The sequence below is a fragment of the Bacillus haimaensis genome (assembly GCF_048270625.1).
Taxonomy (GTDB): Bacteria; Bacillota; Bacilli; order Bacillales; family Bacillaceae_I; genus Sutcliffiella_A; species Sutcliffiella_A haimaensis.
Map to the genome: position 1 here is coordinate 2,937,209 of NZ_CP158164.1, position 230,686 is coordinate 3,167,894.

238 protein-coding genes, 6 pseudogenes, 1 riboswitch and 1 other annotated feature (2 of these 246 cut by a window edge) are annotated in these 230,686 nt (G+C 40.4%); of the genes and pseudogenes, 70 read left to right on the forward strand and 174 right to left on the reverse strand.

What is annotated here, in order from left to right; all coding sequences use genetic code 11:
- From ABN702_RS14965 to ABN702_RS14980, 4 genes are all read right to left on the reverse strand, one after another.
- Window positions 1-333, reverse strand: partial view of a D-2-hydroxyacid dehydrogenase gene (locus ABN702_RS14965; RefSeq protein WP_417897581.1) — the start only. The gene continues 624 nt to the left of window position 1, outside the view; only the first 333 of its 957 coding nucleotides appear in the window; it begins with the start codon at window positions 331-333; its stop codon lies off the left edge, out of view.
- A 90-nt stretch (window positions 334-423) separates the two neighbouring features.
- Window positions 424-1,971: an AbgT family transporter gene (locus tag ABN702_RS14970; protein ID WP_417897582.1), complete on the reverse strand. Its 1,548-nt coding sequence runs from the start codon at window positions 1,969-1,971 to the stop codon at window positions 424-426.
- Between the two features lie 527 nt (window positions 1,972-2,498).
- On the reverse strand, window positions 2,499-2,969 hold the full coding sequence (gene bcp, locus ABN702_RS14975; RefSeq protein WP_417897583.1) for a thioredoxin-dependent thiol peroxidase: 471 nt from the start codon (window positions 2,967-2,969) through the stop codon (window positions 2,499-2,501).
- A 120-nt stretch (window positions 2,970-3,089) separates the two neighbouring features.
- Complete coding sequence (locus tag ABN702_RS14980; RefSeq protein ID WP_417897584.1) at window positions 3,090-3,512, reverse strand: potassium channel family protein; 423 nt, start codon at window positions 3,510-3,512, stop codon at window positions 3,090-3,092.
- A 352-nt stretch (window positions 3,513-3,864) separates the two neighbouring features.
- Here ABN702_RS14980 and ABN702_RS14985 point away from each other — a divergent pair, with 352 nt between their 5' ends.
- The 4 genes from ABN702_RS14985 to ABN702_RS15000 all read left to right on the forward strand — a co-directional run bounded on the left by ABN702_RS14985 (window position 3,865) and on the right by ABN702_RS15000 (window position 11,876).
- Entirely contained in the window at window positions 3,865-5,160 is a 1,296-nt protein-coding gene (locus ABN702_RS14985) for a glutamate-1-semialdehyde 2,1-aminomutase (protein WP_417897585.1), read from the forward strand.
- 330 nt (window positions 5,161-5,490) lie between these two features.
- On the forward strand, window positions 5,491-9,960 hold the full coding sequence (locus tag ABN702_RS14990; protein ID WP_417897586.1) for a glutamate synthase-related protein: 4,470 nt from the start codon (window positions 5,491-5,493) through the stop codon (window positions 9,958-9,960).
- A gap of 123 nt (window positions 9,961-10,083) precedes the next feature.
- On the forward strand, window positions 10,084-10,575 hold the full coding sequence (locus ABN702_RS14995; RefSeq protein WP_417897587.1) for a CBO0543 family protein: 492 nt from the start codon (window positions 10,084-10,086) through the stop codon (window positions 10,573-10,575).
- A 203-nt stretch (window positions 10,576-10,778) separates the two neighbouring features.
- A complete protein-coding gene (locus ABN702_RS15000) occupies window positions 10,779-11,876 on the forward strand; it encodes an FUSC family protein (RefSeq protein WP_417897588.1) in 1,098 nt (365 codons plus the stop codon).
- Window positions 11,877-12,140: 264 nt separating this feature from the next.
- Here the strand turns inward: ABN702_RS15000 and ABN702_RS15005 are convergent, their stop codons facing one another.
- The 5 genes from ABN702_RS15005 to fabL all read right to left on the reverse strand — a co-directional run bounded on the left by ABN702_RS15005 (window position 12,141) and on the right by fabL (window position 16,243).
- On the reverse strand, window positions 12,141-13,886 hold the full coding sequence (locus ABN702_RS15005; protein ID WP_417897589.1) for an ABC transporter ATP-binding protein: 1,746 nt from the start codon (window positions 13,884-13,886) through the stop codon (window positions 12,141-12,143).
- Between the two features lie 138 nt (window positions 13,887-14,024).
- Complete coding sequence (locus ABN702_RS15010; RefSeq protein WP_204414740.1) at window positions 14,025-14,555, reverse strand: DUF402 domain-containing protein; 531 nt, start codon at window positions 14,553-14,555, stop codon at window positions 14,025-14,027.
- 176 nt (window positions 14,556-14,731) lie between these two features.
- A complete protein-coding gene (locus ABN702_RS15015) occupies window positions 14,732-14,983 on the reverse strand; it encodes a YgaB family protein (protein WP_417897590.1) in 252 nt (83 codons plus the stop codon).
- 223 nt (window positions 14,984-15,206) lie between these two features.
- Window positions 15,207-15,410: a gamma-type small acid-soluble spore protein gene (locus ABN702_RS15020; RefSeq protein WP_386643492.1), complete on the reverse strand. Its 204-nt coding sequence runs from the start codon at window positions 15,408-15,410 to the stop codon at window positions 15,207-15,209.
- 83 nt (window positions 15,411-15,493) lie between these two features.
- Window positions 15,494-16,243, reverse strand: coding sequence for an enoyl-[acyl-carrier-protein] reductase FabL (fabL, locus tag ABN702_RS15025; protein ID WP_417897591.1), 750 nt, complete (start codon window positions 16,241-16,243; stop codon window positions 15,494-15,496).
- A 138-nt stretch (window positions 16,244-16,381) separates the two neighbouring features.
- On the opposite strand from fabL, the gene ABN702_RS15030 reads away from it, so the two are divergent.
- The gene (locus ABN702_RS15030; protein WP_417897592.1) at window positions 16,382-16,606 is read left to right on the forward strand and encodes a hypothetical protein; all 225 of its coding nucleotides are present in this window, start codon (window positions 16,382-16,384) and stop codon (window positions 16,604-16,606) included.
- A 133-nt stretch (window positions 16,607-16,739) separates the two neighbouring features.
- On the opposite strand, the gene mutY is transcribed toward ABN702_RS15030, so the two are convergent.
- Both mutY and ABN702_RS15040 read right to left on the reverse strand, forming a co-directional pair.
- Complete coding sequence (gene mutY / locus ABN702_RS15035; RefSeq protein ID WP_417897593.1) at window positions 16,740-17,840, reverse strand: A/G-specific adenine glycosylase; 1,101 nt, start codon at window positions 17,838-17,840, stop codon at window positions 16,740-16,742.
- A gap of 15 nt (window positions 17,841-17,855) precedes the next feature.
- Complete coding sequence (locus ABN702_RS15040) at window positions 17,856-18,176, reverse strand: hypothetical protein (protein WP_417897594.1); 321 nt, start codon at window positions 18,174-18,176, stop codon at window positions 17,856-17,858.
- A gap of 93 nt (window positions 18,177-18,269) precedes the next feature.
- Here ABN702_RS15040 and ABN702_RS15045 point away from each other — a divergent pair, with 93 nt between their 5' ends.
- The gene (locus tag ABN702_RS15045) at window positions 18,270-19,250 is read left to right on the forward strand and encodes a metal-dependent hydrolase (protein WP_417897595.1); all 981 of its coding nucleotides are present in this window, start codon (window positions 18,270-18,272) and stop codon (window positions 19,248-19,250) included.
- 42 nt (window positions 19,251-19,292) lie between these two features.
- Here ABN702_RS15045 and ABN702_RS15050 read toward each other — a convergent pair whose 3' ends face one another.
- Complete coding sequence (locus tag ABN702_RS15050) at window positions 19,293-19,589, reverse strand: YfhJ family protein (protein WP_417897596.1); 297 nt, start codon at window positions 19,587-19,589, stop codon at window positions 19,293-19,295.
- 122 nt (window positions 19,590-19,711) lie between these two features.
- Here ABN702_RS15050 and ABN702_RS15055 point away from each other — a divergent pair, with 122 nt between their 5' ends.
- Window positions 19,712-19,876 carry a small, acid-soluble spore protein K gene (locus ABN702_RS15055; protein ID WP_417897597.1) on the forward strand — a complete coding sequence of 55 codons (165 nt, stop codon included), beginning with the start codon at window positions 19,712-19,714 and terminating at the stop codon, window positions 19,874-19,876.
- Window positions 19,877-19,904: 28 nt separating this feature from the next.
- Entirely contained in the window at window positions 19,905-20,075 is a 171-nt protein-coding gene (locus ABN702_RS15060; RefSeq protein WP_204414752.1) for a YpzG family protein, read from the forward strand.
- A 202-nt stretch (window positions 20,076-20,277) separates the two neighbouring features.
- Here the strand turns inward: ABN702_RS15060 and ABN702_RS15065 are convergent, their stop codons facing one another.
- The gene (locus ABN702_RS15065; RefSeq protein WP_417897598.1) at window positions 20,278-20,610 is read right to left on the reverse strand and encodes a YfhH family protein; all 333 of its coding nucleotides are present in this window, start codon (window positions 20,608-20,610) and stop codon (window positions 20,278-20,280) included.
- A gap of 107 nt (window positions 20,611-20,717) precedes the next feature.
- On the opposite strand from ABN702_RS15065, the gene ABN702_RS15070 reads away from it, so the two are divergent.
- Window positions 20,718-21,377, forward strand: a complete 660-nt coding sequence (locus ABN702_RS15070; protein WP_417897599.1) for an SDR family NAD(P)-dependent oxidoreductase — start codon at window positions 20,718-20,720, stop codon at window positions 21,375-21,377.
- Window positions 21,378-21,439: 62 nt separating this feature from the next.
- On the opposite strand, the gene recX is transcribed toward ABN702_RS15070, so the two are convergent.
- Window positions 21,440-22,240: a recombination regulator RecX gene (gene recX, locus ABN702_RS15075; protein WP_417897600.1), complete on the reverse strand. Its 801-nt coding sequence runs from the start codon at window positions 22,238-22,240 to the stop codon at window positions 21,440-21,442.
- Window positions 22,241-22,350: 110 nt separating this feature from the next.
- Here recX and ABN702_RS15080 point away from each other — a divergent pair, with 110 nt between their 5' ends.
- The 5 genes from ABN702_RS15080 to ABN702_RS15100 all read left to right on the forward strand — a co-directional run bounded on the left by ABN702_RS15080 (window position 22,351) and on the right by ABN702_RS15100 (window position 25,781).
- Window positions 22,351-23,262, forward strand: a complete 912-nt coding sequence (locus ABN702_RS15080; protein WP_417897601.1) for a TIGR01777 family oxidoreductase — start codon at window positions 22,351-22,353, stop codon at window positions 23,260-23,262.
- Window positions 23,263-23,286: 24 nt separating this feature from the next.
- Window positions 23,287-24,414: an amidohydrolase gene (locus ABN702_RS15085; protein ID WP_417897602.1), complete on the forward strand. Its 1,128-nt coding sequence runs from the start codon at window positions 23,287-23,289 to the stop codon at window positions 24,412-24,414.
- Between the two features lie 236 nt (window positions 24,415-24,650).
- The gene (locus tag ABN702_RS15090; RefSeq protein WP_417897603.1) at window positions 24,651-25,211 is read left to right on the forward strand and encodes a GNAT family N-acetyltransferase; all 561 of its coding nucleotides are present in this window, start codon (window positions 24,651-24,653) and stop codon (window positions 25,209-25,211) included.
- 135 nt (window positions 25,212-25,346) lie between these two features.
- Window positions 25,347-25,469 (forward strand): YfhE family protein, encoded by a 123-nt coding sequence (locus ABN702_RS15095; protein ID WP_417897604.1) that lies wholly within the window; start codon window positions 25,347-25,349, stop codon window positions 25,467-25,469.
- 114 nt (window positions 25,470-25,583) lie between these two features.
- On the forward strand, window positions 25,584-25,781 hold the full coding sequence (locus ABN702_RS15100) for a YfhD family protein (RefSeq protein ID WP_417897605.1): 198 nt from the start codon (window positions 25,584-25,586) through the stop codon (window positions 25,779-25,781).
- A 58-nt stretch (window positions 25,782-25,839) separates the two neighbouring features.
- On the opposite strand, the gene ABN702_RS15105 is transcribed toward ABN702_RS15100, so the two are convergent.
- Window positions 25,840-26,361, reverse strand: a complete 522-nt coding sequence (locus ABN702_RS15105; protein ID WP_417897606.1) for a DoxX family protein — start codon at window positions 26,359-26,361, stop codon at window positions 25,840-25,842.
- A gap of 582 nt (window positions 26,362-26,943) precedes the next feature.
- Here ABN702_RS15105 and ABN702_RS15110 point away from each other — a divergent pair.
- Window positions 26,944-28,452 (forward strand): gluconokinase, encoded by a 1,509-nt coding sequence (locus ABN702_RS15110; protein WP_417897607.1) that lies wholly within the window; start codon window positions 26,944-26,946, stop codon window positions 28,450-28,452.
- 261 nt (window positions 28,453-28,713) lie between these two features.
- Here ABN702_RS15110 and nhaC read toward each other — a convergent pair whose 3' ends face one another.
- Window positions 28,714-30,111: a Na+/H+ antiporter NhaC gene (gene nhaC / locus ABN702_RS15115; protein WP_417897608.1), complete on the reverse strand. Its 1,398-nt coding sequence runs from the start codon at window positions 30,109-30,111 to the stop codon at window positions 28,714-28,716.
- Between the two features lie 606 nt (window positions 30,112-30,717).
- Between nhaC and ABN702_RS15120 the strand changes: the two genes are divergently transcribed.
- Complete coding sequence (locus ABN702_RS15120) at window positions 30,718-31,476, forward strand: ion channel (protein ID WP_417897609.1); 759 nt, start codon at window positions 30,718-30,720, stop codon at window positions 31,474-31,476.
- Window positions 31,477-31,521: 45 nt separating this feature from the next.
- Here the strand turns inward: ABN702_RS15120 and ABN702_RS15125 are convergent, their stop codons facing one another.
- Window positions 31,522-31,848 carry a YnfA family protein gene (locus ABN702_RS15125; RefSeq protein WP_417897610.1) on the reverse strand — a complete coding sequence of 109 codons (327 nt, stop codon included), beginning with the start codon at window positions 31,846-31,848 and terminating at the stop codon, window positions 31,522-31,524.
- A gap of 26 nt (window positions 31,849-31,874) precedes the next feature.
- Window positions 31,875-32,990, reverse strand: a complete 1,116-nt coding sequence (locus ABN702_RS15130; RefSeq protein ID WP_417897611.1) for a histidine kinase N-terminal domain-containing protein — start codon at window positions 32,988-32,990, stop codon at window positions 31,875-31,877.
- Between the two features lie 685 nt (window positions 32,991-33,675).
- On the opposite strand from ABN702_RS15130, the gene ABN702_RS15135 reads away from it, so the two are divergent.
- Complete coding sequence (locus ABN702_RS15135) at window positions 33,676-34,062, forward strand: sporulation protein (protein WP_417897612.1); 387 nt, start codon at window positions 33,676-33,678, stop codon at window positions 34,060-34,062.
- A gap of 22 nt (window positions 34,063-34,084) precedes the next feature.
- Window positions 34,085-34,864, forward strand: a complete 780-nt coding sequence (locus ABN702_RS15140; protein WP_417897613.1) for a TerC family protein — start codon at window positions 34,085-34,087, stop codon at window positions 34,862-34,864.
- A gap of 71 nt (window positions 34,865-34,935) precedes the next feature.
- On the opposite strand, the gene ABN702_RS15145 is transcribed toward ABN702_RS15140, so the two are convergent.
- A complete protein-coding gene (locus ABN702_RS15145) occupies window positions 34,936-35,679 on the reverse strand; it encodes a YqcI/YcgG family protein (protein WP_417900928.1) in 744 nt (247 codons plus the stop codon).
- A 246-nt stretch (window positions 35,680-35,925) separates the two neighbouring features.
- Here ABN702_RS15145 and ABN702_RS15150 point away from each other — a divergent pair, with 246 nt between their 5' ends.
- Window positions 35,926-37,068, forward strand: coding sequence for a SpoIIE family protein phosphatase (locus ABN702_RS15150; RefSeq protein ID WP_417897614.1), 1,143 nt, complete (start codon window positions 35,926-35,928; stop codon window positions 37,066-37,068).
- Between the two features lie 43 nt (window positions 37,069-37,111).
- Here ABN702_RS15150 and ABN702_RS15155 read toward each other — a convergent pair whose 3' ends face one another.
- The 7 genes from ABN702_RS15155 to ABN702_RS15185 form a co-directional block, all read right to left on the reverse strand.
- The gene (locus ABN702_RS15155; protein WP_417897615.1) at window positions 37,112-37,930 is read right to left on the reverse strand and encodes a CheR family methyltransferase; all 819 of its coding nucleotides are present in this window, start codon (window positions 37,928-37,930) and stop codon (window positions 37,112-37,114) included.
- 87 nt (window positions 37,931-38,017) lie between these two features.
- Window positions 38,018-40,822, reverse strand: coding sequence for a response regulator (locus tag ABN702_RS15160; protein WP_417897616.1), 2,805 nt, complete (start codon window positions 40,820-40,822; stop codon window positions 38,018-38,020).
- Between the two features lie 330 nt (window positions 40,823-41,152).
- Complete coding sequence (locus ABN702_RS15165) at window positions 41,153-41,902, reverse strand: DUF2161 domain-containing phosphodiesterase (RefSeq protein WP_417897617.1); 750 nt, start codon at window positions 41,900-41,902, stop codon at window positions 41,153-41,155.
- A 21-nt stretch (window positions 41,903-41,923) separates the two neighbouring features.
- Window positions 41,924-45,052 carry an SNF2 helicase associated domain-containing protein gene (locus ABN702_RS15170; RefSeq protein WP_417897618.1) on the reverse strand — a complete coding sequence of 1,043 codons (3,129 nt, stop codon included), beginning with the start codon at window positions 45,050-45,052 and terminating at the stop codon, window positions 41,924-41,926.
- Window positions 45,053-45,226: 174 nt separating this feature from the next.
- Window positions 45,227-45,859 (reverse strand): metal-dependent hydrolase, encoded by a 633-nt coding sequence (locus tag ABN702_RS15175; protein WP_417897619.1) that lies wholly within the window; start codon window positions 45,857-45,859, stop codon window positions 45,227-45,229.
- 97 nt (window positions 45,860-45,956) lie between these two features.
- Window positions 45,957-47,048, reverse strand: a complete 1,092-nt coding sequence (locus tag ABN702_RS15180) for an ABC transporter permease (RefSeq protein ID WP_417897620.1) — start codon at window positions 47,046-47,048, stop codon at window positions 45,957-45,959.
- Window positions 47,048-47,767 (reverse strand): ABC transporter ATP-binding protein, encoded by a 720-nt coding sequence (locus ABN702_RS15185; RefSeq protein WP_417897621.1) that lies wholly within the window; start codon window positions 47,765-47,767, stop codon window positions 47,048-47,050. The genes ABN702_RS15180 and ABN702_RS15185 overlap by 1 nt, the downstream gene beginning before the upstream one ends.
- A gap of 169 nt (window positions 47,768-47,936) precedes the next feature.
- Between ABN702_RS15185 and ABN702_RS15190 the strand changes: the two genes are divergently transcribed.
- Window positions 47,937-48,536 carry a TetR/AcrR family transcriptional regulator gene (locus ABN702_RS15190; protein WP_417897622.1) on the forward strand — a complete coding sequence of 200 codons (600 nt, stop codon included), beginning with the start codon at window positions 47,937-47,939 and terminating at the stop codon, window positions 48,534-48,536.
- A 23-nt stretch (window positions 48,537-48,559) separates the two neighbouring features.
- Here the strand turns inward: ABN702_RS15190 and ABN702_RS15195 are convergent, their stop codons facing one another.
- The gene (locus tag ABN702_RS15195; protein ID WP_417897623.1) at window positions 48,560-49,042 is read right to left on the reverse strand and encodes a hypothetical protein; all 483 of its coding nucleotides are present in this window, start codon (window positions 49,040-49,042) and stop codon (window positions 48,560-48,562) included.
- Window positions 49,043-49,137: 95 nt separating this feature from the next.
- Between ABN702_RS15195 and ABN702_RS15200 the strand changes: the two genes are divergently transcribed.
- Entirely contained in the window at window positions 49,138-49,725 is a 588-nt protein-coding gene (locus ABN702_RS15200) for a vWA domain-containing protein (RefSeq protein ID WP_417897624.1), read from the forward strand.
- 102 nt (window positions 49,726-49,827) lie between these two features.
- Here ABN702_RS15200 and ABN702_RS15205 read toward each other — a convergent pair whose 3' ends face one another.
- The 4 genes from ABN702_RS15205 to ABN702_RS15220 form a co-directional block, all read right to left on the reverse strand.
- A complete protein-coding gene (locus ABN702_RS15205; protein ID WP_417897625.1) occupies window positions 49,828-50,895 on the reverse strand; it encodes a LysM peptidoglycan-binding domain-containing protein in 1,068 nt (355 codons plus the stop codon).
- A gap of 248 nt (window positions 50,896-51,143) precedes the next feature.
- The gene (locus ABN702_RS15210) at window positions 51,144-52,016 is read right to left on the reverse strand and encodes a YitT family protein (protein WP_417897626.1); all 873 of its coding nucleotides are present in this window, start codon (window positions 52,014-52,016) and stop codon (window positions 51,144-51,146) included.
- An 88-nt stretch (window positions 52,017-52,104) separates the two neighbouring features.
- Window positions 52,105-53,598, reverse strand: a complete 1,494-nt coding sequence (locus tag ABN702_RS15215; RefSeq protein ID WP_417897627.1) for an amidase family protein — start codon at window positions 53,596-53,598, stop codon at window positions 52,105-52,107.
- 100 nt (window positions 53,599-53,698) lie between these two features.
- Window positions 53,699-54,346, reverse strand: a complete 648-nt coding sequence (locus ABN702_RS15220; protein ID WP_417897628.1) for a DUF6944 family repetitive protein — start codon at window positions 54,344-54,346, stop codon at window positions 53,699-53,701.
- 111 nt (window positions 54,347-54,457) lie between these two features.
- Between ABN702_RS15220 and ABN702_RS15225 the strand changes: the two genes are divergently transcribed.
- Window positions 54,458-55,888 carry a hypothetical protein gene (locus tag ABN702_RS15225; protein ID WP_417897629.1) on the forward strand — a complete coding sequence of 477 codons (1,431 nt, stop codon included), beginning with the start codon at window positions 54,458-54,460 and terminating at the stop codon, window positions 55,886-55,888.
- Between the two features lie 64 nt (window positions 55,889-55,952).
- On the opposite strand, the gene ABN702_RS15230 is transcribed toward ABN702_RS15225, so the two are convergent.
- The 5 genes from ABN702_RS15230 to ABN702_RS15250 all read right to left on the reverse strand — a co-directional run bounded on the left by ABN702_RS15230 (window position 55,953) and on the right by ABN702_RS15250 (window position 61,746).
- Complete coding sequence (locus ABN702_RS15230; RefSeq protein WP_417897630.1) at window positions 55,953-56,921, reverse strand: ABC transporter ATP-binding protein; 969 nt, start codon at window positions 56,919-56,921, stop codon at window positions 55,953-55,955.
- Complete coding sequence (locus ABN702_RS15235; RefSeq protein WP_417897631.1) at window positions 56,918-57,940, reverse strand: ABC transporter ATP-binding protein; 1,023 nt, start codon at window positions 57,938-57,940, stop codon at window positions 56,918-56,920. Before ABN702_RS15235 ends, ABN702_RS15230 begins: the two co-directional genes overlap by 4 nt.
- 10 nt (window positions 57,941-57,950) lie before the next feature.
- Window positions 57,951-59,024 carry an oligopeptide ABC transporter permease gene (gene opp3C / locus ABN702_RS15240; RefSeq protein ID WP_417897632.1) on the reverse strand — a complete coding sequence of 358 codons (1,074 nt, stop codon included), beginning with the start codon at window positions 59,022-59,024 and terminating at the stop codon, window positions 57,951-57,953.
- Window positions 59,021-59,953, reverse strand: coding sequence for an ABC transporter permease (locus ABN702_RS15245; RefSeq protein WP_417897633.1), 933 nt, complete (start codon window positions 59,951-59,953; stop codon window positions 59,021-59,023). The genes opp3C and ABN702_RS15245 overlap by 4 nt, the downstream gene beginning before the upstream one ends.
- Window positions 59,954-60,093: 140 nt before the next feature.
- Window positions 60,094-61,746, reverse strand: coding sequence for a peptide ABC transporter substrate-binding protein (locus ABN702_RS15250; RefSeq protein WP_417897634.1), 1,653 nt, complete (start codon window positions 61,744-61,746; stop codon window positions 60,094-60,096).
- 143 nt (window positions 61,747-61,889) lie between these two features.
- Between ABN702_RS15250 and ABN702_RS15255 the strand changes: the two genes are divergently transcribed.
- Window positions 61,890-62,264, forward strand: a complete 375-nt coding sequence (locus ABN702_RS15255) for a DUF3899 domain-containing protein (protein ID WP_417897635.1) — start codon at window positions 61,890-61,892, stop codon at window positions 62,262-62,264.
- Here ABN702_RS15255 and ABN702_RS15260 read toward each other — a convergent pair.
- The 9 genes from ABN702_RS15260 to glcT all read right to left on the reverse strand — a co-directional run bounded on the left by ABN702_RS15260 (window position 62,241) and on the right by glcT (window position 73,550).
- A complete protein-coding gene (locus ABN702_RS15260; RefSeq protein WP_417897636.1) occupies window positions 62,241-63,191 on the reverse strand; it encodes a dipeptidase in 951 nt (316 codons plus the stop codon). The genes ABN702_RS15255 and ABN702_RS15260 overlap by 24 nt on opposite strands.
- Before the next feature lie 22 nt (window positions 63,192-63,213).
- The gene (locus tag ABN702_RS15265) at window positions 63,214-63,918 is read right to left on the reverse strand and encodes a gamma-glutamyl-gamma-aminobutyrate hydrolase family protein (protein ID WP_417897637.1); all 705 of its coding nucleotides are present in this window, start codon (window positions 63,916-63,918) and stop codon (window positions 63,214-63,216) included.
- 71 nt (window positions 63,919-63,989) lie between these two features.
- Window positions 63,990-64,943: a GNAT family N-acetyltransferase gene (locus ABN702_RS15270; RefSeq protein ID WP_417900929.1), complete on the reverse strand. Its 954-nt coding sequence runs from the start codon at window positions 64,941-64,943 to the stop codon at window positions 63,990-63,992.
- A gap of 16 nt (window positions 64,944-64,959) precedes the next feature.
- Window positions 64,960-65,661: a PIG-L deacetylase family protein gene (locus ABN702_RS15275; protein ID WP_417897638.1), complete on the reverse strand. Its 702-nt coding sequence runs from the start codon at window positions 65,659-65,661 to the stop codon at window positions 64,960-64,962.
- Between the two features lie 129 nt (window positions 65,662-65,790).
- On the reverse strand, window positions 65,791-67,098 hold the full coding sequence (locus ABN702_RS15280) for an APC family permease (protein WP_417897639.1): 1,308 nt from the start codon (window positions 67,096-67,098) through the stop codon (window positions 65,791-65,793).
- Window positions 67,099-67,252: 154 nt separating this feature from the next.
- Entirely contained in the window at window positions 67,253-69,202 is a 1,950-nt protein-coding gene (locus tag ABN702_RS15285; RefSeq protein ID WP_417900930.1) for a bifunctional 2',3'-cyclic-nucleotide 2'-phosphodiesterase/3'-nucleotidase, read from the reverse strand.
- 318 nt (window positions 69,203-69,520) lie between these two features.
- The gene (locus ABN702_RS15290; protein WP_417897640.1) at window positions 69,521-70,336 is read right to left on the reverse strand and encodes an MBL fold metallo-hydrolase; all 816 of its coding nucleotides are present in this window, start codon (window positions 70,334-70,336) and stop codon (window positions 69,521-69,523) included.
- Window positions 70,337-70,500: 164 nt separating this feature from the next.
- Complete coding sequence (gene ptsG / locus ABN702_RS15295; protein ID WP_417897641.1) at window positions 70,501-72,528, reverse strand: glucose-specific PTS transporter subunit IIBC; 2,028 nt, start codon at window positions 72,526-72,528, stop codon at window positions 70,501-70,503.
- Between the two features lie 191 nt (window positions 72,529-72,719).
- Window positions 72,720-73,550 carry a glucose PTS transporter transcription antiterminator GlcT gene (glcT, locus tag ABN702_RS15300; RefSeq protein WP_417897642.1) on the reverse strand — a complete coding sequence of 277 codons (831 nt, stop codon included), beginning with the start codon at window positions 73,548-73,550 and terminating at the stop codon, window positions 72,720-72,722.
- Window positions 73,551-73,750: 200 nt separating this feature from the next.
- On the opposite strand from glcT, the gene ABN702_RS15305 reads away from it, so the two are divergent.
- Both ABN702_RS15305 and ABN702_RS15310 read left to right on the forward strand, forming a co-directional pair.
- Window positions 73,751-74,314 carry an RNA polymerase sigma factor gene (locus ABN702_RS15305; protein WP_417897643.1) on the forward strand — a complete coding sequence of 188 codons (564 nt, stop codon included), beginning with the start codon at window positions 73,751-73,753 and terminating at the stop codon, window positions 74,312-74,314.
- Window positions 74,311-75,057: an anti-sigma factor domain-containing protein gene (locus ABN702_RS15310; protein ID WP_417897644.1), complete on the forward strand. Its 747-nt coding sequence runs from the start codon at window positions 74,311-74,313 to the stop codon at window positions 75,055-75,057. The genes ABN702_RS15305 and ABN702_RS15310 overlap by 4 nt, the downstream gene beginning before the upstream one ends.
- Window positions 75,058-75,125: 68 nt before the next feature.
- Here the strand turns inward: ABN702_RS15310 and ABN702_RS15315 are convergent, their stop codons facing one another.
- From ABN702_RS15315 to ABN702_RS15400, 18 genes and pseudogenes are all read right to left on the reverse strand, one after another.
- On the reverse strand, window positions 75,126-75,788 hold the full coding sequence (locus ABN702_RS15315; protein WP_417897645.1) for a hypothetical protein: 663 nt from the start codon (window positions 75,786-75,788) through the stop codon (window positions 75,126-75,128).
- Entirely contained in the window at window positions 75,778-76,332 is a 555-nt protein-coding gene (locus ABN702_RS15320; protein ID WP_417897646.1) for a sigma-70 family RNA polymerase sigma factor, read from the reverse strand. The genes ABN702_RS15315 and ABN702_RS15320 overlap by 11 nt, the downstream gene beginning before the upstream one ends.
- Before the next feature lie 218 nt (window positions 76,333-76,550).
- On the reverse strand, window positions 76,551-77,324 hold the full coding sequence (locus ABN702_RS15325; RefSeq protein WP_417900931.1) for a Cof-type HAD-IIB family hydrolase: 774 nt from the start codon (window positions 77,322-77,324) through the stop codon (window positions 76,551-76,553).
- A 17-nt stretch (window positions 77,325-77,341) separates the two neighbouring features.
- Complete coding sequence (locus ABN702_RS15330) at window positions 77,342-77,758, reverse strand: ester cyclase (RefSeq protein WP_417897647.1); 417 nt, start codon at window positions 77,756-77,758, stop codon at window positions 77,342-77,344.
- 13 nt (window positions 77,759-77,771) lie between these two features.
- Window positions 77,772-78,479 carry a class I SAM-dependent methyltransferase gene (locus tag ABN702_RS15335; protein ID WP_417897648.1) on the reverse strand — a complete coding sequence of 236 codons (708 nt, stop codon included), beginning with the start codon at window positions 78,477-78,479 and terminating at the stop codon, window positions 77,772-77,774.
- Window positions 78,480-78,793: 314 nt separating this feature from the next.
- Window positions 78,794-79,024 (reverse strand): hypothetical protein, encoded by a 231-nt coding sequence (locus tag ABN702_RS15340; RefSeq protein ID WP_417897649.1) that lies wholly within the window; start codon window positions 79,022-79,024, stop codon window positions 78,794-78,796.
- Window positions 79,025-79,047: 23 nt separating this feature from the next.
- On the reverse strand, window positions 79,048-79,752 hold the full coding sequence (locus ABN702_RS15345; protein ID WP_417897650.1) for an MBL fold metallo-hydrolase: 705 nt from the start codon (window positions 79,750-79,752) through the stop codon (window positions 79,048-79,050).
- Between the two features lie 16 nt (window positions 79,753-79,768).
- Window positions 79,769-80,307 (reverse strand): annotated as a pseudogene (locus tag ABN702_RS15350) (GNAT family N-acetyltransferase).
- A gap of 61 nt (window positions 80,308-80,368) precedes the next feature.
- Entirely contained in the window at window positions 80,369-81,124 is a 756-nt protein-coding gene (locus ABN702_RS15355; protein ID WP_417897651.1) for an alpha/beta fold hydrolase, read from the reverse strand.
- Between the two features lie 170 nt (window positions 81,125-81,294).
- Entirely contained in the window at window positions 81,295-81,471 is a 177-nt protein-coding gene (locus ABN702_RS15360; protein ID WP_417897652.1) for a hypothetical protein, read from the reverse strand.
- A gap of 34 nt (window positions 81,472-81,505) precedes the next feature.
- A complete protein-coding gene (locus tag ABN702_RS15365; RefSeq protein ID WP_417897653.1) occupies window positions 81,506-81,958 on the reverse strand; it encodes a GNAT family N-acetyltransferase in 453 nt (150 codons plus the stop codon).
- An 86-nt stretch (window positions 81,959-82,044) separates the two neighbouring features.
- Complete coding sequence (locus tag ABN702_RS15370; RefSeq protein ID WP_417897654.1) at window positions 82,045-82,731, reverse strand: hypothetical protein; 687 nt, start codon at window positions 82,729-82,731, stop codon at window positions 82,045-82,047.
- Between the two features lie 365 nt (window positions 82,732-83,096).
- Entirely contained in the window at window positions 83,097-83,609 is a 513-nt protein-coding gene (locus tag ABN702_RS15375) for a DinB family protein (RefSeq protein WP_417897655.1), read from the reverse strand.
- A gap of 116 nt (window positions 83,610-83,725) precedes the next feature.
- Window positions 83,726-84,058: an IDEAL domain-containing protein gene (locus ABN702_RS15380; RefSeq protein ID WP_417897656.1), complete on the reverse strand. Its 333-nt coding sequence runs from the start codon at window positions 84,056-84,058 to the stop codon at window positions 83,726-83,728.
- Window positions 84,059-84,136: 78 nt separating this feature from the next.
- The gene (locus ABN702_RS15385; RefSeq protein ID WP_417897657.1) at window positions 84,137-84,559 is read right to left on the reverse strand and encodes an RrF2 family transcriptional regulator; all 423 of its coding nucleotides are present in this window, start codon (window positions 84,557-84,559) and stop codon (window positions 84,137-84,139) included.
- Between the two features lie 105 nt (window positions 84,560-84,664).
- Entirely contained in the window at window positions 84,665-85,075 is a 411-nt protein-coding gene (spxA, locus tag ABN702_RS15390; RefSeq protein WP_417897658.1) for a transcriptional regulator SpxA, read from the reverse strand.
- 158 nt (window positions 85,076-85,233) lie between these two features.
- A complete protein-coding gene (locus ABN702_RS15395) occupies window positions 85,234-85,914 on the reverse strand; it encodes an HAD family hydrolase (protein ID WP_417897659.1) in 681 nt (226 codons plus the stop codon).
- Between the two features lie 93 nt (window positions 85,915-86,007).
- Complete coding sequence (locus tag ABN702_RS15400) at window positions 86,008-86,397, reverse strand: hypothetical protein (protein ID WP_417897660.1); 390 nt, start codon at window positions 86,395-86,397, stop codon at window positions 86,008-86,010.
- Between the two features lie 259 nt (window positions 86,398-86,656).
- On the opposite strand from ABN702_RS15400, the gene ABN702_RS15405 reads away from it, so the two are divergent.
- Entirely contained in the window at window positions 86,657-86,938 is a 282-nt protein-coding gene (locus tag ABN702_RS15405; protein ID WP_417897661.1) for a DNA-binding protein, read from the forward strand.
- A 162-nt stretch (window positions 86,939-87,100) separates the two neighbouring features.
- A complete protein-coding gene (locus ABN702_RS15410; protein ID WP_417897662.1) occupies window positions 87,101-87,514 on the forward strand; it encodes a hypothetical protein in 414 nt (137 codons plus the stop codon).
- Window positions 87,515-87,608: 94 nt separating this feature from the next.
- On the opposite strand, the gene rarD is transcribed toward ABN702_RS15410, so the two are convergent.
- The 15 genes from rarD to ABN702_RS15485 all read right to left on the reverse strand — a co-directional run bounded on the left by rarD (window position 87,609) and on the right by ABN702_RS15485 (window position 100,356).
- Window positions 87,609-88,538, reverse strand: a complete 930-nt coding sequence (gene rarD / locus ABN702_RS15415; RefSeq protein WP_417897663.1) for an EamA family transporter RarD — start codon at window positions 88,536-88,538, stop codon at window positions 87,609-87,611.
- Between the two features lie 159 nt (window positions 88,539-88,697).
- Window positions 88,698-89,648 carry an LCP family protein gene (locus ABN702_RS15420; RefSeq protein ID WP_417897664.1) on the reverse strand — a complete coding sequence of 317 codons (951 nt, stop codon included), beginning with the start codon at window positions 89,646-89,648 and terminating at the stop codon, window positions 88,698-88,700.
- A gap of 66 nt (window positions 89,649-89,714) precedes the next feature.
- The gene (locus tag ABN702_RS15425; RefSeq protein WP_417897665.1) at window positions 89,715-90,188 is read right to left on the reverse strand and encodes a hypothetical protein; all 474 of its coding nucleotides are present in this window, start codon (window positions 90,186-90,188) and stop codon (window positions 89,715-89,717) included.
- 37 nt (window positions 90,189-90,225) lie between these two features.
- Complete coding sequence (locus ABN702_RS15430) at window positions 90,226-90,678, reverse strand: hypothetical protein (RefSeq protein WP_417897666.1); 453 nt, start codon at window positions 90,676-90,678, stop codon at window positions 90,226-90,228.
- 271 nt (window positions 90,679-90,949) lie between these two features.
- On the reverse strand, window positions 90,950-91,261 hold the full coding sequence (locus ABN702_RS15435; protein ID WP_417897667.1) for a hypothetical protein: 312 nt from the start codon (window positions 91,259-91,261) through the stop codon (window positions 90,950-90,952).
- Window positions 91,251-92,030, reverse strand: a complete 780-nt coding sequence (locus ABN702_RS15440) for a GNAT family N-acetyltransferase (RefSeq protein WP_417897668.1) — start codon at window positions 92,028-92,030, stop codon at window positions 91,251-91,253. The genes ABN702_RS15435 and ABN702_RS15440 overlap by 11 nt, the downstream gene beginning before the upstream one ends.
- A 46-nt stretch (window positions 92,031-92,076) precedes the next feature.
- Window positions 92,077-92,466, reverse strand: a complete 390-nt coding sequence (locus ABN702_RS15445; RefSeq protein WP_417897669.1) for a hypothetical protein — start codon at window positions 92,464-92,466, stop codon at window positions 92,077-92,079.
- A gap of 54 nt (window positions 92,467-92,520) precedes the next feature.
- Window positions 92,521-92,964, reverse strand: coding sequence for a DUF4830 domain-containing protein (locus tag ABN702_RS15450; RefSeq protein ID WP_417897670.1), 444 nt, complete (start codon window positions 92,962-92,964; stop codon window positions 92,521-92,523).
- A 46-nt stretch (window positions 92,965-93,010) separates the two neighbouring features.
- Window positions 93,011-93,538, reverse strand: a complete 528-nt coding sequence (locus ABN702_RS15455; protein WP_417897671.1) for a hypothetical protein — start codon at window positions 93,536-93,538, stop codon at window positions 93,011-93,013.
- A gap of 155 nt (window positions 93,539-93,693) precedes the next feature.
- On the reverse strand, window positions 93,694-95,583 hold the full coding sequence (gene shc, locus ABN702_RS15460; protein ID WP_417897672.1) for a squalene--hopene cyclase: 1,890 nt from the start codon (window positions 95,581-95,583) through the stop codon (window positions 93,694-93,696).
- Between the two features lie 189 nt (window positions 95,584-95,772).
- Window positions 95,773-96,534, reverse strand: a complete 762-nt coding sequence (locus tag ABN702_RS15465; protein WP_417897673.1) for a MerR family transcriptional regulator — start codon at window positions 96,532-96,534, stop codon at window positions 95,773-95,775.
- A gap of 22 nt (window positions 96,535-96,556) precedes the next feature.
- On the reverse strand, window positions 96,557-97,384 hold the full coding sequence (locus ABN702_RS15470; RefSeq protein WP_417897674.1) for a VOC family protein: 828 nt from the start codon (window positions 97,382-97,384) through the stop codon (window positions 96,557-96,559).
- Between the two features lie 74 nt (window positions 97,385-97,458).
- Window positions 97,459-97,920, reverse strand: a complete 462-nt coding sequence (locus ABN702_RS15475; RefSeq protein ID WP_417897675.1) for a hypothetical protein — start codon at window positions 97,918-97,920, stop codon at window positions 97,459-97,461.
- Window positions 97,921-98,085: 165 nt separating this feature from the next.
- Window positions 98,086-98,712, reverse strand: a complete 627-nt coding sequence (locus ABN702_RS15480; RefSeq protein ID WP_417897676.1) for a class I SAM-dependent methyltransferase — start codon at window positions 98,710-98,712, stop codon at window positions 98,086-98,088.
- Window positions 98,713-98,910: 198 nt separating this feature from the next.
- Complete coding sequence (locus ABN702_RS15485; RefSeq protein ID WP_417897677.1) at window positions 98,911-100,356, reverse strand: spore germination protein; 1,446 nt, start codon at window positions 100,354-100,356, stop codon at window positions 98,911-98,913.
- Window positions 100,357-100,485: 129 nt separating this feature from the next.
- Here ABN702_RS15485 and ABN702_RS15490 point away from each other — a divergent pair, with 129 nt between their 5' ends.
- Window positions 100,486-101,379 (forward strand): 3-hydroxyacyl-CoA dehydrogenase, encoded by an 894-nt coding sequence (locus tag ABN702_RS15490; protein ID WP_417897678.1) that lies wholly within the window; start codon window positions 100,486-100,488, stop codon window positions 101,377-101,379.
- 256 nt (window positions 101,380-101,635) lie between these two features.
- Here the strand turns inward: ABN702_RS15490 and ABN702_RS15495 are convergent, their stop codons facing one another.
- The 4 genes from ABN702_RS15495 to ABN702_RS15510 are packed head-to-tail and all read right to left on the reverse strand — an operon-like array spanning window position 101,636 to window position 106,942.
- Window positions 101,636-103,336 carry a carboxypeptidase regulatory-like domain-containing protein gene (locus ABN702_RS15495; protein ID WP_417897679.1) on the reverse strand — a complete coding sequence of 567 codons (1,701 nt, stop codon included), beginning with the start codon at window positions 103,334-103,336 and terminating at the stop codon, window positions 101,636-101,638.
- A 2-nt stretch (window positions 103,337-103,338) separates the two neighbouring features.
- Window positions 103,339-105,387 carry a S8 family serine peptidase gene (locus tag ABN702_RS15500; RefSeq protein WP_417897680.1) on the reverse strand — a complete coding sequence of 683 codons (2,049 nt, stop codon included), beginning with the start codon at window positions 105,385-105,387 and terminating at the stop codon, window positions 103,339-103,341.
- Window positions 105,388-105,420: 33 nt separating this feature from the next.
- On the reverse strand, window positions 105,421-106,413 hold the full coding sequence (locus ABN702_RS15505) for a hypothetical protein (RefSeq protein WP_417897681.1): 993 nt from the start codon (window positions 106,411-106,413) through the stop codon (window positions 105,421-105,423).
- The gene (locus ABN702_RS15510) at window positions 106,403-106,942 is read right to left on the reverse strand and encodes an RNA polymerase sigma factor (protein ID WP_417897682.1); all 540 of its coding nucleotides are present in this window, start codon (window positions 106,940-106,942) and stop codon (window positions 106,403-106,405) included. Before ABN702_RS15510 ends, ABN702_RS15505 begins: the two co-directional genes overlap by 11 nt.
- A 342-nt stretch (window positions 106,943-107,284) precedes the next feature.
- Here ABN702_RS15510 and ABN702_RS15515 point away from each other — a divergent pair, with 342 nt between their 5' ends.
- A complete protein-coding gene (locus tag ABN702_RS15515; RefSeq protein ID WP_417897683.1) occupies window positions 107,285-107,917 on the forward strand; it encodes a LysE family translocator in 633 nt (210 codons plus the stop codon).
- Between the two features lie 124 nt (window positions 107,918-108,041).
- On the opposite strand, the gene ABN702_RS15520 is transcribed toward ABN702_RS15515, so the two are convergent.
- The 6 genes from ABN702_RS15520 to ABN702_RS15545 form a co-directional block, all read right to left on the reverse strand.
- Window positions 108,042-108,290 carry a hypothetical protein gene (locus ABN702_RS15520; protein WP_417897684.1) on the reverse strand — a complete coding sequence of 83 codons (249 nt, stop codon included), beginning with the start codon at window positions 108,288-108,290 and terminating at the stop codon, window positions 108,042-108,044.
- A 397-nt stretch (window positions 108,291-108,687) separates the two neighbouring features.
- On the reverse strand, window positions 108,688-109,125 hold the full coding sequence (locus ABN702_RS15525; protein WP_417897685.1) for a hypothetical protein: 438 nt from the start codon (window positions 109,123-109,125) through the stop codon (window positions 108,688-108,690).
- Window positions 109,126-109,187: 62 nt separating this feature from the next.
- Entirely contained in the window at window positions 109,188-109,532 is a 345-nt protein-coding gene (locus ABN702_RS15530) for a hypothetical protein (protein ID WP_417897686.1), read from the reverse strand.
- Window positions 109,533-109,673: 141 nt separating this feature from the next.
- Window positions 109,674-109,880, reverse strand: a complete 207-nt coding sequence (locus tag ABN702_RS15535) for a PspC domain-containing protein (protein WP_417897687.1) — start codon at window positions 109,878-109,880, stop codon at window positions 109,674-109,676.
- 10 nt (window positions 109,881-109,890) lie between these two features.
- A complete protein-coding gene (locus ABN702_RS15540) occupies window positions 109,891-110,304 on the reverse strand; it encodes a hypothetical protein (protein WP_417897688.1) in 414 nt (137 codons plus the stop codon).
- Between the two features lie 32 nt (window positions 110,305-110,336).
- Complete coding sequence (locus ABN702_RS15545) at window positions 110,337-110,885, reverse strand: DUF402 domain-containing protein (RefSeq protein WP_417900932.1); 549 nt, start codon at window positions 110,883-110,885, stop codon at window positions 110,337-110,339.
- A gap of 201 nt (window positions 110,886-111,086) precedes the next feature.
- Between ABN702_RS15545 and ABN702_RS15550 the strand changes: the two genes are divergently transcribed.
- The 3 genes from ABN702_RS15550 (at window position 111,087) to ABN702_RS15560 (ending at window position 112,628) form a co-directional block, all read left to right on the forward strand.
- Window positions 111,087-111,476, forward strand: coding sequence for a hypothetical protein (locus tag ABN702_RS15550; protein ID WP_417897689.1), 390 nt, complete (start codon window positions 111,087-111,089; stop codon window positions 111,474-111,476).
- 79 nt (window positions 111,477-111,555) lie between these two features.
- Window positions 111,556-112,011: a hypothetical protein gene (locus ABN702_RS15555; protein ID WP_417897690.1), complete on the forward strand. Its 456-nt coding sequence runs from the start codon at window positions 111,556-111,558 to the stop codon at window positions 112,009-112,011.
- 65 nt (window positions 112,012-112,076) lie between these two features.
- Window positions 112,077-112,628: a DUF3231 family protein gene (locus ABN702_RS15560; protein ID WP_417897691.1), complete on the forward strand. Its 552-nt coding sequence runs from the start codon at window positions 112,077-112,079 to the stop codon at window positions 112,626-112,628.
- A 9-nt stretch (window positions 112,629-112,637) separates the two neighbouring features.
- Here the strand turns inward: ABN702_RS15560 and ABN702_RS15565 are convergent, their stop codons facing one another.
- Window positions 112,638-115,808, reverse strand: coding sequence for an ATP-binding cassette domain-containing protein (locus ABN702_RS15565; protein WP_417897692.1), 3,171 nt, complete (start codon window positions 115,806-115,808; stop codon window positions 112,638-112,640).
- A gap of 222 nt (window positions 115,809-116,030) precedes the next feature.
- Between ABN702_RS15565 and ABN702_RS15570 the strand changes: the two are divergent.
- From ABN702_RS15570 to ABN702_RS15580, 3 genes and pseudogenes are all read left to right on the forward strand, one after another.
- Window positions 116,031-116,986: pseudogene (locus ABN702_RS15570) on the forward strand (nucleoside hydrolase).
- A gap of 255 nt (window positions 116,987-117,241) precedes the next feature.
- Window positions 117,242-117,501, forward strand: a binding site (T-box leader).
- An 82-nt stretch (window positions 117,502-117,583) separates the two neighbouring features.
- Window positions 117,584-119,272, forward strand: coding sequence for a glutamine--tRNA ligase/YqeY domain fusion protein (locus tag ABN702_RS15575; protein ID WP_417897693.1), 1,689 nt, complete (start codon window positions 117,584-117,586; stop codon window positions 119,270-119,272).
- Window positions 119,273-119,616: 344 nt separating this feature from the next.
- On the forward strand, window positions 119,617-120,132 hold the full coding sequence (locus ABN702_RS15580) for a DUF3231 family protein (RefSeq protein WP_417897694.1): 516 nt from the start codon (window positions 119,617-119,619) through the stop codon (window positions 120,130-120,132).
- Window positions 120,133-120,218: 86 nt separating this feature from the next.
- Here the strand turns inward: ABN702_RS15580 and ABN702_RS15585 are convergent, their stop codons facing one another.
- Together ABN702_RS15585 and ABN702_RS15590 are read right to left on the reverse strand one after the other, a co-directional pair.
- On the reverse strand, window positions 120,219-120,545 hold the full coding sequence (locus tag ABN702_RS15585; protein WP_417897695.1) for a hypothetical protein: 327 nt from the start codon (window positions 120,543-120,545) through the stop codon (window positions 120,219-120,221).
- Between the two features lie 506 nt (window positions 120,546-121,051).
- Window positions 121,052-121,306: pseudogene (locus ABN702_RS15590) on the reverse strand (tetratricopeptide repeat protein); the annotation flags it as partial.
- Window positions 121,307-121,448: 142 nt separating this feature from the next.
- On the opposite strand from ABN702_RS15590, the gene ABN702_RS15595 reads away from it, so the two are divergent.
- Entirely contained in the window at window positions 121,449-122,453 is a 1,005-nt protein-coding gene (locus tag ABN702_RS15595; RefSeq protein ID WP_417897696.1) for a DUF3231 family protein, read from the forward strand.
- A 130-nt stretch (window positions 122,454-122,583) separates the two neighbouring features.
- Here ABN702_RS15595 and ABN702_RS15600 read toward each other — a convergent pair whose 3' ends face one another.
- The 17 genes from ABN702_RS15600 to ABN702_RS15680 all read right to left on the reverse strand — a co-directional run bounded on the left by ABN702_RS15600 (window position 122,584) and on the right by ABN702_RS15680 (window position 133,561).
- On the reverse strand, window positions 122,584-122,880 hold the full coding sequence (locus ABN702_RS15600) for an antibiotic biosynthesis monooxygenase family protein (RefSeq protein WP_417897697.1): 297 nt from the start codon (window positions 122,878-122,880) through the stop codon (window positions 122,584-122,586).
- A 28-nt stretch (window positions 122,881-122,908) separates the two neighbouring features.
- Entirely contained in the window at window positions 122,909-123,343 is a 435-nt protein-coding gene (gene aac(6'), locus ABN702_RS15605) for an aminoglycoside 6'-N-acetyltransferase (protein WP_417897698.1), read from the reverse strand.
- A 23-nt stretch (window positions 123,344-123,366) separates the two neighbouring features.
- Entirely contained in the window at window positions 123,367-124,398 is a 1,032-nt protein-coding gene (locus ABN702_RS15610; RefSeq protein ID WP_417897699.1) for a S66 family peptidase, read from the reverse strand.
- Window positions 124,399-124,640: 242 nt separating this feature from the next.
- Window positions 124,641-125,390, reverse strand: a complete 750-nt coding sequence (locus ABN702_RS15615; protein ID WP_417897700.1) for an ABC transporter permease — start codon at window positions 125,388-125,390, stop codon at window positions 124,641-124,643.
- Entirely contained in the window at window positions 125,391-126,152 is a 762-nt protein-coding gene (locus ABN702_RS15620) for an ABC transporter ATP-binding protein (RefSeq protein WP_417897701.1), read from the reverse strand.
- Between the two features lie 195 nt (window positions 126,153-126,347).
- The gene (locus tag ABN702_RS15625) at window positions 126,348-126,683 is read right to left on the reverse strand and encodes a DUF1048 domain-containing protein (RefSeq protein WP_417897702.1); all 336 of its coding nucleotides are present in this window, start codon (window positions 126,681-126,683) and stop codon (window positions 126,348-126,350) included.
- Window positions 126,680-127,033, reverse strand: coding sequence for a DUF1048 domain-containing protein (locus ABN702_RS15630; protein WP_417897703.1), 354 nt, complete (start codon window positions 127,031-127,033; stop codon window positions 126,680-126,682). The genes ABN702_RS15625 and ABN702_RS15630 overlap by 4 nt, the downstream gene beginning before the upstream one ends.
- A 44-nt stretch (window positions 127,034-127,077) precedes the next feature.
- Window positions 127,078-127,413 (reverse strand): DUF1048 domain-containing protein, encoded by a 336-nt coding sequence (locus ABN702_RS15635; protein ID WP_417897704.1) that lies wholly within the window; start codon window positions 127,411-127,413, stop codon window positions 127,078-127,080.
- Complete coding sequence (locus tag ABN702_RS15640) at window positions 127,410-127,754, reverse strand: PadR family transcriptional regulator (protein WP_417897705.1); 345 nt, start codon at window positions 127,752-127,754, stop codon at window positions 127,410-127,412. Before ABN702_RS15640 ends, ABN702_RS15635 begins: the two co-directional genes overlap by 4 nt.
- Window positions 127,755-128,003: 249 nt before the next feature.
- Entirely contained in the window at window positions 128,004-128,585 is a 582-nt protein-coding gene (locus ABN702_RS15645; RefSeq protein WP_417897706.1) for a DUF4256 domain-containing protein, read from the reverse strand.
- Window positions 128,586-128,789: 204 nt separating this feature from the next.
- On the reverse strand, window positions 128,790-128,927 hold the full coding sequence (locus ABN702_RS15650) for a hypothetical protein (protein ID WP_417897707.1): 138 nt from the start codon (window positions 128,925-128,927) through the stop codon (window positions 128,790-128,792).
- A gap of 80 nt (window positions 128,928-129,007) precedes the next feature.
- The gene (locus ABN702_RS15655) at window positions 129,008-129,400 is read right to left on the reverse strand and encodes a hypothetical protein (RefSeq protein WP_417897708.1); all 393 of its coding nucleotides are present in this window, start codon (window positions 129,398-129,400) and stop codon (window positions 129,008-129,010) included.
- An 828-nt stretch (window positions 129,401-130,228) separates the two neighbouring features.
- A complete protein-coding gene (locus ABN702_RS15660; protein WP_417897709.1) occupies window positions 130,229-130,504 on the reverse strand; it encodes a hypothetical protein in 276 nt (91 codons plus the stop codon).
- 23 nt (window positions 130,505-130,527) lie between these two features.
- Window positions 130,528-130,881 (reverse strand): hypothetical protein, encoded by a 354-nt coding sequence (locus ABN702_RS15665; RefSeq protein ID WP_417897710.1) that lies wholly within the window; start codon window positions 130,879-130,881, stop codon window positions 130,528-130,530.
- A 235-nt stretch (window positions 130,882-131,116) separates the two neighbouring features.
- Entirely contained in the window at window positions 131,117-131,773 is a 657-nt protein-coding gene (locus ABN702_RS15670; RefSeq protein ID WP_417897711.1) for a hypothetical protein, read from the reverse strand.
- 218 nt (window positions 131,774-131,991) lie between these two features.
- A complete protein-coding gene (locus ABN702_RS15675) occupies window positions 131,992-132,501 on the reverse strand; it encodes an RNA polymerase sigma factor (protein WP_417897712.1) in 510 nt (169 codons plus the stop codon).
- Between the two features lie 184 nt (window positions 132,502-132,685).
- On the reverse strand, window positions 132,686-133,561 hold the full coding sequence (locus ABN702_RS15680; protein WP_417897713.1) for a 5'-methylthioadenosine/S-adenosylhomocysteine nucleosidase: 876 nt from the start codon (window positions 133,559-133,561) through the stop codon (window positions 132,686-132,688).
- A gap of 160 nt (window positions 133,562-133,721) precedes the next feature.
- Window positions 133,722-133,825, reverse strand: a riboswitch (purine riboswitch).
- A gap of 308 nt (window positions 133,826-134,133) precedes the next feature.
- On the opposite strand from ABN702_RS15680, the gene ABN702_RS15685 reads away from it, so the two are divergent.
- Entirely contained in the window at window positions 134,134-135,021 is an 888-nt protein-coding gene (locus ABN702_RS15685) for an EamA family transporter (protein WP_417897714.1), read from the forward strand.
- Between the two features lie 7 nt (window positions 135,022-135,028).
- Here ABN702_RS15685 and ABN702_RS15690 read toward each other — a convergent pair whose 3' ends face one another.
- Window positions 135,029-135,874 carry an AraC family transcriptional regulator gene (locus ABN702_RS15690; RefSeq protein ID WP_417897715.1) on the reverse strand — a complete coding sequence of 282 codons (846 nt, stop codon included), beginning with the start codon at window positions 135,872-135,874 and terminating at the stop codon, window positions 135,029-135,031.
- Between the two features lie 222 nt (window positions 135,875-136,096).
- Between ABN702_RS15690 and ABN702_RS15695 the strand changes: the two genes are divergently transcribed.
- Window positions 136,097-136,567, forward strand: a complete 471-nt coding sequence (locus ABN702_RS15695) for a hypothetical protein (RefSeq protein WP_417897716.1) — start codon at window positions 136,097-136,099, stop codon at window positions 136,565-136,567.
- A 91-nt stretch (window positions 136,568-136,658) separates the two neighbouring features.
- Here ABN702_RS15695 and ABN702_RS15700 read toward each other — a convergent pair whose 3' ends face one another.
- Window positions 136,659-137,192 (reverse strand): GNAT family N-acetyltransferase, encoded by a 534-nt coding sequence (locus ABN702_RS15700; RefSeq protein WP_417897717.1) that lies wholly within the window; start codon window positions 137,190-137,192, stop codon window positions 136,659-136,661.
- Window positions 137,193-137,712: 520 nt separating this feature from the next.
- A complete protein-coding gene (locus ABN702_RS15705; RefSeq protein ID WP_417897718.1) occupies window positions 137,713-137,862 on the reverse strand; it encodes a hypothetical protein in 150 nt (49 codons plus the stop codon).
- A 436-nt stretch (window positions 137,863-138,298) separates the two neighbouring features.
- Here ABN702_RS15705 and ABN702_RS15710 point away from each other — a divergent pair, with 436 nt between their 5' ends.
- Window positions 138,299-138,469 carry a hypothetical protein gene (locus tag ABN702_RS15710; RefSeq protein WP_417897719.1) on the forward strand — a complete coding sequence of 57 codons (171 nt, stop codon included), beginning with the start codon at window positions 138,299-138,301 and terminating at the stop codon, window positions 138,467-138,469.
- A 126-nt stretch (window positions 138,470-138,595) separates the two neighbouring features.
- Here the strand turns inward: ABN702_RS15710 and ABN702_RS15715 are convergent, their stop codons facing one another.
- The 5 genes from ABN702_RS15715 to ABN702_RS15735 form a co-directional block, all read right to left on the reverse strand.
- Window positions 138,596-139,027, reverse strand: coding sequence for a VOC family protein (locus ABN702_RS15715; protein WP_417897720.1), 432 nt, complete (start codon window positions 139,025-139,027; stop codon window positions 138,596-138,598).
- A gap of 80 nt (window positions 139,028-139,107) precedes the next feature.
- Window positions 139,108-139,308 (reverse strand): hypothetical protein, encoded by a 201-nt coding sequence (locus ABN702_RS15720; protein WP_417897721.1) that lies wholly within the window; start codon window positions 139,306-139,308, stop codon window positions 139,108-139,110.
- A 127-nt stretch (window positions 139,309-139,435) separates the two neighbouring features.
- Complete coding sequence (locus ABN702_RS15725; protein ID WP_417897722.1) at window positions 139,436-140,857, reverse strand: mercuric reductase; 1,422 nt, start codon at window positions 140,855-140,857, stop codon at window positions 139,436-139,438.
- Window positions 140,858-140,863: 6 nt separating this feature from the next.
- Complete coding sequence (locus tag ABN702_RS15730; RefSeq protein ID WP_417897723.1) at window positions 140,864-141,451, reverse strand: CDP-alcohol phosphatidyltransferase family protein; 588 nt, start codon at window positions 141,449-141,451, stop codon at window positions 140,864-140,866.
- Window positions 141,444-142,118 carry a TVP38/TMEM64 family protein gene (locus tag ABN702_RS15735; protein ID WP_417897724.1) on the reverse strand — a complete coding sequence of 225 codons (675 nt, stop codon included), beginning with the start codon at window positions 142,116-142,118 and terminating at the stop codon, window positions 141,444-141,446. Before ABN702_RS15735 ends, ABN702_RS15730 begins: the two co-directional genes overlap by 8 nt.
- 39 nt (window positions 142,119-142,157) lie before the next feature.
- Here ABN702_RS15735 and ABN702_RS15740 point away from each other — a divergent pair, with 39 nt between their 5' ends.
- Window positions 142,158-143,234 (forward strand): FAD-dependent oxidoreductase, encoded by a 1,077-nt coding sequence (locus ABN702_RS15740; RefSeq protein WP_417897725.1) that lies wholly within the window; start codon window positions 142,158-142,160, stop codon window positions 143,232-143,234.
- Window positions 143,235-143,257: 23 nt separating this feature from the next.
- On the opposite strand, the gene ABN702_RS15745 is transcribed toward ABN702_RS15740, so the two are convergent.
- Genes ABN702_RS15745 through ABN702_RS15760 form a run of 4 tightly spaced genes read right to left on the reverse strand, consistent with a single transcriptional unit; the run spans window position 143,258 to window position 147,098 of the window.
- Window positions 143,258-144,214 (reverse strand): ABC transporter ATP-binding protein, encoded by a 957-nt coding sequence (locus ABN702_RS15745; RefSeq protein ID WP_417897726.1) that lies wholly within the window; start codon window positions 144,212-144,214, stop codon window positions 143,258-143,260.
- Between the two features lie 6 nt (window positions 144,215-144,220).
- Complete coding sequence (locus tag ABN702_RS15750; RefSeq protein ID WP_417897727.1) at window positions 144,221-145,009, reverse strand: ABC transporter permease; 789 nt, start codon at window positions 145,007-145,009, stop codon at window positions 144,221-144,223.
- A 15-nt stretch (window positions 145,010-145,024) separates the two neighbouring features.
- Window positions 145,025-145,888 (reverse strand): ABC transporter permease, encoded by an 864-nt coding sequence (locus tag ABN702_RS15755; RefSeq protein WP_417897728.1) that lies wholly within the window; start codon window positions 145,886-145,888, stop codon window positions 145,025-145,027.
- Entirely contained in the window at window positions 145,866-147,098 is a 1,233-nt protein-coding gene (locus ABN702_RS15760; RefSeq protein ID WP_417897729.1) for an ABC transporter substrate-binding protein, read from the reverse strand. Before ABN702_RS15760 ends, ABN702_RS15755 begins: the two co-directional genes overlap by 23 nt.
- Before the next feature lie 281 nt (window positions 147,099-147,379).
- Between ABN702_RS15760 and ABN702_RS15765 the strand changes: the two genes are divergently transcribed.
- Complete coding sequence (locus tag ABN702_RS15765) at window positions 147,380-148,048, forward strand: haloacid dehalogenase type II (RefSeq protein WP_417897730.1); 669 nt, start codon at window positions 147,380-147,382, stop codon at window positions 148,046-148,048.
- 20 nt (window positions 148,049-148,068) lie between these two features.
- Here the strand turns inward: ABN702_RS15765 and ABN702_RS15770 are convergent, their stop codons facing one another.
- Both ABN702_RS15770 and ABN702_RS15775 read right to left on the reverse strand, forming a co-directional pair.
- Complete coding sequence (locus tag ABN702_RS15770) at window positions 148,069-148,539, reverse strand: DinB family protein (protein WP_417897731.1); 471 nt, start codon at window positions 148,537-148,539, stop codon at window positions 148,069-148,071.
- Window positions 148,540-148,753: 214 nt separating this feature from the next.
- Window positions 148,754-149,188: a GNAT family N-acetyltransferase gene (locus ABN702_RS15775; RefSeq protein WP_417897732.1), complete on the reverse strand. Its 435-nt coding sequence runs from the start codon at window positions 149,186-149,188 to the stop codon at window positions 148,754-148,756.
- A 342-nt stretch (window positions 149,189-149,530) separates the two neighbouring features.
- Between ABN702_RS15775 and ABN702_RS15780 the strand changes: the two genes are divergently transcribed.
- From ABN702_RS15780 to arr, 5 genes are all read left to right on the forward strand, one after another.
- Complete coding sequence (locus ABN702_RS15780; RefSeq protein WP_417897733.1) at window positions 149,531-150,565, forward strand: ABC transporter permease; 1,035 nt, start codon at window positions 149,531-149,533, stop codon at window positions 150,563-150,565.
- Window position 150,566: 1 nt separating this feature from the next.
- Window positions 150,567-151,292: an ABC transporter ATP-binding protein gene (locus tag ABN702_RS15785; protein WP_417897734.1), complete on the forward strand. Its 726-nt coding sequence runs from the start codon at window positions 150,567-150,569 to the stop codon at window positions 151,290-151,292.
- Window positions 151,293-151,337: 45 nt separating this feature from the next.
- A complete protein-coding gene (locus tag ABN702_RS15790; RefSeq protein WP_417897735.1) occupies window positions 151,338-152,018 on the forward strand; it encodes a response regulator transcription factor in 681 nt (226 codons plus the stop codon).
- Window positions 152,015-153,394: a sensor histidine kinase gene (locus ABN702_RS15795; RefSeq protein WP_417897736.1), complete on the forward strand. Its 1,380-nt coding sequence runs from the start codon at window positions 152,015-152,017 to the stop codon at window positions 153,392-153,394. Before ABN702_RS15790 ends, ABN702_RS15795 begins: the two co-directional genes overlap by 4 nt.
- Window positions 153,395-153,721: 327 nt before the next feature.
- Entirely contained in the window at window positions 153,722-154,138 is a 417-nt protein-coding gene (gene arr, locus ABN702_RS15800; RefSeq protein ID WP_417897737.1) for an NAD(+)--rifampin ADP-ribosyltransferase, read from the forward strand.
- Window positions 154,139-154,421: 283 nt separating this feature from the next.
- On the opposite strand, the gene ABN702_RS15805 is transcribed toward arr, so the two are convergent.
- On the reverse strand, window positions 154,422-154,874 hold the full coding sequence (locus ABN702_RS15805) for a helix-turn-helix domain-containing protein (protein ID WP_417900933.1): 453 nt from the start codon (window positions 154,872-154,874) through the stop codon (window positions 154,422-154,424).
- A 319-nt stretch (window positions 154,875-155,193) separates the two neighbouring features.
- Between ABN702_RS15805 and ABN702_RS15810 the strand changes: the two genes are divergently transcribed.
- The 3 genes from ABN702_RS15810 to ABN702_RS15820 are packed head-to-tail and all read left to right on the forward strand — an operon-like array spanning window position 155,194 to window position 156,090.
- On the forward strand, window positions 155,194-155,400 hold the full coding sequence (locus tag ABN702_RS15810) for a helix-turn-helix transcriptional regulator (protein ID WP_417897738.1): 207 nt from the start codon (window positions 155,194-155,196) through the stop codon (window positions 155,398-155,400).
- Window positions 155,400-155,891 (forward strand): hypothetical protein, encoded by a 492-nt coding sequence (locus ABN702_RS15815; RefSeq protein ID WP_417897739.1) that lies wholly within the window; start codon window positions 155,400-155,402, stop codon window positions 155,889-155,891. Before ABN702_RS15810 ends, ABN702_RS15815 begins: the two co-directional genes overlap by 1 nt.
- A 13-nt stretch (window positions 155,892-155,904) precedes the next feature.
- The gene (locus tag ABN702_RS15820) at window positions 155,905-156,090 is read left to right on the forward strand and encodes a hypothetical protein (protein ID WP_417897740.1); all 186 of its coding nucleotides are present in this window, start codon (window positions 155,905-155,907) and stop codon (window positions 156,088-156,090) included.
- A gap of 193 nt (window positions 156,091-156,283) precedes the next feature.
- Here ABN702_RS15820 and ABN702_RS15825 read toward each other — a convergent pair whose 3' ends face one another.
- The 15 genes and pseudogenes from ABN702_RS15825 to ABN702_RS15895 form a co-directional block, all read right to left on the reverse strand.
- Window positions 156,284-156,844, reverse strand: coding sequence for a histidine phosphatase family protein (locus tag ABN702_RS15825; protein ID WP_417897741.1), 561 nt, complete (start codon window positions 156,842-156,844; stop codon window positions 156,284-156,286).
- Window positions 156,845-157,032: 188 nt separating this feature from the next.
- Window positions 157,033-157,512 (reverse strand): SRPBCC family protein, encoded by a 480-nt coding sequence (locus ABN702_RS15830; RefSeq protein ID WP_417900934.1) that lies wholly within the window; start codon window positions 157,510-157,512, stop codon window positions 157,033-157,035.
- 291 nt (window positions 157,513-157,803) lie between these two features.
- Entirely contained in the window at window positions 157,804-158,016 is a 213-nt protein-coding gene (locus tag ABN702_RS15835; protein ID WP_417897742.1) for a PF20097 family protein, read from the reverse strand.
- A 51-nt stretch (window positions 158,017-158,067) separates the two neighbouring features.
- A complete protein-coding gene (locus ABN702_RS15840; protein WP_417897743.1) occupies window positions 158,068-158,265 on the reverse strand; it encodes a hypothetical protein in 198 nt (65 codons plus the stop codon).
- 309 nt (window positions 158,266-158,574) lie between these two features.
- The gene (locus tag ABN702_RS15845) at window positions 158,575-158,781 is read right to left on the reverse strand and encodes a DUF5316 family protein (protein WP_417897744.1); all 207 of its coding nucleotides are present in this window, start codon (window positions 158,779-158,781) and stop codon (window positions 158,575-158,577) included.
- 350 nt (window positions 158,782-159,131) lie between these two features.
- Entirely contained in the window at window positions 159,132-159,470 is a 339-nt protein-coding gene (locus tag ABN702_RS15850; protein WP_417897745.1) for an NIPSNAP family protein, read from the reverse strand.
- 330 nt (window positions 159,471-159,800) lie between these two features.
- Window positions 159,801-160,055: a hypothetical protein gene (locus ABN702_RS15855; RefSeq protein ID WP_417897746.1), complete on the reverse strand. Its 255-nt coding sequence runs from the start codon at window positions 160,053-160,055 to the stop codon at window positions 159,801-159,803.
- A 142-nt stretch (window positions 160,056-160,197) separates the two neighbouring features.
- Window positions 160,198-160,581 carry a hypothetical protein gene (locus ABN702_RS15860; protein ID WP_417897747.1) on the reverse strand — a complete coding sequence of 128 codons (384 nt, stop codon included), beginning with the start codon at window positions 160,579-160,581 and terminating at the stop codon, window positions 160,198-160,200.
- Window positions 160,582-160,666: 85 nt separating this feature from the next.
- A pseudogene (locus tag ABN702_RS15865) lies at window positions 160,667-161,366 on the reverse strand (nucleotidyltransferase domain-containing protein).
- A 228-nt stretch (window positions 161,367-161,594) separates the two neighbouring features.
- Window positions 161,595-162,140 carry a GrpB family protein gene (locus ABN702_RS15870; protein WP_417897748.1) on the reverse strand — a complete coding sequence of 182 codons (546 nt, stop codon included), beginning with the start codon at window positions 162,138-162,140 and terminating at the stop codon, window positions 161,595-161,597.
- Between the two features lie 710 nt (window positions 162,141-162,850).
- The gene (locus ABN702_RS15875; protein WP_417897749.1) at window positions 162,851-163,768 is read right to left on the reverse strand and encodes a LysR family transcriptional regulator; all 918 of its coding nucleotides are present in this window, start codon (window positions 163,766-163,768) and stop codon (window positions 162,851-162,853) included.
- 280 nt (window positions 163,769-164,048) lie between these two features.
- Window positions 164,049-168,056 carry a S8 family serine peptidase gene (locus ABN702_RS15880; protein ID WP_417897750.1) on the reverse strand — a complete coding sequence of 1,336 codons (4,008 nt, stop codon included), beginning with the start codon at window positions 168,054-168,056 and terminating at the stop codon, window positions 164,049-164,051.
- Window positions 168,057-168,506: 450 nt separating this feature from the next.
- Window positions 168,507-168,977 carry a DinB family protein gene (locus ABN702_RS15885; RefSeq protein WP_417897751.1) on the reverse strand — a complete coding sequence of 157 codons (471 nt, stop codon included), beginning with the start codon at window positions 168,975-168,977 and terminating at the stop codon, window positions 168,507-168,509.
- A gap of 164 nt (window positions 168,978-169,141) precedes the next feature.
- Window positions 169,142-169,705: a GNAT family N-acetyltransferase gene (locus tag ABN702_RS15890; protein ID WP_417897752.1), complete on the reverse strand. Its 564-nt coding sequence runs from the start codon at window positions 169,703-169,705 to the stop codon at window positions 169,142-169,144.
- Between the two features lie 162 nt (window positions 169,706-169,867).
- Complete coding sequence (locus ABN702_RS15895; RefSeq protein ID WP_417897753.1) at window positions 169,868-170,254, reverse strand: hypothetical protein; 387 nt, start codon at window positions 170,252-170,254, stop codon at window positions 169,868-169,870.
- Window positions 170,255-170,535: 281 nt separating this feature from the next.
- On the opposite strand from ABN702_RS15895, the gene ABN702_RS15900 reads away from it, so the two are divergent.
- Window positions 170,536-171,897, forward strand: a complete 1,362-nt coding sequence (locus ABN702_RS15900; RefSeq protein ID WP_417900935.1) for a copper amine oxidase — start codon at window positions 170,536-170,538, stop codon at window positions 171,895-171,897.
- A 63-nt stretch (window positions 171,898-171,960) separates the two neighbouring features.
- Window positions 171,961-172,617 carry a sortase domain-bontaining protein gene (locus ABN702_RS15905; RefSeq protein WP_417897754.1) on the forward strand — a complete coding sequence of 219 codons (657 nt, stop codon included), beginning with the start codon at window positions 171,961-171,963 and terminating at the stop codon, window positions 172,615-172,617.
- Between the two features lie 128 nt (window positions 172,618-172,745).
- Here ABN702_RS15905 and ABN702_RS15910 read toward each other — a convergent pair whose 3' ends face one another.
- The 5 genes and pseudogenes from ABN702_RS15910 to ABN702_RS15930 all read right to left on the reverse strand — a co-directional run bounded on the left by ABN702_RS15910 (window position 172,746) and on the right by ABN702_RS15930 (window position 175,947).
- Window positions 172,746-173,684: a DNA/RNA non-specific endonuclease gene (locus ABN702_RS15910; protein ID WP_417897755.1), complete on the reverse strand. Its 939-nt coding sequence runs from the start codon at window positions 173,682-173,684 to the stop codon at window positions 172,746-172,748.
- Between the two features lie 223 nt (window positions 173,685-173,907).
- Window positions 173,908-174,027: pseudogene (locus ABN702_RS15915) on the reverse strand (excalibur calcium-binding domain-containing protein); the annotation flags it as partial.
- 531 nt (window positions 174,028-174,558) lie between these two features.
- Complete coding sequence (locus ABN702_RS15920) at window positions 174,559-174,972, reverse strand: GNAT family N-acetyltransferase (protein WP_417897756.1); 414 nt, start codon at window positions 174,970-174,972, stop codon at window positions 174,559-174,561.
- Window positions 174,973-175,209: 237 nt separating this feature from the next.
- Window positions 175,210-175,527 carry an ArsR/SmtB family transcription factor gene (locus ABN702_RS15925; RefSeq protein ID WP_417897757.1) on the reverse strand — a complete coding sequence of 106 codons (318 nt, stop codon included), beginning with the start codon at window positions 175,525-175,527 and terminating at the stop codon, window positions 175,210-175,212.
- Window positions 175,528-175,947 carry an SRPBCC family protein gene (locus ABN702_RS15930; protein ID WP_417897758.1) on the reverse strand — a complete coding sequence of 140 codons (420 nt, stop codon included), beginning with the start codon at window positions 175,945-175,947 and terminating at the stop codon, window positions 175,528-175,530. It abuts the gene before it with no gap.
- Between the two features lie 174 nt (window positions 175,948-176,121).
- Here ABN702_RS15930 and ABN702_RS15935 point away from each other — a divergent pair, with 174 nt between their 5' ends.
- Both ABN702_RS15935 and ABN702_RS15940 read left to right on the forward strand, forming a co-directional pair.
- The gene (locus tag ABN702_RS15935) at window positions 176,122-177,021 is read left to right on the forward strand and encodes an alpha/beta fold hydrolase (protein ID WP_417897759.1); all 900 of its coding nucleotides are present in this window, start codon (window positions 176,122-176,124) and stop codon (window positions 177,019-177,021) included.
- Between the two features lie 45 nt (window positions 177,022-177,066).
- Complete coding sequence (locus tag ABN702_RS15940) at window positions 177,067-177,495, forward strand: VOC family protein (protein WP_417900936.1); 429 nt, start codon at window positions 177,067-177,069, stop codon at window positions 177,493-177,495.
- 311 nt (window positions 177,496-177,806) lie between these two features.
- On the opposite strand, the gene ABN702_RS15945 is transcribed toward ABN702_RS15940, so the two are convergent.
- The 12 genes and pseudogenes from ABN702_RS15945 to ABN702_RS16000 form a co-directional block, all read right to left on the reverse strand.
- A complete protein-coding gene (locus tag ABN702_RS15945) occupies window positions 177,807-181,967 on the reverse strand; it encodes a S8 family serine peptidase (protein WP_417900937.1) in 4,161 nt (1,386 codons plus the stop codon).
- 318 nt (window positions 181,968-182,285) lie between these two features.
- Entirely contained in the window at window positions 182,286-183,545 is a 1,260-nt protein-coding gene (locus ABN702_RS15950) for a helix-turn-helix domain-containing protein (RefSeq protein ID WP_417897760.1), read from the reverse strand.
- A 675-nt stretch (window positions 183,546-184,220) separates the two neighbouring features.
- Complete coding sequence (locus ABN702_RS15955) at window positions 184,221-185,048, reverse strand: GNAT family N-acetyltransferase (RefSeq protein WP_417897761.1); 828 nt, start codon at window positions 185,046-185,048, stop codon at window positions 184,221-184,223.
- Between the two features lie 134 nt (window positions 185,049-185,182).
- Window positions 185,183-185,923, reverse strand: a complete 741-nt coding sequence (locus ABN702_RS15960) for a DUF6946 family protein (RefSeq protein ID WP_417897762.1) — start codon at window positions 185,921-185,923, stop codon at window positions 185,183-185,185.
- 11 nt (window positions 185,924-185,934) lie between these two features.
- A complete protein-coding gene (locus tag ABN702_RS15965) occupies window positions 185,935-186,174 on the reverse strand; it encodes a hypothetical protein (protein WP_417897763.1) in 240 nt (79 codons plus the stop codon).
- A gap of 94 nt (window positions 186,175-186,268) precedes the next feature.
- A complete protein-coding gene (locus tag ABN702_RS15970) occupies window positions 186,269-187,348 on the reverse strand; it encodes a hypothetical protein (RefSeq protein ID WP_417897764.1) in 1,080 nt (359 codons plus the stop codon).
- Between the two features lie 175 nt (window positions 187,349-187,523).
- Window positions 187,524-188,366, reverse strand: coding sequence for a hypothetical protein (locus ABN702_RS15975; RefSeq protein ID WP_417897765.1), 843 nt, complete (start codon window positions 188,364-188,366; stop codon window positions 187,524-187,526).
- A gap of 169 nt (window positions 188,367-188,535) precedes the next feature.
- Entirely contained in the window at window positions 188,536-188,727 is a 192-nt protein-coding gene (locus ABN702_RS15980; RefSeq protein ID WP_417897766.1) for a hypothetical protein, read from the reverse strand.
- 213 nt (window positions 188,728-188,940) lie between these two features.
- Window positions 188,941-189,818 (reverse strand): annotated as a pseudogene (locus ABN702_RS15985) (phosphorothioated DNA-binding restriction endonuclease).
- Between the two features lie 36 nt (window positions 189,819-189,854).
- Window positions 189,855-190,178: a phosphoribosyl-ATP pyrophosphohydrolase gene (locus ABN702_RS15990; RefSeq protein ID WP_417897767.1), complete on the reverse strand. Its 324-nt coding sequence runs from the start codon at window positions 190,176-190,178 to the stop codon at window positions 189,855-189,857.
- Window positions 190,179-190,383: 205 nt separating this feature from the next.
- Window positions 190,384-191,430: a 5-methylcytosine restriction system specificity protein McrC gene (locus ABN702_RS15995; protein WP_417897768.1), complete on the reverse strand. Its 1,047-nt coding sequence runs from the start codon at window positions 191,428-191,430 to the stop codon at window positions 190,384-190,386.
- The gene (locus ABN702_RS16000; RefSeq protein WP_417897769.1) at window positions 191,408-193,888 is read right to left on the reverse strand and encodes an AAA family ATPase; all 2,481 of its coding nucleotides are present in this window, start codon (window positions 193,886-193,888) and stop codon (window positions 191,408-191,410) included. Before ABN702_RS16000 ends, ABN702_RS15995 begins: the two co-directional genes overlap by 23 nt.
- Before the next feature lie 136 nt (window positions 193,889-194,024).
- On the opposite strand from ABN702_RS16000, the gene ABN702_RS16005 reads away from it, so the two are divergent.
- The gene (locus ABN702_RS16005) at window positions 194,025-194,423 is read left to right on the forward strand and encodes a (deoxy)nucleoside triphosphate pyrophosphohydrolase (RefSeq protein ID WP_417897770.1); all 399 of its coding nucleotides are present in this window, start codon (window positions 194,025-194,027) and stop codon (window positions 194,421-194,423) included.
- A gap of 10 nt (window positions 194,424-194,433) precedes the next feature.
- Here the strand turns inward: ABN702_RS16005 and ABN702_RS16010 are convergent, their stop codons facing one another.
- The 3 genes from ABN702_RS16010 to ABN702_RS16020 form a co-directional block, all read right to left on the reverse strand.
- Window positions 194,434-197,244 (reverse strand): DEAD/DEAH box helicase, encoded by a 2,811-nt coding sequence (locus tag ABN702_RS16010; protein ID WP_417897771.1) that lies wholly within the window; start codon window positions 197,242-197,244, stop codon window positions 194,434-194,436.
- 12 nt (window positions 197,245-197,256) lie between these two features.
- Complete coding sequence (locus ABN702_RS16015; RefSeq protein ID WP_417897772.1) at window positions 197,257-198,135, reverse strand: 3'-5' exonuclease; 879 nt, start codon at window positions 198,133-198,135, stop codon at window positions 197,257-197,259.
- Window positions 198,136-198,416: 281 nt separating this feature from the next.
- Window positions 198,417-198,734, reverse strand: a complete 318-nt coding sequence (locus tag ABN702_RS16020; RefSeq protein WP_417897773.1) for a hypothetical protein — start codon at window positions 198,732-198,734, stop codon at window positions 198,417-198,419.
- A 528-nt stretch (window positions 198,735-199,262) separates the two neighbouring features.
- Between ABN702_RS16020 and ABN702_RS16025 the strand changes: the two genes are divergently transcribed.
- The 5 genes from ABN702_RS16025 (at window position 199,263) to ABN702_RS16045 (ending at window position 205,073) form a co-directional block, all read left to right on the forward strand.
- On the forward strand, window positions 199,263-201,443 hold the full coding sequence (locus ABN702_RS16025) for a DEAD/DEAH box helicase family protein (protein WP_417897774.1): 2,181 nt from the start codon (window positions 199,263-199,265) through the stop codon (window positions 201,441-201,443).
- A complete protein-coding gene (locus ABN702_RS16030; protein ID WP_417897775.1) occupies window positions 201,424-201,597 on the forward strand; it encodes a hypothetical protein in 174 nt (57 codons plus the stop codon). Before ABN702_RS16025 ends, ABN702_RS16030 begins: the two co-directional genes overlap by 20 nt.
- 11 nt (window positions 201,598-201,608) lie before the next feature.
- Window positions 201,609-203,588: an AAA family ATPase gene (locus ABN702_RS16035; protein WP_417897776.1), complete on the forward strand. Its 1,980-nt coding sequence runs from the start codon at window positions 201,609-201,611 to the stop codon at window positions 203,586-203,588.
- A complete protein-coding gene (locus ABN702_RS16040) occupies window positions 203,589-204,107 on the forward strand; it encodes a hypothetical protein (RefSeq protein WP_417897777.1) in 519 nt (172 codons plus the stop codon). It abuts the gene before it with no gap.
- Window positions 204,108-204,185: 78 nt separating this feature from the next.
- Window positions 204,186-205,073, forward strand: coding sequence for a phosphoadenosine phosphosulfate reductase family protein (locus tag ABN702_RS16045; RefSeq protein ID WP_417897778.1), 888 nt, complete (start codon window positions 204,186-204,188; stop codon window positions 205,071-205,073).
- Between the two features lie 44 nt (window positions 205,074-205,117).
- Here the strand turns inward: ABN702_RS16045 and ABN702_RS16050 are convergent, their stop codons facing one another.
- Together ABN702_RS16050 and ABN702_RS16055 are read right to left on the reverse strand one after the other, a co-directional pair.
- Window positions 205,118-208,438 carry a hypothetical protein gene (locus ABN702_RS16050; RefSeq protein ID WP_417897779.1) on the reverse strand — a complete coding sequence of 1,107 codons (3,321 nt, stop codon included), beginning with the start codon at window positions 208,436-208,438 and terminating at the stop codon, window positions 205,118-205,120.
- Window positions 208,435-209,304, reverse strand: coding sequence for a DUF4007 family protein (locus ABN702_RS16055; protein WP_417897780.1), 870 nt, complete (start codon window positions 209,302-209,304; stop codon window positions 208,435-208,437). Before ABN702_RS16055 ends, ABN702_RS16050 begins: the two co-directional genes overlap by 4 nt.
- A 273-nt stretch (window positions 209,305-209,577) precedes the next feature.
- Here ABN702_RS16055 and ABN702_RS16060 point away from each other — a divergent pair, with 273 nt between their 5' ends.
- The gene (locus tag ABN702_RS16060; protein WP_417897781.1) at window positions 209,578-209,979 is read left to right on the forward strand and encodes a hypothetical protein; all 402 of its coding nucleotides are present in this window, start codon (window positions 209,578-209,580) and stop codon (window positions 209,977-209,979) included.
- 389 nt (window positions 209,980-210,368) lie between these two features.
- On the opposite strand, the gene ABN702_RS16065 is transcribed toward ABN702_RS16060, so the two are convergent.
- Complete coding sequence (locus tag ABN702_RS16065; RefSeq protein WP_417897782.1) at window positions 210,369-210,554, reverse strand: hypothetical protein; 186 nt, start codon at window positions 210,552-210,554, stop codon at window positions 210,369-210,371.
- 372 nt (window positions 210,555-210,926) lie between these two features.
- On the opposite strand from ABN702_RS16065, the gene ABN702_RS16070 reads away from it, so the two are divergent.
- Together ABN702_RS16070 and ABN702_RS16075 are read left to right on the forward strand one after the other, a co-directional pair.
- Window positions 210,927-211,124, forward strand: coding sequence for an HRDC domain-containing protein (locus tag ABN702_RS16070; protein ID WP_417897783.1), 198 nt, complete (start codon window positions 210,927-210,929; stop codon window positions 211,122-211,124).
- A 164-nt stretch (window positions 211,125-211,288) separates the two neighbouring features.
- On the forward strand, window positions 211,289-212,905 hold the full coding sequence (locus ABN702_RS16075) for a serine hydrolase domain-containing protein (protein WP_417897784.1): 1,617 nt from the start codon (window positions 211,289-211,291) through the stop codon (window positions 212,903-212,905).
- Window positions 212,906-212,958: 53 nt separating this feature from the next.
- On the opposite strand, the gene ABN702_RS16080 is transcribed toward ABN702_RS16075, so the two are convergent.
- The 4 genes from ABN702_RS16080 to ABN702_RS16095 all read right to left on the reverse strand — a co-directional run bounded on the left by ABN702_RS16080 (window position 212,959) and on the right by ABN702_RS16095 (window position 215,934).
- The gene (locus ABN702_RS16080; RefSeq protein WP_417897785.1) at window positions 212,959-214,137 is read right to left on the reverse strand and encodes a restriction endonuclease; all 1,179 of its coding nucleotides are present in this window, start codon (window positions 214,135-214,137) and stop codon (window positions 212,959-212,961) included.
- On the reverse strand, window positions 214,134-214,901 hold the full coding sequence (locus tag ABN702_RS16085) for a DUF2785 domain-containing protein (protein ID WP_417897786.1): 768 nt from the start codon (window positions 214,899-214,901) through the stop codon (window positions 214,134-214,136). The genes ABN702_RS16080 and ABN702_RS16085 overlap by 4 nt, the downstream gene beginning before the upstream one ends.
- Window positions 214,902-214,981: 80 nt before the next feature.
- Window positions 214,982-215,560 carry an NAD(P)-dependent alcohol dehydrogenase gene (locus tag ABN702_RS16090; protein ID WP_417897787.1) on the reverse strand — a complete coding sequence of 193 codons (579 nt, stop codon included), beginning with the start codon at window positions 215,558-215,560 and terminating at the stop codon, window positions 214,982-214,984.
- Window positions 215,515-215,934 (reverse strand): alcohol dehydrogenase catalytic domain-containing protein, encoded by a 420-nt coding sequence (locus ABN702_RS16095; RefSeq protein ID WP_417897788.1) that lies wholly within the window; start codon window positions 215,932-215,934, stop codon window positions 215,515-215,517. Before ABN702_RS16095 ends, ABN702_RS16090 begins: the two co-directional genes overlap by 46 nt.
- A gap of 529 nt (window positions 215,935-216,463) precedes the next feature.
- Between ABN702_RS16095 and ABN702_RS16100 the strand changes: the two genes are divergently transcribed.
- On the forward strand, window positions 216,464-217,465 hold the full coding sequence (locus ABN702_RS16100) for a DUF3231 family protein (RefSeq protein ID WP_417897789.1): 1,002 nt from the start codon (window positions 216,464-216,466) through the stop codon (window positions 217,463-217,465).
- 902 nt (window positions 217,466-218,367) lie between these two features.
- On the opposite strand, the gene ABN702_RS16105 is transcribed toward ABN702_RS16100, so the two are convergent.
- Both ABN702_RS16105 and ABN702_RS16110 read right to left on the reverse strand, forming a co-directional pair.
- Complete coding sequence (locus ABN702_RS16105; protein ID WP_417897790.1) at window positions 218,368-218,667, reverse strand: hypothetical protein; 300 nt, start codon at window positions 218,665-218,667, stop codon at window positions 218,368-218,370.
- A 198-nt stretch (window positions 218,668-218,865) separates the two neighbouring features.
- Entirely contained in the window at window positions 218,866-219,012 is a 147-nt protein-coding gene (locus tag ABN702_RS16110; protein ID WP_417897791.1) for a hypothetical protein, read from the reverse strand.
- Window positions 219,013-219,192: 180 nt separating this feature from the next.
- Here ABN702_RS16110 and ABN702_RS16115 point away from each other — a divergent pair, with 180 nt between their 5' ends.
- The 6 genes from ABN702_RS16115 (at window position 219,193) to ABN702_RS16140 (ending at window position 225,728) form a co-directional block, all read left to right on the forward strand.
- Window positions 219,193-220,482, forward strand: coding sequence for a spore germination protein (locus ABN702_RS16115; protein ID WP_417897792.1), 1,290 nt, complete (start codon window positions 219,193-219,195; stop codon window positions 220,480-220,482).
- 18 nt (window positions 220,483-220,500) lie between these two features.
- A complete protein-coding gene (locus tag ABN702_RS16120) occupies window positions 220,501-221,565 on the forward strand; it encodes a hypothetical protein (RefSeq protein ID WP_417897793.1) in 1,065 nt (354 codons plus the stop codon).
- Window positions 221,566-221,582: 17 nt separating this feature from the next.
- Window positions 221,583-222,647, forward strand: coding sequence for a Ger(x)C family spore germination protein (locus tag ABN702_RS16125; RefSeq protein WP_417897794.1), 1,065 nt, complete (start codon window positions 221,583-221,585; stop codon window positions 222,645-222,647).
- A 111-nt stretch (window positions 222,648-222,758) separates the two neighbouring features.
- Entirely contained in the window at window positions 222,759-222,986 is a 228-nt protein-coding gene (locus ABN702_RS16130; RefSeq protein ID WP_417897795.1) for a hypothetical protein, read from the forward strand.
- Between the two features lie 132 nt (window positions 222,987-223,118).
- Complete coding sequence (locus ABN702_RS16135; protein WP_417897796.1) at window positions 223,119-224,198, forward strand: M42 family metallopeptidase; 1,080 nt, start codon at window positions 223,119-223,121, stop codon at window positions 224,196-224,198.
- Window positions 224,199-224,267: 69 nt separating this feature from the next.
- On the forward strand, window positions 224,268-225,728 hold the full coding sequence (locus ABN702_RS16140; protein ID WP_417897797.1) for a sulfatase: 1,461 nt from the start codon (window positions 224,268-224,270) through the stop codon (window positions 225,726-225,728).
- Between the two features lie 159 nt (window positions 225,729-225,887).
- Here ABN702_RS16140 and ABN702_RS16145 read toward each other — a convergent pair whose 3' ends face one another.
- The 7 genes from ABN702_RS16145 to ABN702_RS16175 form a co-directional block, all read right to left on the reverse strand.
- Entirely contained in the window at window positions 225,888-226,454 is a 567-nt protein-coding gene (locus ABN702_RS16145) for an MEDS domain-containing protein (RefSeq protein ID WP_417897798.1), read from the reverse strand.
- A gap of 174 nt (window positions 226,455-226,628) precedes the next feature.
- Complete coding sequence (locus ABN702_RS16150) at window positions 226,629-227,234, reverse strand: YdcF family protein (protein ID WP_417897799.1); 606 nt, start codon at window positions 227,232-227,234, stop codon at window positions 226,629-226,631.
- Window positions 227,235-227,370: 136 nt separating this feature from the next.
- Window positions 227,371-228,147: a 2-keto-4-pentenoate hydratase gene (locus tag ABN702_RS16155; protein WP_417897800.1), complete on the reverse strand. Its 777-nt coding sequence runs from the start codon at window positions 228,145-228,147 to the stop codon at window positions 227,371-227,373.
- Window positions 228,144-228,335, reverse strand: coding sequence for a tautomerase family protein (locus ABN702_RS16160; protein ID WP_417897801.1), 192 nt, complete (start codon window positions 228,333-228,335; stop codon window positions 228,144-228,146). The genes ABN702_RS16155 and ABN702_RS16160 overlap by 4 nt, the downstream gene beginning before the upstream one ends.
- 85 nt (window positions 228,336-228,420) lie before the next feature.
- Window positions 228,421-228,837 carry a DoxX family protein gene (locus tag ABN702_RS16165; RefSeq protein WP_417897802.1) on the reverse strand — a complete coding sequence of 139 codons (417 nt, stop codon included), beginning with the start codon at window positions 228,835-228,837 and terminating at the stop codon, window positions 228,421-228,423.
- A gap of 30 nt (window positions 228,838-228,867) precedes the next feature.
- Complete coding sequence (locus ABN702_RS16170) at window positions 228,868-229,650, reverse strand: DODA-type extradiol aromatic ring-opening family dioxygenase (protein ID WP_417897803.1); 783 nt, start codon at window positions 229,648-229,650, stop codon at window positions 228,868-228,870.
- Window positions 229,647-230,303, reverse strand: a complete 657-nt coding sequence (locus tag ABN702_RS16175) for an alpha/beta hydrolase (protein WP_417897804.1) — start codon at window positions 230,301-230,303, stop codon at window positions 229,647-229,649. Before ABN702_RS16175 ends, ABN702_RS16170 begins: the two co-directional genes overlap by 4 nt.
- 209 nt (window positions 230,304-230,512) lie before the next feature.
- Between ABN702_RS16175 and ABN702_RS16180 the strand changes: the two genes are divergently transcribed.
- A protein-coding gene (locus ABN702_RS16180; RefSeq protein ID WP_417897805.1) for a cupin domain-containing protein crosses the window boundary here: on the forward strand, window positions 230,513-230,686 show its 5' portion. The gene runs 366 nt beyond the window's last position; 174 of the gene's 540 nt are visible here — the first part of the coding sequence; its start codon is at window positions 230,513-230,515; its stop codon lies off the right edge, out of view.

Genomic DNA, 230,686 nt, shown 5'->3' on the forward strand with positions numbered 1-230,686 from the left:
GTGAAGCATCATGGAGAGTGTATATTCAGCCATCGGTATTTTATGTATGCCTTTTGCATTGGTCACCAATATGTTTCGTTCGTGCAATTCTTTTAAAGGCATGAGTTCCATCCCCGCTGAGGTGACCATGATCCATTGGAGGGCGGAAGCTTCGTGAATATGGTACGGCGCCAGATCCTCCCCGTAGGTTATCAATACTTCAGCGGAAGCCCACTCCTTGGAAGGGACTAGATCTATATTTTGATAAAAAGAAAAAGTGACAGCAGGAAAACGGTTTTCCAACCTCTCGATCAGCTCCTGTTGTTCTGGTACAAATGTGGATACAACCAGCATATCTCCGTCCTCCATAAAAAAGTGCTTTTCTTTTATATAAACAAAAAACCGCCTGCATGTCCAAAGACAAGCAAGCGGTTTTTGATTATTTTATCCTACATAGTCAATCGGTGCGTTCGGCCCAATCGGAAGACCTGTCAGCATCCAGATGATCAGCATTGCTACCCATACGATGGTAAAGAACACAGAGTATGGAATCATCGTAGAAATCAATGTTCCGATTCCCACTTTTTTATCGTATTTCTGCGCGAATGCGATAACGATTGCGAAGTAAGGCATCAAAGGTGAAATGATGTTTGTTGTAGAGTCAGCTACTCGATAAGCCAACTGTGTCAGCTCCGGTGAATAGCCAAGACCCATCATCATCGGTACGAAAACCGGTGCCATGATTGCCCATTTCGCTGATGCACTACCGATGAACAGGTTAATGAATCCTGTTACGACGATGAATGCAAGGATAAGCAGAATACCCATTAATTTATTTTCGCTGTCAAAGCCAAGACTTTGAATCAGTTCCGCACCGTTAACAGCAAGAACGATGCCTAGTTTTGTTTCATTGAAGTAAGCGACAAATTGACCTGCTACGAAGGCAAGCACGATATAAGCACCCATCGTTGCCATCGTGTCGGACATTTGATTTGCTACATCCTTGTCGTTCTTGATCGATTTTGTAATCAATCCATAAACCAGACCTGGAATAAAGAACATGATAAGAATGACTGGTACTAGAGTGTGGAAGAATGGCGCTTCAAGAATAGTTCCATCTCCACGTAATGGTCCCCAAGATGGAACAACCAATAATGCCAATACTGCAATGGTTGCTACAAAAGCAAAAAGTGCAGCCCATAAACCTTTCTTTTCTTCTGGTTTCAGGTAGTTGACATCACCTTGGTAACCACCCTCGTATTCGCCAAGGCGCGGCTCGACAATCTTGTCTGTTACAAATGTACCTACAATAGTAAGAACAAACACGGAAATGAACATGAAGTAGAAGTTCATCATATAGTTCATGTTTTCCGCGTACTCTGGGTCAACTGTAGCAGCTGCTTCTTGTGTAAGTGATCCTAGTAGTGGATCCAGGGAAGTCAATAGAAGGTTCGCACTGAATCCAGCGGAAACCCCAGCAAATGCTGCAGCTAAACCAGCTAAAGGATGACGCCCAAGACCGGCGAAAAGTACAGCCCCTAGCGGAGTCAATACAACATAACCTGCATCTGCAGCCATGGAAGACATGATACCACCGAATACAAGAGCAGCAGTCATAAGCTGTCTTGGCACGGACGTTACAAGTCCTCGCAATCCTGCGCTGATCAGGCCTGATCTTTCAGCAAGTCCGATACCGATCATTGTTACAAGAACCGTTCCAAGCGGAGCAAATCCTGTAAAGTTGGTTACCGCACTTTCAAAAATATACTTGATTCCTTCAGCGCTAAGTAAGTTCTTAACCTGTAGCACCTCGCCTTCGTTTACCGGATCATCTACTTGTACACCCATGGCGGAAAATACGCCGGAAAGCACAATGATCAGAAGCGCAAAGATGGCGAACAATGTTACCGGATGTGGAAGCTTGTTACCGGCACGTTCGATCATATCCAACGCACGCATAACAAATCCACGTTTCTTTGTTGTTGATTCCATTGTGTGATACCCCTTTCTCAATCTAGCAAATTTTCAAAAAACGATGAATAAAAACCAGATTTCAGTATAATAAATTTCTCTAAAGGATGGAAGGGTTCTTGCAAATCGCGGAAAATAACCAATTTTAGAAATTATTAGTATGTTTGTCGAATCACCATCTGAATGCCATTACGGGTGGAATTCGAAAAATTGATATATCCACGAAAATTTCCATATATCAACGAATAGGGATCCGATATCAACGAAAAAGAAGATATATCAACGGTTTTTCCTATATATCCACGAAAATGAACCGCATATCGATAAAACGCACATTTCGACATTTTTCACACACGACGTACCCACCCATGCACCACCAACACACCCTCCCCAATACTCACAACAACAAAAAAGGAGTGCAAGCTGCGATCGCTTGCACTCTCTATACACGTCAACTTTTGAGGAGGTATGCCCTACACTATAAGGTACTCTCTGGACAGCCTTTTGGAATTAGACGTTTGCCTTATTTATGAAAAAATAGGCTAAACTCAGTTCAGGTTTTCCTTAATAAAGGTCAACGCTTCCTCCACATGCCCCTTCACCTTCACTTTTCTCCATTCCTTAACAAGCTGGCCTTCCTTGTCAATGATGAAAGTGCTTCGTTCGATTCCCATATATTCTTTTCCGAAATTCTTCTTCAGCTTCCATACGTCATAAAGCTCAGCAACCTTGTGGTCCTCATCGACAAGCAGCAAAAACGGCAGACCGTGCTTTTCGATGAACTTTTCGTGCTTGGCTTGCGGATCGGGACTTACTCCCAATATGACCGTATCCATTTCGGAGAAATCCTCATGCTTGTCCCGGAAATCACATGCCTGCGTTGTACAGCCTGGTGTCATGTCCTTTGGATAAAAATAAAGGACTACATTCTTCCCCTTGTAATCCGATAACTTAACCTCTTGTCCTGTATTGGCGAGCAAAGAAAAGTCAGGTGCTTTTTTTCCTGTTTCCACTGTCATATAAATTCGTCCTCCTTGAAAAAATTCTTCTATGTAATAGTAGCGTATCGAATTCCATAGCCCTTTTCAACTTTTCAGCCATCCGAACGCTCTATTTACTCCTATACAGCCATGAAAAAATCATTTCTTCTTCGCCTCCCTGCCGTCCATATGCAGCACCACGCGAACCACAAATGCTGCCGGCATTACAAAGCCGATCAGGGCCTCTGCCATTGCGATGACACGCCCTATCCCAATTGGTGTGACGTCACCATATCCCACCGTCAATATCGTCACCGCACTGAAATAGACGGAATGAGTAAAAATCGTAAAGTAATTCCCTGTCAGCTCGACCCCATTTTCCACCAGGACCGGTATTCCTTCGATATGCAGCACTGTATATAAAAGTCCAAATGAAATAAGCAGGGTAAAATAAATCAGAAGCAAAAGAAGCAGGGTTTCCTTGGACACATAAGGCATACTTCTGCTGTCGGAAGCAAAGACATTCGAAAAGCTAATACTGATTGCAACAAAAATAAAGAGAATCACCAATAAATAAAGCATCCAACTCCCCCAATTTGCGGACATGCCATCATTACAATATACGCAAGGGATGTGGAGGTATGCTTTATTATTTTTCGGCTGTGTTAAACACCGCTGTTGATTTCCGCACTAGGCGCAGCGACCCAAGGGCGGTCCGGGAGCCTCCTCGGCTTCGCCTGCGGGGTCTCCCCTGTCCCTTCCTCCCGCAGGAATCTTCGCCTATTGCTCCAATCAACAGCTAGACTCTTAGAAAATCAACACTACACAATAACAGAGCCTATTTTTTAAAATAGCACAGGAGGAAATTTTATTAGAAACCCCGTTTCATGTTAGAATAACGTATTATGCGTATTAGAAGCTTAGGAGGATACATATGAATTTCACGAAATCAGAACAGATACATGAAGAAGCGTTGCAGCATATCGTTGGCGGGGTAAACAGCCCATCAAGATCTTATAAGGCAGTGGGCGGCGGGGCTCCGGTTGTCATGGAGCGAGGCGAAGGCGCCTATTTCTGGGATGTGGACGGCAATAAATACATCGATTATCTCGCTGCATACGGTCCTATCATCACCGGGCATGCGCATCCACATATCACCGAAGCAATCGAACGCGCGGCAAAGAACGGGGTACTCTTCGGAACTCCGACTCCGCATGAAGTGAAGTTCGCCAAAATGCTGAAGGAAGCGATGCCGGCTATGGACAAGGTCCGGTTTGTCAATTCCGGCACCGAGGCTGTCATGACAACGATCCGCGTTGCTCGTGCATATACTGGCCGTGATAAAATCATTAAATTTGCAGGCTGCTACCACGGGCATTCGGATCTGGTGCTAGTTGCAGCAGGGTCAGGCCCCTCCACACTAGGTACTCCGGATTCCGCGGGTGTTCCTAAAAGCATCGCAAACGAAGTGATCACAGTACCATTCAATGATATCGAACCATATAAGGAAGCTTTAGCTAAATGGGGCGACCAAATCGCAGCAGTTCTCGTTGAACCGATTGTCGGCAATTTTGGAATCGTTGAGCCGATGCCGGGCTTCCTTGAGCAGGTCAATGATCTTACACATGAAGCGGGTGCGCTTGTCATTTATGATGAAGTCATTACAGCATTCCGTTTCATGTATGGCGGTGCACAGGATATGCTTGGCGTGAAGCCCGACTTGACTGCACTTGGCAAAATCATCGGCGGCGGACTTCCTATCGGTGCATACGGCGGACGCAAAGAAATCATGGAAAAGGTTGCACCACTCGGACCAGCGTATCAGGCTGGAACAATGGCCGGTAACCCTGCATCCATCCTTTCCGGCATTGCATGCCTTGAGGTCCTGAAGCAGGAAGGCGTGTATGAGCATCTTGATCATATCGGCAGCCTGTTGGAAGAAGGAATTTTGACACGAGCGGAAAAATACGGAATCACTATAACCATCAACCGCTTAAAAGGTGCACTTACCATCTACTTTACTGATGAAAAAGTCGTGAATTATGAACAGGCGGAGAACACGGATGGCGAGAAATTCGCGAAGTTCTTCAAGCTGATGCTGAACCAGGGCATCAACCTGGCACCTTCGAAATACGAGGCATGGTTTGTGACAACTGCCCATACAACAGAGGATGTTACGGTGACTTTGGATGCCGTGGAGCACGCTTTCAAGGAATTGGCGAATGCATAAATATACATTAAGGAGTGTACAAGTACACTCCTCTTTTTTTATGAAAACTATTGAAAACGCTTACAAATAAACGTTTTTTTAAATACCAAAACTAGGTCTCGCCTCACCTTCTTTGTATAAAAAATTGATTTTTTCGTAAAGAAGTGATAGTATATAGATTAAAGTCTGAAAATTCCCTTTTTTGACAAATGTATGTCCATTCGGAATATTAGACAACCGCAACCTAATCAGCGCACTGCAATTGCGCTCCCGCATTTCTACTATATACTACAGGAGGTGAATGGCTAGTTAGGGTCCCCTCTTATATCCCTAGTTTACAGCCAAGTAAAGATGACAAATTGGAGTCCAAGTACATTCAAAGATTTTCACAATGCCGAGCATGATGCATGTGGAATCGTATCCGCTATCGAAAAGAAAAAAATCCCTACAAAGAAAAATATCGATGATTGCATAGATGCACTAGTGAAAATGAACCACCGTGCCGGTTTCATTAATGGTGAAGGTGATGGTGTAGGCATTCACATTGATATCCCACGCGACCTGTGGAAACAGAAGCTAGAAAAAAGTGACCAGGATCCCTCTCTCGCAGACAGAGAAGATTTCATTGTTGGCCACTTTTTTATTAACCACCATGTGGATGTGGATGCTGTTAAAAACGAGATTACTAGTCTATTGGAAAAAGAATCTTTCAAACTGGTCTTTTCATCTGACACTGTGACTTCCTCGGAAGCGCTTGGTCCGATTGCCGTTATCCAGGATCCGGTATTTTGGCAGGTGGCAGCCGTTTCTACAAAAGAAGTATGTACACAGGAACAGCTTTTCCATTGTGCCATCGATATCGAGAAGAATGATGATGTTCATGTTGCTTCCTTATCAAACTACCATGCCGTCTACAAGGTAATGGGTGCCGGAGATATTCTGCCGAAGTTTTACCATGACCTTGCCAACCCGTTGGTTGCGTCCTCGATGACGCTTGGGCATAACCGTTATTCCACCAATACGCTTTCGAACTTTTTTCGCGTGCAACCATTTAGCGTGCTTGGCCACAACGGGGAAATCAACACAATTGCAAAGCTTCGTGACGAGGCAACCATGCTTGACGTCCCTCTCACAAAAGGCGGAAGTGATTCACAGGATTTAAATAGAACGATAGAAACATTGATTGCCAGAGACGGCTTTAGCCTTTTTGAAGCCTTGGATATTGTGTTTCCACCAATTATTAATGAAATCAAGAGCTACCCAACTCATCTTCAAGATCTGTATGCCTACATCCGTGAAACATGGGGACACTTCTCTCAAGGGCCTGCCGGAATCATTTCGCGCAACAAGGATGAGGCGGTATTCGGCCTGGATGCCCTGGGCTTGCGTCCTCTCTGGATGCTTCAGACTGAAACGTCCTATTATTTCTCATCTGAGCCTGGGATTATTCCAACTAGTGAGTATACTGCAGAACCGAAGCCTTTCTCCCCCGGGGAAAAGGTCGGGATGAAGTGGAATGGTGAAGAAATCAAGGTGTATGACTATCACGCCTATCAGGAGGAAGTCTACAAACGATTCAGCGATAAGTTTCAAGTGAAGAATTTTGCAGATAGATTGCAAACACCACAATTGGAGCCGATTGTCACTGTTTCTCCGCTTCCAAAGGTCCATAACGGACATTACGCTGCATTCGGGTGGGATCGCGAGCATATTCAGCTTGTGGAACAGATGGCGGAAAAAGGTGCAGAACCAATCCGTTCCCTCGGACATGATGTGCCGCTTGCTGCGATGAACCCTGGTAGGAACAATATAGCAGACTTTATCAAGGAAAGTGTGGCTGTTGTCACAAACCCTGCCATAGATCGTGATCGTGAGACAGAACACTTCTCCACAAGAACGGTCCTTGGTGCAAGACCCCATTTACGAAAAGAAGACGAGGTACCGAATGATTATACATTGGAGCTTCTCTCTCCATTATTAATCGAAGGACAGATTGGCGCAGATTGCGTGCATGCCTTGGAGCAGCCATCCTATGACCAGGTTGTGCACCAGTTCCAGACCAGAAAATTGACCTACTATCTAAATGCAACTTGTTTGGAGGACGAAGAGATTTCCTCTGCTTTAGACCGTCTAAAATCAGAAGCAGTCGATGCGGTGAAAAATGGAAAAACACTTCTTGTAATCGACGACGCACAGGCTCATAAGGATGGTCAATTATGGCTTGATCCTCATCTTGTAACTGCCGTCGTGAACCAGGAGCTTGTAGATCAGCAGTACCGTCGCAAATGTGCACTCGTTCTGCGCTCGGGTGCCATCCGCTCCCTGCATGATGTGATGGTGGCATTGGGTCTGGGGGCAAATGCAATCAGCCCTTACCTTCTTTTCGGTACCGTAAGTGATGAGACAGTAACTCCAGTCGTGAATCTGTTCCAGGCTTTAACGAAAGGAATGGAAAAGGTCATTTCCACCATTGGAATCCATGAACTGCGCGGCTATGGCCGTCTGTTCTCCGCAATCGGATTGCATGTTGAGCTGGAAAAAGCGTTAGGAATCGTCAACTTCCTCGGCTCCGATCAGCTTGGCTACAATTTTGCAAAAATGAAAGAAGATGCAATAGAGCGTGCAAAGGAATTTGAAGATGAGAAATCGCGCCCAGGCAAATCGTTCCACCTCTTCCCTCGTATCTGGAAGGCAATCGGGGATGTGGCGAAAAATGGGACTTACGATGACTATCGCGAAAAGCTGAATGAACAGGAAACAACCAATCCCATTACCATCCGTCATCTCACCGACCTGAAGGTATCCACTAAAAAACTGCCTAAGGAAAAGGTGAATATAGGGGTGGGTGCACATAGCCTGCCATTTGTGATTGCATCCATGTCCTTCGGCTCGCAAAATGAGGTGGCTTTCAGAGCCTATGCCGAAGCGGCTGACCGATTGAACATGATCAGTCTCAATGGAGAAGGCGGGGAAATCAAGGATATGCTCGGTAAATATCCAAAAACCCGCGGACAGCAGGTAGCATCCGGGCGTTTCGGTGTCAATGCGGAGCTCCTGAACTCCTCGAACCTTTTGGAAATTAAAATCGGGCAAGGTGCAAAGCCTGGTGAAGGCGGACACCTGCCTGGATCAAAAGTAACAGCGAAGATCGCAGAGGCGCGTAATGCAACAATCGGTTCCGACCTGATCTCGCCATCGAATAACCATGACATTTATTCAATAGAAGATTTGGCACAGATGATCGCCGAATTGAAGACTGCGAATGACCAGGCGAAGGTCGCGGTAAAAGTTCCTGTTGTGCCGAACATTGGAACAATCGCGGTCGGTATCGCAAAAGCAGGTGCAGACATTATTACCATCAGTGGTTTTGACGGCGGAACAGGTGCCGCGAGAATTCACGCCCTGCAGTATGTTGGTCTTCCTGTGGAAATCGGTGTTAAGGCAGCGCACAATGCCCTTATCGAATCCGGCCTGCGCAACAAAGTGGAAATCTGGGCGGACGGCGGAATCAAGAGTGCGCTTGATGTCATGAAAGTAATGCTACTTGGTGCAAACCGCATCGGATTCGGTACCCTTTCCATGATTGCCATCGGCTGTACGACTTGTCGCGGGTGTCACCTGGATACATGCCACGTCGGGATTGCGACTCAGATCGAAACGGAAGCACAGGCAAAGGACCATGGCCTGCGCCGCTTCGTACCACGTCAATCCGATCTTGCAGTACAGGGGTTGATGAACCTTTTCACTGCCTTTGGCGACGAGCTGAAAGCACTGACCGGTTCACTCGGCTTCAATAATCTGCAGGATATTGTCGGCCGCTCCGACCTGCTTGAACAGGTACGTGGAACAGAAGCACTCGACCTATCCAACCTTCTGCACACATTGGATGTACCGCAGATGGCACAAAAAGAAGTCGCAGCAAGCATGGAAAAAGAAAAGCTGCTGGTTGCTGCTGGAGCTGAATACCTCGATTACCAAGAGGATCAACTGCACCAATCCAGACAGTTTGACGCAGTAACAGCAGAGCAACGCGTACTTGGCAGCAGAGTTTCCTGCCATCGTGTCCGAGGTCGCTTGGACGGCTCCTATCTGCAGCTTCCGGATGTGGAACTGAGCTATAGAAAAGGATCCATTCCAGGTAACGGCCTAGGCGCCTACAACTCCAGCGGCATCAACATCGTTGTGGAAGGTGGCGCACAGGATGGAATCGGTAAAACAGCCTTTGGCGGAAGCATTTCCGTCTTTAAATACAAAGGCAAGAACGGTACCCTCTACAACGGCTCAGTCGGAAAAGGCTTCGGCTATGGCGCCCAAAAAGGTGCGCTTGTTGTTCAAGGGAATGCAGATGCACGTGCAGGAATTCGCCTTTCCGGCGCCGACATGATCATCGGCGGGAAAGTGACAACCCCTATTCCGGAAAAAGAGCACGGCAACCTTGGTGTTAATGCAAACATCAAAGGCTTTGCTTTTGAATACATGACTAATGGCCGCGGCCTTGTCATGGGTGACCCTGGTCCATGGATCTGTGCCGGTATGACGGGAGGCGCCGTCTATCTTCGCCACCAGCCGGAAATGGGCTTAACAAAAGATGCCCTGCAGCGCAGAATTGCCAAGGGTGCAAAGGTAAGCATCGAACCATTGAATGTGGCAGGTAAAAAAGATGTAGTCGAGCTCCTCTCCATCTACCATGATTCCCTGCTCAAACAAGGGCAGTTCGAGGAGGCAAATGAAGTGAAGCAGATGCTCGAAGATCCAGGCAGCTACTTCCTTCAAGTGAATCCTATGAAAGAACAGGCAGATCCTGCGGTATCAACGGAATAATAAATTTGATGAGGTCAGTCACCAATTTGGTGCTGACCTTTTCTTTTTGGTTGAGGTTTGGGATAAATCCACGTCCGGAATGAAATAGTAAGAAAGATTACAAATTTAAGGCGGCTGATACTAGTGGAAAGATTGATGATTCGCGGTCTATTTTTATTATGTGTTTCCCTGTTCCCTTTTGCTGTAAAAACTCCCAAGTATAAAGAAATGCTAATTGTTTTCTTTTCCAAAGGCGTACTCTCGATTTTGCTTGATACATACGTGGTTAATACAGGCAGAGTAAAATACCCGATACGACCTATGCCAAAAATCTTTAGCACCAACATTCTTTACGATCTATTGTTTTTTCCTATACTCAGTATCTTTTGGGTCAGGCAGACCTATCATGATAAACTGCCATACATACTATTGAAAAGCCTGACTTGGAGCGTACCTATGAGCATCCTGCAATGGTTCATGGAGAAAAAGACCGATCTGTTTGAATGGAAAAAATGGACCATCCTCCATACTTTTGCAAGTGTTAATTTCACCTTGTTCACGATACGAGCTCTTGTTGGCCTTGTTAAGATATTCAATAGGAACCCTTCATCGGAAGAACCAATCACATTGGAATAAAATCGGCTGTGAAAACAGAACGTCAGATTTTTCGGCGATCTGTTTTTTATTTTCCATTAACTTATTGCAGGACACATGGAAACCGTGTATAGTACATTAGTGTTCTAAAGACACAATCAATTTTCCGAAAATCTTACATAAAGTTTGAACTGAACTAAAGTAGGTTATATTATTCGGAAGAACAGGAAAGGAATTACTTTACCATGAAACTTGGTGCCAGAATAGTCAAGACCGGTATAGCTATCACGCTCGCATTGTTCGTAGCGCAATGGCTAAACGTACCTACCCCGTTCTTTGCGGGAATTGCGGCGATCTTTGCTATCCAACCATCAATCTACAAGTCCTACCAATCCATTATTGAACACGTTCAGGCAAACCTGATTGGAGCCTTTTTAGCAATCATTTTCGGTTTGATTTTCGGACACGACCCGTTCATCATTGGATTGACCGCAATTTTTGTTATTGGAATCAATTTAAAGTTGAAAATAGAAAACACCATTCCATTAGCATTGGTGACTGTTATCGCGATCATGGAAAGCCCAGGCGAGAACTTTTTGGAATTCTCGTTGATCCGCTTCTCCACCGTCATGATCGGTATCCTATGCGCATTTCTCGTGAATCTGATCTTCCTGCCGCCAAAGTATGAAACAAGGCTCTACTATAAAGTAAAGGAAACAACCGAGGATATTTTAAAATGGATCCGTATAAGTATGCGTCACGCATCCGAACACAATCTGCTTAAAACAGATATTGAAATGCTGCGCCAGCGACTATCAAAATTAGAGCAGTTATTCCTACTATATAAAGAAGAGAGAACGTATTTCCCAACAAGTAAAAGTGCAAGCTCAAAGGCTCGTAAGCTTGTCATCTTCCGGCAATTGATCTTGACGAGCAACCGTGCGCTTCATACATTGAAAATGCTGCATCGTTTGGAAAATGAGCTTCACCACATGCCTAGCGATTATCAGCATTATCTAAAAGCCGAGCTTGATCACCTGGTTAACCTGCATGAACAGATCCTGTTGAAATTTGTAGGAAAAATCAAGCTTCATAATACATCCGAAATGTACGAAGAGGAATTGTTCAATAAACAGCAGTTCATCGATGAATTTATGCTCCATAAAGAGGAATATCAAGGCTGCGAGGAAAAGTGCGACGTCTGGTATCACCTATTCCCGCTCGTTTCCAAAATCATCGATTACAATGACCAGCTAGTACATTTAAATAAGCTGATTGACAGCTTCCAGAACTACCATAAGTCCGAAAATGAATTTGAGATCGGGCAGCGTGAAGAGGAATAGGTTTAATGAGGCACTCCCCAATGATTGGGGAGTGTTTTTTTATATTATTGGGCGGAGTTGGCGGCAAGCTGAGGTGAGTTCGTGCCAAACGACCGAGAGTTGATGCTAAACTGGGCCGAGTTCGTGCCAAACAACCGAAAGTTGATGCCAAACTGCAATGAGTTCGTGCCAAACAAAAATCCATACCTACTTTTACACATCTGTCCCGCAACAAAAAAAACCCCCGGCAACCAAACGTCGCCAAGGGCCTATGATACCTTACTCTTATACAATCTCCTGAATATTGAACAAATGATAATAATTCCCCTGCTTTTTCATCAATTCTTCATGGCTGCCGATCTCCACGATTTCTCCATGCTCCAGCAGAACGATTCTGCTTGCATGGGTAATCGTAGACAATCGGTGTGCCACAACAAATGTCGTTCGGTTAGCTGCGAGACGCTCAAGCGATTCCTGAATCAGATGTTCACTTTCCAGGTCCAATGCTGAAGTTGCCTCATCCATCACAAGGATAGGAGGGTTTTTCAGAAATACCCGGGCAATCGCCACACGCTGCTTCTGTCCGCCCGAGAGCTTCACTCCCCGCTCTCCCACCTTCGTTTCATAGCCCTCAGGCAGGTTGGAGATGAAATCATGGGCATTTGCCGCTTTTGCCGCTTCGATGATCTCTTCCATTGTCGCATCCGGCTTTCCGAGCGCGATGTTTTCGCGAACAGAATCACTGAACAGAATATTGTCCTGTAGCACAATTCCGATCTGTTTCCGAAGCGACTGGACCGTTACATCACGGATATCCACTCCATCGAGTTCGATGGAACCCTCCGTCACATCGTAGAATCTAGGAAGCAGGCTGACCAGGGTCGACTTTCCGCCGCCGCTCATGCCGACAAGGGCGATTGTTTCCCCTTCATCGACCTGCAAATTGATATTCTTCAGCACATAAGGCTCTTTTTCCTCATATCTAAAGGACACATTTTCAAAGCGGACATCCCCGCGTGCAGTCTTGCTTTCTTTTGCATCAGTCTTATTGGTGATGTCATATTTCTCATCCGCAAATTCAAAGACACGATCCATGGAAGCAAGTGACTGTGTTAATGTCGTCGACGAATTGATGAGACGTCTTAATGGATTGTAAAGGCGGTCAATATATGCCACAAACATGACCATCTCCCCGACTGTCAATCCGCCGTTGATTACCTGATAACCTGCATAGCCGATAACCAAAAGCGGTGCGATATCAGTGATCGTATTGACTACAGCAAATGTTTTGGCGTTCCAGCTTGTATGTACAAGGGCTTTTGTCAGGAAATTACTGTTCTGCTTCTGAAATTGCTCTTGCTCATAGTCCTCGATGGCCATGCTTTGAATGACGGGCATTCCTTGGACCCTTTCATGCAGATGCCCTTGAACCTCGGCCAGTGCCTGGGAACGGACACGGGTCAATTCCCTTAGGCGGCTATAAAAGTACTTGATAGAAAATCCGTACAAAGGGAAGAGCATGATTGACACAAGTGTCAGGGTAAAGTCAACCTGGAACATGATGATTATAACGACAAGGATGGTAGCAAGGTCCAACCAAAAGTTCATCAATCCGGTAATGACAAAGTTCTTTGTTTGTTCCACATCATGAATGACACGTGAAATGATCTCACCTGCACGATTGTTTGAATAGAATCGCAGGCTTAGTCGCTGAATGTGATCAAACAGCTTGTCCCGCAAGTCATATAGGATTTTGCTCGCTGTCCATTGGGCGAAGTACTGTCTGTAATATTCTATTGGTGGTCGTAGTACAAGGAAGACTGCAAAAATCGATCCCATTATCAGGAGTAGTTCATTTGTCTTTTCCGTTGCGGATCTGCCATCTGTAAGTAAAATGTCGTCCACAATATATTTCAATAATAAAGGTATCAATAAGGGCAAACCGAATTTCATTAATCCTATTATAATGGTACCGACGATTTGCCACCGATACGGTTTGACAAATTTCATGTACCGTTTCACACTGCTCAAAGGTATTTCTCCTCCTTGAAAAAGCTCTTTCTCTCTAGTTTTTTCTATTGTGATCAATTCATCCAAATAAACACAAAAAAGGCATGGCAAGTGCAAAAAAACTTGTACCAGCCGCCTTTTCTTTCCTGCCATGCCTATTTATCCACGGTACGTTAAATAACGTTCATACCATAGGTCGATAAAGTCTGGTGCAAAAGGACCTTTTCTCTGACGTATCCACGAAATCAACGTGTTTACATTTGTCTTAAGGATTTTGTCAATGACATCTGGATATTTCATTTCATTGCGGTGCTTTTCATATTCATCCTCATCGAGCAAAATAAACGTCATATCCGGGAATACTTTAATATCCAGGTCATAATCAATATATTTAACCGCTTCATCATCTGCAATGAATGGTGAGCTGATATTGCAATAATAGTACACACCATCTTCTCTGATCATGCCAATGATGTTAAACCAATGTCTAGCATGGAAATAACAAATTGCAGGCTCCCTTGTCACCCAAGTTCTCCCGTCTGATTCCGTTACAATTGTTTTATCGTTTCCACCAATAACAAGGTTTTGCGTCCCTTTTAACACAGTAGTCTCATCCCACACCCTGTGAATGAGTCCGTTGTGCTTGTAACTATGTATTTGAATCGTTTCTCCTTCTTTGGGACAACCCATCCTTCTCCCCTTCTTTCATTTGTGCCGCCTCATCTCTAAAAAGCAACCTTTTCTATTATTATAACGGTAACTACCAGATTTTAAAACAAAAGAGCCATCTTTCTATGAGAGAAGATGCCCCTTTTTGAATATTATTCACGCTTTTCATAAAAATTTTACAGAATCGTGCCACGATTTCAGCTTAATTCCTGAAAATGGTAGGATTTTATCGCTTCCTCTGTCTGATTTTCAAATACCAACTGAATGTCCCTCAAATCCTTTTTCATCTGCGCAATATCAGCTTTGAGCTCCCTCAGTTTATTGGCCGCTTCCTGAATATCATTAAGCTGGCGCTCCACCTTCTGGCACCGTTCTATCTCAGACTGCAAATACAGCAGCCTATCCATCGTCTTCAACTGCTCCGCCACCGCCAAATCAAACCTATCCATGCTCATGCCTCCCACCTTAATTCTCCTCCTATGTATCATTCTTCCCCCACCCCTCAAACCCTTTGACAACATCTGTAGACACAACAGAACTTTTGTCGATATAAAAAAATATTAAAATTTAAAAAATATAAAATGGGGGCCAGACCCCGGCAGGAATTTTCCACTCGACCACGAAGAAAGGCACTCCGCATCGGTATGATAAGGAGTGCCTTGGTGTTACATATTAAGAGTTTTGTTGGTTTTGTTGGTTTTTTTGAGCTTGAGATTGAGCGTTTTGTTGTCTTACTTGTTGAGCGTTAGTTTCGCTCGCGAACTCAGCACCATACTGTTGTTGTTGGTTTTGAGAAGCGTTTTGTTGTTTCACATGTTGTACGCTCGTACCAGATGCAGTTTTACCTGCTTGGTTTTGTTGGTTGTTGTTTGCCATTGTTTATCACCTCCACGGAATATAAGATAACCAAGAGGCGATAAAACTATGTCAAAAAATTTAAAAATTCTTTTAGTATATTTTTAGACGAGTAGGGACCTTCCTCCGTCCACAATGATTGTCTGGCCACGAATCATGCTTGCTTGGTCTGATAAAAGGAACAATACGGTGTTAACCAGATCTTCCGGCTCCACCATTCGCCCGGCAGGTGTATTTTTCTTTGCATCCTCCAATAATTCTTCACGGTTCGGGAAATGCTTCAGCGCATCCGTATCCACCGCTCCACCGGAAACAGCATTGACTACAATATTCTTGTCTGCCAGTTCAACAGCCAGGTAACGGGTCAGTGCTTCAATGGCCGCTTTGGACACACCAACAGTTGTGTAGTTCTTTAAATAGCGGATGGAACCCAATGAACTGATGCTGACGATTTTCCCGCCTCCGACAGCTTCCATGCGCTTAGCAGCTTCCTGTGCGAGGAAAAGGAGGGCCTTGGAGTTGATATTCATGGTCCAATCCCAGTGAGATTCCTCCAGCTCCATCACATGACGAAGAACGCCGGATGCTGCATTGCTCACCAATAGGTCGAGGCGACCAAACTCCTCATCGATCTTCACAAACATTTCTTTTATTTTCTCTGGCTGTCCTACGTTAGCTTTGACAGTCAGGGCTTTCACACCCAGCTGTTCAATTTCTGTTGCCGTTTCCTGAGCAGCCGTTTTACTGCGGTTATAGTTGATCACAATGTTATAGCCCTGCTTTGCCAGCTCAAGGGCAATCTTTTTCCCTATTCCTCTACTGCTTCCTGTAACTAAAGCAACTTTTTCAGTCATATACCATGCACTCCTTTATGTAAAAAACTTACGTAATATCTTTCAGTATAGTCTTATTTGTTTCATCGAACAATAAAGGGGTAGAGTTTTTATAAAGAGGAACATAAAAGATTCTCATCCAAAGAGGAGGGACAAACCATGTACGTAGGCAGAGACATGACCGAATTATCCATGATGGCAAAAAAGGAATGGAAGGACAGCGAGTTGGCTTATTTCCACCACTCCCTACAGCAGATGGTTCCATATTTGAATGTGGAAGGACAGAGCATTCATCGCGAAATTGTTGAAGAAATCGAAGCACGCGGCGGTTTGACTCGGAATGAAGCGGATTATACGCATGGAACGAGAATGAGCTACGATTGAGCAACTTGTTGGTAGATAACGGCGGGCATAAATTGTTGCAAATGAGTGTTCGCCGTGACACCCTACACCTTCTAGCGATTCCACTTCCCCCCAAAAAAAGACCCGCCCCATCAAAAGGCAGATCCTCAAAAAATCACTTCTTATATTCCTTCCACATGTTCTGATGTGAGACCGGGAAGGCATATTCCAGCATCTCTTCCTCTGTAACGAGCACGACATCCTTGCGATCCGCTGGCGGGGTTCCATGAAACGTGCCAACATACACATTGATATCCCACACCAGATGGGTAAATACATGGCGGATATCACAGAGGTAATCCCCCATTTCCACGTCCAGACCATACTCGGTCTTCATCAGACTTTCAAGTTGTTGCTTGGTAGTACCCAGCTCGTCCAATTTAATAAAGTTCGGAAACACCCATAAGTTTGCTAGTAGCCCTTCACTAGGCCTTTTATGAATCAAATATTGACCTTCTTCATTTTTGAAAATTCCAGCTACGAGAGATACCTGTTTTGCAGATTTTTTCTTGGACTTAATCGGAAGCTCCCTCTGAACTCCCTCGTGAAATGCCCGGCAATGCTCCTGCACCGGACAAAGCATACAGGACGGTGATGTCGGCGTACAGACCATCGCACCGAGTTCCATCAGCCCCTGGTTAAAGAATGATGGATTATCGCGGGAAATCATGTCCCTGATAACCGCTTCAAACAGCTTTCGCGTTTTCGGCTTGGCGATATCCTCCCTGATGTGCAGCACACGAGAAAGTACCCTCATGACATTCCCATCAACAGCCGGCTCCGGCACTCCATAGGCGATGCTCAATATCGCACCTGTCGTATATGGTCCAACACCTTTTAAGGTAGAAATTTCTGCAGCATTATTCGGGACGACTCCACCATAGCTTTCGTAGACCTCCCGAACCGCACTCTGAAGATTTCTCGCGCGCGAGTAGTATCCCAATCCCTCCCAAGCCTTAAGCACCTTATCCTCAGCAGCGTTCGCTAAACTTTCAATGTTTGGGAACTGCTCAATAAAGGAATTAAAATAAGGAATGACCGTATCTACCTTTGTTTGCTGGAGCATGATTTCGGAAACCCATACCTTATAGGGATCCTGATCCTTTCTCCATGGCAGATCACGTTGTTCCTGAATGAACCAATTGATAAGATCGTTGCGAAAGCCGTCAATCTCAAAACCCTTAAGCAACTCGTGTTGTGTTTGTTTGTTATCCAAAATAAACCTCCGGGATTAGCTTATAATTTTTAAACCGATGTATTGTATCGCACCTCTTCTTGTATCCATACATTGTGCGAGATCATGGAATATACCATCACTTGCCGAAGCCCTCAGCTCCTTCATTGCAAAATAATGGGACTCGGTCGGCAATAGAAAAGTTTCCGTATAATAAGTGTGGCCACCGTTCTTGTACGATATTTTCGTCCAGCGAATCTCTTGGGCACCAAGTTCTTTCATGACACCAATGACATTTTTCATCGTCGCTTCATATTTTTGTATGACAGTATCTTTTATAGGATATTCGATGAAAATTTGCAACGGTTTTGTTACCATGTTTGAAAACACCCCTTTTGATTAACAATAAAAGAAAAGAATGTTCGTTCAGCTTCAGCAAGGATAAAATCACACAATAAAGGAGGCCGACCATTGGATACTGGAACACATGTGGTGATGGGAATAGCACTTGGATCCATGGCGACCATCGATCCATATGTTGCAAGCAATCCCGAAACAGCTACAGCGATAATGATTGGAGCTATCATCGGGTCGCAGGCTCCTGACATGGATACCATTCTTAAATTAAAAAACAATGCAAAATATATACGAAATCACCGTGGCATCACACATTCCATCCCGGCAGTTTGCCTTTGGCCGCTTGGGATTACTGCTGGAATCTATGCATTCATCCCACAAGCGGATTTGCTCTATCTATGGATTTGGACATTTATAGCCGTTATCCTGCATGTTTTTGTCGACATTTTCAACGCTTATGGGACACAGGCGCTCCGTCCTTTTACACACAAGTGGGTGGCGCTTGGAATCATCAATACATTTGATCCGATAATCTTCAGTCTGCATATTGTAGGATTTATACTGTGGGGATTCGGTTTTCATCCAGGCTACACCTTCCTGGTGATCTACATCATACTTGTCGGATATTATGTGCTTAGGTACTGGATGCAGCAAAGGGTGATCCAGCAGGTGCGGAAAGTGATTCCGAACATGACTAATACCATTATCTCGCCTACACTGTATTTCAATCAATGGCATTTGGCGATTACTGCAAAAGATAACTTCTATGTGGCCCGTGCGGTGAAGAATCAAATCATCATTCATGATACATTTGAAAAGGTGCCTTTACCGGAGACTGCCGTCATCGAGGCGGCAAAATTCGATGACAACGTCTCGGCCTTCCTATCCTTCTCCCCTGTCTATCGATGGGAAATGGAGGAATTCTCGGATCATTACGAAGTCCGCTTTATCGATCTTCGCTATCGAAGCAAGGACTACTATCCTTTCGTTGCAGTGGTACAGCTCGACCTGGATCTCCATATAGTCAGCTCCTACACAGGTTGGATATTCAGCGAAGATAAGCTCAGAGAGAAACTGGAGATTATTCCAAATTAAAAAGAATGACCCGATCCTTCTCATTCCAGGATCGGGTATTTATTAATGGGAAATCGAATCTCCCTCATCTTCGAGCAAATGCTTGTACTTCGGATTTGTCGAAAGGAACTCATGAAGCGTCTCACCGTGACGTTCAATGATCCCCGCCACCATTCTTTCAGTCATTTCTTTTCCTTTATATTCGTATCCGGCTTTTGCATAAGTACTTTCAAAATCCTCCCACAAAAGCTCGACCCACGTACGGGCCTTTTCATACGTCAACGCAGGATTCTTCGCCAAAAGCTGCTCTGCCAGGCGCTCAAAATATTCTTCCAATAAAAACACCTCTTCTGGTTTCATTTGACTGTCCCTATCATCACATATTTCGGGGGTGAAAATCCAATATTAATGATAGGGGCCTGACCCTCACCGCTTTAAAGCGCTAAGAGGGTCAGGCCCCTACCTAAAGGGAGGCGATACGATTGAGGAACAAAGCAAGGAACTTTCCTAACCCGAATGACAATAAGTTTGAAGGGGAAGGCAGAGCAAAAGCGGAGTTTGCATCTAAACGCGCGAACGGGACGATCAACACACATCCTCAAGAGAGAATGCGTGCGTCCGGCGCAAGGGAAGATGGCACCTATTAGATTTCTTCTATCTTAGGAGGGACTTAGCATGGGCAAACAATCAGGTAGAGCCTTTTATAACAATCAATCCGCAACAAAAGCAAATCCGTTTCCACAGCCTTTTGCGAGCGTAAAGCATGCGTATAACCAAGTTAATGGCCAGACCACACAGGCCCAAAATACGCAGATCTTGGAAGTTCAGACTCGCAAAAGATCTTGACAGTAGGCTCTTTTCGTAAAGTTTGTTGCTTTTGTCCTTGTTATAAGAACAAAAAATTCAAATAAGAAAAAAGCGAGCAAACCGGAAAAGAGCACGAAAGTAAAGTATGTTGCATGTGTATGTTGCATACGTCTAAAGCAACAATGTATGCGAAAACAGCATAACAGTAAAAGAGTAGCAAAAGGGGCATATCCCCTCTCTGCTACTCTTTTTTCATTAACATCGATATAGGAAGGCCCTCTTCTTCCCTGCTGACCACGTCTCCGCGAACTCTGTGCCCCCATGCAAACACACCGTTCATATAATCTATTTCAAAGAATACACCCGGGTCTCCTTCGATTTCGTACATCTCTCCGGACTTGTAGTCATCCGGATTAAGCATATATGCTTTTGCCATTGTTATCTTTCGTTCGAGTACGGCAAATTCATTGACTATGCCGAGTTGCTCCGCTTTTCTCGCCTTTTCCTTCAATGTTGAAATCTCCTGATGCAGTTCATGCGGTGTCATTTGACTATAGCGTTTATCCTGTTCCACTTGCTTTCCCCCTACATTTTCTATATAAAGTAAGAATAGCACGGTTATATGGCAAAACAAAGCGAAATTGCCTCAGAAGGATTTTACAAAGAGGAGTGTTGCACAACATGAAAACCATTCTAATTACAGGTTCCGGGACAGGATTAGGGAAAGAGCTGGCCCTTGAATATGCAAAAAAAGGGTATAAGATTATCCTGACAGGAAGACGGGAAGCTCCTTTAAAAGAGGTACAACAGCTTATCCATCAAGAGGGCGGCCATGCGGAGGTCTTCACCCTTGACCTGACAAAGCATGAATCTGTCCAAAAGACAGTTTCCGCTATAATAAAAAATCATTCTATATCCTTTCTTATCAATAATGCCGGCGCAGGCTGCTTTGGTCCTTTATCGGAGCTTTCAATAGAAGACATCGACCTTGCCTTACAGACCAATGTTTTCGGCACCATCTACCTGACAAAAGAACTTCTTCCTCACCTATTGGAACAGAACGAGCCAAAGATCATGAACATCATCTCGACTGCAGGCCAAAAAGGGAAGGTCAATGAAAGCGTATATGTAGCAAGCAAGTTCGCTGTACGCGGCTTTACCGAGAGTCTTCAAAAGGAGCTCGAAGGCAAGGTTACTGTTACAGCAACTTATATGGGAGGTATGGACACGCCATTCTGGGATGAAACCGACCACATTAAGGACAAGTCACGCCTGAAATCACCACAGCAAGTGGCCGAGATTATCATCAGTCAGGACAGTCAGTTTGAGATTAATGTGTAAGGAATCTAAAGCCTAATACTTACAAAAAGGTCTTCATCGGTGAGATGAAGACCTACTCGTAATTATTCAGCCGCTTCATTTTCCTCCAGCCATCGATCAATCAAATCCATTGTAAAGCCCTTGCGATAGAGGGCTCCCTTCATTTTCATCTTATAATCATAGCCCTCAAGCTTTGCATATTTGCGATGATATTTTTCCGCCTGTTTACTAAGCGCGTCCCATTCTTCCGAATCATCCTCATCAAGGGAAGCCTCCTCTATGGCCACCTTGATGACAGAAAAAGAATAGCCCTTTCTCATTAATGCCTGCTCCACCTTCTGTATCATAATCTTAAAGGCATCGTTTTTATATTTCGGGCTGTATTTATGAACCAATTTTATCGCATGCTCAAGTTCTTCTTCTTCACTGTATTCCACCAGGGCGTCTTCTATTGTATTTTTTGCCACCCCTTTTTCCACCAACTCCTGTGAAATGACCTGTCTTCCCTTTAACGTGGTCTGGACTTGGGTCCGGACATAGGCAACGGCAAATTCTGCATCATTCAAATAGCTCTGCTCCTTCAGCTTGGCGATGATTTCCTTTATGACAAACGGTTCGATTTCCTTTTCCTTCAGATACACCTCTATCTCCTTCTCCGTTCTCATGCGGAAGGAAAGATAATGTACAGCTGAAAGATATGCCTTATTGATCTGGTCGCTGTAAAGAATTTCTTCTATATCTAGCTCATCGAGTTCTTTTCCTTTTACAAGCTGGAACTTCAGTAGGGTCGACTCGTATATGGCAAATGCGTATTCTTCATCGAGGAAGATATTGAACCGTTCCTTGTTTTTTTGTTGGACCGATATTTTCGTTATTTTTTGCATAAGGTTCACCTCGTTTTGTTATGTAGCACATTGGTACGTATTGAATAAAGGATATTTAGGGAAAAGAACTAATAGTATAAGTAAGATATTTTCACGAGAGGATGAATTGCATGAAGATCGCGATTGCAGGCGGAACTGGCCTTGTAGGATCAGCCTTGACGGACTATTTAGTGGAAAAGGGACATCATCTATATATTCTAACGCGAAACAGCTCGAATAAAAAGCAAAAACCTCAAGTACGGTTCGTGGAGTGGCTAAAAGATGGCACCACTCCGGAAAAAGAATTGGAAGGAGTCGAGGCTTTTGTCAATCTGGCTGGTGAATCCATCAACAACGGACGCTGGACCGATGATCAAAAACGCAGAATTGTCGAGAGCAGAATCAGCTCCACCAAGGAAATTAACCGTATAATCGACTCACTTGTCGAGAAACCGGGAGTCCTGGTCAACGCAAGTGCCATCGGTTATTACGGAAACAGCGAACACAAAACCTTTACTGAAAGTGATACCACACCAGGATCCGGCTTTTTGGCATCAACTGTCCTTGCGTGGGAAAAGGAAGCGGAGCATGCCAGGCAGCTTGGAGTGAGAACCGCCTTTACCCGATTCGGTATTGTATTGGATAAAGAGGAAGGCGCCCTTCCGAAAATGCTGCTCCCTTATAAAATGTTTGTTGGCGGGAAAATTGGAACTGGAGAGCAATGGATGTCATGGGTGCACATCCAGGATGTTGTCGGTGCGATTGCTTTCTGTCTTGAAAACAAGGAAATGGATGGCCCCGTAAATGTTACGGCTCCATCACCGATGAAAATGAAGGATTTCGGGAAAACACTTGGGAAAGTGATGGGCCGTCCGCATTGGTTCCCTACTCCCGGCTTTGCTCTTAAAATCGCTCTAGGTGAGATGAGTGAGCTTGTGTTGGAGGGTCAGAAAGTGCTGCCGGTAAAACTGGAGCAGCACGGCTATAAATTCTTTTATATTCATCTTGATGAGGCTCTGTCCGACATATTACAATCAAAATAAAGACAAAAAAGTAGGAGCTTCATAATGAATATAGTTATTTTTAAGCACGCAACCGTTTATCCGATCACCTCACCGCCTTTATATGATACAGATGTGAGAGTCGAAAACGGTAAGATAATGGAGATAGGAATTGGTTTACCGGTCCCACCTGATGGGGTAGTAATTGATTGTAAGGGGAAGTATCTGTTCCCTGGCTTCATTGATGTCCATACCCACCTTGGCCTTTATGATGAAGGAACGGGCTGGGCCGGCAATGATGCCAATGAAACCATCGAGCCGCTTACTCCCCATATTCGGGCATTGGACGGTGTTCATCCCCTTGATCAAGGGTTCCAAGACGCGATCCAGGCAGGAGTGACGACCGTTCACATCATGCCGGGTAGCGCCAATGTAATCGGCGGCACCACCTCTGTTATCAAAACACGGGGTGTTAATATTCAAAAGATGCTGATGAAGGAAACTGCCGGGTTGAAGATTGCTTTCGGGGAAAATCCAAAGCGCATCCACAGTCACGGCAACAAGGATTCCATCACAAGAATGGGTATTATGGGCATGCTTCGGGAAGCCTTCCATCAGGCTAGGCACTACGATAATACGGATAACTTGCGCGTCAAGCCAATCATTATGGCATTGGAACGCAAGATTCCCGTAAAAATTCATGCACACAGAGCGGATGACATCATCTCCGGTATCCGTTTTGCAGAGGAATTCGATCTCAGATTTACGATTGAGCACTGTACAGAAGGGCATTTGATTGTAAATGAACTCAAAGACAGAAACTTGAGGGTCTGTGTCGGACCTACCCTTACCCGCAAGTCCAAGATCGAGCTGAAAAATAAAAGCTGGAAGACCTATCAAAGCCTTGCTGACAACGGTGTCGAGGTTTCCATTACCACCGACCATCCATATACTCCAGTTCAGTACTTGAATGTCTGTGCTGCCCTGGCAGTGAGAGAGGGCCTGGATGAGCAAAAAGCACTGGAAGGAATTACGATCACCGCTGCCAAAAACATTGATGTAGCGGACCGGGTCGGGAGCATCGAAAATGGCAAGGATGCCGATTTGGTCCTATGGTCCCATCACCCCTTCCAATTCCTCGCAAAGCCTGTCGTGACAATGGTTCAAGGTGAAATAATTTACCAAAAAATTTAACAAAAAAGTAGTATCTTTTTCAAATAAAATCGAGTATGATACGTAGGTAAACAAAATTAAATCAACTAACAATTTGTTTCTAAAATGTTAGGGAAGGCAAATGGTGCGCCACCAGTTTTATCTGGTTCTAGTGGGTTCGATTCCCACCCCGAAATTTTTTGTAATTTAAAAAATTTCGAGGGTGGGCCAGTCTTCACGGTACGTGACATTTCTGCCCTCAATTGGAGGGATAAGACATGCTTAAAAAACGTGATACTCACGAATCTCAGGCTCTTTATGACTTGATGGTGCACCCTGAAGTCTTCCCTTTTGTGCGTCAAAAAGCGTATTCCCACGATGAGTTTGTGTTCTTGACAAAGCAGACAATCGAAGCGGAAGAGCGCGGAGAATTGATTTCACGTACCATTCTTGATGAATGGGGCACTCCAATTGGGACAATCAATTTATTCGATGTACAGGACGGAGCAGGATTTCTTGGCACTTGGCTCGGCAAGCCATACCACGGCAAAGGTTACAATCAGATTGCAAAGGATCAGTTCTTTGATGAATTGTTCTATGAACTGGACATCCAATCCATTTTCATGCGCATCCGCAAGGTGAACATCCGATCCATGAAAGCTGCGGAAAAGCTACCCTATGTAGTCCTGGCTAACGAAACACGCCAAAGCCTCCTCGACGAAATCAACTGCGGCGAAGACATCTACAACCTATACGAAATCTCAAAAGATCTCTATACCCTATACAAAATGCGTACGCATCACGAAGTTGTCGAAGAACATCAGCTTCGCGAAGCTTAGTTGACCATAACGGGGCCTGACCCTCAACGCTTTAATGCGTTAGAGGATCAGGCCCCATTTTTACATTTTTTTAGTATATTTTCCCACACTTTAGAGGAAACTGTAGGTAGTACATATTCAAAGGAGGGTTTTGAAATGGCTGAAAAGAAACGTAAAGAAAGAGTGAAGAACTCATTAAGCAGCATGCAGGAAGTGACCTACTCCAGAGAATTCAAAGCGGCCGATCGCGTTGGCGGATATTCGCAGAAGCGCCGTTAATATTTGATATCAACCATTAACTCCCTCTTATCACACCAAAGTTTTTGGGTGAAGCTACAGTGGAGGACATGAAGGAATCTCCTTTTGTCCATCACCGTCTCTGGAGGGATTCGAATGGGCCGTTCACGTGGACACAAATCAGGTGGAAAGAATAAATCTTCTCTTCCACAAGTACCAAAAAACATGAAGACTGCAAACCAAGATGCCGAATTTGCTAGTGAACATGGCGCAGATAACGAGATTTTGGAAGCTCAAGCCCGTGCAGCAGCTGCCGGCATTAAACGCAACAGTAAAAAGGATACTTTCAAATAAGCAAGATGAAAGATTAAAGACGAAGGCACCACCCATCGAATTGGGTGGTGCCTTTTATTTAATGTGTAGTCACGTGTTTGTTGTTCATTCCATGATCTTTGTCTTTTTCTTTTCGTCGCTCCTCCATTTTTTCTTTCAGTACACGGATTACAAATCTATCTATACCGTAGAAATGAGCCGCTGTACCTGCTGCCAGTAGAAGGATCGCTGCAGTGTAAAGGATTGGGTTCGTGCTTACAGTACCGGCCAACAGGAAGTTCAAGTTCATGAATGCTGCTGCTATCAATGCGGGTACAGTCGCTAGGCCAAGGATGAGTGCTAATCCGACTAATACTTCGCCCCATGGGATGAGAATGTTGAACAGCTCTACGTTTGGAAGTGCTACGTTTTCAAGGAATGCTGCATACCATCCTTGGACGGCTGGGTGTGCTCCCTCCGCTTTTGCAATGGCACCATGTAAGAATCCCTCAGCATCAAAGCTGCCGATTTTCGGAAGTCCTGCCTTCAACCATTGAATACCAAGCCAAACTCTCAATACTGTCCATAGAATCGCCATTTGAGGTCCTCTTAACCATTTCATAACTCATTCCTCCTAAGGGTTTTTATGTGAATATTTTCACATACACCTGTAAAAAAATATGAAGTTTGTGATTAGCCGGCTAGCTGATTGTTGCTTTAGAAAGTTTGTGAAGCTTTTCACTTACTTTCTACCTTTACTATAATCCTTTTTACCAGATCTTACAATGGGTTTGAGCAACAATTCACAAATAGTTCAAAATATTTATTTATGTTAACAAGTGTTGTCCACACTCCTGTGGATAGTGTTAATAAATTGGATAAGACCTATTATATCAATATATAATAAAATTATGTTTGTGAATAATATTTTGTGGAAAATAGCACTCCAGCCTGTTGATAATGTGGATAAATGTGTGTATATCTTATTTCCCAGCACTTCTGCTTGTTGATAACTTTAAAAAAACCTGTGAATGACCCAATTTACTTCTTTCTCCAATACTACTTTTTACCTATTTCGCAATAATTATAAATTTTCTAACTATTTTCCAGTCATACTAAAAATATATCAGCCAAACTAAGAGAGAGATTGCCCATTTTAAGGTAAAATAGAAGTATCCATTGAAAATGCAAACGGAGTGTAGCTATGAGCAGATTTATGATCGGACTAGATATCGGAACAACTACCGCAAGCGCAGTTATTTTCACCCCACAGGGCGAGGTCGTTTCGGAATATGAATGCGCCTATTCCACCTATCATCCTAAGCCCAGCTGGTCGGAGCAAAACCCTTTGGAAGTGGAGAAGGCGGCACGTGATGCCATTACCAATTCCATGAGGCAGAACAAACTCATTGCCTCTGACATTATCGGATTAAGCATATCAAGTTCCATGCATTCTTTATTATGTATAAATGAAAAAAACGAACCGATTTCACCGTTGATGATCTGGTCTGACAGCAGAAGCTATCCGCAGGCTGCCATTATGAATGAGACATATGGAAAAGGGATATATGAAAATACTGGCACACCCGTTCACCCAATGTCCCCTTTCGTCAAGCTGATCTGGATGAAGGAATCGCGGTATGTGCCCTATTATGAAGCAAGCCGATTCGCATCCATTAAAGAATATATTATATACAAATGGTGCGGACAATGGAAGGTAGATTATTCCATCGCTTCTGCAACCGGACTATTTAATATCCATACGCTGGAGTGGGACAGCGAAGCGCTGGCGATTGCAGGCGTCCACCCTACCCAGCTTTCAACTGTCGTCCCATGCACAGAGCAGGTTGGACCGTTAGCGGCAAAGGTGGCCGATGACCTGATGCTGACATCGGAAACACCCATTATCATCGGATCAAGCGGCGGTGTATTGGCCAATATCGGAATAGGAGCCATTCATGATGCTGAAACAGCACTGACAATCGGATCTAGCGGAGCGATAAGAAGATTTACAACAGAACGCAAAACAGATGATCACCAGCGCACCTTTCAATATGTTTTCACAAAAGAACATAGCATTATTGGTGGTGCTTCTAACAATGGAACTGTCGCTCTAAAATGGCTAGCAAGGCAATTTTCCACCCTCACCAAAAGAGATACTATAGAGACGTTTGACTTGGAATCACTCGCTGCCACATCAAGTGCCGGGGCGAATGGCCTTTTCTTTATGCCTTATCTCGCCGGTGAGCGGGCGCCAAAATGGAATGCCAAAGCGAAAGGCGGCTGGATTGGGCTGACTCTTTCCCATAACAGTGCCGATATGATCCGCAGCGTAATGGAAAGTGTGATTTTCAACATGTATGAGATACAGGAAGCATTGACTGAGAAAGCAGGCCCGACAAAGAAACTTCTCATCAGCGGCAGCTTTGTCCGCTCACCGCTATGGGTGCAGATGACAGCAGATATCTTTCATAAAACCGTGCTTCTGCCAAAAAGCGACCACGCAATCGCATGGGGGGCAGCGTGGCTCGGGCTCTATTCGCTCGGGAAGGTGAACTCCATGGGTGAAATCAAGCAGTACATTCCTATCCAGCAGGAGGTGCTACCTTCTGTAAAAAACGTCGTCATCTACGAGGAGCATTATCACCTTTTCAAGGAGTTGTACGTGAAAAATAAGCCATTGTTTGCGGATTTGGATCGCTTGCAGCAATAAAATCTAGCCTTTTTGCAGAATTTTGACCTGCTGAAAGGCTTTTTTGTGATTTTCTTATATGCTTAGGGAGGCTTTGTTAGGAAGGGTAGCATGTTTGATTACTATAGATATCAGCCGATTGACACCGGATATCGGCCGTTTTCATAATATATCAGTCGTTACGGTCAAGATATCAGCCGTTTTCATTGTCCGCTTTAAAAAACAAAAAACCGCATCAAACCGCCTCTATGAGACTGTTCGATACGATTTCCCCAACTTATATTATGCTCCTTCAACTTGCTCCCGCTTTTTGATACTGATTCCCGTAAATCCATAAAACACGCTGATAAACGGACTGAGGAGACAGAAGAATGCAAAAGGCAGGTATTCCCACACCGGCACTCCAAGTACTCCTGCCATGAACACGCCGCTTACTCCATAAGGGATCAAGGGATTGATGACCGTTCCAGCATCCTCTAAAACCCGTGCGAGATTCTTTTTGGAGATTCCCTGCTTTTCAAATTCCTTTTCAAAGGCATGGCCTGTCAAAATGATGGACATGTATTGCTCGCCAATCGTGACATTCACTCCGATTGCTGTTGCAACAGCCGCGACGACCAACTTTCCGGTTGATGAAATGAAGGATTTCAGCATCAGCATCACCTTGTTGATGATGCCTAGCTTCTGGATCAGTCCGCCCATGCTCAATGTCAATAGCACCAGGGAAACAGACCACATCATGCTTTGGATCCCGCCGCGGGAAAGGATGCTATCGATGCTTTCTTCTCCTATTTCACTCTTGTAGCCATTTTGCATCACATTCATGAGCTGCGTGATGGTCGTTTCAGGCTGAAGAATAAATGCCACTACTGTTCCAACAATAATACCGAGGATCATGACAAAGATCGCCGGTACTCTTATAATGGCAAGGCCAAACATGATTACTGCCGGTAGCAGGGCAAGCGGATGAACCAATCCGGCTGCTTTCAGCTTTTGTGGAAGCTCTGAAACCTCTCCCACGGCGGCTAGCTCATCGGGTTTCCCGATAAAGTTGAACAACACAACACATATAATAAACGCAGGCACCGTCGTCCACAGCATATGCTTGATATGGTCGAACAGGTCCACCTTACAGACCGCTGATGCAATATTCGTTGTATCCGACAAAGGGGACATTTTATCTCCTAGAAAAGCTCCTGAGATAATGGCACCAGCCACAATTGCCGGGTTAAAGCCCATAGCCGTACCGAGTGCGATAAACGCAACACCAATAGTCGATGCAGTCGTAAAGGCACTGCCGATACACGTCCCGATGATTGCAGTTACAATAAACACGCTTGGTAAAAAGAAATCCACCGAAATGATTTGGCTGCCGAAGAAAATGAAAGTTGGAATGGTACCGGACAGCATCCAGACCCCTATCAATATTCCAATCAGAATAAATAGGAAAATCGGAATGAGCCCTTCCTTCAGCCCGCTTTTCAATCCTTCTTCAATAAAGGCCCAGGATTGCTTCTTAATCAAAGCGTATACCATCAGCACGATGATGACCAGAAAGATGGGAATGTGCGGCTCCGCTTTAAATGTAAATAATGATATCCCGATAATAATTAAAATAAGTGCAATAATGCCGACCGCCTCAAAACGACGGATACGAAATGCTGTATGATGTTGTTCCATGATGAATCCTCCAGTTAGTATAAAAATAGTTTGTCCTACATCTATATGTTCACTCACATGATTACGCCAATAAAAAAAGCCCCTCCATCCCTCGAAAATAAGGGACGAAGAAACTCCGCGGTACCACCCTAATTAGCAAAAACACTTTGCTCACTCAGTAAAATCGATAGCTCCTGAAACTATGTACGGTAATTCATCCATCACTGGCCTAGATTCGCACTCCCCATCTAGTCTCTGCTTGCTGCCCACATGATAGACTACTAAATACAAACGCTATCTTCCTATATTCCATTGCTCTACTCGGCTCAACTAATCTCTAAAAAAAGTTCGCTAACACACTTAAACGCTTAAACGCTTTTAGGTGTTAAAGTATATGTTTAAAGATAGTATAGATTTTAGGGGTTGTCAATGGGGAATTTTAAATAGGGGCCTGACCCGCTCCGTATTAAAGCACTAAAGCAGCGTCCTCTCCGCATGCAAAATAGGTCCAGCAGCAACAACGATATCGCAAATTTCATAGGACTTTTCATCTATTTAAAGGATATGGATTGTTTATGGAGAACATAAAAGAGTGCATATTAATGGCAAAAGGAGGAATAGATTTTTGTGCTTATTTTTCGGAAGTTCATCAATAGCATCAATAAAATAAATAATGTTTTTCTTTTTTCCATGACTGTTCTGACGATCGCAATCAGCACGATCGTCATGCGGACATTGGAGCCAGACACCTTTCCAAGTTGGTTTGACTCGTTGTGGTGGGTAATGACCACGATGACAACGGTGGGATATGGGGACTTTTATCCGACTTCCATATCAGGCAGGGTGTTTGCCATGGTATTATACATAGTCGGCATCGGGATCTTGGGGGTCGTTATCGGGAAGATTGTGGATTCATTCAGTACGTTCAAACGATTGAAGGGGGAAGGGAAATTGAAGTTTAAGGGAAAGAATCATATCGTCATCATCGGCTGGTCCAAGAAGTCCGAGTATGCCATTAAGGGGATACTTGCCAAACAGAGCTGCGAGGTAGTCATCATTGATGACTTGGAAAAAGAGCCATATATTCACGACAGAGTTCACTTCATTTCTGGTGATGCGGCTACAAAATCAGTGGTCGATATGGCCAATGTGCAGGAAGCAAAATCCGTCATCATTTTTGCAGACGAAAAAATCGATAATCCCCTGCTTGTGGACGGGAAAACGATGATTTTGGCAGCGTCAGTCGAGCAGTATGCACCTAACACGAAAACCATTATTGAAGTACAAAAGGAAGAACACTTAAGAAGCTTCGCACATGTCAAAGTGGACGAATTCATCCTGTCCAATGAAGTGGTTTCCAATATGGCAGTTGATTTTTCGGCATAAAAAAAGGGCTGATTGATCAGCCCTTTTATGCTTGTAATAGTTTTTTTATGACCTTGGTGAAAAAAGCATCACAGATACTCCGATCAGACAGATACCTGCTCCGATCCAGTCGTAGAGGTCGGGGGCCTTTCTGTCAATTCCCCACCCCCATAATACGGAGAGAACGATAAATACCCCACCATATGCAGCATAGACCCGTCCGAATGTCGGAAAGGCCTGATAGGTTGCAATTATTCCATAAAGGACGAGGGCTCCGCCTCCAAAAACGGCCCAATACCACGGCTTGCCTTCCCGTAATGAGAGCCAAATCAGGTATCCTCCACCTATTTCAGCTAATCCTGCCAATAAAAATAAGATAAAGGCGCTAATCAAGTACCCACACTTCCTCTATTCTAGGTTCAAACCTTCACTAACACCGGTACCTTTACAACAAAGCTTGTCTGCTCTTCCGTGGAATGGCAATAGATCTCCCCATCATGCTTCTCGATCAGTTTTTTGCAGATATAGAGCCCTATTCCGGTTCCAAGGTCCTTTGTTGTAAAGAACGGTTCAAAGATGGCATGTATGACATCTTCTGTTATTTTCGGACCATTGTTGATAATTTTCAATTCAATATCATGTTGCACTGCCTTACATTCCACTTTAATCTCTCGTAGTTCTTTCTTTTGCTGAAGGGCATCGATGCTATTCATGATAAGATTCAAAAAGACCTGTCTGAGTTCATCCTTGTTGCCGTTGATGGTCAGCGTCGGATCGGCATCCAACTTAAGGGTAACGTCCCCACTCAATAAACTGGGATATAAAAACTCTGTCAGCTCCTGTAGCAAAAAGGACAGGTTCACTTCCTCCTTCCGGCTTTCGATCAAGTCTTTACGTGAAACGTGCAGGAATTGGGAGATTCGATAGTTTAATTGATCTAGCTCATGCTGCATGATGTCCAGATAAGGCAAATGAGGATGATCATTCTGAAGCAGCTTTGTAAATCCTATTATGGCTGTTAGGGGATTTCTGAATTCATGAACAAAGCTTGAGCTCATCTGTCCCAAAATAGTGAGGCGCTCCTTGTGAGTCTGATGGATATAGGAATCCTTTTCCTGGAGCTGCTGTTCCTTGATTTCTGTATATTTTCTCACAGTATGATAGGAAAATTCATCAAATAGCGTATTGATTCTCTCAAAAAGCGGACGCAAATCGTGGAGGTCGATTCCGGAATTTCCTACCCATTTGATAATCTCACTTTTTCCGATATTTACGTTATAGACAAACTCACTGATATTAACATTCGCCTCGACCCGTTCCCTTGCCAATTTATAGGCAAGCTGCTTCATTTCCTCATCCTTTAAAGGATCATTGAGCGCCATTTTAATAAGCTGAAACATTTGAGTCCCGTTACGAATCACTTCTTCCCGATACGGATCATCTTCGGAAATAACACTTTTTTTGCGCCAATTATGTATAAATTCTTGCGAGTTCTGTTCTAAAAATAATGTTAATTTTTCCGAAGCATCCATCATCAACCAGTCACCCTTTATTATTATTTTCTTTCTTACATCATAACAGAATTCGTGAAAAAAATAGGACTTTTGTGTGCTGCTCCCCTACTTTTCTCCTTGAAAATTTCAGGAGTTTAGAATCATGATGAATTTTTTGTAAAATTTGCAACTTTATGCTTGACGATAGAGTTCGGATATATTATTCTATATTCATAGCAGAAGAATTTTCGCTGCACTAACTATAATACTCCAAAGGGGAGTAGCTTACAGTTATGTCGACAATACGTGATTACCAATCACCGGCCTAACTGGCAACCTAAACGTTGTTTGCGAGACCTTTGCCAATATTGGTAAAGGGATAATACTGAACTTTTCAAACCTTTACCGGCATCTTGGTAAAGGTTTTTTGTCGTCTATAAGGAGGAGAAAAAAGATCTAGAAACCATCCAAAGCGGGTATCTAACTATTATTCTATCTACGATTACACTAAAGGAGAAAATGAATTAATTGACCATCGATTTGCAAAAGAGATTACTAGTTTGGTTGACATTTATTGTCACAATAAAATTATTCCTTGTTTCGATGATAACGTTGGAGGCACATAACCCGCCAAGAAACCTGTCCTTACAGAATCCTACTAGTTAAATGAACCTTGTTTTACATGATATGCAAAAAATAAACCACTATTAATGGAGGTATTTTTTATATGATAAAAAAAATGATGAGTTATATAAAAGGCGGTTCCCCAAACGTGGACCTGATCTTGAAAAAAAGTGAAATGAAGCCTGGCGAAACCGTGACCGGCGCATTCCACGTGGAAAACGGTTGGAACAGGCAAGAAATCAAAAGATTGGAATGTGACTTGGTGAAGGAATTGCAAGGAGACAAGGTGGTAACCGTTGATTCTGTCACGACCATCCTGATGTCTGAGACTATGGAAGCAAAGGAAAAGACAGAATATCCTTTTAGCTATAGGCTACCTGAAGACCTGCCTCCAACAACAGAGGGGCTCACCTATCGCTTAAATACTAGACTCGTGTTAGAGGATGATATCAAGAGAAACGACCATGATGAAATTGTCGTACTTGGCTAAAAAACAATTAGGAGGAAGATAGATGGATATTGGATTATTATTAGAATATGGATGGGTGCTGCTCATCCTGATCGGGTTGGAAGGAATTCTTGCTGCAGATAATGCGCTTGTCATTGCAACGATGGTAAAGCATCTGCCGGAGAAACAGCGGAAGAAAGCTTTGTTCTATGGATTGGCCGGTGCTTTCCTATTCCGCTTCGGATCTCTGTTCATCATTTCGTACCTGGTGCACATTTGGCAGGTGCAGGCGGTTGGGGCACTATACCTGTTAGGAATCGCCATTTACCACATTTTGAAAAAACATGTTCTACAGCCTAAGCTTATGAAAGCGGCTGGAAAGAATAAAGGATCGGGCTTCTGGATGACGGTTGTAAAAGTCGAGCTTGCAGACATCGCGTTTGCTATAGACTCCATTCTAGCTGCGGTTGCCCTTGCGGTTATGCTACCTGAAACCGGTCTTCCTACAATCGGTGGGTTGGACGGAGGCCACTTTGCTGTCATCCTTGCCGGAGGTATCATCGGACTTGTCATTATGAGATTTGCCGCCGGCTTTTTCGTTGAATTGCTCGATAAAAGGCCTGGCCTCGAAACGGCAGCCTTCTTCATCGTAGGGTGGGTAGGCGTGAAGCTTGGTATCTATGCCTTGTCCCATCCCGAGCTTGATATCCTTTCAGAAGGATTCGCCAAAGGGGCACCCTGGAAGATCACCTTCTGGTCCGTCCTGCTTCTCATCGGTGTCACCGGCTGGTTCCTGTCAAAGGAAAAGCCGAAAGACTCCGGCGAAGTCAAGCAGGTAGTTTAATCGATTATCCTATCGCTGCAATTAAATGAGGGCCAGACCCCAACCAAATGGGGTCTGGCCCTCTCTATCTATTACTTACCATGATGGAATGGACATTTCCCCTCCATCGGCTTCGAGTCATCCCCGATGAAGTACATCTTCCATTCGCGGTGGTCCGGGTCGCCGTAGTGACTGATGTTCGGGTGTTTGGGCAGTTGATCCCATTTTTCCACGCGCTCCCTCACTTTTTCACGTGACATGGCGCCTCCTTGTGATGTACCTTCCAAACCTTCAAAAATACGTCTTGGTTGAAAACCGAGAACCAGGCTGTTGCCAAGGTCCCTTGTTTTACGCTGCTTGTATGCCGGAGCGTTTCCGAACACAAAGTACGGCTCACCAGCAAAGGAAAAGGCCCATAGGTGATGATCAGGGTCAGTAGGATAATCCTTTGGCCATGGCATGTCATCCTGTTGATGCAGATATTGCAGAATATCCCAGAAATATTGACGATAATGCGGAATGGATTTTTCTTCATTTTCCGGCTCCACAAATAAAAACAGACCATGCCTGATGAGCGGTTTATCCTGATCGAATAACGAATTAAAATCCTTCAGCGTTTCAGGGAGATGCTTCCAATCATCGTGTGTAATATACGAATAACGCAGTTCCCCCTTCTTCTCTCCAGCCATCCCAAAATAGCATGGAAAGGTTTTGTCAGTTACAACTTCATGGAAATTCCTATATTCCCGAATGACCCAGTCAGGTACTAGACCCGGATCTGTCATATTTTCTTTTGTTAATAGCTTCCCTTTCGTCCCTTGAACTGCCGCTTCCATTTCATCACCTCTGGATTTAAGTTTATTCATACATACGAAAATACCCTGATGGAAAATATGCTAAACATCCATAAGCGTTCCAAATTAGATAAAGCATGTAACTTAAGGTACAATGAAATAGAGGAAAGTTTTACTAATTTTATAGATTGAAAATGGTTTATGTTTGTCTCGGACAGGGTATTAATTGTGAGGGCTATTCCATTACAGATAATAGATTACATAGATACAGTAGAGGAGAAACCATTCATGGCCATTTTAATTGTGGATGACAATCAGGTGAATCTTTTTGTCATAGAAAATATATTAAAAAGAGCCGGCTACAAGGACTATCAATCTTTCACCTCTGCCAAAGAGATGTTCGATTACTTGAAGATTGATAGTTCGGGACCATTGGAAAAGCCGGTCGATATCATTTTAATGGATATTATGATGCCGGAGATCGATGGAATTGAGGCATGTCGCAGACTCCAGCAAATACCCCATCTTAAAGACATTCCGGTTGTTTTTGTAACCGCTTTGGAGGACTCCAATAAAGTGGCAGAGGCGTTGGATGCTGGCGGGCTCGACTATGTCATGAAGCCTATCAACAAGACCGAGCTGCTCGCACGTATGCGAGTGGTGCTCCGGCTCAAGCATGAAAAGGACAAGAACAAGAAGCAAGCGGAGAAAATAAGAAACCAATTGGATCTCTCCATGCAGGTTCAAAACAGTCTGCTGAGCGAGCCTATTTTCGAGGATCACCTGACCGTCAGAGCCTCCTATATCCCAGCCTATAAGCTTGCCGGAGATATGTATTACTGGTATAAAATTGATGATTCCAAATATGCTGTGATGATATTGGATATGATGGGACATGGAATATCCGCTTCCCTTGTCTGTATGTTCATCTCTTCTGTTCTCCGTGACTCCATCCGGAATTGTGCAGATCCCGAATATGTGATGAGTGAGCTGAACCGGTGGATGTATGCACTGAATACTCGAAACCAGCAAATCCCTTATTATTTCACCGCCATTTATCTGGTAATTGATACGAAAGAGAAAACGATGGAATATGTAAATGCCGGACATCCAGCAGGATTCGCCCTGGTGGATGAGGATGAAGTTGTGGAGCTATCCAACCGGACATGTGCTGTCGGTTTTTTCGAAAAGGTAGAAATCACCAAAACGACTATATCCTACCAGCATTCCGTTCAGGTCCTTCTTTATACAGATGGTGTGGTGGAGACGATGGAAAAAGTCGGGATCAACCAGTATCCGCAGTTTCTGAAATCAGCCTCGAAGCTGTGGGATCTTCCTAATATCCAGGAGCCTATTAATCTACTTCTTTCAGAGGAGCTGCAGTCAGAAGCAGCTGATGACATGTGTGTTGTGTTTATACAGGCAAATTGACTATTACATATCCAAAAAAGCTGAGAGATAAGGGAACAAACCCTTATCTCTCAGCTTTTTTCCGATAGATTTTATCCATGGTATCAAACTCCTCAAAGCTCGGATGAACATCCGTCCTGAGGACCTCCTTGCTGCCAAGGCCAAGGAAACCGTCCGGACTCAGGCTGTCCCGGAAAAGCTCGATGACGTTAAACTGCAGGTCCAGGTTAAAGTAAATCAGGACGTTGCGGCAGACTATAATATGAAACTCGTTGAAAGAACGGTCTGTGACCAGGTTGTGCTGGGCAAAGACAATTTTACTTAACAGTTCCGGATGGAAATAGGCAAATTGATGATCGGTATGATAATACTCGGAGAAGGAATTCTTCCCCCCTGCTTGCATATAGTTTTTCGTATAAGCCTGCATTTTGGAAAGTGGGATGACGCCTTTTTTTGCCTTTTCGAGTATTTTCTCGTTCATATCGGTCGCATAGATTTTAGTTTTATGGCCGAGCCCCTCTTCCTGGAGCAGGATGGCCATGGAATAGGCCTCTTCCCCTGAGGAACAGCCTGCATGCCATACCCGGATTTCCGTCAACTCTCTTAGTCTCGGAATCACTCTTTCCCGGAATGCCAAAAAGAATGATGGATCTCGGAACATTTCGGTCACGTTGATGGAGAAGTCATCAAGCACTTTGTTCAAATAGGTTTCATGATGGATAACTTTTTCAGTAAGCTGGCTGATATTGTCCAATCCTTCAAGTCGGAGTCGGTTCTCGATTCTTCTTGTGATGGATGAAAGCATATATTTTCTAAAATCGAAGCCTGACAATTTGTAGACTGCCTGCAGAAACAACTCAAGTTCTAAATCCTCTTTGTTCACGTTTTTTCCTCCAAAAAGCTCAATTCTTGCAAAAAGGAAACGGCTACCTCATCCAAAGATTTGTAACCGTTCCCCGGTATTTATACCTTAATTTTTTGCAACCCAAACGCGCATCGCGGAAAGAAGCTGATCTAATTTCAACGGTTTGCTGATATAATCGGAAGCCCCAACTTCCAAGCACTTCTCCCGATCCCCTTTCATCGCTTTTGCAGTAAGGGCAATTATTGGAACGTCTTTATGTTTTTCCAGGTTTCGGATGGTTTTGATGGCTTTGTATCCATCCATCACCGGCATCATGATGTCCATCAATATAATGTCCACACGCTCTGTTTCATGCAGGATATCCAAACACTGCAAGCCATTTTCAGCTGTCAGGATGTTCATATCCTCTTTATTCAATGCATTGTTCAGTGCATAGACATTTCGATGGTCATCGTCCACCACAATAACCGTCTTTCCTTTCAGAATATTAGACAGGTCCTCCTCTGCCGGCATGTAGCTTTGAGCTTTGACTTCCTCCGCTCCAACTGCCATATTCAAGAGCCTGTTTTCTTCCTCTAAAAGTTCGGTGTCCGTACCTGCGGCCACTTCCTGCCAAGCTGCCTCCACTTCCTTCATCTGAGGCATTCCGTTTGGCAGGCTCGGAATAACAAGGGAGAAGGTACTTCCTTTTTCCTCTTCACTCTCCACTTGCACCACACCGCCAAGAAGAGTAGAGAATTCCTTGGAGATGGATAATCCAAGTCCAGTTCCGCCGTATTTTCTCATTGTAGCGCCATCCCCTTGATGGAACGCTTCAAAGATCAGTCCAAGCTTATCCTCGGATATTCCAATACCGGTATCAGTTACAGAGATTTTCAACCAAGTCTCTGCTTCGACTGGAACTTTTGCACGTAGCAGGTCCCTTCTGTTCGCCTTTTCAATCGATACTGTCACTTTTCCTTTTTCAGTAAACTTGAAGGCATTGGATAACAGGTTCTTCACAATCTGCTGAAGTCGCTGCTCATCCGTATAGAAAACATCCGGCAGGTTGTCCCCTTGGATTATTTCGTAGTCCAATTTCTTGTGCTTGGCGATATGAGTGAACTGAAGCTCCAAACGGTTCACAAACTCCATCACATTTACTTCACCAAACATGACCTCTAGCTTCTTCACTTCCACTTTGGAAAGATCCAAAATGTCATTGATCAGGTTCAACAGGTCCTGACCGGAAGAATTGATGACTCTTGAGAACTCTTTTTGTTCCTCTGTCAAATTCTCCTCGATGTCTTCAGCAAGCATCTCGGATAAAAGGAGAATACTGTTCAATGGTGTTCGCAGCTCATGGGACATATTTGCCAGGAACTCGGATTTATATTTGGAGCTGAGCTGCAACTGCTTCGCTTTTTCCTCAAGCTCCGTTTTCGCCTTCTGCAGGTCGGTTGATTTCTGTTCAGCATCACGTGAGCGCTCTTCCAATTGCTCATTGATCATGCGCAGTTCTTCCGCCTGTGTCTGAAGCTCCTCGGATTGCGCCTGAAGCTCCTCGGACTGGGATTGCAGCTCTTCCGTTTGTGCCTGTGATTCAAGAAGCAGACGCTCAACTTCCATTCTTCCTAATATGTTGGTAATGGCGATGCCTAATGTTTCAAGTACTTTCCTTAACAAATTCTTGTGTGTTTCGCTGAACTCCGTCAAGCTCGCCATCTCGATGACAGCAATCACCTCATTCTTTATGATGACCGGAGCAATGATGATGCTCTTAGGTTTTGTATTGCCAAGTCCGGTCGTAATTAATGAAAAGCCTTCCGGAACGTCTTCAAGCAGGATGGTCTTTTTATCCCATGCGCATTGACCTACCAGTCCTTCACGCAATTTAAATGCTTCTCCACCTACATCCTCGGCACCATCTGCATAGGTTGCCACTTTATTAAAGGTCGAATGCTTACCCTCTCCATCCGACAGATAGAAAGCGCCAAGCTTGGCATCCATTAACGGAGTCAATGTACTGATGAACTTCTCGGCAAGCGAGTCGATCGAGACATTTCGGTGATATAGATTTATGATGTCACCCGAATTCGTCTGCACCCAATTCTGTCTGCTGATTTCCTCGGTGTATTGCTTTTCTTTTACATGATAGTCCTCAATGGAGGTTGCCATCGAGTTGAATGCATTCGAGATCTCCCCTATTTCATCCTTAATCGTAGTATCCAATCTTGGCAAGGAGGAAAGGTTGTCATAGTCTATGTTCGTAATCCCGAATTTCACTTCATCCAGACGTTTGTTTGTACTGCGGATTACCCACAGTGTAGTACCAACTATCACTATCAAGGAAACGAGTACCGTTAAGAGTAGCGACCCAATGAGCATTTCATAGGTTGTATTCGCCTGTTCCAGATTGTCTTCCATAATGCCTTCCTGCAGCTCTTTGAATTCAGAAATACTCTCTAATAGAGCTTGTCTGTTTTCAAGTTGGCTACTATAAATAGCTTGAACTTCGCTGTTGGATGCCCCGGCATTAATTTGGGCAATAATGTTTCGTTCCATTTCCCAATATGCATCATAGCTGCCCTGAATCTCCGCTAAAAGCACCTTGGTATCGTTTCTATCAAGTGTAGTGCCCAGCTCTGTGATTTGCCGCCTTACTTCTGCTCTGTCATTTTCCAGGTTTGTAAGGTTTTCCTCAATATCCTCATTCTCTTCTCTATTAATCACATACAATAGCTGTCTATCCGTCTGATAGAATAGCTGTCGTATTTCAATTGCCTTACTTACCTTATAATAGCGGTCCTCAACTATCTCCAGCATGTTTGTTTTCATAGAATTGGCCATAATTAAAATTACAGATAATAGAAATACAAGAAAAAAGACCGTTATTCCTAATCCAACAAATTGCTTTTTCCTAAAGCTCACCGTAACGCCTTCTCTCATCTTTTATTTCAAGCTAATGAACATATGTATCCATGTTCCTAATATAACAGGTAATGGTTAGGGGTGCGACTTTGAATGGGTTATTTCTGCTAAGACGAGCTTTTTTAAAGAATTCTTGGTGCAAAACACCCATCATCGGCGTTATGATGAGCTTTTTCTTAGATTTCGAGACTAAAAAAACTCATCATAGGCGGCATGATGAGCTTTTTCATTGATCTCTTGGTGCAAAACACTCATCATCGGCATTATGATGAGCTTTTTCATAGATTTCGAGACGTTTAACACTCATCATAGGCGGCATGATAATGTGCTTCAATCTTTTGTTTCTTCACCCAGACCACCAATCTCTACCTTCTGCAAATATAACTCCGCGAGCTCTCTATTCCCTTCGAGCTCCCGCTTCCCTTTTTCGCTTATCTTATAGGTCCCCCTCTTCACTCTCTCAAACCAGCGGTAGTAGTTCTTGGTGAGGATCGAAGAGGTTTTGTCCCCTGTGCCCATTTCCTTGAGCTTCTTGGGTGACAAGGGGCCGTATTGTTCAAGGTAGCAGGCGATCCTGATGCAGTTTTCTTTGTAGGCGGTCATGATTTTCGTTTTGTTGCTGCCTCCGATATTCGAATCCGAGCTGCGACCATCCATTTCCTTCAGGAGCGCTTCTCTTTTCTTTTTGTTTTGACGCATACTTTTGCCCCTGTCAAAAGGAGTGGGATGGAAAACGATTTCCGTTGTCTTGCGGTTCCCGGAGAAGGAGACGATAATCAAACCGAGCTCCAGCCGGCGAATAAGGTGGCATAGATCTGTCCACCTCTTCGTCCTTCGGTTGATATTCGGTTTTGGAATGGCGATATAGACAAGGTCTGTCAACTTTTGCCGTTTCGTCGCCTGGATGAGCAGGTTCACATTCAGTGTGAGCTTCAGCTCCACCACGACGACCTCATCTCCTTTTACCATGGCGATATCGCAGTCGTTCACTTCCCCGTATACCTGATAGCCTTCTTTGACAAAAAGCTTCTGGATCGGTTTGTATAGGTCTGCTTCGTAGATTTTTTTCTTTTCTGCCATTTCTAAACACCTGCCAACCTTTTATATCTTAAGAATTTCTCGAATGTCCTCTTCTGTCAAAATCGAGGACGCCTTCTCCCCGGGGTCTATGATCTCTTCCACAAGATGTCTCTTTTTGTCTTGCAACTCATTTATCTTTTCTTCGATCGTGCCGTGGGAAACAAGCTTGATTACCTGGACTACATTTGTCTGGCCGATGCGGTGTGCCCTGTCTGCAGCCTGCTCCTCAACGGCAGGGTTCCACCATAGGTCATAAAGGATGACAGTGTCAGCACCTGTCAGATTGAGGCCAGTCCCTCCCGCTTTCAAGGAGATCAGAAAATAATCGCGTTCTCCCTGGTTGAAGCGCTGGCACGTTTCCACCCGTTCCTCTGAAGGTGTCTGCCCATCGAGGTAAAAATAAGGAACTCCTTGATAGGCCAATTCCCTGCCGATCAGCTCCAGCATTTTCGTGAATTGAGAAAAGATCAGTACCCTTCGGCCGGACAACTTGGATTCCTCTATGATCCGCAAGAGCATATCAAACTTTGCCGACCCTCCTTTGTAGCCGTCCACAAACAGCCCCGGGTGGCAGCAAATCTGTCTTAGTCGGGTCAATCCTGCGAGGATCCGGATCTTGTTTTTCCGGAGCGTGTCCTTGTTCAGATGCTTCAACGTATCTTCGCGGAGCTTGGCCAAGTATGCTGCATACAGTTTTTTCTGTTCCGGAAGAAGCTCTACGGATTCGATGACCTCCAGTTTTTCAGGAAGTTCAGCCAGCACGTCCTCTTTTAGTCTTCTCAGCAAAAATGGACGAATGCGTCTGGCAATCTGTTTCCGAGTCAGGTTGCTGTATTCCCGCAACCCCATAAATAGCTCCGGAAAAACCACATGGAAAATCGACCAAAGTTCCTCGATGGAGTTTTCCACAGGTGTCCCTGTCAATGCAAAGCGATGATCCGCCTGCAGCCTTTTCACTGCACGCGCCGTCTGGGTGACAGGATTCTTGAATGCCTGTGCCTCATCAAAAAATACTGTATGAAAGCTCTGGTCCTCAAACCACTTCGTATCCCTTCTTAGAAGTGGATACGAAGTGATGACAACATCCATTTCCTCTACCTTTTTCAGAAGCTGATCTCGTTCGTTTTTCGTACCGTCGATAACAACAGCACTGATCTTGGGAGCGAATTTCATCAGTTCGGCGAGCCAATTGTAAGTCAGCGAGGACGGGCATACAATGAGTACGGGATGCTTTCTTTTTCGGATATTTTCGAGCTCCGATTGGATGAAGGTGATACTCTGGACAGTCTTCCCAAGCCCCATATCATCAGCAAGGATCCCGCCAAAACCATAGTGTGCCAATGTTTTCAGCCATTTATAGCCTTGGACCTGATAGTCACGTAAAATGGATTCAAGCTGCTCTGGCACCTCAATATCCATGCTGCCGGGGTTACGGATTTCCTCAAGGAACTGACGAAAGGATGATTCCGCTTTAAAAATACCCTGGTCATCAACAGCTTCAAGCAACTTCAAGCCTTGGACGACCGGAACATTCAAGCCGATTTCCAGGTCCTCCTCCTGTACGGGGACAGCATGAAGAAAGCGTTGGATTTCCTCTATTTCCCTCGTCTCAAGTGACATGAGAGAACCGTTTTTCATCCGGTAATACTTTCGCTTCTCTTCAATGGCGTGAAGCAGTTCCTTGATTTGCGACTGAGGAATGCCGTCTATATCGAACTTGAATTCCAGCCAGTTCGTCCGTTCCTTTTTGACACGAACCCGGATCTTGGGTCGGGCAGGCTCACGGGCAATCCTGTTTCGGACGGCCGTTGTCGCATAGATTTGCACCAGCTTTTGAACTTTTGGCAGTTCATGATAGAGGAATTCATATTCAAGCTCTTCATTATGCAAGAAGAAACCTTCCTCGGTCTTCGCAAATTCTCCGTCCTCGAAAAACTGGAGAATTCGTTCCTCTTTCTCTTTATCGCGCACTATTTTAGCGGCCCCAATGGGATCACGGGTTTCCAATGGATTGACGATGATGTTGTCATAATGAAATTCCAGTCCAGCGAGCAGGCGGTTTTTCACACGGTCCAGATACAATTTGGCCACGAGCTTCGTCTTGGCCAGCTTTTGTAAAATGCTATCGGAAAACTGGACAGTTCCAAGCTTACGCAATCCCGGAACCACCTTTTCCAGAAACATCTTAAGCTGATCCTGGTGTATCGGAATATGATTAGTACCAGAGGCATCGAGCAGCTGCTTCAGCTCGAAAAGCCGCCTGCAATCATCAGTCTTCAACTTTATCAGCTTTCCATAAAGCGAAAGAATCATGTCGTATGCCGGCAGCACCACCATCGCCTTCAGACCAGTGACGGACAGCCGATAACCTCCTCCATCTTTTTCTGCAAAAATAAAATGCAAGGAGAGCGCTTCGTCCGTTACACAGAGCTCGTCAAAGATTTGACCGTCCTGGTCCAGCTTTACGCTAGGAGCTTTTTGGAGATGAGGCAGCATTCTTTCCCAAGCAGAAGGCGTAATCGAGAGACCTTCACCGCTCTCCCCCTTACCTTCCTCTGCAAGCAGAATAAGACATTGTAAAACAGCGTCCGTTTCATTATCAAAGCAATGCATACTCGGGTCATAATTTACTGCTCTACATGGAATACCTTTTTCCACACTGTGCAGAAAATCCCGAATGTCTGCTACTGGTGTTTCACCCAGTTTCAGCTCCATCGCAAAGAGACGCTGTTCCACCAGCTTGCAAACAAACGTCACCTCCAGCACTTCCCTTTTTTCAAAATGACGCTGATGCCCGCTTTTCGGTTTTGGGTTATCCTGAAAAAGCGTGAACACTCCTTCTGTCAGCGAATTCTGAAAAGTTGCCTCCTTACCTAGATCAGATAACGCTAGCAAAACAGCTGCAACATGCTGGCAGTCCTTTTTTACCGAAGCAAGGGTCGGACAACTGCATGTCGCCACAAAGGTACCATCCCCCTTTGCCTCAACTGAGACATGAAAATCCTCTACTCCCTTCACGGTCGCTTCACATCGTTCGGGACTGTAGTATTCAATTGAAACCTTATCTGCACGGTGAAAAGCTTCGCCCCTTTTGAAGGAGACGGTCCCGCACCGATCCTGGATAATCTTTTTCGTTAAAGTAATATTCAACCGTCTTACCCCTTCTTCCATCTCGTACATGTCGTTAGTACGATTGTAACATAGAGAGGATTCTTCTTATTAATGTGTGTCCAATAAAATTCTCCCACCGGTTAAATGGAAATGCATTAATATAATCGATACATAAAAAAAGAAAGTGAGCCAGGTGTCTCACTTTCTTTTTTTCTATAATTCTTTTGAAGTAAAAGGGAGAAACAGCTTGATTCCCCGTTTATTGAACGGCAAAATTTTCAGGTCTGCCACCAGATGGCTGATATAGGCTGCCAGACATGTATAGAATACTCCTTCATATTGCATGGAAGCCTCCAAATGAAAGGCGATGAAGCCGAAGAACACTGTCCCTAAAAAGGAATGTGTGTAGCTTCGATGCGAAACAAAGGAGGCGATGATGATGTAGGCGCCAAAAAGGATCATCCATAGCTCCTGCAGGGATACTCCCCCGATTAATACACCTATTCCCGAGATGGTGAGCATATGCTTCTGTTTGATAAAAGAAGAGACAATCAGCATCAGCGCACCGATTCCAATCCCCCTCAAGCGCTCCATATAAGTTCCTTCATATAGACTATACAAAATCATCATTACTCCGATTACCTGCGCAACCGTCCTTGTCACCTTATGAGATAACGTAATCCTTTCACGCAGTGTCCCGTCGATATCCAAATCAGGAATCAAACCCGCAACTCCACCCAGTCCCACTAATATGAGTGATTCCATGGAAGTCGGTTCGAACTGATAGGTATTGGCTACCACAAACCCCGCTGCCGCTCCAATTGCTGTATGTGCTGTACCATTCACGTTTGTGTCCACCTTTAATAGAATAGTTATCCATCTATTTTATACCAAAACATTTGTTCTGTTTAGGGTTTTAGGGGGAAATGGCACTTTAGTCCTTCTAAATCTTTCGATACTTTTTCAACGCAGCCACATTCACCACGCATAGTACTAACGCAATCGCTACTAAAACGAGTAAATCAAACTGGATTGCTTCCATTCCCTGTCCGCGGATCATAATCGCCTTCAAAGCATCGCCCCCGTAATACAGCGGCATGATTTTGGCAATAGCCTGGAGCCATTCCTGCAGGGCATCCACCGGCAGCAGGCCGGCAAAGAAAATTTGCGGAACCACGACAATCGGAATGAACTGCACCATCTGCAGTTCGGAATCGGCGAAGGTGGAAAGCAATAATCCTAAACTTAATGCAACAAAAGCGATAAGTCCATTTGTCAAAAATACATACCAGATGCTTCCTGCGATTTGAATATCGAGCACATACGTACTGTAGGTAACAACAAGCAATGTCTGCAGGATGGCAAATATCCCGTAACCAAGCAGATAGCCGAGCACGATTTCATAACGCTGGATCGGTGTCGCAAGCAACCGGTCCAGCGTCCCTGTTGTCCGCTCCCGTAAAAGGGAAATACCTGAGATCAGGAAGACAAAGAAAAAGACAAAAAATCCAATGAGAAACGGGCTGATCGTGTCAAAAAAAGTGGTATCCTCCGATCCATGTACGTAAGTTTCATCCAGATCAATTGGTGCTGGAATCTCCCCGGGCGATACCGCTCCCTGAGCAGCAACCTTCCCAAGCACTTCCTTCACCTCTATCATGAAGCCCTGCTGTTGAATGCCGCGAAGCTTTGCTTTGATTGCCCCGACTGTGGTGGTGGCCGTTGCATCATAGGTGACGTGAAGCTTCGAACCCTCCCACACGAGGAAAGCATCGAGTTCATCCTCTATGATTCGTTCTTTGATATCCTTTGAATTCTCGTACTCTACAACCTTCATATCCGCATCTTCCATCCTATCTACAAGTGAACCAGGCATGGAAGCCACACCAACGGTCGCTTCATTGTCAGCGTTCGTTTGAAAAAGGAAATAGACAAGCGTAAGAATTAGAAGAGGTGCCAATAGCATCAATGCAAGGGTGCGTTTATCGCGAATCAGCTGCTGCATGATCCGTCCTCCGATGGCAAAAGTACGCATCAGCCTTCACTTCCTTTCTTTTGCAAGAAAATGGCCTCAATGGTATCCGTTTGAAACCTTTCCTTCAACTCAGTTGGTGAGCCTGAAGCTAAAACTGTACCATCAAGCAAAAGCACAAGCCGGTCGCATCGTTCCGCCTCATCCATTACATGTGTCGTAACCAGAATGGTCTTCCCCTGCTCTTTTAGCAATGTCAGCTCTCCCCATATTTCTTTTCGCAGTCTTGGATCAATGCCAACGGTGGGTTCATCGAGTACAAGCAAATCCGGATTCTGCAACAGGGCCATAGCAAGCGAAAGCCTTCGTTTCATCCCCCCCGAGTAGTTCATCACTCGTTTTTTCATTTCTTTTTCCAAGTCCACCAACTTCATGGCAGCAACGATCCGGTCCTTCCTTTCATTCTTTGGAACCTTGTAAAGCTTCGCAAAAAACATCATTTGCTGCTCTGCACTCAGTTCCAGGTATAACGCATCGGATTGAGCCATATAACCGATTCTACCCAGAACTTCTCTATCTGGCATCTTCTTCTCAAAGACGGAAACATTCCCTGCATCCACCTTCTCCATGCCTATAATCGTCTTTACCAGCGTCGTTTTGCCAGACCCCGACGGTCCGATCAAGCCGACAATCTCACCCTGCTTCATTTGAAAAGTTATATCATGAAGCACGACTGTTTTGCCAAAAGATTTCCCAACATCATTTATTTGAATAACACCCAATTTAATCCCTCACCTTCCCGGCTTTTTAAAAAAGGAACACTTGCTTATTCAACACTCTGTTCATTAATATTATAGATAGAGGTGCAAAAGTCCTTCAATATGTAGTTTTATGAGTTCTGTTGATTAATAGACATTCAGGAGATTATTGTTCATTAAAGGTGGTGATAACGTGGAGGAAAAACGGGATTTGAGAGTGGTAAAAACAAAGCGGGCTATTCGGGAAGCGCTCCTTAAGCTTGTAAAAGAAAAGGATTTCGCCAAGGTAAGTGTACGCGATCTTTGCGAATATGCTGAAATTAATCGGGGAACCTTCTATCTTCACTATCAGGATAAATTTGATTTACTCGAACGTATTGAGCAGGAACTACTTGATACCCTTATAGACCTGATGACAAAAAGAATGGCAAACAAAATGGAACATTTCGTCAGCCATCCGGAATTTTTGCTTCGGTTTGCGACCGAGCTCTTTCGGTATGTGGATAATGAAGCAGAGGTCTTCAGTATGTTGCTTCTTGACTCTGTCAGTCCAATGTTTCCAAACAAATTAAAAGGTCTTATACGTGGGAATTTCCTTCGTGCCCAAAAGAAAGAGTTCGATCCGTCCACTCTTCCGATCCCCTTTGACTATCTCATGGCATACGCCACCAGTGCCAACGTCGGCCTGATGCAGCAATGGCTGGCAGAAGGCAGAAAAAATCCTCCGGAAAAGATGGCGGAGGTGCTGGTTACTATCACGATGATGGGGCCTGTTCGGGCAATGGGGTACTAACCTGATGGGGGTCAGGCCCCTTTTTAAAAAGTCTTCAAACTTAAATAATCCAGAGTCTCATTGATTCTTTGCCTGTCATAGATGCCTCTTTCCAAAAAGAAGCGGATTGCAAGGTCATACCTTTCGCTTCCAGAAAGGGAGTAGCCAGCAGCGTTCAGGAATTCTTCCGCTTCATCAGAATCAAGTTCCAAGGCCAAAGCCAGCGCAATGATCGTCGTTTTTCTGGGTTTGTAGTCTGGATTGGATCGAATTTTCGAGAAATGCTTGCGGTCCATTCCAGCTTTTTTATAAACATCAGCATCCTTCAGCTCCCTATCGTCGATGTATTGAAACAGGAGCTCCTGCAAGGCTGGTTTTTTATGTTTTTTTATAAAATCATCTATTTCAAACGAATGGCATTCCTCTAATATCGGCTCCGAACATTTGAAACTAGATTCATATATCCCGTGCTGCAAATGAAAATCAATGTATTCTTTCAGTTCCTCCAGCAGCTTGTGGTCGATCATTTTCTGCCCCTCCAAAATGTCGCTTTGCAGGCGACCAAATTATGGATATATCACGCTATTATTATAGCATGATGAATCTTAGGAGGATGAAAATTATGAAAAACAATTTAACGGAGATTATTTTCTTACTGGATAGAAGCGGGTCGATGTCAGGCCTGGAGCAGGATACGATTGGAGGGTTCAACACATTCATCAAGAAACAGTGCGAGCATGAAGGAGATACACTTTTGACTACCGTACTATTTGATAGCCAATACGAGATCCTTTGGAACGGAGTGGACGCAAAAAGAGTGACACTTACCGAAGAGGTCTACTTTGTACGGGGGTCTACCGCCCTGCTTGATGCTGTCGGGAAAACCATACTTGATGTAGGCCACCGCCTTGCCAATACTAAAGCGGAAGATCGACCAAATAACGTAATCTTTGTCATCACCACTGACGGCGAGGAAAATTCCAGTCGTGAATTCACCTATGCAAAGGTACGGGATCTGATCCACCATCAGCAGGAGAAATACAGCTGGGAGTTCATTTTCATGGGAGCAAACATCGACTCGGAAAGGGAAGCCGGCAACCTTGGAATCCGCAAAGAGCAGGCATACAGCTTTGATGCGACAGAAAAAGGCATGGAAGTCATGTATGAATCAATTTGTGAGATGGTGTCGGAGAAAAGGATGAAAAATTAGTTGATTCATTTTAAAAGCCTCCCTAATGAGTGGTTTAGGGAGGCAGGTTAATATTACTCTATTAAACCTTGTGATCTATCTTGAATATATTAATAAGTTTTATTAGTAGTTAAACGATTCGTTCGCAAACACCAGATCTACTAAAGCAGGTGTAGCTGAATTTTTGAAGATGATTTTAATTTTCGCTCCTGAAATAATATCATAATTGGTTGCAGTTCCATATGCCACCCTTAAGACAATCGGTTCTTTTTCTCCATCTAATAAAAACTCTATCGATTTGTTATCTACTATCCCTGTAATGACAGCATGGGATTTGACCAGTCCCGTGCCTTTAATTTTCAATCTTTGTCCAATTATTACATGTTCTGATTTTAAATTGTTATCATTCTTAATCTTTATTGCGGATGTATGAAACCTTTTTGCAATGCCCCAAAGTGTATCACCAGGAGCAACCATATAATACGCTTCTGAAACAGCCTCGGATTTTGGCGTTGCGCTTGTTACTTGCTCCTGATTTTTTGAAGGAATTGTCAATCTCTGTCCAACATAGATTTTGTCTGATGTCATCTTATTCAATTTCTTGATTTTTTCTAGGGATACTCCAAACTTGTTGCCTATAGAGTAAAGCGTGTCTCCTGAAGTGACTAGATATGTATTATTCAACGAAGTGTCATTTGATATGGTCAGATTTTGTCCAATCATTATACGATCCGTTTGTAAACCATTTAATTTTTTCAGAGCGGCAACAGTAATTCCATACTTCCGGGCAATGCTAGATAACGTCTCTCCGGAAACCACTTTATGAGACATCCCCTCCACATAATTTGAACCAGGACTTTTTTCCTTTGGTATTAATAACTCTTGTCCGACTTTTATAAGGTCAGACTTTAGACCATTGGCTTCTTTCATCCCTTTAATGGTTACCCCATACTTTATAGCCAGTGAATACAAGGTATCCCCACTCTGCACTCTATGAACCAGGACATTTGCAGCCTCTTTCCCAGTAACATTCACTGTTACAAAGGCACTAGTAGCAAGCGTACCTGCAATGACATAGCTAGCAAATTTATGCTTTTTCTTTTGTTTCAGCCTTACCCTATGTTCCTGAATTCTTTGTTTTCTCGTTTTAAACCTAGATGCCTCCACCATAATTCCCCCTAAAATTTCCATGTATTGCATCAGTTAGCAAGTTTTGTCGAAATCACTAATTACTTCGATGCTAGTTGATATTTTAGTAGGGTGAATTTAATAAAAGAGAAAATAGTAGGAGTTATTGTATTTTTATGTAAAATTATTAAGTATTTCGATTTACCCTAAAATGAAGTGATAAATTTGAACGATTATTATAAAAAAACACTTCTTTTCAGAAGCGTTTCAAGTTTCATACCCCACTTTTGCTTGAAAAACTTTACAGGTTATTAATGGATATTCCTCTTCTTAAATTGCCCACCCTTTACATCATGCACATTCGCTATGGCGAGAAAGGCATTTTCATCAATACCATCAACGATACTTTTAAGTTTCGCTTCCTCAAGCCTGGTGATGATGGAGAAAATCACACGGCGGTCTTCTTGGGAATAGGCTCCTTGTCCGTCAAGGAAAGTTACCGCTCTGCCTAATCGGTCCATGATGGCTTGGGCAATTTCTTCATACTCGTCACTGATGATAAGAACGGATTTTGTTTCGCTCATTCCCTGCACCACGACGTCAATTGTTTTCGATGCTATGTAATAGGTGATAAGGGAATACATGGCGGACGTCCAGCCGAATACAAAGCCCGCACTTGATAAAATAAATAAATTGATGAACATGACGATGTTGCCTACAGAAAATGGGGTCTTGGAACTGATCAGGATCGAAAGGATTTCGGTTCCGTCCAAGCTCCCGGAATTACGCAGTACGATTCCGACACCGATCCCAATGATGATACCACCAAAAACCGCAGCCAATAAAGGGTCTGTAGTGGCAGGTGTGGAATGATGGAAAAACACCGTAAAAATCGATGCGGCGACAATTCCATACGCACTTTGAAATGCAAACGTCTTACCTATCTGTTTGTATCCTAAAAATATAAAAGGAAGATTTAATAATACCAGGAAGATTCCAAGCTTTATTTTTGTTATTTCAGCCATCATGATGGAAATCCCGACAATCCCACCATCCACCATCTGGTTAGGGATGAGGAATTTCTCAATCGCCACTGCAAGTAGCAAGGCGCCTAATGTGATCAGAACATAATTTTTCAGTATTTTTGCTGCTTGCACCCATTTGGATTTTTTCGTATGAGGCAAAAGTGCTTCCCACCTTTCTTTGAAGCGGGGCCTGACCCTCACGTCATAAATGCCAGTAAGGATAGACCCCTTAATTATACTGCACTATCTAAAGCATACATTTATTCTGCACATTTTCCCATAAATCCGACTCCTCCAGATAATGTGCCATCTGTAAAAGCAGGTCCTCTCTGCCCATTGCAGCCATGAACTGGACCCCTAGCGGCAAGCCTTCTTTTGTTATGTGCAGGGGCACCGACATTGCAGGCTGTCCTGTCAGATTGGCGAGTTGGGTAAACGGTACACGTTTGAGGCTATCTTCGACCATCTGATCAATGATGCCCATTTTCTTTAACAGATTGGCAGTTCCCATCTTTCCTGTTACTTGAAGAGCCAGCTTTTCAAAGGACTTCAAAGCATGCTCGCCTATTTTTGCAGGGGGATATGCTGTTGCAGGCGTGATGTAGAAATCATACTCATCATGAAAGGACTCCATTGCATATCCTGCTATGTCCCATTCTCTCATGCTTAATACAAAGTCCTGGGCTGTAATCGCTTTTCCCAACAGACCCATCACATAAGTCGTCGGCTCCACATCCCTAAAAGAAGCCTTTCTTCCAAGCACCATATCCATACTAGCCAGCGTGGCGCTGACCTCTGCGAAATACATCATAAGAAAGCTGTTGGCAATTTTCTTACCATCCACAGGAGCATCCACTTCTTCTACCTGAAAACCGCATTTTTCCAGATAACTAACCGTCTTCTTTACAGCTTCCACGCATTCTGAATCTACGTGAGTACCAATTGGGGATTTCACCGAAAAAGCAATTTTCCTCTTTTGATTAAGGGGTTTAACTAACGTCTGCAGATAGCTTTCATCAAACGGAGGTGCTGTGAACGCTGCTCCTTTTTCCATAGCCTTCAACTGATCCAGGACAGCCGCACTATCCCTAACCGAACGGGTCAGTACATGTTCCACTGCAGCACCTTGCAAAAACCTGGCAAATCTCGGCCCAACTGGAGTACGCCCTCTGGATGGTTTCAGACCAAATAGCCCACAGTATGCTGCCGGTATCCGTATGGAACCTCCTCCATCATTGGCCCCTGCAATCGGCACCATACCGGAAGCAACCGCAGCACCAGAGCCTCCACTGGAACCTCCCGGGGTAAAATCACGATTCCAGGGATTTCTTGTAGGTCCGTACTCAACTGGTTCTGTATATGCCGTGATGGCCAGCTCCGGCACATTGGTTTGTCCAAGAAAAAGAAAACCACTCTCTCTCAAACGGATGACATACTCTGAATCTGACTGGGATCTAAAATTGCGAAGTGCCTTGGAACCACCTGATTTTGGTTCGCCTTTCAATTCTTGCGAGAAATCTTTCAGTAGCATGGGCACTCCGGCAAATGGACCTTTCAAATCCCTTGCTGCCGAAAGTTTAGCCTGTTCATACATCTTGTGGATAACTGCGTTGAGTTTGGGGTTATGCTTGTCAATTTGCGAGATTGCAAGATCGACCAATTCTACTGGGGGAACTTTCCTTGCTTTTACTAATTCAGCCAGACCAAGGCCGTCATATTTCACATATTCCTCTGGTTTCAAAGCTCTCACCTCTATACATACTATTCTGTAGAAGAGGAGGGTAAACCTGCTTTTTTCAGACTAACTGTTCATTCGCATCTGGAGCTCATTCGAGATTCTTCTACTGAATCCCCACCAATCCAACCACTACCAAAATGGCCCCAATCACTTGAATCCAGGATGCAATCATCAAAATATGGTTTCCCCGCTGTTCCGATCCTTTCAGAACGAAAAATGTACCAATGGAATCCAATAGGGCACCAATGGAGCTGGCACCATATCCAAGAACCTCCAAATCATTTTCCATCAAGACGAGTGTGGCGTTCGCTTCAAGCGCTGCACCGAATGATTGAATTCCGCTTCCAAAAACATTCAGCTTTTGTCCATCGATTAACGCTCCGGCTAGCTCTAAGTTAGTAGCAACGGCATTGGTCGCATTCCCCCCTGCCTGAAGCCAGCTCCCGGTGATGCCCTGAGTTTGCCTCTCTCCTCCATGGACAGATTCCTTATCTCGGGCAATGGCTTGAAGCGTATTCCCAAATGCTTCAATACCGTTTCCTTTTATAATAAATCTCTTCCATTCTTCTATAGAAGTTACAGTGAAGTTCGTCTGCCCATAGGCTGTTGAAAGGGTTCCGATCAGTACGACGACCGCTCCAGCGACAAATAATTCTTCAGTATACGTATCCACTACCCTCACCACCACTTCACAATTTCTAATATTGTATTCTAATGCGACTCTAGATGCATAGGTCACTCCATAGATCATTTAATTAATTTCCAGTGGTCCAACACCACAGCCCATCCCTAAACATACCCTACTATACCAAGATTCATATTTTCAGCTTGGACTTCCGGTCTTAGAAAGGAGCTTGTATAGATGGAACTTACAGCGGCACATTGGATGTATCTCGTGGGTACGGTAGTCATTATTTTCACGATGCTCTTCCGGCAAAATGTCGTAGTACCCGCCATCGTGGTCACTTTTTTGGTGGGGTGGATTTTCAGTGGTTCGTTCTCATTCGGTCTTCAGACAATATTCAATGCCAGCTTGATCGCAGCAGGAGAGCTATTCAACATATTCCTGATCATTGCAATTATGACCGCCCTGCTTCATTCATTAAAATCGTTGGGTACGGATGAACAGATGATCACCCCGTTTCAAAAGGTCATGAAAAATGGCCATATTTCCTTTTGGGTAATCGTTTTTGTCACCTACTCCATCTCCCTGTTTTTCTGGCCGACGCCTGCCGTCCCTCTCGTTGGCGCATTGCTGATTCCGGTCGCAATAAGAGCCGGGCTTCCACCAATCGGTGCAGCAGTTGCCATCTCACTCGCAGGCCAGGGGATGGCACTGTCCTCGGACTATATCATTCAGATCGCCCCTTCCTTGACTGCAAAAGCAGCCGGGGTGGACCTGAGTTCCGTGGCGGATAAAGCATTTGTACTTTCGCTGATCACTGGATTGACCGCCATTGTTCTGGCTTACCTGGCCATTCGCAGATTGATTTCGAGTCCTTCCAATGATCATCTTCTAAAATGGAACAGCATAGAAAGTACCTCAAAAGGTACCGAAGATGATTCGGATTCGGCTGGGGTAACAAGAAGCAAATACAGCACCCTTTTTGCTATCCTTGTTCCTGGAACATTTCTCGCAATCATTGTCTATATGATTCTCGCAAAATTTTCCGACGTCCTGCCATCACTCGAGGGCGGCGCAGGTGCAGCACTGATTGGGGGAGCATCTGTCATCCTACTGATTGGGGCCACCTTCTTCAAGCAGGCGCGAACCTCACTCACCAATGTTAGCGACCACCTTGTCAAAGGCTTTGTGTTCGCATTCAAAGCCATGGGACCCGTTATCCCGATTGCTGGATTTTTCTTCATCGGCAGTGGCGAATTGGCTGCAAGAATTTTTGGAACGCCGGCAGAAGAAACACCGTCCTTCCTATTTGACCTGATTCTCGCAGGGCAATCCTATATCCCTGAGAATGCATTTATCGCGGGCTTCGGCATTCTTCTAGTTGGAATGATTACCGGGTTGGATGGCTCCGGGTTCTCAGGCCTTCCACTAGTAGGCGCACTATCCGGTGCACTTGGTGACAGTGTCGGCGTCGATCCTGCCACCTTAGCCGCTATCGGTCAAATGGGTGCTATCTGGGTAGGCGGCGGCACACTGATTGCCTGGTCTTCCCTCGTAGCTGTTGCAGGATTCGCGAAGGTTCCGGTGATGGAGCTTGTAAGGCGGAGCTTTGTACCGGTTATTGTAGGGTTGGTTGTGGCTACAGTGTTGGGGTTGTGGATGTTTTAGGGATAGTAAAGAGGGCCAGCTTCCCACTACTTAATAGCAATGGGAGGCTGGCCCCTAAATGTTTTCATTCATACAAATGACATGCCACATAGTGCTTCTCTTCTACCTCTATCCAGGATGGTTCCTTCCTGGCACAGATATCCATTGCCTTTGGACAGCGTGAATAGAACCTGCAGCCCGCTGGAATGTCAGTGGGACTCGGGACATCCCCTTTTAGGATAATTCTTTTACGCTGTCGCTCAAGATTTGGATCTGGTAAAGGTATTGCTGATAAAAGTGCCTCTGTGTATGGATGAAGCGGCTTGTCATATAGGTTTTCACTGTCCGACAACTCCACCATTTTCCCCAAATACATGACCGCAATTCTGTCACTGATATGCTTGACCATGGATAGATCATGGGCAATGAATAAATAGGTGAGCCCTTTCTCTTCCTGAAGCTGTTTTAATAGATTCACAATTTGCGCCTGTATCGATACATCAAGCGCTGCAATAGGCTCGTCCGCAACAATAAAATCAGGGTTCACGGAGAGCGCCCGGGCAATACCGATACGCTGCCTTTGTCCCCCGCTGAATTCATGTGGATAGCGATCCGCATGTTTACGATTCAATCCGACTTGCTCCAAAAGGTCTGTTACTTGTTTTCTGCGCTGTTCTTTCGTCATATCCGGTTGATGGATCAACAGACCTTCTGCTATGATTTCCTCTACAGTTAATCTGGGATTTAAAGAAGAATACGGATCTTGAAAAATCATCTGCATCTTTTTTCTGTATTTTTTCGCATTTGTTTTTGACATCTTGGCATGAAGGTTTTCATTTTCAAAGAGAATTTGGCCTCTAGTCGGGGAATAGAGCTGAAACATGGTACGCCCTACAGTTGATTTGCCGCAGCCGGATTCCCCGACCAATCCGAGTGTCTCCCCTTTGTAGATCGAAAAGGTCAAGCCATCAATCGCACGCAATACCCTGCCTTTACCGACTTTGAAATGCTTCTCCAGTTCTTTTACTTCAATTAGTACTTCCTTGGTAGTCATGAATGATTCCCCCCTACCGCTTCAAGTGCCAAGTCTTCAGGTACCCGTTGATCCTGGAGCCAGCAGGAAACCTTGTGAGAATCAGATTTGGACGTAGGTATAGGGTTGAAGTAATGACAAACCTTCATGGTATATGGACATCTCGCAGCAAATGGACAACCTGTTCCCAGATGGGCCAAATCCGGCGGGGATCCGGGTATTGGTATTAAAGCTTCCGATCGGCCAACATGGAGCTTTGGCATCGATTTTATCAACCCCAATGTGTACGGATGCTGGGCATTGTAAAAAACCTCATCCACCGTCCCCATTTCCACGATTTCACCAGCATACATCACCGCCACCCTATCTGCCATGTTTGCAACAACTCCAAGATCATGGGTTATCAGGATGATGGCCGTACCAGTCTTTTGCTGCAGATCACTCATCAAATCCAATATTTGTGCTTGAATCGTAACATCAAGGGCCGTTGTTGGTTCATCCGCAATCAGTATTTTGGGATTGCATGCCAACGCCATTGCAATGACCACACGCTGCCTCATCCCTCCCGAAAACTGGTGGGGGTAGGAATCGATTCGCTCAACCGGATTAGGAATGCCTACCAATCTAAGCATATCGATTCCTCTTTGCTTCGCTTCCCTCTTTGAGACATGATGATGTTTCTGCAGCCCTTCTATAATTTGCTTTCCAATTTTCATCGTAGGATTCAAGGAAGTCATAGGGTCCTGGAATACCATGGAGATTTCAGATCCACGAATGGCCTGCATTTCCCGAACCGACAAGTTTAAGAGATTTTTATCTTCATAGAAAATTTCACCTTGTGAGATTTTTGTATTATGCTTTGGCAGTAAACGCATAATCGACTTCGCTGTAACAGATTTCCCGGAACCGGATTCTCCTACAATGGCTAATGTCTCTCCTTTATGCAGGGAGAATCCGACACCTCTGACAGCCTGTACGTCGCTTTTCTGAGTGCGGAATGATACTTGCAAGTTGTTCACTGTAAGAATTGGCTTGGTCATATGGTCCTCCCTATTTTCTCATTTTCGGATCGAGTGCGTCTCTTAGTCCATCTCCCAGCAGGTTAAAACAGATCATGATTGCCGAGATGATGATTGCCGGGAAAAATAATTTATATGCAAAGAATCTCATCGCCTTGTATCCATCCTCGATCAATACTCCCAAGGAGGCAAGCGGGGCCTGCAACCCAAGTCCGATAAAGCTTAAAAACGCTTCAAAGAAGATAGCAGTCGGGATGGTGAACATGATGGTAACAATGATCGGTCCCAAGACATTTGGAAATAGATGCTTCCAGATCAACCTTGTATTTGAAGCCCCTAACGTACGGGATGCCAGCACGAATTCCTGGCTTTTAAGCTGCAGAATCTGCCCGCGGACAACACGTGCCATCCCTACCCAGCCAGTTATCACCATAGCAAGAATGATGGAGGTGATACCCGGTTCCAATATAAGAATGAAAAGGATGATCACAATTAGATTCGGGATACCGACCAGCACTTCAATAATCCGTTGCATGACGGTATCAACCCTGCCTCCGTAAAAAGCAGATAGCCCGCCATATAATACTCCAATTACTAAATCCAGAAAGGCGGCAACCAAGGCAATATAGAGGGAAATTTGAGTCCCTTTCCACACCCTAGTCCAAAGATCTCGTCCAAATTCATCGGTGCCGAACCAATAATTTGTCGTAATATTTCTCGCTTCATATTGATTGACACCATTCACATCCTTCCCATCGAAACCCAACCATTCCAAACCAGGCAGTTTTGGGGGCAGGTTTGTATGGGCGATATTTTGGTCTTTGTAGGAAAATTCATTCAAGGATGGACCTATGATTGCCATAACAGAAATGAAAAGTAGGAGAATGACGGCAATAATTGCTCCCCTATTTTTTAGTAGTCGATGAAAAGCCTCTCTCCAGAAGGTTAAAGGTGGTCCGGCAATTTCCTCCTGTTTACTTGGATCAAGCGGGGCTCGTACGAACAGGTCGTCCGTAATTTCCTTTGGTACAACATCTAATCTCTGCAAGGAGCTTTTATTAGGTGAAACAGGAGTGGGCGAATTGGTATTCCTTTCGAGCTTCATGCTTGCTCCCCCTTCCCAAAACTGATTCGAGGGTCAAGGATTCCATATAGAATGTCCACGATGAATACAACAAAAATAAATAAAGCGCTATAGAATAAGGTGATACCCATAATGACACTGTAATCCAGAACCAGAATCGATAAAGTAAACTGTTCTCCCAGCCCGGGAACTGCAAAGATTTTTTCTATCACAAGAGTCCCTGTCATGATAGTGACAGCCAAGGGGCCAAGCATGGTCACAACAGGGATCAGCGCATTACGTACCACATGTTTTGCGACGATGCTTGCTTCGCTTATTCCTTTTGCCCTGGCTGTTATAACATAATCCTGACCGATCACTTCAAGCATTTCACTTCTGATAAATCGTGCTACAGTCGCTATAACCGTCACAGAAAGTGCCAATGAAGGCAGCAGCGTGTATTCATAGCTCTCCCAGAGTGCAGGAGGCAGCCAACCAAGTTTCACCCCTATGTAATACTGAAGCAATGCTGCAAAAACGAAGGAAGGTATCGACATACCAAGGACTGCAACCGTTACCGAACCATAATCCAGTATGGTATTGTGCCTTAATGCGGAGACAATACCAAGAATCAAACCTGTGATTGTTCCGAAAATGAGAGCCTGGAATCCGATAAGTGCAGATGGCCCAATTCTATCGATGATCATACTGTTTACTGTACGCCCTTGATATTGAAAGGACATACCTAAGTCCCCTTGAACCAGATTCCCTATATAGCGGATATACTGGAGGGCAACCGGCTGATCCAGTCCATATTTGGCGTTCAATACAGCAAGCTGGTGATCTGTTAACTTTTCAGGGTTACTGTAGGGTGTTCCCGGAAGGAATTTTACAAGAAAAAAAGTGGCAGTAACAACGACAAATAGTGTGATAAGCATATAAATCATTCTTTGGAAGAAAAATCTTTTCATTTTTAACCACTCTTTTCTTTACATACTTTTATGATTGAAAGGATCATATAAGAGCTTAATAGAGTTGATATTCTTCTATAAAAAAGGGTAGGATGCATATGAATATACACCCTACCCCTAACCTGCTCTATACTGGATGACTATTCAATGTAAGCCCATTTGTATGTGAAGTCAGGACCACTTGGATGTTTGATAAGACCTTTGATCTTACTGCGTTGCAGGATTGCTTCACCACGCTGATAAAGCGGAACCAATGCGGCGTCTTCTTCAAGCAACAATTGCTCTATCTCCAGAAGCATTTCATAGCGAGCACTTAGGTCCGTTTCCAATCTCGCTTTACTGACGAGTTCATCCAAATCAGGGTTATGGTAGTCCATGCGGTTAGCTGAGCTTCCTTTTACCCACATATCCAGATATGTCATAGGGTCACTGTAGTCAGGTCCCCACGTAGATAAGGAAATATCATACTCCACCGCTTTTTCAATTTCGAGGCGTTGTGCAAATGGCACAGCCTTCAATTCCAATGTAAAGCCTGGCAGATTATCTTGGAGCTGGGCCTGCAGATACTCGGCAGTTTTCTTCATTTCTTCCGAATCGGCAATATTGATCGAAACCGTCAGATCTTCTACTCCAACCTCTTCAAGTCCTTGCTTGAAGAGCTTTTGAGCTTCCTCAGCAGTTCCCGTATTAAAGTCACCATTCAACTCCCGATAATCTTTTTTATCCGGTGAGAAATAGAATCCTTCCGGAACAACTCCATATAACGGAGAAGAACCATCTTTTAAAATAACATCCGTTAAGCCTTGACGATCAATGGCCATACTGATCGCTTTTCGGATATTTTTATTTTTCAGTGCCTCATGATTATGATTAAAGCGGAGGAACACTATTCCCGCCTGCTTTGTAATCTTGAACTCTTCGCTATCCTTATATTGATCAACAAACGAGGTGGAGAGCTTCACACGGTCAATCGTGTTACTCTCATATAGATTGGCCGCAGTTGTCGAATCTTTTACCACATAAACATTGATGGTATCGAGCTTTACACTGTCAGCATCATGGTAATCAGGATTCTTTTCAAATTTCCAGCTTTGCTCTTGTTTCCACTCCACTAATTTGAAAGGACCATTTGATAGGATATTTTCAGCTTCTAAAGCATACTGGTCACCTTGCTCTTCCACAAATTTCTGATTTTGGGGAAGGAAGGTCGGAAACGTCAATAATGTTTCAAACAGAGGGTTCGGATTCTCAAGCGTTACTTCCAGCGTCTTCTCATCAACAGCTTTTACTCCCAGCTGATCTGCAGCCATTTCTTCATTCATGATCGCTTCCGCATTTTTCACACTCGCAGTCACAAACATAAAGTTGTATGGGCCGGCTGTTTCGAATACTCTTTTCCATGCAAATTCGAAATCCTGTGCAGTGACAGATTTCCCATTACTCCAAGTTGCATCACGCAGTGTAAAAGTATGTACCATTCCGTCGTCACTTACGTCATGCTTTTCGGCAATTGCAAGTATTGGTTGGTGGTTTTCATCTTGTCGATATAAACCTTCGTTGTTATTATTCAATACATCAAACGCAATTGCATCATGTGCCTGGGTAGAATCAAGGGTCGGGATATCAGCAGTGGCACTGATATTCAGCACCTGTTCACTGGCACTTGCATTTTCACCATCTTTCTCATTTTCCGTCCCTGCTTCATTTGAAGAGCCGAAATTACAGCCTGCAAGAATGGTAGAAAGCATCAATACGAATAGGATAATCGGTAAAAGGCCTCTCTGTTTCATCATCTTCCCCCTTTTTATAATTTGTAGAATATACTATTCTATATCTAGTAGTTTACTTTATTCTGGTATTTCGGACAACTAAATATCTTAATTTTCTAAATAATATAAATATTAGGATTATATACCTAGACCTAAGGAGCTATAAAATGGGATTTAAAAAAATATTGTTTTGGCTGCTTTCATTACCGCTATCTTATTTCGCCATCTCTCTTTTCCACCAATCATATAATCTATTGAATTGGGTCGACTTTCTTTTCATACTTGGATTGGTCCTACTAGTCACAGGTTGCTTGATGTATGTAGTGGCAGGAGGCTTTTTCTCCTCCTTCATTCACAGCTGCAAGGTATTCTTTGCCTCCATCAGTAAAAAAGAACAGATCATTTCAGAGATTGAAGGAAAGAAAGATCGGAGTAATATCAGGTTCCGAAAATCGTTCTTCCCCTCAAAATTAATGATTATTACTGGCTTTGGTTACTGTATCGTAAGTCTATTTTTGTCAATTTTGATTGTGAACAGTTGAAAACTTTGAGCAATAGTCCAAGAAGTTTTGGTAGGCAAATCCTTTTACCATCTCTTCGGAGTAATGCTTTAATAGGGCATTTATCAGATTTTGATACTTGGAGGCGTCTTCGAGATCTTTCACATACGTATTAATTCCATCAAAATCAGAGCCCAGACCTATTTGTTTACTTCCACCAAGACTACAAAGATGTTCAATATGATGGATCAAATCGGATAGATTTGCATTCCCATCTTTTTTCACAAAAGGTGGACAATATACAACATGAACCATTCCACCTTTTGTGAACATCGCTTTTGCTTGGTCGTCATATAGGTTTCTTGGATGATCACAGATCGCTCTCGCATTGGAATGGCTAGCGATCGGGTACTCAGCAAGCTCCATCACATCCCAAAAGGCTTTTTCGCTCAAATGGGAAACATCCGTAAGCACTCGGTTCTCATTATTGATCCTGACAATTTCTTTACCGAACAAGGTTAACCCCGCACCACGCGGTTCACCTGCACCATCTGCAGCCAAATTGGCATTATTCCAGGTCAGGCCAACCGAACGAACCCCCAATTGATAGAGAATACTTAGTTTATGTAGATCGTTTCCGATCGCGTCCACTCCCTCAAGTGTCAGCACGGCACCGATTTCGCCTTCTTTTAACAGGGATATATCTTCCCATTGCTTGATATGTTTCATTTCTGGATTCTTCGCAAGTACTTCCTTATAGAAATAATCAATTTGATCCAATGCCGCCTGGAATTTCTGTTCCGCTTTCATTTCAGGATAGACAAATACTGCATAGCATTGAACCCATACTTCACCTTTTTTCAAGCGCTCTACATTTGTATCCATTTCCTCAGCATTTGAATAGTTCAACCTACCGTTTGAATCCCACAATTTTAACAATGCATCACAGTGCAAATCGATGATTTTCATTTTCTTCTCCCCCTCCAGTCAATTAACAGCTTTGGACAAATCGATTGAAAATATTTTTCGATATACTATCACCATGTACAGCCAATGGCTCGGGATGCCATTGGACACCTAACACAAATGAATGCTCTACACTTTCAATGGCCTCGATGATACCATCCGATGAGTGGGCTGATACGATAAAAGGCTTAGGAACATGTCGAACAGCCTGATGATGATAGGAATTAACTTTAAATTTCGCTTGTCCTGCGATTTCCGCCAGTAAACTATTTTCAGTTGCCATGACATAATGAGACAAATGACTACGTGTTGCTTTTTGGGAATGCTGCAGCAAAGGCTCATCCTTTTGACTATAAATATCCTGATACATGTCACCTCCAATAGCAATGTTCAGGATTTGAATACCGCGACAAATAGCAAGGATCGGCTTATTGGCAGCCAGCATTTTTTCTATAATCGCCAGCTCAAAGCTATCCCTCCCAGGTGAAATCATTCCTAAATTGGGATGCGGCTCTTCACCGAACAGCATGGGATCGATATCCCCTCCCCCCGCCAAAACTAGTCCATCGATCTTATCCACCAGCTGAACTACATCAGAATCTACCCCTATTGGCAAAATAACCGGTATCCCACCAGCCTGGATAATGGATTGCACATAATCGTTCGATAGACTGTGCCGATAATCCAACTCTACATGAGACGTAATTCCAATAATCGGTTTTTTCCCCATAATCAACCCTCTTCTCTTGTTTTAGTTAATCTTATTCATATTCGGAAGGTACATTCCCCCACTCTTGTGGATCAATCACCAATAATCTTCTTCATCACATGAAACTTCCTCGTAATCTCAAACCCATTCTTCTTATAAAGATGCCCTGCTGTCGTCTGCTCGCCCGTCCAAAGGAACCAGGCTGAATGAAGACTTTCCGCTCGCATACTTTGAAGGCAGTCGGACAGAAGGATCTTCCCAAGCCCTTTCCCCTGCTGGTCCGGGTCGACGCCAAACGGGCCAAACCGGTCTGGCACTCCTTCATACCCGCCATACATACAAAAGCCGACTACCTTCCCTTTATCTCGGGCAACTAGAATTCTTTCCAATGGCAGGCCTTGCAGAATCCCCTCGCGGATGGCACGTCCCCAATCCGGATTGAACTTTTCATTCGCGAAAAGAATCACTTCATAGAGGTCCTTATCCTCCGCCCTAGAAAAAGTATATCCCTCTTCCTGCCTGCTTCGCTTCAAAGCTTTTACAGATTCGGAAATCTCATAGCCTAACAAGCTTTTATCCATGGCAACAGGAGAATAGAGCCTTGCAAATCCTTCACTCTGCAGGAAAGCAAATGCTTCCGGATAAGCCTTCTCATCAATTCCAGGTAAAATGTAGTTCGGAGCATAGGATGAAAAGAAAATATTGGAGCGCCCCTCATTTTTCAGAAAAGCGACCGCATCCTCCATCAGTCTCTTTCCAACCCCATTTCGCCGCACATCAGAATCGACAAAAAAGAACGGAATCCAGCCATTATCAGCTTCAAGGTCGGTTCCATACATCGGCAGCAATCTTCTCACTGCATACACACAGCCGACAAGCTTTTCCTCTTCAAAAGCCAAACGAAGGCCACGCGGATCAAAGTTTGCATCCAGCAGTACCAGATTACGATAACGTTTAGAGGTAATTGGATCCTTTCCAAGACTTGCGTTCCACAGCTCCACAATCTGCTTTTCATCCCCCGACTGATAATACCGATAAGTTGTCATCTTCATATACGCCTCCTCATAGATTGAACCCCGGAATGGCAGGGCCTTTTCTTACGTTTAATCCTGTAGGATATTTCAGTGTCTGCGCATACTTGGTCCGGTTCACACAGCCTCGTACCGTACCAAGTGCCTGGTAGTAGTCATAATAGCGGAACGACTTGGAATTCATCACGAACCAATACTGGGACAGCGCTTCTAGATATGTATCAAACTCCTCCGACACATCCACAAAAATGTCCGGCACATATCCCTCCATGTCCTCCCAGTTCTCACTATGAAAATAGTTATAAAAATGGGCAGGCAATCCGTCGAGATTGAAACCTGGAAGCCCCGCCTTCAACTGGGCTGCCTGAACAATCTGCGCACACAGGGCGTGATCGGGATGAATACTGTTCTCCCAGTGGGTAATCACCGTTTTCGGCTTCAGCTCCCGCATCAGCGTCGCAACCCGTGTCACAATGTCATCACTAAAGGTAAGCTCGGCATCCCTGTAATCCAGCGTGATCGTATCCACTCCAAGAACAGCAGCCGATTTCTCCGACTCCCTGATTTTCTGCTCTCTGTATTCCTCAATTGAAGATCCCGGAGGATTCCCCTTTTCCCCTGCAGTCAAATGGACAAATGTCACCCTATGACCAGCCTTTGCATACTTGTGCGCAATCGCACCCGCCTGTATTTCAGCGTCACCGCAATGTGCACCCAGAACGACTAGATTCATAATCTGCACTCTCCTTTTTCTTTCGTTATACTAAATATTCCATGTAAAGGGGAAAAGTCCTCTAAATAAACCAAAAGGGGCCTGACCCTCACCGCTTTAAAGCGGTGAGGGTCAGGCCCCCTTTCTTTTTTACTTACCACTATCCGTTTTTCGTAGAAATACTCTTTCACCTACAAAAATCAACATCATAAAAATAATGGATAGGACAACTATTAAAGGATCTGTGGAAATTTTAACTGAAATAAAGGCACCAAGTACAAGCGCATCAAAGATTAGTGCACTTAATACAATAGCAGAATTCGCTCCAACTTTTTCACGAAGATGCTTGAATACTCCCCAGTGGATGATGATATCCATTACTAGGTAAAGAATCGCTCCCATGGAGGCAATGCGGCTTAAATCAAATAAGATGGTTAACAGCATCGCTAAAACAATGGTATAAACAAGGGTGTGTTTTTGAATACTACCCGGCATACCAAAATGTTTATGAGGGATCAATTTCATATCCGTTAACATAGCCAGCATTCGTGAGACGGCAAATACACTGGCGATGATGCCGGAGATTGTAGCAATTATGGCGATGGCAACAGTAAACCAGAGACCATAATCACCTAACACCGGCTTTGCTGCTTCAGCTAATGCATAATCTTTCGCTTCAATAATTTCATTTAATGAAAGGTTGCTTGAGACTGCCCAAGCTAGTAGTACATAAATGAGTGCACTGATAGAAATAGAAATCATAATGGCTCTGCCAACATTTTTCTTAGGTTTGGTAATTTCGGAACCGCTATTGGTAATGGTGGTAAACCCTTTAAAGGAAAGAATCGTCAAGGCCATCGCAGCTATTGCGCTAACTAAAGTCTGCTCAACAGAACTGTTGCCTCCTCCACCATCAGCCCCTTCAATCGAAAAGCCTGCAATCCATAACCCTACAATCGCAAAAATAGCCAATCCTGCAATTTTTAAAAGGGAAACTATCGAGGTAAAAGATTGGATAAATCTATTTCCAGTTATATTCACTAGAAAAGCGAATGTAAGCAGTCCTACTCCAAGAAGAGGAACAAGAAAACTTGATTCATCTACGCCAAAAATTTGCAACGTATAGGTTCCAAATGTCCTAGCAACCAAACTTTGATTAATGACCATGGAAATCGCCATGAGTAAAGCAGCTGATGCTGTTATAGTTCCATTTCCATAAGCCTTCACCAAAAACATTCCAATTCCTCCCGCAGAAGGGTATTCGCTGCTCATTTTTATGTAAGAATAAGCACTAAATGCGGTAATGATTGCTCCTCCAATGAAAATAAGCGGGAACCAAGACCCTGCAAGTTCTGCTACTTGTCCTAGCAGAGCAAATATCCCAGCGCTGATCATCACGCCAGTGCCTAATCCAACTGCTCCTTTCAGTGAAATACTATCCTTCTTATAATCTGACACTCTATAAGCACCTCCGTAAAAACTTGAATTAATTTGGTATATTTATACCCTTACCCAAAAAATTTGCAGTTATTGTGCAGTTTCTATAAAAAGGTTAGTAGATCAAAATAAAAAAAAAGAGTGCCAATGATAAGCACTCTCTTCTTATTGGTTATTACTGTTCAGTCGGAAGCTGCAGAATGTATTTTCCAAAACCATTCTCCGCTTCTCCATCGTAGCGAATGACGTTGCTTTCCGGAAGTGACTCTACAGCATCCATAGAAGAATCAAATGACACATCAACTTCTCCGCCAACTGGTGCGAATGTCCAGTTGCCATCTGCAGATGGATCGATGGTTCCAAGCTCACGGATGTAGTCGATAATCGCCTGACGGTTCTCGTCCGGATAGAGCTCCACTCCCGTGTTGTTTCTCACGCCAGGGAAGGCTCCGCTTGCACGATAGTTGTTTGTTACGACGATGAATTCCTGAGCAAAATCAATCGGTGCACCGTTGTATTGCAGGTTCTTGATACGGTTTGCTTCCGCGTTGATGACTTTTCCATCCTTGTCGTATTTCGCAGGCTCCGTTACATCGATTTCATACGTTACACCATCAATGACATCATAGTTGTAAGTCGGGAAATCTGTGTTGATCAGCGGCTGTACTGCAGAAGCATTTGGGTCAATCTGCTTGAACTGGCCGGCAGACATCTCCAGCCACTCCAACACGTCAGCACCAGTCACTTTTACAGTCGCAACCGTGTTAGGATACAAGTAAAGGTCGGACACGTTCTTTATCGCAATTTCCCCGGCAGGAATGTACGTGTAATAGCTGGCACCGTTTCTCCCGCCAGCCTTAAATGGTGCACCTGCAGAAAGAATTGGCGTATTTTCATCCGCTGTTCCCTGCAGTTGCTTTTCGATATACCACTTTTGAGCGTTTGTTACAATCTGAATGGATGGATCATCCTGCACAAGGGCGAAGTAGCTGTGGATATCAGCAGTTGTCGTTCCCACTGCCTGACGCACATAGTTGACCGTTCCTTCATGCGCTTCTTTTACCGCAGCCAACACTGCAGGATCGGGATCAGCCAAACTGTTCTTATTCTTATCCATGATCGGCTTCAGACTGGACACTGAATCCTTCACCTTCCAATCACCTTTCACCTTGGAGATCGTCAGGTCCATTACACCAAGCTGGTTGCCCCAGTTACCAGGCATCACAACAGGCACGCCATTGATGGTACCTTTTTCAGTATCAACACCTGGCAGGTCCTTAAATCCACCCGGGAAAGTAAGATGGTTGTGTCCGGTGATGATTGCATCCACACCTTCCACCTTTGTCAGATCATATGTCGCATTCTCTTCCATCTCTGCATACTCCGCATCACCAACACCGGAGTGGGCAAGAACGATGATAAGGTCCGCCCCATCCTTTTTCATCTTCGGAATGTTTGCCTCCACTGACTTCACTATATCCTTTGTAATGATTTTGCCATCAAGATGCGCCTTGTCCCATTGGGTTATCTGAGGCGCCACTACCCCGATTACTCCAACACGAATTACTTGTTTCGTTCCTTTTTCGTCAATCATTTTCTTTTTGATGATTTGATAGGGCTTAATATAATGTTCATCATTGGTTGGGTCATCATCGCCATCATCCTTGAACACGTTGGCACTTACATACGGGAACGGTGCATCATCAAGCACCTCATCCAAGTAGTCCATCCCATAGTTGAATTCATGGTTTCCTAAAGTCGCCGCATCATAATCCAACAATTCCATCGCTTGAAAAACCGGATGCATTTCCTCGTCCTCGAGCACATCCACTTTCGCTTTATAATCGCCAAGCGGATTTCCCTGAATCAGGTCCCCGTTATCAAACAATAAGGTATTTTTCACTTCTGCTCTTGCCTCTTTGATCAATGTTGCCGTTTTTGCCAGACCGAACTCATTCGTTTCTGCATCCTTGTAATAGTCATAGTTGACGAGATGGGTGTGAATATCCGTTGTTCCCAAGATTCTCAGTTCTACATCATGCTTCCCCTGTTTGTCCTTATCTCCTTTTGGTGCAGCATCTACCGCACCTCCTAATGCTGGAGTAGCCAGTACCGATAACGCCATCGTCCCTGCCAATACATTTTTCCCAAGCTTCTGGAATGTTCTCTTCAAGGCAAAACAGCTCCTTTGGTTATGTAATAGTCATACTCTTCTAATTATAGATAAGATTACTATTTACAAAATAATCTAATAGGACTGAATTTCCTTCCAAATAATAGCGATAATTGTATAAAAATAGGGATTTATAATGATTTTTGGAAGAGACCCCCATATTCTTAAAAAAACTCTGCGAATTATTATAGTTAATAAGCTGAGCGACGGGAGTCCCCTCGGAAATTTCATTTTCTGGACCATTTACATTTTTAGCAAAAACATCACTTATTAAAACAATCTCCCGCTCAAAGCATCCAAATACCTCTTCGCTGAACGCTGCACCGCTTCATGGGCATCCTCCATTACTACCCGGTGAAAAGCATTATACAACCTATCAAACTTCAACTCTTTAGTTTTAACTGCTATTTCTTCCACCTTTGCGGCCGACAACGGAATGAGATTCGGATAGCTGTACATGAAGCTCACCCAGTTCCGGTCCGCTACCACTTGGATTACATCACCAGTCAAAAGTACACCTTTTCCCTCGTTCCCATTCTTCCATTCCATTACCGCTCCACCTTTGAAATGTCCTCCTAACCTGTGCAAGGTAATAACGGGTGCCAATTCCAGTGATTCCCCTGACCAGAATTTGATGCGCTCACTTGGTCGCATCACCCATTCTTTGTCATCCTGATGAATATAGATGGGAACATCGAACGCTTCTGCCCATTCAACCTGGGTTGAATAATAATGAGGATGCGAAAGCGCAATGGCATGTATTCCCCCTAGCGACTCAACCTCCCTGACTGTCGCTTCATCCAAATAGGTGATGCAATCCCACAGCACATTAAACCCTGCATTCTGCACAAGGTACGCTGTTTGCCCAATTGCAAATTCGGGTGAGGTTTTTATACTATATAGACCTTGCTCTTCCATTTGAATGACATTTTGATATTCTTTTTGTTTCATCTCCTCCAAAGTTGTCCATGACTGGCCATCCGGACTCACATACTGCCTTTCTTCAGTGCATATTCTGCAAAAATCCGGTTGATGTAACGTGCCTTCGTATTGAACTCCACATGTATCACAAATATAATTCTTCATCACAAACCCCGCCTTCTTTAACTATTCTCTTTAAATTAAGGATACGGGTTTAGCATAGAGGATTCTTCAGTGAATAGATTGAATTTTCGTAAGACTTTTGATGTAGAAAAGGGGCCTGACCCTCAACGCTTTAAAGCTGCTTGAGGGTCAGGCCCCTACAATTCCTATTTCTTCACTACCTCAACTCTGCCCTTCTCCCCAAAGCTCACCTTTCCGTCCTTGATCTCAACCGCTTCGCCAGCAGCTAGATTCGTAAAGATGATAGGTGTGATGGTGGAAGTTGCTTCGCTTTTGATGATGTTTAGGTCAACTTTCAATAATGGCTGTCCTTGCTCCACTTTGTCTCCTTGCTCGATCAGGCTTTCAAAGCCGCGACCTTTCAGGTTGACTGTGTCGATTCCCACATGCACGAGAACCTCTCTGCCGTCAGCAGTTTCAATTCCTATTGCATGCTTGGTTGGGAATAGGTTAATGATTGTTCCGGCTACAGGTGATACGACAGTACCTTCCGTCGGTTCAATTGCAAAGCCGTCGCCCATCATTTTTTGGGAGAAAACTTTGTCAGGTACTTCAGAGATCGGCAGAAGTTTGCCGCTCATCGGTATCACGATTTCTGTATCAGTTGAAGCTACTGCAACAGGTTCAATAGTTGCTGCCACTTCTTCCTTCACCGGAGTTTTCCCGCTAAGGATATCCTGGATCTGCCCTTTGATGATTTCAGAACGAGGTCCGAAGATTGCCTGGATGTTTTTATCAATCTGCATGACGCCAGCAGCGCCAAGCTTTTTCAACTGCTCTTTATCTACCTGATCCACGTCTCTTACACTTACGCGAAGACGCGTGATACATGCATCCAGGTTTGCCAGGTTCTCTTTTCCACCAAGTGCTTTCAGTACGCCGTATGGAAGATCCAAAGAACCGCCTGCTGCATTTTCTTGTGACTCTTCCACTTTTTCTTCACGACCAGGAGTCATCAGGTTGAACTTCTTGATTGCAAAACGGAATCCGAAGTAGTAGATAACAGAAAACGCCAGTCCTACTGGAATCACTAGCCACCAAGCAGTTTGGTTAGGCAGAACACCGAATAGGATATAGTCGATGACGCCCCCGGAGAAGGTCATCCCGATTTTCACATCCAACATATGCATCACCATAAAGGAAAGTCCCGCAAATACTGCATGGATCCCGAATAGTACTGGTGCAACAAACAGGAAACTGAATTCAAGCGGTTCAGTGATACCAGTCAAAAATGATGTTAAAGCTGCAGAACCCATGATTCCTGCAACATATTTCTTTTGCTCAGGACGTGCACAGTGATAGATTGCTAGAGCTGCTGCCGGCAAACCGAACATCATGAACGGGAATTTACCGGTCATGAAGGTACCTGCAGTAAGTTCCGCTCCGTCTTTTACCTGCTCCATGAAAATACGCTGATCGCCGCGGACAATTTCACCAGCCGCATTTGTGTAGGAACCAAACTCAAACCAAAACGGCGAGTAGAAAATATGGTGCAAGCCAAATGGAATCAAGGAACGTTCAATCACCCCGAAAATAAAGGCAGCCAACGTACGGTTTGATTCTGTCATAAAGTAAGAGAACGTATTAAGCCCTTCTTGTGCAAAAGGCCAGATGAAGTTCATCACAACACCCAATACTAATGCGGATGCCGCTGTAATGATAGGAACAAAACGCTTACCAGCGAAGAATCCCAAATAAGATGGCAATTCAATATTGTAGAACTTATTGTACATATATGCTCCGAGCACCCCGGCTATAATACCGCCGAATACACCGGTCTGCAGGGTTGGTATCCCAAGTACATTGGCAAGTGCCGGATCGCTTCCAACCTGGTCTGCAGTAACGCCACTTATGACACTCATCGTCACGTTCATGATCAGGTACCCGATCATTGCCGCAAGTCCGGCAACACCATCACCATTGGCGAGACCGATGGCCACCCCGATGGCAAATAATAATGGCAGGTTCGAGAAGACGATGCTTCCTGCCTGTTCCATAATTTCTGCAAGTAAAATGATACCATCCGCCTCTAGAAATGAAAGACGGCTGACAAGATTCGGGTTTTGCATTGCATTACCGAATGCAAGTAGAATCCCCGCAGCTGGCAGCAGGGCCACCGGAAGCATCAATGCGCGACCGATTCGCTGCAGCAAACCGAATGATTTCTTAAACATAGCTTTTTTCCTCCTAAGTATCCTTCATGCATGACAGAAAAGTTCCGAACAACAAAAAAGGCATGAGAATCAAGAAAGTGTACGCGAAAGCGCGGTAGATGTCTGGTCTACCACTCTTTGTACAGCTTTTCTTCCTCTCATGCCTGCATCACCAGTAACACGTGAAAAAAACGTTGTATTTAGGTCTTATTCTATTGTTTAGAAAGCCTTTGCAAATGGAGAGTCAAATAGACGGCCTCTGCATCCGGCACAGACTTCTGCAATTTCTGCTGCATTATTTTTATCAATTTCCATGCTAGATTGTAGCATACGGGATATTCCTCCCGCAACACTTTTGCGAGGATTTCCTGCTGATCGGGACGGAACTGGTCTGTCTGCACTCGTTCGATCGACGCATGAAAATGGCGTACGAGGCGCAGATAATTAATATCTGTCCGGTCAATCTTAATTTTCAAGGAATCCTCAATCACCGTCACCATATCGTTGATCAGCTGGGTGTGGCGGTTGATTTCTGCCAGGTCCCGGTTCGTCAGGGCACTGTGGATGTGCAGGGTGATAAAGCCAATCTCCCCCTCCGGAATCGCAAGATCCAGCTTGACCTTCAGCCATTCGACAATCTCCAATGCTGCTGCATATTCCCTCGGGTAGGCAAGCTCCGTTTCCTTTAAAAAAGGGTTCTTGATATCGAGACCCTGCTGAATTCTTTTTACAGCAAAATACAAGTGATCTGTCAGCCCGACATGGATATGCTCATTCAGTTTCACCTGAAACCTGGCCTCGACCATTTCCATGCATTCATTCATGAGGCCGATAAACGATTCATCTATATAATCAAGCAGTTGCTTATATTGGTTCTGCTCGTCCTCACTTTTGAGCACAAAAAACTTCTCAGCGTGCTCGACTGTTATATCCTCTCCCGCCTTCTTTCCGAATCCGATTCCCTTACCGGTAAGAATCACTTCGCCGTACTCCGGGTGGGTGGCAATGAGGACATTGTTGTTCAACACTTTTTTAACTTGCATCTTCATTCCTCCGGTGCAAAAAAACTGCAATATTTATAAAGTTACGCTAGGATTGGAATAGAGTCAAGTCAACAATATCTGGTATGAAAAATGCATCCAAAATCCCTATGGAAACGTTAGAAGAATAGAATGTCTTTTCTTCTTTATTAAAGACACTAAAGGGTATAATGAAAGCAATCAAATAAAGAGGGAGAAATTCTATGCAGAATAAGGACGCACTCCTTTATGAGCGGGTAAGGGGCAAGGATAAGGTCGCTCTTGAAGAGCTTTACGATAGGTATGAGAGAATTCTATATTCCTTTTTGATGAAAGTGACCGGTGATCAGGAAATTGCAGAAGAAGCGATGCAGGATGTCTTCATCAAGCTATGGCAGGGAAACGGGATCTATGATTCCGCCAAGGGCAAGTTCTCATCTTGGCTTTTCACCATGGCAAGAAACAGGGCATTGGATATCATCCGCAAAAGAACACGAACCCAGAGCACCCCGATTGAAGACATCGAGCCTTTCCTGGAATCGACAGACTCGACAGAAGGCCAGACAGAGTGGAACGAACAGCGCGATGAAATCAGAAAAGCGGTATCCACCTTATCGGACGATCAGAAAAAAATGGTACATTATATGTACTTTAAAGGATATACCCAGCAGAAAATAGCCGAAAAGACCGGCATCCCGCTCGGTACGGTGAAAGGAAGACTACGATTGGCATTGAAAAAGTTAAAGCAGACATTGATTTCAGACGGAGAGAGGAGGGGGAGCATATGAGTCAGAAGTGTGACTTGCTTTTGGATTATTTTAATGGGCACTTAACAGATAAAGAGAGAGAAGAATTCGAACAGCATGCAGCTGCATGTCCGGAATGTCAGGAAGAACTCGAAGAACTCCAGGAAGTGCTTGGAGACATGGCTTTTCTTTCCGACCCGGTAACTCCCCCAGTAGAAATGAAAGATAGAATCCTGGGCAATGTATTTGCTGAGGAAAAGGTTGAACCGGCACCGGTTGATACACCAACGCCTGTTGCAACTCCAACGCCTTTCAGAAAAAAAACGGGCAATAACTCGAAGCCATGGCTGACTGGGTTGTTGGCAGCATCGCTTATCATATCCTTGCTAGGAAACGGCTACTTCCTGATGCAGGAGGACAAGGAAGGTGCAACAGATGATCAGGAGCTCACACAGCCGGATAGTGTCGTAGCACTCGAACCCTCTGACGCAGGTGGAAAGGGATTTGCCGCCCTCTTCAAACAGAATCAGGAGCTATCCGTCATGATCCAGACACAGGAACTGCCGGAGCTCACAGGAACGGAAGTGTACCAGGTATGGCTGCTGAAGGACGGTGCGCCGATACCTGCTGGTGACTTCACGGTGGATGAAAACGGCAAGGGCTACGTCTTCTATAAAGTAGATCAAGCTGAACAACAGGACTGGGATACGATAGCGATCACCCTGGAGCCTGAGAAGGGCAACGAGTTGCCTGAGGGAAGCATATTGCTTTCGGCAGGGTTGTAAAAGGAAAGGCAGAGCCAATCACGGCTCTGCTTTTTTGTGTTTCCGTAGTTAAGACTTCACTAATATCATTACTCCAAAAATTCATAAACCAATACATCAAACAATTCCCCGTCTGCGTAAAGCAGGATTGCCCATTCCCCACGTTCCGGAATTTTAACCGAGGATGGAATATGCTGATCGGCACCATTATTTTCTCCAGCCAATTCTGTAGTCCAGCCATTTCCATTCAGGAGAAGTGGATGAACGATTTGGGATTCCCGATGAAATCCTACTACCGTCAATTCCTCCGCATCAGTACCCCATAGATGCCACATCCATTTCTGCGCCTCCAGACTCGGCATATCCATCCCAATAACACCTGATTTATTTTCATTGCCCACCAAATTCCTGCCAAATGGCTCCGCTGTTCTATTCCAATCAACAAGTCCGATGTCACTCTCCTGAACAAAACCGGGAATATCTTCTGGCATACTTACCATATGATCTCCTTGATCTGATCCCCTGCTAATCGAAGCCATTAAATCAAATTGACTAGACACAAATAATATGAGGACAGCAATTAACACACCAGTCATTGCGAATACGTGAAACCTTCTAGGTTTGTGAAAATTATAATGTCCCCCAGAATTAATCACAGCTCTTATATTATTTTTTTGTTCTTCTGAAAAATGCTGCCCGCTATGAGTCGTCGCATCCATCGCTTTACGCAAACTTTTAAGCTTAATCTTCATCCATATCGCACCTTTCCATCATGGTTTTCAACTTGCCCCTCGCTCTATTCAATCTCGTTTTAATCGTATTCCTGTTCATGTTTAGTATTTTGCTAATTTCTTCAATCTGAAATTCCTCATAATAATGAAGGGAAATCACTTCCCGGTATTTCAGAGGAAGAGCAAGCACACACAAAGAAAGGATCTCCTCCTCACTCCGCTTGATCATTGCCATCTCTGGTGAGAGGTCCTTTGCACGGAAAAATTGAAACAGGTTCGGATTCATTATCATTCTTTTAATGCTTGAACTTTTTAGAACATCCTTTGATTTGTTTATGGCAATCCGATAGATCCATGATTTGAATGACGTGATAGATTCCAGATTTTCATATTGCTTATAGCAAATGATAAAAACATCCTGAACCACATCTTCAGCTATTTTCCAGTCTTTCACATAGGTGTAAGCTAACTTTGTAAGATTTTCCCCGAATTCATCCATGATTTCCTCAAACCAGGCATTTCTATCATTAAGGAATACAGATTCTTTTCGATCTAGGTTGCTCAAATTATCTCACCCCCTATTTTTCTGATGCTAAGACGATTAAGTAACGCTTAGGTTTCATTTTAATTGAAAATTTTTTGAAAAAATGCAAAAAGAAGCCCACAAAATTTTATTAGTGGACTTCTTTGTTGATTCATAATAAATAGACCTATCTTACTCTATTCTGTAGTTGGCCTTCAAATATCAGGAAACTCACTTCTTTTACTCCAACCCTAAAACAATCAGATAATCCCGTACATTTTCAACGCATACTCTATTCCATCTTCACTCGACTTCTTCGTCACGAAATCTGCCACGCACTTCAGGTTTTCGCTCCCGTTCCCCATGGCAATGCCAAGTCCGACCAACTCCAGCATGTCGATATCATTCTCCCCATCACCAAATGCAATGGCCTCCGACTGGTCAAACCCGAAATGCTGTAAAACCATGAGGATAGCCAATGACTTCGATACATCCTCCTGTAAAACGTTCAACACATAAGGATGCCATCTCCTAAAAGAAAGATGTGGAAACCTATGAAGATAGGCTTCTACCATTTCATCAGTTGCAAACAGGCACATCAGATAGACCTCTTCCTCATAGATCCGTTCATTTATAGCTGGGTACTCCTTCAATGACAAGGTTTCCTTGAGGGCTTCCAGTACCGTCTTATCGTTAATGCCGTTCATGCTGAAATTCTCTGTGTAAAAGGACAAAGCATGATTCTCGGAATATGCAAAATCAAACACTTCTTTTATGTGTTTTTGATCCAACGGAACTTTATGTAAAACAAGGTCCTGATGCTTCACATAGGCACCATTCGCTGTAATGAAAGTATCTATTCCAAGTTCCCTGATTTCTTTGCACATGGATAACGGCCTTCCGGTTGCCGCGACCACCTTCAGCCCCTTATTCCTTAGCCCCTGTATTGCCTTTTTCGTTCTAGCCGAAATACTGCCATCTTCATGATGTGTTATCGTTCCATCCACATCGAAAAATACAATTTTGTAATCCATCATGATCCCCTTTGAATCTATCCTTTATCATCCTTCAATTGTTGTACTAAACCATAAATATCCCCTAAAACCCACACTTCTGAAATTCTTTCATTTTTGAAATGAAAGACTGCAGCACCAGAATACTCTATCAGTTTATTAGTCGGTTTAATACCAAATAACTCCCCGTGATGCGTACCTTTATAGGTCAGTCGCGCAAACGACTTATTCCCTTCACTGATAATCTCCTCGATATGGTTATGGAAATCCGGAAAGGCATTCTGAATAAAATCTACATACTCCCTAAAGCATTTATAACCCGTTGTATATTTCCCCAATGAGCCCCGGAATCGAAAATCCTTTGTCAGCAGTTCCGGGAAAATGCTTTTATCAAATTGATTCCACATCTCATGATAGAATCGTTTAATCAGCTCTACATTTTGATTCTTGTTCATAGTAGCTCCTCCATCATCTATCCCTTTGCACCCGCATCAAACCGGCCCAAAGAAAATCCTCGCCGAACCTTCCGCTCTCCTGGTCCATTTTCTTCATTTCCCTGAATTCAATTACTTGGAAATCGTTTGCAAATACCTCTTTCAATCTTTCCTCCGAGTACCCGATTCCACCCTTCATGCTCTTTTCTGCATACACTTCCCAATCGGGTGTATCTGGTGCCCCTTTCGTATTGAAGCTTACAATGCCGAAGTGCCCGTCATTCTTTAATGCTTTCTTCACGATTTCAAGGTAAGCGATACGGCGATGAGGTGGCAAATGGTGGAGGAGTCCGCAATCGTAGATGAAATCATAGGAATGCGGTTCACATTCAAAATCAAAGACGGATGTACAATGGAAGTTGATTGCCACTCTTTCCGCCTCCGCCCGTTCCTTTGCCCAGCTGATGGCATTCTCTGAAATATCCAATGCATCCACCCTGCTGCCCATTTGAGTCATATAGATGGCATTCCTACCAGGACCACAGCCCAACTCCAGCACCCGCTCCGGCAGAAGAACATTCTCATAATAGGATACTAGATTCTCATCTGGCCCCTGAATTTTAAAGAAAGGGATATCCATGCTTCTATCTTCGTAAAAGCCCTCCCAAAAGGACTTAGAATCCCTAAGAAACTCGTCCAGCATTCTGTACAGATCCTCATTATTCAATATTGCTTTCCCCATAAAATAACCTCTTTTCATAAAATAACTTTATATGTAATATTGTACCAATATGTTATCTTTTTAGTGTTACAGGTGGTTTAAAGTTAGGTTATATTGAGGGAATTTCAATGCAGGATGTACCATTAAATCAGCCTTCTCAGAGGTTTGCTGGCTTACCTTTAACATTTTTACGTAGATTGATACTTATAGTATGTATATCAATTAGGTTGAATGAAAAGTAGTTTACGAGCGTAGGAAGAAGTTTGCGTTTTCCCAAACGGTTTATCACTGTAATATTTGTCATACTTTTGTAATGATTAAATCATGTACAGAAATTAGTTCTCTTTTACAAAACCAATAACTCCAAAAATAATTCCTGTAAACAATATGAGATATTCAAATCCTGCCAATCCCGAGTTTTCATCTAATATTAATACTCCACCCACTAAAATAATGCTGACTCCCATTAGCATAAATTTCATCCCAGAAATTTTACTTGTGGTAGCAACAATTAAAATAAGTAATCCTATTATTACTAGTAAAGGATAAGTAACTAGTGCTGACATAGCACTATCCCTCCAATCATTTTTTAACTTCCAGCTTGGATCAGGTCCGATAAGAATGAATCCACATCATCCTTTATTACAACCCCATGCCCCGTACAAAGATACTTAGCATCAAACTTCCGTAGTATCTGTAACCCATTCATAAACAAATCAAAATCATGCTTAACTCTCATCTCCTCGTTATTAGCCCACTCCGAGATGAATTTTACATATTTTTCTTGCATTTCTTTACCGTTACTCACCACTTTTTCATCCGGCAAAGGCTCACCAAAGAAACAAAGATGGTCTCCGCAAAACAGAACACCACTTTCTCGATGAAAAAGAGCGACAGAGCCGGGAGTATGATGACCAAGAAGTGTACACTCCAACCCCCTGATAGCCGCACCATTTCCACGGAGCGTTCCTGTAAGATTGGCTTTCAGCTTATCCGGCAGTAGGCTGAGATCTTTCCTATGAATATAGCTATCTACCTTTTCTAAAAAGGAAAGGCCGCCAATATGGTCTTTGTGACCGTGCGTAGCGATGAATGCGGAAATTCCCCCTTTATCCAGATTGAGTTCTTTCATGGCAGCTTCAAGATAATCGAAGTGCTCCTCTTTACCTGAATCAATAAGTGTGCAGCCATTCTCTCCCATTAGAAAATAACAGTTATTATAGGAATTCCACGATTCATCCCATAAGAGAAATCCATAAACATGATCCGTTATTTTTTCAAAGAAGTATTTCAAAAAACCCCCTCCTTATTTACACTCCAGAAAACTCCTCTTTCAACAAAGAATACATGTATAGATCATCGAATTTTCCACAAGTATATTCATACTTCCTTAGCAGCCCCTCACACACAAAGCCGTGTTTTTCGAATAGCTTTTTGGAAGATAGGTTGGCAGGTTCGATCAGTCCCTCTATTCTTTGAAGATTCAATTGAAGGAACCCGTATTGGAGCACAGCTTCCAACGCTTCGCTCGCAATGCCTTGTCCCCAGTAATCTTTGCTTAGTTCGGTTCCGACTTCAGCACGGAAATGTTGTGCAGCCATTTTTAGGAAGCCGCAACTGCCGATGACCTCCCCTTTAGGGTGATCCCCCACCTGATCCCGGTATTCTCTTGATAAATGGAGTCGTACCAGGAAATCTCCCCTAAAGAATCATCTATGGTCTCGAATGGATCCAGTCCGACGTGCTTCATCACATCAGGATCCGATAGGTAGGTTAATAGACTTCCGGCGTCGTCTTGTGTCACTTGCCTTAAGATTAATCTCTCTGTCTCTAGAATTGGAAATGTCATCGTGCACCTCTTTCTTATTAGGATTACTAATGATTTAGTTAGAAGAATCGGTATGTTATTCTTACAAACAGTCTAACAGTCTCTTAATAGCTCGTATTACCACATCAGGCGCATCGTTCTGTATGTAATGGGCACTATTTTCCGCCATCACAAGCTCACCGTGGGTAGAAATATCGGCTATTTCCCTTTGCATGGCATTCCATAATTCCTGTGATTCTTTCGAATAATGAGCTTTCTTACCAGCAGCTAATACAATGACAGGAACTTCTAATTTCTTTTTGCATTCTTTAAGCTGTTTCAAGCTTTCCATAAATTCATCATAATTTCCTTCATGGATGAATTGTTGGTTGTAGGCTGCCTGGAACTCTTCGGACATGGTTGGCAGAAACCGCTCCCTGTAATCCTCCGGGGTAGAATCCACCAGAACCTTACCCGCAACATCTTGTGGATATTGCTCAGCAAAAATTCGGACGTTCACGCCGCCAAAGGAATGGCCGACCAGGATATATGGAGGCTCAATGTCCAGGTTTGTTAAAAGCTCTTTCAATTCTGCCACCATATGGTTGCTTGTTCTCGGCTTGGGGCTTTTTGGACTTTTGCCTAGTCCTGCTCTATCATATACGAGAACCTGTGTAACCTTAGAGATGTCAGGTATGATTGGTTCCCATGCTTTCGAATAGTCTCCATATCCGGCATCCATGATGACTGTCGGGTTGTTATTTCTTTTACCATAAAGTTTTGTGTATAAACTAGACTCTCCAACCGGGACCAAGGTTTCTTTGCCGCGTGGTAGCGTCGAATTTCCTGTAGGTTTCATCTAATTCCTCCTGTTAGTGTAGAAACATCCCGTTGCATTCAGCAACTTTCCTCTTTACCTTTCTGCAACCTTTCATACTCCCGCCAATCTATCTCTTTAACCTTCCGATTCTCTCTGCCGCAAGTTTTGCAGGCAAAGCTTCATTTGCAGTCACGCCTGACGATAGGCCATTATTTGTTTGATACTGACTTTACTTTGTTAATCTCACCGCCGAAGCATCCAACAAATGAAACAACTAACCCAAAGAATGAAATACCCAGTCCGAACGTGGTTGCTGAGCGACTTGATGTCAAAATCAGTGCAATGCCAAACAGAATAATAGAAATTCCCAAAAGTGATAAACGCATTTTACATTTCTCCTTTTTGAATAGCATTTTCCCCTTATAAATCCTGAGCCAGCCGAACCATGTCTCTGCACTGTATCCCATTTTCATAGATAGTTTCGGGATAGTGTTTGATAAAGAAGTCTAAGTCCACTCCAACAATCCGGAATCCACATTTCTGATAGAGGGCCAACTGTCCGATACTTGAATTCCCCGTGCCGAGTTCGATGGTTTTGTAACCTTTGGACCTGGCTGCTTCAACCGCATCCATCACCAGTTGCCTTCCTATCCCTTTGCCATGATGCTCCTCGGAAACTGCTACATTTACCAACTCCACCGTGTCAGGTCTGGTTGGTAGAAGAACATAAACACCAATAATATGTTCTTCCAGTTCCGCTACAAAACATTCACCTCTTGTTATGTATTCTTTCACAATTGCTTCTGAAGGATCGGCCAAAAGCAGTATTTCCATTGGAGGTTGTTCTCCTTGTTTTAGTTTTCTTATGTTCATGTTATTCTCCTAACCAGGCTCGCTGACACCACTGTTCCGATTAACCATGTCGCCTTACTCCAATTCCTCTTTATATCTTTAATCATTTAGCGCTTCCCTCTCTTCCTTTTTAAATACCAAGCCAGTAATCCCAGAGGTAGAACTGCAGCAGCATAGGGATACCAGTTTTGCCGTTCGGTTGCGGAAGAGTATTTCGGGTGCTTCTTCAAATAGTCTTGCAGGTATTCCATTTCCTCGAATACTTCGGGGGCAATGTTCTCGTTAGAATCAATGTTCTCTTCCAAATAGATGATATTCAGCGGAACAATTGCTTTTGGTGTAATGGGGTGATAATAGCCATCTCGCTCTTCCAGGAAAAACAGAATGTCCTCGACTTCGGTATTTAGTTCTTCTTCCATGGACTCGATCATTTCATCCAATAGATAATCAGAAGAACGGTACCGGAAAATAGCTTCGGAATCATCGGTTTCCCCTTTTATTCCAGGTGTGGTTACTAGCATAAAATCTCCTTGGGACTTTCCTTTCAGGTAGGAAGTAACATCAATCTTCCAATCCGTAAAACCCAAATAGAACTCTTTTTTGACTTCAGGTTCTTCCACTTTCCCCGTTCGCTCTTCAAAAGCGCCGTTAATTTTCCCGACAATTATCAGGTCGGCCCGCTCGACCATTGTTTCGTAAGGGATATCTTCATATAAGGCGGCGTTGGCTTGGGAGATAGCGATTACCAGGAAGCAGATAAAGAGGGCAATTGTTTTTTTGTACAATGAATACATTCTGTTTCTCCCTCTTCCTATCATTAATTTTCGTCGCTGGGCAAAAAGGGTTTATAGTGCAATTCTAACATATATTTCCTTTGTGGAATCTAACTATTTTAACGCGTCTAGGTGATAGGTCTGGCGTGTTTTGTCGAATTATGCGTTTTATCGATATCGACCTTGTTTTCATTGATAAACAAAAATTCTCGTTGATATATGGAAATTTTCGTTGATATCGCCTTCGGAATCGTGGATATATCAAAATTTTCATTGATATAGGTATTTCAGCTACTTCACAAAATAAAAAACCCGCCATTTTTGACGAGTTTTCACCTGGAATACTCTAAACCTAGCTCCTGTACTATTTGCTTCGGTTTGCACGGTCATTTTACTTGTTTTAACCTCAGCTTCTCCACCAATTCTTCCTTCTGCCGCATGTGATGATGAAAATGCATACCCACGAGGTAGTACCATTCCCGAGCATTGAGCCAGCTGAATCCACCATGTTTAACTTTATAGTTCGGGTTAACGTCATCTATTTTCGGTTTCCACTGTCTCATCCTTTGCATAACCTCGTCCAGCCTACTCATAAGTTTTTCCCTTGTATCTGAATTGTTCGGTGGTGCATTTAGTTCGTCTGGCAGTTTGATTTTGATTGGAGGAAATCCTCCATTTTTAAAAAGACGTTCTCCAAACTCCGTTTTTCCGAGCTTTTGTTCTTCCACTGATGTTGCACAAGCCTCCATATTATCTAGGTACTCATGGGCAACGAGAATTACATGGTCGTACATTTGACCGATCGACCAAACTCCTTCTGACGATGTATGCCTTAGTTGTTCCAAGGAAAAGTTTTGCAGTTCGCTTTTGTAAGTTTCAATAAGCTTTAATTGATTCATTTGAGTCCCCTCCTTTACTCTTGGAAGATTTCCCTCCACACCTTATATAAGAATTCAACAAAAAAGAGCATTAACCCTTTTTGGATTAACGCTCCCTCCTATTGCATCTATTTTGTTTAATGAACTCCCTCAGCCAACTGGCGCATGGAATTCAATTTCGAAGAGAGCTCATGGAACCATTCTTCATCCCCTGTAGACAGCGCCAAGTCTATTTGAAAGAGGATTTGTTCTTTGTTAGTAACTATAGAATCAGGCAGCTTCTTAACCCGTTTGCTTAACATGTGAATGGTTTTTCCAACTGTTTCTTTATTGTCGCTGGTAACCACGGTTACACTCACTGCACCGTCCAGGATAATCGATTCTATATATCCGATCACCAGTTCCCCATCACGTGATTCTCCCTTAATCCAATCACCTGTATTTAATATGGAAGTATTATTGGACAACATGCTATTCACCTTCTTGAACTAGTATGGTTGTTCTGTAACTCTTTTTATTACATTTCAATCAAGAAAAAGCACATTTCTCTAACAGCCGCTTTGTTCTTCATTGACAAGATTGACTATTTCTTTAATCGTATAGTCCTTTAAATATTCCCCAAGGTATTTTTCAGCACCCATGAATATGGAAAACAAGACTTTATGCATATTCGCACCTACAATGCACTGTTCATTTGAATCGGGGCATTTCGGCTGAAGTGCACCTTCAGAAGTAATGTTATATATGTCAAAGAGATTAACTTCACTTAATTCTAATGCAAATATAAATCCTCCACCAGTTCCTTCTTTTGATTTAATAATTCCATGTCTTTTTAACAAGCTTAATACTTTACGAATGCGGACTGGGTGGACACCTGCACTCTCAGCAATGGCGTCACTTGTAGACATGCGGTCCGGCTGCAGCGCCAGAAGAGTTAAACTGTGAATGGCAAGGGTAAAATCACTGTTCATGACCTGCCTCCTAAGGAATGAAAACTTTACTGTATTTTCTAAGATTATATGCTACAAAAAATCGTGTCAAGGAAAATAGGCGAAGCCATGGATATGCAGGAAAAACTAATTATTAACCACGTTTTTCAGCGATCCATCCGGACTAATGCTTACAAATGTACGAAGCTTACGTGGCAGAAAACTGCGAATTTCTTCCTCGTTATATCCAACCTGCAATCTTTTTTCATCCTGGATGATCGGTCTGCGCAGCATTTGCGGATTTTTCCTTATTAGCCCATACAACTCTTTAAGTGGAAGTGATTCAATATTCACATTCAAATTCTGAAACGTTTTTGATTTAGTGGAAACAATTTCGTCCGTCCCGTCTTCTGTCATTCTAAGAATAGATTTAATCTCATCGATCGTAAGCGGCTCGGAAAGTATGTTTCGTTCCACGTAGTCGATATGATGTTCTTCCAACCAAGCTTTCGCTTTTCGGCAAGAAGTACAGCTTGGTGTAGTATATAAATTGACCATATATTTACACGCTCCCTACATATTTTTATAAAATGGTACTCGTCATTAAAATGAAATAAAAAAAATTACAGTTTAGTTAAAAAATATTGGTTACCATGATTGTTCATATACACGATAACCTCCTCATACTGTAATTTTAATAGTTACAGTAATTAAAGTCAAATGTAATTTTTTGTATAATTTAATTCTTTGATTATAAAAGGTACCTCCGCCAGATCGTCCACGATATAATCCGCTTCAACATCGTTCCAGTGATCATCCCTTTTCCAAATCCCTTTCATACCAACCTGTTGAGCAGCTTTCACATCATTAGCAGGATGGTCCCCGATAAATACACTCTCTTCGGGTGAAAGTTGGAGTTTCATTAATGCCTTTTGGAATATTTGCGGATCTGGCTTCTTCATTCCTTCCCATTCGGATACTAAAAAAAGGTCCATATACGTTTCGATCCCCAACGCCTTTACGTTATCCATTTGAAACTGTCCATAACCATTTGTGATGATACCAATAAGAAGCTTTTTGCTTTTCAATTCCTCCAACATACTAATGAGATGGGGACAAGGAACGCAATGATTTCTAAACTCTTTAATGTAATCCTCCAGCAGATCTTCCCACGCCATCTTAATATTAAATTCCTTCACCAACTGCTGGTACACCTTATCCTTCCACACATACCCGCGGCTATCCAGTTCTATGAATCTATCCATAAAATTTTCTTTCGATATGTGACCCATCCATTCAAATAAGCGGTCATATTGTCTATCAATGAACATTTTGACAGATGCATCTCTATTCAGAAGCGTTCCATCCAAGTCGAACAAAGCAGCTTTGATTCCCAATTGCATGCACTCTCCGATTAAAAAGCGTTAACCCTTCTGGTTCAACGCAAGGATCAATTATTATCCTCAGCGTAAAGTGAATGGTGTGAAATGTCAATGTGCGCTATAAACCCGATCCTGCACAAAGATATAGTCTTCCACCTCCAAATCCTTTATGGAATAAACAGCAGACCCTTTTCTTGCTATCGTAGCTTCTCCATCTTTCAACTGATATTCAGGATTATTACTTTCCTTACTTCCGACTACCGTAAAAGTGATGCGGCCAAGCTCCTCATCCAGATCCTCTTCTGTAATCTCAGCTGTCTTTCCTTCATCCAGCTGATATTTCACGTCATCCCAAACCACCACATCCGCCCAATCAACAGAAGTATGGATGACATTGTCAACGCCTAGTCCTTCCTCGTCATTCCCCTGCTCATCGATGGCACAACCCATTGAAAGGATAAGTATACCGATTACTATTATGGATAAGAATTTGTTCATACTACTGCCCCTCTACTTATATTTCACCGCTAAATCTTTCAATGTATTGACGGCATTTGATGCTACAATCCTCTTTTCATTATTATCTTTTCCTGTAATCTTCAACATATTAAAGATATCGAGAAATTTTCTTATCAGAAGGATGTCTGCTTGATACCTACAATAATAATTCGCAACAGAAAGAAAGTGGCTTTATCTTTTTGAAACGTTTTTCACACTCGCTCGTATTTAATAGGAATGAAATGGGAGGGATAAATCAATGGACATAAGTTTTTTCTGGATCGGGATTGGTCTAGCTGCATTAGGCTATTTTATTGGAGATGGTTTGAAAAACTTCAAAAATCAAAAAAATGCACCTAGCTACCCGACTTTGATTAAAAAGAGTGACTTGCACCTGTACTTAAACCTTACAAAGGGTGAAGTGGAAGACTTGCTGTCAAAGCATCCGAATGCTCCCAAAATCGAGTTGAACGGAACTACCTATTTTCCGTATCAACAGTTTATGGAGTGGCTGGATTCAAATGAAATTTACAAGAGTTGATTGTGTAAGTGGAAAACCAATCAAATAAAAAAGAGGTTGTCCGAATTATAAAAATTACAACCTCTTTTTTGACTTACTTGCTAACTTTCAAATTTTACCTTTTGGGCGAATTAGTGTGATATGATACTATTGATTAAAACTATTTTGGAGAGGATGATTAGTATGGAAAACGAATTGCTGAAACAGATATTGCAAGGGATTAATGAATTAAAAACTGATGTTTCGGTTTTAAAAGCAGACGGCATTGAAATTAAATCTGATATTAGTGGTTTAAAGGAAGGCCAAACAAGTTTACAACAAGGTCAAACAAGTTTACAGCAAGGCCAAACAAGTTTACAGCAAGGTCAAACAAGTTTACAGCAAGGTCAAACAAGTTTACAGCAAGGCCAAACAAGACTCGAGCAAGATTTTGCCGCATTTAAACACGAATACAGAAAAGATATGCAGAGAATTGATTTAAGACTTAAAAGCACAAATGAAAGATTAGATTCCTTCAAATTTGACACAGATCTAATAATCGAAAAAGAAGCAAAGTTAGAATTTAGAGTAAACAATTTAGAAAAACATTTAAAATAACTTCTACTTTTCCTCCTGATTTTCTTGCTCTATCAAATGCAGACTTGTTAAACTCAGCATTTGATAAGACCATACCACATAAGCCTATGTTCCTTTAAGCACTCTTACTCGACACAACAGCCCTTTTCATCCGCAGGCCCTTCGTCAACGTCATTGTATATAACACCAACGCCAGCCAGATACATGTAAAGGCAACTAAGTGCACACCAGTAAATGGTTCGTGGAACAGATAGACACCGATAATCAGTTTGATGGTCGGTGCAATGTATTGAAGCAGTCCGATCATGGAAAGTGGGATACGCCTTGCTCCGCTAGCAAAAAGCAGCAACGGAATGGCTGTCACCACGCCGGCTCCGAGCAGCAAAAACGTGATACCTATACTTCCCCCTAATGCTCCCCCGCCATTTCCGTGAACAACTGCTAAAAACAGGAGTGCAAAAGGGGTGATAAGCAGGGTCTCTATTGCCAGGCCGACCAACGACCCTAGCTGGATCATCTTTTTGATCAAGCCATAGAAAGCGAAGCTAACCGCAAGCATGATGGCAACCCATGGAAACGAACCGAAGTTCACGGTCAATACCATTACACCCATACCGGCTAGAATAATAGATAGGGTCTGCATCACAGTCAGTCTTTCTTTTAGTACAATGACAGCCAAAAGAATGCTTACTAACGGATTGATGTAATAACCCAAGCTCGCCTCGATAATGCGATCCTCATTCACGGACCATATATACAATCCCCAGTTGATGCTGATGAACACGGATGCACAGGCAACACCGATAAACCGCTTCCGGTTCCTTACAAGAGCCTTCAGTTCCATGAAAAAGCTCGAAAACTTCTTTAACAACAGCAGAATTATTACCATGAAGACCAGTGACCAAACAATTCGATGCGCCAATATCTCACTGGCCGGTACCTCATCGACCAATTTCCAGAATAACGGGAGAATTCCCCATAGCATATAAGATAACGCTGCAAAAGCAATCCCTAGTCCAAGCTCTTTATTTGCTGTTTGATTCATGGAAGCAACCTCTTTTTCTCATTGTATTTGTACCTAGTTTAGAGTGGCTTCATGAATTTTGCAACGGAAATATTTCGACTTGCGAAGATACTTGTGCTGAAACCATAAAGAAGCAGGCATCCCATTTTGGAATCCTGCTTTTTCTGTTCTATGTTCGATCTATTCCCCCAAAAAATCCTGAATTGCCTTCTTATTCGTTTCAATATCAGCCGCCAGCACCAGTCCGGCATGGTCATAGCGCTCATCAGTATATGTTCCGTCCATTGGAATTCTCAGGGATTCCATCTCACTCTTATTCTCAAAAAGGACGCTTGGTCCAATTTTAAATAGAAGGGAGTTTTCCATAGTTGTTTTGATATAAGGCATAGCAGTTCCCATTATTTTTGGCAGTTTCACCAAAGTGTTCAATTCCGAAAACTCGCTGCTTAACACCTTCAGCACTTCCTGCTGCCTCCGCACTCTCCCGAAATCACTTTCTGAATCCTGCCTGAACCGGACATAATCCAGTAGCTGGTCGCCATTCAATGTTTGCTTTCCAGCCGTAAGGGCATGGTCGATTCCTTTGGACATATCTTTTTCTACATCAATTTCCACGCCGTCCGGAAACGCCACATCCACGACCTTAGGAAAGCTTTGGAAGTCCACAATCGCATAGTAGTGCAGATCGACACCAAAATTGTGCTTGATTGTTTTTCTTAATAACTCCACTCCACCGATAGCATGGGCGGCATTGATTTTATTGGGGTCATGCCCCGGTATTTCTACATAGGTATCGCGCATGATGGAGACAAGCTTCGTATCTTTTGTCTTTTCATCATACTGGGCAATCATGATCGTATCCGTTCTGGACTGTTCTTCTCCCCTGGCATCTATCCCCAACATAAGGACGTTATACTTCTCATCGGTCACCTCTACCGGATTGAATTCGATCGGTTCGTCATCGAGAATCGAATCGTCCTTGGAATTTTCAAATGCGCTTTTGTACTGCAGATATCCAAAAGTAAAAACCGCTGCAATTAGAAGCAATGGTACAAAAATCAGGGACAGGATGATATATTTCTTCTTATTATTGCCCCTTTTTTGACTTCTTGTCATATTGGTCATAATCATACCCTATCCTTCAAAATTTGATTATTCAGAAACAGGTTAACAAAAACTAGAAATAAATACAAATATTTATAGATACGCTGAACTGCGCTTGGCTGCTTCCCGGATTAAGGAAAGTACATCCTCTTCCACAACATCCAATGCTTCCCTATCATATTGAAGTCTATCAATCAATTCGCTGATTTCATACCACTCCATTAAATCGTCCGGATAATCCAACTCTGTTGCCACAATCAGAAGTATCTCCCTGGCCAAGTCAAAAATAGGGGCACAGTTATTGCCTTTAATTATTTCTTCTGCCAAAAATCCAATATAACCCCGTGCACATTCCGCAAAACATGGTTCTTCTATCTCCAGCTCCTTCATCGCTCTCTTGAAATATGCTTCCACTTCAAAGATATTATCCCCTTTTGAAAAGGACGAGAGTATGGAAAGTGACGGTGAGGAACTGCCTTTTTCTAAAGAATGGTGGGACCAGAGGATGTAATCACTTGTAGTAACGGAATTTTTATTTATTTTATAGAATAGTGCTGGGGTTTTCATGAAATTGAATCCCTCCTTAGGTGTTTTATCATGTTAGTTAAAATTTCAGGTCAAAAGGTTCCCCTTCAAAATATACGGTTTTCACCTTTTCGAGTTTCGACTTTTCTATTGTAAAGACAAATGATTTCAGGAAACCTATATCATCACAGCCATCTCCATCAGGAACGGTTTCTATGGATAGCTTGGTTCCATCTTCACTTAGCTCAAACCTTTCTATATCCTTTGGACATGAGTTTTCCATTGTATGTGCAATTAGGATAGCAGATTCATCAAAGTCAATATCAGGTCGCTTCTCATTAAAGTTGAAGTCGCTCCATAAGTGCTCCAACTCCTTGTCCGTATACGCAATTTCTATTGCTCTTTCGGCTGCCACGGGACCTTTTGGACCGGTTTGCTCGTCGTGTATCAGAATTCCGCTTTCCATCTTGGTGCTGCATCCTATTAGGGAGAATACTAGCAATATCAGAACTACTCTTTTTATGGTCTTCATTTCCTCACCCTTCAGTTCAAATTGCCACTCCACAAGGAAGTTGCTCAAGATCTAATAAACTCAACTAAAAACGGTAGAATTGCCAATACAATTGCACTTTGGCAAAAAGTCAGGATAATGTCTTTCTTCCATGTATTGCTTTTAGGATACCGGTTCGTAACTCGTTGGAATACAAGGAAAATCATCCACCAGAACAGCAAAGTATATATGACGGAACTGACACTCTCGTAATACATTGTCCATCGCCCTTTCTATAATACGACCTCTTTCTTTACAATCCTGGTTTCTGTATAAAATCCTCTTCAATGATTTCTCTCTTTTCCGAAACAAGAAGTGACTGGAATCTCTTAAATAAATCCTGTATCTCTGCCTCTTCATTCACTAGCTTCATACTTTTATCGTATTCCTCTTCATTCTCGTATCTGGAGATCTCCAGCCATTTTGTAGGATCCGCTTTGCTGTTGAGGTAAGTTGTCTTGGAGGTGATATATTTGCGGTAAATCTCTGAAGATTTTTGCTGAATCTCAAAATACTCTTTCACCTTATCCTGTTGAATATGATACTGATAAACTTTAACAAACATTCACTTTCCCCCCACTTAGCTCTTTCAACCGCTTCATTGCAGAATGTACAGTCAGTCTATGGAAAGAAATTAATTGGTTCCGATAGACAACCCCATAGACCCCATAAGGAGTAGGAGACATTCTCAATAGTTGTTCTCTGCTTTTCATATCAATGATTTCCGGATGAATGCCCAGTTTCTTCGCTGCCTCTACAACATTATCCGTAGCTATATCTAAAAAAGGACACTGCTGTGTACGAAGGATTGTTAATCCGCTAATACGATTAAGCCGTTCTTCCCAATCCTTTGGAAAATACGGGTCAGGCGACTTGCCAAATTTGTGAACGAGCAACTCAAATCCATAAGGTGCATGTTCGATATCTTCAAAATGATGCTTCAAAAAAACGTCCTTGCCAGGTGTCCAGGAAGTATTGGGGTTGGTAATCACAATCACCCCGTCTTTGCCTTGATCCCTGCCATCCTGCAGACATTTATCAATCAATGTTGATGCATATCCTTTTCCGGTAATCTGCACCCATAAGCAATGAATAATCAAATAATTCTCGCCATGAACCACTCTCGAAGAATATTCTATCGGAGTATATTCGATAAACCCGGCGGCTTTACCATTCTCCGTTATTTTTATATACTTCAGCCCTTCCTCAAACCTTCCCAACAACCATTCGTTTTTATTTATATATCCTGTTGAACTCGGCTTACTCCTTAGACAATAGCAACCCTCAGCATCTATATTTGATTCGTTCAACTCTACAAGCTCATATTGTTGCAATGTTCTTCATCCCTTCCGGTTCTCTTACACCAACATGATGATTCATTCAGTTCAGTATTTCTTTTAATATATCTACTTGCTCCTTTGTTACATGGTAATAGTTTTTTTTACCTCGTTTTAAGGTGGCTGTACCATCATCCTTGTACCATATGTAAGCGCCTATTTCAGAGTAGTTTTCTTCTGGTTTATCCAGTGTAAAAAAAACATCTGCTAAATCACTCTCACTTTTTGGATTTTCTATACGCTCCAGTTTTTCAACAACCGTCCTTAGTTGGCTTATTTTCTTCTGATCCGTTACTTCGGAATAAAACGTTACCCCCTCCACTCCCTTCTCATCAGTCGGTGTGGCAATTCGAATAATTTCCTTGGTTGAGCAGGCAAATAGAAGTGAAGTTATCACTATGAAGAAAATTACTAAAATACTATTTTGGGTCATTCTATACCCTCCTTCTTAGTACAACGATTTTTATTGCCGTTTCTTCCCTCATAATTAATACAAAATCCCCTCGCTTCTCAACCGCTCCTTATCCTCCAAAGAGAATATTCCTGGAGACCAGTCTTCCAGATGACCGTGGCCACCGATGATGATTCCTTCCACCTCAAAGATTGAAATGTACATGTTGTTTCCATCAAAGATCGAGGCGTTCTCTCCTTTTCTTTGTTTTTCTTTCAACAAGTATCTCGTTACCTTTACTTCTTTGTTCTTATATTCCTCCAGGTCTAAACCCACCTCTTTGTACATTTGGAGAGTTTCTGGCAAATAATCGTTCAAATTAATCATTTCCCCATTTTCCATAGCTCTAATATGCCAGCCATAAGAATCCAGGTATTTTTTATGTTCTTCTGGAAAGTCTCCCTCATAAAAAAGACCTCCAAATAAAAACATACATCCGATCAGAATAAGCAACGAAAAAAACCAGCCTCTCAATCTCATTCGAATACCCCCATGCTAAAGCTATAAGATTACCATTTACACCATTCTAACTACAACACCCCGACGCGGCTGTCACATCCTTTTCTTTAATCAGCACATTGTTTTCGTCATCCAATTTAAAACTGATCCCTACCTTTTCCAGTCGTGTAATCAGGGATTCTCTTAGTTGAATATTGTCCATTCTTTCAGCCCAGATAACGTAATTGTCGTTGTCTTTCAAAAGAATGATCTCCTTCGCTTCGACTTGTCTTTGATCATTTTTTCCTAACTTCGTTTCCTTGCTCAATATAACGTTAACTACTGTATTCTCTTGAAAGCTTTCGAGAGTAAGATTGTTCCCATCCTCATCGGTCAATTTGGTCTGTTCGCTGATTGTTACTTCACATAGATACATAATGGCTTCCTGGCTGCTCGCCCAAAAAGGTTTTTCGAATGCAGCAGAGCAGTCTACAAGCAGAGAATCTTTCTGTATCTCTTGTATAGAAACTTTTTCAAAACTTTTCAACGTCGGACTGGCTTGACAGCCAGCGAGAAAAATAGGGAGAAGAACAAATAATATTAAATTTCGTTTCATGGATACCTCCATATTAGGCTTTCAATAACATTTCAATCCTTAATACCAATTATTTCAAAATAACCAAATATTCTCAATCTTTTTCTGATCAATACAAAAAAAACACACTCTGGTCAGAATGTGTTGATATCCATTTACTGCTCTTAGTCATATCATTACTCCCGCCCATATTTATTCCTGTAATGGCTAAGCGCCTGCAAGGGCCAAATATGCTTATAACTGTGGTAGTGAATATAGTAGCTACCTGGAATACCTGCACCTGTCGGATACTTGGAAGTCCAATCGTTCTTTTCCAGTAAGTGTGTAAGGGTGCTTATTCCTTTTTCTATTTGAGGCGCTGGTTGATCGTACACAGATATAAGCGCATCCAGTGCCCAGGCAGTTTGAGAAGGTGTGCTATGATGCAAAGGGATGTACCGTTTCTTTATGTCACTCTCACAGGACTCGCCCCATCCTCCATCTGGATTTTGGATGGAAAGCAACCAATTAACAGCGCGACTTATGATCGAATCTGTGGAAGGAACTCCAATCGCTTTAAGTCCGGTTATGGCTGCCCAAGTTCCATAGATATAACAAATTCCCCAACGGCCATACCAGGAACCGTTCGTTTCTTGGTTGTGTTTGAGCCATTCCTTTGCTTGATGAAGTGGTTTTAAGTCATGCGGTATCGTTGTATATTCACCAAGGAAGTATAAGGTCCTTCCAGTCAAATCCGCAGTTGATGGATCAAAAAGCACTCTATCCTCGTATCGAAAAGGAATCAAAGGCAAAAGGTAATTATCTGTATTTTTTTCAAAAGCAGACCAGCCGCCATCTTCATTCTGCATCGACATAACCCACTCCACACCTTTGTTCCAGGCATCCCGGAAACGGTCATCCGATTGAGCGTACGGGGTAATTACTCTTAAGGCCGCGGTTGTGTCATCAATATCCGGCATCAACGTGTTGATATCTGAAAAGCCCCATCCACCAGGCTCAACCCCTGGATTTTTTATGGACCAGTCCCCATATTTTTGTTGTTGTCTTGATAGGATATAGTGGCTGGCTTTTTCAATTGATTTGTGTTGGAGAGGAACACCTGCATTGGACAATGCGGCTGTCAATAAAGCAGTATCCCATACAGTTGATGGTGAATTTTGCACAAAAATAGCACCGTCTGTAGATGCCTTGCAAATATAGGATTTCATCCCTTGAAAGGCATTCATTATATAGGGATGATTTTTGCTGTATCCGAGTGCAAGAAATGCGAAAACCATAAAGAAGCTTGAGCTGAAGTAGCTATTTAACGTCCCATTTTCTTCTATTCTATCTATCATGTAGTTTTCCGCTTTAGAGTAGGATTTTTTCCTTAGGACATCAGGTGTGTCAGCCAGCTTTTCCATTGCATGCGTCACAAAATGTTGAAGCATTTCCATTCCCTCAATAGGTCGAGAGTCACCGACCTCTTCAAGTAAGTAGGATATGTTTGGAGTCTGCTGTGTTTGAAAGAAGGCATTCTTGTTGCTGCAGATAATAATGGGTACCCAGTGAGCCCTTGCATACCCTACTAAATGATAGATATTAATCGGAAACCATTTAGGCAGCAGCATGATTTCAATCGGAATACTTTTTACGATACTTGGCCACTCTATCTGACCAGTCAGAGCTAGCATCATCTTGGTGAGCCAATCACTTTGTAACAGCCCGCCCTTATTCTTTATAAAATTCTCCGCCTTGCGCATAGTGCTTTCTTCACGATCTGCGTAGCCAGAGTATAGCAAGGAAAAGTAGCCCTCTATCGTTGCACTTAGATTTCCATCAGCCTCATCTTCATACACTTTCCAGTATCCTTTTTCTGTTTGTTTCCCCTTTATCCGTTCAACGAGCCTTTTCACCAAATTCTCTTCATCCTTAATCTCTAAGACTCTGATAAGGATGATCATATAGGCATCTGTCATGATACTTCCTTCAAAACAAAAATTCCAAGCTCCGTTATCAGACTGTTCGCTTAGCAAATAATTAGTCATCTTGCTTATTTTTTCGTTTACGAGATCCATTGTTTTCATACATTCCTCCAAAATGGGTTAGTTAGTTTAACTTATGTGCTTTTATCCATTTTAGAAGAATGCCGATTACGAATTGACACGCCCGTTCGTCCAACAAAAATAACCATACAGAACAAACTGCATGGCTATTTCCAATAGCATAGACTACTCTACCAATCTTATTTTTTGACTTCTTAAAAACACACCGATTTAATTCACTAATGGAATTAGATAATCGAAGGTATCTGATTCTATGCTCGCGTACCTCTCGATCTTGTTCCCTGCAGGTTGAAAGCCGTACCGGATTACCACCTGGATGTAGGAAAAGCAAAGAAAGGCATCGTCTGCCCGGCAATCCTGCATGACAGCAAATAAGGTGGGAGGAACCTTTTCAAATCGGATGTTTTCAGTGTCCTTAAGTTGAAAGCTGTTACTCACCTCAAACCCTATTTCTCCGATTATTTTTTCCTGGGTAACCTTCTCGTTTCTTAAATATACCTGCTCTGAACATGGAATTCCTTGTTCCTCTAAAAGGCGTTTCGCTTTTATAAAATGTTCTCGAAAAGGGTACGGACTTCTTTCTGACTCAAATCTCTGCCAAACAAAAAACTTGTCCTTCTCCCACTTTGATAGCATAAGAGTTTGAGTGTTTTCTACCTTCATCCCTCCAACAAACTTCCGTGCAGCAAGGAGGGATTCCATTCTTTTATCCAGGTCCTTTTTCCAACTATCCAGAATCACTCTCTTCCCTTGCTCATCTGCTTCCGTATAGTGCCTTATATCCTGGATTGCGATATCAGCTTTTCTCAATGAATCAATCATCTTCGCCAAGTGAATCTGCTCTATCGAATAGACCCTGTACCCATTTTCCGAACGGGAGAACGGCTGCAGCAGCCCTTTTTTATCATAGAATCTTAGTTTACTTGGGGGCAAACCTGTCCTTTTTGAAAATTCCTGTATGGTAAGATCCATATATACCACCACTCTAGTTCGTTTATCTAGCTACATACGACCAAACATTAATCCGGTTATGATCCTGATCATAAATATGGAATCCTGCCCAGCCCTTAAAAGGGTCACCGGCAATATCAGAAGGCTTGATCCCGCTTTGAATCAGTTTATTGTATTCGTCAAAGAAAACTTCCGGCCTAATATCATAATAAGTTCTCGCTTTATTATCATTCGGCTTTTCCACAGGGCCATCTGTACTCTTGATGAGCCAAATATAATCCCAGAATTGTTCATCCAGGACATTTCTGTCATAGGCATCCTCAGTCCGCAAGTGGGCAAAACCATTCTCTTCATCCACCTCGACGACTTCAAATCCGAGGTTCCTTTCATACCATTCTGCAGATACCTTTGGATCTTTCACGTGAATGATTGTATTAACACTTCCGAAGCCGATGATTCCTGATGCAGGGTAATCTCTATTGTCCCCCGCTCGCTCTTCCTCCACTATCGTTAACCTTGTATTGTCAAAGGCAAAGATGTCACAGTACTTTTGACCATTCGGTAAGACATGGATATCCGATGATTTTACTTGTTGACCAGCTAGATAATGAAGTGTCTCATCGATATCATATGTAACAAATACGAGCTTAACGTTCCCCTCAGTTTCTTGCGATTGCAAGTGATCATAATCCCCTTCAAATGACTTGATCGTAACCATGCCGGTTCTCGGCATCTTCATAAAACTCTTTCGACCGACCCAGGTGGTTATCTGATCCACACACTCCCACCCCAATACTTCCTGATACCATTGAACACCTTCCTCATACTTATCGGGATCCACCATAATAAATCCCCCATCCCATCGAAACATTCGTACCACTCCTTCATTTTCTAATTACATTTTCAGGATAAAGGTTAAACCTAGTTTAAGGTCAATGGATAAATTCATTTTTTTGAAAAAGAAGCATTCTGACTGGTTATTTTCTTTTTAACAATAAAAATAAGAAGAGATAATATGACAATCGTTATTCCCCCACCTAGAACCAAATGAAGAGGATTATATTTTCTTCCGGCATACTCTCCATCCCTGTCAGCCTTTATATATTTACCACTGTCTTCCACAGCTATTGCAGTATCTGTACTAACTCCTTTGATAGAAAAATACTTTGTGCCTTTTTTATAGGCATTAGAAAAATTTCCATAATAAGTACCTTCCTTATCTGAATACTTTGTTACATGTCCTATTTCTTTATCAATCTCGGTTACATATTCATCGCTGATCACATAAATATCTCCGTCGTAGACCACAAATGAATATGCCCAACCAGCAAACTTGTTACTTGGTGATAAAAAACAACAAATAATGGCGATTAACAGGATAAAACTGAGTGATTTACTTACTTTCATAAAACAGCCCCCTTAGCAACTTGATCAATCATCTAATACCAATTATTTCAAATTCAGTCTATAAACTCAATAAATAGTTTCATGAAAAAGAAGCTTACCTTATTTCAAATAAGCTTCCTGATTTTTTTCATTAAAACTTAATAGTACTAAGTACAATAGGTTAATTTATTTCTTAGTTCCCCGAACAGCAACAGTATGATACCCTCTTGAATCAGGACCTCTGACTAAAGAAACCTCTTTAAATCCTACAGTCTTCATATTAGGTATAATTTGATTTTCAGTAATGCCTTTTATTCCTTCCCAATCTTCATCATCTTTCCCGTCAGAAAAAGTAAGGATTACAACTCCTTTAGGCTTTAGAACCCTATAGATTTCAGATAATGTCGCAGCTATATCGGTCCAAAAATAAATAGTTTGGATACTGAAGACCGTGTTGAAACTTTCATTCTGCAAGGGCAAATTGATGAGATTAGCTTGCACTAGTTTTGCTCTCTTTTCATTAATCGCCTTCTTATTTCTTATTCTTGCCGATCTGATAATTGTTGGAGAAATGTCCAACCCTACTATTTCTTCGGTTAAATCCTTTTCTAAAATTAATTTAAGTGCATAACCAGCCCCGCACCCTAGCTCTAAAATCCTGTCCCCTTGTTGAACATTCATTAATTCTAAAGTCCAGTTAGTTTCAGTCTTGTGCTGCCTTACCATTTTTTCACCAATGAATGTACCTATTATTCCTTTAGGAATTTGATAATGACGATCAATAAATTCTTTAGTTGTTTTAAGGAAACCCATACCTATCTCCCCTTTGATAAGGCTATTCCCATTTAATTCGACAAAGTTTGAGTTAAACCTGTCTTTAAATTATTTATGGATATTACTGAGCATAACTTAATTTTTTTAAAATGTCGGAGTTATAGATTGTTATTTGCAAACGAAAAAACGAGCACTAATAAGCGCTCGTTTTTGGAGTCTTCGTCTATTTTCACCATGCTAATTATTATCTTCAGTATAGGTATGTTTGCTGTTGGTAAGTTTTTGTAAATCTCCTCTATATAATGTATCCTTCAATTCCTCCATCTTAAATGGAATTAATGGAGATAGATAGGGAACACCTACTGATTTTAGGCTCACCATATAAATAATCTGAAGGGTTGTAGCAATTATTAACCCGGTAAACCCAAAAAAATTAGCAATCAACAAAAAAATGATTCTTAACGTGTTATCAACTACTACCAGTCCTCTGTTTGCCCCCAGGAAACTTGAGAGAGTTGTTATCCCAATAACGATTAGACTGACTGGGTGGATTAATTTTGCCGTAACCGCTGTTTCGCCAATGACGATTGTTCCGATTAATGATACCAAAATCACTGCTGTTTGCGGAAGACGGAACGAAACATCAACTAGTATTCTTATTAAAAATATTAGAATGACAATTTCCCAAAAGGTCGGCAACAGCTCATCCTTAGAAATGATTGCTTCTGAAATCTTTTTTGGCAGATCATCTTTGTGAAAATTTGCTATCGCTATATAAACAGCAGGCAGATACACTCCAATATAAAATGCGAACAATCTCATTGCCCGGCTAGTAAGCCTGCCCAATGGAATGTGATATTCATCAGGTGCCTGAAGAAATTCGACAAATAGAGCAGGAGTCAATATGGCGAAAGGGTAGCCATCAACAATAACAGCAACTCTCCCTTCAAATAAGGAAGATACCACTCCGTCTATTCTTTCTGAATGTCTTATACGTGGAAAAATAGACCTTGGCTTTCCCTCTAACACGTCCTCTAATACTCTTTCACTTAGGACATACTTTATCGTAAGACTATCTAATCTCTTTTTGACTTCTTTTAATATTCCTTTATCGACAATACCTTCTATATATAATATCGAAATAGATGTGGGGGAAACCGTGCCGATCTCTAAGGAATCTACGCATAAATGGGGAGTTTTTAATGAACTTCTTATCAGATTGATATTTGTTTTCATTTTTTCAGTTAATCCAATTTGGGGACCTCTTGCTGTACGCTCCCCTAATGTTGCTTCGATGCTTCTTTCCGCCCACTTAGGAGATGGGATGATGATTCCTTTTTGATATTCGTCCATCAGTAAAATAGTACTACCTTGTACGATTGCATCAGTCAATTCTTTATAATGAGTGGTGGTTTTTACATCTGCCGATTCAATGATTCTTTCCATTATCTGATCAAAAAATGATTCCTTAGATCCCACAGTTTTGAATGGTTCCAATAAAGGCTTGACCACATGTTCCTGAATAAGATCTAAATCAATGATTCCGTCTAGATAGATAACAGCCATATCGACAGAACCTTTGAAGCCTACCTTTATGTTTCGTACGACAAGATCGGATGTATGATGAAAAGTATTTTTTATATTTTCGATATTTTCTTTAAGACCATTTTCTATGCTAGGCATCCTACTACCTCCCTTAAAGGTAGTATTAGGAAATGTCAAAATACTATACTTTTTTACTGAATCAGTGCCTGCTGTTTGGGGACTAATATATAGGAGAGAATCACGTTTTTGACAAAAGGGGGAATTTATATGAATTTTAAAAACATTAGTGTTGCTGGTGGCGGAGTTTTAGGAAGTCAAATTGCATTTCAATCAGCTTTTAAAGGATTTGAAGTATCCTTATACGATATCAACGAAAGCGCATTAGAAATGACGGATACACGCTTTAAAAATTACATGGAACGGTACAAAGAGGATATCGGAGCTACGCAAGAAGAGTTGGAAGCGGCATACAACCGTTTAACACTCTATACTGATTTGGCAAAAGCAGTTGAAAATGCAGATATTATGATAGAAGCGGTTCCTGAATTGGTAGAAATAAAAAAAGAATTTTATCAAAAATTAGCGAAAGTTGCACCTGAGAAGACTATTTTTGCTTCTAACACATCAACTTTGCTACCAAGTCAGTTCGCTGAATTTACAGGTAGACCTGAAAAATTCTTAGCATTGCATTTCGCTAATGAAATTTGGAAATTCAATGTTGCAGAAATCATGAAACACGCTGGAACTAATGAAGCAATCTTTCAAGATGTAATCGATTTTGCAAAAGCAATTGGAATGGTGCCAATTCCGATCCATAAAGAACAACCAGGATATGTCATGAATTCACTTATCGTTCCGTTTTTATTCGCTGCTCAAAATTTACTTGTAAACGGAGTTTCTGACCCGGAGTCAATTGACAAAACTTGGATGCTCACTTCGGGAGCACCATTTGGTCCTTTCGCATGGCTAGATATTATTGGAATTAATACTGTCTATAATGTTGCTATTACAATGGCAGAACAGGGTAATAACGAAAGCGGTAAAGTAGCGGATTATCTGAAAAGAGAATTTATCGATAAAGGAAAACTTGGAAAACAATCTGGTGAAGGATTCTATAAATATCCAAATCCGAAATATCTAGACAAGGATTTCTTAAAATAATTCAAGAAAAAATCACATCCATTTTCGGATGTGATTTCAGTTTGTAGACAAAAAGGATTTTTTGGAGGAGAACCCAAAACCAAATTTTAAAGTGTTGGGTTCTTCATTGTACTTACATGTTTTTGTAGCAATATTACACATTCAGTTAAGCTTTATGGGTGGGTGGATGGATTAAGAATATGTTATTGCACAATCATTTTACTTTTGGTAATTAGACAATATTAACTCATAACGACAGGTATTCACTCAAGCAAGATTATCTGATATCGACTGGTTTCTTTTGGTCTAATATTATATTTACTGCTTCCGAAGGGTCCGTCCTACCATCCTTCGTTTCAGTAACTGCCGTTAATCTGTTTTCACCTTTTTTCAAATCTACAGAGATTGCAAATGAACCATCTTCCTTTGATTTTCCTTTTGCTTTATCTTTCCCGTTATTTTGTATGATAACAGTACTTGATGGTGTTGCCTGCCCCTTTACTATTACCTTGGATTCTTTTGTGAACGAATCATTTAATGGCGATTCAATCACTGGTACTGGCAAGGAATTATTTACAACTGCACGGATCATCATGTTTCCATAAATGGGATTAGTATTCTGCTCCCAAACCCCATTTAAGAAAAACCAGTTTCGATCATGGAAAGTACTGCTTGTATCACTGTAGAGACTTGGTGATATACGGTCCAAATAACCATCAGGTTGTATATATACCAAGTAAAAATCTCCTGTGACAAAAATGTTTTTATCCATTAAATCAACATGCGTCCATTCCCCATCAGTCCTGGCATCAGCATCAAATGGCCCCGCAATTAGCTTTCCGGGATCACCATTCACACCTGTGGAATCATATACCGCCACTTGAAATCTAGTTCCACGATAAGGAGCTTCTGTATTCACCTTAAATAATCCACCTGTCAACCAAGACTTCGTAACTCCTTTATCCAAGGACATTTTTATAGCAAAGCCATTATTGGCAAAACCAAAAAACCATGAATCTTCAGATGTCCCATCATCATACCCAATCTCTCCATTAACCCCGATAAATCTTTTCAATTCTATATTCTGTGTGGTTTTCTTTCCCGAATCAAGAGTTACCGTTTGTTCACTAAATACATAATCTCTTTTAAACACATGTAAGGTATAGGTACCTTCATAGGCTGTAAGTGCAAACCTTCCCTTGCTATCTGTTTTTACTGGAGTAATGGCTGCATCCTCTACTATAGAAATAATAGCATCCACTAGTGGCTTCCCAGTCTTTTCATCCTTAATAACACCTTTTACCGTTCCCTTACCTAATGGCTCAAGTGAAAAGTCCGATTCAACGATTCCATCTTTTGGAACGGAAACACGTTGGTCCTTGGAGTGAAATCCATAAGCCTCGGCACGAAGAGTGAACTCTCCGGCTTTATATTTCATAGAAAAACTTCCATTAGCTGGATCGGTTGTACTGGAAAATCCAGAATCTAAAACAGTGACCTTACCACCGATCGGTAATACATTGGGGTGGTTAGTATCATCCTCAACATGTGTAGCATTTGGAGCTAAAATACTATCTTCTGATTGTTGTTTCGTATGATTTAATCCTTCAGTGCCTTGCTGCATATATTGCTCAACACCTTCTAAAGGCTGATCTGTTAATGCTATGTCATCCACGTACCAGCCATCATGAAGACGTAACTCATAATCTGTTGCAAAGGCATTCATATAGAAACAGATATATATTTTATTTCCTGCATAAGCGGAAAGATCTACTTCTGCATCTATCCATTCATCAGTCGTATATTCATCGATCCCAGTGGCTTCCGTTCTAGCAAACATTTCCCAGTTTACCCGGTCAGTTGAGACAAGTACTGCCCCGAAATCTGTTGAACCCATTATCCCATCTGGACTAAAGTCATACCATTGCTTAAATTGCAAATATGCATTTCCGCTTTCAGGAATCTGTACAGGTGGCATATTCAGATAGGAATAAGTATTAAAGGCATGTGGGCCATTAAGGTATGTCCCATATACATTTTCCCGGAAAAAGCTTTACCTGGCCCCGCTAGCGGGCTGCCCCATTGCCAATCATTATTTATTCCTTCTGAATACCAACCTTCCGTCCCACTCTCGAAATCTTGGAAATAACCAATCGAGACCGCAGGCTTCACTTCCACATCATACTGTGAGATTACATTATTTTTCCCGTAATCTACTATGATCCATTTATACGAAAACTTGCTGTTCTTTACATCTTCTTCCGGAACTACAGCTTGGTAGGTACCGTTTCTGAAGTCACCTGCTGTTCTTGTTGCTTCTATAGTCTTCCATTCATTATCTACTAAAAACTGAAGTTCAACTGTCTCTACACTGATATTATCTTGTACTTCCACCGTTAAAGGCAATACTACTTGGTCAAATACATACCTTGGTGGTGTATGTTGGAAAGTTGGTTCTGAAATATCCTTCCCATTTTGTCCAACTTGACCTTGAATTGTTCCATTTCCTTGTTGAAATGATTTTATCGCATTGTAAGCGTTAACAAATCCGTGTCCATATCCATAATTCGGAGAAGCAGTATACGCTGAATCTGTCAACGGAATCGCTGTATCTAGCAATATCTCCTCAATTTGATCTATAGTCAATGATGCATTTGCTTGCATAATCAGTGCAATGACTCCGGAGATATGAGGTGTTGCCATGGATGTACCACTCATAAGCCCATATTCATTGGTTTGGACAGATGAACGGATATTAACCCCAGGTGCAGAAACATCAGGTTTCATGTCATTATAAGGTCCAGGTCCGCGAGATGAGAAACCAGCTAGAGCATTGTTATGATCAGTTGCCGCAACTGCAAGAGATTCTGGATAATTCGCTGGAGAAGAAATCCACCCTTCACCGGCAGAACCGGAATTGCCTGCAGCAAATACAGGGAAAATCCCAGCAGCTCGCCAGTTTTCAACCATTGGTCGATACCATTCATCTAAGCCTGGCCCACCGCCCCATGAGTTGTTTACCACATCAGGAGCCATCTCAGGATGGGGATTACCTTCAGAATCTTTTGGTGCTAATACCCACTCCCCTGCTCTAAGGAGATCTACATCGGTCCCACCACTACTTCCGAAAGCTTTAACTGCAATCCACTTTGCACCAGGAGCAACACCAATCTGGTTGCTGCCATCGGACTCTGAACCAACCATCGTTCCCACTGTATGAGTACCATGTTTTAAATCGTCATATGGTGCTTCCTTTCCCCCGATAGCATCAAACCAGTTATACTGATGGTCTGGTTGGTTTGGATTTGCTGGATTGTATCCGCGATATTTTTCTATTAACGCAGGATGATCCCATTGCACTCCTGTATCAATACTGGCCACTACGATACCAGATCCATCGATTCCCATGTCCCAAACCTGTGGTGCACCAACGCGTTCTACACCCCACTCGACTGTTGATTGATCACTAACAGATGTAGTTTCCATACTTGATGTAGGAGTGATCAATTGCCTTGTTTCATTGGGTAAGATTTTTTCAACCTCCTGATATGCCGCAACCTTATCCATCACCTCTTTTGTACCAGTCACTGCAATGGCATTAACCACGTAGAACGATTGAATATCTCTCACATCGCCTTTTTTCTTTGCATCTTCGAGGTAATCCATCACTTTATCTTGAGACTCCATCGCTGTATTCCTCAGCGTTGAAACGATAGCGGAACGGACATAAATCTCCGTATTCATTGTAGATTTTTGCTTCTTTGCTCTTTCTGCTGCTTCTGTTGCAACTCGGTGCGTATCTACTTGATCCTTGAATTTAACTAAGAATGTTACTATTTCCTGCTCATTAAATTGTTCAATAAGTGTAGCGTCTGCCTTATTTATTTGGACTTCATTCCCACTAGTGGATATCGGCATTGGGTTGTTCGTTGCCCTTGCGATGTTCGGCATGATGAAAAAGTTAGTTATCAAAGCGAAAATTAATATGATGCTTAGAGCGGCCTTCACTTTCTTTTTATTAGATTTCAAATAAACTCCTCCACTACTTTTTATTGAATAGATTTATAGATTCCAAAGTTCCTCAAACACTTGATCATTCATTTTAAAATATAGGGATTGCCCGTAACTGATATATCCTCCCTTGATTACACCTAGTGTGACAGTCGTTCCATCATTTAGATGTAAGGTTAATTCTTTATACTGATCATTGTTACGAAAATCGCCTATTTCTGCTTCTATATCTTGTATTAAATAAGGCTTGGCTTTGTTTAATTCTTCTAAAAATGCATGAATTACCTTTAAATTATTTACGTCCATGAAATTATTCGTATTGCTCAACGAATCCTCATACGATCTAGACTTTACATCTTGTACATGATTCACCAAATGCAAATCACCAAAAATTTCGCTTCCATCATTTACAGTGATTCCAGTTAGACTCTCGTAAAACTCTGCATAACCTTCTCCATTTATTTCGTAATAGGTCATAATCCGAAAGTCCTCTTTATACCCTTTTACAGAGTAGACATCGGTTTCCCCTATTGTCGATGCAAACTCTTCCGCATAGTTATCCTGTTTACTCCATTCATCTATACCAGCTTTTGTTTTTCCTAGCTTTTCACCTTTTATCTCTGAAACTTTATTATTATCAATGGTTGTTGGTGATTGGGTATAAATTTTCCCTTTATAAACAATGAGTGGCATCATCTTAGCTGACCCATGATCCGGCAATTCGATAGCAGGTATGGCAACTCCTGAATTAATTGATTGATCTTTCATACTAGATGAGTTCTGTTGAGAACTGTTTGTAGTATTTTGCGAGTTGAAATAACTATAAGCACCAATGCTTAGAGTAATTAAAAGAGCTACAGAAGGGATTAGTTTCGTTACTACCCATCCGCTCGAAGCAAATGCAAATCTTTTTATGGGACCTCTTTTATCCATTTTTCTTGCAGACTCTCTTAATTTTTTTGCAGTGGAGACAACAAACTCATCACTCGGATTTTGGGGATATGTCTCCCGAATCAAATCAAACAAATCCTTGTCATTTTGCATGTCGTATTACCTCCTCCACATTTAGATTCAACTTCTTTTTGAGGTCTTTTATTGCTCGGTGATAATCCACCTTCACCTTTGACTCACTACAGTTAAGGACCTCAGATGTTTCTTTTACGGACAGTTCATTTATCCCCCTAAGAATTACAACAGCCCTATATTTAGGCTTTAACTTAGAGATAGCCTCATGAATATACATTTTCAATTCATTTTGTTCGACTAAATCATTTGGACTTTTATTGGGTGATTCGATCTGCTTGAAAAAACCCTCACTGAAGATGGATGAAAATCTTTTCTTTCTGTAATGATCGACGGCTACATGTTTTGCAATCGAAAAGATCCAAGTCTTCAAATTGTTTTCATTGTTGAAGGCAGATAAATTGTTAAGAACCCTAATAAAAACTTCCTGAGTTATGTCTTCTGCATCGTCTTGATTCCCTGAAAAACAGACAAGAAACCTGTAAACATCTAAATAATATTTACGATAGATTTTACTAATGCTATCTTCTAAGTTGTCCAAATCAATCAAACTACTCCCCCCTCGTTATGTATTCTATTATTAATCGTTTGAACGGATTGAAAGGTTACAAGAATTTTTCACAACAAAAAGCAGAGTGAGTTTTACTCTGCTTTTCAGTTCATTACACCTATGTGATTTCACATTTATCAATTAGTTTTGATAACAATTTTATTGTATAGTGGAAAATCGAAAAATAAAGCGTTTTCTCTATCATTACGAAATGTAAAAAATCCCAAGCTTCATTCTGCTTGATTTTACGAATAACTTAGGATTTAAAAATAAATGTTCAAAACATTCCGTTTTCTGATAAAATGAGGCTTAATAAATTTCATTAGATTGGGGATCATCAACATGGAGAATTTCTATCTGTTTGTGATTATGAGTATGCTGCTTATCCTATTGCCCGGTCCTGATACTGCAATCGCCACCAAGCACACTCTATCTGCTGGAAGGTATGGGGGTTTTAAAACGTTAGCGGGGACATTTTGTGCGTTGCTGATTCATACTCTTGCTGCCGTTATCGGCCTTTCTGCTATCATCGTGAAATCTGCCCTTCTGTTTTCGATCTTCAAATATGTCGGTGCAGTGTATCTTGTGTATTTGGGCATCAAGACGTTATGGGCGTTAAAGAGCAAACCTGCTCCTGGCCCCGAAGACACAGATTCCATAAGAAAATATAAGAATCAGTCTCATTTCAAACAGGGGTTTCTGACAAACATGTTAAATCCTAAAGTTGCAGTTTTCTTTCTGACATTTTTGCCTCAGTTCGTTCATCCAGGCAGCGACACTTTAGTGCCGTTCATCCTTATGGGACTCACTTATGCCATCCTGACCGCTGTTTGGTTTATCATGTATATCCTTCTTGTCGACCAGATCAGTGCATTTATGAAACGGCCAAAAACCACGACCGTTATAGAATCGATAACAGGCGCAGTGCTGATTGGGTTTGGAATCAAACTTGCAATGGAAAAAGCCCATCAGTAATTTCATATAATTATTACATTCAAAGTTTCAAGAGCTCCCTCCCCTTGAGGAACTGAGTTTTTGGAACTTTTTTCTTTTAGACTATCCACACAATAGAAAAAAATGAAATCCACTTTGAACATTCTCAGTCTGAATCACGCACTCGCATTTTTTCAACTTCCTCAATTGGAAGTTTCGCCAATTTAGCCACTCGTTCTACCGACATTCCATCTTGAAGCAACTCTTGTGCAACAAGTCTCTGACCCTCTTCCCTTCCGATTTTTATTTCGAGTTCTTTTCCCAGTTCTTTCCCTATTTCTTTTCCCTCTTCTTTCTCTTGTTCCATCAACTCTCCAAATATCGGCGGTAGGTTTTTTCGATCTAGGTACATCATATCTGTGTCCTCCTTTGATAGGATTATTTCGCTTCTTAGCTTTCTTGTTAATTCTATTGGTATTTGTAGTAGGTAATCAATAAAATAAATGAGTGTGGATACATAGATGCGACGTTCTTCTGGAGGATGGTCGGTGTTTCGGAGTACTAATCGCATTAATTTCAATATAAAGCGAAAACGTTTTTCCATATCATTTTTTGACTCATTGGAAAAATTTGCTGCAAGTATAGCGATAGCAAATGGATTATTGGATTGGAGTAGTTCAATCTCTTCAAAGTCCACTCAACAATCGCTTCGTTACTCTTCTTGATACTTCGCAACTGAATCTCAAACGACAGGATTGTTATGATGATAACCATTCCGATAATTATTTCACTACTCGTTTCACCAGCTTCATTTATTCAACTTTTGAATTTTCACCTATCATCTCATATACAATTTTAGACGAGCTTTTGGATAGAGTTCCCCAATTCGGTTGTCCATCGATTGTGAGTTCTAGTCTTTCATATTCTTCGTTTCTCCAAACACTGTGCTTAAAAGAATTCCAAGTGAAAGTATAATCTGGGGGAGTAATATCCACTACCACATTTTCTTCCCAGTCTGCGTTTTTCAATTCATTAATAAGAGCTTTCACTTTCTTTTTATCTGTAATTTCTCTTATTTTTGCATTGGTTCCATTGCTGTTCCTCTTTATTACAATCAATGGAGTACCGTCCCAGGAACTACTGTATATTCTCTCTTTTGTAGAGTTATTATCAAGATTTCCTCCTGTTGTATCTTGTTGGCACCCAGCTAACATTACGGTAAAGAATAAAATAAGATATAAATATTTCATTCTCATCCCCCTCTAAAACAGATATAGACAATCACCCTAATCGGCAATTGTCCTCTTTCAAATTAAGCTATTTTCCGTCCTTTTCGTGCTTCCGCTGCAAGAACAAGTGGATAAGCTACTATGAGTGCCAAAGTAAGATAAGTGGACTGCTCAAAAAACGATCGGAACATCTCATTCGACCACCGCTCTTCGCCGATTATCCAATAGGCCAAGCTATTGGATATCCCCAATCCGTCATTCGCTTCCGGAATAAGACTTTGCGTATAATTTTGCGCAAGAGCAATAACAGCTAGAATGGAAAGGGCAATTGCCAAAGCCACTCCTTTTGAGAAGGAGTTTTTCACACCAAACCTTTTAAACAATAGTATGGAAGCAATCACTAAAACTAAGCATCCAAAAATGAACATACTTCTTATTCCCCCTTAAATGTTTTGAAGAATTCTTCCCATATCTTTTTTCATTCCAATATACCCATTCAAAGCTTTCTCGTCATGGGACTGGTTATCATATATTTTGACACTCCTATATCAAAAAGGTTTCATATCACTTCAATACAAAGACGGCGGATTATCCGGTACAGCATTAACTAGAATGATATAGATGATAAAAGAAATTGGCAGTGTTAAAAGAAAGATAAGTCTAATGCTTAGGGAAGAGATTCCGCAAAACTCTGCAATTCCACCACAGACTCCAAACAATGATCGATCTTTGGCTGATTTTCTTAATTTGTTTTTATTCAATGTTCTCCTCCTCATCGTCCAGTAATTATTCGTTATAGCTTCTTTCAACTAACTCAAAAACACTTTGAGCAGATTGTTCCGAGAGAGTATAGGTTGTATGTGTATCGACTAAGTTCATGATTGTCCCTGACGACTCTGATATCCAGAGATAATAGACATCTTCTCCAAAGTCAATTTTGTATTCCGGGTCTGACATATCAGCGGTGCCATCTTGCTTAACAGCACTTCTAAATGCCTCTTCAAGAGTTTTAATATCCTCTGGATTTGTAATCTCCATTAAGGAGTTCCCTTCAACCTCTGAAAAACTAACCATTTTATATATAGTTAACGTCTCTATATTTTCAGTCAAACTTGGTGCTACTTTATTATCGGTAGAACATGCAATTAAAGATAAACAACAAATTATGAATAATAGACTAATGAAACTACTATTTTTCATTTTCTTCCCCCTATGGGTCGTGGTTCTTTCTACTAATTTATTTCATTGGTCAAAAGTTCCTTATGAGATTTCGAAAGATCAAGCAATCCGAATTTCTTAGTATCTATTCGCCTAATAAGTCGCACTGCCTCATCCCAAGCCATATCGTAAAGAGTTTTATCAATGACTCCTGTAAGAAAAGCCTGCTCCAACTCATCCGCATCTTTCTCGATCACTTCCCCTGAAGGGAGCACAACAATGTCCAGATATAGATCATCCATATAGGGAATGCCGTTTTCCATACCATTCTCCAGACAAATATCGATATACCATTGCACCACATTACCGCATTTGTCGTACATGGTAGTGACTGAGTGGTTTTCTTTCAACGGAAATTGCTGAAGCCACATGTACCCGTCATCCACAATGCATAACTTTTTCTCACCGTACGAAACGAATAATGGCTCGGTAACTTTCAATGTATGTAACAAAGTAACGTACCCTGTAAAATCGCAGCTCTCTAAATACTTTTTAGCATACCTCCGCTCTAGAATCCTTTTCCAGTCCGACCTGTTTCCGTATTTTCTCTTTAGCACATCCATCCTCCCAACCATTATCCTCTTACTCGGGATTTGAGAATCAAACATAAACAGAGCCTTCTTTATCACCTTATCCTTAACTGATATTTAAATTCTGTTTTTCCATTATTAAGCTATTATAACATTAATTACAAATTTTCTGACAACTAAGTTATTATTAAAATAAATGGAATATAATCATGTCAGTACTTGAAGGAGATGAATTTGAAAAAAATATGGTTTGTTTCTTTGTTACTTTTAATGACTTTTCTATCGGGATGTAAGGATGATACTGAGGTATCCAATACAGACAGTCCGCATAGAACTGCTTTTATGATGGATTTCCTAGCGGAATCAAGTGAAGGTTCTTCAAAAGAATTTGAAGAATTATTTGCAGAGGGAAACGATCAAGAATTTATACAAGAGAGATTTGATTTGATTAAACAGATCCAAACTAACGGGTCGTCAGTCACTACAATGACATTAGTGACATATGAAAATGGCAAGCCGCTCTTGGTTCAATTAGTCTATGATACTAAAACGGAAGAATATTTAATTCATAACGTAGTGGAAGTTCCTGAAGACGTTGCAGCTTTTTTTGAAGAGGCATTTTAGTTGTACCTTCTTTTAACACACATTTTGTTCAGAAACATCTGGAAAACCAGTAAAAAAGATACTTCAAAGGGGATTGCCTATGAAAATAATTTCTAAGAGGAACTTGGTAGTTATAAGTATAATTGGGATTATTCTAACTGGTACAATCGGTTATTTTAAGTTTCCACTAAAGGCTGATCAAGTGATAATCCAATTGGATAATATCGATAAAATTCATTTCGGATTTTATAAAGAGGAATCTATAATGATATATGAGGTAGAGTTGGATGAACCCGAAGAGATCAAAAAAATCTTAGGAAATTTCAATTACTCCAAATACACAAGAATTCCTGGATATAAAAACATTGCAAACGACGGAAGATATTTATCCATGGTCGTTTTCTATGGGGAAGACTTTAAAAATCAAATCTTAGAAATAAACGATCAAGGATACTTGGTTGTTGAAAGAAACACTTACAAATTGACGGAGAATCAGTCGTTGATATTTGATGAACTTTACCAACTTCTGGTTGCTGACCATAAACCTATACATTAATATCGGAAGCGTATATCTTTAGTAGAATATGGGAATTTACTAAAGAAAACATGCTGAGGTGGAATATGACTAGAGCGATTGAGAGTTTAGCTGCGATTTTCAAGAATTTTGTCGATAAAGAACCGAAGCCATTGCTTCACGTGGGCGAAGTTATGGACCTGTGGACCGCTTTTACAGCCTTCCACGAGGCACAGACACTTTACCAGGTTGCTTTGAACACAACAACTGATCCTGAATTAAGGCATGTCCTTATGAATGCTTTTGAGGGTAGTAAAAGTGATACTAAACTAGTGGAGAAATTCTTGTTAAAAGAAGGTGTTCCCCTGCCTTTAGTTAATCCGACCAAACCTATATCTGATCCGATTTCAGTTCCTGAAGGGGTAAAGTTAAATGATGATGAAATAGCGAATCTAATTGCTGTGAAAGTTGCAGCCTCTATTACCTTTTGTGCTCAGGCGATGTCCAAAACGGTTAGGACTGACGTGGGACTGATTTTTTTTGAAATGCAAATTGAATTAATGAAGTTTGCAGCACCTTTAAAAAATTTGATGAAAGAAAGAGGTTGGTTAAGAGTACCCCCAAGATACAATCCTCCTGGCAATCCTAATTCGCAATAGACGATGGGCTTAATTATTTTGCTCCAGGCACTGATAAACAGCCATCATATCCCGTTTATTTAACTCACGGATACGATTGAAAATTGGAATATCCGCAACAGCCTCAATCCTAACACTTTTCTCCACTACATCACTTACTTTGCCAGTAAGCCATGTTTGGACATCTATGCCATCGACAGTCTCCTTACGACCTTCATCATTGATGCCACTTGCATAACAACTTACACATGGAATGGTTAATTTAAATACGCCATCATGGAGATTATCTTCTGAAATCACTTTCTTCCCTTTACAGAATGGACATAGATGACTTGCTTTGATCTTATTGATTTGGGTGACAATCTTTTTGTAGCCGAACGCTTCATACACATAGGTCAATTTTTTGTATTTACCATTGGTGAAATACTTATCAATGATGGTGTCTCTTTTTTCGGTGATATTGGAAAAATCACAGATGGTAATTCGATTATGGACACAGATGGATTCAATATTTCCGCTAATGCTGCCCCAGAATGGTAGGACGTTTTGTAATACCATTTCATAATTGGCGAAGCTTGCCAGATCTAGTTCAAGCATTTTCAACGCGACCTGTGTTTCCCTAGGCAACAGGGAGACATCTTCCGTCAAAGTCATCTCACCGCCAACGATGGCTTTCAATTTTTCCAGTTCCGGTAGTTTCCCTACTGTCTGCATCACTTGATCAAGCGGCTGATGAATGATCTCCCGAATATCCTTGTCGCCAAATTTTAGCTTTTTATGATGGTTTAGCACGGTTCCTTGGCAGATCGGACACGTGATTATCTCTTTTGACTCTTTCATATGCTCTTTAATGATGGATTTCGAAATGAACATATAACGCCCGATGATGATATTAAAGCCTTCCCATGTTCTCGAAGCCTTGCCTGCTTTATCATAGAATGACTTTTCCCAATATCCATACAAAAAGGTTTGCTTTTCTGCATCTGTCATCTCATTGTAGCTTTTACCAAGATCGTGACCGAGCTCATTCTTTATCTCATCAAAAAGGAATTGCAATTTTGGATATTGATAATATTTCAGTACTTCCATCACATCTGGATGCAAAAGGCCATCCCAGAACGGAACGGTTTTGTCCTGAATAACAACATCAATATTAAATTTTTCAATCACCCGTCGGCCGGAGCAGCATGGGCAATGGTTTTCCTGATAATAGAAATCGAAGCTTCCCGTATCTTTATTGGTTGGATGCGCTGCTACAATGTGGTTGATCAGGCCACCAATTTCATAGAGGAAACTATATTGGCTATATAAATGTCTTTCAAGATCAATGGCAATGACCGGTGCGATGGTTTCAGATTCGTATTCTCCATATATCAACCGGGCCATGGATGATAAGCTTTTTAAGATACCACCCTTATAGATGTTCTCTGCTTTTTTGAAATAGTCGATATGGTTTTCTTCTAAGTAGGTAATGCCATTTTGCACCTTGAGTGTGGAAGTAATAGGCGACGGATTAGCACTATCTTCTCTATTTTGAAGACGATAATAATCATCATGACTGACAACATCAAGATGCTCTACAGGTGCAAGCTGCCTTTCACCAAAATCAACGATGAAGTCAGAGTTTTCTAGCATATAGGCATTATGTTCGATCATCATGATAGAGACCGATTCATCCTGCAGAATCCCTCTGACACTATCAATAAATTGGTTTAATATATTTTGTGATAAACCTTTTGAAGGCTCATCAAAAATAAACAGCGTATGTGGATTTCGTGAGTTGGCAAACAGCTCCGACACTAAATGCACACACTGGAATTCACCAGTCGATAATGTTTGAGTCTTTCTTTCCAACGTCAAGTAACCCAGTCCAAGCTTGATCAATAAGCTCAATCGTTTATGTGCGATATCTTCATTAGGCAGCTCCTCAATGATATCTTCAATCGAACGCTGAAAAATATCATCAATATCTTCGCTATATTTTGTAAGCTTCCTTTTAATATCAAGAAAAGTCGCAACGGTCGACCGACTTGTAATCGATTGGTTTCGATCCTGTCCTACGATAACAAGTTTATCTTTTGGATAGCGCTTCAGGAAATCCTTGGCGATACACTCATTGACAAGGGTCGATTTCCCACAGCCACTCTCACCCGTAAAAGTGACAAGTCTATTTTTCGGTATCTGAATTTCAGCCATTTGAATATTACGGCAATAAAGATTCTGGAATTGATAGTATTCTGTTGGTATTTCCTGATTACGTTCCCCAAGGATCGGTTCAGGACGTGGTGATTCTTCCACAATTCTTCCGCCGTATTTCCCGCTGCCAGGTCCGAAGAACAATTGCTCATCGGTTAAGTCGAGAACCGTATCAGAATGATCAATGAGCCAGATTTGATTTTTATAGCCCAGCTGCTTAATCTGTTCTAAAATTTTCAATAGTGTTTGATGATCAAGGCCCACAGAGATTTCATCAATAATGATCACGGTATTTTCACTTGTTGCCATGAATTCCGCCAAGTAGAGTCTTGTTAACTCCCCACCTGACAATGTACCCATGATGCGATTTAAATGTAAGTAACCAATATTCATATTGATGATATTTTGGAGAATATGCTGTTTTGCTTCACTGATATGTAATTCCTCTGAAAGGGAAAGAATCGATTCAACACTTAAATCGTTGATATCGGAGATACTATGTGCTTGATTCTTTAACTCTATCTTATATTGCTCAACCTCCGGATTAAACCGCCTGCCCCCACACTTTTTACATTCGACGTTCTTGGTAGTTCCGCGCCCTTTACAATCCGTACACCATCCCAGAGCATTATTAAAGGAGAAAACCTCCGGAGAAAGATTAAACTTTTCAGCAAGCCTCTCGCGGATCTCTTTGAAAACGCCGGTATGTGTGCCAATTGTGGAACGTGGATTGGATGAAATCGATGATCTTCCAAGAAAAAGGACTAACGGCATTTCTTCCATCTTGATGGCACTGAAATTCGTTTCCATTATATTCGAGAATAAATACTGATATTCAGCCTTTGGCAATAAGGATACAAGCCGCTTCTTGGACTCTTCACCAATCGTTTGACAAAAAGTTGTTTTCCCAGATCCTGACAAACCAGCAATTCCTAAAGATTGATCTTCCGGCAAGACAGCATTCAATCGGTTAATATTATTGGCAATTAATTGATTTATTTTCATCGGATATCCTCTCCACTCTCTTCTCTCTAAATCTAGTATTGCCATATTAGCACAACTTCAAATTAATTTGTCGTAATTTTTTTATTGATAAATCCCCGCACTGTCCAAATACCCATTTTTGGCTAATAAACATTTTTTTTGAATAAGTATAATACATTCTTACTAAAACAAAGTCATAGCTAGTTTGAAAATACACTCATATTGTAAGGGGCGGTTTGGTGGATGAAAAAAGTATTATTATTTGGAGATCCAGGCATCGATGACTCCTTAGCTATTATATATGCATTATTAAATCCCAATATTGAACTTGTTGGGATTGTAACGAGCTATGGGAACGTCACTAAAAATCAAGCAACAGCAAATGCCTATTTTTGCTTCAGATTGCCAATCAAACACATATTCCAATAATCCCGGGGGCCTCTAACCCTGTACAGCAGGAAGACATGATGTATTATCCTGAAATCCACGGAGCAGAAGGGATAGGTCCTATTCGTCCTCCAAGGGATATGAAATACTCCATTTATCCCTTTGACACAATTAAACGTATACTTAATCAATATCAGAATGAACTTATCATTGTTGATACCGGGAGATCTACAAGCTTAGCAACAGCATTAATTCTCTATAACGAAGAGTTTAAAAAAGTTAAAGCCTTTTATATTATGGGCGGAGCTTTCTTCATTCCTGGAAATGTCACAGCATTAGCAGAAGCGAATTTCTATGGTGACCCTACCTCCAGTAACTATATTCTAAAAGTTGTCAATAATTTAACTATCACACCACTAAACGTTACCCAAAACGCATTGTTAACCTCTGATATGATCGAATACTTGATTCAAGCGTCCGATTCTCCATTTGAATTTTTACTTACTCCTATTTTTGAATATTATTATAAGGCTTATCAAAAGCTTGTCCCAGGCATTCAAGGCGCACCTATTCATTATCTCCTGACGGTTATGGCAGTAGACGACCCTTCCATCCTGGTATATATTTATTATGATGCCAAAGTAATCGACGGAACAGTTGAAGCTAAGGGACTTTCCTATATCGATCTGAGGCCAACAAGTAAAAAAGGAAAAACAAGGATTGCTGTCAAGCTGCATTATGAAAAGTTTGTAGAGAATTTCTTTGATGTAATGTTGCAAAGAAAAGGTGAAGGGTGTAATGACAAGCCGTAAGAAGAATGGAAAAACCTTCATCCATAAAAAAGAACTTTCCCAATACCTGTTCTGGAATTGCGGCAATATCAATAAAAATCACATCCGAAAAAATAACCCTCGGTTACCTAATACCAATTATTTCATAAAACTTTATTTTCACAAGATTTTTCCTAAAAAAGGGACCTTATGCTCCTTCTAAAATTTTTGCGGGAAGTATCTTTACATTTGTTTAATACATTGATAAAATATTTGATAATTTAATAACCAAGAATTGTAATTGCGATGATGAGAAGAGTAGATAAAATTAATTCTTTGCAGAGAGCTCCGGATGCTGAAAAGGGGTAAGAATTTTTTATTGAACCAAGGCTCTGAGCATTCACACTGGAACTTATCTTTTAAGGGATAGTGTGACAGGTGCTCCTGTTATAGAGCTAGGGTATAAGTATTGGATTAATACCGTACCTGATGAGGTTAATATGGCAACATATTAACAAACTGGGGTGGTACCACGGATATAAAATCTCGTCCCCAAGACTAATTAAGTCTTGGGGGTGGGATTTTTTTTATTGGATAAAAGCTTTGTGCATGATTTTAATAATCAGTGGAGGGATTAAAATGAACGAGAAGAAAATAGAAGTTGTCAGTAACAATTTGGAAAAAATTGTTGATGAAGATATAAAAAATGGTTCATTCAGCAGAACGATTTGCACAAGGTTTCCTCCCGAGCCTAATGGCTATCTCCATATTGGAAGTGCCTATGCCATCAATATGAACTATAGGATTGCTCAAAAGTTCAATGGAGATTTCAACCTTCGCTTTGACGATACGAATCCTTTAAAAGAAGAAAGCGAATATGTTGACTCCATTATTGAAGACATTAATTGGCTTGGCTATTCTCCTGGTAATCGGATATTTTATGGTTCGGACTATTCAAATGAGATATTTAATGTAGCAATCAGCTTAATTAAATCCGGAAAAGCTTACGTTTGTGAATTATCACAAGTACAAATCAAGGAATATCGCGGGACTCTAACAGAGCCTGGTAAAAATAGTCCGTTTAGAGACAGAGCAGTTGAGGAGAACCTAGATTTATTTTTGAGGATGAAAAATGGTGATTTTCCAACTGGTTCAATGGTGTTACGAGCAAAAATTGATATGGCTTCCCCAAACATGAATTTAAGAGATCCGATTCTTTTTAGAATTATCCACGCAAGCCATTATAGAACGGGTAATCAATGGTGCATATATCCAATGTATGATTTTGCCCACCCTATACAAGATGCTATTGAAGGTGTTACGCACTCATTATGCTCTATAGAATTCAAAGACCATCGACCGTTATACGAATGGGTATTAACAGAACTAGAAATAAGTCAACCTCCAAAACAAAGAGAGTTTGGAAGAGTTAATATAACCGGTGTATTGACAAGTAAACGGTATTTGAGGGAATTGGTAACAGGAAATGTCGTAGATGGATGGGATGACCCCAGACTACCTACTATAAGCGGCCTAAGGCGAAGAGGGTTTACTCCCGAGAGCATAAGAACTTTTATAAATGACATCGGTTTTATAAAACATCAAAGTATTGTTGATATTGCAATGCTTGAAAGTACTCTTAGGAACGAGTTAAAAACAAAAGTGAATAGTGTGATGGCTGCATTGAACCCTTTAAAGGTTACGATAACCAATTATCCTGAAGACAAGACCGAACTTCTATCAATTGAAAATAATACAGAAAACAAAGAGTTAGGCAATAGAGAAGTTCTCTTTTCAAAAGAACTATATATTGAAAAAGAGGACTTTATGGAAGTGCCAACAAAAGGATTCAAAAGATTATCTTTACATTCCGAAGTCCGATTAAAAGGTGCCTATTTTATTAAATGTAATGAAGTGATAAAAGATGATGCTACAGGAGGAATACTTGAATTAAGATGTACCTATGATCCAAAAACCAAAAGCGGGACGGGGTTTTCTGAAAGAAAAGTTAAGGGGACTATTCATTGGGTTTCCGCATTAAATAGTGAAACAGTTGAAGTTCATCTTTTCGAAAAACTGTTTGAAGATGAAGACATTGTAAAGGATACAGAAAAAACATGGGAGCAAAAAATCAATCCAAATTCTAAAGTAGTTCTAAAAAATTGTAGAATTGAATCTTGGATTAAAAACGCAAAAATCGAAGATAGATATCAATTTTTGCGACACGGGTACTTTTGTTTGGATAAACACTCAACGGATAAAAAGTTAATCTTCAATAGAATTGTCTCATTGAAAGACCCCTGGAAAGGGAAACAAGGGAAAAAATGATCAAGTAACAAACAATTTAGTAACATATGTGGAAATGAAAACGCAGGAAACACATGACTTCCTGCGTTTACTTTATTTTTCAGTTAAAGTTTTTTTTATAATATTAAATATTATATACTCCTTCTACTTAGATCAGGAATGAGTAATATAATTTGAAGTGGCACTATTTCATCTTAATTCCTTCGTCTGCAATACTGACCTTTTGTAAGAAAAACAATACCCGCTTAAAAATTTAATTAAATTTCATAAATTAGATACATCTTTCTAAATTGCCTAGGGGAGGATATTTTTGTGCGTACAAACTAGAGGGGTGACGCATTATGAATATTATTAGGAGGATGGTCATGGGTATATTAAGCGGAAATCCAAAAGATGAGCCAATGCATTATGGTGAAGTATTTGGAACTTGGAACTACTTGCTAACGGCGAAAAGTACAATAGCGGGTTATCAAATGCAATTAAATCATGCAGGAGATGAAGATCTAAAGAAACTTTTGAAAGACAGCATAGAAAGTGGACAGGAAGAAATCAAACAGGTGGAAACACTTCTAAAGGAAAATGGAATTGGCTTACCACCAACTCCTCCTGAACCACCACATGCATGCTTAGATGATATTCCAACAGGAGCTCGTATGCCTGATCCTGCAATTGCAGCAGCATTATCTGCAAATGTTGCTGCTGGATTGGTAGCCTGTAGCGCAGTTATGGGGCAATGTATTCGTGAAGATATTGCAATGATGTTTGGTCAATTTCATATGCAAAAAGCCCAACTGGGAGCAAAAGCTTTAAGGTTGAATAAGGAAAAGGGATGGCTTATCCCACCTCCGCTGCATAAAAACAAGAATGAACACTGTGAATAAATATTAAAAGGGACCTCATCTGGGTCTCTTTTGTTTTGTACTTTGCTATTTATACTCGTTGTTAGGCATTCCCTTTTTGAACAAGTCTATTCATTAGTAACCACAATCTTTTTGGCAAAGTGCTGCCCGTCAACTGTTTCTATCCATACTTTAACCTCTTGATTTTCTTTCAAATCAAAAATAGTGCTTATTTTCCCACTAACTTTTGTGTCCTCTGAAAAATGAATTTCTGGAGTATAGGCTTCCTCTTCAGGGTCTACTTTTAAGGGGTATAAGATAAATTTACTCTCTTCTAATGCTCCGACAATACCGTAATGATCTGGTTTTGTTATATACCATATTGATAGGAGAACCAAGGCAACTATTAATAATAATGAAAGTAGGAAAATTTCTTTTTTCACTCTATTTGTCATTGTATCCTCCTTTTCGTATTCGACAATCCTGGCTGAACCTTTAATAAAGCAAAGGCGAATAAGGGACCGCGATTTAATTAGATTTTTGCTTTTGCTTGTATAGGAATATGGAAGTAGCGACTAATACTAGGGTCCCTATCTGCCAGCCCCATCTTAGTGAATCTTCAAACATTATATAAGAAAGGTAAGATTGAAATGATAGCCATCCTTTAAAGGGTAGAATAAATATTACTGGAATTAGACTTAAAACAATTATTAATATGGAGATAAATATAATAATTTTTGATACTCTTTTCACATATATCCCTCAATTTCCTTCTAGTTATTGTTCTTCCGATCAATTTCTATAAGCTTTCTTTTAATCCCCTCAAGTTCAGAACGAAGAGCCTTCATATTCTGTGAGGTATCAATTCCAGCACGAACAGCGTGCATAATAATAAAGAACAGAATAATTAATCCGATAGTGACATAAAAAAAAAATCCATCCCGTTTCATTCCCTTTTATGCTATTCCCAAGTCTCATTCAATCTATCGGAATAGAATTCAATCGCTCTTTTGTATCTCAATATTTCATTGTCTGATGTGGTGTCTATCAAGCATTTCAGAAGAATCTCCATTGCACTGCTATGCTCTTTCATATTATATAAGGTCATGGAATAGAACACTTGGATTGCTCTATTATTCGGAAATGCTTCCATCCCACGCTGAAATGTATTCTTTGACTTTTCATATTCTCCTAATGATCTATATGTGCTTCCTACTTACATTCATAGCATAATTTCATGAAAAGCACCCCCCGTTCAACAAGCAACTGCTCATCTTTTATCATCAAAAAAGTTTTAAGTCCAAAGAAATGAATATATATTTTTGCATTAGCAAAAAATATGGAAGAGGTGAAAACAAGTGGAAATTGATAATTTAAAACTTACATCTTCCGAAATAGGAACACTATGGGGGGAGTATGTAAATGGAACAATGGCCGAGATAGTAAATAGGTATATGATTTCTATTTTGGAAGACGAATCAATAAAGAAAGTTTTTGAAATAGCCATTGAGACATGGGAAAAGCAAAAAAAGCAGCTTGTTTCTTTTATTGAGAAAGAAGGATTTCCAGTTCCCATTGGATTTACTGAGTCCGACCTTAATAAAGGTGCAGAGAGATTGTTTTCTGACACATTTTGTTTAAACTATTTACATATTATGACTATTCATGGTTTGTTGGGTCATACAACTGCTTTAAGTGTATCTGTCAGAAAGGACTTACGGGAATTTTACAATTCATGTGTTAATGATGCAAAAAGTATGTACGATTTAACCATTGAGTTATTGCTTAATAAAGGAAAATTCCAAAGAGATCCCTATTTCTATCCTAATGAGAGCCCTGAAATTATTACTACCAAGGATTTTACTGATGGATTCTTCGGAAAAGGGAGACTTTTAACTGCTACAGAAATAATCAGTATTTCTCTAAACATTAAAAAGGGCATTATGGCAAAAGCACTTTCAATCGGATTCAGTCAAGTCACTGTATCGAAAGAAGTAAGGAAATTTTTTGAGGAATTAGAAAAAGCATCAGATGAAAACTTACAAACCCTTTCAAATATTATGCACAAAGATAATTTGCCAGTTCCAATGTCGTGGGAATCAGAGGTTACAACGTCAACAGACTCACCTTTTTCAGATAAATTAATGTTGTATCATATGGGTTTCTTGACTCAAACTGCACAAGTATATTACGGGGCAGGTCTAGCAGGATCCATGCGGACAGACCTTGCTTTAGCTTATGAAAAAGCAATTCTAAAAACTTTGTCAATTACCAAAAACTGGTTTGATATTATGGTTAAAAACAAGTGGTTAGAACAGCCACCACTTGCTCCCAATAGAAAAGAACTTGCACAAGATAAATAAGATATCCCCCTCTTTGGTGAGGGGGATATTTTAACTTAGGTTCTTAATTTAATGGATATTTCCTACATATAGTAGTTATTTACTTCTTCAAGATGCTCAACTTAAGCCAACCGTTTGTTAAGTAATACTTTTACGAAAGATCAACTTTTTGAAAGTGTTCAACTGTCGGGAATGGGTAATAAAAATGATGAAGTTGATTTTTCCATTCTTGATATTCGTTTGATTGTCTAAATCCAACTGTATGATCTTCTAAAGTTTCCCAACTCACTAATAATAAATACTTCCCCTCTGCTTCCATGCAACGCTGTAGTTCGTGGGATATATAGCCCTTCATCGATGAAATAATTTTAGATGCCTTACGAAAAGCTTCTTCATATTCCTGTTCCATACCTTTTTTTACTTGAAGCATGACAGCTTCTAATATCATAAAAGCTCCCCCTCAATATACTTACGTCTTATAACACCTTTTTAAAACAAATAATACGATTTGCTTCACTGAATCCCAATTTAAGATGCATGGCCAAGCTTTCTTCATTTTCTAATTCACAGTCACTAGCAAACTCTTGACAACCTTTTTTCTTAGCCCAATTCTCACAAGCATTAACTAGTTTATTAGCAACGCCTTGTTTACGAAAGGCTTCTTTTACGTAAATTCCTTCTAAATATCCTACCGGACTTGAACTTGTCCCTTCTACATAATCATATCGCAGCTGGCATTGTGCAAACCCAATTGCTTCACTGTCATGATAGGCTAAAACAACCGTTGCGTCAGGCTGTGCAATAAGTTTCGCTATTTCTTGTAAAAATTCCTCTAATGTGTGATCTGGCCAAAGCAGTAAAGCAAGGTGAGCAGCTTCTTGTACTTCCTCTAATGTCGCCTCTTTTAGCATATAGAACCTCCACTCTAAAAAAATTATTCCACTCCACTTTCTAAAATCGTGAAAGTCCCCTTTTCACAATTAATTTCTGCCATTGCGCCATATGGCAAAATAAATTTCGGTTCGGTATGACCGAAATTCAAGTTATAAAGAATCGGCAAATCCTCCAAATCATATTCCTTCATGACCCTTTGGATTTCTTCTTTATACTCGTCGTAATACTTCTCATCTTGTGGTTTACCAAAAATGATTCCCTTTGTCTTTTGAAGAATCCCTTGTGCTGCATAATTACGTAACCAATATTTTATAAACGCTGGTTCTGGCTTTTCTTCAGATGTTTCAAAGAAAAGAATGCTATTCTCCCAATAATTTTTCTCAGGCCAAAGTTCCGTTCCTTTTGCAAATTCAAGTACTTCAATGCAACCACCAATCAAATGTCCTTGTGCTACACCTGCGCCTTGTAGTACCTCGTACCCTAAGTTTTTTCTCATTGTACGTCGTCGGTTCTTATTCTCTTCTATCCATTCTAATCGCTCACTCGTCCATTCTTTAGCCGGCTGGATTTCACCAATAATCTCATTTGAAAAGAGCGTTCGATTCACCATTTCAATTGTATAAGGATCCATCTCCACGTTTTCAGCAAAATCGGTTAAAATTGCTGGACCGTAAAAAGAAGAAATTCCTGCTTTATGACAAAATAAATGCGAAACGGTCACATCAGAGTAACCCATAAAAATTTTCGGGTTTTCACGGATGACATCAAAATCTATATAGGGAAGTAAGCGAATACTATCTTCCCCACCTATATTTGCAATGATCCCTTTTATACGCTCATCCTTAAATGCAGTCATCAAATCTTCCGCACGAGCTTGGGGATTCTGATAAAGATAGTCTCCACCTTTCAAGCTATTTGGCATTGGGACAACCTTAAGAACGAAAACTTCTTCTAATCTCTTAACACCTTGCTCAAAACGCCATCCAATTTCTGGATCGCCTGCCCCTCCCCATGAAGGACTTACTGTCGCAACAATATCTCCTGGCTGCAATTTTTTCGGCTTTACTAGCATATTAACTACCACCCTTATATAACTCGGTTTTCTACGTATGGGTTTAATTTCTATATAATCATCAAATTACCTGCTATTATTCGGAAATACTGTCCTTTTTCTTAATCGCTATTTTTCCAAGTTAATAATTGTTGTACAAAAAATTGACTCCTTGAAAAAAATCCAACAACCCATATTACAGGGTTGTTGGATTTTCAGACAGCTAATACACGCCTTTCACAAATTTCAAACATTCCTAAATCTTACCCTAACTGACGTTTAAAAGCTTTATTGGCGAAGACGTAGGCGATGACCATGATCCCGACGCACCAGGCAAGCGCGGTCCAGATATCGTTGCCCACAGATCCTTCATACAAGAGGGCACGAATCGCATTCACGATTGAAGTCACGGGCTGGTTCTCAGCGAACGCACGGACGATTTTAGGCATGGTTTCGGTAGGGACAAAAGCTGAACTGATGAACGGAAGGAAAATCAGCGGATACGAGTATGCAGTTGCCCCTTCCATCGACCCCGCTGTCAATCCTGGAATAACAGCTAGCCATGTCAGCGCTAGCGTAAACAGCCCTAGTATCCCAGCTACCACGATCCAATCCAGGATATCCGCCCCAGAACGGAAGCCCATCAAGAGCGCGACTAGGATAACCACAATAACAGTAAGCGCATTGGAAATAAGCGAGGTTAACACGTGAGCCCATAATACCGACGAGCGCTTGATGGGCATGGTAATGAAACGCGCCATCAGCCCGCTCTTTACATCCGTGAACAACCGCAAGGAAGTGTAAGCGACGCCGGATGCGATTGCCATCAGCAAGATTCCCGGCAATAAATAGTTAACGTAGTTGTCCGTACCTGTCTCTATGGCACCGCCAAATACGTAGACAAACAGCAACATCATCATAATCGGCGTAATCGCCACCGTGATAATCGTATCCGGACTTCGCATGATGTTACGCATTAAACGCCCTAGTAATACCCCTGTTTTATTTTTCATTTACTTCTCCTCCTTTTTGCCGATGATTGCGAGGAAAATTTCTTCCAATGTCGGATGCTTTTCGATGTACTCCACTTTTGCTGGCGGGAACATCTCCTTGAGTTCGGCAAGGGTACCGGTCTTAATGATTTTACCGTCATGCAGGATGGCGATTCGGTCCGCTAGTTGTTCGGCCTCCTCTAGGTACTGGGTCGTCAGCAGGATGGTCGTGCCGCCACTGGCAAGCTCCTTTACGGTATCCCAGACTTCAATCCGCGCTTCGGGGTCAAGCCCTGTCGTAGGTTCGTCGAGAAAAATGACTGCTGGGGTCCCGATCAGGCTCATGGCGATGTCAAGACGGCGCTTCATCCCTCCGGAATACTTGTCGGCCCTGCTGTCGGCCGCATCGGTCAGACTGAATTTTGCTAGCAGATTGTCGGCTACTTGAGCAGGATTGGAAACTCCACGCAACTTGGCGACCATCAACAGGTTTTCCCGCCCGGTGAGCATGCCGTCTAATGCTGCAAACTGCCCTGTCAGGCTAATGCTCTGGCGAACTTGGTCCGCTTGAAGCTGGACGTCAAAGCCGCAAATACCTACTTCACCGCCATCAGGCTTCATCAGTGTGGAGAGGATGTTGACAATCGTCGTCTTCCCCGCTCCATTTGAACCTAACAGTGCGAAGATTTCGCCACGCCGCACCTCAAAGTCCACCCCTTTTAATACTCCCTTGTCTTTAAAAGATTTCTTCAAACCTTTTACAGAAATCGCTGCATTGTTCATACTTTTTCCCCCTTATAAAATGCGCAACAAGGCGCTAGGTTCCTTTACCCCTCTACTTAGTCTGACTGATAATCTGTATTACTTACTACCGTATTAAAAAAATTTACTGAATGGTATGGGTGGCACATTTATAGTTGTAACCAGCTATTCAGTCGGAATTTTCTATTGAATTTACTTATTTTCAATCACTTCATGCTATTCATTTTTCATAGCCTTATCGACTTTTTGATTGACCGATTCTTGGTAGAGATCTGCGTAAGTTTTTGAATCTTCAATCAGCGCATCGCAGAAAGCAGCAACGTCTGTTCCTGTGACTTCAAGTACACCTTTGCCAGCTGCTGCACCTTCTTCAAAGAAGCTTATAATTTCCGAGAGCAGTCCGATACCTTCGTTTAGCTCAACAGGACCTACTTTGAAGAGATATTTTTGGATCTCTTTATAGACAATTTGGTAATCTTGTGGAAGCGCTTTGACACGCGAAACATGGGCTCTCCATTCTTTTTTACCTTGTATGATTTTTTTGATACTCATTTTTGTCCTCCTAATTTTCTTGCTACGTTCTTGTTGAGTTGATCACGCCATTTATCTCGATAAGTTTTTGCGCCATCGTCACCAACAAGCGCTGCACAGAAGCCTTCGATATCATCTCCTAGTACTTCTTCAACGCTCTGAGCATCTGCTGATGTAACTTCAAGCAGTTCAAGAACACTTTCAAAAATCGGCAGCAGATTACGGCCGGTGAAATCTCCGTGAATCCAAAGATTACTTGTAATTTCTTTCCAAGTAATTTGATATTCAGCTGGCAAGATTTTTGCTCGTGTTTCAAACCCTTTCATTTCTTTAGTCATATCGCTACCGGTTATTTTTTCTAAAAAGGTCATTGTAGTTCCTCCTTTAAGATACAAAGCAGTTCTGCAAAGTTCTATTATTTAATCGCATCGTTGAGTTTTTGACGTTGCTTATCAACCCACGATTTTGCATCAATGACGAGATCATCACAGAATGCTGCTACGTCGTTGCCAGTAACTTCTTTAACGCGCTTACCATCGGCTGCTGCTTCTTCAAGGAGGTCGATGATGTGATTAAAGACGAATTTCGTTTCTTGCCAATCCATCACGCCACCAGTGTTCCAGAGATATTTTTGCATCGCTTTGTAGGCCTTGTAGTAGTCTTCAGGTAAGGTTTTTGCGCGGTTTTCCATTTCACGCCATGCTTTCTTTTCACTAAAATTCCCAAAGATTTTTTCTAAAATACTCATCATATTACTTCTCCTTTTGATTTTATTTTAGATTTGAGTTCGTTAATTTTGCTTGAAACAAATTCCCATTTTCTCCAAAAAATTTCAAGTTGCTCTTGTCCTGCCGCGTTGAGTGTGTAAAATTTTCTCGGCGGTCCCATAGTGGATGGCTTTTTCTCGATGTCCACCAGATTGTTTTTCTCAAGCCTCATGGTAATTGTGTAAACTGTCCCTTCAACCACATCAGTGAAGCCAAGTTCCCGAAGCTGTTGCGTGATTTCATAGCCGTAAGTTTCGCCGCGGCTGATGATCTCAAGCACACAACCCTCAAGCACACCTTTCAGCATTTCCGTAATATTTTCCAAATTTACCTACCTCATTTATATTTCACTTTATTTTTTTCAGTACTCTGTAACACAGGTACCTTGTGATACAGATATTTAGTATTACTTATTACTAGTATATAGTAATGCAGAATAGCGTCACTTGTCAATACACTACTTTACTCAAATTCATGAAGAAGACGCTTTTCTTAATTGCAGAAAAGCGCCCCAAAGTTCAAGAACGAAATGAACGTTTCGTTCTAAATATAAATTTACTTGTCCGTGCAAAATCTAGACCATCAACGAGCCACGGAACCCCCTGGCAGCATAATAGGAATCTGCTCCATTGTGATACACGAAAACGTGACCAAAACGATAATCGCAAAAAAGTGCACCGCCGAGCTTCCTAATATCAGCTGGAGTTTGCACCCAACTCGACGTTTTCATATCGAAATTTCCAAGCTCCTGTAACGCTCGATATTGTTCTTCCGTAAGTAGTTCAATGCCCATGGCAGCTGCCATATCAATTGCGCTATTTTCAGGTTTATGTTTTTTTCTAGCCTCCAGTGCTTCGCGGTCGTAACAAACACTTCTGCGACCTTTAGGACTTTCCACTGAACAGTCACAAAACATGTATTCATCCTTCTCTTGATCAAACCCGATAACATCCGGCTCACCACCGGTTACTTCCATTTCATGGAGCGACCACATTTTTTCAGCATTGGCACTCAACTTTGCTTGGATGTTTTCCCACTCAAGACCTTCATGGCGGTTCATGTTTTTCTCAAAACGGGCTTTCAATACTCTGAGTAAGTCGTCACTTTGTTCTTGTGACAACTCCTTTTTATTGCTGACATTATTTAGCTTTGTCATCTTAGTTCCCCCTGGTATATTCATTTTCCACTTTATGATTTATGTACAACTGTCTATTAGTTTATTCCTGATTTCATCCGTTCGCTATAAATTATTCTACTTAAACATTCTCGATTAAAATTCTTTCTAAAAGTTAATTTCTATATAAAAGTTAATATATCCTTTGTTGAATAACAAGTAATCTTCATATTTATCTCGATAACACTAATCTTTATCCGATTTACCTATTGCTATTTCGTCAAAGGGAGTATAGTGGTTACTTGGTAATTTTCTCTTTTTCACTGGTTTAATTATCGAAAATCCGATGGCAAGCACCACAAATGCGATGAAGAAATATGCCATAAAAACCTCTCCCATCTATAGTTTTTTGTTCCGGAAAAGCTCCAGTATACGGTATGACTACCAAAAAACACAAAATAAAGTCAGATTCTTAAACCTCCAACTTTCTTTAAGGCCAGACGGCATTTTTCCTGCATTAATCTACCTCTAAGAATCTCATCTAATAACCAAAAAAGTGAAGAAGTGAATATGGCCGAAATGAAAAAGAAATTATTGAATACTTCTTGAATATCCAGACTCAGAATATCCCATTTCCAACCAAGTAAAGTTGGAGTTAGAATGAAAATTGCAGCAAAGGTTTGATGGATAAACAAAGCTAATAAGCCTCTCATAACACCATCAAGCCTTTTTAGAATATTGTCAGATATGACTGATACAGGCAATCCAATTAAATAAACAACTGGTAGTAAGTACATGAAGGCAAAAAGACTAAAATCTAGCCCACCCCATAGGGAGAGTGCAAAAAATGCTATCAAGCATGTAGCACTGGCGACTAATATTTTTCTAATAATCAGCTCGATCACCCCAAGGTTTTAGTTATTCATACATTTCTAAAAAAAGTCATTACTTTTTTTCAAAAAACCATATAAAAATACTCAAAGATAAGAAGGATATTCCGCTAATATATATGTACTTTGTATCCAAAAAGTAGTCGGGATATTAGCATCATTACCTATTGGACCTACTTTTGGACTCGTGACATCATAGATAGCTGATAGTGCCATTAAAATTAGTGTTATTGATAATGGATTCCCTCACTATCCTGTTTTGACCCGAGTGAGGGTATCATCCGTTGCTTTTGATTCCCTCACTATCCCGCTTTGACCTCAGTGAGGGTATCATTCGATGCTTTTGATTCCCTCACTATCCCGCTTTGACCTCAGTGAGGGTATCATTCGATGCTTTTGATTCCCTCACTATCCCGCTTTGAACTGAGTGAGGGTATCATCCGATGCTTTTGATTCCCTCTCTATCCTGTTTTGACCCGAGTGAAGGTACCATCCGATGCTTTTGATTCCCTCTCTATCCTGTTTTGACCCGAGTTAAGGTACCATCCGATGCTTTTGATTCCCTCACTATCCCGCTTTGACCCGAGTGAAGGTATCATCCGATGCTTTTGATTCCCTCACTATCCCGCTTTGAACTGAGTGAAGGTATCATTCGATGCTTTTGATTCCCTCACTATCCCGCTTTGAACTGAGTGAGGGTATCATCCGATGCATTTGATTCCCTCACTATCCCGCTTTGAACTGAGTGAGGGTATCATCCGATGATAAACGATGCGGTTTTCTCAATAATCTATCTTACTTTTTCTTTCCAATTCTTGAATGTCTTTTATCAGCCGCACTTAGTACAAAAAAGGTAGATAATAAAATAGCGACAAGACTTATTATCATCTCTGTCCAATATCCTAGTGGGAATAATAATGACATCAAAAATAGAACTAATGGAACAAGTAATATTAAACTTAAGCCAATTGTAAATGCCACCTTTTCAGGTAAATCTTTAATTCTATCTAACATTGTTTCACCATTCCTTCCTAAACAATCAGCCCACTTCTTAACTAAATAGCCACCCACGATAATGTTATTACTCCTGGTGATTAATGAAAATTAAATAAGCTATATACTACAACTTTCTCAGCTGTTTTCTCATTGTCAGCGTTCGTGCTGTACCATACTTTTACCTTTTGACCATGTTTTAAATCATCAACGTTATTTACAAAGAGAGCTTTCAGACCTAGTCCTGTTATTTTAATTTCACTTGTAATTTCTACCTCTAAATTCTTATATGAGGCTTCTGGATCAATTCTGATTTCAGATAATACCAGTGTTTCTCCATTAACTTCAGATATCATTTTCTTTTCGTCAAAATCACTATATCTAAATAAATCAATTGCATACCAGACTGCAATAATTAATACGATTGATGGTATTACCCATTTAAGAAATTTCAAATTGCCCCTCCTTATTTCTCTAAAATAACTGGCATTTATTTTAATACCATATATTTAAATATTAACATAATTATTCCAATGCCAGCGCTACAATTTCCTCTCCATAAAAAAGCAGCAAAACAACAGATGAAATCTCATACCATTTCACCTGTTGTTTTGCTGCTTTTCCTATATGAACCTGTTTATCTCATAAAATCTGATTGATCCTCCATAGATTGCCTTTGACTATTCTCATTCAAAAATCCAACTTTAAAGTTTTTCCAGTTATTACATTTCTATATATTTTTTCCCCTTGTTCCGTCTCTTCTATTTCAAAGATCCCATATCCACGTTCAATGACTGTGTAGATTTCATCCTCTGCTGGCTGTTTCGCTAGAATTACCGCGTATTCTTTTCCAGGCTCCATCTTATAATCGTATTCAGATGTATAAGAAATAAATTTGGTTTCCTGTTCTTCTTTTGACAGTTTGGTTAGGCCCATTTTTTCTAAACCTTCATATTCATTCCCAACCCAAGAATTCAACAAGTTAGATATTCTTATATCCCCGCCCTGGATGTAGATTTTCTTTTTCCCGAATAAAGCACTGCCATAGACGGTTTCTCCTATTTCGACTTCCAATGGAGTGTAGGGCATATAGGTATAGAAATTTTCATATTTAGGAAGTATTTCAGCCTCCCCGATGGATTGAACTTTTAAATGTACAACAGATGCCCCTTCCACATTCATAAGTATAATCCTTGGTTCTCTAGGATTCCATGCCCACAAGTTCTCGCTCTGAGAGACCGAATAGATACCCTCAGGATCAATCTCTTCCTGAATGTTCACATTTTCCTTCTTCTCAATTGTTTGTACCTTATCACTATGGTTTCCAGCTTGCTTTTGAATGTTCATATCTTGACCGCCAATGCTCCAAATTAGGATTGCTGCCAAAGTCATAGTTAGTAATCCGGCTGCGATTACTTTTTTATTAAACCGTGAACCCTTTTGGAATTTCGCCTGTCTCTCTGCCAATGCCTTATCAATGCTTCCAGAGATTTTGCTTAGGCTTTCTTCATTTAACCGATGATTTTTTGGAAAAGATTGAAGTTCCTCATGGAGTCTGGAATCCTTCATATTTTTCGCCCTCCCATCTTTTTCTCGAGCGCTTTTAAAGCCCTATGATAGCTGAGATTCACTTTACTTTCGCTCCACTTCAATGCTTGGGCAGTCTCTTGCACAGACAACTCGTTGATTCCTCGGAACATGAGTACATCATAATAGCTTTGCTTTAATGTCCTTATCGCTACATAGAGTTCCGCCTTCGTCTCGCTTAATCCCACAATTTCCTCTGGCGAATCCGATCCCTTTGCTGAAAGACTGAATTGCAGAAGACGATTTCTTTTCGTCTCTTCTTTCCTTCTCTTTCGGCTTTCGTCAATCGCCACATTCCTGGCAATGCTTATCAGCCAGGTTCTTGGATTCGAATCCCCTTTAAACTTATGTATGTTTCTTACAGCCTTCACGAAGGTCTCTTGCACAAGATCCTCCACATCCATACCGCCTGTATAGTAGATGAGGAAATTATAAATGTCATTATGATAGTCCCTGAACCAATCTGTTATCTCGTTTTCTTCTCTCATTCCTTCTCCCCCGTAAACGCATATACCTATTAGACGTTAGTTTTTATGAATACTTTCACATGGAGGATAAATTTTCATCTAAAAGGCCCCCATTTCATCGTACAGAAATGGAGGCCTTTTCACCAGAATAGTTCATTCTAAATCTATCAAACTATTACTTTCTTATTTAATATTCTCAACTACATCATTGCAATGTAGAGATGTATTCTTTCACCACTTCATACACATACCCTTGGTTGGCTGCTGCTGTTTCCGGGTTGTATTTTCCACCGTTGACTTTGTTATTGGATAGTACTCGTATGCCTAAGAATGCGATATCATACGCACCGGCGATTTGTGCTGCTGCGGCACCTTCCATTTCTTCCACGGAAGTTCCGTATTTTTCATGGAACCAATTAATACGATCTACTTCATTATTCCAGACATCTGCAGAACCGATTGTCCCCTGCACGATTTTCCCCTCTGTATATGTATCTATTACTGCATTGGCAGCTGCGAGCAACTCTTTGTCTCCCTCATAATAGCGAATCTTTTCGGCATTAGGGTCTTCGCCAGCACTTCCTTCAGAAGCCATTAAGTCCATGGGTTTCCATACAGTTGGATCAATCCCTTGGTTTTCATCCTTATCCGCTGTTTTTAATGAACCTAGGTTGGTCGTTCTTTCTCCTAAGACAATATCAAATACGTTCAGATCCGGATCATGCCCGCCTGATGTTCCTTGGTTGATGATGGCAATCGGGTTGTATCTCTCAATAGCCACTGCAGTAGCTGCTGCAGTATTTTCCATCCCTTTACCGGTTTTTGCAACGATGACCGGGTAGTCATCTAAAGTCCCTATGTAAAATACAAACGATCCTGATTTTTCTTCTTTCACGTTCTCTAGTCTATCTGCAAATTTTTCTGCTTCAATCGGCATCGGTCCTTGAACCATGATCGGTCTTTGCGCTTCCTTTTCCTTACCTGCTGACTGGGTCGTAGAACTGCAGCCTGCAAAGACGGACACTAACAGTACCGCAATCAAGGTTAATGAAACGAATTTTTTTACCATGATGTTTTTCATACGTGATCTCTCCTAAGTAGTATTTTCTTGCTGCATTGGTTAAAAGAAAAAGGCCTAGAAAATAGAATAATTTCTACCCTCTACACCTACGAGTTCAAGTATATATTACGACGCAGACATACAGCCCTGCATCAAAAATTGGAATCAGCCTATAAACCAATCTGCCATATACTTTACATCGTAGTCCAGTTCTTCCATGGGAACCGGGTAGAGACACTCAGACCATATTACCGAGTATATACGAGTAAAAATATTTAATTTTACTACTTTCCTAATATAACAAACGATTAATGGATAATCAACAAAAATACGAATATTAATTAAATATACCTATTTAAACGTTCGGATTTAATCAAATTCAAAACTATGAAATAGGCGTTTTTCCTACCTTTATCCCTAAAATATTTTCTATTGTAAAAAGAACTATTATCTATTATAATTCCATTTATAAACTCAATAATAAAATCTTAACTGTGGATTTTTCTAGAGGTAACTCTATTTTCGCCACACGACTGTCTTAGGACAGTCGTGTGGCTTTTTGTTTTTCAATAAGGGAAAGAGGGGGATTTTTCATGAAGACTTGGCATTATGCATTACTTGTATTTATTGGAGGCTGCTGCCTCGGAATATTATCCACATTTGTGAAGCTTGCCTATTCTGCAGGTTTTTCGATGGTAGAGGTTACGGGGAGTCAAGTTCTGTTTGGGACCTTGATTATTTGGCTGGTGGTTTTATTCGCCAAGAAAACCAAAATAAGCTTTAGGCAAGCCGGGATAATCATGTTGGCCGGTATACCGATGGGATTAACCGGACTGCTTTACTATCAATCTTTACAGACACTCGATGCTTCATTGGCCATCATCTTTCTATTCCAATTCATCTGGATCGGCTCCGTGATCGAATGGGTTGTTTTTAAAAGAAGGCCATCATCAGGAAAGGTTCTTTCGATAGTGATTCTCCTTGCCGGATCCATTTTGGCAGCTGGCCTATTCGTAGAGAATATACAATCTGTATCCTTCGAGGGGGCTGTATGGGGAATGCTTTCTGCGGTGACTTTTTCCATCTTCATTTTCTTGAGCAGTATCATCGGTAAGAAGGTTCCTGCTATTCAAAAAAGTGCCCTTCTTTCAACTGGAGGCTTGATTGTCACATTTATATTATTTCCACCTGTATTCCTTCTCGATATAACGACCCTTACAGGTGTACTGCCTTACGGATTGATCCTTGGTGTATTCGGTGTGGTGTTACCGCCGTTATTATTTTCAATCGGGATGCCGCATGTCGGTCCAGGACTAGGCACGATTCTTACAGCATCCGAGCTTCCCGTTGCTATAATCATGTCAGCGCTTGTCCTATCAGAAGAAATAGCTTCCTTACAATGGTTTGGAGTTGTGCTTATTTTAGGAGGAATCATCATCGGCAATACGAAACAAAGCCAGAGGGTCAGTCTCTCTGGCTGATTCCTTCTTATTTAGGAATAATCGGTACCCATAATTCATGTCGGGGTTTATGTCCAGGTGGATAATAACATTCAATACATGGCAGATCGGCTAGCTCATATCCGGATGTAGGAACCCATTCCGAATATAAACGTTTCCATGCCTCCACGATATTTGGAAATACAGCCCATGTACTTGGTGGAATAATCAGCGTTTCCATCTCTTCGGGAGCTTCATCATGATAGCGGACACCCATAAAATAGTTAAATTCCTCATCCTTTATGGCGGCTTCCTTTCCACATACACCTAATATTCCCTCGAGTGAGCATTTCGGATTCTCCCATGACATATTTATTAATTGCTGCATCAACCCTTCTTTTTTTGCAGTGCTCCAAAGTGTTGGAATAGTTTTAAAAGCTCTGCTAGTTTTTACAGGCTTACTTTTACCTATTAATCTTATTTCAAATTCCAGTTTTTCAATCCTATACTCCATTTCAGTATCTCCTTTTATGGACAATTGAAAAGATAGTTTTGGAAAAGCTTTTAATGATTTGCCTTTCAGGCGACATTCAGACGGCTTTATTCCATGTGTTTTTTGAAAAGCACGCGCAAAGGAATCAGCAGATTCATAACCATATTTCATCGCGATATCGATAATTCGACGATCACTTTTTTGCAATTCGAAAGCAGCAAGGGTCAACCGCCTCCTTCTGATATATTCTGAAAGTGAAATACCGGTTATGGATGAAAATATCCTGGAGAAGTGGAACTCCGAACAGCATGCAACCCTTGCTATTTCCTTGTAATCTATTTCCTTGTCCAGCTTTTCCTCTATGTAATCCAATACGTTATTCATCCTGACCAGCCAATCCATAAACTCCCTCCTTCTGTTCATCATTTTAAAGGAAAAACTTACATTCAGTCCGACATTTATTGCCTGAAAAAGCCGGTTGATAATTCTGTCATTCTCTATATCTTAAAGCATCTATATTATTTCTTACAGTATTGAATACGATAGGATATTTACTCATGTTTTCATAAATAGCCACATATTGATGAAGTAGATGTATTAATTTATTTATGAGGAGTGTTAACTTTGTATCCATATTACTTTAGAGGAAACGGCTGGGAACCAATTTTGAGCCTATTACAACAAAGCCTATATGCCGAAGAAATGCTATGCTCGATAAGTAGTGAACTCTATCATATTCCAGAGACCCAGGATTTGAAAGGTAATAACGAGATGCATAGCCATTTGGTTCCCGCCTCCTACCACCGAGTCACCTCGGTTGGATCAGCCAGGAGGCTTGTCAGTGGAGAACAGCAGAATACCATTATAGTAACTATGGCAACCTATATCGTGAATGCAGAAAATCAAGACAAGGGAGTTCGTGAGTGGTTGCAAGTAATGGAGAATAATGCCGAAGATCCATATAGACCAAAGATGAGAATGTTAATACAGTGGCAAAATCAGGCAGAATCGTATTTAAGACAAGCAAAGAATGCTTTACAGTCGATGGGAGTTAGCTTTCCTTCAGATAGTGCAGATCAGGAGCAAAATTATTAGAACTATTTTCAAAGCTTCCTAAATCTATATTAAAAAATATTGTTATTTTTTAAATAAAGAAGGGAACTCCGATATTTTGGAGTTCCCTTGTTCAATTTTTGTCTCCTAAATACTTTTCCATGCGGATATCAGACCACAATTTTTCTTGCCAATAGGTAAATTCTTCTATATGGCCGATTTCCTTATAGTCCAGCTTCTGATACAGCTTCTGAGCCTGTAAGTTAAATTCAAACACGCCGAGTTCAATACGTTTCAGACCCTCCTTCTTAATCTGTTCCTCTAAATATTGTATCGCCACATAACCTACCCCTTTGCTTCGGCCTTCGGGCTCACCAATCGTAATCCCAATCCAGGCGGTTCCTGGCTCTTTTTTGTAGAGATGGCTAGGATCAACCATATAGTTCATTTCTCCGATCAACTGGTCATCCAGATATATCAAGTAGATGTGATGGTCTTCCAGCCGTTGTGTCAAGTTATCAAGTGTAATTATCCTCTGGCGTTCCAGTTCTGACTTATTTGGGTTAGGGCGAGTCAAAGGAATCAAACTTGGGTCGTTTTCCCACCGATTAAACACGTCTACGAGGGTTGAGGCAGGTTCAGTTAATTTGGTGAAATTAATATTCAATGGGCACCTCCAATGATTAAGTCGAAACCTGACTTTATATTATCCATACGTTTTGTGAATATTGACTGTCTCTAAATATGAGTTTACTTGGATGATCTATGCTCCATAATGATGTCTTTCTTAATAACATTTTTTCTAAATCTGTAATCTAACTCACTCATTTACTTTCATTAAAAAGGTGCTTTCCAGCTTTCTTTTGTTCTGGAAAAGCGCCCGATAATTGAATACCAGAAAAATGATTATAATAATTCTTTAATTTTTCTACAAACCTCGTTAATTCCAATATATGTAGTATCTATAATAATATCAGACCTTATTTCTAATAACGGTAATACTTTTTCAAAACTATCTAAAACCAGTCCCTACTCCAGATAACCATGTAACAAAAATTATTGCCATAATGAGCCTCCAATTAGATATCATATTTTTAAACCAATCAGAATTTTCATTATCAATTTTTAAAAAAACTTCGAATAAGAAAAACATAGGGAGATTTAGTCTTCCTATGTTTTCATTCATATTATTTATCTGTTTGTTTTTGCTTCTTTTTCAAATACTCCGCACGTAATTTTTCAAGTTGCTGCTTTTTATCAAATTTAGCAGGTGTCTGTTTTTCATGAAACTTTGTAACAGCTACCTTACCTTTGGTATCCAATTGATATTTCCCCACTTTGTTCACCTACTTTTCTTGTTTTTAAAGAGAATCTATTCAACAAATATAATATACCTTATCTCAAATTCGCAAATTAACTCCTGAAGATTCCCAGTCTTATTCAATTAAATGGCCCTATAATTGAATAAGAAAAGATCCTGTTGATTATGATTCAACAGGATTGTTATCAATCGTTATTGAATATGTTCAAACTTTTTATAAATAATCGAACTTTGTTTTAAACGGTCATCAATACGTTAATCTATCATTTGGCTCTTCAATATTACCCTGCAGTCCAAATAAGAACTGACTTTACCAGTTTCATTCAAATTCTATCGCACTTGATTGTTTTAGTTCATTCATAATCTCTTTTGCAATTTTGGTATATTTTTCACATAGAAAGGAACGAATTGGAGAAATTAATATGAAAAGCTAATAATATGAGGTGATAGTCATGTCAAGCCAACAAAATCATAAGGAAAAGAACCAATTTAACAACCAAGAAGAGAGTAAGCATGCCGAACAACATCCCCCATACTTTGACCCTTCCTTACCAAAGGATACCATTATTCTTGATGAAGATATGTCAAAAAACGCAACAAATGTTGATGATGTTGAAATATAGTTTGATTAAAGAACCTTCATTAATAACACATGAAACAATCCATTTTGAAAAAAAAATCAAAATGGATTGTTTCATGTTGTATGGTGGTAAATCTAATTAATGTGAATAACCATAGCAATGGTTCTATCAGAATTCCTTCATTTTTTTTTCCACTTTTTCATAGAAAGTAATTAAATTGCGATGTAAGTCTAAAGCTGGAAACTCACGGGTTCCCCAAGGTGTTTCTTCGATTACAGTTTCCTGATTGTAAAGTACACCATTCTTTTTATATTCAATGTACAGATCATCAATTTTCTCTACTTCTATTCTACAACTTGCAGTTCCTGCTAGAAAACTTTCAGCACCACTTTTAATTGGTTCTGTTAACACCTGTGGACCACGTGACTTCCAATCTGAATCGTTTGCAGCCCATAAATGAATTTCCACCTCATCACGATAAAGTAATCCAAAACTTGTATCTTTATGTTGACAGTTAAATCCAAGTTTAGCTTCATAAAATATTACTGCATCTTCTATGTTATTTACTGGAATGTATGGGATGGTTTTTTTCATCTTCATCTTTTCAATTCCTTTACAAGTATTATTTTCAACACATAGTTTTTACGAGGAGTAACCTACTCCTTTATAGTTGGCATTTGTCAGCCACCTTCTATACAGGTAGTACTAGAACTTCTAACAGCAGAATTTAATTCTTGAAGAAGCGAATTAAGCTGTTCCTTTTTAACCAATGTTTTTAAAGGCTCTTTTGAATGTGGGATTTTATATTTTTGGAATACAGCTGCTGTAACGTCCCAAACTTCAACAATTGCTTCTGGTGACATATTTGATTGAATAACCATTTTAGCTTCTCTTCCTTTTTAACATTATTTTATCATTGCCTTTTTAAACAAATCTCGTACGCTATCTACTCTTTTTTCCCTCAAATGACCCAAGAAAGCTCACTCTCTCAATCTATCAAACCATTCCTCACCATTTCCAACGCACATACGTCTCCAACACCCTCTGAATCCTGCCTTCAAACAGAGTTTCCCTCCAGTAAAGGTCAGCGGTTTGCTGAACGGCTGCACTGTGACTCGGATAGGGATGGATGACATTGGAAAGTGCACCGATTTTCTTGTGGAATTGTTTGGCTGCAACGATTTCCTGCATGAAGTCGCCGGCGTGCTGTCCGATGGCATGGGCGCCAAGGATATGGCCCTTTTTATCGGTAATGACTTTGACGAAGCCTTCTGTCTGGTGGTCCGCGATGAATCGGTCGACATTGGATAAGGGCACACGGAATACTCTGATGTCATTGCCCTGATCCCTTGCCTCCTCTTCGGTCATTCCAAGATGGAAGACTTCCGGGGAGGTGTAGATGACCCATGGCACATTGCCGTAGCTGACTTTCCGCCGCAGTCCTAGGAGTGCGTTCTGCACGACGAGCTTCCCTTCCATTCCAGCAACATGGGTAAAGGGGAATGCGCCGTTGACGTCACCAACTGCATAAATGTGGGAGACATTGGATTCGAGTCGTTCATTGACGGTGATGTAGCCCCGTTTATCCGTGAGGACACCCGCTTTTTCCAGCTCAAGGGATCCAGTATTCGGTATTCTGCCAGCCGCTACAAGTACTTCATCCACCTGGAGTTCACTCAGCAATCCTGCTCTCTTCACGAACAGGATTTTCTTGCCGTCCCGCATTTCCACTTTTTCTACAGAAGCTTCTGTCAGGTTTGTCAGTTCTTTTTCCAACAGCTTTGACATAGCCTGACTGATCTCTTTGTCCTCTTTACCAAAAAGAGTTGGCGAACTATCAATGACGGTTGTCTCGCTCCCCAACCGTGACATAGCCTGTGCGAGCTCCAATCCGACAGGTCCTCCACCGATGACAGCGAGCTTTTGCGGCAGATTCTGTAAACTGAATATACTTTCATTGGTCAGGAAGCCGCATTCCTTCAGCCCTTCCACCTCTGGCACTAAAGGACGTGAACCGGTAGAGACGACGATTTTTTTGCCATAAAGCACTTCCTCATTCACCCTCACCTCATGGGGAGACTGAAAGCTTCCCGGGCCAAAATAAACATCGACACCAAGCTTTCGGAAGCGCTCGGCATCGTCGTGCTCCTGGATATGGGAGATAGATGCGCGCACCCGATCCATCACGGCTTTCATGTCGACGGTTCCGGAAGTTTGAAGACCAAGGCCATCCAGAGAGTGTACTTCATGGACTCTGTTGGCTGCTTCGATCAGTGTTTTGGATGGAACACAGCCATAGTGCAGGCAGTCTCCCCCAAGCAGGTCATTTTTTTCTATCAGGGCCACTTTTCCACCCAATGAGGCAGCACCAGCGGCAACGGTCAGTCCGCCGGCACCGCCTCCAATAACAATCAGATCATACTTTTTCATTCCGCTTCACTCCTTATCCAATATTCGCTTCGCTTCCATAAGACGCTGAGTGCCGGTGAATGTCTCGACAAAAAAGAATAAAAGCGTGGTCCATAATACATAGGCAGGCAGAAGCATCATGATGGAAAGAAATAGGAAGCCTTCCGTTCTCTCCGCCAGTCCCGCTTGATAGTAGAAGGATTTGACACCCTGCTTTTCCGATACGGCGCCAACTGTCAAGAAGACGGTCATGGAAAAGATAATCGACACACTTAATAGAAGGAGCGCCCATTGGACGTCAGGAATGGCAAAAGTAATACCTAGGATGACACTGATTTCCACCAGCCGGTCAAACGTCACATCCATGACCGTTCCAAAGGCGGACGGCTTTGTCTGTCGTGCCATTGTTCCATCAACCGCATCAAGATAGCCGCTCAGCCATAAAACGATGACGGCGATGATTGGGAAGCCGAAGTAAAAAAAGATCCCGGATGAAACGCCTATCATAAAGGATAGAACGGTGACCTGATTGGCGCTCAGGCCTAGCTTCAGAAAGCCGGTCGCTGTCTTTTCGATGGCCGGTTGTACATATTTTCTTGCATGGGTATCAAGCATCTGTTTTTCCTCCCGCTTTAGTCAGCCCGAGCTTTTCCCTAAGTTTAGGGCTTGCGATTACCGGAATAATGGTAATAAGTAAAAATACAAGGACCGCTGCGATCACCTTCCCTATATTATCTCCTAAAATGCTCGATCCCAAAAAGTTGTAAGCAAAAGTCCCTGGGATAATTCCAATGAAGGTTCCCAGCACAAAAGGCGCAATTTTCACTCTGGATACTCCTGCTGCATAGCTGATCAAATCAAAGTTCAATAGAGGGATCAGCCTTAAAAGGAGAACATAGACAAATCCACGTTTTTCTAGTTGCTCGGTGATCTTCTTCATTCTTGGACCACTCGTTTTCCCTTTCACCAAGCCTGTGCCCACTTTTCTGGCAACAAGAAAGGACACGATGGCACCAGCAGTTGCACCGATGATGGTATAGAATGTTCCCCACACCGCCCCAAAGGCCAGGCCTGCCGTCAGCGACAAGACCGAGGCGGGAAACAGGATCAACGGCCGGACGGTATAGAGAAGTATGTATAGGATTGGAGCGAATGCTCCATAGGAAAGAATCCATTCCCTGATATCCTGTGGACTCAGATTCAAGTATTCTTTGTTGATATACAGCAGGACTACAATTATGATTGCAATACCAATTATTTTTCCAACATTCTTTTTTGACATAGTATCATCCCTATTTTTTTGAGTGAGGTGAAACACAGAATGAAAACGGTTATTCTTGTCGGCGGCGGCCATGCCCATATTCAATGCTTGAAACAGCTCCAGGAAGAAACACTCCCTGACTCGAGGTTCATCCTTGTATCCTCCAATAAGTATCAATACTATTCCGGGATGTTCTCAGGCTTCACCGAGGGTCTTTATAAGGAGGAGGACATACGGATAGACTTGACCGAGCTTTCCCGTAAGGCAGGTGTACAGTTCATCGAAGCGACTGTCACAGAACTCGACCCTGAAAACAAAAGAATCGTCCTTGATAAGGGTGAAGACTTGTCCTACAGTGTCATTTCTTTTGATATCGGCTCCAGCACGAACCATGGTTTTCTTCCCTCAAGCGCGGTCCGGACGGTGAAGCCGAATTACACCTTCCCTGACACAATAAAAGAACTCCGGGATTCCCTGTCTCCTGTGATTGTAGGAGGAGGCGCTGCGGGTGTGGAAATCAGCTTATCCATCCTCGCGCGCAAAATGCGACTCGGACATACCGGGCAGGTGACCCTGATCAGCTCTTCCCGCCTACTTCCCGGCGCGCCTAAGGGAGCTTCTGCCAGCCTCGAAGAATTATGCAAAAGCAAAGGACTTCAAGTCTTTGTAGACGAAGAGGTAGAAAATATTGAAGATCAGAGTATCCGAACGTGCAACCGCTCTCTCAATCATTCCGGGGTCCTGCTACTCACAGGGCCAGCCTCCTCTCCGCTTTTTCGGGAAAGTGGCATGAAATGCACAGAGGACGGGTACCTACTTGTCCAGTCTACACTTCAAAGCGAGAGCCATCCGGAAATCCTCGGTGCCGGAGATTGCGTAACCCTCTCCACCTACCCGGAACTTGCAAAGAACGGTGTCTATGCGGTGCGACAGGGGCCTGTGCTTTGGGAGAATATAAAACGAACCCTTTTGAAAAAGGACCTGACTACCTTCAAGCCACAAAAAAGGTTCCTTTCCATTCTATCAACTGGCGGGAAAGAAGCGATGCTCCTGTACGACAGGATCTATTTTCAAGGAAAATCCCCCTGGAAGCTCAAGAACATGATCGATCGTTCCTTTATGAAAAAATACAAATGACAGCAGCGGTCTTCTCCCTGCTGTCATTTTACTGTTATCAAATCTTCTTCCTTCTCTATTCCTATCAGAAGCTCTTCTCCTGCCTGATAGTTTTCCTCTGCCAGAATGGTCAACTGCTTTTGGTTGTCTGTCAGTTTGATATCGTAAAAGACTTTTCCGTGCCTCATTCTTTTATTCACGATAGTTGCCTTCCAGGATCGGGCATTGGTTTCTCCATGTTTGATGACATGGAGTTTTTCGGTATGCACAAACGTAGACGGATTGAGCATGAACCCGTCTGAGTAGAACTCTGCCACAAAAGTGCTTTTCGGATGGTAGTAGATGTCGGACGGGTCGCCAATCTGCTGGAGTCTACCTTCCCCAAAGACTGCCACCCTGTCCCCCATGATCATCGCCTCTTCGATATCATGTGTGACAAAGATAGCAGTTGTGTTCTGCTCTCTAAGCAGCCGCTTCACCCAATCCCTTGTTTCCTGCCGAAGCGCATTATCGAGACTGCTGAACGGTTCATCAAGCAGGAGCAGGCTTGGACTGGTGACCAATGCACGGGCAAGGGCAACGCGCTGCTGCTGCCCACCTGACAATTCATAGGGCATGTATGCTTCATAGTCTGAGAGATTGACCTTCCCGAGAAAGCTTCTTGCTTTTGACGTTTTCTCTTTTTTACTTCCCTGCTGAAACTTGAGACCGTACATGACATTATCGAGTACCGTCATGTGCGGAAAAAGAAACGGCTGCTGAAACATCATGACAACCGGCCTTTTATTGGCAGGTATGCTGGTCATTTCTTTTTCTTCGATATAGTAGGAGCCGCCAGTCATTTCCTCGAGTCCTGCCAGGCATTTGAGAAAGGTCGACTTTCCGGTGCCTGATGGACCGACAACGCTGACGATTTCACCCTTTTCCATCGTAAAGCTGACCGATTCAAAAACGGACGACGACTTTTTATAGCTTTTTTCCATATCCTGAATGACTATCATGTAAAATCACTTCCTGAAAGAACGGTTTTTATAAGGATTCATTAAATAGAACATACCTTCAAACAAGATGACCACCAATATTGGAAGAATCGCAAACAAGAGCGAAAAGCTTGCGATCACCGAGGTATCGACACTGTTCAAATAGGGAAAATACAGCAGGGCCAAGGTCAGCACATTCCCTCCTCCGATGATGGCGGTGAGGGCGAATTGACTGAGTGAGATGACAAAAATGAGAAACACTGCACTGCGAAAGCTTGAGATCATCTGCGGAAGGTACACCGAATAGAATGCGTACAGCTTGTTCCCGCCAAGTGTCACCACCTGGTTCTCAAAGCCTACGCCAAGCCTTTCAAAACCGGCGCGGAAAATCTTGATCGAATAGGGAACCGTCGGAATCAGATGAATCAGAATTACACCAAGGATCGTGTCGCTTAATCCGACGCGAATCATCGCAATATGAATCCCCATAACCACTGCAAGACTGGGTATTAGAATCGGCAGTATCAATATGGTTTCAAGCCAAGCTTTGCCTTTGAAAGAATGAAAGGCAAGCTTTCTTGCTGCAGGCAAGGCGATGACAAAGTTCAGAAGAATAACACTGATTCCGATAGCAAAGCTTGTAAGCACCGCTCGGATCAGTTGCGGCTCTCTCATAAGTACCGACCAGCCCCTTAGGCTTAACCCGGGAGGCAGCACCTCTGGCCATCGCCAGTTGTAGGCAAAACTATTTAATAGCAGTAATAGGACCGGTGTGAGAAAGAATAGCGCCCACACGACATGCCAAGTTCTTTTCATAGAATCATCCATTTTCTAGTTATTTCCCCTCATCATCTGATAGCGCTTCTTATTCATCGAGGAGGAGGCAGCTGCCGTGATGAGCAGAATCAGGACCGTCACACAAATCATGAAAGCGAAGGACAATGGCCGTCTGCTCCAATCTCCCTGAAAGAACCATTCATACGCGACGACCGATACCATTTGCGGGTAGGTCGTGCCGAGCAGATAAGGCAGCTCGAATGCTGCGATGACAAAGGCGAACACAATGATCCCCGCCTCGACCAGCACCGGATAGACCCATGGCCACTCGACCGTTTTGAACACGTTCCACCTGCTTCCCCCGAGGGTCCTTACCACCTGAGGCAGTTCCTTAGGCATATTCATATACACCGGCAAAAGGAGCAGGACCACAAAAGGGACCTCCTTTGATATATACGTAAGGATGATGCCGATCCCTTGTTCATCCTGAATAATCAGCGGAAAGGAGGAGGAGGTCTCGATGACACCCATTTGATAGAGAATCGATGAGAGCCAGCCCGTCTGTGAGAACAGGAGGATCATCATGTATCCCCAGACAAAGTGGGGAAAAAGCATCGGCAGCCAAAGCAGGCTCCTCGACCTTCCACTCAAAAGCCTATGATGCAACAGCTTTGTCACACCCAAGCCGATCACAAGGGAACAAAAGGTGGAGACACCTGCAATACATAGACTGTATGTCATTGAATCCCGGAAGCGCTCTTCTTCGAATAATGCAAAATAATGTTCCCACGTCCAGCCCGTGCTGCAGCCGACACTTTCACAAAATGAAAGAAAGAGCGCATAGAGGACGACCACGCTAATCAGGATGAGTGCAGGCAGAAATGCCAGAAAGTGCTTAGTCTGTCTTGACCACTTCATTGATCCAATGCTCCTTTAACCAGTTCACATACTTCGCGTCCACTTCCGGAAGGTTTTTAGCGGCAAGCACCTCAGGCGGCAGGACAGATGCTCCACGGTCCATCGCCTCGAGAGTAGCCTTGTCTTCTTCCGATAGTTTCCTAGGGTCCAATGCAATGTTTTCTCCCCAGTAGGTGGAATCATACTTTGCTAGCTGCGCTACCGGGGAAAGCAGATAATTGATGGTCGCCATTGCCCCTGCTTTGTTCGGACTGTTGAACGGCACCGCTAGGAAGTGCGTGTTGCCGATTGATCCTGAGTCCATAATGAAGGATTTCGTGCTCTTTGGGAAGTTTCCATCTTTGATCAGGCTCTCGGCACGCGCTTCGTTATACCCGAACGTCATCCACACTTCCCCCTGGTTATACAGGCGGTCGAGCTCCGTCAGGTCGGAAGGATATGTTTTCCCTTCTCTCCATAAATAAGGCTTGATGTCCCTGAGGTAGTTCCAGAGATTCTCTTCCCCTTTTTCGAGCAAGTCTTCACTGTAGCCTGCTTCTAATAATGTGTCCGGACTTGCCACCTCTTCATATAAAAGATGCCTCAAGAATGCATTCCCCGTAAAATCAGTTGCTTCAGGATACGTGAACTTCCCTGGATTCTCCTCGACCCAGGCTTTCAACTCGTCGAAGGATTTAGGAGGGGCAGCTACCTTCTCTTCATCATAGAAGTAGACAAACTGCACCTTGCCCCATGGTGCTTCCATTCCTTCCACTTCCGTCCCGAAGTCATACTTGATATCGAGACTTTCAGTGTCTACATACTCCTGCACATTCGGCAACTTCTCTGTAAAAGGGCCGACCAGCAGTTCATTGTCTTTGGCGTTCTTGAAGTTCTCCCCGTTGACCCAGATAACATCAATGGTCCCCTTCTCTTTACCAGCCTTCTTTTCATTGAACAGCTTTTGCAGGATCTCGTTCGTATCCATCGGAACCCGCTCGAGCGTAATATCATGCTCCTCCTTCAAGCGCGGGGCGACAAATTCATCCATATAACGGTTGATCCCGTCATCCCCTCCCCACATATACATGCGGACAGTCGTCCCACTTGCGGACTTTTCTATTTCACTCCAATCCTTCTGCAGCAGCTCCTCTGCACTCTGTCCTTTTTCAGACTGGCAGGCTGCAAGCAAAAGAATAGTGATGATGATCAAGGCAAGCTTCTTTATCATGAATGGTTTCTCCCCTTCACTATTTGTATCAGATACCCCTATCATACTATTAATGGGTGTATGGTATGAACTTTAATGTTCTGTGATTAGTACTCAATATTTTTATATAAGTTCCATCCCTGTTATGATTTACTTATCTAGTAGTTTCAGTATATTAAAAAGAAATAAAAAGCCTTATTGCATATAATAGGAGAAGCGGGTATGAAGATACTAGTATTCACACTCGTTTCTCTTTAAGCTATCTTTTTTTAAAACTCATGAATGGAGAGTGAGGACTTCATATGGTAACTCCAATTAAAGCTTACGTATTTGATGTGTATGGCACACTATTTGATGTTCATTCAGTGAAAGAAAAATGTGAGGAATTATTTCCTGAAAAAGGAGAAAGCATAAGCCTTATCTGGAGAAAAAAGCAGCTTGAATATTTCTTTATGCGACAATTGATGGGTGATTACGAGGATTTTCAAAAGATAACAAAGGATGCCTTAGGGTACACTCTTGAAGAACATCACGAAGAATGGAGCAGCCACATAGAACAAACTCTGATTAGTGCCTACTCCCACTTGACTCTTTACCCTGAAGTTGTTGGGGTGTTAAAGAAATTGAGTAAAAATAAAATAGCGATCTTTTCAAATGGAACTCCGGATATGCTTGACTCACTTATAACAAACGCCGGATTGACACCTCATTTTGATCGGATCATCAGTGTCGACGAAATCAAGCAATATAAACCGACTCCCGCTTCCTATCGCTATGCATTAAAGCAATTAGGTGTAGCACGTGAGGAGGTATTATTCATCTCCTCCAATGGATGGGATATATCAGGCGCAAAAAATTTCGGTTTTCAAACAGCTTGGATTAATCGTGCAAAGCTTCCCGAGGAGAAATTTAATCTCTCTCCTGATCGTATTTATAGTGATTTGAACGGAATAACTGAATGGAACGATTAAGCATCTAAGAAAATTAACGATCAACGACTAGATGGCCAGGTCCCTTGCATTTTTCTTAATTGAATAATTTGGCCGGTATGATAAGCATCATGAAGCATGATGTCCAGTAATTTCCCTTCAAGTGATTTCTGGTTAAGCTCTTGGTCCGAAATCTTACTCAACACCTGTCTTAAATTGCGTTGAGCTTTTTCAGAACGTTCAACAACTTTCTTCCATTCTTTATCATCATTGGTTTGATTGGTAAGATAAAAGGTGTCATTACCGTCTAGATTATTCGTCCATTCACGCTCTTCCAAGTTTGCAGCTAATCTCTCTTTGTAATAGATGAGATGATTAACGTATTCCCAAATGGTTTTAGTTTCTTCACCAGATGGTTTCCATATGGCCTGTTCTGCAGTAAGCCCTTTTATAGCATGATGAAATGGTGCGTACCAACTCTCTTTATCGAATGTTGAATCCAGCACGGTTAATAGCAAGTCAACTCGTTTCAAAGTAATCTCCTCCTTGAAAAATAAGAGTTTTATAGAAATAAAAAATCGCCCCTAATCTTTATCTGATTTACCCATTGTAATATCATCGAACGGAGTATAATGATTACTTGGTAACTTTCTCTTTCTAATGGCTTTAAACATCGAAAACCCGACTGCAAGCACTACAAATGCGATGAAAAAATACTCCATGATAACTAACCCCTCCAGTTTCTTACTACTCCTCTATTCTCAAAGAAAACACTTCTTGCCATTTAACATTTTGATACCCGATTCTTCGGTAAAATTCGTGGGCCTCCTTTCTTTGGCCACCAGATCTTAAACGCACCTCTTGATACCCTTTGTTCCTTGCCCACTCTTCGCAATTTCGCATGAGGGTTTCCCCAACGCCTTTTCTTCTATGTTTATTATCTACTATTAAGCCTCCTATTTCTGCATAGGAATGCGATTCGATCACATGTCTACCGTGGACGTGGACCCAACCGGCAATTTCAGTCTCTCTTTCCTCGATTACATATACTTGATGGTCCTCCCACTGCATAAGTTTCTCTAATTGCTTTTCCACATGCGACTCGGAAACTTCATAACCAAGTTGAAAAGACAGTCTTGCAATCTCACGAGAGTCGGCCATTCTTGCATTTCTAATCTGCAAAATACTCCCCTCCTTGAAGACCTTCTTACCTAACTATATTTAGCGTTCAACTGGGCAAATTCCTGCTTACCTTTTGACACATCACCATTAAAATATGCCCCGAAACGCAAAAAAGGCTGGGAATCTTCCCATGCCTTCAGATTTTACTCATGAATTGCAGCCAAAACAACATTACTTTGCTCATCCCCACTGATTTCCAAGCCGTATACCTTCTCCTTTTGCAGATTATAGCTTCCTACTCTTTTGTAAAAATCCGTTCATCTTCCGTTCATATAAAAGCTATATTCTAAGATTACAAATGAGGCTCCTGTTAAGAGGCCCATAAATATAGGAGGTATCAGAATGAACCTTGCGTGGAAAGAAATGAGGAAGAATAAAGTGAGGTTTCTGATTTTTGGTTCCATTGTGTTTCTTATCAGTTTTTTGACGTTTATCATTTCTGGTTTGGCCAACGGTTTATCACAGGACAATGCTGCATTGATCAAGGATTTACCGGAGGGGCAATTCTACATGGCGGAGGACGCAGATGAATCCTATAATCTGTCGAGAATTGAGGGCAGCATCCAGGAAGAAACGTTAAACGTTCAGACGAATGCGGTGGCACTTTCCATTCAAATGGGGTTTGTGCATGATAAGAGCGACAAGCCACTAAGCGTAGCGTTTGTCACCTCAACCGAATCACCTCATTTTCAGGATGTCCAACCTGGAGAGATTATCCTCGATCATTCAATGGAAAGTAAGGGGATAAAAGAAGGCGACACCCTGACCGTTCCTTCATTAAGTAGGGAGTTCAAGGTAAAAGGGTTTGTCGACCAGAAGAAATTCAGCCATGCACCTGTTGCTTTCGTTAACATGGACGACTACAAGCTCATGCATAGGGTGGAGGAAATGCAATTGATTTTCATACCGGGAATGGAGAAGGCTGAAGCTATAGCCGGCCTGGAAACATTCACAAAAAAACAATTTCTCCAAACGATTCCAAGCTACAACGCGGAACAGATGTCCCTTACGATGATTGTCTGGTTTTTGGTCGTGATCAGTGGCATGCTATTTGCCATCTTCTTCTATATGATGAATGTTCAAAAAATCGGCTTGTATGGCATATTAAAAGCGCTCGGAATGAAAACAAGCGCCTTATTCAAGATGATGTGGACGCAAATGCTTAGCATCACGGCACTGGCTCTGTGTCTGGCAGCGGCAATGAGCCAAGGCTTCCAACTGGTTGCCCCCGAAGGAATGCCGTTTCATCTGTCCCTTCCATCAACCATGCAACTATCGATCGTCTTTCTCTTAATCGGATTTATCGGAGCTTCCATTTCCGGGATTCAGATAAAAAAATCCCAAGCACTACAAGCCATTCAGCAAGGAGAGGTGTAATATGGCATTCTTTACAATGGATCATGTGAAAAAATCGTTCCTTCAAGGAGATGTGCAGGAGGAAATATTGAAAGGCGTCCATCTTTCTCTGAGAAAAGGCGAGTTAACCGCTTTGGTAGGGGCTTCAGGATCCGGTAAAAGTACCCTTCTAACCATTGCAGCCGGACTTCAATCCGCTTCAGCCGGTGAAATCCTCATGGAAGGGAACAGCTTGCATGCAATGGATCAAGAGGCACTCAGAAAAATAAGAGCAGAAAGATTCGGCTTCGTCTTTCAGTCGGCCCATCTCGTTCCATTTCTTACCGTGGAAGAGCAATTGAAGCTGATGCTGCATGTGTCGGAATCGAAATTAACCAAAATGGCACAAAGAAAAGAAATAGCCAGGATTTTGAAACTTGTTGAAATAGACCATCGTAGAAATGCTTTTCCGGCTTCCCTGTCCGGCGGGGAAAAGCAGCGGGTGGCCATTGCGCGTGCCATCATCCATCAGCCTGAAATTCTTTTCGCTGATGAACCAACCGCAAGCCTGGATTCCAAAAAATCCAAAGATGTGCTGTCATTGATCCGTGATTTGACAGATACTCTGAACATCGCCACCCTGATGGTCACCCATGACGAAGCGATGCTTCCCTTTGCCGATCGTATCATCAGAATGAGCGACGGCCTCATTTTGCAGGAGGAAACAACTAAATTTCGTTCTCCACTGTTTGCACCGGACCATTTTTAAAGATACAGTAAAAATGAGTGATTTTATCTAATAGGAGTATACAGAATGACCAATATACTGATTGTTGATGACGATATCCATATTCTAAACCTTGTAAGGATCCATCTATCCGAGCAGGGCTACCAAGTGTTCCAGGCAAAGGACGGAATGGAAGCACTGGAGATCCTCCATAAGCAGAGTTGTCATTTAGCGGTGGTCGATGTGATGATGCCTTTTATGGATGGCTTTACCTTAACTAAGGAGATCAGAACCCGCTATCATATCCCTGTTATCCTGTTGACTGCAAAAAATCAGATCGAGGATAAGGAGCAGGGATTCGATGCGGGAACGGACGATTATCTTGTGAAGCCGTTCGAACCTAAAGAGCTGAGTTTTCGGATAAGAGCGCTGCTACGCAGGTATGACAAGCAGCCGGAGAATACCGTTCTTCGTATAGGGAATACCATGATAAATAAGAAGAGCTATGAAGTGACCATCGAGGACAAAACCATCCTTTTACCCTTGAAGGAATTTGAACTGCTGTATTTTCTGATGGCAAACCCCATACAGGTGTTCACGCGGGATCACCTGATTGAACAGATTTGGGGCTTTGATTATGAAGGAGATGAACGGACGGTAGATGTTCATATTAAAAGATTAAGAGAACGCCTGTTAACATATACAAATGATTTTCAGATTAAAACCGTACGGGGCGTCGGGTATTCATTGGAGGCAAAACGCGAATGAAATCTCTCTACACGAAATTTGTCTTTACGACAATCGGGATCATGATAGCCAGTAGTGTGCTCGCCTTTTTCATCTCCAATGCCTATTATCAGCAAAAATTAAAACCCGAGAACGATGAAAAAACCACCAGGTTCGCTCAATCCATCGCTAAGTTTGCGAACAAACATCCGGATATCAGCTTGAATGAGTACCTCGAAAACGTTTCTTCTCTCGGATATCAGCTTTATCTGGTGGATAGCACCGGTGAGGAAGTTTCTTTTGGAGCAACATTCAAAGAAAAGGATCTTTCTGATTCAACCAAGAAAACGGTACTCGCAGGGGATATCTATCATGGGATTCTTCAGTATCCACAAGAGATGTTTGTAACAGGCTTCTTTGCCAATGACCTGAAGAATACGATCGGGGTTCCGTTAACGCATAACGGAGAAAACTATGCGCTTTTCCTCCGGCCCGATATTAAGCTTCTATTTAATGAGATGCATTATTTATTTGCCTGGTTGCTTCTCCTCACGATCTTACTGAGCATCGTGATGGTCGTATTCAGTGCCAAATATCTGGTGAAGCCCATTTCCAAACTGACAAAAGCCACCACCTCCCTCTCTAAAGGGGATTACCGCGTGAAGCTAGATAGCAATCGCCATGATGAGCTGGGTGAGCTTTCCCGAAGCTTTGTGCGGATGGCCAAGCAGTTGGAGCAGATGGAGGACATGCGGAAGGAGTTCATTTCAAACATCTCCCATGATATTCAATCCCCGCTTTCCAATATCAAAGGCTACACCATGCTGCTCGAAAAGGAAACAACCAGTCCGGAAGAGCGAAGCCAGTATGTATCCATCATCCAAGATGAAACAACCAGGCTTTCCATCCTGACCAAGCAGCTATTGCTGCTTGCCTCTTTGGATCGCGATGATTCTATTGTGAAAAAGGGTCCATTCAATGTGGGGCAGCAGCTGCAGGATTTAGTCCGGAACTATCAATGGCTGATCAGTGATAAAGGGATGATGCTCAGCTACTCCCTGCCAGATAAGGAAATCATCGGTGATTCTTCCCTGCTCCATACGGTTTGGGATAATCTGCTCTCCAATGCGATCAAATACAACAAACCTGGTGGCAGTATCGACCTATCCATGGAGGAAAGAGGAGATTCGCTATTCATTACCTTTAAAGATACAGGCATGGGATTGAGCCCTACTGAATTGGAGCGGATATTCGACCGCTTCTACCGGGCGGATTCTGCGCGAACCAGAACAACAGATGGAACGGGACTCGGTTTATCCATAACGGCAAAGATTGTGAAGCTGCATGATGGCAAGATCCATGTTACGAGTAAAGTAGATGAAGGAACATCTTTTGTGGTGGAATTGCCTTTGAGGTAAGTCGTACCAAGAATATGTACAAAAAAAAGATGACTTCCATAGGGAGAACTTAAATTACAGGTTAAATCACACATAAAAAAGCTCAGCATGCTGAGCTTTTATTGTGTGTGGTTATTCTGCAGTCGCGCAGATTGTAAATCAATATCCATACCCAAGCAACCATAAACTTTGATTGCTACTAAAAACGTACATAACAGGTAAATGCTGTTCGAAATCCTTCTCTCTACTTAAATCATACTACTGATTATGAATTTTTTATAGACTACAATTTCTTAATTTCCTGTCATATACTGTTATATACAAATCAAATATAAGAGGGGTATTAGTATGAATGACAAAAAAGATGTCTTAGATAATGGTCCTTTCTTTCATGGTACTAAAGCAGAACTAAAAATTGGAGATCTTTTAGAACCGCAGCACTTATCCAATTACCAAGACAAGAAATCCAACTACATATATTTCACTGCAACATTAAATGCAGCTAAATGGGGTGCTGAATTAGCAACATCTGATTCAAAAGAACGAATTTACATTGTAGAACCTTTAGGTGAATTTGAAAATGATCCGAACTTAACTGACAAAAAATTCCCTGGAAACCCAACACGTTCTTATAGGTCTAAATCGCCTTTGAAAATAGTAGCTGAATTAAGTTCATGGGAAAGACATTCCGATGAAGAAGTAAATCATATGCTTGCATCTTTAAATAAGTTACGTGAACAAGGAAAAGCTGTAATATACGATTAAGTATTCAACATCTATAAAGTCATGAACTTAAAGAGTGAGCGTAAGAAACAGCCTTTAAAACTTTAAGCAAAATACAACATAGAGAAATCGGTTCCTAACAACATTCAGGAACCGGTTTTTTTGATTAAGCCAACGCCACAATATATTTAGACTAACTACTTCACAAACATAATTAGTCTAATAGTAAAAAATATCATTATTGATTTATGCTTGGCCATGATGCTTATTTTTCAAAATAAGTGATCCAAATTTAGATCCGGTGCATTTGAAATATTATTTATCATTAATCTTCCTTATACTTTTCCTTCACCATACCTGAACCGATACCTGCTCCGACCATCAGGATCAAAGGTCCAAAGTTCCATAAGAATGATCCACCATACATCGTAAAATTAAAATCAGTTAATTTGTTCATTAGAAGGACTCCAATTTTAATCACCAATAATGCAACACCTGCTAAAAATAAAACATCAAAGGTGAATTTCAGCTTCGGATATGCCAATTGCTTACTATCTTTTATCACCTTCTCTTTCAATTCCTCATCACTTCTTAACAATTCGTCAATGGAAACACCGAAAAGGTCACTGACTTTCATAATTACTTCAATGCTTGGATAGTTCTGTCCATTCTCCCATTTAGAAACTGCCTGTCGACTTACAAAAAGTTTTTCTGCTAGTTCTTCTTGGGACCAGCCTCTAATCTTTCTTTCCGTTTTTAATTTTTCACCAAATATCATATCATCCATCGCCCTTCTTCAATCTATCATCATTATTGTAAAATCCGTTCCTAAAGTAAAGATAATCCTGGTTGCACTATGGCGCAACCGCTAGTTGCTTATTGATAAATAGCGTGGTCTTGGCATTTAAGCTGTCCATTTCAAAAATTGGTGATCAAGATTCTGAGCCTATGCGATTAATAGTTAATATCAATCCAGTAACTGATCCCTATATCAAACAATGTAAAGCGCCCTTGACATCACCCGAAATGTAAAGTAAACTTTACTTACAACCGATTGTAAAGCTAGCTTTACAAAAGTGTTAGGAGTTGAGGAAACGATGAGAAACCGAATCAAAGATCTGCGCAAAGCTACAAAGATGACGCAAGAAGAGCTAGCAATAAAGGTAGGCGTTTCAAGGCAATCAATCATTGCCATCGAATCTGGAAAATATAACCCATCACTCGAATTGGCATACAACATTTCGAAGGTATTCGATTGCATCATTGAAGAGGTCTTTATTTTAGAAGAAGGGGGAGAAGAATAATGGAGGTACAAATAGGTGGGTTGATTGGATTATATGGGGGAGCGGTGATGGGTATTTTAGCCTGGTGGTTTGGCCGCCGTATGGCCAAAAAGCAGCGTGGTTTGGATGAATTACATGACCATATTTGGCAGAAGGCTCGATCCATTTCTTGGTTCTTCACACTTGCTTCCATCTATTTATTATTTACTTTTATCATGTTCGGTATGGAGTTAAAGGCCCCCATCGTTCTTGCTGTCATTATGCTTGTTCATATGGCGAGCTGGGGCATTATTGGCGTGATCTTGTCAATCAATATGAATATGTCAGAGCCTTTGAAGCCCTCTAGAGTCAAACTCGGAATTTCCATTGTGGCCGTGTCGCTTATTATATTTACTATTCTTTCTGTCACTACCGGTAACTGGTGGTTCCTGCTTGCTAGCGTTCCACCAAACATAATTGGGTTAATATTTGCATTAACTCCTGAAAGAAGCGGTGAGGATTTTGAGAAATAAGGAGGTGGCAACTATGACACACGAGGCTAAAAAGTTGATACCAGGTTTAGGCACGCTCGTTAAAATTCAACCCGATGAGGTTAGTTTCCAGATAGAGCACCAAGCTGACTCTACTGCAGCTACACTACCTGAGTTAGTAGCAGACTTTAACGAGCTATTAGCAAAGCTTCAAGCAGCAGGTATTATGAAAAAGCAATAGTCCATAAACAGGTCAGGGGCAATAGGAGGAAGCAGGGGACGGTTCTCTGCTTCCTTCGAACTTCGAAGAAAGCACGAGAACCGTCCCCACTGCTCACTGCTCATACACATTACTGTCCTTCACCGATTTTCCCTAATTGTTCCAATAAGAAATTGCCATCACGGTGTGCTTCAATTGCTCCCGTTGAATAAATTTAATCCTTGCTCCAAATTCTATTTACCTCTTTCAATTCTGATTTATCAAAAGAAAGTTTATAAATATCAGGCATATTGAGTTCATTCCAAAAATCAAAGCCATAATTATTATCAAAATAATTCATAATAAGAACCATAATATTACCGTGTGTTCCTATTACAATGTTTTTACCTTCATATCTTTCTAAGACTTTTAAAGTTGACTCAACTCCTCGTTTTTGAGCAACTACATTAGATTCTCCGCCTTCCCAACAAAATGAAGGCTCTTGCCAGACTTTTGTGATAGCTAACTGAAAATCTTCAACAGGGCCTGAAGACAATTGCCTCTCTTTAAAAGCATTCTCCATAATAACTTCTTTTTCAATACTCTTTGCTACACCTTCTACTGTTTGAACTGCTCGTAGATACGGACCTGAAATGACATAATCTATGCTTTCTTTGATAAGTTGTTGATTAATTTTTTCTATGTCAGACAAACCTTTTTTGGATAAAGGTCTTTTAAGTTCTTCTGGAGTATAGATAGAATGAGCGTGTCTTACAAAGTACAGATTTGTTAACAAAATGTCCTCTCCTTAAACTTTATTCTTATTCCACAACCCTTCCCTTTTCTGGCATAACTTACATTTTAAGATAAAAAATCTAATTTCCTTTTTTCTCCTACAAATTCCACCCCTAAAAAAAAAAGAAAAGGTGCGCTTATCCTTGTTCCAGGTAAGCGCCCTATAATAGAATAACTTTATATAATGTTTTAACGTTCCATATAAAATGCTTCACTATAGATTTTACGCAGCTTAGTTGAGTTATCGTGCCATTGAATTGGTTTACCATTGACGATTTGGACTAATACATCCAGACACCTATGCCATCCTGCGGCAGTATTAACTGCCCATGAATCATCGTTAAATGTATGGGTAAAGATCATTCGACAACCTTCATCCTCTTCCTCCAATGAAATATTTATCATATCATCAACTTCACGGAAACCAAATAAATATGGTTCTTCTAACTCTGTAATTGTACCATTATATGTGGTTCCTTCGCCGTCATCGAAGGCAATCTGGCCACCGATTCTGAGATCCATCTCCCCGGTTGCGAAAGGGTACCATTGGGAGAAGAAACTAGGATTCGTAATGATAAGGAAAACCTCTTCTGAATTATGAGGAAAAAATCGTTCAAATCTTAAAGTGTAACGACTGTTTGACTCATGTAGTGTACCATATCCATTCATCATTTCATCCTCCTTCTTTTTATCCTTGAAGTATTGCTATTCACCACTAGTTCAAGGTATAGGCTCAAAAAACATCAACAATCTCATATCTGTTTTCATGTTTTTATTTTACCAAACATTCATATATTTTTTCGGTAAAAAACAGTACTCCCTAGCTATTCTGCTTTATTAGCTTACAAAGTTTTATTCTAGAAAATATGCAAAAAGAAAAAGAGCGCCTCTTATCTGAGAATAGCTCCCGTTTGTTTAAAAAAAGTGAGGCTTTAAAAGACCTTTTTTCATATCATTATTTTATTTGTATTTAAAAATAACTAAATTACATTTTTCACATCTAAATGCTGGAATTTTACTTATTCGAAAAATCGCATCTTTTATTAATATTTCATTACCAAAATCAGCGATGATTGAATCAGCCGATTCTGACCAACATATTCTGCGAGGAGAAAAAATATATCCCTGCTTCCCCTCATTACTGCATTCAGGGCATCTTACAATATCGTTCATATTTAGTCACGCCATCCTTTCGCATCCCCCTTAGCTATCGCTCCCACTAAATTAAGTGATGTTTTTCAAAAAAATATTATTTTCTTTACCTTCTAACCTACTCCATATTTTATCTAATTTCTTTGATATCCTTATAAGTAATATAATGATGTGAGTAAAAAATCCAACTATCATTCCAACTAGTGGTGCGAAAGGTCCAATAAGAAAAAGAGCTATTATAGTTGGTACTATGTATCCAAGAGCTATCATTATTTCTCCCCCATAATTTTTTTACTGATGACACGTTATATTAACCTAACCCTTTAATAGAGGCTGCCCACTATATCTCCTTGTTTTACTCTTGCTCCCGATTGTTGAAGATATTTGTTACCTTGTAAACAACCAAAATAAGATTAGTATGATAGCAATTACTGACCAAAATGTTGCCTGCTTATTCTTCATATTTAACCTCCACCTTTACAAAATCCATCAACAATTCTCCCTCTATTAAGAAAGGAGATCACAATATGTAACTATCGCTACCCTTCGTGCAATAAGTTGTTTCAAATTTATTGACTCTTAAATGTAAAATAACAATGCTGATATGCCTAATGAAACTAGTCCCACTAAACCAGAAAATAACCCTATCTTTGTTCTAAAGCTTCTGTGTCCTGTAGTCTCCGAATGAAAATTTGCTCTTTGTTGTTGCCCGCTCGTCCATACTCCCAAAAAAACTCCTGAAATAACGATACCTATAACACTAATTATTAGAAAAGCCTGTAACATATTTATCACTCTCCCTTCTATAATATACCTTTAATAAACTTAAATAGTCTCAAATTTCAGATAATAAAATACAAAAAGAGAGGCTTACTCCCTTTAAATGAATAGCTTGTTACTTTCTTTTCTTAAATTTATATACTATTATTCCGAAAACAAATGTATAATTATCCCTATTATCACTTAAGTAGATAATTTAATATAAATATGGAACCTAGAATTAGATTTGTTTTTCTTTCCATATAAAAAAGTAATTATTCTTCATCACATTCAGACAATCCTTTTTCAAATGGTTCTATATACAAAGATAGAACGCAATTCTTACTCAATTTAAGCTCTCGATCGGAAAAGATGAATTATTTTAATGTAGACTCTACTGCTTCATTTTTAACTTCAAGTATGTACTGACTGAGTACATGTTCTCTACCACCATTGTACTCGTACCAATCTTTAATCCTTTGAACATGTATTTTATCACTTTTTACATTTGTTTCAATTTCCAAATAATCTTCATAGCTGTCATATTCCCAAATGGCAAAGATTTCAACGGTATTGTCCTTGTTATCCCTCATCCATCGCCCTACCAAGCGTGCTCCATGTTTTAATTGATTAGGTAAGTTTGTATTGTTGAAATGAGCATTGAACACTTCAACAAAATCACTCTTTACAGTATAAAATTTTCTTCGATAAAACATATCTGAACCTCCAAATAAATATTCAACTAAGGGCTATTTTCCTTAATAACAATATTTTCAAATTTAGAGTATTAATAAAATCAGCAATTCCAGAAGTTAAGATACTCAAAGAAAAAAGTTGACACAACCCTTTTTACTGAATCGTGCCTAAGGCAGTTGCAGCTGGCTCCTAGTTATTTAACTCTAGCAGTTACTTTAATAACAAATTCTATTAATTGAATAATTCTTTCATATCTTCTGGAACAACAATCACATCTTCTATTTCCATTTCATTGTTTCCATCAGGTGCCGTAAGCCTTACCAACAGCATCTCTCCATTATCAAAGGTTACTAATTCATACCTTGTGTACCCAGCACGTGCTGTCGTTTTATCTTTAAGATCTTTGAAATCACTTTCGGTAATACTCCCTTTCCTCCCATCAGAAAATAAAGAGTTAAAACTTTCATAATCACATTATCTATTGCTAATTTCATTAACCAAGTAGTGTTTTCAGGACTATTAGGTTTGACAGTTTCGTTGCTACAACCGAGAGTTATCCCAAACGAAAAGATAACAAGTAATAATAGATTAAAATTAGTTCTCATACATATCCCCCTCGTGCAAGTTATATTGATAAATTTTTTTAGGAAGCAGGGGACGGTTCTCTCCAGAAATTGCATTCACGCTGTACTGCAATCGCTCCCTTTACTTGAACAAAGAGCGGCTGCTTGTTCAGCAAACGCAAGATTATTTAAAATTACTCGGAATTTTAACGAGAACATAATTTTCAGTCCACATTTGTGTGGTCGCAATTAAACTTTTATCGTCTTTTTCAAAGAATAGACCAGCACCATCTTTATCTTTAAATTCCCATCCATTTGATACAACCATTTGTTTAATATTTTCATCAGCAATCGATATACCTTTATTCTTACTACTTGTGATATACCAAATAAAATCCCCTTCTACTGCAATTTCAGCTATTTTACTATCCGATTCTTTTAGTTTTTCAATAGCTTCTTTCGCTGATAAATTTTCTATTGGAAGAGAGGGATAGTATAGTTTATTTACAAATATGAACACACAAATAATAGCTATTACGAAACCTAGTAAAAATCCAACCTTTCTCATCTAATCACCCCTTTATTAGTTTTTATTTAAGATACTTTTATAAAATCCGTTCTTCAACAAAACAGCCCGATTGCTTAAAACGGTTTTATGGATTTTCTTTTCCCAGAGAAAATCCTTCAAATAAACGTCCCCCATAGGGATCCAACACCTTATCTACTAATTGAACAACCTTATTTTTCTCACCTGTTTGATAAAAAACATCAAATGCTTCTACGAACTCTACGGAAAATTTCTCATCATATCGATTCAAAGCACGGATAATCCATTTTGAAGAACCAATCCATTGGCGATTAGTTCTTAAAACAAATTCGTGAACAAGATCAGCTAATGTATTAGCTATGAATATTTCTTCAGCTCTATTTATACTTCCTAAAAAATCATCAAGAGCATCGGTTATAAAATATCGCTTTGTTCTAACAGTTTCTTCAGACCATATTTCAGGTCCCTTCTCTAATATATCTTTCGCTTCATTTTTAATAGATTCTAATATTCCTTCATCTCTTAAAATAATCCCTTCAGAAATCATTCTTGGCATCGAAGGCTTTGCAATCCATTTCGATGAAATATTTGTATGAAGTTAAATTATGGACAAATACCTCTATTGCCCATCCAAAGTCAAACATAGACTCTCTATATGATGAAGGAAGTCTTTTATCAAAAACGACAATATCAAGATCGGAAGTTTCTGTTGCCTCTCCCCTAACTACACTTCCTGCTAATAAAGCCCCTTGGCAATTTGAAAAGTGCTTATCTATAAATTGTTTCGCTGCTTCAACTGGATCAATCCTCTTCATTCTGTTCACCTCTACCCATTTTTTCATTCCCAAGATAAATTCGTCAAAAAAAACCTATTTCAAGATATAATGCCATCTTACTGTATTAAATAGGCGTTCCTTCTTATTAATGAAACGCGCCATATTGTTGAGTAAATGATAGGGAACAAAACAATTATGTATCGCTGAAAATTTCAAGAACGTACCTTAAAGAATCGCCGCCATTAATTGGGTTGATAATTATAGTCTAAGAACTGAATTAATAAATTCTGTTTTAGCCTTAGTGTACAACTCACGATTATTACTATATTTTTTCACTAAATTTTTTTTAAGGATAGCATACTCATTAACAAGGTGCTGATTAGATTGTAATCGGTCTCGAAACAGTAGCTGCATATCCCACCGTTCATCCCCCTCAAGCAATAGATGTAGATGTACTACTCGTTTGTTGTTAGTTACTTTCACAAAGAACCTTTGCCACGAGCGTTGATCTAAATCAGGATGTACATAATGCCAATTGTAATCAACTAACAATGAAGCTATGTCTTTTACCGTTTCGAATGAATCAATTTTGGCCATTAAATCGATGATAGGCTTAGATGGTAAATTCGGAATAGATGTACTTCCATAATGTTGAATTTCAGTTATACCTGAAGGAGTAAGAATATCTAGAAGTAACGCTTTTTCATGCTCACCCTTTTTGATCCATCTTGGATTCGGTTCAACAATTTCTATTGTTTCAGTAGCCCAAACTGGCCATGTGTTCTTATCATGAATATTCTCCATCTTACTCACCCTCAAACTGTTTATTTTTAATCATTTGCTAAAATGGTTTTACGTTATGTGACCTAAACATTCTACTTTTTCTTTATTCTCCATTCATACATTTTCTCCTTCCCTACAAAATGGCCATTACCAGCATTAACGCCGTTGCAGGAAATCCTGCTAAAACACCACGTGTAAACTAGTAGATTTCTCCTTGGATTGTTAACCATAAGAATTCCGCATCAACACCAGCATGTTCGGTGTAGGCGAAATGATGGCTGGTGCGATAGATTTATAGAATAAAAAGAAAGAGAGCGATTATTACTCTCTTTCACACTCAAATTTATTTGTTTTTCCATTTCAGCAAAGTCTCCGCATTACGATTTTATTTTAAAGTACCTGTAGAGGAACGTATCCTCTATTTTTCAAGCAAACCAGGTTTATTACACGGACAAATACATCGTCATCCAGAACCCGTCGATATAACATCGCTCCCTTAATGCTGGAAAATATAGTGACAACTATAAACTGAAGATCTATAGAATCATTTATGCTATTTTATTTCTGTTATTCATTTCCATATATTAACTTACTAATAGGTAAGTTACGGATTTAAAGTCCTAAGACGAGATTAATTTTCTTGCATTAAACGCATGAATTGAAACTGGCTTGAATTGTTCGAAAAACGGAATTTATTATAGCTTTTTTTAAAAATACATGCTAAATTTCTTTTATTTAATACCTAGTAAATGATTATAAACACCTACATTAAATCTATTCACATGTGAAATCAATAAATCAATAAAACCTTTTGCTGCTTTTCCAATGTGTTTTTGTTTATGGTGCACGATCGTGACTTCCCTAATAATAGCTGGATTCATAATCCGTATCGCCTTCAATTCCCCTTTATTTTCCAGAGAAAAAAGAGTATTAGATATAATTGTAGCCCCTATCCCTTCTTTAACTAGATTCAAAATTGACATGGAATCAGTTGATTCAATGATTGGTCGGATTTGAATTCCTGATGCATTACACTCAGCTTCTAATAATTGCCTAAAAAAGTGACCTTTAGGATTTAATATCAAGGGTATGTGCTGAATCTCTTTAAAATCTATGGCATTTCTATCTGACCAAACATGATCCCTTCGAACAGCTAAGAAAAATTCTTCTTCGTATAATGAAATGTTTGTTAACCTTTCATCTTTTCCTGGCATAAGCGTCAAGGCCAAATCAAATTCATTTTGTATAACCTTTTCAACCACATCATCTAAGGAGAAAATCTGTATTTGTACATCTGGGTATAGGGAATGAAATTCTAACAATACCGCGGATGCAATATGATTTAGATCTCCTGACAGGGTTCCGATTACTAGTTTTCCTCTTTTGACATTCTGAAGCTCTCCTATTTGTTCTTTAGCACTTTCTAGATTAGCGAATACCATTTTGCTGTGTTCAAGGAGGATTTTACCAGATTCTGTAATACCTATTTTCTTCCCTAAGCGATCAAATAACCGAACTCCAAGTTCGTCTTCTAATGCTTTCATTTGATAACTTAAAGTAGGTTGCCCAATTCTTAGTTTTTCAGCAGTCTTTGTAAAGTGCATTTCTTCACAAAGAGCCATAAAATGTTCTAATTGTCTCAATTCCAATATTCCCCACCCACTCTCTTGATGTATGTAAATCCATTTTAATGCAAAACTCATAAAATATACTATTCGAAATATTTTACAAAGCTATTATAAAATTCTCTTTTTTCTTCATATCAAGGATAATGAGTTTATGAATTTAACAAAATAGTTCTAATAGACTAAAACTAACAATATGATTTCAAATTTAAGAGACAGTTCACCTATCTTTATATCAGTGAACTGTCCCAAATCAAACTATCACTTTCCCTTTGACTTAATATATTTCAAACTGCACACCAATTTATTTGGCTTGAACTTGAATCGTTTTTCTCTCTATGTTTCCAGCTTTATCAGTCGCCTGTACGGTAATCGTATTGATCCCCTTTTTAAGCACAACCCGATGGTGGAAAACTCCTTTTGAATCTACTTCTGCTTCTTCACCATGAATGAAAACCTTATCTAAATATTCGTCTTTTGCCGTACCACGTACGATGACCTCATCCCCTTCTTCAAAATGGCCTTTTATTTTCTCTATGGTTAAGGAAGGATTCTTCTGATCTAAAATAATATTGACTGGAGAAGATGGATCCGTACTTCCTTCTTTCGTCAAGGCAGTAGCGGTTAACGTATTCAAGCCATTTTTCAATTTAACCGAGATGTTGAAGGTACCGTCCTGTTTGCTTTTGCCGGTTCCTACCTTTTTACCGTTACTTTGAATCGTAACCGTGCTTTCAGGGATTGCTGTCCCCTCTATCATAATCTTTTCTTGATTCGTATGCGTATTATCCTCTGGTGTTTCAATAATAGGTGCAGAGATTGCATTATTCATAACCGCTCGAATCATCATATTTCCATATACTGGTTCTGTATTTTGTACCCAATTTGAATTTTCCAAAAACCAATTTCGGTCATGGAACGCGCTATCATTATCACTATAGAGACTTGGTAATGAACCTGTGCCATATGATTCAGCCTGTATATAGACTAGATAGAAATCTCCAGTGACAATAATGTTTTTATCCGCTAAATCGACATGAGTCCATTCTCCATCAGTCTGGGCAGTTGCTTCAATCGGACCTGCGATTCTTTTACCTGGTGCTCCGTTGACACCCGTTGAATCATAAACCTCTACTTGAAATCTAGTTGAGCCTGGGTCTGGCCATTCTGTATTCACCTTAAAGAGTCCGCCTGTCAGCCAAGATTTCGTGACCCCTTCTTCCAAGGACATTCGAACAGCAAAGCCGTTGTTTGCATCGAACCAAATCCATGAATTTTCTGATGTTCCATCATCATAGCCGATTTCTCCGGGAAACCCAATAAATCTTTTCAATTCGACATTTTGTTTTGTATTCTTTTTCGCCTGGAGTGTTATAGAGTATTCTTTATAAACATAATCTCTCTTGAACACATGTATCGTATAGGTACCTTCATAGGCAGTGAGCGTAAATCTTCCCTTACTATCCGTTTTCACAGGTGTAATTGCAGCATCCTCTACTAATGAGATGATAGCATCTGATATCGGTTTCCCTGTCGTTTGATCCTTGACTACCCCTTCTACTGTTCCTTTCCCCAAAGGTTTAAGATTAAAGTCCGCTTCGACGATTCCGTCTTTTGGAATCGAAACAGCTTGGTCTGAAGAATGAAAACCATAGGCCTCAGCACGAAGAGTGAATTCTCCTGCGCTATTTGTGATAGAGTAACTTCCATTTGCCGGATTAGTTGTGACTGAGTATCCAGAGTCTACAAGCGTTACCTTTGCACCGATTGGCAATACATTTGGATAACTTGATGTATGTTGAACCATTGTAGCCGTTGGCGCTAATATACTATTTTTAGATTGTTTTTTCGTATGGAATTCTCCTGTTGTCTTTTCAGTATTTTTTTCTTTACTATCTACTATAGATTTATCAGTTAATGCTATGTCATCCAAGTACCAGCCATCAAAAGGATCCCAATCAAATCCTGTTAGTACTGTTTTCATAAAGAAGCTGATATAAATCCGCTTTCCGGCATAATCAGAAAGATCAACTTCTGCATCAACCCAATCATCAGTAGTATACTCAATAGGCACCCCATTTTCATGAAATTCAGTGGCTTCCGTTTTCGATAGGATTTTCCAGTTTTGACGGTCGGTAGAGACCATGACCGCTCCAAAATCGGTTGATCCGTCGACTCCATCTGGACTAATGTTATACCACTGCTTAAACTGCAGGTAGGAATCACCTTCAGGAAGGTCGATAGGAGGCATATCGAGATATGAATACGAATCATCAGCGTGAGGACCATCCACATTGGTTCCATATACTTTTTGTCCTGAATAAGCTTGTCCAGGTCCCCCTACTGGGCTACCCCATTCCCAATCGTTATTCCATCCTTCTGAATGCCAGCCTTCAGGAACAGTTTCTAAATCTTGAAAATAACCAATCGTGATTGCAGGCTTCACTTCAACATCATAAGTGGAGGATGTTACTTGATTTTGACCATAATCTACGATATTCCACTTATACATAAATGTACTGCCTTTCCTTATATCCTCTCCTGGAACTACAGCTTGATAGGTCCCGTTTCTAAAGTCTCCGGCAGTTCGAGTTGCTTGTACAGTCTTCCATTGTTGATCAACTAAATACTGAATTTCTACTTTATCTACGCTGATGTTATCTTGTACTTCCACTGTTAATGGCAACACTACCTGGTCGTATACAAAATCAGGAGAGGTATGCTGGTAGGTGGGGTTGGTTGTGTCTTTCCCGTCATGGACAACAACACCTTTAACCTTTCCAGTTCCATTATTTAATGTTTTTATCGCGTTATAAGCATTAACAAACCCATGTCCATAACCGTAATTTGGTGAAGATGAATATTCTGAGTCTGTCAATGGGATGGCAGCAACTGTCAGAATGTCCTCAATTTGGTCAATTGTCAAGGATGCATTTGTTTGCTTTAACAACGCAACAATTCCTGTAATATGAGGCGTTGCCATTGATGTACCACTCATAAAGTCATAATCATTGTTTGGTACAGCTGAACGAACGTCTACACCAGGTGCTGAAACATCCGGTTTCGTCTCATCATATGGTCCTGGTCCACGGGATGAGAAATATGCTAAGGTATTGTCATGATCCGTTGCTGCTACTGCGAAAGATTCAGGATAGTTTGACGGAGACGCAATCCCTCCCTTAGCACCGTTATTCCCTGCTGCAAAAACAGGGAAGATATTGGCTGCCCGCCAATTTTGGACCATTGGGCGATACCATTCGTCCAGACCTGGCCCACCGCCCCAGGAATTGTTTACTACATCAGGAGCCAGTTCAGGATGGGGATTACCTTCCGCATCTTTTGGCGCCAATATCCACTCTCCAGCTTCGAGCAAGTCAACATCCATCCCACCGCGTGCAGTGAATGCTTTAACAGCGATCCATTTTGCACCTGGGGCCACACCAATCTGGTTACTTCCATCAGACTCTGAGCCAACCATGGTCCCAACCGTATGAGTACCATGAGCTACATCATCATATGGAGTTCCCTTTCCCCCGACAGCATCAAACCAGTTTAAATGATGATCTGCCTGATTTGGATTCGCTGGATTGTAACCACGGTATTTTTCCATTAAAGCAGGATGGTCCCACTGAACACCTGTATCAATACTGGCTACCACGACCCCTGCTCCATCGATTCCCATCTCCCATACTTGAGGGGCCCCTACTCGTTCAACTCCCCATTCCACCGATGATGAATTTGCAGCAGATGTTGTTTTCTCATTATGAATAGGTGTAATTAATTGCCGCGTTTCATTTGGCAATATCTTTGCAACTTCCGGATATGTTGCCAATTTGTCCATCACATCTTTTGTTGCGGTTACTGCTACTGCATTTACCACATAGAAAGATTGGATTTTTTCTACTTTGCCTTTTAGCTTTGCTTGCTCTAGATATTCCATTACTCCAGTTTGAGTCTCCATTGCAGTATTTCGTAATGTTGAAACAATGGCAGAACGGACCTGAAGTTTTGCACTTGCTTCCGTGAGTTTCTGTTCTTTTGCTTTTTCTGCCGCTTCGATTGCTACTCTAGTTGTATCAACCTGATCTTCAAACTTTAATAAAAATGTGATCTTATCCTGATCCTTAAATTGTTTATGAAGCTTAGAATCTATCTTATTTTCAACCGAAGTGGTTTTTATAGCTGAGATTGGCTTACTCTCTACTGAATTACCATATGCGATAGTAGTATACGGAACGACTATGCTGATTAATAACATGATGGATACTAGTAACCGTAATTTAAGATGAAAAAAGTTATTCTTTTTGGCCAAGATGGGTGAACTCCTCTCCATTTTCACTTTGTTAAATCTACTAAAGTTTCCCAGTTTACAATCTGGTTGAAATCCCTCCTTTGTTTTTCTAGTCTAAATAGTAGTATTATTCAGAAATATTAACAATACAGGATTTTTGATTGAATCGATTCGGTTTTTTGATTGACACTAATGCCCTATCTTTTTGCACTCTCATAAACCCATTTTAAAGAAATGAAAGAATGAAACGACAACTCGTCATTTTAGATATTGATTGATTTAAGAACACTAAAAAAACTCGTCAACATTTTCATGACGAGTTTTTTCGTTTATTAAAATTTCTAGTCTTCAATATTCAGTCCTGGCACACCATGATTATATTCCCGTCCAGATCCTTGAATACGAAGAAATGACCGTAGACTATGTGATAGCAACTGCTGAAGATATCCACTATTGCATTAAAAATAGATTTTAAGCCTGATTCTTCTGGTACGCCTTCCTTACCTGTTCAATTTGAGAGAGGTGCCCTTGCACATGTTTAACACGATATTCCAACAATTGTTTGACAGTGAACTTTCCGGCATCGGGATACACTCCCACCCGTTCACCTTTTTCAGGTAAAAGACTCCTCAGTATTGGCAGCATGCTAGAACGAAGTATTTTGAAAAGCTGAAGGTATTGTTCACGGTCCAACTGATTATAATCCAAGCCATTCGCCCAAGCGTCCTGGTCAACAGAAAACAAAATAGGTTCTTCCTCAGCCAAGACTTTTTTTATCCTTTGCGTAGAAACTAATTCGGAATCCGCAATATGAATTAATATTTGATGAATACTCCATTTATCAGGTGCAGGTTTAAATCGAACCCCCTCTTCAGTGAGTCCTTCAATAGATTTTCGTATCATCTCATATCCCTGACCATACTCTTCAATTAACTCCTTCACTTTTGGTCACTCCTCGTATACGTAAATAAATTCTAAACTACCAAATTTAATAATCTTCTTGAAACTTTTTCCCTCTTCATACTCCAGAAACGCTCCTGGAAATTGAATAGGATATTATTTAGAAACATATTCTTTATTTTAAGTGGAATCCTCATTCAAAAAGCTTACTTTATTTTTGAATAAATACAAGTGTCAGTTAGCTTACTACCATCTGAGGATAAATCATCATTTCTTAAGGTTCCTTCTAATTCAAAACCTAGTTTCACTGGAATCGAACGACTTTTATAGTTTGTTGATTCACATCTTATTTCAATCCTTCTAAATTTGAGTTGCAAAAAGCCAAGGTTAGTTAACTCACTTACTGCTTCTGTCATATATCCATTGCCACTAAATTGCGAGTTAATCCAGTATCCAATTTCACATTTAGAAATCTTCCAATTAATTCTGTGAAGGCTAGCAGTTCCAATAAAATCATTAGTACCTTTATGAAAGATAAGATAGCGAAAGCTTTCTCTTTTCAAAAAATCTATATAGGCGTTTCTCAGGAGAATTTCTGTTTCTTCAACAGTAGGAATTGCCTGGAATAAAACCAACCATTGCTTTAACTCATTAATTGAATCCTTAATAGCTTGGTGTACTACATTCCCTTCACCAACTTGTTGTGGTGCTCGAAGAATTAATCTGTCTGTTTCTATTTGTAACGGAACATCTATTAAAATAGGATTCATATAATTCCCCTCTCTCAAACTTTTAGTTAATACCTAATGAAACCTTTTAAATAACCAAACTAAGATAAAGTCTGTTCACCTCTACCAATTTTTTTAAATCAAGATTTAATGCTATCTTACTTTAATAAAAAGGCTTTCTTTATTTTTAAAGAAACTCTCCCTTTACTCTAAGGGCTGACTAAAGTTAAAACCTGTTTTGAACTCCCAATGTTCCGTTAATACGTTTACTTGATCATTTTTACTATAAACAATCCTGAACTCTTTCTTTTCCAATTCATTCTCTAACACTAGAAGTCCATGATGGTAATAATCATACTTAAAACCTGAACTAGGCGGAAATTGAAACTCCCTTGGACTATTATTTATCTTATGGACCACTTCACTAATCTTTTTATTATCCTGAATTACGTATGTCGTTTTTCCCATGGTAATTGTTAATTGAGTGTATTCATCTTTTATTATTTTATAGTTGTATGCATAGTAGATTGTTAATGTTGAAACAACTGAAAACACTAACCCAATAATTAATAATATTTTCTTTTTCTTCATTTTCCGCCCCCTAGGACTCCTTGTTCTCCAGAACATATATGATTGAATCAAATATTCTGCTAAATTAGTGGAACAGAAAAAAATTCATTCCGCATTAATAGAATATCTTTTACCTATTCTCTACTTACAATTAATTCCCTTCTTCCACTAACTCATTTGCTTTCACAATCTGTTTAAAAAACTTTTAAAACTTTTTTCAAAAAAAGTGATCCAGATTTTGATCCGGGGCGTTAGGTAGTTGAAACCAAATCATAAAGGAGTGTTTGTAGATGAAGAAAAATGTGAACTGGAAAAAAGCAATGATTGCCGTACCGTTAAGTGTTGGGTTATTACTACCAGCGTATGGAGTAGCGAATGCAGAGGATCATGGAACGCATGGTGACCATATGACTTCCGTATCAACACCAGCATCTGACCTTCGCGCTTCCCTGGATGCATTACTTTCTGAACATGCATTCCTGGCAGTTGTCGCGATGCAAAAAGGAATTGATGGAGCAGAGGATTTCGAACAGGCAGCTGGTGCATTGAATGAAAACGCTGATGACTTGTCAGCAGCAGTCGGATCCGTATATGGAGATGAAGGCGGAGCTGCATTCAAGGAGATCTGGACCAGCCATATCGGCTACTTCGTCGACTATGTGACAGCGACTGCTGAAGATAATGAAGAAGGAAGACAGGCGGCATTAGCCGAGCTTGATGAATATACAGTGGAACAGGCAGCATTCCTCGACACTGCAACTGAAAGCCGCTTAAAGGCTGCAGAACTTGAAGCAGGATTGAAAATGCACGTGGAACAGCTTGTATGGGCATTTGATAACTACGTAACTGGCGACTTTGATAAAACATATGAGAACCTGAGACATTCTATTGAGCATATGTATGCACCTGGCAAAGGTCTATCTTGGGCAATCACAGATCAGTTCCCGGAAAAGTTCGAGAACACGAGCGTCGATACCCCGGCAGCAGACTTACGCGCTGACTTAAACCACCTATTCTCCGAGCATGCTGCACTGGCAATACTTGCGATGCAAAAGGGTATTGACGGAGCTGGCGACTTTGAAGCATCCGCAGCAGCATTAGGCGGAAACACGACTGACCTTTCTGCAGCAGTAGCATCTGTCTATGGTGAAGAAGGCGGAGCACAATTCGAAGAGATCTGGAGCAGCCATATCGGTTATTTTGTAGACTATGTGGTAGCAACAGCTGAAGAGAACGAAGAAGGTAAAGAAATGGCATTGGCCGAGCTTGAAGAGTACAAAGTGGAACAAGCAGCATTCCTTGAAACAGCAACTGAAGGAAGACTGAAAGCTGAAGACTTGGAAGCTGGATTGCAAATGCATATCGATGAGTTACTAAAGGCATTCAACAGCTATAACGAAGGCGACTATGAAACTGCCTACAACACGATCCGTGAAGCTTATGCGCATATGTTCGGTGTTGGCGAAATGATGTCAGGTGCAATTGTGGACCAATATCCTGACAAATTCGCACACGACATGCCATCCGACATGCCGAACGCCGGTATGGGTGGAGCAGCAACAACTGGCATGAACCCTGCTATCATGTGGAGCATTGCCGGCGTCATCTCTGCTCTAGTAGCCTTGACTGTGATTGCTAGAAGAAAAGCTAGTAACCAACAATAATAGAGTGATAGTTGAGAGAGGGTCCTCCCTCTCTTTCTATTATCCAAAAAGGAGTCGCTAACCATGAAGCACCTTATCATCCTATCCACCATGCTTCTACTACTTGCCGGATGCTCATCCGCAAACGATACTGCGAACAACGCGAATCAAAAAGAAACCCAAAAAACCGAGACTGCCACCACAGAAGCGGCTGCACCGGAAAGAGAAAGAACAGCCATCCCCACCCGCACCCCCTCCACCAATGAGAACGGGAAAGTAGTCAAAGAAGAACGTAACATCATCGAACCACACCGCATCGTCATCCCGGCTATCGGCGTCGATGCAACCGTCGAACAAGTAGGCGTCATCGAAAATGGCCAAATGGGCGTACCCGAATCCTTCGAAACCGTCGGCTGGTACAGCGAAGGACCCATGCCAGGCGAACGCGGCAACACCGTCATCTCCGGCCACGTCGACAGCAGAAACGGACCGGCTGTTTTCTTTGAGTTAAAGAATCTGGAGCCAGGGGATGAAATTCAAGTGTTAAACAAAGAAGGAGATTCCCTTACTTATGTAGTGGATCGGATTGAGACCTATGGGGAAGGCGAAGCGCCGGTGGATGCAATTTTTGATTATTCGTTTCAGAGTAATTTGAATTTGATTACATGTACTGGGACATTTGATCGGAGTGTGCGGGAGTATTCGGATCGGTTGGTGGTTTATAGTAGTTTGAAGAAGTGAGGAAAGCCGCTTTCCCTGATGGGAGGCGGCTTTTCAATTTGAATCTTTTTATATTCGCAAATGGTTATACATCTTCCAACGAGAAAAATCTTCTTTATTCATTTATTTTGCCACAAAGTTCCAGGGGCTTACTCACCCACTAGACCATCACCATCTCGATCGTCCATATATTTATAGAGCCAATGATCACTCGTTATTGGCATACTGAAACCTGCTTCTTTTGCTTCTTTGATTGTCACCTTGCCATTACCGTTTGTATCAACACTGGAAATATCTCCGTCTGTGTCTGAAGTAGTGGAATCAGTTGGCCCACTGTTTGTTAAACCGAGTTCTGCGTTTACTTCATCAGGGTTCACATTGTCAAATCTATCAATGATCCTGTTACCCATTAAAGTGTAGGTATACTGATAACTTGAAGGAATCTGCGTTTCCGTATCCGGATATGTGATAATTGCTTCAAAATTGGTGGCCCCACCTGCTTTACGGATCACTTCTTCCATATAAGCTTGATCACCATGTCGGTTGAGGGCACTATCTTGTGGGGTAATATTATAAGCATTCGATACCCCTCCGAGAGAATCAGCAATGATATGTCCTTCATCTAAAACGTCACTTTCGACACCAGGAACCTTTGCCTCATCAGAGTAGTATCTGCCAGACGATAATACAGGTTCGTTCTGGTCATCTTGTATAATGATTTCATCAGCAATGACACGTACCAGTTGCCCATATTCATTAGTGAATGCCCAATATTCACGGTCCCCATAACCAATGTCAACAACGACGTTAGGTTCACGATATCCAGACAAATCACCACCATCAACTTCAATAAGTGTGTATCCTGCGAACAATTCATCATTGGGTTGAGTTGGTGTTTCCTCTACTTCTGGTTCCTCAACAACCGTAGTGACAGCTTCTTCTTTTTCACTATTATCATCTGTGTTAACTGTGGTTACAGCTTGTGAGTCTATTTCTCCATCTGTATTGGATGCATCTTCTACGTTGGTACAACCAACCATCATGATGGCCGATAACAGTAACATTAAATAGTTCATTTTCTTTTTCATTTTGACTCCCCTATTGTAATTTCATGTTGTTCATTCTAAAAATCACGATTATTTCATTTTAACGAGATTAGTAGATTCTTATCAACTATCATTATATTCCAATAAACAGGATTTATTACTTTATTTTTCTAGTACTTTCGACTCAAATTCACATTGGGAATCTCAATTAAATAAAAAATAATCCCAACTCATTATTTGAGAAGGGATTATTCATCATACAGTACTATCTTTCACAAGCAAAATTATCTTTATCTCTATCCATTTTAGGTTGATAGGCTGGATGATCAGAAGCTACGCCATTTGGATATTTCTTTCTTAGTTCCGTACAATTGGCAAAGTGTTCTGATTCAGCTGCAGCTGCTTCTGCTTCCGCCTTCGCTTTGGCTTCTGCTTCTGCCTTCGTTTTGGCTTCTGCCTCTGCTTTCGCTTTGGCTTCTGCCTCTGCCTTTGCTTTAGCCTCTGCTTCTGCCTTCGCTTTAGCCTCTGCTTCTGCCTTATCTTTGGCTTCTTCATCCGCCTTCGCTTTGGCTTCTGCTTCTGCCTTTGCTTTAGCCTCTGCTTCTGCCTTCGCTTTAGCCTCTGCTTCTGCCTTCGCTTTGGCCTCTGCTTCCGCCTTCGCTTTGGCTTCTGCTTCTGCCTTCGCTTTAGCTTCCTCTTCTGCCTCTTCCTTGTCCTCAGAAACCTGATCCTCATTCTTATCCTCTGCTTTTGAGGTATTCGAACTTTCAGATGAACAAGCCACTAAACTCAAAATTAATAATAATGCAAATAACCCTACTAAATACTTTTTCAACTCAATAACCCCCATAATATTTTTTCTTTGGAAGCAGGGGACGTTCTCTGCTTCCTCACTCCTCCGAGCATATTCAAATAGCTATTCGTTCAATTCACCCGACTGCCATTGATAATTCCTCACAAGCATTCCGTTTGATTTGATCATGCCGAACTTATCGTAAAATGGTACTACTTCATCATCGCAACATAGATCAATCATGTAGATATGATCTAGCTCCTTTAGCATCCGCTTTACTAGCTCCTTGCCGATGCCTTGATTTTTATACTCCGGCAATACTTCAAGGAACGGAATATATGCAGACAAAACGCCATCGCTAATCGCCGTTATAAAGCCTATGACTTGATTCGCATCCTCATCTAGTGCCAGAACCACTTTACTGCTATTCTTCAAAAGCTTTAAGTGCGCTTCGGCATTTGGAGGCTTCGGCCAACCCACAAAAAAACCCTTCAGCATATTCGCAATAATCTCATCAGTACTATTTGTATATCTCATCCTATATCCACTCCTAATCCTTGTTTTCATTATTAGGCAGGTGATATATCAAAATATAGTAGCAAAACCATAACCTCCAAACAGATGGAATATTAAAAGAGATTCGACATGGTAAAGGAATTTCCTTTCTGAAAGCGAAGGGAAATAAGTAAAAATAAGAAGAGAACCACCCTATTATTAACGCAAATTCTTTATTTAAAAAGAGACATGCCGCATATGCATGTCTCTCTTTCTATGTTAATCATCTTTTTCAACAATATGTTTAAGGATTGACAATTTGTTATTCCAAAACTGCTCATAATAAGATAACCATTGTTTTACTTCTGTTAGCGGTTCTGGATGCAATTGATAAATCTTTTCTCGGCCAACCTTTTTACCACTGACTAAATTAGCTTCTGAGAGAATATGAAGATGTTTTGCTATGGCTGTGCGACTAATCGGAAAATGAGATGTTATTTCTGAAATTGCTAAATCTTTGTTAGCAAGCAATCCGAGAACTTCTCTTCTTGTTGGGTCAGCAATAGCTTGAAATACATCATGCTTTACTGCCGTCACTTATCCTTCCACAACCTTTTTAAGTCGTTCATTAACAATCTCCACCCAACCATAATTCATTCTCTCACGAATTACAGAACTCTTTTCGTTTGCTTTTGGAAGAACTGTATCTGGAGATTTCCAGCCACCATGTATTAATGTAAATTCTGTCTTTTCGCCCAGGTCTTTTAAAAGAAAAGAAACTACCCATCCATCTGTATCCCATGAGAAGGAAATTTTGTTTGGTTCATCCACTTCTAATACTTTACACGGAGATGGACCAAATGGGGATTGTACATGGAATTCATGTCCTTCTCTAGCTTCAAAATCATTAGGCATAAACCATAACGCTATACCTTCAGAAGTTGAGACCGTAGCCCATACTTTTTGTATAGGTGCTTCAAATATAACTGTTTGCTTAATATCCTGTAATGTCTCCATTCAAATTTCTCCTTTTCCGCTCAAATACGAAACCATTTGGTTTCGTATTTGAGTATATAACACCTTTTGGTTTCATGTCAACAAACCGCGGCCGAAAAGGGTTTCTCATCTTCATATAGAATATTTACTTATAACCATTTATATTGTCATTACATCAGATACGGAGTTGGTCTTATGGGAAAATTAATGCCTCTTCGCGGTACGCAGCTTTATGTCGAGGAGTTTGGAGAAAATAACGAGGAAGCGTTGTTATATTTGCACGGAGGTCCAGGTGCGAGCTGCCTTGATTTTTGTTATGAGCAGGTGAAGTTGTTAGGGGAAAAACTTAGAGTCATAGCATTTGATCAGCGTGGCGTGCTTCGTTCCGGTGCGATCAAGGAAGATACGGATTTTGGTTTACATGATATTATTGCAGACTGCGAGGCTTTAAGGGAGCAGTTAGGCATTGAGGCTTGGACCGTCCTAGGCCACTCCTTTGGGGGATATATTGCACTGAAGTATGCACACGAACATCCTCGTTCTGTGAAAAAGGTAATCTATGAGGCGCCAACCTTTGATTTAGGGTTATCTAGTAAATCCATGATTAAACGAGCCCTCCTACTATTGGATACTGAACACGAGTATAACCGTTACATCCAACAGGATTCCTATACTACCAAGGAGCTTTGGCATGCAATAGGTAAGGTTTATCAGGAATTAGGAGAAGAAAAAAAGGATTCTATCTATCTAAAATCGTTCGAGCCACATGAGTTAAATAGTATCTACGAAGAGGCCCAACTTCCGTCTGAATTATGGGGTCGCTCACAAAAATACACCCAAAAGCTTGAAGAAGAAGGCATGATTTTCGAAAGCCTTCTTCCAATCATTCCATTAGTAAGGCAACCTTCCCTACTTTTACACGGAAAATTTGATCCGGTCTTATGTGAACAGCAGAAAGAATATTTCATGGAGAACGCTCCCGCAAGTAAAACCGTTGTATTCGAACACAGCGCACACTTTCCCCGTTTAGAGGAGCCGCAAAAGTATCAGGACGAAGTGGCGAGTTTTGTATTAGAAACAGTTCCCAGTCAATAAGAAACACCACATTTCAAAGGAGGAAAAACAAAGAACCGCGTAAATATCATTACACTCGGCACTAAAGACATCGTAAAATCACATCAGTTTTACAAGGAGTTAGGCTTTGAAACATCTGTCAGAGGACCAGAATCTGCTCCGGCCATTATCTTTTTTAAAAATGAAGGTACACGGATTGCGCTTTATCCAATAGATGAATTAGCGAAAGATGTGAATGAACAACAACCTCCCGACATTGGAAGAGGTTTTCCTGGAATCACTCTGGCATATAATACAAAATCCATAGATGAAGTGGTCGAAGTCATGAAGAAAGCGGAGTTAGCAGGAGCAATCATCCAGAAAAAGCCGCAGATAACGGACTGGGGCGGCTATAGTGGATACTTTACCGACCTTGACGGCTACTATTGGGAAGTTGCTTATGGGGAAGCCTGGGAGTTTGATGAATCGAATATGTTAGTGATTGAGGATGTGTAAAATGAAAGCTACAGGTGATGACCTGTAGCTTTCATTTTGTTTCTAAAAGCATGGATGAATTAATTATAGAAAAAATAAGACAAAAAAGGGGTGAATGTAGTTGATTTCTTCATCATTAGAGTATGGAGAATATTTTTCTAACGTCTGAATTGTTACAGTGGCTTCACCAAATTTAGAAGGTCCACCACTATGCTTACTATCTCCTTCTGATAGCTATGAAGATTTTAATCATTGCTTCCTTTACCAACAAAAAAGGAGAAAGGAATGTTAAAAACATCCCTTCCTCCTCAATGGTCTGAAACGTAAGCTTCTTATTGCGCAGCTTCTAATCCCATCTCATTTAAATAATATTCTAGATCCTTTTTACCAATTGTTTCTTTCAGTGGCTTTCCTTTTGGTGCATCAGGTCCTTTAGTCAAGAAGTTCTTTTCAATGAAACGGACGTCTTTCTCGTCCACTGTACCATCTTGATTGACATCAAATGTCGGAACATCAGGGTTTTGTTTACCGTAATATTTAACAATATCGCGAACATCTTTTATGTCGATCATACTGTCGTTGTTTACATCTCCTGCAGGGTTTACCTTGTACCCGGCGTTAACATATCTTCCCAGATTCTCACCGTTCAATTCGAAACCAGTGATAACAGGTGTATAGGTCTTCAAATGCCCAGGCACTTCCACTACGACATTGTATGTTTCCCGTGAAGCAGGAACCCCTGTAATTTGATACTTTCCATTAAGTGCGATCGTACCTTCATATTTTTCACCATCTGGTGATAACGCATATACCTTTGCTCCAATAGTTTGAGCTACACCAATTGGTAAATTAGGTTTTAGGAATGCTTCCGGTCTGATATTTCCTTGAATATCTGCATGTTCACTAACGAAATCAAATTCGGATGTACTGTAATACGGAAGGTTCACTGCTTGTTCTTCACCCGATTTCATATAAGTGGATGTTGTGACTTCCAATTTATCAAATCCGTAATACCAGTTATCGGCTGTTACCTTAAAGGTCACATCCACTAATGGCATGTCCCCACTAAAACCGTCATACCCCTCACCGTCCAGCATTGCGCCAACTGTAACAGTATCATAATAGCTGCTATCTTTCACAACTGGCTCTAAAAGCGAAACTTGAAGCCCATTATCCTGTGCATAGTTTTTGAACTCTTCATTTAACTCCGCAGATTCAAAAGAATACATTTCCCCTTTATATTGAACCGTATATTCCCCGGAAACGAGATTCTTTACGTTGTTCAAGCTAAGGGTCATTGTAAATGTATCACCCAGTTTCACTTCTTCCTTGCTGTAATCCGAAGTTAAGTACTCCGTTCCTTCTTGTAAGAAGATATATCTTTGGTAATTAACATTCGCGGCAATGTCAGTGGCTGCAAGACTTAATCGTAATGGTCCGTTTGCAATGTCGGAAGGCTCAATGCCAAAATAAGTATCTCCATTGGAATCAGCCGGCGGGAAACAACAATTGAAGTACTCACGACTTCCGGTTGCAATTAAAAATTTATTGGATGATTGATCATAGTCCATCCCTTTTGATTGTAAGACATCCACTGTTTCATCCTGTACATTTCCGTGGATAAAGAACGCTTTCTGCCCATTCTCCTCTGAATACATCTCTTCACTGATTTCATATACATCAGGAGCTTTATCAAATGTCACCTGAGGTTTTGTATTGTCAATGATGACAGGTGTGTCGATTGAATACGTTTTCCCCTCTTCGTCATAACCTATGAACTCAAGATCATAATCCCCTTCAGGCAAGTCCATAATCTGTTCAGAAATCGGATTTTCTTTATCACCTGTAAATGGATACACATTTCCTGTGAAGACACCTGGAATGTAATACCTGACGTCAGCTTTTGCTGATGGTTCTGAAAGAGAAGCTATTAAACCAATCGCGTTACCTGATTGACCATCTTTCACCAGAATATCAATCCTGTTTAAGGGGCTTTTCATTTGAAATGCTGCGCTCATCATCGGATTATAATACTGCCATTTTGGCGTATTGTTCGCGAGTGCCGGTCTATCCGTTTCAAGGTATTCAAATCCCTTTTCCGTCAATCGGACAGCGAATGGAACCTGGTACGTTTCGCTGTTATCATTTGCATTCGTCAAATGGATGTACCCTTCATAACGTCCTTCTTCTGCATTTTCAGGGACAGTGATAGTAGGTGTAATTGTTTCCTCTGTGTCGCTGGAAACAATAAGACTAGCTGGAACATCCAAGCGGATTCCATTTTCCTCTGCATCCTTTATACCTGTTCGTTCGCCATGATATTCCACTTCAATATTGAATGACTTGTTGTCTTCTCCGTTATTTTCAATGACCATTTCACTGCTGGCTTCAACAGTAACTCCTGTTTTGTAATGGCTTCCGAAGTTGATCGATGCCGTCTTATCTTCAATCTCGACTACTTCACCATTTTCATTTAGATTTTTTGTTTTACCTAACACCTTGATAGATACATCGGCATGAACCGCCTCATAAGCATTTATACGTCCGGCTCCCTGTTCAAATACAGATACGTCACCATTTAAATCTTCGGCTGTATTCATCAATGCAGCTTTTATATCAAATGGGCTAGCATCTGGATTTTCTTGAAGCATGAGAGCTGCCACACCTGCGACGTGAGGAGTTGCCATGGACGTCCCTTGTAAACGTGCGTATGCCGCTGTGTAGTCCACTCCTTCTTCCGGACTATTGATAAATTCAGGAATGGTTGAGAAGATCGCTACCCCAGGTGCCACAACATCCGGTTTAATATCATAGCTGCCAGCAACTGGTCCTCTAGAACTGAAGCCTGCAAGGTTGTCTCCCTCAGTTTGAACGCTTGCTAAATCGCCAAATGTTATGTCCGTGTTATCTCCTATCTCTTTCAAACGCTCTCCATCCGCTTTTGTCATACGGAAGGTTGGGATATACTCTACTCCTTCTCCTAAATAAGCCGGAATGTTTCCATCTGTATTATTGTAGATAATGACCGCTTCTGCACCTGCTTCTTTCGCATGTTTGATTTTATCCACAAAGGTAATTTCCCCGCGTTGAATCAGAGCGATTTTACCTGATAAGTCTTTCCCTTCAAAATCAGCAGCATATCCAAGACCCGCAAAAACCAACTGCTTGGACTGGCCTTCAAGAGCTGCTAAGTCATCTGAAAAATTCTTCCCCATTAATAAAACATTCTCAAATGCTTCTCCATTGGCACTCAGGGACTCAAAGGAAGCGATATCCATGGCAAAGTCACTTGCCCCAACTGTAATCCCTAACGTAGCTGCACCTGGAGATCCGAGTGTTCCTTCATTCGGGCCGCTGTTGCCTGCCGCGACAACTGCCACCACTCCTTGCAGCATGGCGTTATTAACTGCTACAGAAGTTGGATATAAAGGATTATTCGTTGAAGCACCAAGTGAAAGGTTGATGACATCCATTTGATCGTCAATTGATTTTTCAATAGCTGCAAGGATACCTGATGTTGCACCGGAACCATAAGGTCCAAGGACACGATAGCCATACAATTCTACATCAGGGGCTACACCTTTTACGGCATAATCGACACCGTTCTTCTGACCCCCGGCGATCGTTCCTGATACATGTGTTCCGTGCTCGGTATAGTAAGCGGATCCCGAGGCAGGATGTCTTTCAGGCAGACCCGAATTTTTCCAGTCTTCGTAAGTTGCTTCCATTGGATCATTATCGTTATCGACGAAATCATATCCACCTTTATATACATCTTTTAGATCAGGGTGATTGTAATCAATCCCTGTGTCCAGTACCCCCACCTTGATGCCTTTACCTGTCAGGTTTTCAGCATGAAGCTTGTCCACATTAATTTGAGGAATGCTATCCATCATTTTAGATGGAGAGGCTGACGCTTCCATATCCGGAAGTTCAAGCTGAACTGTCTCATCCTTCCAAACCCGTTTAACGACTCCGGAATCTAGTAAGCTCTCAATCTCGTTACCTGGAATGGACATCGCTACACCATTGATGGCCGAACGATATTCTTTCGTAATTTTTGCTTCTTTCAATTGCGGACTTGCGTCTCTCTTGTTTTTCATAGAATTAAAGCTCTCTTTAAACTTATTGTGAGCTTTCTCTACCTTAACAGCCGCTTCATTTGCAGTAGTACGGATTCCTTTTGCCGCTTGCTTCATCACTTCCACTTTAGCTGGTGCTTGATGGAACTCTACAATTACATCGACGAGCCCTTCGCTCTGTGTATTGATATTCGGAGCGATGTCAAATTGTGGTGTTGCTTGAATTTCTTTAATTGCTTTTCTTTGTTCTTCTGAAAGATTCATTAATACGTTTTTAACATCTTTGATCTCCGTAAACCCGGGTGCATTTGGCGTACCTTCCGCCATAACATTCATCGGAATACCTGATGTGCCCAAAAGACTCATCGCCAGCGCAATAGTCAAAACTTTTCCAGAACTTTTCTTCTTCATCATTTCGCCCCTCTTTCGTTTATCAAAGCTGCTATCTATCTCTACTTAAAATTGTATAGGCGAAATAGAATTCTGTTAATTGGGAAAATTCATTACAATATTCGACGTAATTTTATAAAAATGCTCGCTAATTGTTGTATTTCCGGATGTTCAAGGTAGGAACCAAAATTAAAGTTGGGAAAGTTTTTCATAGAACAGTCATTATACCTAGCAAATCTCAAACAATTCTTGATTATCAGGTATAAATACCCAATAGTCAGACATCACCTGAAACATTGCATAAATAAAACCAACAGCTATTAACCGCTGCTAGTTTACTTATTTTGTACTTGCATGGTTAAAGAGTAATTTCTTTAACAGTTCATTCGATAATTGTAAATACTTATTGGAGGAGTCCAAATCTCCCTTATTTTTGAAAATGTCCGCTAACCGCTCGGAGTATGTTACAGCTTTATAGAGGTTATACTGCTTCATCATGGGCAAACCACATTCGATTAAATAATCAGTGAGTCTTTTGTCATCTTTTATGGCCTCCAAATATAGAACCATTAACTCTACATATTTACTGGACTGTTCATTTTTGAAGTTCTTCAGGACATCCTTCAACATATTAATGGCCTTCTCGTTTTCTTTTAAATCGAGCAATATTTGTATAATTTCAATTAAGGTGCTGAAATAAGTGGTAGTATGTCTGGTTTTCAAGTTAAGAGATTGAGTGTAATAGTCCAGCGACTCGCGGAGTTTTCCCTTTTTTTTATTCAATAACCCAAAGTTATGAAGGGCACTTATCTTCGTGCCATTATCCTTCAGCATTTCGGCATCATTTAAGGCGGTTTCGAGCATGGTTTCCGCCCGTTCAAGGTCATTGATGTAAATTAAATTTGCGGATAAGCCTATCTTTACATGCAGGATCCGAGAAATATTCCCGGTATTTTGAAAGATTCCCAATGCCTTATAAGAGTAGTGGAGGGATAAAGTAAAATGTTTCAATAGTCCATGCACAGCCGCTTTGTAATAGTAGAAATCCGTTACTTTATCGCTGAAAAGTTCAGCATTATTCTCTATTTTATCCATGATGGAAATCGCATCTAAATATTGAAGTTTTTGTGCGTAATAAATTCCCTGAAAGAAATCCCAAAGGTGTTTTTCAAACGCAGAGTATTTGTTTATATTTTTTTTCAGCTTATGAGAAACTCTTTCAAATTCGGAAGGATTATTTGTAAAAAGTAAATATCGAAGCATGTATAATTCATACAAGTAGATCATTTCCGTACATTGTATAAAGTCTCTATGCTCTTCCAATTCCTTTTTCAATCTTTCGGCATGATCTCTATGAAGCCTCTCCATCGCTTCATAGAATTGTGACAGCTTTCGCATTAACTTTTGTGTTTTCTTATTTTCTTCCTCGATCGAAATGCCTAGTCGTTTGCAAAGCAATTCCAGGGTTTCCAGATTCACCTCTTTGGAATTATTTTCGATCTTACTTAAATGGGTCGATGAACATATGCCCTGGCAAAGTTGTTCTTGAGTCATATATTGCTTTTTGCGATGGTAGTAAATAACTCTTCCAATAGACATCTTAGCACTTCCCTCTTTTTATTTATCTATTATTATACAAGCTATTAACTATAAGTCTATACATCTCTCAGTCTAAAGTAATAGATAAAATAGCCATAAGAATCTTACAAAATAAACCTTTCGTCTGATTAAATCAATGGATGAAGTGGACGAAGTCATGAAGAAAACGGAGTTAACTGGAGCGACCATCCAGAAAAAGCCACAGAAAACGGACTGGAGGGGTAGCTGGCTATAGTGGATACTTTACCGACCTTGACGGTTACTACTGGGAAGTTGCTTACGGGGAAGCTTCGGAGTTTGATGAATCGAATATGTTAGTGAGTGAGGATGTATGAGAATAGCTACAGGCATTGACCTGTAGCTTTTATTGTAGGACTTATAAGTATGGAAGAAGGTTTAATAATAGAAAAAGCAAGACGCAAAGCATCCCAGAAGTATAGAACATGATGCAACGAAAAAGGGATTAATGTAGCTTATTTTTTCCTCATTAGAAGAAGGAGAATATTTTCCTAATGTCTGTACTGCTACAGTGGCTTCATCAAATTTAGACGGTCCACCACTATACGTGATAAAGGCAGCGACAATGCTTGTAATGAAAGCAACATTACTTTTAGTTCTTGAAGCATCGGGTTGATTCCTGATGCTTTTTCATTGACTCACTGCCCCTATTGCTTACTAACCCTGATATAGATAATAGTCCTGAGAATGGTAATTCTTAAATCCACAAGATTCATATAGTTTGAGTGCATTTGCGTTTTTAGCTTCTACTTCCAGGAAGATAGGCTGGCCTTTTTCACTCTTCATTTTGACGACTTTGGATAATGCTTTTCTGCCAATCCCTTTTCCTTGGAGATCGGGGAAGACTGCGAACCCATATATCCATGCTTCCCCATCCGTTTCGGAAACACGGATTTTCCCAGCAATTCTTCCTTCTGCTTCAATGATGAACATATCTTCCCCGTTTAGTTCCCTCATCCGCTTGTTAAATTCCCTTGCTTCTTGTTCACTAAATCCAAAACAGGCCACTTCAAGCTGAATTTCCGCATCCCAATCTTCCTGTGAAGCCGATGGTCTAATTGTCACCGCAGGATCCTCATATACGTCCGTTGGATGCCATTTCATTTGATATTCCGTCATCGAAAACGTGCAGGGAATGTTGGCTAAAAACCTCTTGGCTGTTTGGGATGAGCTTGGCGGATTCAACAAGATGGTCTTGGCATTTTGTTGCTTTGCCTCTTCTACAGCCATCGCAAACAATGTAGAAAAAATCCCTTTCCCACGGTAGCCCGGGTGAACCATTCCGGTCATCTCTACTTTATTGCCGAATCCGTAGCTTCCAAGAAACCCGACAAGCTGCCCATCTTCATAATGAAAGAAGTCTTCCTTGCTGTTTTCATCCCGGTTTTCGAGCATATCAATATTTAGCTTGAGTTCGAAACCTCCTTGTTGTTCACAGATGTGTTGGAGTTGTTTGATTTGGAGTAATTGGTCTTTTGTTAGCATTGTTTGCACCTCTATAGTTAGTTTTTTCATGTTTCCAAACACATAACCATTCCCTGAAATACAAAATTTCGGGCTACGGTTTTCTTTCTTGAGGGTGGCTTGTGTACGAAAGCATATGTACAACACCCCTTATTTTAAAGATGGGTCACTACCTTCCCCACATACAACGGGATACCATCAGGAACAAACTCTCCACCATTCACTGCGACCGGTCCCAGTAGCTGATTTGGTTCAAGATTAATTCGCTGCTCGAACAACTCAGACAAAAACGCATCTAAATCGGTAGTGTTCCTTGTAATATTCTTGGAGTTTAATTGATCAGAATAAAATTCATGAACAAGGAAAATGGCTTGTGTGGCGCCGAACTCTCTTGCTTCGATAAGCGTTCCGGCAATGGCGTGCAGAAGTTGATATCTGAGGTGTTCACTGGTATTCGTGCCAAGGATAGAGGATGTTAGTTGCTCGATTCTGTTTGGTACATTGGATCGTGCGCTCACATTCTTCAGGTACTCCCCTACTACCTTCCCATAGGCCTCATCCGCCTTAGCTTCCACCGATAGGAGAATTCTTTCCTTCCCGGCTTCTCCGAGTAGAACGAGATCATGATTTCTCCCTTTCCCGTAATTGTCCAGTCTGGTTTCTTTCTCGGGGTATGCTTCAGAAATAATCAGGCCCTGCGTAATATCATTAGCATCGAACAAGTCCTGCACCTCTTCCGGAACCATTGCTTCACCATCCCGAAACCAGCATTTCGCTAATTCCATTGCACTTCTGAAATCTTTCAAATGCCCACCCTTCTTGGCAGGAGCTGCGTAGGTGAGCCAATCACTTAACGATTGGATTTCTTCATTGCTTTTACCATAAACTTTGATCATATTGATCCCTCCTATTTACCTATCAATCTATACACGCCTGGCCTAACTCTACCTAATTGTCTGTATCTAGTGGGGACAGTAGAGCTATTGTTCCCTCCCAATTCCCGTGGGACCATATCAGCCATGGTAGTCCCGAAATCCTTCCACTTCTCTCCGTATTGCTTTGTAACCCAATCTTTTATATCAGCAATACTTCTTTCGTTTCCGAGCGCTTTAAATGCTTCTAAGACAGCTTCAGTCTGGGTTTTCATGTTATCCTCCAATCAAACAAACTAGTTATTTTTGAGCTACATCATTTTATCCTCAATTAATTTATACAAGTTTAGGGTGGCGTTGGTGATGAACTTACTTAGTATCTGTAACAATTATTGATTTACCACTTAACATTTCCGCTAGTGTGTAATACCTTGGTCCTGCATTATTTTTTTCAGGATGTGGATTATGAGGTAATGAAATATGTTCTGTTTCTGATAATATGTAAAATTTATATGTATCATTACTTTTAAACCCATGACCCTTTTTCCTATCTATAATGTATGCTAATAACCGTTCTTTATATGGCATACTACTTTTTAAAACGTCATTCAAAACTGCTTGATTAGCAGGCGGAAGTATCAAAATTTCTTCAATTTTATACAGTCTGTTCATTACACCTCCATTTTTTTGACGGAAAGTAATGAAGAGCGGATCACGATAATTGTAGGATGGGGTGTTGGGGCATGCATGAACTTGATATTTATTAATTTCCATAAATGTTTTACCTGCTGGTACTGAAAGTATTTCTTTTTCGAAATAGTTCATATTTTTATCTACTCCAGTGATAAATTGATAGTAGTCTCTAACAATTAATAAATTGGTAGTATCTAAGCTTAATTTTATTATTCTATGAAGTATGTGTATAACCTCGATCCACGTTAAAGAGGCGAAATTACTTGTTTGAAAGGGGTATGTATATTTGGTTAGGGCAACTGCAAATTTAGGAATACCTTCATCATTTGGGAAGAATTTCGAATCCACATACCTATGCATTTGTTTTTCGAGATCTTGATTAAATTCTGACTTGATACTTTTTGCTTCAATAACTAACACAAGTGCTTTCCGATTCTTGTTGAAAAAAGATAATGTAATATCTCTCCTTATTCTCTTCTCAGTGATGCTTGTCATCTCAGCATCTACCGTTACAAATTCACTATCTAAAAAGTCAAGATATTCACTTGTGGATAGGGATTCCTTTATTGCCTTTTGTACTTTATTTATTGACAAAAAGTCATTTAAGAATCTAGCGGAAAGACTAAGCAAATAAGCTAACCCTTTGGTTTGTTTTGTTTCATGGGTACCATCAATTAAGTCAAATAATGAAGACTTATACTTACTATTTTCATTTTGATACATTCTAAAAATTGTATTAGGCATGTGATTAAGCATGAAATGGCTCCTATTTTACTTTAGTAAAAAGATAATTAATAAACATACAAGAATCAGCATTTGCTTTATATAAAGCCCAATGCTTCTCCTACCAATTGTCTAAATTTAGTTTGAAATCGCCACAGGAAATCAGCTGTATTAATCCGATATTTAGAGTCAAAATAACCTTTTCAATTTAATATTTATAATAAGAACCTAATCTCCATTGATTCCATTGGTTCTTTTTTTCTGCCCTCCCAGGTGCTATACAATAGTCATTTATCAACGTAGCATCACCTTTATAATCAAAAGGAAGTAAATCTTTATTTTGATATACATATCGAGCAATAAATTTCCGTGCAACAGTAATACCAGGTAAATCATCCTTTAATAACTCAATTTTTCCAGCAAAGATTTTCTCTACTTTATAAGGTTGATGCGCTTTACTTCCTGTTATAACAAAATGAAGTTCCTCACTCTTATTTATATGACTTATTATTTCTTTAGGCATACCTGATGATCGCCTCTTGGACATAAATTTATTTTTTAATAGTAGAAAGTTTTGCAAAAAATATTTAAGAACTTCATCATTAGTTTCAATTTCCGCTAAACTATCCATAACATCATCCCAAGTAAGGCGAATAACCTGAACATCTTCCCTATTTATTAATCTTTTGTGTGCTGTAATCTGGCCTTCATCTAAAACCCCTCTTATTTTGAATTCCATAAGTAAGTTGAAATTAACCCCACATATCCATGCATCTGGTATTGAGCCAGAATTATCCTCTAATTTAGAATGGGATAAACCACTTTTATAAGGGGCAATACCGATAACATATTCATATTTTTTTGCTTGCTGAGGGCAATACTTCTTTCTGGTATGTATTGATAGGGAAGAATATTGAAAATCACTAGATTTCTGAGGTAAAATTTTCTTAATAAATTGAGGTAAAATAAATTGGTTTTTATAATCTAAGATACACATTAAAATGTGTGTGTAATGGTCTTCTTCTTGCCCCTGATACTTAAAGATGTTCAACCTTTTCACTCCTAAAAATAGAGTTTTTGTTACTTCCCCGTCCTTTTTTACAGTGTGGACACCTAGGTGAAATTCTTCTTTGGAGGGGCAATGTGTTATACTCATTTCTATTAAATTGATGAAATTTTTCATACAAACTAATGAATCGTTTGTCTTATTCCCAGAAGGCTTACTTATTAATTTTTCTTATCCCAGGTACAAAATCATTTCTACACCACCTTACAAATGTACCTGAATGACGAAGGTATGTTTTTGCTGTTTTTTCTTCTAGCAATCCTTCTTTCAACTTTTCTTCGACCTCTTGTTCATATTCTTGATACAGTTCTTCTAATTTCTTAATAAAATCTTCAGGTGCTCTCATTTTCTTCACTCCTTATCCTTTTCGCTCGCTGAAAGCCCAAAGGGATGTCTCTTTCTTTCCTGATTTTCTTTCGAGTAACCTCTCCTTTATTCAACCTTGGGAAAACAACCTTCTTCACAAAAACAATGATAATATTATTTAAATCTAATGACGGCTCTAATTTCTGATAAACCCACGATGATCTTTGTATTTGTTGTTAAGGAAACATTCTATTTAAGTAATAATGTATCTCTCAGGCCCCTTAAAAACTTCTTTCACATGCCAGTAAATAAAGTCATCTTTTGGATAGTACCTTGTCTCAATCGGGTTCATTATCTCATTTCCGTGATATCTCATCAGCCATTCATCAAACCCATTGGTACCATGCGCATCTTGTGACACAATCATTCGCCGAGCATTATTGATTGTAAAAACTCCTCTATCAAAAAGCTTATGATGTAGCGAGCATAGGGCAATCCCATTCTCCTCAACATCCGGACCACCAGCCTGGTGCCATTTGATGTGAGCAGCTTCTACTCCAACCAGAGTATGGGCCAACCGAACATTAAACCCACAAACAGCGCAACTATAACCATAAGCTCTGAGTATCTTATCCCTGAACTTAGAATCTCTTTTTCTCTTTTTTGAGTAGGTAAAGGAGAAGTCCAAGCCAACCGCACTGATAATATCATCATGTATGGAAGCAGGAAAATGCTGCTCGAGAATGATCTGGGCAAGCTCTGGGATATGGTCCATATTGTCTTTTAGCGTCCTATAAACTTCAGTAATAAAACCTCCTGAAACACCTTCTTCCAGCAGCTTTTTATTATTCGGGTTGGACAGATTAACAGCCGTGTCTAACTCCCAAATGCCATCTCTTGAAAGCCTGACAAATGGCTCCTCCGGATGATAGGACTTCCTAATAGGACCAAAATCTACAAGCAGTTGCTTTAGATCCTGCCCCGCTTGTTCATAAGATAATAACCTCGGATTCCCCTTTTGCAACTGTCCCAGCGCATACAGTAACAACAAAGGCTTATGGGGCGCTCTTTGTTTCCCTTCTTCCAAATGGTCAGGTTGCTTATTGCGTTTTTTAATTCTTCCAGATTCATAGGGTTTACCTCTATTGTTTTGATTTTGAGTGGGTATCAATCTTCAACTTCTACTAAAAATATCCTCTTTTGGAATCCTCCACGCTTTTCCGCTTTCTCCTGGCGAACCTTTTCTACTTCTTCTATAGATGATTCCTGATAACTTGCCAAAGCATGGATGATTTCTAGTAAGTCTGCAAGTTCTTCTATTGCTTCCTCGTTTGATGGGGCTGTACAATACTCATCAAGTTCTTCGTAGCTTTTTTGTTTGAGGTATTTTATATAGTCATGGTTATTTAAAATTTTGGTTGTGTACTTCTTACCTGTTGCTTCAATTTTTTGTGGAATTTTGTCTCGGACTAGTTTGTTGTAAGTTGGCATAGGTTGCCCCTCCAAATATTAATTGGATTAGAAATTTCTTTCCTTAATATTGTCTATCTCTTGTTTTAAATCACTTATTACTCTCTTTTGTTCATTGATAAGTTTTGTGGCCACTTTTATCATAAAAATAAAAAATTAAAGTTGCTAGAATCGCTAATGAAAACAAGAAAATATCATCCATCGCATCTCGCCCCCTATTTTTATCTTAATCTTTCTCATCAACAATATGTAATAACCTATCATGGATGCTTTTCCAATCCCCATTCAAATCCACCGTACAAACCCTAACCTCAAACCCATGCATTCTATATTTCAAATCAACCTTTTTATGAACCTCCGGATACAAAAGTACGCCACAAGCTTTTCTGTGAGAATAGTATTCTTCATTCTTCAGGTAAGCAAAAAGTTGATACAGGTGAGCACTTCTAACCGTTTCTTTTTCCCAATGTGCGGTGAAGATATCTTTGTAAAACTTGGTGTCGATGATGTATTTTCTCTCATCGTATTCGAGTGAAATATCTGTTGTCATTTTGGGTAGGGATTCTGTTTCTTCCCCTTCTGCTGGCCAATAGAGTGATTCACTTTTTGCTTTAGAACCCCGGATTTCTTTACGGTAGAAGTTCTTCACGAAATCTTCAAAGAGCTTGGCGAGCTTTTGATGTTCACGGGAGTAATCCTGGAAATGTTGCTCTGCTTCGCCTTCATGCATTAAGGAGTTTTCCCATATAAACTGACAAATGCTTAAAAGGAACTGGTAATGCTGGTTGTTCCGATGTAGGTTGATTTCTTTAAACAACCTGCTTGAGACTTTCACCAAAGAAATGCCTCCAAAGTAAGGAAGGGTTTTAGTTATTTCTTCTTTATGTCCTTTCTCTAAAAGGTCTAGCTTTGAAAGGTGATATAAAGTCGTCTTGATAATTTGGTTATGTAGGATGTTATGTGTCATTTCATCCTCAAGGATGTGCAGTTTCCCTCTCCTGTAAGAGAAGGTTTCCATTGATTCCTTGAAGAGAATCTTACCTCGAATAATTCCAGACTCATCCCTTGTTTGAATGTATTCCTTGTAAAAGCCCTTTTTTATGAGGGCTTTTACTTTAATCAGCAATACTTTACTTAGCAGATTTACTAGGTCATTCTCATCTTCTCCAAATACAGAAATAAAGTCTTTTTCTTGCGGGTGATTCCAAGCATAGGCAAGCATGTAATAGATGTTTTTTATAGGAATTCGACTAGGATTTTCGGATGAGATCATCGACCTTATCCTCCTGGTCAAACCAATACTCTGCAAGTAATGGCTTAATTTCCAGACGAACTACTCGTTCATACCAAGCTTGTTCATCTGTTACTTTTCCATCCGGTGAGAAATAGCTGTGCCCAATTTTAAAGTCTTTCCCTAAATTCACCACATCACTAGCTATTTCATCATTCACTTCTTGCATGAATGTAATAATCTTCTCAATGAACCCTTGGCTGACACCCCTTGTTTTCAAGAATTCAGTGAAAGCAGGTGTTGAAAAGCCAGGGACAATATCAATAAAAGCAAATCTTCTTCTAAGGGCATAATCTACAAGCGCTAATGAGCGATCCGCTGTATTCATCGTGGCTATTACATAAACATTTTCTGGAATATAGAAGGTTTCTTCCCCCTTGCTATAAGCAAGCTTAATGGCATAGTTACTTCCTCGCTTATCTGCTTCTATAAGCATCATCACTTCTCCAAAAATCTTGGAGAGGTTTCCACGGTTGATTTCATCAATAATAAAATAGAAATTCTCTTCAGGCTTCTCTTTTGCTTTTTTACAAAACGAATAAAATAACCCGTCTTGCAGTTTGAAATGTCCTTCTTCATTCGGCTTAAATCCTCTGATGAATTCCTCATAGGAATAGGATTGGTGAAATTGGACCATTTCTATGTTTTCTGGCTGTTTTTTCTGCATGTGCAAATAAGCAAGTCGCTTTGCTACAAAGGTTTTACCAACGCCAGGTGGTCCTTGAAGAATGATATTTTTCTTGTAATCTAGGGACTCTATGGCATCCTCTATCTTCTCTAAATCCATAAATACATCTTTAGAGATATCTTCTACTGTATAAGGCACTTCATTTACCGTCGATTCGCCAGATGGCGGTACTCCATAGTCGTTTTCGTTTTTATCTTCGATCCGTTTTAATATTGTTTCCACAAACTCTTCATAATCTGTGATATCTGTTAGAGTCTTCATATTAACCGGCAAATCGGAGACATCCCATTCTCCTTGCTTTTTCCACTCCACCTCACGAACAGATTGCTGGTACCCATTCTCAGGATCATAGTGATAATCAGAGGTGATTTCACCAAGAGCAATAATTTTACCTACACCACGTTTTATTAGGACAATATCTCCTTGCTTCATCTCGCGAACAAACTGTTCATTAGCAAGGGCATCATTTGTCGGTGTGTGCTCTGTGTTATAAAGCTCCCTTAGCTTTTCCGTAATCTCTCGCTTGTTTTTATACTTTCTCAAATCACCTAGCTTGTTCCAGCCAATCGAGATGTTTCCTTTACTAACGAAATTGTCCCAGAATTTATTGTTTTCACCAGCAGACATTAACCAATATCTTGGTGCTACAAACTCTTCTTCATCTTCTATTTTCACTTTACTCTTTTCAAAAACAAAACTAAGAAATTGGTCTATTTCATAGTTAACCGGCAAGTCAGTAAAGCGGCCAACTATCGTTTCGTACTTATTAGAAAGTTGGTTTGTCATCAACACATTCTGGAATTTCATAAATTTTCGTGCAAAAGTATCTCTACGAATATACCCCGGATCAAGTCCTAATACATTCTCAACTGCTACTCTGTCTCTTTGGTTATAGAAGCAGTATTCTTCTGGAAAAATGTTTCCTATAATCTCACTAAGAGCGTTTACACTAATACCAAAAAGCTTATAATCCTCATGTTGCAAAAACTTATCCATTCTTGTTTCAAGAGTATCTTGCCCGTGAACGAGGTAGTGAAAGCTATTACGATATTTTTCAATCGGAGCATTCATAAATCCAAAAGCCCTGCTACGCGCAATAGCCATTCGATAACTATTTACATGGGCACCGATCTTCTGAAAATCCTCCCACTCCATTTTCAATATAAATTCTGGATCTTTATATTGTTGGAAGTAGTTATATGCCTTTGTTATGTACTCCACTTCCGTCAAAAAGCCATCTGCCTCTTGCTTGTAATATTGGAGGTAGCTTTCTACTAAATCCATATTTGTCTTTTCTTCTAGCTTAATAGGATTGTTCCAGAACCGATCTAAGTAACCAAACTCTTCATCAGTCAATTTATAATTCGTCATTTGTGGTGCACGAATAATTAATAGTTGACTAGTTTCCGGAACCTCCTTAAGCTTATGGCGTAACAGCATACCCTCTTCTTTCGTTAACCTGCAATCCAACACTTTTAGCTCCACAGAAGGGTAATCGTCCTCCCCAACAAACGATTCCGTCACAACCTCTGTTAGCGCAATAATTCCACCGCTATTTTTCTCTTCACCATCGGATCGCCAAATAAAAACCTTGTCACCAATGCTGATGTCATTACTAAATTGTTTCTGTCTTATACTCCAATCAATCACATTCCCTTTTTTTACATACTCATTAATATCATGAAGATGCGGGTACTTCTCATTATCTATCGTAAACCGTTGTGGGTTTCCTTGAAAAATCCAGTAAGACATTTTTCTACCTCCTTGTTTCATCTATTTAAAATATATTTCGACAAAAAACCAGGATTTACCTTCCTATTAATGTCATGATTTCCCCTTTTGTATAATCGTGATATCATATCAGTAGTTCTTAAATAGAGGTGTCCTAATGAAAAAAACAGTTAAAGTTGTCGCAGCTATCATAGAAAATGAGCAGAACGAAATTCTTTGTGCTCTCCGCTCGCCATCAATGGCTATCCCAAATATGTGGGAATTTCCAGGTGGGAAAGTAGAAAAAGATGAAGATATATATTCTGCTTTAGAGCGAGAAATTGTAGAAGAAATGAATTGTAAAATTAGGGCTGGTGAGCTATTCCATGATAATATCCATGAATATGAGACATTTATCATTAATCTTATGGCTATTAAATGCAAGATAACTGAAGCAGAACCAGTCCCAAATGAACACTCTAAGCTTGTATGGCTAAAGAGAGAAAATTTAGCTTCCTTAGTATGGGCTCCAGCAGATATACCTGCGGTTGAGCAATTAATAGCAGAAAAAGTGTAGTCGCAATTGACTACACTTTTTCTGTTAACTCTGTATATAAGACTGGTGGGATCTGGTGTTCCAGTTCTAAGAGAACCGTAATAGGTTTGTTTCCTTCGTACTTAATGGAATTACCCTTCCCGATATAAATATATGGTTCAGTCTTTCCCCTATCTATTTCTTTATATTTTCTCACAAACAGGTGAAGATTCACACCTCTTTGCTTATTACGGACTAAGTCCTGCCCTCTTTCTGTGTGCTGAGAGGTATTGTTGACAGATTGCCATTGAAAGTGGCCTGGATCTATGAATTTATCTTTATAGTTGATACTGTCTTTGATGTTTTCTTCTTTATGAAGATCAATATACAAGAAAAATTCCTTTCCGTTTACCACTAGTCCCGAACCTCTAAATGAGCTATGGGTTTTTCGATAATTTGATAGTAATGCCGCATCCACCATTTGATATTGCTCATAGAGTTTAAAGTGAGGCACCCCATAATACTCTTCCCTATACTCTCTTTCATATCGGAAGATTCCATAGCTAACAATATCTTCAATATACTGCCTAAACACATCATTTTGCAGAATGTTATTGAGAAGCTCTGTCTTCACTACTAACCCATTTTGATAGGAGAAAATCTTAGGGATATTCACTACTTGCAGACGATCATAATAATCCTGATTTAAAAATTCAAATGCATGGATAATACTATCCTCATCCACATGCTTAACTAACTTTAGGATTTCATTTTTCGCTTGTTGAAGATTTATTTCATCATGGTCTAGTAAATATTTTATAATAGCAAAGTCGTACACTCTCTTTAACGGTAGCTTACTAGAAAGTTCTTTAATGATAGCCTCGAAAGGTTCATATGATAATAATCTCTTTAACTCCTCTTCTTTTTCAACCTTAGCCAAGAAATGGAGATAAGATTTTTCTTTAGAGATAAACTTTGTTGGATCTGGTGCACCGTCAAACTTCAAATAATCTATTAATAGATATGGAATTCTTCCTTGGTTCATTTGTTTAAATTCATAATACTCTTCTTTTAAGTATTTTAATGAATTAAAGTTTTCTTGATCTATTTGAGCAAGGATTCTTTCCTGAGATATTTTGTCCATTTGTATATGGGTACACCCAGGGATATTTGCAAACCCTGTTGCTATCGCTACCTTCAAACTTTCTTTGTCATAATACCTACTACCATTTAACGCTAAAGCGATAAGAAATGTTTTATTATGATTACCGATGAAGTCTAGTACGGTTAAGAAGTTTTTGTTTGCATGTTTCCGCAATCCACGTCCCAGTTGCTGAATGAAAATAATGGGAGAGTTAGTTGGCCGTAGCATTAGGACGGTATTAACCGAAGGAATATCGACTCCTTCGTTAAAAATATCTACTGTAAAAATAAATTCCAACTCATCCTGATCATTTTCTAATCTATTAATATATTGAGTCCGCTTTTCAGATGAGTCTTCTCCATATAAATAAACACTTTTAAAACCTCTATTGTTGAACTCATCAGACATATACCTTGCATGTTCGATACTTGCACAGAAACCTAAACATTTACGCTTTTCACCATCGAAATCGTAAAAATTCATCTTCTCAATAATGAAATCTACCCTTTCATTAACCTTCAGGCGTTTGGTTACTTCTGCAATATTATCTATGGATACATCACTAAGGTCTACAGCGTCTATATCTGTTATGCCAAAGTAATGAAACGGAATAACCAATTCGTCCTCTAGTGCATCATGTAATCTAACTTCAAGAGCAACGTTGTTATCAAACAGATCAAACACATTATAACTATCACTTCTTTCAGGGGTTGCCGTCATCCCAAGAGTGAATTTCGGATTAAAATACTCAAGAATTCTTTGATAGGTAGAACTTGTGGCATGATGTGCTTCATCAATAATGATGTAGTCAAACTCCTCTCTATCAAACTCATATAAACAGTTATTAATAGATAAATTCGTAGAAAAGACAAAGTCCACATTTTTTTGTTTTTGATTTCCTGTTAATAACCCAAAGGTATATCCCTCATTAGGTAACAACTTTTCGAAGGTTTCCTTGGCTTTTCTCAAAATTTCTTCACGATGAACGACAAACAGAAGTTTTTTTGGTTTAAATCTCTTCACATCGAATGCAGACATATATGTTTTCCCTGTCCCAGTTGCAGCAATAACTAGAGCCTTCTTCTCTCCGTAGTATCTAAGACGTTCAAGGTTTTCTGTTGCTTTTTTCTGCATTCTATTCGGTACAATATACTCACTATTCTCATAGATAAGCTGCTTTCTCCAACCACTACCTTGAATGTTCTTTAAAAAATCTTCATACCTTTTTATAAAGTCTGCATCAGCATCCACGCTTGTGTTCCACAGATAGTCATATTCTTTAAGTACATCTTTTATAAAATTTGCATCGTGTTTAGAGATGATTTCTACATTCCATTCTATGTTGCTTTTAAGGGCACTCTGCGTAATATTGGACGAGCCTATGATTACTTTATAACTATCAGAATACTCAAAGATATATGCTTTTGTATGAAATCCTAATTCCTTATCTGTAACAAACACCTTTAGATCTACATTACAAAACTCTTTGAGTTTCTCTAACGCCTTTGCATCCGTGAAATTTAAGTAAGTGGATGTAATTATCTTGCCCTTTACCCCTCGATCAGCTGCTTCCTTAATAGGATCTAACAAAAGCTGTAAACCACTAAAGTTAATAAAAGCAACACTAAAATAAAAACTAACGCATTCGCTCATCGACTTGGTTAGTTCAGTTAACAGATTACCTCTTTCTGAGTTAACTATGAGCTTTTCCTCAATCATACATATCCCCTACTATTCATTTATCTTTATCACTCTCTTTTGTGTTTCTTCCCTTTTCTGTCGCTGCCATTCCTCAAAATAACCCGTAAACTCCGACTCCCCCGAATACGATATACAAAGATACTCCTTCGCCCTCGTCATCCCAATATACATCAATGAAACTTCCCGCTCTTTATCTTTTTCTAATGGGAATGGCATGGTGTCGGCTTTGACGATGAAGACTGCTTGGAAGTCGAGGCCCTTGCTGCTGTCAATGGTGCTGATTTTCACGGTTTCTTCTTCACGGTTGAAGGCTCTTTTGCTGGCTTCGTTTTTGGTGATCCAGGTTGCTGGGATGCCTTCTTTTTGGAGCGCCCGTTGGATGGTGCCGATGATGTCTGTTTGATGAGTTCGTTTAACACAATATAATATAAGCATCTCTGAATACGGAACTTTTTTTACATTGTGGAGCTGTTGGATTTGCCTTGCAATGATTTGCATTTCATTTGCAAAACTATCAGCTTTCAGAATTGCTGGTTCTGGTCCTTTTCTTTTGGTGCTTTTCGGCGAGATGATTTCGACACCTTCTGTTTCACTGACTACTACTTTGTTTTGCAAGGAAGAATTCTTTTGGAAAAAGTCCCAGGCACAGCTGACAATTTGAGCAGTATTTCGGTAATTGATATTTAAGATTTTTGATCTTCCGCGGAAATCAAGCCCTGTGTCCTTTAGGCAGCTTCGTTTTCTTGGATAAATAGTTTGAGCACGATCCTCTACAAGTAGGAGAGCTTTTGTTTCAGGGTTGAGAAACAAGCTGTCGAGGTGAAGATAGCGTGCTTCAAAATCCTGGCCATCGTCAATGAGGATGGCATCGTTTTTAGGAGAGATCGCCTCTCTGAGGGAAATGCCCAATTACCGCAGTTTCCATGAGCGACAGATTCGCAACTATAGGGATATCCTCAGTCTTGTACTGCTGTAGTTTAGTAATCCCTTTAGGAGTAAAACTACTGGAGATATCATGTTCCTGTAAGAAATCAAGCCAAACAGAATATTCAAGCGTTGTTGCTAAATCTGCTCCCTTTTCAAAAAAAACCTCTGTAAAGGTCAAGTTATTGTATTTCTTGAAAGCCAGGAATAACGTTCTGTTCAGTTGGGGTTCCCCTTCATCCAGTCTCGCTAACCACCTTTGACTATTAACAATGTTTCTCTCCAGTCTTAAAGGATATAAGAAAAGCGGAGCCTGAATAAAAAGTCCCATTCTGAAGCGTTCCCGTCAAGAAAGGAAAACCAAGATAAAAATCATGAATCCCTTTCTCCTCTTCAATAGCTTTCATATTTCGAACCAAATCCGTCAACTTCTTAGACAAAACCATCGTCTCGTCCTTATCCTTAGAAGGTTTTAATAATGTAAGATCTGCTTTAGACTGCTTCACAATCTTTTCCACAATCCCCCCACTTACCTTGTCATCATCCGAAAGCTTATCCCTCATATGCACTAACTGGACTTTCATGAATCAACCTCTTTCTGTTCCTTTTACTTCCTTACATTTTTATCGGTTAACACCTAATTTTTGTTTTGAGCAAAAAAAGAAGAGCTATATAGCATCTTCTAGATTTATTATATCATCCACTATTTTACTTATGTTAAGTGTCTTTATAGAATTCTCCAGAAATAGAAAATTAACGTATATCTAAATTACTCTTTGGTGGCTTTATTCACAATTACATCACCAACTATCTGCATCTGGCTTGATTAAATATTTCGTCAAACTCCAGCCTTTTTTCCCGTATTGGATTTTTTTGCCGCGTTTAAGGAACCCGTCTTTAAACCAATTATTATTTATTTGTTAGGACAGAAGGAAGCATAGAACCATCCCCCCCGCTTCTATTTCCATAAAATTCTTAATATAATTTTATATTCAATCAAATTCACGAAAAGAAATTTATTTAGAAGGTTTTCAGAGAAAAATGTTCCATATTTGTATTTAGATATGAGATAATATATCCAAATATTACAAATATCTGAAGGGTGTAAACTCATGTCATTTAAGAACATAAATTTAAAAAATGAATATAGATCATTTGAAGATAACATAATAAATGATTTTTATGTTCCGACCCTGAATAAATCAATTAGATATGACCGTGCAGTTGGATTTTTTTCATCTACTGCCTTGATTGAAATAACTAAAGGCTTAAGCGGACTAGTAAGAAATGACGGAAAAATACGTCTTATAGCATCACCTAAGTTATCTGATGAAGATATAGAAGCTATAACATATGGTTATAAAACAAAAGGTGAAGTAATATCTAGAAACATATTATATTCATTTGAAAAGGATTTTAATTATTTTGAAAAAAAACGCCTTAATTTACTAGCTCATTTAATTAGTGAAGGCATTTTAGATATCAAAATAGCCCTCATAGAAAACAATAAAGGAATCGGTATATTTCACGACAAACTAGGGTTACTTGAAGACGAGGAAGGGAATTTGATTGCTTTCTCTGGTTCATTAAACGAAACAGCAAATGCATTTTCACATAATTATGAGTCAATCGATGTTTTTAGGTCCTGGACATACGAAAAGGAGCGGGTAGATTCAAAGATTCGTACATTTGACAACATTTGGAGTAATATAGCAAGAAATATTATCACTATAGATTTCCCTGAAGTCTGCTATGAAAAACTACAATCGTACAAAACTGAAGATATAGAGCTTGATATAGATGAAGTTGAGGCTTATTTTCTAAATCGGGAAATTGAGGAAAAAACAAAAATAGATGGACCAATTTTACCTAATAGTATCAACATTCGTGAGTATCAATCCAAAGCAATTGAAAATTGGGAAATAAACGAATTTCGAGGGATATTTAATATGGCAACAGGTACAGGTAAAACAGTTACCGGTTTAGCTGCTGCTGCGCATCTTGCGAAAACACTAAATCATAAATTAGCTGTGGTTATAGTTTGTCCTTATCAACACTTAGTAGATCAATGGGTAGAAGATATTCAGTTATTTAATATGAAACCAATTATCGGACACTCAGCCTCAAGACAAAAAAAATGGAAAGAACGCTTTAAAACGATTGTAGAATCTTACAACCTAGAAGTCACAAATCATTTTTGTCTAGTTACTACAAATGCTACTTTTAGTAGCAACTTTGTCCAACAGCAATTAAGATCTATTAAACGTAATTTACTTTTGATAGTAGATGAAGCGCACAATTTTGGTGCGAATCATCTTAACTCAAAACTTTTAGAAAATTCCAATTACAGACTAGCATTATCTGCAACTATCTATAGACATAACGATGAAGAAGGTACAAATGCGCTTTTCAATTACTTTGGCAACATCTGTATAGAATATACACTTCAAATGGCAATACGTAATGATATGTTAACACCATATTATTATTATCCTATCCCTATTTTTCTAAATGATGCAGAATTAAAAGAATACAAGGAGCTAACTGCTAAAATCGGCTCAATGATAAAAAAAGACCGTTTCGGAAAAGTTACATTTTCAGAATCCGCAAAAATGCTTTTGTTAAAACGAGCAAAAATTATTGCAGGTGCCTCAGAAAAAGTAAAGGCTTTAGAAAATGCTATAAATGATTATAGGGATAATTCACACATACTTGTTTATTGTGGCGCAACCACAATTTCAGATCCTAGTTATGAAGAAGGTAGGACTGATGAAGAAGAAAAAAGACAAATAGATGTGGTAGTTGATTTGTTAGGAAATAAATTAGAAATGAAAGTATCAAAATTCACTTCTGAAGAATCGGCAAGTGAAAGAGAAATCTTAAAACAATCCTTTGATAAAGGCGATTTTTTGCAGGCATTAGTTGCTATTCGTTGTTTAGATGAAGGCGTAAATATACCTAGTATAGAAACAGCATTTATTTTAGCTAGTAGTACTAATCCTAAAGAATATATTCAACGAAGAGGACGTGTACTTCGTAAATATAAAGGGAAAAAATATGCTAAAATTTTTGATTTTATAACACTCCCAATTCCTTTTGATCGACTAAGTGATTTATCAGAAGATGAAATTTTATCTTTAAAATCATTACCTTTAAGAGAAATCGAAAGAATCAAGGATTTTGCAAGTGTGGCTGAAAACTCATCTGTAGCTGACGATTTAATTAGTAATATTCAAGATTACTATTATCTAAATAGAGGGGAGATTAATTCAAATGAATCCGATATCTTCTAAAAATATTAATATTTATGAAAAGAATTTAGAAATGATGAAAATGCGTATTATTGAACTAGAACGAAATAATATCAAAACAAGAGCACTTTCCGATGCTGAAATACGCGAAAAAATCCGTTCAATTATCATCGAAGAAACCAATAAAAATTACTAGAGGTGTAAAATTTGATTATTAAAAAAATATCACTTTATAATTTCAGACAATTTCAAGGGGAACAAAGTATTGAATTCTCAACTGACGAAAGCCAAAAGATAACATTAGTTTTGGGTGATAATACCAGTGGTAAAACTACTATATTACAAGCATTTTTATGGGGATTTTATGGAAACGCTAATTTCAAAAGTAAGGATTCCTTATTAAATGCAAAAGCAGCTCAAGAAATGTTGACAACGAAGGAAAATCAAGAAGTGCGTATATCAATTGAACTGGAACATCAGGATGTAAATTATTTTATTATACGGACTCTTACACATTATGTTAAAGGAAACATAGTAAAGGCTAATGCTATATCAAAAGTTGAAATGAAATATAAACAGAGGGATGGTCAAACTGATGATATCCCACCACATCAAATTCAAGCTAAGATTGGAGAAATTCTTCCAGAAGATTTAGCTATTTATTTTCTATATGATACAGAACGGTTTGGAAATATCACTTCAAAAACAGATGTAACAAGCTCAGTAAAAGGTATATTAGGCCTTACCGTTTTAGAAAACATGATCAAACATATCGGAAGTCCAACTAGATTATCGAATACCGTCTTAGGTCAATTTAATGCTGGCTTAAATTTAGAAGGAAATAAAATTGCAACTGAAGCTTTTAATCGTGTTGAATTAGCAGAAAAGAGAAAAGAAGCAGTTATTGAAAGACTAGAGCAAAAAAAGAAGGAATTCGAAGGTTATTCTAAAGCTGTTGTTGAAAGACAAGGGATTTTACGTAGCCTAGAGAAAACAAAACAATTACAAGTACAAAAAGATTCAAAAGTCAAAATGATAAAATTCGAAAAAACTGCTTTACTAAATGCACAAGAACAATTCTATAGTAGCATTCAAAATAACACACCTATGTTTTTAGGGCAAGCGCTTTTTCAAAGAGCACTAGAAGAGCTTGCAAGTGCAAAATTAGATAAAAAATCAATTCGTGATATGAATGCTAATGCAATTAAGGATATTATTGAACGTGGTATATGTGTCTGTGGTACTGAAATTTGTGAGGGCAATAGTGCCCATAAACATCTTCTAGAAGAGATTCGTTATTTACCACCTGAATCAATAGGCACTTTACTAAAATATTTTAAAGATAAATCAGAAACTTTATTAAAAGCCGGTAGTGGCTTCTTTATTCCTTTAGAGAACAGTTATAAAAATATATTTAACAATTTGCAAAAAATTGGAGATTTGGAAGATGAAATTCAATACTTGAATGAAGAATTGAAAAAACAAGACGACATTAATAAACATCAAGAAATACTAATGGAATTAGAAGCAAAATTAAAAACAATTACTGAAGATATTGCTGCCTTAAATCAAGAACTAGGTGAATTAAAGAAAGTAATTCAAGATAGTCTAGATACATATGAAAAAAACATTAGATTATCTGAAAGAAATAATGAACTATTAAAATATATAGAGTACACAAAACAAGTACTTGAATGGGTAACTAATCATCGAGATAAGCGTGAAAACAAAATTAAAGAAAGATTAGAAGAAGAAGTAAATAAGTATTTCTCTATGATGTATCATGGTAAACGTAAGGTAACAATAGATGATAAATTTCGTGTAGAATTAATAACAACAGATTTGTCAGAAGACATTCATACTGATGAATCTCAGGGTTTAGAAACTGTAAAAAACTTTGCGTTTATTTCAGGATTAGTTGAATTAGCAAAAGAAAAATTAAACGATGCCTATGAAAAAGAGGCTGAAGCATACCCATTAATTTTAGATGCGCCTTTTTCTAATGCTGATGAAAAGCATGTTAAAAACATATCCGAAGTACTTCCAACCGTAGCAAACCAATTAATTCTAATTGTTATGGCAAAGGACTGGAATTACGCGAAAAATTCCTTAAGTAATAAAGTTGGAAGAGAGTATTACTTAAATAAACAATCTGAGATTTATACCAAAATTACTGAGGTGAAGTAAATGTTGTTCGATAGAAATATTATTATCACTGGAAAACATTCAGCATATATGGATTTACTTAAAGATAACAATATCTTTTCCAGACACTTAGATGTATACATTAATGCTGCTATTGTAGGTTTTCAGTATAATCGAAAAAGCTCACCTGACAAATCAGAGGCATATAAAGATAAAAGAACACAAATTCATACTGAACAACTAGTTAAAGAGAGTTCAATATTAGAATTTATTTATCGATTAATTATGCTTTTAGATAATCAAAAAGAAATTGATTTAGAAAATCGTATCAATCGTGCTTTTCGTGATGATTCACTATATGATGTTAGTGAGAAACATGCTGAGAATATGAAGTTATACAGTTCCTATGTACTAGGCGGCATCGAAATTCTCTATGAGAAAATCATTGAAAAAGGTGTTACTGAACAAGATTTAATGAAGAATGCTTATGAATTTATTAAAGAGCAGAATCTATCTTTTACAAATAAAAGTGCCGACGAAATATTGTACGAAATAAAATAATCTCTTTAATGCTTAGATTAGGCTCTTCATCATAATCATCTTTGGATATGCCGCTATAAATAAACTAGGAGGGCTATTATGTCAATAAATAAAGCGAAGACAAAAAAAACAAATGAAAAATCTAGTGCCCTTAGTATTTTGAACGCTGGAAAGCTAGATAGTTCACGAGAGCGTAAGCCCATTCATATAGTAATGTTCAGTGGTGGTGCTGCATCAGCTTATGTAGCGCACTATATTGTACAAAAGTATGGAAAGGAGAATTGTATACTCTTCTTTACCGATACGCTATGGGAAGATATTGATAATTACCGGTTTATGGAAGAAGTAGCCGAATATATAGGTATAGAGATTACTTATCGCACAGATGGTAGAACACCTGAAGAAGTATTTTACGATGTACGCTTCTTAGGAAATTCTCGTATGGCTAAGTGTTCAGAAGAATTAAAAGTACGTCAAACTTTAATTTATCTCGAAGAGCTTCGAGATGTTTATAAAATGGAGCCTATTCTGTATTTTGGTATAGGTCCACATGAACAACATCGAGCAATTAACCTTCAAAACTTTTATGAGCATAATCCTATAGAACCTATTGCAACACGTTTTCCAATGATTGAAACTTTCAAAGCAGATTTGGATGCAAAGAAAATTATTAGGGATGAATGGAAAATCCCTCTCCCTCGTATGTATGGACTAGGGTTTTCACATGCAAACTGTGCTGGACGCTGTGTACGTGGCGGTTTAGGGCATTACGCCTTACTTTATAAAGTTTGGCCAAATCAATATTTAGAACAAGAAGACATGGAGCAACGTTTCCGTGAGAAGTTTGATAAAGACGTTTCAATTTTAAAGCGTAATAGTAAAGCTTTCACTTTACGTGAATATCGGAAACTCATGGATCGAGATGGAATAGAGGTATATCTTAGTGAAAAAGACGATTCCATTCCTTGTGTGTGTTCATACTCATAGAATTATAAAATGCAGCTATTCGATGATTCGAATAGCTGCATTATTTATTTCACTTCTTTTAGAATACGAAATAAAATATATTTCACTTCATCTTGATTCATGGTACGCCCACCAGCTGTAACTATCCGGTGTAACTGATTGTATATCGTACTGCCTTTTACTGATAATTCCATTTCCTTTATTGTTGAAATAACCTGATCTCCCTCTATTACTTTAATAAATTCTGTATCAACTAAGGTTAATAATTGAGTTAATGTGGCAAAGTATGAATCATACGTAACATCTGACCAATCCTCTAATCTAACTCCAACCACTTCAATAATAAATAAGTCAAAATTTTGTTCATCTTCTAATATCTGAACTAACTTTAATAACTGTGGAGAATTTTGAATTGCGTCTGCATGCTTAACTCGAAGTTGTTCTATATTTTGAACACCACCGAATACAGCATATGTTTCGTTTATTAATTGCTTTTTAAAACTTTCAATGAAATCTTCTAAGTACCTTTTCAAATCGCAATATTGTTCTCTAGAATATTTTAACTCCCTTATTTCTTTACTTGCCGCTAGGGTATCAGTTTGGCTGGAACGAATAATTTGTTTAAATTTTAATACTTCCTCCGGTTGTTTATTTGTAATTTGTGTAAATCGAGGTAACTCTAGTAACCACTGATAAATATCATTAAATAAAATATTTGGTGAAATTACATTTTTTCTATCCAAATAAATTTCATTTAAGTATTGAAGCATCTCCAAAATCTCATTATCTAATGAGTAAATTTGATATTCATAAAAATCAGCTGACTGATCAAGGATATCATATAGTATTTCTGCATTTATTTCAGCGAGACTGAAATCATTTGAATAAAATGCCATTTGATGCCATTTATCTTTAAGTAATGCAATTACAAGTAAGGGAACTAATGGTGCACGAATTCCAAATGGTGCTGATAAAGCTATAGAAAATAAACTTAAAATTGAATTTCTATTTGAACTTTCTAAATGTTTTACCAGCCTCAAGCGCAATTCCATAAGTTCGCTAATTGGTTGATTGTCAATTTCATGAAAGTTGAAATGTAAATTTTTGAACGTAGTTGCGTAAATTAAATAATCAGGCCCATTTCCTTTAATCTCAAATGTACCAGTGAAATTTTGTTTCAAAATTTGATTTAAAATACTTATTGCAGATTTTCGTTGAATACCCATAATAGAATGTTTATTGAAACTTTCATTACGAATTTCCGGTGTATATGGAAAACGAATAAACATCCATTCATCAAGAAAAGATTCAAATTGATGTATGTTATTCAATGATACTTCTTTTCCTACCCAATAATAAACTACCTCATTATTACTAAATTTCATTAAAGGGTGTAAACTTTGTTGAATAACAAAAGTAACTGTTTCAATTCGAATTAAAATCTCTTTTTTTAAATTTACTTCTTTGTGTAAAATTTCGGGCATTTGGAGCATTTTGTTTAATATTAAGTATTGATTAATATGCTTACTTACATCATCAAAATTAATATTTGTAATACCAAATAATATATCGTTTTTTGTGTACCTCTTAATACTCACTTCTGCTAGCTCTTGTTCATTTTGACTTCGTGATATCACAAATAGGAGCATCCCATCTTGGTATGGACCTAATTCAAACGGCTGATTACCAAAGGTGAATCGTGTTTCAATATAACGAGTCATACTTTTTGTATTATTATAACCTAAAGGTATGGAATACTTATCTCCAAAAAGACTTTCCAAAGCTCTAATTCTATCTGTATCATTTATTGTATACATTTCTTCTACATAATTATATTCCTCTTCAAATGCTACTATAGACCCTTCATATAACTCATAAGCTTTTGTAAATGGGTTTAAGCGGAAAAGTTTCATATGTACTAGCTCATCAATTACTTGTTTAGCCATAACTTCATCAATACCCAATGCAAACTGTAAAAATTCCATAGTTATTGCAAAACGATTATTTATTATATCCATTAAAGTAGCCAGTTTGACAACTCGTAAAGCCCCTTCAGATACATTGTAACTAATGGCTAACCGATAGAACTTCATTGAGTCGAGAGTTAGTATCATAGAATCATCCGGATAAAAATAATCGAATAAACGATCTGCATAATACCACGTTACCTCTTCATTTCCTAATTCAAATTCATTTAGAAACATATATAATGTTCGATCATTTTGGCCAAGTAAATTTGAGATATATGGGAGTAACTGTATTGCTAATGGGTGAATTGGCTGACAACCCTCAAGGATTGTTCCTTCAATTTCTTCAGTTGCCATATCAGGAAATAAATTATATTTCATAATAAAATAATGTAATTGATCATAATCTTTAGTTAAAAATATATCAGGTTTATTTTTTTTAGGTTTTTTGAGTAACTTGTGAGCAGAACGATAAAAGATAGCAGAATCACTTTCTAATCGATGCTCTAAAAAGCGCTTCTCTACCGCTTCTAATTCATTTTTTGTTATATTCGTATTACCATTTATATATTGCTGTAAACCAGTGTGTGTTATCATTAGCAAAAAGGCATTATATTGTCGATTTACTAACTCAGCTAAGTCCTGTAAATTCTGCATTGTTGAATGAATTTTCGTTTTAGAAACCGTTTTTAGAAACCTTCCAAATTCATCAAACACTATTACTAAACCGTTTTTTTTCTTAGCAAGTTGTTCAAAAATATACTCTAATTGTTCTTTAAACTCTACTTTATGAGGGTTATGATATGTAGTTCCAAAAGCAATATTAGGATAAATTTCTTTAAATAACAATATTGGAACCTCGGATTCAGTTTTTAGATCATCCTTAAAATTCTTTAAAGAGTACTTTGAGTTTTCTAGATGACTTTCAAATCTTACATAAATATCTGGGAAATCCTTCTCCCAAATATCCATCAATTCTTGAATATAAACTGAATCATTCCTATATGTTAATGTAATATCACTTTCTTCGCATGTCCTTTGGATACTTTCAAGTAATATTGATTCAAAATCACCTGTTTTACCGGTAATCATTACAGGCAACCACTTTATTTTATGTTTTGTTAAAGATTCTCTTAAATCCATCTCTAAATCTGGACTTACCGTTTGTACATCTTGAAAGAATTGCTTTACTGGTTTATTATTTTTATTTTTCGTAAGTAAAGTTGTAGCCATTGCACCGACTAGGGATTTCCCAGCTCCGTATGGTCCCACTAATAAATGTGCATGTTGTTTTGTATTACCTAAATCTTTAAACATTCGATTCATAATATCTAATTGCTTTATATTAGGAACATAGTTTTCAAATAATTGAACCTTCCCAATATCGTACATAATATTTATACTTGGTTGGAAACTCATAATTTAAATACCTCATTTTCGTATGCTGCTTTCATTTCATCTAGCCACAATGTTTCTGTATCTATTCTGATTACATCTAAACGATTTGTTCTTGTAAAGATAACTGGGTAGCGTTTTTGCACTTCTAATAAATATTCGATAATGGTATCGCGATTTAAATTAAATACTTTTCCCCACAATTCTGCACCATTTACCAAATCATTCAGACTTACTTCTTTTACTCTATGTTTCTCCGAATAAATTAATAAAGCTATATATAAAACATTTTCTATTAAATAATAATCCTTTTCAGATTTAATAAAATTTGCACTCCTAGTTTGATTTACTAAATTTAATGTCTCAAATGGACTCTTTATAACATCTTCAGGTGTTTTGTCTCTATATTCCTTCTCTGTATATAGTTGTAAAAGGCATTCTACATCTCGTTTTAATGAGTTAACAGACACAACTTTTTCAAAGTTCTCCTTTACCCATTGCTCCAATTCTTCTATAAGTATTTGTTTTGTAAAAACACGTTCGTTGAAAACATTAAAGAACCAATACCAAGTTGACGCTTCATTTCTCTCTGTGACTAGTAAATAGTGCAGTATATATAATGTATATCTAGTTTTAATATATGGGTCAAATTGGAATACAACTCTTCCTAAATTAGTCATAGCAATTTCAGTCATGGTAGTACGTTGTTCCTCGATTAGTCGTGTTGCCTTTAACCAATGTCTTATTGACTTAGCCATATTTTTACCTACACCTAATACTTCAAAATGCGCAGGTTCATAGAAAAAACGGGAATTTTTGTTTACTTCTGTTAAACCTTTAGTTAGCCAATGCTGTCTTAAATAAAATGTTTGGTGTTGACCAAAACCCATTTTTAAAACGCCACCTTAATCTTTTTATTATTTAATATTAAAACACATTTAATTCCATTTTAACCTAAAAACACTCTTAAGAGAGCTATATTTTAGACATAGTTTCCTAAAAAACACATTAACGATTATAAAAATAGCTGAAAAAGGAAATATATATAATGAGATTTGAAAATACAAAGGTTGGTCCAAACATTAGCCCTCAATAAATAAGTAATTGCATAAACTTACTTTCATTTAAAGATTTTTTAAAAAATGCATCTAGAGGTGAAAATCATGATATATGTATTGTGTGGAAAAGAATTAAAAAATGGACAAGCCATTAGAGTCTACAGGAACATAAGAAAGAAACTATTCTCAATTCAAGACAAAAAAACTAGAAGGCTAATTGCTTATGCTGATAGTCTTCTTTTAACTGATGTAGAAATGAAAATTGTCCAATCTGGACAAATAAGAACGAGAAAAGAACGACAAAAAAATATTCATGCTTTTATTGTTGGGACCTATATAGAAAGTAATAAGAAAAGCGCTTCTGAATCCCCAAATTGGAAACGAGTATTTTACAATCCGTATAATACAGATACATTCATTGATTTAGAAAGTGGTAAGCCTGTTTATTCAGCTCTAAGTAGCTACCTAGTAGACGGAAAATGTTTCGTCATAACTGAAGAATGTTAACAACGTTTTGCTTTATATTCTTAAGTTTAACAAGCTTTAGAATAAGGAATCTCCACTTACATTAAATTTTTCCATTGTGTTTGGTATTCATAGCAAATGTCCAGTGACGCCACAAATGCAATCTTTTCGCCAGTGGTGAAGCAGTTTCCTGATAAGTTTAAATAGGTAAAAGGCTGTCCAGAAAGTCATCAGCAATTGACTTTCTGGCAGCCTTCTTTTATAACTCCACCTTCCTAACACTTATGTTGGAAGTAGTTAGCTTTAACCTCTCCTTCAGCTCATCCGTAATGGTAAAGGTTATATGGACTCCAGCCTTCAGGTATTCCAATTTATAATGCGTTCCCATTACAATAGTTCCGTCTTCTCCTTAGGTTTCCGTTGGTTCTTCGCTAAAATTCTGAGAGATGCTCAAGATATGCCCCATTAATTTTACCTTTTTCAGTCTCATCATCAGGCAGGATATAGTAGGCTGGCTGTCTTTGAATAATGGAAATTTCCATACTATCTTCTTGGATCTGTGCTTTTCCATCCTTCGAAACCGCTACCCCATTAACCTTTAATTCATATTTCCACAAATCTCTTAAAGTTCATATTTCTCTTCATCCGTATAGTCCTCTATAAACCCAATAAGGAATTGCTTGTAGTAAGCTGTTTCTTCATTTGAATGTTTTAATCTAATTCAAGGCTTTCTAAAGAATGCTGCAGCTCTTCCTTCCTTTTCTTTTTGCAGCTCCCTGATTTGAGTTTCTTTTTTCCTCCACTAGTTGATTCGTTTCATCCTCACCAGTAGCCTTAGCTGTCGCATTACTGGTTGTCTAAGTGATTGTCACAGTGACGCCCCGAAGATTGTCGAAGGAAGAAGAGGAAATGTATAGCCCTATAAACCAAATGGAAAGACATGTAGCAATACTGGAGAGGTACTTAAACGCTAAAGGGATTATAAAGAAATGTCCTATCTGATATGCTGTTACTTTTGCCAATCCAAAACGGATGACCTACGAGCTCCTCTAATCGAATATCGTAGAACTCGCGCCCGGGAGCTTAATGTAAAGCCATACTATATCTACACTAACAAAACATTAGAAGCTATTCTGGAGCAAAAACCTCGTACTATAAAAGCTTTATTAGAAATTGGGGGTATTTGACCTAAGAAAGCGGAAGAGTTTGGGGAAGGGATTATAGCAATAATAAACAGAAATTAGATTTAGATATAACCCAACTAATCATTAATCTTAGGAACAGCAGGATAAATAGGACAACTGATAGAATTTATAAAAAGCATGTATGAAAAAAAAGGAGTAAATACTCTATGGCTACATCACAAGAAAACATCAACAAAATCATCCAAAACTCAATCCAATCCAACAACCTACCCGCCGCAGCCTTTGCAATTCTGCAAAACAACGAGGTCACCCTCTCCCAAGGCTACGGCAAAACAAACATAGAAGAATGGGCAACTCCTGTCACAGAGAACACCCTCTTCCGCATCGCCTCTGTCAGCAAGCTTTTCACCGGCACAGTGATCATGATGCTCGTGGAAAAGGGGCTGATCGATCTGGACAAGCCTGTTCAGCATTATGTGCCTTGGTTTGTCACAGCTCATGAAGAGCGCTCAAAGGACATTACGGTTCGTATGCTGGTGACGCATTCTTCCGGCCTTCCTACTGGCGGGGATGTGAGTTTCTTTTATAAGGAATCGGGTCTCTATGATTATATGAGAGAGGTGGTTTCGACGCTGCCGGTGCTGTTTGCGCCTGGGAGTGCTTATTCGTATGGGAATCATGCGCTGAATATTGCGGGGTTTGTGGCGGAGATGGTGACAGGTATGAAGTTTGCGGATCTGATGCAGGAGATGCTGTTTGATCCGCTTGAGATGACGCAGACGACCTATCATCCGCTGCGGGCGATGACCCAGCCGTTGGCGTTGCCTCATGACCGGGATGCGGAGGAGAATCTGACGGTTGCGAAGCAGTTCTTTGATAATAGTGCGAGCTATCCTTCCTATTATGCGTTCTCTTCCATTAAGGACCTGACCAATTTTGCGCTGATGCATCTGCAGGATGGATTGCTCAATGGGAAGCAGATCCTTTCCGCTGCATCGATCCAGGAGATGAGAAAGAAGCAGAGCAAGTGGTATACGACGAATGATGGAGGCTGCGGCATTACCTTCTTCAAGGAGACGAAGGACGGCATCGAGCGCTTCTGGCATTATGGCCAGTACAGCTACCAGTATTCCAGCCAATTCATCCTTGTTCCGGAAAAAGGGATCGCGGTCATCGCGCTTGCGAACGGAGAGAATATCTTCCAGGCAGGCTATGAGATCGTGGACGAGCTGCTGAAGGATGAGGCGGCGAATGTAGAACCTTCCGAACAGCCTATTTTAACGGATGAAATCGACGGGAAGGCCTATGAAGGGACCTACCTCCACAGCTACCACGGACTGTTCGAGATCTCTGAGCTTTCCGGGAAACTGTTCATGAAGCATCGTGAAAATATCTATGAATTGAAAAGACAAACAAGCGACATCTACAGTGCCCAGGACGAGAACGGCAACAACGTCTTCTCTGTCGGCTTCCCTCCTCTAGCTCCAAACCAAGCTGATAGATGCATCGTCGTGGATACGAAGGCATGTCCGGAGTTTGAACTGGCGTATACACCAAATCCTACTGATTGGCAGGACTTTATCGGGACGTTCAGTGATGGTACCGAATCCTACGAGGTGAAGCTTGGTGATAGTACGGTTGTTATCAAGGATGTGCAGAATAACAAGGAACTCATCGGCCATGCCATTGAGCGCAACCGCTTCTTGACGAGGGAATATGGGCTTGTTAGTTTCATAGATATTAACGGCGTTGTGACGTTGGAGTTTGATTATGCTTGGCGGTATCCGAAGCAGGAGAAGGATGCGTTGGTAGGACAGTCTTAATAACAAAGAAAGTCATCTATTCATAATGGTAGGTGACTTTCTCCTTTTGATTATCATTTTTTATCCTTCATTAACAGCTTAGCCTCTTTTAAATCAATCTTGGCTTGGTGACCATGTTTGTGAAGCAAGTGTAAAAGGTTGTTTCCATTTAATAAGGAGAGAGGTTTATCCTTTGCAAAACTGTAGGCATCTGGACCAAAATCCGCTGTTGAGACGAGGATTCCTTTGGTTGCGCCTTCGTTCATGACTGTACCATATAAATCTCGAACGGCAGAGACACCAACGACGTTCGTATATCTCTTCGCCTGGATAACAATTTTTCCACCTCTTATAGGATCCGGGTCAAATGCGACGGCATCCACTCCCCCATCTTTGCTGGCCCTTGTAATTCTTACTTCGCCTCCGGAATTATTGAATTCTTTCTCAAATAGTTCTCGAATCAAATGTTCAAAATCCTGCCAGTCCATTGCAGCCAAATTGGTTTCTTCGTCAACATTTCCGGCTACATTATACGAATCGACAAAACGAACATCTTCCCTATTAATTTTTAGTATTGGAGCAATTGGTGTGAGACTGAACAGTTTGCTACTACCAATACCCTTTAGATTTTTAAAACAAGTTTTCGAATCAACCAGCTTCAAGTTGATTTCCATAAATTCTTCTTTCGTTGTTTGAACAGATAAAATACACGCATCCTCGCTTTTACCTGTAGCCCTATTTACAGAGGTGACCCATCCGTTAAATACAATGGAATCTATCGCATCAATTGCATCTGCTTCAAAAAGTTCATGTATGGTGCGTAAAGTGATGTCATATAGCAACTTGTCATACATCTTTCTAAGTGCGGCTTCTGTAATAGATGATTCTTTGTACTCATCCCTTGTTGCTATATATTTTACCTCTTTAAGGGTTGGAAGCTCTGAAATATCTGGTAGGTTATATTCAACGATTAAATTGCGGTTATTAGGATTATAGTCAATATCAAATTCCTGAGGAAAATAGTCTGGATAAACTGAATTAGATAATACCATGTCACAGTATTCAATAATCGACTCACTTTCTCCGGCAAAATACTGTTCCTTTTTCTTTTCGATTGCATCGTTTTTCTCTTTCTTCATTGCTTCGTGAATATCACGCTTATCATTCCATTTCTTTAATTCCTCTCCATAGGCTTCGTATTCTTTCTCATGCTTTGCTTTTAACGTATCCGTTTCGTTTTTCCATTTATTCATGATGTGGCCATTTTTTTGAAAGCCAGCCTGAAGTAGAGTGTCTTCATGAAGTTCTTAACATTCGTTCTGACTTTATAATGTATGAGGGAGGTCCCACCCCAGCTCTCCTTAAGTTCAGCAAAGACCTGTAGGATCCACTCTTCAACTACCTGATCATCCAAACCTCTTTCCAATAGTCCCTCAAAAGCGCAAATTAGCCTTTCATCCTCATTATCCACCAGCACCACACCACTGAACAGACTTGGCATTAAAGAACCCAATAACCTTTTTGTATCATTCAAGTTATAGCTAGGATGGTGAATAACAGCACATAGAAGATCTGCAGCATGAGCGATGCTGTGTGCCCATCCTTTCTCTTCCACATAGCCACGGAAATCTTTCTCAAACCGAAAATATGAATCACACTTGTCCACTACTTCCCTCAGCTGTTCCTCTGAAAGAAACGATAATTCCTTGTCCTTGTTGAGGATGGAGGCGATTACCAAAGAAGAGAACGACCTTGTAAAAACAGAATCCTCATTTGCCTCCCCGATTCTGTAGAATAACTTGTCCAGGCAGTTATCCATAATCTTAGTTATTTGCAAATTAGTGAGATAATCCCCCATTATTAACTTATGAAAGATCTCATATATTCCTTCTCTAAGGTCTTCATCTGTTGTTCCGATATTGACTAGCATTTCATCAATTCTGTTGTCCAAATCCTGATTTACTATTTCTGCCCTGTCCATGATTGCCAGATTGTTTCGTAATTTCTTCAACTCCATAGAAATGATAATTCCTCCTAAATTTAAGTTATAATGCCAGGAAGCAACCGGAACTGTCCCTACTGCTTCCAGAAATAATTTCACTCGATTTTAAGAACAACCTTCCCCTTTGTCCGTCCGCTTTCAATGTGCCTATGAGCCTCCACAATTTCATTTAAAGGAAAGCATTTTTCAATTACAGGTCTTAATTTTTCTTGTTCCATAAGCTCTCCTAATAGAACCAAATCACTGTCGTTTGGTTTTGCAAGATGAATCTTGGCCTTTTTATTACCTATGATAGATCCTATCATCAATTGAATTGGATGATACTTGGGGTAGAGTGGATGTTCTGTTATATAAATTCCTTTTTCTGTTAGAGAACGCAAGCTACTGAAAAAGGTTCTCTTTCCGACAGCATCCAGTATTACATCATATTTTTTCCCGTTGTGAACGAAATCTTCCTGAGTATAATCAATTACATGATGAGCACCTAGATTTTTAACCCACTCAATATTTGTGGTACTACAAACTGCGGTTACTTCCGCTCCAAAATACAAAGCAAGCTGAACAGCAAAGTGCCCCACTCCTCCAGATGCACCATAGATTAATACCTTATCGCCTGCTTTTACTTTCCCTACATCCCGCAATGCTTGCAGGGCAGTCTGTGCAGCACATGGCATTGCAGCTGCTCTTCAAAAGTTGAGTTATTTGGCATAAGGGCAATGACACTTTGCCTTGGGCAGACATATTCAGCATGTGAGCCGACACAACTTCCAAAAACAGAATCGCCAACCTTAAATTTCGTTACATTTTCACCTATCGCTTCCACTGTACCCGCAACGTCTATTCCCAGAATCTGCGTTTTTGGTTTTGTAAGTCCATTCTCTATTCTGGTAGGAAAATAACCTTTTCGGAATAGATTGTCATATTGATTTACTGAGGCGGAGACCACTCTAATTAATACCCTATCTTCATCTTTGATGGACGGCTTATCAACTTCGCTAATCTCCATTACTTCAGGGGAACCATAGGATTTAAAAATGGCTGCTTTCAAAAGTTTGACCTCCTAGTAATTATCGAATTGTTAGATAACCAAAAACCTTGACAATTAATTTGAATCTGCCTGAAAGCATCCAAACTTAAAAACTGAACTATCCGTCTTAGAGGTAAGTACCATGCTTATTTAAGTATATTATGCTGTACGTAATCACACATGATTAAGTTCCACTTACTCCAATTTTAAATTCCATTGCAACCAGATATACAGCTGAATGATTGTCACAGTGACGTCTCTTGCATTGAATATAAAGAGGGGTCACCTTTTCTATGGAAAGGTGACTCCTCTTCTTATCTCACGTTCTGTTTAGATACGTTCGTGCTAATCTTGTTGTAGCTAATGACTCAGTATTATAGGGTTAATACTGTTTGGAGTCACTCAAATCAAACTCCACTATAAATTTGCTAGGAAGTAACCGGACCTCTCACCAAACCACGTATAGAGACGTTACGTTGTATGAAATTGTTACTCATAAAAGATTTCCAAATGGTTACAATAAAAAATAAAACTAGGGGGATTTAACAGGATGACTTCGAGTAAAACGCCTATCACATCATCAGAACTAGCTAATTTGTGGATGGCTTATCAAGAAAAAACCATGATCCTCAGAATATTGGAGCATTTTATTGAGCATGCCGATAATGATGAAAAACAACTGTTACAGTCTCATTATTCTAACGCTGCCAAAACCGTAGAAATCATTACAAGTATTTTCCAACAAGAAGGCGCAGTCATTCCTATTGGTTTTACAGAAAGCGATGTACATAAAAGCGTTCCAAAGTTGTTTGATTACTTGTACGATATCATGTATTTGCATATGATGACTAAAGTAGAAATGAGCTTATATGCACTTTTTACAGGCATGTCCTATCGAAAAGATATTGAAGATTTATTTATAGGTTTGACCGCAGAATCCCAAGCGATGAACAGCCAATCAACTCAATTCCTTTTAGAAAAAGGGGTACTTGTACGTCCAGCTTTTGTAACAATGCCAAAAGAAGTTCATTTTGTACAGGATGATAATTATATGGATGGGTTTAAAATGTTTAGTGAAACAAGATCCCTGAATACAGTTGAAGTTTCTCTCATCCATCATGCCATTGAAACAAACCTAATAGGGATGCAATTAATGATTGGATTTGCTCAAGTTGCTGCTGATAAAGAAGTGCAAAACTATTTTGCCCAAGGAATGAAATTATCAAAAAAAATCGAAATCGAGTTAGGTGAATTTTTACGGCAAAGTTATATTGAACCCCCTGCTACTCATGCAGGTAAAGCAACGACGTCAAAAACCGCGCCATTCTCTGATAAATTGATGATGTACAACACCAGTTTGTTATCTTCATTTGGGCTTGGAAGTCATGCTTTAGGGGGTGCCTTTAGTTTACGAAGTGACTTACCGGCAAAAATGGCCTTGCTTGTAAAAGATATTTTCACCTTTGCTCAAGATGGTGGAAAGATTATGATAAAAAAAGGCTGGCTGGAAGAGCCTCCGCAAATTGAGGATCGAAATCAACTAACTAAATAATAGAACCCACACAAAACGAGGACCTTCCTCCATAAGATTGGAGGAAGGTCCTCGTTACAACTTTAATCACCTACATGTTTTCTATCTCCAAAATACTCTGTTTCGCGTCTTCGACTATTACCTCTTTTGCTAACGAAACTGAAAGACTTGCTAGAAAATGATGATTTTGTTCAGAGAGAAGTGAAAAAAGGAAGTTTAACTATCACTCTTTATTATCTTAAATCACTTTGTGATGAAAAAAGAATAACGGATCATGTTATCTCACCTTTTTATGAAATAGACGGTATAAATGAATTTATAAAACTAGAGAACCATCGGGGACGGTTCCCGATGCTTATTCATCATAGTGTAGGGTACAATATCGCTCTAGATTCTTTCCATCTTTGAGCTTAAAAGTTGAACTATCCGTCATAGTGGTAAGCATCATGTTAATAAAGGTACATTAATTTGCTCGTAATCACTCATGATTAAGTGGCACTTGCACCAATGTTGAATTCCATTAGTGCTAACTACAGGAATATGATTTTTAAAGCCAAGGAAGCAACCGGAACCGTCCCTACTGCTTTGATATTAACGGCGTTGTGACGTTGGAGTTTGATTATGCTTGGCGTTATCCGAAGCAGAAGAAGGATGCGTTGGTAGGGCAGTCTTAAAAAGAAAGAAAGTCATCTTTTAAATGGTAAGTAGTTCAGATAACGTGGAAAAACGTTAAAATAATTGCTAGAATTTCATCCTGAAACACATCAGCATTAACACACTAAATAACACTAGAAAACGCTTGGGATTTTTCACCAAGCGTTTTTCGTTTATCTATTTTTCCAACTAAATTTATAACGGTTATTTTAAGTCCTTTTACCTCGATTATAATAAATTTACTTTTGATTTGAAGTTGGCTTCAACCTCTACTTCTTTTTCTTTTTTTCTTTTTCTTCTATATCTATTCTAATTGGCTGTTGAATTTGAGTTGGTAAAAGAGAAACATTCTTTGTAACACAACTCGCTTGGAAATTATCATTAATTGTAAGGATACCTTCAACTAGTAATGGCACTCTAATTGTTAGATTTTTAGTTTCAAAATCAAATTCGTTTCCTTGAACACACTCACCACATTCAACTTTAGTAGAAATAAGTGCTCCTGTGTATATATTGTAGACAACGGTTAAACAAACTGGTTGAGCTAAATCATCTCGTACACACGGCATTTAAATTATACCTCCTTAGTTTTTCATATAATAGGATACGATAATAAGACTAGCGTGGTTACGGCAGATGACCTTTAGATAGAAAAAATATATTATTTATACGCAGAGGAACTTCGTTAGTTTAAGAGAATCTTTCACAAACACTCAAATCTATCATGACCAAACTTGTCGACGCTAGTAAATACGGGGAGAATAAGTTCATCTTCCATCTCGATATATTAGATTCAGTGTCTCTTCGCCATCGGAAACTGTCCCGATGACAACTACCCCCTGATCCAGTAAGGCTTTGTAAAAATGAAAGTGGCTGCTCGGTTCTTTAATGGACTTTTGCCAAAAAAGGTTCAATTTCACTCCTCCCATAGTTACAACTCTTTTCCCATAATCTAGAAGGTCCTGGAATAGAAGTTGTCGTTTTATGTCATACGAGAGAGACACTTTCAGGTTATAGCAGTATTTGTCCCGCACCACCAAATGTAAAATGCATATTTTTTCATAATAAGGAAAAAATTCTTGTGAGGTGATTTAATGAAACTGAAGAGCTTGCAAGAAAATGATGATTTTATTCAGAGAGAAGTGAAAAAAGGCACTTTAACAATCACTCTTTATTATCTTAAATCACTTTGTGATGAAAAAAGGATAACCGATCATGTTATCTCACCTTTTTATGAAATAGACGGAAATAATGAATTCATAGATTATGTAAAATCGTTTGAAGAATGGGCTATGGTTAAAGAAGAAAAAATTGCGGTTGAAAAGATTTTCAGTGGATTTGTCATACTCTTACATGAAGATGACATATACGCTGTAAACCTAGACAATTTCGAAGTTCGGTCTCTAGGAGAATCAACTGAGGAAAGTGTTCTTCAAGGGCCCAAAGATGGCTTAAGTGAAAAAGTAGGTATATCCTTAAACGTTATTCGCAACCGGTACAGGAAAGAAACATTGATCGCGAAAAACCACACATTAGGAAAAAATTCAAAAACAAAGCTTATGGTTCTGTATGATAATTGCCTCTGTGACCAAGATATCCTTAAGCACCTCAATAATAAACTGGAAAACATCGAAGTAGATGTATTGCAGTCAGCGGGTCAGCTGCAGAAATTACTGATCGATAGTAAGTGGTGCCCATTCCCGCTATTTTTGACAACGGAGCGCCCAGACAGAGTGGTTACGAACCTCTCCCAAGGGAAAATTGTCTTCCTGATTGAAGGTTCTTCGTGGGCTTTACTGGGTCCGGCCAGCTTCTTTGATTTTTTCAAATCGATGGATGATCCTGTAGAATTGCCACTTGTAGGAAAGTTTTTTATTACGCTTCGATATATCGCACTGATGATTACGCTTTTCTTTCCAGCTTTATACGTTGCAGTGATTTCCTACTCTCCGGAAATTCTGAAAGTCCAATTTGCGCTCTTGATTGCCGGGAGCAGAATATCGGTGCCCTTCCCTTCCTACTCGGAAATTATCTTTATGATGCTGATGGCTGAATTTTTAAGTGAAGCTAGTATTCGTTTACCGCGAACAATCAGCTCATCCGCCACAACTGTAGGTGGCCTGATTCTTGGTCAGGCTGCATCCCAGGCTGGCTTGATTGGCAATGTGATGATTGTCGTGATTGCTGCTGTTGCCCTTTCAATTTTTGTTATCCCGATAAACTCGATGCATCAGGCTATCCGGATCATCCGATATCCTCTAATTATTCTCGGAAGTTTATTTGGATCGATCGGCGTATTGATAGGTGCTTTTGCACTTATCGCATATCTCTGTAATTTACGCAGTCTAGGTAGACCGTATATGCAACTATTTGCTAATAACTGAAATTGTAGGTGGATATTCATGCTAAGGCAACGCTATTACATATACTTGTTTTCTATTAATGCAGTAGTATGCTTAGCAGCTTTTATCCCTCAGTTTCTTTACAAAAACCGCTACAATGGCAGTTTATCGAGTCTTGTCATATCCACCTTGGCCGGAACGCTTCTACTATTTTTATTTCAAGCCCAGATTAAAAAATTCCCGGGACAAAACATTACGGAGTTGTTGAATAGAATCTTGCCAGGTGTGCTAAAAAAATCGTTTCTTTCTTTGAATTACATTCTCAGTATTATTACTGGCGTCTTGTTTCTTACCTCGATTATGCAAATCATCGGGGAATTTCTGACCTTGAACTCAACTATTATCTATTATTTTCTTCTCCTATTAATCGTATTTTCCATACTGAGTGAAACAAACTCCATTTTGTTCATGCTGGAAATCACTATTATTTTTGTTGCACCCTTCTTCCTCCTTATCCTGCTGAGGTTTTTTACAGACGACTTGGTACTAGTGGATTCCATGAAAGAATCTTTGACTTACTTCATGCATTTTCCAAAATGGAATTCAGTTGTAGCCGGATTATTTGTATTTACGGGATTTACAAATATATTGGTCTATAGTGAACATATTCTCTCAATTACGAAGAAACACCTATTTATCATATGGCTCATCTCTTGCGGTGTTCTTTTTTCTTCTTATTTCATACCAATAGGATACTTCGGACTTAAAGGTGTAGGACTGGAAAACCATGTTTGGATAACTACCATAGATAGCATGCATATCAACTACTTTTTTCTGGAAAGAATCGTGTTAGTTTTTATTCTTATCCTGATTGGCGTTACATTGATGTATCTAATACTAACTTATCACTCGTCAATTAAGTTTCTTCAGATGATGACAGAAGATTTCGGAGGAAAAACAAAGTGGGTAGGTATATATATCATCGTTATCTCAGCATTAATAACTCAGTATTTTACATACGAAATAAACCTTTTGAGATTTTTCTTTTACTTCTTCGTTTTCAGAATTTTTATGGACCTAATATTAATCGTGCTTCTATTTTTTGCTTCGAGAAAGGCAATGTAAGAGCACTATTTGTTACGTTGATATTATTTCCTATTTTCCTGTCTGGGTGCTCTTTTATGGATATTGATAAACGCGCCTTTGTCACTGCAATTGGCATTGATGAGTCTGACAGCATGGAAAAAAAATATAAAGTAACGCTCAAAATTTCACTTTCAAAAGGAGATCCAGCGACAACTGGAGCTGATTTCACTCTAATATCTACCGACGCTGATTCTATTTCTGAAGCCTTAAAAAGCATGAAATCCATGACAGATAAGGAACTATTCTACGGACAGACTAAAACCATCCTTATTGGTGAAAAAGTTGCTGAAAAAGATATTCGCCCATTATTGGATTACTTTGTAAGAAGAGCTGACATACAAAGGACTGCCTATTTAGGTGTCGCTGTCCCAACTTCCCTTCAGGTACTGGAGTTTAAACCGGATGTAGAACAAGTAGCGGGCAGTTATTTATACTCCCTGTTTGAGGAAACCAGTGCAGACTCCCCTTATGTACATGCATTACCACTGTTTGACGCCTTCAGGAGAGAGACAGAAGAGGGGATGAATATTGCAATGCCAATCATTGAAGTGCAAGGCGAAAAAATCCAGGTTGATACCATTGCCTTATTCAGCAAAACGGGAATGGCATCAAAACTTAACCCAAAAGAAACGGAAATTTATAAACTTTTGACTGCAGGAATGAAGAACGGCAGTACACTCATTCATACCAAAGATGGTGCATATACAATCAGCATTTCAAAAGGGAAAACAAAAACCAAAATGAAAGAGGAGAAAAACAACATCATTTCAACTGTTTTTCATATTAAACTGGATGCAACCGTCGAAGAGAAAATGGATGATCAACTAAAGCTCACTTTCGACCAAGTAAAGAAAATACAGGACGAAACCGAAAAAACAATAAAAACAGAGGTCTATTCCCTTCTGGAAACGATACAGAAAACAAACCTGGATCCCATGGGGCTTGGCCTGAAATTCAACTCAAACAATTTTCACCACAAAGATTTAAATCAATTTTATGCTAACCTCAAGTATGAAGTAAAAGTGGATTGCAGAATAAGGGAAGCGGGAATTGTGGAATGAAAAGGGTTTGCTCAAGTAAAATTTTTTTTGTTTTTTCTATTGGAGCCGAAATGGCAATCTGAAATAATAAATTTTTAAATTTAAAAATTGATCCTGAGTTAATATACATATTTGGCTCAACCATTAAAGGAACACCAAAAAAACAGTGACACTGGTATCGCGTTTCTTTCCAATCAAAATTTAGACGAATATCAAACTTTTATGTCAGCACAGGAGTTAGCTGGAATACTCAACAAAGATGTCGACTTAATTGATATAAATAAAGCTTCTAAAGTATTCCAGGCTCAAATAGTCAGTACAAAAGCCATATACTGTTTAGATGAGAAGATCATTTCTTAAACCATTGAATCCGCATATAAAACGATTGGCGTTATCAGACGTAGAAGAGTGCATTGGTCGCTTTATTTTTCTACCAAATCTAAATATTCTCATTATGATATAATGAATAATATTTTGAAGGGAGATGGATTTGTGGAAAAACAAGAATTTCTAGATCAATTAAAAGAGTTAGCCAAGATTCAAGGGACTCCCGGACAGGAAATGAAGGTTGTGAAGGTACTAGCAGATTGGTTTAACGAGTTTGCTGATGAGGTAGAAGTGGATCACATGGGGAATATTTATGCTTATTTACATGGAACCAATCCAGGACCAACTGTCATGGTTTCTGCACATTCCGATGAAATTGGCCTTGTTGTCCGTGATATAGATGAAAGAGGCTTTATTCGGGTGGAGCGGACAGGCGGTGTGATTGAATCGCTCCTGATTGGCCGAAAAGTAAACGTAAATGGGCACTTTGGAGTAGTTGGTGTAAAAGCCGGTCACCTGCAAACACCTGAAGAAAGAAAAACAATCCCTTCTATGTATCAGTTATATGTTGATGTAGGTGCGGGTTCTAAAGCCGAGGTTCGTGAAATGGGCATTGAAATCGGTGATCCCATTACATATAAGAGTGAAATTGAACAATTTTCTAATCCTGATTTAATATGCGGAAAAGCCATAGATAACCGTTCATGCTGTGTACTATTACTTCAGCTATTTAAATCTCTATATGAAGAGAAAAACTTCTCCGGGACTTTAGTTGGTGTGATTGCCGTTCAAGAAGAAGTGGGATTACGGGGTGCAAAGGTTGCGACCTATAAAGTTAACCCGGATTTTGCGATTGTGCTCGATACCATTCCTTGTGCAGATACGCCGGACAGCTTAAATAGCGGCTATCCTGTAGGAATTGGAAGAGGACCCGTATTCCCTGCTTTAGCTGGTGGCTCTGTTCGTGGAAATATTATGTCTCCATCGTTTAAGAAGCTGTTAACGAAGTATGCTAATGACTTGGATATTCCCTATCAATTAGCTGTTATGACAGGAGCTACCACTGATTTGGCAGCCGTTCATCTAGAACGGGAAGGAGTGCTCGCAGGTGCGGTAACTTTTGCAAGACGCTATTCCCATTCTCCAGTTGAAGTTGCTCACCTACGTGACTTCGAGCAAGGCTTTACATTACTTCACAAATTGATCAGTGATGTAGAGAATTGGGGAGAAATGAAATTTATTTAAAATGAGCCAACGGGGTCAGCTCCGACAAATTTTTTTCAAATTCACCTATTAAAGAAAGGATGAACCAACATGCGTGTTTTATTTTTGGATCTTGATTCATTGAGTCCGGATCATTTAGGTTGCTATGGATACCATCGTAACACTTCTCCGAATATCGATTCGATTGCTGCGGAAGGCGTCCGCTTTGAAAATTACTATACAAGTGATGCACCTTGTGCACCATCGAGGGCTGCATTAATGTCCGGCCGTTTCGGTATTCATAACGGCATAGTAGGACATGGCGGCACTGCAGGGGATTTCCGCCACGAAGGTGCAACCCGAGATTTCAGTGATACGTTGTCACGAGAAAGTTTACCTTCCTTTCTTCGTTCAGCAGGAATGAAAACGGTACTTTTTAGTCCTTTTCCACAAAGACATTCTCAATGGACTTTCTATGCTGGATTTTCCGAAATGCACGATACAGGGAAAAATGGAATGGAATCGGCAGAGGAAGTGACGCCACATTTGTTAAAATGGATTGATCAGAACGCCGAAGAAGACGACTGGTTCCTTTATGTAAACTATTGGGATCCGCATACTCCTTATCGGACACCTGAAGACTTTGAAAATCCGTTCAAAAACGACCCACTTCCTGATTGGTTGACTCCGGACGTTTTGGAACAGCACAAAGAAAAAGTCGGTCCGCACAGCGCGCGTGATATCAATATGTATGATAACAAAACCAACCCCGAGTTTCCGAAACATCCCGGTGAGATCCTGGATGAAGAGGGCCTTAGGAAGATGATCGACGGGTACGACTCGGGAATTCGCTACATGGATGAGCATATCGGCCGTGTGTTCAAAGCCTTGGAAAGTAAAGGCGTGATGGACGACCTTGTCATTATCATCACTGCCGACCACGGGGAGAACATGGGGCAACTTGGTATTTATGGCGAACATGGCACCGCAGATCAGGGGACTTGTCACATTCCGATGATCATGCGTTGGCCTGGGGTGACGACACCTCATGTGGATACAGGTCTTCACTATCACCTTGACCTCCTTCCAACTTTGGCGGATCTTTTGAATAAAAAGCCGTCTCAAAGCTGGGATGGACAAAGTTACGCGCCTGTACTGACAGATGGGAAGGACAGTTCCCGTGAATACCTGGTCATTTCACAATGTGCCCATGTTTGCCAGCGAAGTGTTCGTTTCAAAGATTGGTTGTATATTCGTACATACCACGATGGATATCATCTGTTCCCTGACGAGATGCTATACAACCTAAAGGATGATCCTTTTGAGCAGCATGACGTTGCTGAAGAAAATCTGCAGGTTCGTAAAGATGCCGTATATTACCTTAATGAATGGCATGATCAGATGATGAAAACCATGCCGTTCGATGTAGACCCACTTTGGACTGTCATGAAAGAGGGCGGACCGTTCCATGCAAAAGGCAATCTTCAACGCTATGTGAAACATTTGGAGACAACTGGCAGAGGCCATGCTGTACCTGAACTTCGCCGCCGGCATCCGAGGGAGTTTGAGTGATTAGTTTCCATAATAAAATCTATTTTTATGAACTTACCCAGCAAATTAGACTATCTGATGTTTGGACAATCCCAATTTCGGAGCTGCGTCCAGTAACCATCTATATGAGAAAAAACTATAAGAGGAGTCACCTTTTAAATGCGAAGGTGACTCCTCTTCTTATCTCATACCGCTATGATATTGCTTGGATTCAACCAAATCATCCTCCACCAGAATGTAAGGATGTGTTTCCAGAAGAATGTTTCTCAGATAGTCTGGCATCTTCTCTCCTTCGTACGCACAGATTAAAGGAAAGGACACCACATTCACCGCTTTATCAACTATTCTTTCAAAATCCTCTATCAGATGCAGAGGCTCCTCCATCGACCTCCACTCCACATGCGCCCAGGACCGGAAAGAAATGTTCTTTTCTATGTATGGCTGTACCGTTTTTTGAAAGTACTTTTCGATTGCAGGAGGATGATAGCTGCCACTTGAAAAATAGAAATCGAAGCTGTTGATCCAGTGACAATACTTCAACTGTTCTTTTGTTAGCCTCATGCTCAACTCTTTGTGGATCTTATGGTAAAGACGGTCGTTTTCAATCAGCATCACGTAATCTCCCGCCAAAATGCCATCTTGTATATATTGGACTGCCTGCTCAAGGTAATTCTTCATTCCATTATAGGCATACAGCACGTGAACGCTTTTTTGTTCTTCAAACAGCTGGTTCATTCTGCTTTTCATGTGAATCACCACTACTTTTCTTTTGTTACCTTCATTTTACTATATTGATGTCAGTATTTGAAATGAAATACCCACATGTCTTTTATATAGCCTGAACAGCCTTTTTCCTTGCTTAGGATATGTTTGGGGCGTTCTTAAAACGAGAAAAGTCACTTTCTTATTGGGAAAGTGACTTTACAGGAAGATGTCTTCATCCACCAAAGCGCCCTGTTTGACATACATGATAATCTTCCGTGCCTCTGCCTCCACCCGCATTCTCCCCTGCTCACTCTGAAACCAGTTATCCGCACGTGTGGTGAGGTCATTCACTGGACAGAGAGTGAAGTTGATCCATGGAGGCATATAGGTTTTCAGCGTCAGGTGGAGTCTTTTCATATGAAAGGCAGTGGTGACAATCAGCAGCCTGTCTATTTTATGAAGGGAAAATGCTCTGTCCAATATCAGCAGGGATGCCAGCACATTCTCTTTCGTATGAAGGGAGAGGTCCTCTACTAATACATCTTTCTCGTGGACTCCCAGTTTGACTGCCTCATTTTTAAGCGCAACAGCCTCTGCATGCTCCTGCCCGTCCCATTTCACACCACCGGAACATAGAATCTTCCATGCTCTGCCGCTGTGATACAATTCCACCGCTTTTGGCAGCCGGTATTGGACTGCCTTGCTGCTGCCTACAACAAGAATGCAGTCGCCTTTTTGCTGATCATCCTCCAAGCCTTTGAATAGCAAGCTTGCCATTTGATGATCTGTTAACGTATTCTCATCCAACTCTGAAATGAGCATCCGTTCACCTCCACTTATTCGTAGAAAGCTCTTCTTACAGAACTCCCTCCTTATAGGATACTCGATAAACTTCGGTGTGGTACCAGGAAATGACAAATTTCCTGGTTTTATGGTGAAGTGGAAGAGAGAAATCCACTCACCTTACAAAAAACGAAATCTCTCCAATGCCATCAAATGCGGAAATAACATGATCACCCTTCGTTAACCGGATCGCTTCTGTGATTCCGCCAGTCAGGATGATGGAGCCTTTCGGTATTTTCCCTTTTCCATGTGCGTATAGCATATTGGCAAGCATGGCTACCGAGTTTGCAGGATTTCCGAGGACTGCATCACTCGTGCCTTTCGCTTGCAACTCTCCATTGATAAATAAAGAAACCCTCCCTTTTTCCATATCAAATTGGCCTGTGTCAAAAACCGTGTCCCCAAAGACAACCCTGGACGCAGAAGTGTTATCCGCAATGACGTCGAAAAGTTTGAATTTAAAATCCTTGTAACGGCTATCAATGATTTCAAACGCCGGAAGGATTCCAGCCGTTTTTTCCAGCACTTCTTTACCGGTGATACCCGGTCCTTCAATATCCTCGGCAAGAATAAAGGCAATCTCCGCCTCCACTTTTGGATGGATCAACTCCTCAATGGCCATTTCCCCTTTGTTCGGCAGCTGCATATAGTCGAACACTGTTCCGTAGATAGGCTCGCTGATATTCATCTGTTTCATCTTGGCAAGGCTGGTTATCCCCATTTTGAAGGCGATCCTTTCATGCCCCTCATGCGTTCTTATATTTATCAGTTCATCCTGCACGTGATATCCCATTGTGACATCCAAATCAGGAAACGAATCGGTCAGACAGGACACTGGAAGTCTACTTTCTTCTGCTTCTATCAACAGCTCTGCAAGCTTTCTGGTGTTCATTTGGATTCCTCGCTTTTCAATTTATCCCCAACCGCATAATAGTTTTTTGGGATCTCATTCACATACACACGAATCGTTGAAAGTGGTGCATCAAGTGATTCATGTACTGTTTGTGCGACATTTCGTATGCATCGCTCCACCAATTCCGGTTCTCTTCCCTCGAGCAGGGTGATTTGGATGATAGGCATGTTTTTTCCTCCTTTTTTCCATATAGAAAGCAGGCAGGATAAAACATTTCCTGCCTGCCTTCACATCGAGGACACTTATAGCTGGTTACACAGCTTGGTTGTTCTCGCTTCTATTCTCTTTCCAATTACTAATCATCTGATCAACCGCAAGCATTTTACTGCCGTTGATTGCAAGGAATACGGCGATCGCAAGGAAAGCCAAATCCAGTTCATATCCGTTCAAAAAGCCAGCTGCAAGTTTCACTTTAAAAATAGCTCCAACCATAAGAAGTGAGATAAAAGCAGCGACAATTCTGGTCCCTAAACCTAGTACCATCGCTAATCCACCAACAAGTTCCACCAGTGCCACCACATAAGCAAAACCGCCAGGAAGGCCGATGCTGTCAAACCATCCCGCTACATTCCCTATCCCTCCCTGGAATTTATCCAATCCGTGTACAAAAAAGCTGATTCCTAATACTACTCGTAACATGAACGTACTTGCTTCTAATCTATTAATCATTTTCAATTCCTCCACATTCAAATTTTACTTTCAACCAAATTGCCAGACGCTATGGCTCAGATTTCCATAGCGATAGCTTCGATGCAGCAATTTTGCTTCCTGTTTATTATCGGCCGCACCCATCGCATAGAAGATTGGCACAAAGTGTTCGTTCCCATAAGGCGGAACTGCTTTTGCCGCATCAGGTGCTAAACTTTCGTAATGGAACAGGGCTTTTGTATCCCATTTTTCCAGATGAAGGGCTAGCCACTCATCAAAGCCGAGTGCCCACTCATCCACTTCCCCCTTGCCTTTCGTCCAATCCAACTTCGTGAGATTATGGACCGTTCCGCCACTGCCAATGATCAATACATCCTGTTCTCTCAGACTCGCCAAGGATTTCCCGATTTTATACTGCTCTTCAGGGGTAAGATGTGGGTTGACCGACATCGAAATGACCGGAATATCCGCATCTGGATACAGCAGTCTCAGAACCACCCAAGCCCCGTGATCCAGACCGCGTTCTGTGTCCATCTCATAAGGAATACCCTTGTCCGTGAAGAGATGCATCATTTCATTTGTGATCTCCTTATATCCTTTTGCCGGATATTTAATTCGGAACAAAGCTTCCGGAAATGCACCAAAATCATATATCGTGTCATATTCCTCGACACGGCTCACCTGTTGAGTCCTTGACTCCCAGTGGGCGGAAAATAAGACAATCGCCTTTGGTTTCGGCATCATCCGCCCCAGATGATTTAGAAACTGTGTATACTCATTGTCCTCTATCGCAATTAACGGTGCCCCGTGTGCAATAAATAAAGATGGCATCATGCTTTCTTCTCCTCCTTCAGTGAATCAAGTAGCCAATTCATATAGGCCTGATGGATTTCCATTGTTACGGTATGTCCTGCCTGGTATGGATGGAATGTGATGTCTGCTCCAAGCGACTGGAAATAATCCTTAGCGGCAGTTCCCCACTCAAAAGGCAATACCTGATCCATTTCCCCATGAGAAATCAATAAGGACATCTGATCGACCGGATCTATCTTATATTCATCCTTCACGAATCCTGGAATATATCCGCTTAGCGCCACAATTCCCTTGATGCGATTCCCAAGTGTCAGACCAAGTGACATCGACAGGATGGCTCCTTGACTGAATCCGAGCAAGTATAGTTGCGCTTTGTCAATCGGATACTGTTCGATCGCATAATCAATAAAGCTGGTCAGCTTGACAATCGCCTGATCGAATACCTCCCGATGCGGTCTCCCATAACCTTGTATCGTGAAATAAGCGAAACCAGGTGGATGCTCAAGATGTCCCCGAATACTGAAAATGTAGAACTGCTCTTCCAACCCTTCTACAAGCTGCAGCATATTCTGTTCATTGCTGCCAATGCCATGAAATACGAAAATGGCTGGATATTTTTTAGTCGAATCGAGTTTCTTCGGTTGACGCAGCTCATAGATCATCGGTGATTTCATGTTCACTCGTCCCCTTTTGTTATTTATTAAGAATAATATATTCATATTAAGAAACTTATAGTTAAAAAGAAAACCCTTTGAAAAGGTTTGTTGTTTCATAATATGAACATTTGTTACTTATAAGATAACAAGGTGCCTTCTAGATTGTCAACCATTTTTTTGCTAAGATAGAATTAAGTTTTTTATTAGGAAACCTTAGAGGTGAGAAAATGGAAATAGGCTCAAAAATTCGGGCAATACGTAACCGAAAAAAAATAACCATTGCTCAAATGTGTGAAGGCACCGGCCTTTCAAAGGGATTTATCAGCAATGTCGAAAACAATAACACCTCTCCATCCATCAGCACACTGCAGACGATATCGAATTATCTGGGAGTTCCACTT

What these genes read in the sequence shown, in the direction of transcription:
- ABN702_RS14970 (WP_417897582.1), bottom strand. Translation starts at nt 1,971, where the DNA reads ATGGAATCAACAACAAAGAAACGTGGATTTGTTATGCGTGCGTTGGAT.
- bcp (WP_417897583.1), bottom strand. Translation starts at nt 2,969, where the DNA reads ATGACAGTGGAAACAGGAAAAAAAGCACCTGACTTTTCTTTGCTCGCC.
- ABN702_RS14980 (WP_417897584.1), bottom strand. Translation starts at nt 3,512, where the DNA reads ATGCTTTATTTATTGGTGATTCTCTTTATTTTTGTTGCAATCAGTATT.
- ABN702_RS14985 (WP_417897585.1), top strand. Translation starts at nt 3,865, where the DNA reads ATGAATTTCACGAAATCAGAACAGATACATGAAGAAGCGTTGCAGCAT.
- ABN702_RS14990 (WP_417897586.1), top strand. Translation starts at nt 5,491, where the DNA reads ATGACAAATTGGAGTCCAAGTACATTCAAAGATTTTCACAATGCCGAG.
- ABN702_RS15000 (WP_417897588.1), top strand. Translation starts at nt 10,779, where the DNA reads ATGAAACTTGGTGCCAGAATAGTCAAGACCGGTATAGCTATCACGCTC.
- ABN702_RS15010 (WP_204414740.1), bottom strand. Translation starts at nt 14,555, where the DNA reads ATGGGTTGTCCCAAAGAAGGAGAAACGATTCAAATACATAGTTACAAG.
- ABN702_RS15015 (WP_417897590.1), bottom strand. Translation starts at nt 14,983, where the DNA reads ATGGATAGGTTTGATTTGGCGGTGGCGGAGCAGTTGAAGACGATGGAT.
- ABN702_RS15020 (WP_386643492.1), bottom strand. Translation starts at nt 15,410, where the DNA reads ATGGCAAACAACAACCAACAAAACCAAGCAGGTAAAACTGCATCTGGT.
- fabL (WP_417897591.1), bottom strand. Translation starts at nt 16,243, where the DNA reads ATGACTGAAAAAGTTGCTTTAGTTACAGGAAGCAGTAGAGGAATAGGG.
- ABN702_RS15030 (WP_417897592.1), top strand. Translation starts at nt 16,382, where the DNA reads ATGTACGTAGGCAGAGACATGACCGAATTATCCATGATGGCAAAAAAG.
- ABN702_RS15040 (WP_417897594.1), bottom strand. Translation starts at nt 18,176, where the DNA reads ATGGTAACAAAACCGTTGCAAATTTTCATCGAATATCCTATAAAAGAT.
- ABN702_RS15050 (WP_417897596.1), bottom strand. Translation starts at nt 19,589, where the DNA reads ATGAAACCAGAAGAGGTGTTTTTATTGGAAGAATATTTTGAGCGCCTG.
- ABN702_RS15060 (WP_204414752.1), top strand. Translation starts at nt 19,905, where the DNA reads ATGGGCAAACAATCAGGTAGAGCCTTTTATAACAATCAATCCGCAACA.
- ABN702_RS15070 (WP_417897599.1), top strand. Translation starts at nt 20,718, where the DNA reads ATGAAAACCATTCTAATTACAGGTTCCGGGACAGGATTAGGGAAAGAG.
- recX (WP_417897600.1), bottom strand. Translation starts at nt 22,240, where the DNA reads ATGCAAAAAATAACGAAAATATCGGTCCAACAAAAAAACAAGGAACGG.
- ABN702_RS15080 (WP_417897601.1), top strand. Translation starts at nt 22,351, where the DNA reads ATGAAGATCGCGATTGCAGGCGGAACTGGCCTTGTAGGATCAGCCTTG.
- ABN702_RS15085 (WP_417897602.1), top strand. Translation starts at nt 23,287, where the DNA reads ATGAATATAGTTATTTTTAAGCACGCAACCGTTTATCCGATCACCTCA.
- ABN702_RS15090 (WP_417897603.1), top strand. Translation starts at nt 24,651, where the DNA reads ATGCTTAAAAAACGTGATACTCACGAATCTCAGGCTCTTTATGACTTG.
- ABN702_RS15095 (WP_417897604.1), top strand. Translation starts at nt 25,347, where the DNA reads ATGGCTGAAAAGAAACGTAAAGAAAGAGTGAAGAACTCATTAAGCAGC.
- ABN702_RS15100 (WP_417897605.1), top strand. Translation starts at nt 25,584, where the DNA reads ATGGGCCGTTCACGTGGACACAAATCAGGTGGAAAGAATAAATCTTCT.
- ABN702_RS15105 (WP_417897606.1), bottom strand. Translation starts at nt 26,361, where the DNA reads ATGAAATGGTTAAGAGGACCTCAAATGGCGATTCTATGGACAGTATTG.
- ABN702_RS15110 (WP_417897607.1), top strand. Translation starts at nt 26,944, where the DNA reads ATGAGCAGATTTATGATCGGACTAGATATCGGAACAACTACCGCAAGC.
- nhaC (WP_417897608.1), bottom strand. Translation starts at nt 30,111, where the DNA reads ATGGAACAACATCATACAGCATTTCGTATCCGTCGTTTTGAGGCGGTC.
- ABN702_RS15130 (WP_417897611.1), bottom strand. Translation starts at nt 32,990, where the DNA reads ATGATGGATGCTTCGGAAAAATTAACATTATTTTTAGAACAGAACTCG.
- ABN702_RS15135 (WP_417897612.1), top strand. Translation starts at nt 33,676, where the DNA reads ATGATAAAAAAAATGATGAGTTATATAAAAGGCGGTTCCCCAAACGTG.
- ABN702_RS15140 (WP_417897613.1), top strand. Translation starts at nt 34,085, where the DNA reads ATGGATATTGGATTATTATTAGAATATGGATGGGTGCTGCTCATCCTG.
- ABN702_RS15145 (WP_417900928.1), bottom strand. Translation starts at nt 35,679, where the DNA reads ATGGAAGCGGCAGTTCAAGGGACGAAAGGGAAGCTATTAACAAAAGAA.
- ABN702_RS15150 (WP_417897614.1), top strand. Translation starts at nt 35,926, where the DNA reads ATGGCCATTTTAATTGTGGATGACAATCAGGTGAATCTTTTTGTCATA.
- ABN702_RS15165 (WP_417897617.1), bottom strand. Translation starts at nt 41,902, where the DNA reads ATGGCAGAAAAGAAAAAAATCTACGAAGCAGACCTATACAAACCGATC.
- ABN702_RS15180 (WP_417897620.1), bottom strand. Translation starts at nt 47,048, where the DNA reads ATGCGTACTTTTGCCATCGGAGGACGGATCATGCAGCAGCTGATTCGC.
- ABN702_RS15195 (WP_417897623.1), bottom strand. Translation starts at nt 49,042, where the DNA reads ATGATCGACCACAAGCTGCTGGAGGAACTGAAAGAATACATTGATTTT.
- ABN702_RS15200 (WP_417897624.1), top strand. Translation starts at nt 49,138, where the DNA reads ATGAAAAACAATTTAACGGAGATTATTTTCTTACTGGATAGAAGCGGG.
- ABN702_RS15205 (WP_417897625.1), bottom strand. Translation starts at nt 50,895, where the DNA reads ATGGAAATTTTAGGGGGAATTATGGTGGAGGCATCTAGGTTTAAAACG.
- ABN702_RS15220 (WP_417897628.1), bottom strand. Translation starts at nt 54,346, where the DNA reads ATGATCTATGGAGTGACCTATGCATCTAGAGTCGCATTAGAATACAAT.
- ABN702_RS15225 (WP_417897629.1), top strand. Translation starts at nt 54,458, where the DNA reads ATGGAACTTACAGCGGCACATTGGATGTATCTCGTGGGTACGGTAGTC.
- ABN702_RS15230 (WP_417897630.1), bottom strand. Translation starts at nt 56,921, where the DNA reads ATGACTACCAAGGAAGTACTAATTGAAGTAAAAGAACTGGAGAAGCAT.
- ABN702_RS15235 (WP_417897631.1), bottom strand. Translation starts at nt 57,940, where the DNA reads ATGACCAAGCCAATTCTTACAGTGAACAACTTGCAAGTATCATTCCGC.
- opp3C (WP_417897632.1), bottom strand. Translation starts at nt 59,024, where the DNA reads ATGAAGCTCGAAAGGAATACCAATTCGCCCACTCCTGTTTCACCTAAT.
- ABN702_RS15245 (WP_417897633.1), bottom strand. Translation starts at nt 59,953, where the DNA reads ATGAAAAGATTTTTCTTCCAAAGAATGATTTATATGCTTATCACACTA.
- ABN702_RS15250 (WP_417897634.1), bottom strand. Translation starts at nt 61,746, where the DNA reads ATGATGAAACAGAGAGGCCTTTTACCGATTATCCTATTCGTATTGATG.
- ABN702_RS15255 (WP_417897635.1), top strand. Translation starts at nt 61,890, where the DNA reads ATGGGATTTAAAAAAATATTGTTTTGGCTGCTTTCATTACCGCTATCT.
- ABN702_RS15260 (WP_417897636.1), bottom strand. Translation starts at nt 63,191, where the DNA reads ATGAAAATCATCGATTTGCACTGTGATGCATTGTTAAAATTGTGGGAT.
- ABN702_RS15265 (WP_417897637.1), bottom strand. Translation starts at nt 63,918, where the DNA reads ATGGGGAAAAAACCGATTATTGGAATTACGTCTCATGTAGAGTTGGAT.
- ABN702_RS15270 (WP_417900929.1), bottom strand. Translation starts at nt 64,943, where the DNA reads ATGACAACTTATCGGTATTATCAGTCGGGGGATGAAAAGCAGATTGTG.
- ABN702_RS15275 (WP_417897638.1), bottom strand. Translation starts at nt 65,661, where the DNA reads ATGAATCTAGTCGTTCTGGGTGCACATTGCGGTGACGCTGAAATACAG.
- ABN702_RS15285 (WP_417900930.1), bottom strand. Translation starts at nt 69,202, where the DNA reads ATGGCGTTATCGGTACTGGCTACTCCAGCATTAGGAGGTGCGGTAGAT.
- ABN702_RS15290 (WP_417897640.1), bottom strand. Translation starts at nt 70,336, where the DNA reads ATGAAGAATTATATTTGTGATACATGTGGAGTTCAATACGAAGGCACG.
- ptsG (WP_417897641.1), bottom strand. Translation starts at nt 72,528, where the DNA reads ATGTTTAAGAAATCATTCGGTTTGCTGCAGCGAATCGGTCGCGCATTG.
- glcT (WP_417897642.1), bottom strand. Translation starts at nt 73,550, where the DNA reads ATGCAAGTTAAAAAAGTGTTGAACAACAATGTCCTCATTGCCACCCAC.
- ABN702_RS15305 (WP_417897643.1), top strand. Translation starts at nt 73,751, where the DNA reads ATGCAGAATAAGGACGCACTCCTTTATGAGCGGGTAAGGGGCAAGGAT.
- ABN702_RS15310 (WP_417897644.1), top strand. Translation starts at nt 74,311, where the DNA reads ATGAGTCAGAAGTGTGACTTGCTTTTGGATTATTTTAATGGGCACTTA.
- ABN702_RS15315 (WP_417897645.1), bottom strand. Translation starts at nt 75,788, where the DNA reads ATGAAGATTAAGCTTAAAAGTTTGCGTAAAGCGATGGATGCGACGACT.
- ABN702_RS15325 (WP_417900931.1), bottom strand. Translation starts at nt 77,324, where the DNA reads ATGGATTACAAAATTGTATTTTTCGATGTGGATGGAACGATAACACAT.
- ABN702_RS15330 (WP_417897647.1), bottom strand. Translation starts at nt 77,758, where the DNA reads ATGAACAAGAATCAAAATGTAGAGCTGATTAAACGATTCTATCATGAG.
- ABN702_RS15335 (WP_417897648.1), bottom strand. Translation starts at nt 78,479, where the DNA reads ATGGGGAAAGCAATATTGAATAATGAGGATCTGTACAGAATGCTGGAC.
- ABN702_RS15340 (WP_417897649.1), bottom strand. Translation starts at nt 79,024, where the DNA reads ATGTCAGCACTAGTTACTTATCCTTTACTAGTAATAATAGGATTACTT.
- ABN702_RS15355 (WP_417897651.1), bottom strand. Translation starts at nt 81,124, where the DNA reads ATGAAACCTACAGGAAATTCGACGCTACCACGCGGCAAAGAAACCTTG.
- ABN702_RS15360 (WP_417897652.1), bottom strand. Translation starts at nt 81,471, where the DNA reads ATGCGTTTATCACTTTTGGGAATTTCTATTATTCTGTTTGGCATTGCA.
- ABN702_RS15365 (WP_417897653.1), bottom strand. Translation starts at nt 81,958, where the DNA reads ATGAACATAAGAAAACTAAAACAAGGAGAACAACCTCCAATGGAAATA.
- ABN702_RS15370 (WP_417897654.1), bottom strand. Translation starts at nt 82,731, where the DNA reads ATGTATTCATTGTACAAAAAAACAATTGCCCTCTTTATCTGCTTCCTG.
- ABN702_RS15375 (WP_417897655.1), bottom strand. Translation starts at nt 83,609, where the DNA reads ATGAATCAATTAAAGCTTATTGAAACTTACAAAAGCGAACTGCAAAAC.
- ABN702_RS15380 (WP_417897656.1), bottom strand. Translation starts at nt 84,058, where the DNA reads ATGTTGTCCAATAATACTTCCATATTAAATACAGGTGATTGGATTAAG.
- ABN702_RS15385 (WP_417897657.1), bottom strand. Translation starts at nt 84,559, where the DNA reads ATGAACAGTGATTTTACCCTTGCCATTCACAGTTTAACTCTTCTGGCG.
- spxA (WP_417897658.1), bottom strand. Translation starts at nt 85,075, where the DNA reads ATGGTCAATTTATATACTACACCAAGCTGTACTTCTTGCCGAAAAGCG.
- ABN702_RS15400 (WP_417897660.1), bottom strand. Translation starts at nt 86,397, where the DNA reads ATGAACAAATTCTTATCCATAATAGTAATCGGTATACTTATCCTTTCA.
- ABN702_RS15405 (WP_417897661.1), top strand. Translation starts at nt 86,657, where the DNA reads ATGGACATAAGTTTTTTCTGGATCGGGATTGGTCTAGCTGCATTAGGC.
- ABN702_RS15410 (WP_417897662.1), top strand. Translation starts at nt 87,101, where the DNA reads ATGGAAAACGAATTGCTGAAACAGATATTGCAAGGGATTAATGAATTA.
- rarD (WP_417897663.1), bottom strand. Translation starts at nt 88,538, where the DNA reads ATGAATCAAACAGCAAATAAAGAGCTTGGACTAGGGATTGCTTTTGCA.
- ABN702_RS15420 (WP_417897664.1), bottom strand. Translation starts at nt 89,648, where the DNA reads ATGATTATGACCAATATGACAAGAAGTCAAAAAAGGGGCAATAATAAG.
- ABN702_RS15425 (WP_417897665.1), bottom strand. Translation starts at nt 90,188, where the DNA reads ATGAAAACCCCAGCACTATTCTATAAAATAAATAAAAATTCCGTTACT.
- ABN702_RS15430 (WP_417897666.1), bottom strand. Translation starts at nt 90,678, where the DNA reads ATGAAGACCATAAAAAGAGTAGTTCTGATATTGCTAGTATTCTCCCTA.
- ABN702_RS15435 (WP_417897667.1), bottom strand. Translation starts at nt 91,261, where the DNA reads ATGTTTGTTAAAGTTTATCAGTATCATATTCAACAGGATAAGGTGAAA.
- ABN702_RS15445 (WP_417897669.1), bottom strand. Translation starts at nt 92,466, where the DNA reads ATGACCCAAAATAGTATTTTAGTAATTTTCTTCATAGTGATAACTTCA.
- ABN702_RS15450 (WP_417897670.1), bottom strand. Translation starts at nt 92,964, where the DNA reads ATGAGATTGAGAGGCTGGTTTTTTTCGTTGCTTATTCTGATCGGATGT.
- ABN702_RS15455 (WP_417897671.1), bottom strand. Translation starts at nt 93,538, where the DNA reads ATGAAACGAAATTTAATATTATTTGTTCTTCTCCCTATTTTTCTCGCT.
- shc (WP_417897672.1), bottom strand. Translation starts at nt 95,583, where the DNA reads ATGAAAACAATGGATCTCGTAAACGAAAAAATAAGCAAGATGACTAAT.
- ABN702_RS15465 (WP_417897673.1), bottom strand. Translation starts at nt 96,534, where the DNA reads ATGGATCTTACCATACAGGAATTTTCAAAAAGGACAGGTTTGCCCCCA.
- ABN702_RS15470 (WP_417897674.1), bottom strand. Translation starts at nt 97,384, where the DNA reads ATGTTTCGATGGGATGGGGGATTTATTATGGTGGATCCCGATAAGTAT.
- ABN702_RS15475 (WP_417897675.1), bottom strand. Translation starts at nt 97,920, where the DNA reads ATGAAAGTAAGTAAATCACTCAGTTTTATCCTGTTAATCGCCATTATT.
- ABN702_RS15480 (WP_417897676.1), bottom strand. Translation starts at nt 98,712, where the DNA reads ATGGGTTTCCTTAAAACAACTAAAGAATTTATTGATCGTCATTATCAA.
- ABN702_RS15485 (WP_417897677.1), bottom strand. Translation starts at nt 100,356, where the DNA reads ATGCCTAGCATAGAAAATGGTCTTAAAGAAAATATCGAAAATATAAAA.
- ABN702_RS15490 (WP_417897678.1), top strand. Translation starts at nt 100,486, where the DNA reads ATGAATTTTAAAAACATTAGTGTTGCTGGTGGCGGAGTTTTAGGAAGT.
- ABN702_RS15495 (WP_417897679.1), bottom strand. Translation starts at nt 103,336, where the DNA reads ATGCCACCTGTACAGATTCCTGAAAGCGGAAATGCATATTTGCAATTT.
- ABN702_RS15505 (WP_417897681.1), bottom strand. Translation starts at nt 106,413, where the DNA reads ATGCAAAATGACAAGGATTTGTTTGATTTGATTCGGGAGACATATCCC.
- ABN702_RS15515 (WP_417897683.1), top strand. Translation starts at nt 107,285, where the DNA reads ATGGAGAATTTCTATCTGTTTGTGATTATGAGTATGCTGCTTATCCTA.
- ABN702_RS15520 (WP_417897684.1), bottom strand. Translation starts at nt 108,290, where the DNA reads ATGATGTACCTAGATCGAAAAAACCTACCGCCGATATTTGGAGAGTTG.
- ABN702_RS15525 (WP_417897685.1), bottom strand. Translation starts at nt 109,125, where the DNA reads ATGAAATATTTATATCTTATTTTATTCTTTACCGTAATGTTAGCTGGG.
- ABN702_RS15530 (WP_417897686.1), bottom strand. Translation starts at nt 109,532, where the DNA reads ATGTTCATTTTTGGATGCTTAGTTTTAGTGATTGCTTCCATACTATTG.
- ABN702_RS15535 (WP_417897687.1), bottom strand. Translation starts at nt 109,880, where the DNA reads ATGAGGAGGAGAACATTGAATAAAAACAAATTAAGAAAATCAGCCAAA.
- ABN702_RS15540 (WP_417897688.1), bottom strand. Translation starts at nt 110,304, where the DNA reads ATGAAAAATAGTAGTTTCATTAGTCTATTATTCATAATTTGTTGTTTA.
- ABN702_RS15545 (WP_417900932.1), bottom strand. Translation starts at nt 110,885, where the DNA reads ATGGATGTGCTAAAGAGAAAATACGGAAACAGGTCGGACTGGAAAAGG.
- ABN702_RS15555 (WP_417897690.1), top strand. Translation starts at nt 111,556, where the DNA reads ATGAAAATAATTTCTAAGAGGAACTTGGTAGTTATAAGTATAATTGGG.
- ABN702_RS15560 (WP_417897691.1), top strand. Translation starts at nt 112,077, where the DNA reads ATGACTAGAGCGATTGAGAGTTTAGCTGCGATTTTCAAGAATTTTGTC.
- ABN702_RS15565 (WP_417897692.1), bottom strand. Translation starts at nt 115,808, where the DNA reads ATGAAAATAAATCAATTAATTGCCAATAATATTAACCGATTGAATGCT.
- ABN702_RS15575 (WP_417897693.1), top strand. Translation starts at nt 117,584, where the DNA reads ATGAACGAGAAGAAAATAGAAGTTGTCAGTAACAATTTGGAAAAAATT.
- ABN702_RS15580 (WP_417897694.1), top strand. Translation starts at nt 119,617, where the DNA reads ATGGGTATATTAAGCGGAAATCCAAAAGATGAGCCAATGCATTATGGT.
- ABN702_RS15585 (WP_417897695.1), bottom strand. Translation starts at nt 120,545, where the DNA reads ATGACAAATAGAGTGAAAAAAGAAATTTTCCTACTTTCATTATTATTA.
- ABN702_RS15600 (WP_417897697.1), bottom strand. Translation starts at nt 122,880, where the DNA reads ATGATATTAGAAGCTGTCATGCTTCAAGTAAAAAAAGGTATGGAACAG.
- ABN702_RS15610 (WP_417897699.1), bottom strand. Translation starts at nt 124,398, where the DNA reads ATGCTAGTAAAGCCGAAAAAATTGCAGCCAGGAGATATTGTTGCGACA.
- ABN702_RS15615 (WP_417897700.1), bottom strand. Translation starts at nt 125,390, where the DNA reads ATGAAAAATAAAACAGGGGTATTACTAGGGCGTTTAATGCGTAACATC.
- ABN702_RS15620 (WP_417897701.1), bottom strand. Translation starts at nt 126,152, where the DNA reads ATGAACAATGCAGCGATTTCTGTAAAAGGTTTGAAGAAATCTTTTAAA.
- ABN702_RS15625 (WP_417897702.1), bottom strand. Translation starts at nt 126,683, where the DNA reads ATGAGTATCAAAAAAATCATACAAGGTAAAAAAGAATGGAGAGCCCAT.
- ABN702_RS15630 (WP_417897703.1), bottom strand. Translation starts at nt 127,033, where the DNA reads ATGACCTTTTTAGAAAAAATAACCGGTAGCGATATGACTAAAGAAATG.
- ABN702_RS15635 (WP_417897704.1), bottom strand. Translation starts at nt 127,413, where the DNA reads ATGATGAGTATTTTAGAAAAAATCTTTGGGAATTTTAGTGAAAAGAAA.
- ABN702_RS15645 (WP_417897706.1), bottom strand. Translation starts at nt 128,585, where the DNA reads ATGACAAAGCTAAATAATGTCAGCAATAAAAAGGAGTTGTCACAAGAA.
- ABN702_RS15650 (WP_417897707.1), bottom strand. Translation starts at nt 128,927, where the DNA reads ATGGCATATTTCTTCATCGCATTTGTGGTGCTTGCCATCGGATTTTCG.
- ABN702_RS15670 (WP_417897711.1), bottom strand. Translation starts at nt 131,773, where the DNA reads ATGAACATTCAAAAGCAAGCTGGAAACCATAGTGATAAGGTACAAACA.
- ABN702_RS15675 (WP_417897712.1), bottom strand. Translation starts at nt 132,501, where the DNA reads ATGAGAGAAGAAAACGAGATAACAGATTGGTTCAGGGACTATCATAAT.
- ABN702_RS15680 (WP_417897713.1), bottom strand. Translation starts at nt 133,561, where the DNA reads ATGAAAAACATCATGGTAAAAAAATTCGTTTCATTAACCTTGATTGCG.
- ABN702_RS15685 (WP_417897714.1), top strand. Translation starts at nt 134,134, where the DNA reads ATGAAGACTTGGCATTATGCATTACTTGTATTTATTGGAGGCTGCTGC.
- ABN702_RS15690 (WP_417897715.1), bottom strand. Translation starts at nt 135,874, where the DNA reads ATGGATTGGCTGGTCAGGATGAATAACGTATTGGATTACATAGAGGAA.
- ABN702_RS15710 (WP_417897719.1), top strand. Translation starts at nt 138,299, where the DNA reads ATGTCAAGCCAACAAAATCATAAGGAAAAGAACCAATTTAACAACCAA.
- ABN702_RS15715 (WP_417897720.1), bottom strand. Translation starts at nt 139,027, where the DNA reads ATGAAGATGAAAAAAACCATCCCATACATTCCAGTAAATAACATAGAA.
- ABN702_RS15720 (WP_417897721.1), bottom strand. Translation starts at nt 139,308, where the DNA reads ATGGTTATTCAATCAAATATGTCACCAGAAGCAATTGTTGAAGTTTGG.
- ABN702_RS15725 (WP_417897722.1), bottom strand. Translation starts at nt 140,857, where the DNA reads ATGAAAAAGTATGATCTGATTGTTATTGGAGGCGGTGCCGGCGGACTG.
- ABN702_RS15730 (WP_417897723.1), bottom strand. Translation starts at nt 141,451, where the DNA reads ATGCTTGATACCCATGCAAGAAAATATGTACAACCGGCCATCGAAAAG.
- ABN702_RS15735 (WP_417897724.1), bottom strand. Translation starts at nt 142,118, where the DNA reads ATGTCAAAAAAGAATGTTGGAAAAATAATTGGTATTGCAATCATAATT.
- ABN702_RS15740 (WP_417897725.1), top strand. Translation starts at nt 142,158, where the DNA reads ATGAAAACGGTTATTCTTGTCGGCGGCGGCCATGCCCATATTCAATGC.
- ABN702_RS15745 (WP_417897726.1), bottom strand. Translation starts at nt 144,214, where the DNA reads ATGATAGTCATTCAGGATATGGAAAAAAGCTATAAAAAGTCGTCGTCC.
- ABN702_RS15750 (WP_417897727.1), bottom strand. Translation starts at nt 145,009, where the DNA reads ATGAAAAGAACTTGGCATGTCGTGTGGGCGCTATTCTTTCTCACACCG.
- ABN702_RS15755 (WP_417897728.1), bottom strand. Translation starts at nt 145,888, where the DNA reads ATGAAGTGGTCAAGACAGACTAAGCACTTTCTGGCATTTCTGCCTGCA.
- ABN702_RS15760 (WP_417897729.1), bottom strand. Translation starts at nt 147,098, where the DNA reads ATGATAAAGAAGCTTGCCTTGATCATCATCACTATTCTTTTGCTTGCA.
- ABN702_RS15765 (WP_417897730.1), top strand. Translation starts at nt 147,380, where the DNA reads ATGGTAACTCCAATTAAAGCTTACGTATTTGATGTGTATGGCACACTA.
- ABN702_RS15780 (WP_417897733.1), top strand. Translation starts at nt 149,531, where the DNA reads ATGAACCTTGCGTGGAAAGAAATGAGGAAGAATAAAGTGAGGTTTCTG.
- ABN702_RS15785 (WP_417897734.1), top strand. Translation starts at nt 150,567, where the DNA reads ATGGCATTCTTTACAATGGATCATGTGAAAAAATCGTTCCTTCAAGGA.
- ABN702_RS15790 (WP_417897735.1), top strand. Translation starts at nt 151,338, where the DNA reads ATGACCAATATACTGATTGTTGATGACGATATCCATATTCTAAACCTT.
- ABN702_RS15795 (WP_417897736.1), top strand. Translation starts at nt 152,015, where the DNA reads ATGAAATCTCTCTACACGAAATTTGTCTTTACGACAATCGGGATCATG.
- arr (WP_417897737.1), top strand. Translation starts at nt 153,722, where the DNA reads ATGAATGACAAAAAAGATGTCTTAGATAATGGTCCTTTCTTTCATGGT.
- ABN702_RS15805 (WP_417900933.1), bottom strand. Translation starts at nt 154,874, where the DNA reads ATGATATTTGGTGAAAAATTAAAAACGGAAAGAAAGATTAGAGGCTGG.
- ABN702_RS15810 (WP_417897738.1), top strand. Translation starts at nt 155,194, where the DNA reads ATGAGAAACCGAATCAAAGATCTGCGCAAAGCTACAAAGATGACGCAA.
- ABN702_RS15815 (WP_417897739.1), top strand. Translation starts at nt 155,400, where the DNA reads ATGGAGGTACAAATAGGTGGGTTGATTGGATTATATGGGGGAGCGGTG.
- ABN702_RS15820 (WP_417897740.1), top strand. Translation starts at nt 155,905, where the DNA reads ATGACACACGAGGCTAAAAAGTTGATACCAGGTTTAGGCACGCTCGTT.
- ABN702_RS15830 (WP_417900934.1), bottom strand. Translation starts at nt 157,512, where the DNA reads ATGAATGGATATGGTACACTACATGAGTCAAACAGTCGTTACACTTTA.
- ABN702_RS15835 (WP_417897742.1), bottom strand. Translation starts at nt 158,016, where the DNA reads ATGAACGATATTGTAAGATGCCCTGAATGCAGTAATGAGGGGAAGCAG.
- ABN702_RS15840 (WP_417897743.1), bottom strand. Translation starts at nt 158,265, where the DNA reads ATGATAGCTCTTGGATACATAGTACCAACTATAATAGCTCTTTTTCTT.
- ABN702_RS15845 (WP_417897744.1), bottom strand. Translation starts at nt 158,781, where the DNA reads ATGTTACAGGCTTTTCTAATAATTAGTGTTATAGGTATCGTTATTTCA.
- ABN702_RS15850 (WP_417897745.1), bottom strand. Translation starts at nt 159,470, where the DNA reads ATGTTTTATCGAAGAAAATTTTATACTGTAAAGAGTGATTTTGTTGAA.
- ABN702_RS15855 (WP_417897746.1), bottom strand. Translation starts at nt 160,055, where the DNA reads ATGAGAACTAATTTTAATCTATTATTACTTGTTATCTTTTCGTTTGGG.
- ABN702_RS15860 (WP_417897747.1), bottom strand. Translation starts at nt 160,581, where the DNA reads ATGAGAAAGGTTGGATTTTTACTAGGTTTCGTAATAGCTATTATTTGT.
- ABN702_RS15870 (WP_417897748.1), bottom strand. Translation starts at nt 162,140, where the DNA reads ATGGAGAATATTCATGATAAGAACACATGGCCAGTTTGGGCTACTGAA.
- ABN702_RS15890 (WP_417897752.1), bottom strand. Translation starts at nt 169,705, where the DNA reads ATGAATCCTATTTTAATAGATGTTCCGTTACAAATAGAAACAGACAGA.
- ABN702_RS15895 (WP_417897753.1), bottom strand. Translation starts at nt 170,254, where the DNA reads ATGAAGAAAAAGAAAATATTATTAATTATTGGGTTAGTGTTTTCAGTT.
- ABN702_RS15905 (WP_417897754.1), top strand. Translation starts at nt 171,961, where the DNA reads ATGAAGCACCTTATCATCCTATCCACCATGCTTCTACTACTTGCCGGA.
- ABN702_RS15910 (WP_417897755.1), bottom strand. Translation starts at nt 173,684, where the DNA reads ATGAAAAAGAAAATGAACTATTTAATGTTACTGTTATCGGCCATCATG.
- ABN702_RS15920 (WP_417897756.1), bottom strand. Translation starts at nt 174,972, where the DNA reads ATGAGATATACAAATAGTACTGATGAGATTATTGCGAATATGCTGAAG.
- ABN702_RS15930 (WP_417897758.1), bottom strand. Translation starts at nt 175,947, where the DNA reads ATGGAGACATTACAGGATATTAAGCAAACAGTTATATTTGAAGCACCT.
- ABN702_RS15935 (WP_417897759.1), top strand. Translation starts at nt 176,122, where the DNA reads ATGGGAAAATTAATGCCTCTTCGCGGTACGCAGCTTTATGTCGAGGAG.
- ABN702_RS15945 (WP_417900937.1), bottom strand. Translation starts at nt 181,967, where the DNA reads ATGAAGAAGAAAAGTTCTGGAAAAGTTTTGACTATTGCGCTGGCGATG.
- ABN702_RS15950 (WP_417897760.1), bottom strand. Translation starts at nt 183,545, where the DNA reads ATGTCTATTGGAAGAGTTATTTACTACCATCGCAAAAAGCAATATATG.
- ABN702_RS15955 (WP_417897761.1), bottom strand. Translation starts at nt 185,048, where the DNA reads ATGCTAACAAAAGACCAATTACTCCAAATCAAACAACTCCAACACATC.
- ABN702_RS15960 (WP_417897762.1), bottom strand. Translation starts at nt 185,923, where the DNA reads ATGATCAAAGTTTATGGTAAAAGCAATGAAGAAATCCAATCGTTAAGT.
- ABN702_RS15965 (WP_417897763.1), bottom strand. Translation starts at nt 186,174, where the DNA reads ATGAAAACCCAGACTGAAGCTGTCTTAGAAGCATTTAAAGCGCTCGGA.
- ABN702_RS15970 (WP_417897764.1), bottom strand. Translation starts at nt 187,348, where the DNA reads ATGCTTAATCACATGCCTAATACAATTTTTAGAATGTATCAAAATGAA.
- ABN702_RS15980 (WP_417897766.1), bottom strand. Translation starts at nt 188,727, where the DNA reads ATGAGAGCACCTGAAGATTTTATTAAGAAATTAGAAGAACTGTATCAA.
- ABN702_RS15990 (WP_417897767.1), bottom strand. Translation starts at nt 190,178, where the DNA reads ATGCCAACTTACAACAAACTAGTCCGAGACAAAATTCCACAAAAAATT.
- ABN702_RS15995 (WP_417897768.1), bottom strand. Translation starts at nt 191,430, where the DNA reads ATGATCTCATCCGAAAATCCTAGTCGAATTCCTATAAAAAACATCTAT.
- ABN702_RS16000 (WP_417897769.1), bottom strand. Translation starts at nt 193,888, where the DNA reads ATGTCTTACTGGATTTTTCAAGGAAACCCACAACGGTTTACGATAGAT.
- ABN702_RS16005 (WP_417897770.1), top strand. Translation starts at nt 194,025, where the DNA reads ATGAAAAAAACAGTTAAAGTTGTCGCAGCTATCATAGAAAATGAGCAG.
- ABN702_RS16010 (WP_417897771.1), bottom strand. Translation starts at nt 197,244, where the DNA reads ATGATTGAGGAAAAGCTCATAGTTAACTCAGAAAGAGGTAATCTGTTA.
- ABN702_RS16020 (WP_417897773.1), bottom strand. Translation starts at nt 198,734, where the DNA reads ATGAAAGTCCAGTTAGTGCATATGAGGGATAAGCTTTCGGATGATGAC.
- ABN702_RS16025 (WP_417897774.1), top strand. Translation starts at nt 199,263, where the DNA reads ATGTCATTTAAGAACATAAATTTAAAAAATGAATATAGATCATTTGAA.
- ABN702_RS16030 (WP_417897775.1), top strand. Translation starts at nt 201,424, where the DNA reads ATGAATCCGATATCTTCTAAAAATATTAATATTTATGAAAAGAATTTA.
- ABN702_RS16040 (WP_417897777.1), top strand. Translation starts at nt 203,589, where the DNA reads ATGTTGTTCGATAGAAATATTATTATCACTGGAAAACATTCAGCATAT.
- ABN702_RS16045 (WP_417897778.1), top strand. Translation starts at nt 204,186, where the DNA reads ATGTCAATAAATAAAGCGAAGACAAAAAAAACAAATGAAAAATCTAGT.
- ABN702_RS16050 (WP_417897779.1), bottom strand. Translation starts at nt 208,438, where the DNA reads ATGAGTTTCCAACCAAGTATAAATATTATGTACGATATTGGGAAGGTT.
- ABN702_RS16055 (WP_417897780.1), bottom strand. Translation starts at nt 209,304, where the DNA reads ATGGGTTTTGGTCAACACCAAACATTTTATTTAAGACAGCATTGGCTA.
- ABN702_RS16060 (WP_417897781.1), top strand. Translation starts at nt 209,578, where the DNA reads ATGATATATGTATTGTGTGGAAAAGAATTAAAAAATGGACAAGCCATT.
- ABN702_RS16070 (WP_417897783.1), top strand. Translation starts at nt 210,927, where the DNA reads ATGTCCTATCTGATATGCTGTTACTTTTGCCAATCCAAAACGGATGAC.
- ABN702_RS16075 (WP_417897784.1), top strand. Translation starts at nt 211,289, where the DNA reads ATGGCTACATCACAAGAAAACATCAACAAAATCATCCAAAACTCAATC.
- ABN702_RS16080 (WP_417897785.1), bottom strand. Translation starts at nt 214,137, where the DNA reads ATGAATAAATGGAAAAACGAAACGGATACGTTAAAAGCAAAGCATGAG.
- ABN702_RS16085 (WP_417897786.1), bottom strand. Translation starts at nt 214,901, where the DNA reads ATGGAGTTGAAGAAATTACGAAACAATCTGGCAATCATGGACAGGGCA.
- ABN702_RS16090 (WP_417897787.1), bottom strand. Translation starts at nt 215,560, where the DNA reads ATGCCATGTGCTGCACAGACTGCCCTGCAAGCATTGCGGGATGTAGGG.
- ABN702_RS16100 (WP_417897789.1), top strand. Translation starts at nt 216,464, where the DNA reads ATGACTTCGAGTAAAACGCCTATCACATCATCAGAACTAGCTAATTTG.
- ABN702_RS16105 (WP_417897790.1), bottom strand. Translation starts at nt 218,667, where the DNA reads ATGCCGTGTGTACGAGATGATTTAGCTCAACCAGTTTGTTTAACCGTT.
- ABN702_RS16115 (WP_417897792.1), top strand. Translation starts at nt 219,193, where the DNA reads ATGAAACTGAAGAGCTTGCAAGAAAATGATGATTTTATTCAGAGAGAA.
- ABN702_RS16120 (WP_417897793.1), top strand. Translation starts at nt 220,501, where the DNA reads ATGCTAAGGCAACGCTATTACATATACTTGTTTTCTATTAATGCAGTA.
- ABN702_RS16140 (WP_417897797.1), top strand. Translation starts at nt 224,268, where the DNA reads ATGCGTGTTTTATTTTTGGATCTTGATTCATTGAGTCCGGATCATTTA.
- ABN702_RS16145 (WP_417897798.1), bottom strand. Translation starts at nt 226,454, where the DNA reads ATGAAAAGCAGAATGAACCAGCTGTTTGAAGAACAAAAAAGCGTTCAC.
- ABN702_RS16150 (WP_417897799.1), bottom strand. Translation starts at nt 227,234, where the DNA reads ATGCTCATTTCAGAGTTGGATGAGAATACGTTAACAGATCATCAAATG.
- ABN702_RS16155 (WP_417897800.1), bottom strand. Translation starts at nt 228,147, where the DNA reads ATGAACACCAGAAAGCTTGCAGAGCTGTTGATAGAAGCAGAAGAAAGT.
- ABN702_RS16160 (WP_417897801.1), bottom strand. Translation starts at nt 228,335, where the DNA reads ATGCCTATCATCCAAATCACCCTGCTCGAGGGAAGAGAACCGGAATTG.
- ABN702_RS16165 (WP_417897802.1), bottom strand. Translation starts at nt 228,837, where the DNA reads ATGATTAATAGATTAGAAGCAAGTACGTTCATGTTACGAGTAGTATTA.
- ABN702_RS16170 (WP_417897803.1), bottom strand. Translation starts at nt 229,650, where the DNA reads ATGATGCCATCTTTATTTATTGCACACGGGGCACCGTTAATTGCGATA.
- ABN702_RS16175 (WP_417897804.1), bottom strand. Translation starts at nt 230,303, where the DNA reads ATGAAATCACCGATGATCTATGAGCTGCGTCAACCGAAGAAACTCGAT.